The following is a 230686-nucleotide window of genomic DNA, read 5'->3' as shown; positions in this document are numbered from 1 at the left end:
AGTCAGCCCTTCCTCTTCACTTTCTTTATTCCAAATACCATCAATATAGCTTTCACGAAAAGGCACTGTGATTCGATAGCCGTTGTTTTCAACAAACTGGATAACTGCAGCATAGGCTTTCGGAAATTCTGCATAGGCTCCTCTATGGACCGTACAAACTGCTTCTGGTACTTCTTCTATCTGCCACTATCTTGTGATGTATAAGAAACAGCCCCCTCACTTTATCTCCACCAATCCTATTGGTCAAAAATAGTACGACCAGCGGTATTCCAATACCAAAAAGGTCAGTTGATCAATTGTTTTGCGTCCATTGATTTCTTTTGACAGCCCAGCAACCTCGATCATTTTCTACAGAAATCGCCCTATTCTACTAAAGCATACTGGCTCCTCTTGAGGGAGAGTCAATAGCAGATTCGCTTTTTTCATGACGAACAAACTCATGCTCATTGGTTAACCAAACGTGGCTTTTTCTTTTTTGTACCTATTCGCATCAATATTTAAATCACAATTAACTATTTTTAATTCCTGACCTTGTTTTTTTCTTCTATCTCCACTATATTTGTGGGTAACCCTATTTATTTCTATGTAGAGAGGATGTTCCCCTTGAATTATCCCTTATTAAATGAACAAATGCCTCAGACCATCATTCGTGTTTGGCGGTTGCGAAGGATTACGTCACTGATTATTTTCAGCCTGATTTTCGCTGCTTCTTTTTGGTTTCTAGCCACGCAAAACTGGCTGCATTTCTGGGTGATCACCCTTTGGTCAAGCTTATTGGCGCTGACTTTGATCAGCCATCTGCTTTCTTTTGTGCTAATGAACTACCGTTACAAATTCCATCGCTACGAGATTCAAGAAAATGATATCGCCATTCAACACGGCTATCTATTTCGCAGCACCACGTATATTCCGATCCGCCGAATTCAGCATATCGAAACAGACCAAGGGATCTTTTTGCGAAAATACTCCTTAGTCTCCTTACAGATTCATACGGCTGCCACCAACCACACCATTGAAGGCCTACCAGTGGCGCAAGCCGAACGCTTGCGAGAAACCATTATGACTTTAGTCGAGGTGGTCAAAGATGATCTATGAAAAACAACGACTGCCGTTGCTGTGCATTGGCCTTTACTGGTTCAAAAATTGCAAAAATTTTCTGGTACTAGCGTTTCTGCTTGTATTCAAATTATTCAACGACGTCCCTTCTTTGCCGATGATTCTGGGCGGCATTCTGCTATTTTTACTGGTGTGTCTGATTTTTGCGGTACTGTCTTACGCCCGCTTTACCTTTCAAATCGATCAAACGAGTGTACTAGTCAACAAAGGACTCTTTATCCAAAAACAAACGATTTTGCCATTTGAACGCATCCAAACCATTCAAGAGAATCATTACTTTTATTTACGTCCATTTAAATTAGCTGAAGTGAAATTGGAAAGCGCCGCAAGTTCGAGTGGCGAAGCCGAAATTCTTTTCCCAGCGTTGCCGCTGGCTCTCATTGCCTCCATCGAAGCGTCAAAAAAAGCAGCTGCAACACCACAAGAGCCGACTGCCCAAGCAACTAGTGGAGAAGAACCAACCAATAATTACGCTACTGTTTTTTCGGGTGAGGAAACAGCAAATCCGCCGTTAGAAACATTCACTTTGAAATTCAAGGAGATTTTCTTGTTTTCTCTCACTGATTTTTCTGTTTTCACCTTGGTTCTAGTCATCGGCTACAACGTGATCGACAACATTCCCAATCTCTTTACCTATGCATCGGATTTGCAGCAACTCGGCCTTTTATTTGGTGCTGCGCTTTTGCTGGGGCTGTTAATTTTGTTTTTCTTTCTTGCGATTGCTAGAAATATTTTCCGCTATTATGGCTTTACGGTGGAAACGAACCAACAACAGCTGCTGATCACGCAAGGCTTGTTTTCTAAACGACACCAAACGATTCCCCTCGCTAGGATCCAAGGGCTAAGTGTCGAACAAAATCTTTATCGCCGAATCTTTCATCTAAGCTCCGTCAAGTTACTGCTGGCTGCTGGCAGTTCTTCAGAAAGCGATGATACGGTCTATCTGTTCCCCATTTTGAAAGAGGCGCAGCTGACCGAAACATTGGCCCGCTTTTTACCTGAATGGTCGTTTCAACAAACTGCTCTAGTGAAAAATCCGCGACCCAACTTTTGGTACTTTTGCCATTGGCCACTGCTTATCGGGCTGCTTGTTGTAGGAATCTCCGCCTTCTTTTTCTGGTGGTTAGCGCTGATTTTCTTCGTGTTCTTTGGCTCCTTCGTGTTATCAAGCATCTGGCGGGGCAAAATACAAGGGTATCAATTTTTAGATAACCATGTATTGTTGTGTCAAACGATTCGCGGCTTAACAAAGGTGACCGCTTATCTGAAGAAAAATAAAATCCAAGATTTCACCGTCACCACGACGTATTGGCAGCACAAAAAAGGGCTGGGCAAGTCACAGTTGACCATCAAAACCGAAGATACCTTCACCGAAAGTAAGCTGTTCTACTTCCCATTAACCGAAGCAGAAAAGTTACGGCGCTGGTTTTTGTCTTAGTTCACACAAAAAAACGTCAAACAGCAAGACTTACGCGCTGTTTGACGTTTTTTCGCAAGACCTGAAAGGAATGAAAAGGAAGCATCAACCATTGATTCGTTGATGCTTCCTTTTTCTATTCCCTGACCTTCCCCTCAACTATTTGCTGCTTGATTGAAGCAGCATCTAAGCCATATTCTTTTTGCAGGAAATCGGGTGTGCCGACTTGGCCAAATCGTTCGTTGACACCAATACGTTTTAAGGGAACAGCACTGCCAGTTTCAGCAAGCACTTCGGCGACGGCACTCCCTAGTCCACCGGTGATAGAATGATTTTCGATGGTGATGACTTGCCGTTTTCCCTGAACTTCGCGGATGATCAATTCTTTATCGATCGGTTTGATGGTGAACATGTCGATCACTTCGCAGCTGATTCCTATTTCTGCTAATTCTTCTGCCACTTGCAGTGTTTCAGAAACCAGTTGGCCACTGGCAATCAACAACAGTTCATCGCCTGGTCTTAAAACATTGCCTTTCCCTAGTTCAAAGGTCGAGCCTTTTTCATAAATCGTTGGAACAGCTTTCCGATTGCCTCGTACGTAATGAACGCCGGATAATTGGCTAAAGGTTTTTATGATCCACGCCATTTGGACTTCATCCGCTGCATCGCAGACGATCGATTGGGGAATCATTCGCATCAAAGCCACATCTTCCCATGTCGTATGGGTGCCGCCGTTGTGTCCGACTGCAAACCCCGGATCAGAACCGTAAATATTGATCGTATTGCCGCCATAGCCGCCAGAAATAAACAGCTGATCGAATACCCGGCGCGTTGCAAATGGCCCAAAAGTGTGGATAAAAGGTGTATAGCCAGTTAAACTCAAGCCAGCAGCGACGCCAACCATATTGGCTTCCGCGATCCCCATGTTGATAAAGCGTTGGGGATGTTTGTTGGCAATCGCTGTCCAGCCGCTGGCAGAGCCAAGGTCGGCATCCAACGCAACTAGCTGGTTATTTTCATCCATGAGTTCCACCAATGTGTCAACGACACATGTTCGCAGCTCTTTACCAGTAGCAGTGGTTTTGCTTAATGTAAACATGCCTTAGCGTCCTCCTTCGATTTTTATCGTCAACTCTTTGATTGCCGCTTCTGCCGCTTGATTGATTTCATCCGTGGTAAACTTCACGGAGTGATTGGCATCTAATTCTTCAAAGAAAGGAACGCCTTGTCCTTTCACGCTGTCCAAGACAATGCAAACCGCTTGGTCTTCGATCGCTTTGCAGCGCTCGATTGCCTCATCAATGGCTTGCATGTCTGCTCCTGGAACTTTTTCTGTATAAAAGCCAAATGCAGTCATCTTCTGCTGGATGTCAAAGGGATCAAGAATGTCTTTGGTTGGCCCATCTAGCTGTTTTTTATTGTCATCAATAATGACGATACAGTGATTCAGTTTGAAGTGGGCAATGTATTGGAAGGCTTCCCAGCACTGTCCTTCATTTAGTTCGCCGTCCCCGACGATCAAATAAACAAAATTGTCCTTCCCTGCCAAGCGCAGACCCGTCGCGATCCCGGCAGCCATGGAAGTCCCCTGCCCCAGTGAACCTGTGGTGGCATCAACCCCCGGCGTTTTCCAGCGATCCGGATGGGAAGGCAGTCTCGTGCCGCCCTCATTGATCGTCCATAACCACGACCGATCAAAATAGCCCGTATTTGCTAATGCACTGTACAGTGCGGCGCCAGCATGTCCTTTTGATAAAACGAGTCGGTCACGATCCGCCCACTGTGGATCTTGTGGATTGACCCGCAGCTGTTTGCCGTACAAAACGGCCAATAATTCAACAATTGAAAAGGAACCGCCCAGATGGCCTTGCCCCATTTTCTTGATGCTGCAAAGGGTATCTAAACGAATCTTTGCCGCTAATCTTTCGAGTTCGTGGTATTCTTGTTCACTGATTGCCACTATTTATCCCTCCATCCTCTATTTATTCAGAAACAGATTTTGCCCGGCTGTTTTTCTTGAAAATCGTCAATCCGATCAAGACCGCGACTACCGCAATTATCCCTGAGAAGATGGCGATTTGACCTCCCATATTGGCTAAGTTTCCTAGGAAGATCCCTGCAACTCCATAGTCGGTATCAGAGAAAGTTGATCCTTGGAACCCAAGATCCCCCATGACTGGCATCAACAAGATCGGCATGAAGCTGATAATGATCCCATGAATAAAGGAACCAATCACGGCGCCTCGCACACCACCCGTTGCATTGCCGTAAACACCTGCCGTTGCGCCACAGAAGAAATGGGGCACGACACCTGGAATAATAACGGTTGTTCCTGTGAAGACCATGATGATCAAACTAACGATCCCACCGACAAAGCTGGTTAGAAAACCAATCAGAACAGCATTTGGCGCATAAGGAAAGACGATCGGGCAATCCAATGCAGGAATCGCATTAGGAACAAGCTTTTCGGAAATCCCTTTAAAGGCTGGTACGATTTCTGCCAAAATCAGACGGACACCAGCTAAAATCACAAAGACACCAGCGGCAAACGAACCAGCTTGCTGCAACGAATAAATGATCGAGTTCGTGCCATTGCTAAGATTTTCTGTAATAAATTCACTCCCAGCAAAAATTGCTACGATCACGTATACAATAGCCATCGTAATCGTGATACTAACAGTAGAGTCCCGCAAGAAAGACAGGCCTTTCGGAAAATTGATGTCTTCGGTAGATTTTTCCTTATTGCCGACGTATTTCCCAATCAACCCGCTCAATGCGTAGCCGAAGTTCCCCGTATGCCCCAATGCGACGGAATCATTTTTAGTAATTTCTCGAGTAAACGGTTGTGCGATCGCTGGGAAAATCGTGTTACAGATCCCTAACGCTAAGCCGCCAAATAAAACTAGATTAAAAGTATTCATTCCAGTAACGCTCAAAATCACCGCAATCATGCAAGCCATATACAACGTGGCATGCCCAGTCAAATAAATGTATTTAAAGCGAGTGATACGGGCAATCAAAATATTGAAGGCCATTCCGGCTAACATAATAAGTGCGGTATAGGTGCCGTATGTCGTCAACGCTAGCGCAACGATCGCTTCGTTATTAGGTACGACCCCTTGCATGTTAAAGGCTGCTTGGAACATCTCCCCAAATGGCGCCAGAGAGCTTTCGATCACCCCAGCCCCGGCAGTGACCACGAGAAACCCAACAAAGGTTTTGATGCCCCCTTTGACGATCGTGGCAATGTCTTTTTTCTGCAGCACATTCCCCAAAACGGCGATCAGCGCAACTAAGATCGCTGGGGTACTCGCGATATCTACAAGAATATCTAAAAATTCGTTCATGACTGTCTACTCCTTTTTATAGTAATCCTTTTTCCTGACAAACGGCTTGAACCTTTTGCTTCAATTCATCGAGATCGATAATACTGTCTAACACCACGATCTCACCTAGATGCTGCGCACTATCGGCTAAATCGCCACCAACGAAGAAAACATCCGCCATATCGGGTGCGGCACTTCCTAAATCATAATGGGACACTTCCACACCTGAGACACCCAATTCATTTAAAACAGAATTGATATTCATCTCCACCATAAAACTTGATCCTAATCCTGACCCACACACTGCTGCAAATTTCATTTTTCATCTTCTCCTTCTCTGATCACTTCAATTATTTGATCCGCATTGGTTGCGGAAAGTAACGCAGTTAGTTTTTCATTATTCGACAAAATTTTTGTTAAACTCGCTAACGCTTTTAGATGGAGCTCATTGTCAACCGCCGCCAAACATATAAACACTTGAATGGGGTGTTGCGGATCATCATTCAAAAGTACTGGCTCTTTGACTTTTAATAAAGACATCCCGATCGCATTGACCCCATCTTCTGGACGCGCATGGGGCAAAGCGATGCCTTTTCCAATATGGATAAAAGGACCGTGATCTACCACTTTATTGATCATGGCGGTTATATACTGTTCCTCAATTTTATTGGTCTTTTTTAATGGCGCAGCAGCTTCTCGAATGGCTTCTTGCCAAGTCAGCGGCACCTCAGTAAATTGGATGGTTTCTGCTGTTAATAAATCTGATAACATCGGACGTTGGTCTTCCCTTCTATTCAATTCTCGATTGATTTTTCTTTGCAAAATTTTTCTCAGCTTTTGCTTACTGATGCCTGCTTTTAAATCAACATAGGGCAAAATCACTTCTAACACATCGTCAATGGAATGCAAACCAGTTTTTGAAGGAAAGAATGCCGCTTGTACGTTTCTAAGCAGTTCATCCTTCTCAATGGGCGTCATAATCGGATTGATCACATAACATGGTCGTTTGGTTTTGATCGGGGCACTGGAAAAAATCAGATCAATCTCTTCATTGAAACGAACATTTTCATACTCTTCGATCGAACGAGCCGGCAAAAAATGGATCTGGGGAAACAGTTCCTTTAATTCTGATTCCAAAATCAAGGATGAACTGATGCCGCTTGGGCAGACAACTAATGCATTCAATTGGAAGTAATCACGTTTGGCCTTTTGTTTACTGATTTCTCCACCAAACAAAATCGTAAAATAACCGATTTCTTCATCAGGGATCGTACCGACTAGGTCTTCTAAAGAACCCAGTGCTCGTCTCGTCAGTTCAAACAACTCATTGTATTGCAGCTTGATTTCTTCAATCAGTACATTCTCCAGTGGAAAACCGTAGCGGATTCGAAAATACGCCGGGACAAGATGATAGAATGTGTTCATCAAAAGGGTGCGATAGTCCACAAACTCGATAGCTGCCAGCCGTTCCATTTCATGAATGATCTTACTGGCACATTCCAATAAAAACTCTAATGAAGTATCTTCGATATCTCCTTGCAGAATCGTTTTCAACAGGATCGTTACATAAAGTTCTTCTGTTTTCCGATCTTTGATGGCAGGAAATTCTGCTAAAAACTGCTGACTAACTTGATGGACATGCAGCGACTGTAGCAGCGATGTTTCTGTCTCCGCTAAAGAAACAGCCGTTTCTGCCATCCGAAAGGATAAATAATTAAGAAAATAAAGCATTTCTTCGAAGCGGCTCGGTACGATCACCAGATTGAAGGCAGTCAATGTTGCGGACAAACGATCTCTTATTTGAATATATATCGTTTTATTCTGCTCGTAGATTCCCTCAAATAAAAGCAAATTCCCATTTTTCGTATTGGATAACGCACTGACTTTTCGAAAAGCAAGAGCGCGAATCTGATATTCCTCTCCCTCTAGATAAAAGCCATATTTTCGAGAGTACAATAGTTGAATCTTGAAAGCTGCAAGTTCCTCTCTGATCCCCTTTAAATCCTTCAAAATCGTATTTTTACTGACATAGAACAGCTCTTGAAACCGGTAGACGGATAAGTCTTTCACTGCTGAAAAAGTCAGAAGATAAATCATGGACCGCCGCTCTTCTTCCGAAAAAAACAACGTGTTCTTCTGGACATCGAAAAGAATTTCCGGCCATTTTCGTTGAATCAGCGAAGGAATCAAAACTTCTCCCTCATGCATCGTGATTCGTTGATTCAACCGCTGTTCAGTGATTTGATTGATCTTGGCAATCTCCGCCAGAAATTCCTCATCCCTCCACTTCGTCAACTGAAGAAACGCCTCAATATTTGGTTCTGAAAACAGATACGTCAATTTGAAATGAATCATATTTGCTACCCCCACCTAAACTATAGCTTGCACAAAATGAAATCGCCATCATTTCTCGGCACAACTGAAGCTCCGTTTTTTTTAAACGATGGACCGAAGAGGAGATTTCAAGGATTACCATAACATCCAATAAAGTATTCGAGAAGGTTTTATTGATAGAAGCAAATGATAAAAAATACAACATTAAAAAAAGCGAATCATTTACTGATTCGCTTAGATAATGATGCTATTTGTTGTTTTATTATTGAAACTATCAGAATCATGAAGGACAATCGTCTTTTTTCCAATATACTTTTTTAAAGTTATTTTCTAATACCTAAAAATACTTATCTTAATGAATGATGGAAAATAGGCTTCTTCTATCTACTCACTTATACTCACAGGAATCGTTGTTCCCGTTTCTTGCGCCTCTGCGGTTTCATTTTTCACTTGCTGCTTTTCCAATATTTTGAAAAATGGCATATAAATAAAATATGAAATGAAAATCGATACAAAAGACCAAACGGCTGCTCCAATACTACCATTAGTAGCTAAATAAGGACCAATAATAGGAGGAATAGTCCATGGAACTTGAATAACAATCGGTCCTACTATACCAATATTCATTAAGATATACGTACCGATACATAGGACCATAGGCGTTGCTATAAACGGAATAAGCATTACAGGATTCATCACAATAGGCAAACCAAAAATAACCGGTTCATTGATACAAAAAATAGCTGACGGCAAAGATAATCGTCCAATCGACTTATACATCTTACTTCTGGAGTGGAGCATATTTAACACTAGACCGAGTGTTGCTCCAGTTCCGCCTAAACACATAAAGACAATCCAAAATCCATCGGCAAAAACATGAGGTACTTCTGCACCACTTTGAAAAGCTGCCGTATTATCAGCAAGATAACTTAGGAAAACAGGGGTCGCAATTCCAGACAAAACATTGTCTCCGTGGATTCCACATATCCATAGCAAACAAACGAGAAGTGTGTATAACAGCATGCCTGGGAGTGTTCCCATCCCTTGCATTAAAGGTTGGAAAACAATAGTAATGATTTCATTGATATCAACCCCTAATAAAGTTCTGACGATCCATATAACGGTCAGAATAAATGCCCCTGGGATTAACGTTGCAAAAGAAGTTGCTACAGTGGGCGGCACACCTTCTGGCATTTTTATTACAATATTATGAGTGACAAACCATTTAAAAGCATGAGTGACAAATACCCCAACAATGATCGCGGTAAACATACCACTAGCACCAAAATTAGCCAAATTTATCGTCCAGTCATCGTTTAATGTTGCTAGAAGAAAGCCGATAGTTGTGAGCATCGAATTAGAAATAGCATCAACACCAAACTCTTTTCCTAAATGATAGCCTATACCAATGGCAGATATCAGTCCAAGGATTCCGAACGTAACATTGACTGGTGCATTCAACTGCGGTCCCCAATTTGACACAAAATCCATCCATGACTGTATTGGAAAGTTACCAATGATTAGGAAGATACTTCCAACAATAGTAAAAGGAATCGTCATGGAAATCCCATTTCTTATAGCAACTAAGTGTTTACTATTGCCTATTTTCAGCAATATAGGCAATACCTTGTTCTCAATGACCTGCATCTTTTTTCCTCCTTTTAGTTCACGACTTCCTTATCAACCACCAATACAGGATCTTTGTGCAACCATAGAGAAGTAACTGGACACTCTTTTGTAATCGTACCGCATAGAAACTGTTGTATCGCAGATTTCTTTTTTGCTCCACTAGCTTGTACGATCATTGTTCCAGATTGTAATAATTGTCCTATCCCTAACGTAATTCCTTTCGTACGATCAACTTTCTCGTCTGAAAAATATTTTTTCCCAACACTTTGGGTTGATTCGTCTAAGTTCACTATATGAGCTTTATCTTCGAAGGACGAACCAGGCTCATTAAAACCTAAGTGACCATTTTCTCCAACCCCAAGCAAACTCAGTGTTAATCCTCCATTCTCCTCGATAAATTTATCAGCTTTTTTGCATTCCTCATTTAAATCATCGGCTAAAGGATCAAATGTGTGAAGTTGCTTTAGGTCAATAGGAACCCGATTGAATAAGTTTCTTTTTAAATAGGATAGACAACTGCCTTCATTTTTCGGATCGATTCCAACCCATTCATCTAGTTCAATAAACTTTGCCTGGGATAAATCTATTTCTTTGTTGATTGCTGCTTCTGCAATGATGTTAAGCGTTCCTACGGGTGTATCACCACCTGCAAAGCAATATAACCCATTTGGCTTTTCTTTTAAGACATCTAAAATGAGTTTTGCACAGATCTTACTGACTTCTTGGTAATTTGCCTCAACATAGTATTTTACTTTCATTGTCATTCTCCTTTAAAAAAATTCGGCAGATATTCTTTGTGTGCTAAAAGCATTTCATCAAGTAGTTGCTTTGCTGTCCTATCACTTGGAACTAAGGGATTGATCGTCATCGCTAATAAAGCAGTGTTATAGTCTCCCGTAACAGCTGCTTGGGCCGCTATACGTTCAAAAGACTTAATTTGTTGAACTAGTCCTTTGATAGGAATAGGTAATTCACCTGTAGTCAAAGGGATCGGTCCTTGTTTTGTAATCAAACAATTTACTTCAACCGCTGAATCACAATCGATATCACTGATGGCACCATTATTTCTTGTATTGACCGTTTGAATATCACGTTTGTCATTATAGATGGAATTAATTAAATTACATGCTGCTTCACTATAATAAGCGCCCCCACGTTCTGACAATTGAGGTGGTTTGATTGCTAGATGTTCATCTTTATAAAGTTCAAACAACTCATGCTCGATTTTCTGCACAACTTCTGCACGAGTTCCTTCTTTCTCTGCTGATCGTTTTTGCTCAGACAACATAGTAGCTGTTTGATAGTAATACCTTAAATAGCCGATGGGAATCATGCCAAGTGTTCGGAAAAAATTTGGTTCCCATTCTAAATCAGCAATGTTTTTCAGACCAACTGCATCGCCAGTATCTTGCGTCATCAATGTAAGTACTTTTTGGGTCACATCAATCCCTTTATGATAAATCTTTTTCGCAAAAACCATATGATTTAGCCCAGTAAATTCAACATATAATTCTTCTTTGGGTACTTTTAATGTTTCTGCAATGCCACGTTCTATTCCAATTGGTCCATTACACAAACCTACTACTCTACGCATATTGCTATGGCGTAAGACAGCTTCTGTCACCATGCCAGCTGGATTAGTGAAGTTGATCAGCCATGCTTCTGGGCAAAGGCGCTCCATATCTTTCACTATTTCTAAGATAACAGGAATCGTGCGTAATCCTTTAAAAAGCCCTCCTGGACCATTCGTTTCTTGTCCAATCGTGTCATATGTTAAAGGAATTCTCTCGTCTTTCGCTCGCGCTTCCAAAAGACCTACACGAAATTGCGTCGTAACGAAGTCCGCATCCTTTAATGCCACTTCACGATCAAGAGTCATATAAATTTTCATTGGAAGGTTCGCTTTTTTTACCATACGTTTAGCAAGTTCCCCAACTATTTCTAATTTCTCTCTTCCTTGTTCAATATCCACAAGCCATAATTCTGAAATCGGTAATTCAGCATATCGTTTAATAAATCCTTCTATCAATTCTGGTGTATAACTTGATCCACCGCCAATTGTTGCAATTTTTATTCCTTTATCCATCCAGAAACACTCCTTTAACTTAACTACATGGTCAGTATAGATTATTTTTATCCCCTTAAATACCGCTTTTAAGTAAACGGTTACAAAAACAGACGATTGACACCGGTTACAATCCTGTTACAATTTGTAACAGGAGGGGATTACTATGTTGTTTCTTGACTATCAACCAGACTTAAATGAAACGGATATTGAGGTATATAAAGCAATTATTTCAGAGGTAAATGCAGTTGCTTCCATGAGTATTCGAGAATTAGCTGAGAAAAGTCATACGAGTACTGCCAGCGTATTACGCTTTTGTAAAAAATTTCGCTGTACCGGTTTTTCTGAATTTAAAATTTACCTTAGTGCGTATCTCGAATCTCTTAAAGAAGAAAAAGAGGTAAAAACACTTGATTTTGAGAGTGAACTCTTGAATTTTTTAGCACGGACACAAGACAAATTCTTTGAAGATAAATTTGATGAGGCAGTTCACTTATTGATGGAAAAAGAGCTGATTATTTTTATTGGCGTAGGCTCCTCAAATGTTGTTGCTGAATATGGTTCTCTTTATTTCTCGTCACTATTTAACATGGCGATTCGCATTGAAGATCCTAGTAATTATCCTATTAATTACCTATCCACTGAGTTAGCAAAAAAAATGTGTATCGTCGCTTTATCCGTTTCCGGCGAGACCACAGAAATCATTCAATATTTAAATCATTTGAATCTATCAGAAAGCTCAGTAATAGGAATTACCAGCAGCTCTAATTCAACACTTTCTAAATTAGCTGATATTTCAATAACCTATAATATTTCGCTAGAAAAAATTAATGAAGCTGATATTACAACCCAGATACCGGCAATGTATATTATTGAAAAGTTAGCCAAAACCGTGAGAAATAGAATGGAAACTCAATAGATTTGTATAAAAAAATTCTTGCTAATAAATTCTTCAGGTAATTCTTTCCGTCTAAACACAAGTTCACCGACCGATATTTCCACAAAAAAAGAGACTCACATACATCTATGTGGTCTCTTTTTGTTATATAGATTTGTTCAGTTTATTTGTTTCACTTACCTTTGGTTTGAGACGACTTCAAAAAATCTTGTGAAGTTTCCTCTTCTCAATCATTTGACTCTTCATTTCCTATTGTTGAGGTAACTTTTTCATCGATACGTAAAAATGGTAAGTAGATAAAAACACTCACAGCAATGATCGCAATTTGTAAGACTGATGCTCGCCAATCGCCACCAGTTGCTAAAAATCCAGATATGACGGGAGGAGTGGTCCAAGGTATCTGCACGACTACATGATTGATCAAACCAACAGCTGTCGCAAAATATGCAACTGTTAGGGAAAAAATCGGCGCCAATACAAATGGAATAATCAAACTAATATTGAAAACAATTGGTAAACCAAAAATGATTGGTTCACTGATATTAAAAAGTGCTGGAGTTACGGATAATTTTGCAAAGTCTTTGTAATCTTTACGACGACTAAAGATAAAAATAGCAATTAGCAAAGCAATAGTATTTCCTGACCCTCCCATAACAGCAAACGTATCTTTAAATGCCATGTTTATGATATGTGGAATATCTTCCCTATTCGCATAAGCAGCCATATTCTCTTGCATATTTTGAATCAAGAACGGATCGAGAAGTGAACCTGATATCACTGCTTGATGAATTCCAAACCCAAAAAAGAGATTTGCAATTGAGGTAATTAAGAGGAACCCTGGTAAACCTGTCGTTACCCTACTTAAAGGCCCAGTGATTAGAGTAGTAATCAACGAATTAACATCCATATTGAATAATTGATTGACAGCAAATGAACCAATTGCGAAGGTAGTCACGGTAATCATGATTGGAATAAGGACGTTAAAAGACTTCAACACAGCTGGAGGGATATTTCCTGACAATTGAATTTGTAACTTTTTATTATTAGATAACTTAATAAAGAGTTCCGTAGCAGCTAAGCCCACAAAAATTCCAACGAACATTCCTGACGCACCAGTATGAGTGACAGGAATAACCCCACCTACTTCCAGCGCTTCTTGACTTCCTTCTGGTGTAAACATCGTCATCATAGGGGTGAGAACAATAAACGTTGAAATAGCGACTAGAACAGCAGCAATATGATTTGTATAATTTCTGCTAACACACATATGATAAGAAACTGCCGCAACAACTAATAGTGTCGTTATACTTAGCGTTCCATTACTGATGGAAGTCCCGATCTCTTGAATCGTCGTTAATGTTGCTGGATCAATAATATTTCCCATAAATCCTGTTGGCTCTAAAATAACATAGTTGATCAATGTAACAAATCCCGCCAACATCATAAAAGGCATAAAAGTGGCGAAAGCATCCCTTAGTGTTCGAAGATGAATCTGGTTACCTAACCTTGTGGCTATTATTCCGAACTTTTCAAAAATAGCATCTTTTTTACTCATAATTCCAATCAGTCTCCTTTTTTAGTTGTAAGCGATTGCTTATGGGATGATCATACACCAGCTCCCCTAAAAAGTAAATATCTTTATTTAAAATTATATATCTTTTTTGAAAGTCAAAAAAAAGACCAACAAAATTCGTTAGTCTTCACTTCTCAACAAAAACTGCTTCAAAAATAAAATCTTTGTATAAATGTCTCGAAAGAGAATATTCAAACGGTATACCAGAAGACAATGACACCACTTTGTCTACCTCTATCATAAACTCGCCTGGTTTTACAGAAAGAATTTCCGCATCGAAATCATTTGCCACATCCCCTTTGATCCAAATATGGGAAGATTTAATCTCTAGACCAAGCTCATTTGTAATGTAGCCATATACAGAACGTTTCAAATGCTTTGGTTCTAACCCCGGTATAACAGAAAGTGGCATAAACGTTTGCTCAATAGAATAAGGCTGTTCATCAATAAAACGACTTCTAATAATATTATAGACATACTCTTTTTGATTTATTTCTAAAATTTCTGCAACTTCATTCGATGGCAATTCAATTGAGAACGTATGGATTTCAGAAGTCACATGTTCTTCCCCTACTAAATCAAAAAGACCTTCATTTGGTCCAAACACTTTCGAATTATCAATTGGTCTGCGTAGAACTTCCGTTCCAAATCCACTACGTGTTCGTAAAACTCCCTCTGATACTAGCATATCAATACCTTTCTTCACAGTGAGCTTACTTGTTTGATACTCATGCGCAAGTTCATCGCCCGTAGGTAATTTTTCACCGATTTGATAGGTTCCATTGGCAATTTTTTTCTTTACCTCCGTATAAACCTCCATATATTTTGGCTGTTTCTTCATAACTTACTCCCTCATACTCATCTCTATTACTTATACTTTAACATAAAAATTGTCTTTTTACAGCTAAAACCATACCCACCATAAAAAGATATATATTTTTAATAAAAAGTATTTATTTATATCAAAAGCAATGTTACACTGTTAAAAACGAACAGGAGGAAACGATAATGTCAATACATACTCAGTTAACATTTCCAGATGACTTTTGGTGGGGATCCGCTTGGTCAGCAGAACAATCTGAAGGGCGTGGAGAAACAGGAAAAGCAGAGACCGTATGGGATCGGTGGTTTCACGAAGAACCTCATCGTTTTTATAAACGAATTGGACCTAGTATTACGACAGACCATATCCATCGTTACCACGAAGATATTCAATTGATGAAACAAACCGGGCACAATTCATTTCGGGTGTCTATCTCATGGGCACGAATGTTTCCAAATGATGGGGTTGGTAAAGCGAACGAGAAAGCGATAGCCTATTATCGAGATCTTTTTACCGAAATGAAAAATAATAATATCAAAGTTTTTGCGAATCTCTATCATTTTGACATGCCAGCAAAATTACAAGATAAAGGGGGATGGGAATCACGTGAAGTTGTTGAAGCTTATGTAAATTTTGCTGATACCTGTTTTCTAGCGTTTGGCGACTTAGTTTATCATTGGTTCACCTTTAACGAACCTTTGGGGCCAATCTTGGGCTCTTATTTAGAAGATTTTCACTATCCAAATCTCATTGATTTTAAACGTGGTGCTCAAGCAGCGTTCTTTACCATATTAGCCCATGCAAAAGCCATTCAAACTTTTAAAAAATACCAGCTATCTAGCAAAATCGGAGTAATTCTCAATTTGAGTCCGACTTTCCCAAGAAGCCAAAATTCAGCAGATAAAAAAGCAGCAGAAATTGCGGATCTTTTTTATACTCGTAGTTTCTTAGATCCCATGGTCAAAGGAGTATTTCCAGAAAAACTAGTCTCTTTGCTGGAAGAATATGACCAATTACCCGTTGATTTCAATGACACAGACCTAAAAATTATTGAAGAGAATACCGCGCAGATACTTGGTCTAAACTACTATGAACCACGCCGTGTCAAAGCAAGAACTTCTGCCGTTAATTTAGAAAGTCCATTCTTACCAGAATGGTTCTTTGAACCGCATATTATGCCTGGTCGTCGAATGAATGAATATCGTGGATGGGAAATCTATGAAAAAGGAATTTATGATTTATGTATGGACATCAAAAATAACTATGGAAATATTGAATCCTTTATCTCAGAAAACGGTATGGGTGTTGCTAATGAAGAACGGTTCATGGATGAAAATGGACAGGTGATTGATGACTATCGCATTGAATTTATCCGGGATCATCTCGCCTATTTATGGAAAGCAATTCAAGATGGCTGTAATATAAAAGGGTATCATCTATGGACATTCATTGATTGTTGGTCATGGATCAATGCATATAAAAACCGCTACGGCTTAGTTTCTTTAGATTTAGCCACACAGAAACGTACAATAAAGAAAAGTGGCTTGTTTTACAAGGAACTAAGTAAGCAAAACGGTTTTTCCTACGATCTCGAGCGATTGGTAGATTAGCATTCACGAATATGATCGATAGTGATCTGTATAGAAGAAATCTGTTGCCACAACTCCTCTCTAGCACCTTTTAAGAAGGCGACAGGGTTTTATTAGTAAAAAAATAACCGTTTCCTTGCTAAAGTCGACGGTTATTTTTTTGTCATTTTTCACTGTGGCTAGGATACGAAAGAGCAGCATGGCAATAAATGTACCAGAATTTATCTGGAACTTATTAGCCGCTAGTTTCGATAATAATGCTTCCCTTTTCTTTAAACATTGCATTCGTTTTTAGATGTTCGAACACTTTTCAAAAATGACTACATCGAACACCTTATTCCAATTGAGAATAAGGTTTTGCCTATGTCGCTTATCGATTTTGTTTGAAAATATCCTTGTTAAAGTTGAAAAATCACTCTCTTCTTGCTATACTAACTATGTAAAGAGGAGTCGTTGCCACAACCCCTCTGCAGCGCCATTTAAGACGGCGACAGGTTTTTTAACTTAAAAGATAACCGTTTCCCTGTTAAAGTCGACGGTTATTTTTTTTTGTCATTTTTCACTGCGGCTAGGATACCAAAGATCAGCATGGCGGTAAATGTACCAAAACTGATCATTAGCCCGATTGCTTCCGCTGTGGACAAAAAGGCTTCTCCTTTCTGAAGAGTTAGTACTTACATTCATAAGCACCACCACCTTTCAAAGATAGCCACCGTCACAAACTTTACTGCAGTCAAATGGTACCATACTTCCATCAATAAAACTTTCAAATGCCAAGGATTTATCGTTATTTTTTTCACGGTGCATGGTCCATTTGCTTTGATTCATTCCATAGAATCGTCAAAATAACCTGCTGTTCTTTCTTCAAGGCTGATCCGCTCTTTCCCGACATTCTCCAGTCCCTTTTCTCAGTCCCAATCAAGGGCCTTCCATCAAGAAAAATAGTCAAAAGTCAATATCATTCTATTCACCAAAAACCACTTTTGTTATAGTAACAAAAAGGAGAATGCAGATGAGAAATGAACGAAAAATCATTCAAGATAGCACCCTTGGTGTAGAGGCTTTATTATTTAACGGCATCCAGCAGGAGTTTCCTAACCATTGGCACGAATATTATGTGATTGGCTTGATGGAAGCTGGGACGCGTCAATTCACCTGTCAAAATACCTGCTATATCGTTGAAGCAGGCGACTTGATTTTGATTCCGCCAAAGGCCGCCCACCGCTGCCAGCAACTCACGGAGGAAAAGCTGGTTTACCGCAATATCCACTTAACCCCGGAGAACATGGCGGTACAAGTACAAAAAATTTTTAACACTCAATTGACGCCGCACTTTCCTGAACCGGTCATTCGCCAAGTGAAAGAAAAAGAGGAATTTCATGCAGTGCACCAGCTGTTGCTGTCGGATCGCGGCGATGAGTTTGAAAAGCAAGAACGCTTTACTTGTCTCCTTCACGACCTGCTTGTTCAGTATGCGGATTTCACCCACGAACAAACAGATCCGGTTTCAAATAAAGCCGCAGCGGCAAAAGCCTATATCGATCAACATTATCCTGAAAAATTGTCCTTGAGTGAATTAAGTGACGTTTTTGGAATGAATCAGTACGTCTTGATTCGGCAGTTTACCAAAGCGTATGGGCTGTCGCCGTTTCAATATTTAAGTACGGTGCGCATCAGTGCTGCCAAGAAAAGACTAGAAGCACAAGAAGCAATTGCAGAAGTCGCTTTTCTGACAGGTTTTAGTGACCAAAGTCATTTTACCCGTATCTTTAAAAGCTTGATTGGGGTTACCCCCAAAGCTTACCAAACAATTTACCAAGAAAATGGAGTGAGAACGTATGAATAACCAAGAAAAATGTGTCATGATTATCGATGAACAATTACCGATTGGCTTAGTTGCAAATACTGCTGCAATTTTAGGCGCAACCTTGGGCAAATTGTTTCCCGAAGGAATCGGAGAAGATATTTACGATTCGACAGGCAGAAAACACCTTGGCATTGTCAACTTTCCCATTCCTATCTTAAAAACGAACAAGGAGCAGTTGCAGACCATTCGTGAATCGATCAGTCAGCAAGCTGATCCAGAAGTAACCATCATTGATTTTTCCGACGTTGCTCAGATCACCAATTCTTACGAGCAATACCGTCAGACGCTTGAGACGATTCCCACAGAAACACTGGCTTATTTTGGTCTTTGTTTAAAAGGCAAGAAGAAGAGTATCAATAAAGTCGCTGGTAGTTTGCCGTTGTATCGGTAAAGCGCTAGTAAGAAAACGGTCGTTTAAAACAAATTTTCTTTTTGTCGGCCGAACAGTCTTCTTGCTATATACGTTATTTATAAACAGTCCTACAAAATAACAAACCCTTTTGAGGTGTTTGTTTTTTTGTAAGAGATTTTCTAGCATACATTTTCTTGCTCTTTGATTTTGCCAAGATCAATTGAAAAAATAAACTACTCTCCTTGATAAATATTCAACCCCACTTCAGTATCTTCTACACAACTTTTCGCTGGTGCTTTAACAATCAGAAAAAGAAAGTAAAAGTCTCCCACACAAGAAGAGGCATGTGCGGTAGCAATCAAGGTAAAAAGAGATGCCGTCAACCAGCCAAATAAATATAATAGAAAGAGGCCCACAGAAATGCCAAGGAATGGCGCCAATAAAATGATGGCAAATTTCCCTTTTGAATAAAAGGAATGGGGACTCGTGGCATATGCTACCCCATTTTTGAACCCAAACTTTACCTTCCCTTTAGGGTCAAAAAGCTTGAAGAAGGCACCATGGATCAATTCATGAACAATGATGAGAATAAAATACGCAACCATTAAGAGCAAAAGATCGAAAATAAACGAAGTTTCAGCATTTGACCCATGACCACCTAAGACGAAGAGTGTAAAGAACACATAGAAAAAAATAAAACTAGGGATCGCCGCGAGATTCAATCTCTTTATTGTTTTTTGATCATCCATTAAATTAATTTGTTTGAGTAATTTCATCGCTGTTCTCCTTTTCTTTTCGACATTCTTCTTAGTACTTAATTTCTATGAATTCCCTTTACCCAACCAACAAGAGCAGCAAACACAAAACCAGTGCCGTTAAAACGAAGAGGAAATTGATCGTTTCTGGCGCACCTTCGATCCTTCTCTTTAATGGCGGAGGACGAAAACTTGGATTCATGCTTTTCGTTTGGTAGTCCACGCTGCTTGATAAAAAGCTGTCGGAAGGGATCATAAACACCAAGAGAACGCCATAAATAATGGATGCAGGAATCAGGAGTGAGCATTTGGCTAAGTAGCCAATCAGTAGACTCACGATCAAAGGAATAGCTACGTATAAAGCACTTTGGTACAGTGATCGCCGAATTGGTTTCATAGGGAAGTCTCCTTAGTCAGTCTTCGTTACACACAGGAAAAAAATAATTTTATTTACTTATCAAATAAATATACCATTGCTTTCTAAGGGTGTAAACACGCAGAAAACCAATTCGATGCTGCCAAGTGCGGCTACCCAATGCTTGGTGCAAAAAAAGAAGTGGTTTCTTCCCACTTCTTAAAAAGCACTCTCCTTGCCTTTCTATCCTCGCTTAACCTCTCAAGATAATCGGAAACCGTTTAGTAAACCATTATACTTACCAGATTGCTTCCCCTCTTCCTTTTGAAAAAGCTATGACGCTGGACAAAGAAGCCTACGATCCTTGTCTCTCCTTTTGGCTTCCTACAACACCTATCCACTTGAGAAAAGACTGCTGAACCTTCTTTAGAAAAGAAAACGTCTCAAGAAAATATAATCGTGCGGTTTCTGCCCTTCCTTTTGGCTTCGTACAATGCTTGATCCGCTTGATAAAAAATTTCTGAAATGTCTAACGTAGGACCTGCTTCTGAAATCCCTGCTGAAAAGTAAAGGGTCAGTTGTGTTCCCTCTAGTTTCAACTGTTCATTGCTTAAGAACAAATGAAATTCTTCAATAATTTTTTTCACTGACACGGAAGTATTCTCTTTAAATAGGACTAAAAATTCTTCGCCACCATACCGATAGACTTCGACTAAATGGGAAGGACTTTTTTGATAGAGAAATGTCGTCAGTTTATCCGAAAAGAAGGTTAAGGCTTGATTGCCGATTTGATGTCCATGGTGATCATTGATCTGCTTAAAATGATCTAAATCCATCATCACCACGACCAGCTGATCCTTCTCGTTTATCACCAATTTTGAAATATCTTCGTTCAAACTACGGAAATTTTTTACCTTCGTCAACTCATCATAATTGCGCTCAATGATCTTCGTATTGATTTTTTCGAGAAAGTTTTTTTGATTCTGCAGATAATACTTCCATAAAGAAACGATTGCCACTGATCCAATCCCTAAAGTGACAGCATCCCAAAGACCAACTTCACGGCGATGAAAAAGCAATGCATTGACCATCGGCGAGACAACCGTAACCACAATCGAAAATAGATAAAAGACAGTATGATTTGTCTGTCCGTAAAATCTTTTCTTTAATAAGTAAGTAATGATTAAAATGATGTAATTTAATCCGATAATAAAGAGCATGGCTCCCCATTCGAATTTATTGATCAATGCAAAAAAAGTTAGCAAGATGACGGGGACCAGCCCAATCAGATATATTTTTTCTTTGAGGATACCAAAATAATAAATAAAGATTGGAATCGTATATTCATACGCAACATAACCGATACTGTTCAAAGAAAATGATATAATAAAGTAGACTTGCGAAATGAACAGAACGACACCGATAAGAATTTTAAATGACAAGCGTAAATTCAATTCTTTGAAGTTCTTGATAAACAGATCATACGAAATGAGCAAGCTTACAACTAAAACAGAATAGATCGCAGCATAAATCAGATGGACAAACACACTATTCCTTCTTTCTTTCATAGATTTTTCTTTAAAATCCTTCGCCCATGATTTTGAAAGGCTCGATTCTTTAACAATGCAGGTAAAGAACTCGATCTTCCTTTCCTGCACTTCATGAAACCAAAAATAAAACTACCCCAGAAAGGAGCAGAAACCAATGTCTGAGAAAATAGAACAAGAACTCTTATCGATATTTCCCCAATTATATTTTGATGCCCAGCCTATCTTTCAAATGAAAGCAGATAGTCAGAAAGTGATTGGCTACGAATTATTATTGAGAAGTACCGAAAGAAATAGGTTTCCCCTTTCCTTCTTCCAGCAAGTGATCAAATACAAAAAGCTACACACTCGCTTACTGCAATGGTACCGAAATGAAATTTTCAGCTTACTTCACCCGAATGAAGAAACAAAAATCAGTCTTAATATCCACCCGCAACAACTCAGCTACCCAGAAACCTTTCTGATGTTAGCTGACTTAGCACCCTACCATGATCGTATTTTGATTGAGATCACCGAAGACGATACGGAACCTTCTATCGCCTGTGATCCCAAGTCTTTTCTTATGAACAAAATCAACCAAATAAAAAAGATGAGCTTTTCTGTCGCATTGGATGATGTAGGGACAGGCATTCATTCACTGACAAATATTGCACCGATGCTGGATAAAATCGATGTGATCAAATTTTCGCCTATCTCGTTGCGAGTGCTGTCCCAAAAGGAGATTTTCTTTTTGATCGACTTCTGGCGAAATATCGCCAGCAATCGTAAAATCCAATTTATTGTCGAAGGGGTCGAAACCTCGGATATCCATGAGTACTTGCTTGAAGAAGAGATTTTTCTTCAACAAGGGTTTTATTTGGACAAACCTTCCCCAGCTAATCAATTAAAGCGAAAAAAATAGCCATCGCGTCGTTTATTTTTCTCACTATACGCGATTAAAAATAAACGAATATTAAAAAAATGAACAGATGCCCTTCAAATATAACACAAATAATTTTATTTGCAGAATTTTTGCTGATTCGGCATCGTTTTAACGGTGATTTTACATGAGAGGGAGTAGAAACCAAAGCAAAGACCTTTTTCAGATAAATGAATAGACAAAAAGCATTCAAGAAACCAATTCCTGAATGCTTTTTGTCTATTCACCCTTTTCTTCGATACAAACCTTCTATTTCAATCGCTCACCTTTACTAATTGCAGAAACATTAAAAATACTCATCACTTCTTACCAAATCGTTTTGCTAGAAGTGATTCCGACTATTCCCCTCCTTGATTTATCTCACGTTGAAAACCAGAGAATGCTTCGTTTCCATTCCTAGATTGTAACCGCACAATTCTTTCAGATAAAAGCGATAATCTTTTTCGACGATTCGGATGATCTCGTCATCGGAAAAATCGTCAAATCGCATCATTTCTGTGACTAAAACCAGTTTGGCATCGATTCCCAGAATATCTGGGGTGATCGCCCAAAATGTTTCTGGAGAAATCCCTGCTACCAATTGATCAAGTAACGTTAATTGCTTTTCTACATAAGAGGCTAAGGCACCATTTTCACGATTGGAATCCGTAAATTTCTTTTGAAATCCATCAAGATATTCTATCTTTGAAGTAAATACAGTCAAGCTTCTTTGCTCCTTTCTTTGAGGGGAACAAGCCCCCTTATTTTCTTCCTAAGTCTCAGCCTATTCTTTCTCGTTATCTATTCACTACTTTTTCTAGCTACTGAAAAAACACCAAGGTCCAGTAGTCAATGAAGAATATCCAGCAACCCTCTGACCAGCTGCTTGTAATGCTCTTTTTGATACTTCGCCTCATCTTCTGCCTTGATTGAAAGACTTTGCTCAATTGCTTCTTGAGGCATCAACAAATGGGTGTTCAAATTTGAGATGTACGAGACGCATTCTTCCAACAACTGATACTCTTTTTGTAGGACACTAGGTACTTTATACGTACGAAAAATGAACAAATAGCGAGCATTCGCTTTTATTTCTTCTATGTGATTATTTTCTAATAAGTAACGCATCTTATCTATTTGTTCCCCTTGGGGATAGGGGCTAGAATCTGCAGTCAGCAGATGATAGTAGTAGCCAATATATTCACTATTTATGATGGTTCTTTCAAACGCTTCTTTCTTGATCTTCATCTTCTGTATCCTTTCAAAACTATCACTGACCTCACTTATACAGCGTTTGTGGTATCACTAAGGACTGCTTACCTTTATGATTCATTTTTTATCCGCTCTACTCTTTCATTAAAAAAGAGAAACTGTAAGTTTTCCTCACAGTTTCTCCTTTACGCTTCTAGCGATGACGATAGTTAAGGAGCGACGCTTTCACCGTGCTTCTTTTTTCTTGTCGCTGCAATGACAAACAGTACTAAGAGTGCATACCCAAGGATGATCAAACGAGTGGTGTTTGAAGAACCTGTTTGCGGTAATTTCCCTTGTCCGATTTGAGAAGCATCTGCGACGATCGTTTTCTTATTGTCATCGTCTGCTTCTTCCTCTTCCTTCGCTGTTTCACCAATTCGACCAGTCACAGTGACCTGCCCTGTTGTCGCCTCTGCGACAACGGTTTCTGATAGATCCCAGACAGTCAGAGCCAGTAATGCAGCGATGAAAAAAATGATTCTTTTTCGTTTTTTCATACGATAGATCCCTTCTTTACTGGGATTTCAGTTTTTAGTCTTCCTCTACATCCGGCGCAAAACTCAAGACCAATTTGAAACTTGGGTTTGATTCTTCTGATGCATTGACAGGTGTTGCTTCACCAGTGAACGCAAACGTCCCTTCATTCGTTCCTTGGTTGCCTTCAAGGGTAAACAATTCTGTTTCTGTTACAGTTGGTGTGCCGTTTTCAAACAACTCAATCCCGTTTACGTTTAACAAGTCTACTTCAGACATATTCAATGGTGTATCAACACCTGCAACAGAAGCGATCACACCAACTGCTGAGTTATTTGTCACTGTGTACGTAGGCGAAACGATCTCTGTATGACTTGACGCTTCTGTCGTATAGAACAAAGCAGTCGTTGGAATCGTTACATTGATCCATTGGTTCAAATCATCGGGATTTGGTCCAGGTGTTGTATTATCGAATTCACCGATGATCCCGTTTACTTGGACATCTCCTGACGTATCGCCTTCACGTCCGTCAATAGTTTGTGTCGCAAAAGCGGTGGTGCCGCTTGCGATTACTCCTGCGATCGTTGCTGTACTTAGAATAGCTGCTACAAATTTTTTCATTTTTATTTCCTCACTTTTCCTTTTTTTAATTCTTAACGATAATCGTTAATTCAGCTTCAGTGACCCCTTGTTTTTCTTTGCTTTCAGGGTCGTAAATATTGATGGTGGCTTTGGCAGGATACTCGCCTTTTGCCAATGGTGTCGCCAAGGCGACATTTTCAACAAATTGATTTGGATAGATCGCACCGGAAGAATAGATGACTTCCCCGCTCGACAGTAAAGAGATATCCACGGCGATTGGGTACACATTGGTGCCTGGATTAACGATTTCGATGGATCCCGTGCTTTGACCATCTTCAAAAATGGCTTCTGGATTGATTTGCAGGGTGAAATAATTCGCATCTGCAATTTCCTGCGCCCGTTCAGATAATCGTTGATCGGTGGCATCGCCAGATTCAGGCAAAAGGTCTGCACTGATCAACGGAACTGCTTCTTTTGATTGATAGAAATAGTACCCGAGTCCACCGGCAAGTACGGCCAATAGCAACAACCACCAGAGCCATTTCCGTCGTTTTTTATTTTCGGTTTGATTCGTTTGCTCCAATGGATTCACCTCCTTCACGTTTGGTACGATCTTTTTTTTCTTAGTCTCGTGGAACAAAGCGTAAGACGATGCGATAATTCGGTACGAGCAAGTCTTCATAATATCCGCCTTGATCGGCTTCTGAATCAACGACCCATTGCGGGTAATCCCCATAGAAATCCCCTGTTAAGGAAATCGGCACGCGACTTCTTTCTTCTAAGCGAACCAAGTGTTGTTCTTCCATCGCTTCATAGAGTTGAATCTGGGTTTCTTCCGTTTTTAGGTTCAATCGCAACAGCGGGGTTGAGATATCGTCATAAGTAAGGGTTGGGTCTTCCTCTTCGCTTTCACTTTCAGCGTAATCGAGGGGGTCTTCTCCCTCTTCTAACAAGACGATTCCGGCATGATCATCGATCGCCAATTGATTGATATAGGTATCCACAGCAAGTGGCGATTGATTGCGGATCTCATACGCTTGGCTTTCAAAATTACGATTCGATTCCGCCGTATTGTACAAGGATTCAAAGACCATTTTGGTCGGGATCGTCACTCGCATATGCTCAAGTTTCGATGTCACATCGATACCGATGGTCATCTGGTAGGCTTTATTCCCCACCTCAAGAACAGCGAAGTAACTGCCGTCTTCGTCCACTTCTCGTGTAAGATCCGTTTCTACGATGCGAAAGTCATCCGTCATATCCGCTTCCGTCAACACATTTGCGGCTTGCGCGCGACTTTCTTGAAGGATCAAAGCATCTAATTCTTCTTGCGTGCTTAATTCATTAATTTTATAGCGATCTAAAGTGATATTGTATGCTTCAAAATTCACACCTTTAATCACGGTTTGACGAGCGGTCACATCGACATAGGTCTCAATCGAAGGTTTCGATAAGAAAATCGACACTTCTGTCTCTGTTTCCAATCGCTCATTTTCTCTTAAGGGAATGCGGAAATAGCGATACAGCTGATTTTCATCCCGATAGTCGCCCCATTCGATTCGTTCAGAGTTTTTGTCCAATTCGACGATTTCTCCATCGGTATTTGTATAGGAGATCAAGGTGACATCGGTATCCTCGTACATGGAACCAGTGATTTCAGTCGACTGATCACTCAATGCATCGATTCGGGCAATGAGGCCTTCTGGTTCTGAAAAACGAATCTTATTGAAGTTATTCTTAGCAATCACTTGGTAAATGTCCGTTTGTTTTTCCAGACTTTCCAAAGAACCCTCTAATTGCTCGCCACTCAGTAATCTGGAACGCGCTTCGCCATTTCCTGTGCCGCCATAAGGGAATGTATTCCCCCCATTTCGATTGATTCGCATCGTTCCGGAAATATTGATAAATTCTTCTGTTGGTTCATCTAAAGAAGCATTTTCCCAAACTGCTAATTTTTGACTCGCAACATTGATTCTCAAACCGTTCGCAACCGTATTTTGTGCAGATCGGATCAAACGCTGCAATTGCGCATTGGCTTGACCAGTTCTTGTCGTAGGATGACTAATTTCAAACAAATTCACATTGTTTATATTCAATCGTGCATTGGCAAGTCTGAAATAAAGAACTTCAGATTTATTTCTTATGGTTTCCAATACAACCGTAGAATCTTCTCCTGCCGAAAATGAATTCCGCACATTGACTAACGGGCGATTGATAAATTCCGCCGATGTTCCCATGCCTGTCCGATTATCGGTCATGGAAAAATTAGCTCTGGCCCCTACTGTGATATTCGCAAATGAATTCGAATGATTGCTTGAGGCATTGCCTCCCGCCTGAGTATTTAAACCTCTCGCAACACCTTTAAATGTTGCCTCATCATTGAGAATGAAATTAGAGGAAGTCGTTACTCTAAAGATTCCTCCAGATTGATCCACGTCGAGGGTAGCCCCTTTACCAATCCGAACAAATGAATTACTAGCAGTCAACCAAATAAATCGGGAATCTGAAGTCGTTCGATCTCTTCTTGACGTCATGGTAGCATTGTCTTGCAACTCCACTCTTTGTGATACTCGGATTCTGGAATAATTTTGACTTGTTGCTGAATTTTGAATCGCCGTCGTTGTTGGCTCTGTCAAATGCACTTCAGCATGTTGCGCAAGCGTAACTGAACGAACAGTGGTGTTTCCTGTCATTCCTCTAGCAGCGTTTATTCTCGTATAGGAATTTTCGCCGAATAACAGATCTGTTGTTCCGACTCCCTGTAGAAATCGTCCACCAGTATCAACTTCGACTTTACTTCCTTCTTCCATCGTAAATTTCGAATTCGCCAAGGTTAAACGAAAAACGGCTCGTGCAGCTTGTCGCGTTGTATGATTGACCGTTACTTCCGCTTCACGACCTAGTTTGATTTCTTCTCTAAACCGGAAAAAATCAACATTTGCATTGCTTCGTCCAGAAACGGTGATTTCGGAGTGATCGCCCACATGCAACCGGCGAATGGTTGAAGAAGCAGCAGATGAGGTACCACCGGTAAAGCCTTGTGCGGTTTGTAGGCTGATCGTATTTGCTTCACCAATATAGATATCTGTTGTGCTGCGACCAGTCACCAATGGTCCTACTTGATTGAGGGTGATGGTTGCATTTGCTTCTGACAAAAATTGTGAAGCCGTCGACGTTGAACCCAGTGCAATGAAAGGATTGGCTGCTGATGATGTGCGAGAATAATTGATCGCTGCTTTTTCTCCTAGGAAGAAACGTCGTTGCACGGAAAAAGAATTGGCTGCTGTGCTCGTTGAATGCTCAGCAACATTGATTTCAGCCCCTTCAAGCAGCTCAAATTGATCGACCATCGTTCCAGCGGTAAAACCATTCCCTAATACGCCCGTTAGTTTTGAGTATTTCCCTAAAGTGACATGGGACAAACTTGCGTTGACAAACGCCCCTCGCTGGTTCACGGCTATTTCAGAATAGTCACCAATGGTGATTTTCCCGTTGCTTGATGCTAAGCCGATGACGACATTCGATGTACTTGCTGAAGAGGTCGTTCGCGTTCTCGGCACGTCAATTGTTGTATGACTTCCGATTTGAACCGAAGACGTTGCGAAAAAGGTTCGATACGCTTGACCAACAGTGGCATTACTAGGTTCACTTATGGTTATATCCACCTGATCACCAATCGCAATACTGTTGACTGCTACGTTGCCATTAAACCCGTTGCTATGCTGATTGTTCATTTTCACGTGGTCTTGAATCACTATCGTGGTACTAGCCACACCCGTAAACATCGGTCCATGCTGCGATATTCGCGTTTGTGTATTCTCCCCAAAATCGATGGAGGAATTTGCACTTTGGAGCTGGATAAAAGCTCCGGTCGTTGTGCCCGTCCGCGTTCCTTCAATAATGGTAGGTTGGTCCGCGGTACTATTTTCAACGATGAAGCGGTGTCCGACATTGATGGCGGGCGTCCCGCTGACCGTCCCGTACTCAGATAGTTTTAACTGACTCCCTGCTTGTAACCTTACTTCGCCTAGCGTGCTGGTGGAATTACCAGAAAGCCCCTGTCCCGTGCCAACATCTAGTGTTGCCCCGGTTGCTAGCGTCAACCGACTATCTTGATTGGCATTTGGTAGGGAAACCATTGCGCCAGATTGGCGAATCGTGGTCATACTTCCTTGACCAAAATCAAGGCTTGCTGCGGTACCTGTCATGTGAAAGACAGTGCCAGTATTGCTGTTGGTACTTCGGGTGACAGAAATTTCAGCTTGGCTAGCGACTGCTACTTGATTCATTTCAAAGATTGGTGTGGCATTTGATGAGCGATGATTGATCGTCAATTGGCCTTCGACCAAGAGTCCTTCAGCCGTGAATAACGTTGGAATGGAAGACGTCGCTGTCGTCACCACATTGGTTCCTTTGAAATGAAGATGTGCTTGGTTGTTATTCACCACGCGTCCTGCGGTAGTGGTCAGCTCCAGTTGGGTATCTTCAAAGGTAATCGTTGAAGCCCCAGTTGTTTGAGCCAGCCCTTGCGCCGACTGAATGCCTTGTTGTTGCACCCCTTGCCAAGTCAGTTGAACAGGTGCCGCAAACTGCATCAGGTTCTCTGCCGCCGTCTGCGAAACGATCACAGGTGTATCTTGACTACGAAAAGTAACGTCTGCCCGTTGGATACCACTGATTGGCTCAGTTAATGCCAAGTTGTTGGCAAAAGTAAGCACCAAGGATTGATCATTGGCGATTTCTTCGTAATGATACTCCGTGCCATCTTCATCGGTGAAGGATTCCCCAAGTAAAATTGCCCGCAATTGCGCCTCACTTGCTACAGTCAATGCGACCGCTGAAGCTTCAGCATCAAACCTTTCGACTTGCTCATTCTCAGCTTCTGTTTCCGCTTCATCTTCTGAGCTATCTGGCGTTTCTGCTTCGGGCAGTGCTTCATTTTCCTCTGCTTCTTCTTGGCTAGCTGTCGTGGAATCATCCGTGGCTTCCGAAGAAGATTGTTCTTCACTGCTTTCTTCGGTTGTTTCTTGGTCTTCCGATAGATCAGCAGAATTAGTGGTTTCCTCAGTTGAGGAGTGTTGCGTCTCTTCAGAAAGTGACTCTGTTTCTGCATAAGCAACTTGCTGGAACGCCAGCGTCGTGTTGACCGCCGTGCTGCTTAGTAGGAATACTGCAGAAAACAATGTAAGTAGTTTCATCATATCCTCCTTTCTTCAAGTCTTTGGTGCGTCAAGAAGGTTGAAGCTAAGAAACAGCCTCCTCCTTTTCACACAAAGTTGTCTCAATATTCTTCGTTTTTGGGGGAACGACAAAAAAAGACATTTGGACGAATCAAATGTCTGAAGAAAGTTGTTAGATTGGGTTTTTGTAAAATAATATCTACATACGAGTTCCGTTTTCTTAAAAACGAAGGTTATTGAGACGAAAAAAACTGTAAGTGTATCACGCGTGGTCCTTACTAAACTAAGAATAGCGTGGTCCTTTAGCAAAATAAAATCATTATTTTCATAAACACCTGAAATAGATGAATAAATAACCTACCTCTTTCACTGTGTGAAAGGTACGGGAATGGGTTTAAAAAAGCGGTTTTTGATACGGGTTTATTTTCCGTTCAAGATGTTCCCAATCTCGATCATCTGGAAGAGATTTTAATAATAAATAATCTGTTTTGACTTTGTAATCGACGAGATAGCGATTGTAATTGGTCACGATCAAATCAATATGTGATCCATTTAGCGTCTTCTTTGTTAAATATTGCAGCTGCACAAAGGTCAACTCGTGCTTGCTGCCAAACCGCTGGATTGCTCGAGTTTGAATGTGCTGGCACACAAAATGATCTCCTTCTAGGAGAAAATAAATGGTTTTTGCTGGTGCGTAATAATCGAAAATCAACTCGCTATAAATTGTTAAACTGACACAGATGTCTTCTAAGTAAGCACTAGACAAAGAGAGTTTTTTGCTCTGCTCCTTAAGAAATTGTAAGTTCTTTTGATAATTCTCGCTGTTGGAACGCATGATCACTTCTTTGATATCATCCATTTCCTTGTTCAAAACCGGCGCAATCGCATGGTTTATTTTCCTCGATAAAAAGAAAGAACGTAAAAACGTCGCCACCGTAATGGCTTGCTCTTTGGGCACATCATGGTTCTGCAGAAACAATTCGGCCACGTTTGCAATCGCTGTACCTTGATGAAACTGACGGTAAAATTTTTGCTCTCGTTCTTCTTGATCCAAGGTTCGCTTACACAGGGTGACCAAGTAAATCCAAGCAAATTCTTCTTTGGGCAACTGGGTCTGATAGATTTCTTCAATGCCTTTTTTCAAGGAATAAAGTTTGGCGAAACTATTCCCTTTATACGCTTGCCTGACCAGTTCTTTGGGCACAGTGATATGATAGCCAAGGCTCGCGCGTTTGATGGCAATATAAAACGTATAGTAAAACGCTGCGGGGGTCGCCCCAGATCCGATTTCATAATAGCCGAACTTGTCATCCAATTGCCCTAAAATCAAGTCATGCAATGCTTGGTCTGGGACCAATGTATAGATCGTTTCGACCCCTTCATAGTAAAAATCTTTGAAAAACTTACGTAAGTTGGCTTCGCTTCCTTCAATCGTTAAAGGATTGGAGGTCCATTGTAAGCCATAGCTTTTCAAAATAGGGTTGCGCTGATTAAGTAAGCGCCGAAATGTACTCTCTGAAAAATGGTAATGATGTGCTAGCTCATCCACCTTAGCTAACTTGCCATGAAAGATATTCCCGATAATTTCAAATAAGCATTCATTTTTTAACAAACTTTGTTTTCTTTTTTGATATTCTGTAGGCTTTTTCTCTTCGAAAACAAACCCGCTATTGCCGGAAACAAGAACTATACTGTCCCCAAAATATTCTTTCATGTATTTGATATCATTGGCAATCGTCCGCTGAGTTACCTGATTGCGCTCAGCTAAGTCGCCAATCGTAAACACCCGATCTCGCTCAATCGTACTCAACAGCCGAAACAACCGCGCGGTTGTGCGGTTGCTGATGAAGGCCAATTGCAGCTCTCTCATCCACTCCACTCCTTTTTCAAGAGATTCTTTTCTATACTATTACATAAATAGACCACTATTTGGTAATTATATACTCAAATTTACAGTATTTTTATCAAAAAACCTACTAATAATGAAAAAAATAGCGTTCTGAATTTTATTTTCTAACTTGTAATCGCTTCTTCGATGGAATGAAAAAAGCCGCAAGCAACACTCGATGAAAAGAGCTGCTTACGGCTAGTCTTGGTTTTTTCGTTAAAATAAATACTGCGCAGTAATCGACGATTGACAATTAATCAGTTGGTCTGGGGTTCCTTCGTACAAGATTTCACCACCACGAATCCCACCATCAACACCGACATCGATCAGCCAATCCGCTGCTTTCATGACCTCAAGGTTGTGTTCGATCACGATCACCGTATTGCCTTTTTCTACTAATCGTTCGATGATCGCCAAGATGCTTTTGATGTCTGCCATGTGCAATCCGGTCGTTGGTTCATCCATAATGTAGATATTGCCTTTTTTGCTTAATTCTTTTGCTAACTTCAGTCGTTGGCATTCACCGCCAGACAAGGTATTTAATGGCTGTCCGAGGGTCATGTATCCTAGTCCTACAGCCAAAATCTGTTTTAGTTTTCTTTGAATCGCTTTTTCCTCAAAAAACTCCACCGCTTCCGTGATACTCATGGCAAGGACTTCATCGATCGACTTGCCTTTCAAGCGATACTGGTAGACTTCTTCTTTAAACCGTTTGCCGCCGCAGGCCTGACACAAAACCTCGACGGAATCCATAAAGGACAGCTCCATCTTGATGGTCCCGTGGCCCTTACATGTTTCACAAGCACCTTCGGAATTGTAGGAAAAAAGACCTGCTGAAACCTTGTTTTCTTGCGAAAACAACTTGCGAATGTCATTCATGATTCCTGAATAGGTTGCAGGATTAGAGCGAATATTCCCCGCCACCGCTGATTGATCGATCGTAATGGCTTCAGGGTATTCTTTGGCAAAAACACCATTTACCAAACTGCTCTTTCCAGAACCAGCGACACCGGTCACCACCGTAAATACCCCTAATGGCACCCGCAGTGCTGTGTTTTTCAAGTTATGCAGCGTCGATTTTTTCGTTTCGATAAACTGTTGGCTTCTGCGAGGGGTTTCTTTGAAATCCACCATCTGTCCAAAGGCTTTGCCAGTCAGTGTATCTGAGCGCAGCAAACCTTCAAAGGTTCCTTCGTAAGTAATATAGCCGCCATTTTTTCCAGCTTTAGGACCAACATCGATAATGTGATCGGCTGCTTTAATGACATCTGGGTCATGCTCCACTACGATGACGGTGTTCCCTTTGTCCCGTAGTTTGACTAACAATTCATTCAATCGATGGACATCCCTTGGATGCAGCCCAATACTCGGTTCATCAAAAATGTAGATCACATCGTTCAAGCTAGAAGACAAGTGTTTGACCATTTTTACCCGCTGACTTTCCCCACCAGAAAGCGTCGTTGTTTCACGGTCTAAGGAAACATAATCCAACCCGATATTGATCAGATCAGTGATTCTCGCTTGGATGTTTTGAAGCAGGGGTTGGACACTCTCCTCCGAGATTTCTTGAAGAACCGTCAATAGTTCATCCACTTGCATCGCCAAAACGTCCGCAATCGAATAGCCCGCGATTTTACACGCGAGTACTTGTGGATTGAATCGCTTTCCCTGACAGTCAGGACACTTCTGCTCATTCATGAAAGAAGCGATTTTCTTCTGCGTAGCAGCGGAGCTTTCATTGCCACCTTTGATATTGGAGCGATTAAAACGAGCGACTAAGCCTTCATAGGTGGAACTCATGCCTTCCATATACAAGGAATCGATTTTTTCTCCTTGGGCATACAAAAAGCGGTTCATTTCCTCTTCGCTATATTCTTTCAACGGCTTGTCATTGTCAAAAAAGCCCGTATTGGTGAAGGACTTCAGTAGCCAAGAGCCGACTTTGTAGCCAGGAAGCAGGATCGCCCCTTCGTTCAAGGACTTTTCAAGATCCAGTGCCTTTTCTAAATCTAACCCGACGATCCGCCCAATCCCTTCGCAAGTGGGACACATCCCATGAGGGTCATTGAAGGAAAAATTCCATGCAGGACCTAAATACGGTTGACCAAGACGAGAAAAAAGCAAGCGGATCAAGGGGTTGATATCCGTGATCGTCCCTAATGTAGAGCGGGAATTGCCGCCTAAACGGCTTTGATCAACTACTACCGCCATCGAAAGATTGTCGATGGCATCCGCATCGGGCTGGCTGTATTTTGGCAAAAAGTTGCGGACAAATTTCGAAAAGTTCTCATTCAGCTGTCGACCAGCTTCTTGTGCGATCGTGTCAAAGACGATCGATGACTTGCCAGAACCAGAGACACCCGTGAAAATCGTGATTTTTCTTTTGGGAATCTTCAAGTCAAAGCCCTTCAAATTGTTCTGCCTGGCGTTGTGGATCGTAATGTATTCCTGCATGCTATACCCTCCCAGATTCTATTGAATTTTTACAGTGAGCGACCATTATAGCACAAACATTCTCGCTGTTTCTCGGAATTTTGCAAAAAAACTATGTTTATTTTATGTTTTGTTCTCAATGTTGGAATAGCAAGGATAGAGGGCTTATGCAATTTTTCAATAACTGTTGCATAGGAAGGAATTTAGAGTGCGAACGAAGTTAGAAGATAGAGCGAAGAAGGAGTATTTTGAATGACCTTAAATTGCTAAAAGGTAAAAAACAGTCCATTTCCCCTTGCTTGCAAAGTGAAATGGACTGTTTTCATGAAATAACCTTTAATCGTTTGAAGCCGAATGTTAGAGATCGGCCAGATCAGCCAGATCAGCTCAATACAGTTGACGGAAACATTTTGATCAATGTCACCGTTTCTTCTGCCCCATAATCCCCTTCGGCATATAAAGTAAGATACTCTTCCAACAAATAGTCAGCAAGGTCTTGGGTAGATTGCGTAAAACCAGCCTTTTCGTAAGATCTGACTGCAGGGATATTTTTTCTCGACGGCCGCATCATCAATTTTTGAATGCCGAATGTTTCATGTAAATGATCACCGAGGGTGACGATCGCATCGGTACCAAATCCTTTGCCGCAATGAGCTTCTCGATTCAACCAGATATCCAATTCTGCTATGCCGTCTTTTAGATGAGACGAGGAGTAACTAATAAAGCCAATAGGTTCACCTGCATGTAGAATCAAAAAGCCTCTGCCATCTTGCGGTTGGGCACCAGTAAAGTAATACTCTTGATAGTCCTCAAAAAACTCTGCTTCAGTGGCGATCGGTGCATTAGGATAAGAAGGTGGTCCGGAATGATATTTTGTGGTTTCAGAATGAAAACACCATTGATAGACCGCTTCTTTATCTTTGATTTCCGCAGGGGTTAAAGTGACTTTGTTGCCTGTTAGCATGTGGTGTACTCCTTTCGCTCTTCCTAATGTTCCCCCCAATTATAGCGGAGGATGTCCCTTAAAAACAAACCGCGTTTTTTCTTTACTTGAATCGAACATCGACATTGCTTAAATTTTCATTGTTGCGCCAACAATCTTCCGATTGATTCCTCTATTTTTTCATCCTCTAAAAATTAAATTCATTTTCCCAATTAAAATCAGCAGATTCTTCTAAACTGTTCGGCCAATGATGGCACCAGGAAGGAACTCTGGGCACTTCTACTCGATCCAAACTTGGTGTGTACGGTTTGATATCTATTAGTGGCGTTTGGTCGTTTGCATCAATATAAGGAATAGAAAGAATTCCTTTCTCAACATCGACTGATAATACTTGAACAACACTTAATGCAATTGGATTTGGTCGGATGGGTGATCTCGTAGCAAAAATCCCCATTTTTTCAGGCGCATGTTTATAGGGTTGCTCAGCATCCAAAATCATTCGATACTTTGCATCCGCAAAATCACTGAACCACCATACTAATTGAAAGTGACTAAATCCTTCAATCCCTGCCAAAGCTGGAACATATTCTTTCTTTAGCTTGAGCAAGCATCCGTCCTCATTGTTTTGAATGATTCCGATCGGTTGTAGTTTATATTCTGTCATTTTCTTTCCTCCATTTCCTCTTTGTGCTCTTAGAATAGTGCCTGACACAATGTGAGAGTCAAGAGAAAATAGAAAAAATCTGCTACTCATCGTTTTATGAGTGGTATTTGTATTTCAGTCAAATAATTGCTTTCCTCCTGCTCATTCCAAGGACCGCGATGCACGATTTGCCTGTCTGGTCCGTCCATTTGGTAATAAGGATGTTCTTGTAGCCACTCAGCCAAGGTCAAATAGACGTTGGCTATGTTGGAGAATGCACCGTACACCATCGTGCACGCCATAATTGGCACTGCCTCCGTTTCGTAGATAGAAAATACTTTGGAATCTACTTGCAGGCCTGCTTTCACTTGCACACACAATTCAACATCGACATTTTTTTCTTTAAACTCTTGGTCGTGATAAATCGAAAATGATTGTCCGAAATTCTTTATTTTATGAAGCTCCATAAAAGTGGCTAGTTCTCTCCACAGTTCCTCTTCAGCAAAATAATTTGGTATGACTTTGCGAAGGGAGAGCACATGATAACTCGGGATTGCTTTCATTGTGACCTGATAATGGCGCTCTGTTCGTTCCTTCGTCAATTCTAATTTAGCTACTTCTAGTTTGATTAATTTTTGTTTTTCCGCCTCTATAGTTGTCTCAATTTCATCTTTTTTTCTTTCTAATTGTTCTGCAAGGAAGTCCTGCTCTTGGTTTTTCAGTAACACCGCAATTTCTGCTACACTAAAGCCGCTATCACGTAAATAGAGTATTTTATTGAGTTCAGGCAATTGAACAGCCGAATACAGTCGATAACCAGTAAACATATCAATCCTATCGGGCTTTAATAGACCCATCTCATCATAGTAACGCAACATTCTGATACTCACTTGAGAGAGCTTTGAAAATTCACCTATCTTAAACATACGCACCTCCGATAGATTTATTATAAAAACACTTTATCCACACTTCAATGCTACTCACTATAAAAAACCGAAACAAAGAGTTCACTCTCTGTTTCGGTCTTGCTTCATTATTCAACATTCAACGAAAAATTCTTCTAACAATTCTTGCCTTTCATAGGCATGTGCCGATTTGTTCCACCTATCGATTCACTGAGACGGCCATTCGGTGATAGGTATGGCGCTTACCTCTGATGGCGATGGATAGTTGCAAGATGTTCTCGGGATCAGCGGTCCCAGAAAAACCCGCATCTCCGATATGATGAAGGTCGCAACCGGCACGTTTGCTAGTCAATGCCAAGGCACGGATTGTGCCTATATCTGCACCTTCTTGTGTAGTACCGATGGTGCCCATGACCAACTTCCCTTTTTGGTGGATAAAGGCCACTAGATCACTCATGTGTTGTTCACTCAGCCCAGGAATCGTGCCCGCAATGGGTACAAGAATAACATCGGCTCCAGCTTGAATGAATGCAGACGCAATTTCTTCATCCAACACAGGTTCATTGACACCAGCTCCGTGCATTTTTCCAGCAATAATGATCCCAGAGAAAACAGCTCTTGCTTGTTTGATTGCCGCTGTGATTTCCTTATTTGAAACGCCAGTGGAAGGATTTCCTGTCAGACAGATAAAATCAAATCCAAGTGCTTCTGCACGAGCCATGTTTTTCTTTGTTGCCAAACGCCCAGTAGCGATAGTTGTCAACTGTTCCATCTGCTCCGCACAATCGTCGACAGGCTCAAGATTGACCCCAATAGGCCGCCCCGTTAAGCACTGCAAAAAGCGAATGGGGTCATCCGTTGTCGGTAAACCTTTGATAGCGCCGTTTTCGCAATCAAAAAGGTTCAGCAAAATCAAATCCGCCCCAAATGCAGCGACGAATTCAGCATTGGTGATTCCTCTAGACATCGGATCGATCTGGACGTCATTTTCTGCTACGATCGTCCGACCTGCACTTCCTCGAATACTTTCCAATAGTTGGTCTTTATCAAATGATTTAAAATCAGCTGCCGTGCAATTCAAAAATCGCTTTGTCTTCATTTTACGCCCCACTTTCTGAACCGAGTTCACTGGCTAATGTCCGATTATCCAGCATTTTGAAGAATGGATAATAGATGGCGATAGAAACCGTCAGATTCACCAGCTGTAAGATTGCCCCCGAAATATGTCCGCCTGTGGCTAGATAACCACCGATGATTGGCGGCATCGACCAGGGAACCAAAACGACGGCAGGTCGGACGATCCCCATGGCAACTGTCGTATAAGAGATAATATAGCAAACGACCGGTGTCAGAATATATGGGAACAAAATCAATGGATTCATGACAACGGGCAACCCAAACATGATGGGTTCATTGACATTAAAAACCGTTGATGGAAATCCGAGTTTCCCCAACTCTTTTAAATACTTACTTTTACTTCTGACTAAAAGCAAGATCGCCAAGCCCAAAATCACCCCACTACCGCCAATCCAGACAAAGGTATTCATAAAGGTATAATTGATGATATGCGGAATCGTTTCGCCGTTTTGAAAAGCGATCCGATTCTCATCGATCATTTGAATCCATGTCGGCTGCAGGACGCTCAGGACCAAGTCCCAACCGTGGATGCCCACTGACCAAAACAATGACGTAAACATAATGGCAAACAGACCGCCTATAAAGCCTCCGCCAATGATCGATAAAGGTTGTCCCACAAGGCTATACAGCAGATCATGAACATTCGTGTTGCCGAATGATTCCACTAATAAACGAATCACCCAGAAAAGCGAGAGGCAAAAGAATGAGGGGATCAATGCAATAAAGGAGCGACTGACCGCCGGGGGAACGTTTTCTGGCATGCGAATCACGATATTCTTTTGTACGAATAATCGGAAGATCTCCGCCGTGATCAGGCTGGTGATGATTGCTACGATCAGCCCGCGGCTACCAAGATAAGACATTTGAATGCCGCCATCTTCAATCGGAGTGACTAAAAGAAAAACCGACGCTGCCAATACACCGGCAGATAAACCGCTGACGCGGTAAGTGGTTGCTAAACTATACGCAATAGCAAAGGAATTGAACAGCGCCATCACACCAAAGGTCACTTGGACGACAAAGTCTAATTTGCTGCGCCATTCCCCGCCAAAAATACTCGTAACAAATAGGTTAAAGCCTTCCCATGGAACGTTAGATAAAATAACAAAAATGGAGCCGATAATAATCAAAGGCATCGTGGTGACAAGTCCATCACGGATGGCAACTAGATGCTTTTCACTGCCAATTTTCATTCCCCATGGCAGCATTTTTTCTTCCATAAATTTCTTTAACGAATCCTTCATAAGCTTCCTCCTTAACCTTAAAAGATCGCTGAAAGAGTGCGTTCAGGTATCTTTTCGAAGTGTGAATAGAAACCAAGGCTTGCCACCTTCAAGAACCTAGGATTGAAGTGCTGATCGCCAGAACGCTATTGCTATGAACACAGTAAGAACGCAAGGCATTGGATTTCTCAACTATGACTGCCTATTTTCCATGCAACTGTTCTCAACTGATCTTCATACCTTTTATTTGCCGCAAACGATCCTGCGCATGAACCGTTTCAAACGACAAAAAAGGCATTGGACAAGATTGTCCAATGCCTTTGGCATAGCAAAATAAGCGTCCAGCATCCCCCGGTTTTTGCCCAAAAACCTGCCTGAATCTACTAGAAATCGACAAGGAAATCGGGTACAATAAACACGTTGATGCCTTTGGCGATCAACTATGGCAACTTGATTGGTCATCTGTCTAAAGGTTGTGACTGATCAGGGCCTCGTAAATCTGTTGGCGCAGAGATACGAGGTGCCTATTTTTTTAGTTTCTATTCGCTTACATTTTATAGAATGTTTTTGGGAAAAGCAAGCGAACATCGTAACAAAATTGTAAATAATGGTCAAAAAAATAAAAAACTATTGTGATTTGTTCGATTAAAATAGAAAATAGTGATTGCTTTACGTATTTATAAAAAAAGGAGGACCGAATCATCCATGATTCAGCCCTCCTTTTCGCGCTAGACAAATACAAACAAAATTCCAGAACAGATTGTGCCTACCAATAGCCCACGAATACTGCCTTCCCCTTCATTGGGTAACTCAAATTTGATGATATTCACCAGCAAAGCCCCGGTGATCAAGGCTTCAATGATGACCACCAGATAGTAAGGCAATGAAACAAAGAGGGAGAACGCAGCTCCCGCGAAAATACTGAAGGAAAGCACAAAACGACCATATTTGTTGTAAAGGGCACCATGATGGTGATAGAGCAGCCAATCGTTCATGAGAAAGTGCAAACCAAAGGCAATAAAGTAGGTCAAAATGTAAAAACGCTCTGATAGCGTATTGGCAATCACGATATAGCCGATCATGATATTGTAGATCACATGAAAAGCGATATCCGACCAAAAAAAGGCGTTTTTGGCACTGGTGATGTCTTTCTTTTCTAACACCATAAACGTCCGCTCATCGATTTTGTAGATCACGTAACTGAAGACTAAGCCAAACAAAACGATGCCATAGACCCCATGACTATAAAAAATCCCCGAATCCCAGCCAAATTCATCGATCAACACCGTTTGAAAATACGCCAAATGGGGCAATAGATGAACGATCGCATAGGAGATCCCTACCCCAGCGGCAAAGGAGCTCATGTATTGCACGTTTAGTTTTCTGGATGAGATAACATTTGAAAATAGATGGATGAAGATAAACCCTAAAGTGATCATGCAATTCACAAAATTATTTGTTAAATACGTCATTGTTTTCCCCTTCTTATATTCCGTTTGCGGCAACGTTTAATCGCAATTTTCAATAACGAAGTCTTTTTAATTAGTTATTTTTGGTTATTTTCATGAAATATTCTTGTTTACTATACAGTAAGTGGGCTTGGGGGGCAATAGGTTTTTTAGGTTTTTGGGGAGAAATATTTTTGATAGAAAACGGCCTTCATTGTTGCCGATTTTTTACCGATGATCTTGTCTTCATTTTCGGATAGGATAATCTTGTTTTTGCTCTAGCAGAAACTAGGTCTAACTTCATTTTTTATCAAAAATTGCGCTTATTTGAGGTTAACTTCAAATTTCCGAAAAATTGTAACCAATTTGAAGTTATCTTCAACTTTCTCAATTATGTCAGATTTTTAACGTTCGTAACCAATCACTGATGAATTCAGAAAGCCGTTGTTGCTCCTATTCCATCAAAAAAAAGAAGCAAGAACTTGCAGCGTCCTTGGTTCTTTTTTTGTTACAATTCATTATACTTCTTTTTCGAATCTTTACTTTCTCTCACCGGATACTTCATGTTGTTTTTTTCCAGCTTTTCTTTGATGATCTCATCAATATCAAGCCCCAAATTGTCTGCCAGCATATAAGAATAAATCAGAACATCGGCAATTTCTTCTTTTAGATGTTCGAAATCTTGAGTGGCTTCTTCAGGTGTTTTCCATTGAAAAATCTCCAACAATTCGGCGGCTTCGATGGAGATAGAAATAGCTAGATCTTTTTCATTATGAAATTGTCGCCAATTGCGATCATCTCGGAATTTATTGATCCGTTCCATTGAAGAGGGTTGGTTTTGCATGGTAGGCCTGGCTCCTTTCGTTTTGTAGGGTTAAGAGTTTTTGGCGCAGATTGGGATTGATTGCATAGATGTAAAGCCCTTTGATTGCTCGTTTCATTAATACATTCAATGAATTAAGGATGATCGTTTCTTTGGCTTTCTTCGTCAATTCTTGGTTCATATCGTCACGTCCCGTAAACGCCCCTTTGTCCTCATATTTATCGATATCGATGACAAGCTGGTCGGTCTCTGGATCGTAATCAACGGAAGGGCCAATGACGACTCCTACATTGTTTAAATCAAACCCTTGGACGGTGTAGATTGAACCGACTTCACTGATTGTATCTGGTCGCTCCGCCCATGTTCGCTTCGTATCGGTCGTATTCCATGGCAGGTTGATCCCACCAGGATCTACAAGATATGAAGCTCCGTCTTTCTTATGAACATAATCGAATGTTGAGATGATCCGTGACAGACCTTCCTTTTTATCGAGAGAAAAGATTTTGTTCTTCAACGCATCATGGGTTTCCATAATCTGAAGCTCAAAAGATGCTGTCGATTCTGGAATCGGTGTTACACGTTTTTCTACGATATCATCGATCCATTGAATAATTTGTGGACTACTTTTCATTCTTAATTGATCTTTTAGCTGAAAGCGAGAAGCATTGTACCTTTTCTGAAACTGATCCAATTTGTCCTGATCCCAATAACTTTTGATTTTCAATACTTGCTTCGGATCAAAGATACAAATCGTGATTTTTGCTCGCTTGATAATCTCTTCTAGTTGGTTTTCATAGTGAAAACTGTTATAGCTGTCTTTCTTCGTTAAAAGCAAATGGGCCTCATCCACAATAACGATGTCTGGGTGCAACTTCTGATTATCTGTTTTATTAATAAAGGAAGTTGGCTTTAGCATATGATTCTTTTTTAAATTTGGCAAACTTTCTGCCATTGTATGATAGGTTTTTAACATTTCTGAATGGTTGACCAACAAATAGTTATCGGTGCCTTTTAATACAGGCTCTGACTTTGTATAGTCTTGAAGGGTGTTATAGAGAGATGCCAAAAGGACGCTCTTTCCCGTTCCAGCTTCTCCTTCGATCATCAAGACTTTTTGTGTCTCATCCTGCTGAATCGCTTGTTTACAGTACTCACTGATTTCAAGTTTTATATCTAACTGTTCTGGCGTCAGTTCTTTAAAAGGGGATAATTTATATACATCTTTGTTGCGAATCGTATCGATTGAGTGCTTCGCCAATTGACGCCTTTGCAATTCTTCCCATAACTCTTGGAAGACCACTTCATCATAATACTCTTTTTCATAATACTGATGCATCTGCACCTGTCTTGTTTGACTGACATTTTGTAACTGAAACTGCTCATCCCCAATGAAGTGATTGATCAAATTGGTTTCGATATTGTAGGTCGCTGATTGATTGAATTTTTCATGTCCAATCAGCAAGACTTCTTTAATTTCTCTGCGCTTAGAGTTATTCAAGTGCTGCTTCAATCGTTTGTTCACTTGAACCGTTTGACCAATGTACGCAACAGGCCTTTTCTTTTCATTTCGGTTGTAGAGTATGTAAACGACTGGGTACTGATCGATATAAGCCGTCGTTATGCTAGATAGCTCACCTTTCTTGAAATGATGATCTTCTATGATTAGTTGGTTGGTCATATTTTAGAGTCTCCGTTTAGTGTCTATTCCATTAAGTTTATTTATTTTAGTATATCATTGCATATTTTGCTCTTAAAGCATTAAAGACAAAATTGGTAATTTTTTGTTTTAGCAAAATAACCATTATCTAAAAAAATCGCTGTTGATTAATCTACTAATTTCGTCCAACGTGCATACTTTGCTAATGATTTAATAGACTAACTTATTATCCTGAAACTCTTTTCAAACGAATCCTCTCTAAGACGTTCTAAAATAAATAGCTGAAAATCCCATTTGACAATTCATTAAACATCCTCTGTTTAGGATATTTATAAATTGTTTAGTAAATTAAAAGAATTTATTTTTCAATATTAATATAAATAAATATTTTATAATTTTAATTTAACCAAATCATTCAATATGAGATAATCATTTACGAAAGGATGATTTGATGAACTATACAGTTACCAGCCTAAGACATCTGCGGATCGCTCAAATTTCTTTGTTAACATACTATATTTATTTAGCCTTCCATGACAATATTTTCAAAGCAATTCCATTACTGTTTATCAGTGGTATTTTAGATTCCGTATATCCGCCAGACTATGCAAACCAGTCATTTTGGTTTCCTTATAAAAACAAAACGATATTTTTAAAAAACAACAATTTATTTCTGGAAGGAGCATTAGAAATCTTAATCATAATTATTCTTGGTATTTTCCTATCTCTTGTTTTTTAAAGTAAAGGAACAACTTGTGATTGCTGGTTCCCTTCTACCCAACAACTGATTTATTTTTCTATTACTCACTACTTTTTTATCCATGTGTCTATTAAAATGGATTTACCAGATAAATAACGAATTCTTGACTGTTGAGATGACGCTAGTATCTAATCGAAAGGAAAGATGATTTTTTATGAAAAGAATTTGTTTTGTCTTAGTGTTGAGCAACGGATTATCTTACACACCATTAACTCCAGGTGTTCTTTATCAAAGAGACACAAGCCTCAAAGACTATTTTTCACCGTTTTACGATGTTTCAATCAATTATCTGAGAGATAAAGATACTGTTGATTACTTGGTACTTCCTGAGCCATTTGCTCCTTTTGATAATGAAAATAACCTCCCTATCATAAAAGTTCCTTCAAAATTTTTTCTGACTAAGGACTTTGAAAAAATTAAGGATTACATTGATGACTACTTTAAAGAAAACGATGCTAAGTAATACTAATCTTCGATCGTTTTAAGCTCTTACTGATTGATACCGTTACCAATCAGTTTTTTCGTCGGATTGTCAACTTATTTTGGGATGAGAAAACAGTCCGAATATTCTAAATTTATTCTTTTGCAATAAAATTATTCCAATATAAATAATAAGGTAATATTTATTTGGTGGCTCTCAATTATTCTTATACTTACTGAGGGCATCACTTGCTTGACCAAAAAATTCAATGATCGAATACGGGCTAACGGTTTTAATCTTACTTAAAGGGGTTTTAGTTTTGACAGACGAAAGATGGTTCCAAATAAGAAAAAGACGAAAAATAGAATTATATGTTTGTTTTTTAGTCGTTTTCCCAATGGTCTATGGGCTATGGTTCAACATAGTTTTTCTTGTACAATATACTGCACTACTTTTTTGTATCGCAGTTTTAACAGCAATTTATGAACTCGGAAAACTATTAATTGATAAAACTCTAAGAAAAAGGTAGTAATGTTCAATCTATATTTTGTAGGTTGGACATTACTACCTTTTTCTTGAAGGAATTTAATAACAATAAGCCTAAAGAAGATACAAAAAGGAGCACTCCTTAGAGTACTCCTTTTTTATTATTTAATGGAAAACAGTAAGATACTAGTCAAGTCAACAGAGCTCTGAAAGTAGTGGTATACACCTATTACCCCACAGACCCTTCCATCTCATAACTAATCAACCGGTTCAATTCGACTGCGTATTCCATCGGTAATTCTTTGGTGAATGGTTCGACGAATCCCATGACGATCATTTCGGTTGCTTCGCCTTCGGAGAGGCCGCGGCTCATTAGGTAGTACAGTTGTTCTTCTGAGATTTTGGAGACTTTGGCTTCGTGTTCTAGGGACACTTGGCTGTTGTGGATCTCATTGAATGGGATGGTATCGGATTTCGATAGGTCATCCATGATGATAGTGTCACACTCGATATGGGAGATAGAGCCTGCGCTCTTCTTGCCGAAGGTGACTTGTCCACGGTAGTTTACTGCACCGCCGTCTTTAGAAATTGATTTTGAGACGATGGAGCTGGAGGTGTTTGGTGCGTTATGGATCATTTTTGCACCGGTATCTTGGATTTGGTTGGCACCTGCAAAGGCAATGGAAAGCATCGTGCCTCGTGCGCCTTTGCCATCAAGATACACACTTGGGTATTTCATGGTTGTTTTGGCACCTAGGTTGCCATCGATCCATTCAACGGTAGCACCTTCTAAGGCTTTGGCCCGTTTGGTTACTAGGTTGTAGACGTTGTCTGACCAGTTTTGAATGGTGGTGTAGCGGCAGTAAGCGTCTTTTAGGGTAAAAATTTCAACGATGGCTGCGTGCAAACTATTGCTTGAATAGGTTGGGGCGGTACAGCCTTCAACGTAATGAACGCTGGCGCCTTCGTCAACGATGATCAATGTTCGTTCGAACTGACCGGTATTTTCGGCATTGATCCGGAAATAGGTTTGTAATGGCACATCGACACGAACGCCTTTTGGTACATAGATAAAGGTACCACCTGACCAAACGGCTGAGTTTAAAGCAGCAAGCTTGTTATCGGTTGGTGGGACTAATTTTGAAAAGTATTGTTTGAACAGCTCAGGGTATTCCTTCAAGGCTGAATCGGTATCGGTAAAGACGATGCCAAGTTTTTCAAACTCTTCTTTCATGTTGTGGTAAACGACTTCTGATTCGTATTGGGCAGAAGCGCCAGCAAGGTATGCCCGCTCGGCTTCTGGAATACCAATGCGCTCAAAGGTCTCTTTGATTTTTTCTGGTACGTCATCCCAATCACGGGCAGGACGATCACTTGGTTTTTGGTAATATTTGATGGCATCAAAATCGATGTCAGACAGGTCTGGGCCCCAGTTTTGCATGGGCATCTTGTTGAAGGCTTCAAGAGACTTCAAGCGGAACTCAAGCATCCATTCTGGCTCTTGCTTGACCCGTGAGATTTCACGGACGATGTCTTCGGTCAATCCTTCGCCGGTACTAAAAACAGGCTGCACGTCATCGTGGAAGCCAAATTTATATTCTTCTAATTCGGGTACACCCATGGTTCTCACTCCTTTTGTAGTGCGGTTGTCTATTCGCTGGTTTCTTCAGTGTCAGATTCATTGGCGTGGCTGTGACTGACAGATGCTTGTGTACTGTCGGCAGCAATGGCTTTTTCTAATGCTTTCCAAGCTAAGGTCGCACACTTGATGCGTGCAGGAAACTTCGCCACACCCCCAAGCATGGAAGCATCGCCTAAGCGATCGCTTTGGGGAATGTCGTTTCCTTGGACGAGCTCAGAAAACAAGCCTGATAGTTCACCAGCTTCTGCTAGTGTCTTACCGATAATCGCATCCCCCATCATGGATGCACTGGCGGTACTGATGGAACAGCCTTCGCCAGTAAACGCGATGTCTTTGATAGTGTCTCCTTCGACAGCGAGCTCCAAGTGGATCACGTCGCCGCAGGTAGGGTTATTCAATTCGACTTTGTACGTTGAATCATCCAAGGTGCCTCGATGATGTGGGTGGCTGGAATGATCCAGAATGACTTGTCGATACAAATTATCTAATTTCGTTAGTGCCATGTTGGAAAAACTCCTTCGTCAGCTTGATGGCGTCAACCAGTCGATCGGCGTCCTCTCTTGTATTATACAGGTAAAAGCTGGCCCGTGCAGTCGCTGGGACTTGCAAATAGCTCAAGAGAGGTTGGGCACAATGATGACCTGCCCGTACCGCGATGCCTTCCATGTCTAAAGCGGTGGCAACATCATGAGGATGGATGCCTGCTAGATTAAAGGCGATCACTCCCGTGCGTTTTGCTGCTTCTTGGGGGCCATAGATGGTCAAGCCTTCAATGGCTTGCAGTTTTGGCAAAACGTAGGCAGCTAAGTCTGCTTCATGGGCGTGGATGTTTTCTAAGCCGATTTCTGTTAAGTAATCCACCGCTGCACCTAAGCCGATCGCGCCGGCAATATTTGGTGTGCCCGCTTCAAATTTCCACGGCAGTTCTTTCCACGTGCTTTCTTGCAGATGGACAAAATCGATCATTTCACCGCCAAATTCGACGGGCTCCATTTGATCCAGCCATTGCCGTTTGCCGTATAAGACACCGATGCCAGTTGGTCCGCACATTTTATGGCCAGAAAAGGCATAGAAATCACAATCCAGTGCCTGGACATCAACTGCCATATGTGGAACAGCCTGAGCACCATCCACCACCATGACGGCTTGGTGCTGATGCGCCAATTTGGTTAGCTCTGCAATCGGATTGATCACGCCTAAAACATTGGAAACGTGCGCGATCGAAACGATGGCGGTTTTGTCTGTGATCTGTTTCTTGGCATCTTCCATGTCCAAGGTGCCTTCTGGTGTCAACTGGATATATTTCAAGGTAGCTTTTTTCCGAGCAGCTAATTGCTGCCAAGGGATGATATTGGAGTGATGTTCCATATAAGAAATCACGATTTCATCGCCTTCATTGACAAAACGGTCGCCGTAGCTGCGGGAGACCCAATTTAAACCAGTGGTCGTCCCTCGAGTAAACAGCACTTCCGCCGTTTCATTCGCATGGATAAAACGGCGAACTTTTTCTCGTGCGCCTTCATAGGAATGGGTCGCCCGTTCTGCGAGGGTATGGACCCCACGATGAACGTTGGCATTGTCTTGATGGTAATAATCGGTGATCGCCTGCAGCACCGCCTCTGGCTTTTGCGTAGTGGCGGCATTGTCGAGGTAGATCAATGGTTCGTCATTTACGAGCTGATCCAAGATGGGAAACGCTTGTTTCACTTTTTGGGCATCGATCATGCGAGCAACTTCCCTTCGATAACGGCAACCAATTCTTGTTGCACTTCTTTGACTGGGATCGCAGTCAAAACGGATCCTAAGAAACCACGAATCACCAAACGTTCCGCTTCTTCTTTGCGCAACCCACGACTCATCAAGTAGTACATTTCTTCTGGATCGACCCGTCCCACACTGGCTGCGTGTCCGGCTGTTACTTCGTGCTCATCGATCAAAAGGATTGGGTTAGCATCGCCACGAGCCTGGTCAGAAAGCATTAAGACTCGGCTTTCTTGTTGCGCGTCCGCCCCTTTGGCTCCTTTTAAAATGTGTCCGATACCGTTAAAGGTTAAGACGCCGCGTTCTCTGATAACGCCGTGTTGCAGGATATGACCAATGGAATGCGGTGCTTTGTTGGTTACGCGGGTATCGATCCCTTGTGTTTGGCGTCCAGCACTGATTGCGACCGCTTTGACTTCCGAATGCGCGCCTTCGCCTACAAGATCAGAATCAAAGTCTGCCACGACGTCGCCGTCATTCATGACTCCGATCGCCCAATCTACCATCGCATCTCGTAATACGTAGCCGCGACGATTCATGTACGTAGTAATGTTGACACCTAGCTGATCAATCGCAGAGAATTTGACCTTCGCGCCTGCTTTGGCAATTACTTCCACTACGATATTGCCTGACAGTTTTTTCGCTTGGTCGCCTTTGGTTTGGAAACGTTCCAAATAGCTGAACTCACTGTGCTCATCAGCAACGATCAAAATGTGTTTGAAGAAATGCGCTTGGCTATTGCCATTGTGGTAGAAAATCGCTTCAAGGGGTTCTTCGATCACCACGTTTTTTGGTACATACAAGAACATGCCGCTATTCATAAACGCCGCATGTGCTGCGGTCATTTTGTCTTCGTCCATTGGTACTGCTTTGGTCATATAGTATTGATTAACCAACTCTGGTACTTCTTTCATTGCTGTAAACAAGTCGGTAAAGATCACGCCTTTGTCGATCAACTCTTGCGGTAATTGCTCAAAGATCGTGGTGTCATCGAACTGAACGAGGGTCGGATGGTTATCCATCGCGTCAAAGGCAGGAACTGCGCCTGCCACTTCTTCTTCTGACAAAGCGTACTCACCAGCAAGTGCTTGTTCGTCGATATTGAACAATGGCCAACGCTCGTAACGCACGCGCTCGATTTTTGGAAATGCAAGTTCATCCACTTTCGCAAGGGCTGCTTGGCGTAATTCCAACATCCATTCAGGCTCTTCTTTTAACGCTGAAAAAACGTTGACTTGTTCAAGATAATCCTGTAATTTTGCCATTTACCTTGCCTCCTTACGCTTCTTCTTCTTTGTAGTCGATCCCTAACTCTTTACTGATCCCAGCATAGCCTTCTGCTTCTAGGCGTTTGGCTAAGTCTGCCGAACCGGTCATCACGACACGGCCTTCCATCATGATATGAACCACGTCTGGTGTGATGTAGTTTAACAGACGTTGGTAATGGGTGATGATCAAAGCGCCAAAGCCTTCGCCGCGCATTTCATTGACGCCTTTTGCTACGACTTTCAAGGCATCGATATCTAGACCAGAGTCGATCTCATCCAAAATCGCAAAGGTTGGATCTAGCATCAACAATTGTAAGATTTCATTTCGTTTCTTTTCTCCACCGGAGAAACCTTCATTCAAATAGCGTTCCGCCATTTCTTCGGGCATATTCAATAAATCCATTTTTTCATCTAATTTTTTCAAGAAATCCATGACAGAGATTTTGTCGTCTTCGTCACGTTTGGCATTGATCGCTGCCCGCATAAATTCCGCATTGGTAATGCCTGGAATTTCACTTGGGTATTGCATCGCCAAGAACAGACCTAAACGAGCTCGCTCATCCACTTCCATTTCCAAGACGTTTTCGCCGTCGAACAAAATTTCCCCTTCTGTCACTTCATAATTCGGGTTGCCCATGATGGCAGCGGACAAGGTTGATTTCCCTGTACCGTTTGGTCCCATGATGGCATGGATCTCTCCAGTTTTTAACACTAAGTCAACGCCTTTTAAGATCTTTTTATCTTCGATTTGGACGTGTAGATTTTTGATTTCTAAAACTGACATTTCTTTCCCTCCAGTATCTTTTCTTTCTCACTATTTTAGACTAATTGAGAATGAACTTCAAACGCTATTCCCGACTTTTTTAAAATATTTCTAATCTGTACATTGGAATTATTATAAAGTATTACATAGAGATAGTACATGGTTATTGTTCAGAAAGTCGACTATTTTTGAAATTTTACTTTTATCTTTCAACTATCTTCTTTTCTCTATTGTTGAAACCTTGTATTCTTAGGAAATCAAAGTGAAGGACCCTCACTCGTTTTTTGTGAGGGTCCTTCACTTTTTCCATCCTGCTGTTTTTTAACTATAATGGAAAATTAAAGTTCATCATAAAATGCTGTGCAACGTTAATCAGTTCTTTTTTTGATAGTTTCCCTAAAATTTCAATCTTTCTACCGTCACGCTCGGAATAATCTAGCGTATAAACTTGCTTTGTATTTACTTTACTCCCAGGTTTCAATTTATCGTGTTGAATATCGACAAAGTAAGGACGCTTCCTATCTGTACTCGTTATTGGACAAACAATGATCAAATTTGAAGTGTAACTGTACTCATCCCTGCTGATGACTAAAGCAGGCCTGCGCTTTTTGATTTCACTCCCTTTCGAGGGATCAAAATCAATAAATACAAGAGTCCCTTGTTCGAGCCTATTCATCAAGCTGCCTGCCTTCAACAATAAAATCAGCAGCTAGCATATCTTCTTCATCAACAAATTCTTTCTCTTTCGCAGCTAAAAAATAATCATCGATCTTAGGAATCAAGGAAATCGTACCATCGTTTTCTTTGCTGATAAAGTAGGTCTTACCAGCAGGAATCTCAAACTTACTTGCTAGCGTGACCATTACCGCATTTCCTTGCTTTCTTGTTTTCACTGTATCCAAAACAATCACCTTTCCTTCATAACATATATAGTCTATTTTACTACGTAATTACTGTAATTACAAAATACAGCTAGGAGATCAGCCCCTTTTTTACTAGGTACTTTACTATACGCAAAATGCATCTGATCAATCATCAACAACAAAAGAGGACACGAAAAAATCTCGCATCCCCTACCTTCACTTCTGCTGTGCCCATTCTTCTCGCAAGATGCCATACTTGATGGAATCATAATAGGTGCCTTCCCAGAAACGGACTTTGCGGATCTGGGCTTCTTTGGTCATCCCTAGCTTTTCTCCTAGTTTCATCATGCGGTGATTGCCCGACCACGTGGTATAACCAACACGCTGGATATGAGGCTGTGATTCAAACAACTCATTGATCCACTGGCGAATTACTTGGCTGCCAATCCCTTGATTCCAAAGGGAAGCATCATAGATGGCTATCCCGAATTCCAACCACTGCTGCAAGGTATTGTCTTCCCAATAAGCGGTCGCGATCCCTACGATTCTTCCTTGATAGCTGATCGCTTTACGTAACGGGTTGTCGATACAGCTAGCGCCAAACCCCGTTCGAAATTCTTCCCACGTCAACACGGGGTCTTGGAAATACGGTCCGTCCCATTTTTTCCATTCTAAATCTGCCTTAGGCCCATAGCTGATCGACCAAAGTTCAGCAATCATTTCTTCCGTAATCGGTTGAAGTGTGACTGTTTCTGCCATCTTCAAGCCCCCCTTTCTCCTAAAGAAAGTCGTCTCCTTAAACGGTTCTTCACACATTGTGAAGCGCCGTTTTTTTGGTACAAGTGATTCATGTTTTGATTGACGATCAGTGCTTATTTCCCGAAAAGCTTTTGGAGAAATCCTTTTTTCTCAGAGACTTCCTTTGTTTCAGTCACCTGAAGCGGTCCAGTTTCCTTCACGACTTGCTGAAAACCACGATTGTCTTGCAGCAACAGACCGTTTAGTTCCAGGATCCCAGACAGACTGCCAATCATCCGCCGCACTTCTCCCGCACTTTTGCCGAAAAAGCGCTGGTCATCGTTTTCTTCGGCTTCTTCCAAAATAACCAGCAGCTGTTGGATGCTTTGATTTTGTTCACCTAAGACGTACGACAACTGGTCAACTTCTACTGCGGTCGTTGCCGCTGACGGTACTAAATCTGTTACGAGCTTTAAGCTATCTAAATAATCCTTTAAGTCAAAAATGAACGTTTGTGCCGCTTCATTATTCATTAATTGGCTTTGACTCAATTTTCTTTGTAGCGCTTCCAATCCACTTGAACGTTTAGAAAGTTCGCTTACGATCATTTCTATATCCATATGCCACCTCCTAATGACATTGTCCCGTTTTCTCTTTCATCCGTCAAGAATTCGTCGGACTTTTTTCTGCGTTTTTACCAATCACCCCTGACTATTGCTCCTGTTGGTACTTTGTGGGTGCACAGCCATAGCGCTTCGCAAAGAGCCGATTAAAATGGTTGATGTTTTGGAACCCAGATTGAAACGCCGCCTCTCGAATCGTTAGTGTTTCGTTGCTGCGTAGATAAAAAAACTTTTGAAACCGAGCTTGCAATAAATCTTCTTTGGGCGTGGTATGAAAAAACTGTTGATAGAGCTTGTAGAATTGGCTTTTACCGATGGAAAGCTCTCGGCTAAACTGGTAAAAATCCCATTGCTGTTCGCAATTGACTAACATTTTCAACCGCATCGCTTGAAACAGTTGATAGTGTTCGTTTTGTGGTTGCGGAATGCTTTCTTCAAAATTGCGTTCAAGTAAGACCAATAGATTTGTCATATACGCCGCAATCAATTCTTGCGTGTGCCGTTGTGGCAACAAGGATTCATGATTGATCTTTTGGATCAATTTGTTGATTTGTTGAATGTTTTTCGGCTGGAACAGTTGGTTGCAAGGGATCGCATAGGTTTTTTCGATCACCTGATCCGTTTGAAACTCAACAAAGCTATTAAAAAAATCTTCTTTGCCACGATAATCTTGATAGACGGTTGGAGGAAAAAGAATGCAGCTACCTTTTTCACTAGTTTCTTGATGACCATCTTCAAAAGTGAAAACCATTGGAGACAACGTCAACACGAAAAGATAATGCTTTAAGCCAGAGGGTCGATAAATATGATCGGAAACAGCATTGTGCATTTGAAATCCTGAATAGGTTACGTTCAACTTCTCACTCCTTCCTACTTGCCTTTAGTATAAAGAAAACGGACAAAACGTCAATAGAATAAGACAGAATGTAGTGTTTATTTTCAAGGACTATCGCTACAATGAAAGAAAAGAAAGGGGTTGCAAAATTGAAGAAAACTACGATGTATTTAGACAAACACTTTATTTTGGCACCAGTCGACGAAAGGATCTATGGCTCTTTTGTGGAGCACTTAGGGCGCTGTGTGTACGAAGGGATCTATCAACCAGAAAGTCCTTTTGCCGATGAGCAAGGCTTTCGTCAAGATGTCGCTGCCTTGATCAAGCAGTTGAATGTGCCGATCGTCCGTTACCCAGGAGGCAATTTCGTCTCTGGGTATAAATGGGAAGATAGCGTCGGCCCTAAAGAGCAACGGCCAGCAAAAATCGATTTGGCCTGGCGGGTAATCGAAAGCAATCAGTTCGGCTTAAACGAATTTATGGGTTGGACCAAAGAAGTCAATACGGCACCGATGATGGCGATCAATCTTGGGACACGAGGAATCGAAGCAGCGAAAAACTTGATCGAATATACCAATTTAAAAGGCGGCAGCTATTATAGTGACCTCCGTCGTGCCCATGGGGTGGCCGATCCTCATGACATCAAACTTTGGTGTCTAGGCAATGAAATGGACGGCCCTTGGCAAGAAGGACATAAGACAGCCGATGAGTATGGCCGTCTCGCAGAAGAAGCTGGCAAAGCGATGCGTCTGGTGGACCCAACGATCGAAACCGTCGCTTGTGGTAGTTCTTCTCTCACGATGCCGACCTTTGGTATGTGGGAAGATACAGTATTAAGTCATTGTTACGATCAAGTCGACTACATTTCCATGCACCAATATTATGGCAACCGTAACGGCGATAGCCAAGATTATCTAGCAAGCAATGTCGCAATGGATCAGTTCATCAGTCAAGTCGCAGCGATCTGTGATGCGGTGAAAGCCAAACGCCGAAGCAAGAAGACGATCAATATTTCCTTCGACGAATGGAACGTCTGGTATCACTCAAATGAACAGGATCAAAAAATTGAACCTTGGAGTCAACACCCACCACAATTAGAAGACGTCTATCACTTTGAAGATGCGTTACTCGTCGCAAGCATGATGATCACGATGCTTCATCACGCAGATCGCGTTAAAATCGCCTGCATGGCACAGCTGGTCAACGTGATCGCACCGATCATGACTTCCGATACTGCCGCTTGGAAACAAACGATTTTTTATCCCTATGAAATGATCAGCAACTATGGTCGCGGTCACGTGTTGCACAGCATCCTTCGAGGGGCCGATTTCGATAGCAGCCACGGAAAAGCTTCTTATGTGGATGCCATTGCGATCGAAAACGAAGATGACTATTTGACCTTTTTCTTAGTAAATAAGGATTTGCAGGATGCCAATGAATTCACTTGCGACTTGCGTCAATATGATTCATTGCAAATCGCTACCCATCAAGTCTTGCACCACCCAGACTTGCATGCTGTCAATACCGAAGCAACCCCGAACAACGTTGTACCCGTCAATGGAAAAACAGCGGAATTGAATGACGGCATTTTGCGTGTCGTCTTGGAAAAACAAAGCTTCCAGATGCTACGCTTGAAGAAAAACGGCAGCAAGTAACGAGCCTATCTGTTTGAGCAAAAAAGCAGCAGCCTTGGTGACATCCTGAAAAAATGAGACTTTTACGGAGTGGAGACATCCACTCCTTTTTTACGATCCACCGCCCTGTTCAATTGCTATTTTTCGCATTCTTAACTGATCTGGGCAAGAAGGCGGCAACTGCCAGCTTACTTTCTCAAAAAAATGAGACGACAAAAGAACACCCTGCGGCAGCTAAGATACCGCAGGGTGTTCTTGATTCATTGTTTAGCCGTTATAGGCATCAACGATGATTTGTTTCAATTCAGAGATTAGTGGTTCTTTTGGATTTGCTGTTGTACATTGGTCTTCGTAAGCCAATTCAGCCATGCGATCAACTGTTGTATCTAGTGTTTGTTGAGTGACGCCTTGCGCTTTCAAGCTCATGTCGATACCCACAGATTGTCCTAATTCGTAAACAGCTGTTGCCAATGCTTCAACCAATTCAGCCGTTGTTTTGCCTTTAAGGCCTAAGAATTTCGCAATGTCTGCGTAATCTGTATCGGCACGGAAGAAGTCATATTTAGGGAACATTGCATGTTTTTGTGGGTCTTTGGCATTGTAACGGATAATGTGCGGTAAAAGAATCGCATTTGTACGTCCGTGAGGAATACCATATTCACCACCGATTTTGTGGGCTACTGAGTGACAAATACCTAGGAATGCATTGGCGAAGGCCATACCTGCCATTGTTGAGGCATTATGCATTTTTTCGCGAGATTCCATATCAGGTGTTTTCACTGATTTTTCTAAGTAGTCAAAGACTAACTTGATTGCTTGTAAGCTCAATCCACGAGTGTAATCAGATGCCATTACGGACACATAAGATTCGATCGCATGAGTCAAAACGTCCATTCCAGTGTCTGCTGTAACAGAAGCAGGTACTGACATTACGAATTGAGGGTCAACGATTGCAACATCTGGTGTCAATGCGTAATCAGCTAATGGGTACTTCACGTGTGTTTCACTGTCAGTGATAACCGCAAATGGTGTTACTTCAGAACCAGTACCAGACGTTGTTGGGATACACACGAATTGCGTTTTTTCTGGTTTGTCGATCTTGTATGTCCGTTTACGGATATCTAAGAATTTTTGTTTCGCGCCGAAGAATGAAGTATCTGGGTGCTCATAGAACATCCACATGCCTTTGGCAGCATCCATTGCTGATCCACCACCAAGGGCGATCACTGTATCTGGTTTGAAATCAACCATCATTTTTGTTCCAGCGTAAACGGTGTTTGTTGATGGGTTTGGTTCTACGTCAGAGAAGACTTCGATTTTCACGTCATTTTTACGACGAGCAAGTACTTCACGAACCGTATCGCAATAGCCGAATTGAACCATACCAGGGTCACAAACGATCATGACACGTTCAACGTTTTCCATTTTCTCCAAGTACATTAGAGAGTTCTTTTCAAAGAAGATTTTTGGTGGCAATTTAAACCATTGCATATTATTTCTCCGTTTCGCTACAGTTTTCACGTTGATCAAGTTCACAGCAGAAACATTTCGTGATACAGAGTTTTTCCCGTATGAACCACAACCAAGTGTCAATGATGGAATCATTTCGTTGTAGATATTTCCGATACCACCTTCTGCAGATGGTGTGTTAACTAAGATACGGCAAGCTTTCATGCGTAGGCCGAAGGCTAATTGCAAGTCTTCGTTTTCAGTGTGGATCACCGCTGTATGGCCTAATCCGCCTAAATCAAGCATTGCTTCACATTTTTCGAACGCGTCTTCTGTGTTGTTTGCTTTGATCATTGCTAAAACTGGAGAAAGTTTTTCTCTTGATAGTGGGTAATCAGCACCGACACCGTCAAGTTCAGCGATCAATAATTTTGTTCCTTCTGGTACGTTGATGCCTGCTAATTTCGCGATATCCATTGCTGAATGACCAACGATTGCTGGATTTACGGCATATTTCCCTTCATTCATCACGGCATCTTCAAGTTTTTGTAATTCTTTTGCTTTTACAACATATACTTGATGTGCTTCAAATTCTGCTTTCACAGAGGCATAGACTTCTTTATCAACGATCACTGCTTGTTCAGAGGCACAGATCATTCCGTTATCAAAAGTTTTTGATACGATCAAGTCATTGACTGCTCGTTTCACTTTCGCTGTTTTTTCGATATAGGCAGGTACGTTCCCTGGTCCAACACCTAATGCAGGTTTACCAGTTGAGTATGCTGCTTTGACCATGCCAGCCCCACCAGTTGCTAATACGATCGCAATTCCTGGGTGGTTCATCAATAAGCCAGTCGCTTCGATTGATGGATGTTCGATCCATTGCACACAGTTTTCAGGTGCCCCAGCAGCGATGGCTGCATCACGAACGATACGTGCAGCTTCTGCTGAACATTTTTGTGCAGATGGGTGGAAAGCAAAAACGATCGGGTTACGTGTTTTCAAAGCGATCATTGCTTTAAAGATCGTTGTAGATGTTGGGTTGGTTGTTGGTGTTACCCCACAAACGACACCAACTGGTTCAGCGATTTCGATCAAGCCTTTTTGTTTGTCTTCATTGATCACGCCGACTGTTTTGTCATGTTTGATACTGTTCCAAATATATTCTGAAGCGTACATGTTTTTGATCGCTTTATCTTCATAGATACCACGGCCAGTTTCTTCTACTGCCATTTTAGCTAAAGGCATGTGTTTGTCTAATGCTGCCATTGCCATTTCATGAACAATGTGGTCCACTTTTTCTTGATCAAAGCTTTCCATTTCTTTTAACGCCACATTTGCCTTCGTTGCTAAATCGTCGATCATTGCTTGTACGTCGATTGTCACTTCTTTTTCCAATGTCTTAGCCATTGTTTGTCCTCCTAGTTTTTAAACATGTTTTGTTTGTTAACTACTTCACATACAAATCATACAACATCTTTTTTTGTTTGTAAATAGTTTTTGTGATTTTTTTCACAGTTTTATTAAACTCCCTTTAAATTAAGCGTTTTCAAGAGCTTTTAAGGAAAAGAAGTGGACAAAAGTTTCGGTTTTTATTAAGAAAAATGTCATGTGCTAAGTTGAACAATGGAGGGATTTACGAAAACACCTTATCCCTACTAAATATGATCATCTGCTCTTTTCACTTTTTCTGTCAAACGTCATATGATCTGAAAGGATTATTCATAAGAAGGGTCCTCTAATACATCCCATTTCATTAGGCGTTGGCTTCTTGCCGTAAATGCCTTCTGTTTAAACACCTCACAAGCTTTTATTACAAGAGGTGATGCATTTTGTTCATTTAGCTGCTCGATGGGGAAAAAAACTGCTCCCAATGAATCTTGGCCTGTAAATTGAGGAACATTCTTCTCAAGACTTCCAACGGTTGTTTGAATCTCATAAAAGACACAGATGTGATTATTCATAGATGTTCCTTGATAGTGCCAGGGGTAAAGAAAATTAATTGCCCCTAATTGATGATAGCTAGTGACGGTCATGCCGGTTTCTTCTTTAAATTCTCGGCACAGCGTGTCTTCCAGCAATTCACCTGCCTCCATGCTGCCGCCTGGCAAATCATAGCGGTTTTGATAAGGTCCCGCCTTCTTTTTGATGACGGCCAAGCAGTTGCCTTGAAACAAAATTCCATATACTCCAAATGCGGTATGGTACAACCGAATCCCTCCTAACTTGTATCTATTCTACGTAAATCAAAACAAATCATCAACAGGCTTAGTCGATTTATGTCTTACATCGAACATGCTTGGCTTGATTCATAAAAAAACGACCAGCCAGCGCTGATCGTCTTTCTCTTTAAAACAAATCTTCTTGGTCTGCTTCTGTTAGAGGCTTCCCGTGGGCAAGCTGGGAAACAACATGCGCCATCTTTTTGTAGGAATCATTCAATCCGATTCCGCCTTTTTTCGGCATCTTCAAGATATAGATATCTTTGGCATAGATTGCCACTGCTGGGTTTTCCTCTGACATCGCTGCAGCCCCTGGAATTCCTTGTGCATTGAATACTTTCGTCAATCCTGCTGCCATTTCGCCAAAATTAGGATAATGCATCGCAGGTCCGCAAAGAACGGCATCGGCGTCAAATTTTTTAGCAAACCCCACAAATTTTTTATTCACTTCTTCTTGATGCTCGTGATAATATTGGTCACCACAATAAAGCGTTGCAACGATTTGTGCGTCTTGCTCTTGAAAAAGTGGATTCAAGGTTCGACCTGGACCAAGGGCAGCTTTTTTGCCGCTTGGCGGCAACTGAGCATTTTCATCACTTCCCATCCCTGCAGTGACATGATTGAGAATCAAAATTATTTTTTTCATGAGCGGTGCCTCTTTTCTTACAGATCATCAAAATCGAAATCATCAAAATTGATTTCCTCTTCTTCTTGTTCAACGGCATCCGCTTCTTCTTTTAGATATTGATTATCTAAGACTTTGATAAACGGGTAATAAATAGCCATTCCTAAGAGGATCAACAAGACTTGTAACACGGCCGCTTGCCAACCACTGACTAAGAAACCAGAAATAATCGGTGGCGTGGTCCATGGCAGCTGAATTCCATTGGTATAGTTGACTAACCCAAGATCCATACAGAAGTAAGAGATAATAATATTGATCGTTGGCACTAAAGCAAAAGGAATCAGCAGAACTGGATTCAAGACGATTGGTAACCCAAAGATGATTGGTTCATTGATCCCGAAAATACCTGGGATTAACGATAACTGTGATAGTTTTTTGACCCTTTGGCTTTTACAGACTAAGATCATGACTAAAATCAAAGATAATGTCGAACCGCCCCCGCCAAAGGTCGCGAACATGTCTTGAAATTGACCGGTGATGATGTTAGGAATTTCTGCGCCATTCTTGAAAGCATCTAAGTTTTCAATAGATAATGCCCGTAAGATAGGGTTGAAGACGGCACCGACCACACTGGAACCATTGATCCCAAAGAACCAGAAAAAATGCAAAAATAGGTAAGCTATGATCATGGCACCTAAAGTATTTCCTAAACTTAACAACGGTGTCTGTAAGAACTTAAAGAGGATCTCTTGGAGATTGCCATAAGACGTCAAGTTGGCTAACCAGTTGGCGATCATAAAAACCGTCACGATCACAAAACTAGGAATCAATGCCTCAAAGGATTTCACCACGGTTGGGGGAACACCGTCAGGCATTTTGATCGTCCACCCTTTGCGTAATAACGCAACGAACATTCTGGTGGAAATCAAGGCAACGACCATCCCTAAGAACAAACCGCTGGAACCCATCCACCGTAATGGCAGGCTGCCAACTTCATACACTTCCGTAGAGCCTTCTGGTGTGAAAACGGTCGTAAATGGTGTCACGATAAAAAAAGAAACGAGTGAAATAATGGCTGCTTGCATGGCATCAACTTTAAACTGTTTTGCCAAACTATACCCGATCCCACCAACGGCTAAAATCGTCATAATGTCAAAGCTGGCTGTTGCTGGCATATTCAACATCGTTGCCCAGTTGTCTCCCAGCAAACTGCTCATCATCTCGTTCCAATTTGGAATCGGAAAATTGGTCAAGACTAAAAAGAGTGAACCCACGATCAACAACGGTGTGGATAATAAGAAACCATCACGAATCGCAATCAAATATTTGTTTTCACCAATCGTCTTTGCCATCGGTGTTAACACTTTTTCTAACCAGTTTAAAAATTTCTGCATTTTTCTTCCTCCCATCTGCGTGCTATCTGGCAGATAACACGTAGTCCCCTGTTACTCCAACACTTTTATTACTTTGCTTTGGCTTTTTTGATCAAGCTTAAGGCATCTTTCAATGCTCGTTCGCCATCCATCATGCCGTATGCTTCTGTTGCGATCGTGCCGACTGGAATCCCCATTGGCTCGAAAGTTGCTTTCATTTTGCTATCTAAGTGTCGTACTTGTGGACCTAACAAAATAGCAACTGGTTTTTCTTGTTCGACTTTTTCTTCTGCATGGATTGCAGGGAATGCTTCGATCGTCAAAGGCATGTTGTGCTTTTTGACGACTTCCATCATTTTATTGACCATGATACTCGTTGACATTCCAGCTTCACAAAACAAATAGATTTTTTTCGTTGCCATATCCATTCCTCCAATGTTTGTTTTTCTCAATCGCGGTTGTTAGACCGGCGCTTTGATTCGTTCTTCATACGCTTCCAACCATTCTTTCGTAATAGGCTCGATCATGGTTGTCTGCTCAGGTCCTGGCGTTGCCATAAAAATAGCTGGCGCTTGATTGGTGGTTGCGACACTAAAGGTAAATTCTACATTGGTTGCCACGCCCCAGCGCCCCTGTTTATCTAAGGCGATCAGCGAGAAGGCGCCGGCTTTGCCATAGCGCTTCTTCAATCGCGCTTCAAAGTCGTAAACGGCTTGATCACATGCTTCTTGCGGTGCTAGCCCTTCTCCCATCAAACGGACGATTTCGTAGGAAAGGCAGCCTTTCATCAAGTCTTCCCCTAACCCTGTGGCAGCGGCACCGCCGATTTCACTATCCACATAAAAACCAGAACCAGATAAAGGTGAATCGCCGACACGACCGCTTTTTTTCATAAATAAACCAGAACTAGAGGTTCCTGCTGCCATACTTTGGTGTTCATCTAGCGCAACTACTCCCACTGTATCGTGGCCGTCATAGGGATCGAGGTTGTTGGCAGCGATCTCTGCTTTGCGCTTTTCCCAAATGGTTTTGGCTCGCGGTGTCAGCATCGCTTTGGGCTGGAATCCTTCGGCAAGCGCATAAGCGACCGCTCCTTGGCCGATCCGAAAACTATTGAATTTTTCCTCACTTAGGCGGCGTGCCACGGAAATAGGATTTTCCACATCGACGATCCCAGCGACGGCACCAATTTTGAAGGTATCACCATCCATGAAGGCAGCGTCCATTTCCAACACGCCTTCTTCGTTGGGCAGCCCGCCATACCCCACCGATTTATAAAATGGATAATCTTCCACTGCTTTAATGGCTGTTTCTACTGCATCTTGGCAGGAGCCTTGTTGTTCTAATAGTGATTTAGCAGCGAGCACGCCATCGTGTGCCATCCGCCATGTAGCAATCATTCCCCACATAAATATCCCTCCATTTTTCATAGCGCTTTCAAGTATATTCTATACGGTATATACTACTATGTCTATACTAAAAAAAGAGTTTCTCAAAAAAATTGGAAAAACTCTTCTTCGTTCGCGTCTTCGCTTATTTTGTCAGTGCTTGTAAGCTGCGCAGATAAATTTCAAGATTCATCCGTAGATCGGCAACCGCCATGTACTCATCTTGGTTATGAGCGATCCCTTTTTGCCCTGGAAAAGACGGACCGAAAGCAAGGATATTTGGCATCTTGCGGGCATAGGTTGCTCCTGTAGTGGTCACGGGGGTTGGATCATTGCCCGTTACTTGGTGATAGATCGTCGATAGCGTTTGGATTTCGGGGGCATCTTTTGATCGGCAGAACCCCGGAATGCTGCGAAGGATCGTAAGGCTTGCCCCTTCTGGCAATGCCTTTTGCACCCCAGCGAGTACTTGTTCCTCCGTTACCGATACAGGATAGCGAAAGGCCACTTCTAACGCTAGTCCACTGGCGGATTTTTGGAGAACCACAGGGGTCAAGATCAACTTTCCTGAATCAGCATCTTCTAGTACCAAATCAACGCCTTCGCCATAGTGCTGCTGGTGAAAACTTTGGGCGATCCACTGCAAAGCTGCTTGCAAGGACGGTGTCGCCGCTAGTTGCGGTGCTGCTTGCTGGGCAAGCTTTGTAATGGCATTGTCCCCTAGCTCAGGGGCATTGCTAGGGGAGCGTTTGCCTAGTGCTTCAAAGGACTGGCTGCCTATGGTTACCGATAGGTGGTCTGGCACATGATCGCGGAATTGATCGCCAGAAAACGCCGCTAACAGCTGCTGTTCTTGGGCGGGCAACGGAAAATCAAGTTGCACATTGACGACACCTCGTTCGCCGTAAACCACTGGGTACTTGCAGTCTGGCGTAAAACCAAAACGCGGTGGCTGCTCAGCCGCTAGATAATGCGGGATATCCGACATACCGCTTTCTTCATCTGTACCGAAAATGATCCGCAGCGGTAATTGCGGTTGATGACCAAGGTCTTTCAACAATTTCATGGCAAACAAACAGCTGATGATTGGGCCTTTGTTGTCTAAAATCCCTCGGCCATAAAAGTTGCCGTCCTTTTCAGTTAGTGCAAACGGTGGATAGCTCCAGCCAGAACCTGCCGGCACGACATCCAAGTGTCCTAACACACCGATATAGTCGGTATCCGTTGGTCCCCAATGGGCATAGCCGATTGCATCATCAATGACCGTTGTTTGAAACCCGTATGCTGCGCTTTTTTCCATGACGTATGCTAACACTTCTCGTGGTCCCTTGCCATAAGGCGCATGGGGCGCCGGCTCACCTTTGACGCTTGCAATCTGCATCACTTCGCTCAAAAGCGTGAGAAATTCTGACCAATTGGCTTCAATACTTGCTGTGAGTGGATCCACTGTCTTCACCTCTAAAGGATTGATTTTATTTTTGACGAACTAATGTATTTTTGAAGGTATATTTGTCTGCTCGGTAATAGGATGTATCGTATAAGATCGGTTTGGCTGATGCGGAATAGGTCATCGAATGGACCAAAAGCATCGGTTCCTCTTGAGGCACCTGTAAAAGTTTCGCAATATCGGCAGGACTTTTCACAGCTTCCACCTCTTGATGGGAATAACCAATCTCGATGTTGGCTTCAATGACTTGATATAAAGACGACTCTAATTGAGCTTTCGTGAGTTCTGCGGTGCCTTCTTGCAGATAGCGTTTCAGTACGTAAAGATTTTCCACCGTCATCGGCTCATCATCAAAGTAACGCAAGCGCACCAAATAAACGATCGGTTCCTTGGCGTAATCACCAAACAACTGACCAATCTCTATCGGGAGCTCTTTGACGGTTTCGATATGCAGAACTTCCGTACGGGTCTTTTTCCCTTGGACCTTTGCAGTTTCAGTAAAACTTTGAAGGCCGCCGGAGCCGCTTTGGATCTTGGGCTGTTTCATGACATAGGTTCCTTTGCCTTTTTCTTTCACCAACAAATTCTGGCCAATCAATAGATCGATGGCTTTGCGCACCGTTAAACGGCTGCACTGAAATTCCTCTGCTAAATCATAATCGGAAGGAAGTTTTTGGCTCGTCACGTACGTACCTTCATGAACCCGTTGCGCAATCTGCTGGGCAACTTCTTGAAATACTGCTTGTTTTTTCAACGTCTCTCCTACTTTCTTTCACTTTGCTACCATTCATAAAACGATCGATTGGCACTGACGCCAGAAGAAACACTGACAAACGCTTGTTCATCGATTCCTTGGATCATGCCTTCGACGGTCTTGAGTTCTCTATGGGAAATGACAAGTAATAATAGTTTTTTCTGTTGATGATCAAATCCACCTTCGACATCGTTGATGACCGTGATGCCTCGCTGCAAGGCACATTGCAGCGTCGTAATGACGGGTTCTGCTTTTTCTGTAACGACCAGCAGCTGCACACGCCGCTGCTTCAGGTTGACGTAGTCGACCATCCGCCCACTGATGAAGAAGGAAATGGCACTATAAAAAGCATAGGGCCAGCCAAAGATCAGCCCGGCTGCTAGCTGCAAACTGACATTGAAGCCGATAAAGAAACTGCCGATACTTCTACCAGTGGCTTTTTTCACTAAAATCCCTAAAATATCAAGCCCACCCGTTGAAAAATCGTCGTTCAATGTCAAGCCCACCGACACCCCGTGCAGCAATCCGCCGAACACGGCACAGATCACCGGATCGGTCGTTAAAGCAATGACCGGTACCACCTTCATCATAACAGAAGACAGGACGACGGTACAAACCGTCATGATGGTAAATTCTCGATCGATTTTGACCCAAGCAACCGCTAACAATGGCGCATTAAAAAAAAGCACCAAAAGCGGGATCGAAAGCTGCAGATTCAACTGCTCGTCTAAAAGCTGCGACAACAATTGCGACAAACCAGTGATCCCACTCGCATAAATATTTCCCGGCAGCCAAAAGAGATTTAAAGCAATCGACGACAACAATGCATAGATCAAAGCAACAAGCATTCGTTTTCTATAACGTGCCATGTTTTTCCTCCTCCACTTCGCTTTTAGTATATATCATTAAGTATATACTGTCACGCGAAAAAAGCAGGAGAAATGAAGGCAGAAATGGAAACAAAGCAATGTAAAAAAACGCCAAAATCAAGGAGTAAAACGTTGGTATAAAAGGTTTTTTAAGATTTTTTTAAAGCGAGTAAATCACTTGAAATTCGCTAAAAAATGAATAAAATAAAAAGTGTAAAAACAAAAGAATAAAGAAAGGATGATTCTTATGACACATGAGATTGTGCCACGCCGCTCAGATTCATACAGTATGACACCTTTTGATTTCTTTGAAGATTTTGGCCGCAGTTTTTTTGATGGGTTTCCATCGAACCTGATCAAAACCGATATTCACGAGAATGACAAGGAATTTCTCGTTGAAGCAGAACTGCCTGGCATCCCTAAGGAAAATATTCAAGTAACCTATGAGAATGGGGTTTTAACGATTACGGGACAACACCAGACGGATCATGCGACCGAAGATGAAAAAGGACGTCTGGTTCGCAGCGAGCGCAGCTTGACAAGCGTTCGGCGACAATACCTGTTAGAAAACGTCAAAGAGGATGAAATCAAAGCCTCTTACGCTGAAGGAATTTTGAAATTGACGTTGCCAAAAGATCAAGGCAAACAAGCGTCAAAGAAACTGATTCCGATCGAGTAGCGAAGGCAATCAAAACACTGCAGCAAAACGAGCGATCTCTGTTTTGCTGCGGTGCTTGTTTTATTTTAGAAACTGTCCGACTACTAAAAAAACGCACCATCGCTTCTGAGAAAGCGACGGTGCGTTTGTGCTTATTCTTTGGTTTCGTCTTGGATGCTCGTTGCGTCTTCGACATCAGCTGGTTCGATTTGTGTCTCAACGGATGCAACAGTTCCAGGTTTCACTGTGCGGATCGCTGAACGATCAAACTCTAAGAAAATTCCTTCACAGTCGATGATCACGGTGCTTTTTTCTGTGTTGACTTCAGAAAGAACGCCGTGGAGTCCGCCGATGGTTACGACTTCATCGCCAGCTTTCATATTTTCTAAAAGATTTTTACGCTCTTGCTGTTGTTTCTTTTGTGAACGACTCATAAAGAACCACATTGCCACTAAAGCAACCAGCATAAAGAGCATTGGTAAAGATTGTGCCATTTTTTTCACCTCGATTTATTTTCTTTCTATAAGATACTTTATCAGAATTCCTCTATTATTCCCACCATTTTAGTAGAGAATGTTAGAAATTCCTCGCATTTTCCTTGTTGAACCCATACTCTTCAATAAAATGCTCACGGAACTCCAACAAGTTGTCGTCCATGATGGCTTGACGGACATTTTTCATCAGATTCAATAAGAAGTAGACATTGTGGTAAGACGTCAAACGCATACCAAAGGTTTCATCACATTTGATCAAGTGGCGGATGTACGCACGAGAATAGTTTTTACATGTATAGCAATCACACTTCTCGTCAATTGGTCGAAAGTCACGGGCATATTGCGCATTTTTCACGACTAAACGACCTTTTGAAGTCATACAGGTACCGTTTCTTGCGATCCGTGTTGGTAAAACGCAGTCGAACATATCGACACCGCGAATCACGCCATCGATCAAGGAGTCGGCTGCCCCAACGCCCATTAGGTAACGTGGTTTATTTTCTGGAATCCAAGGGGTCGTAAATTCCAACACGCGATTCATTTCCGCTTTTGGTTCGCCAACTGACAGGCCACCGATAGAATACCCTGGGAAGTCCATACTAATCAAGTCTTGGGCACTTTGCTTGCGCAAGTCTTCAAAGCCTGCACCTTGAATGATCCCAAACAAGCCTTGACGATCTGGATTGGCATGAGCTTTCAAGCCACGTTCTGCCCAGCGAGACGTCCGTTCCACCGATTTTTTGACGTAGTCATAGCTTTCATCAAATGGCGGACACTCATCAAAACTCATCATGATATCTGATCCTAATTTGTTTTGGATATCAATCGCTTTTTCAGGAGATAAAAACATTTTCGACCCATTCAAATGGTTTTTGAAATGGACACCTTCTTCGACGATGTTGCGCATTTCGGCTAATGAAAAGACTTGGAAACCACCTGAATCTGTTAAGATCGGTTGATCCCAATTCATAAATTTATGTAAGCCGCCTGCTTCTGCAACAATGTCTTCTCCTGGACGCAACCACAAGTGATAGGTATTGCTTAAAATGACGCCTGCACCCATTTCTTTCAACTCTTCAGGGGCAAGGGTTTTAACCGTTGCTAATGTGCCGACTGGCATGAACATTGGCGTTGGAAAGGTTCCGTGAGGCGTGATCAGTTCGCCTAAACGGGCACCGGTATGCTTTTCTTTCTTTATCAGACGATAACGAATGGCTGGTTCCGTCATTCATTTCCCTACTTTCTCTCTAAACTCAATTAACTGTGCAACGCTATCTATGATAAGGGTTGCCCTTACATTTTGCAAGGAAGTTTAAAGAAACTAAGAGTATTTTCTCCTAGTTATGCGAAACATCTATTACTTTTTTTTGAAGATTTAGCGAAAGTTTGCTATCATGTTATTTATATTGAAGGGAGGTTTTTTGAAATGAAATCAAATAGAGAACTAAAAGCAGAAGCAAAAGCAATCCTGAGAGGCCGCTGGAAAGACAGTGTTTTGATGTGTATTGTACCGACTTTGATCTCGATCGCTATCGCACTCGTCATTATCGTTCTTGCTGTTATTCCATTGTATCAAAGCGGTATGTTTAATGATCTTGGTTCCACTGACGCAGTCAATTCCGCAGGAGGAAGTGGCAGCGGCAGTGGTGGCGGTTTGATCAGCGGTCTATTTTCTGCCTTATTCGGTGCTGGGATCTCTTGGACTTTCCTTGACATTTTACGCGGTAAGAAGCAATCGATCCAGCCTTTTTCTGATGTCTTTCGCGGCTTCAGTGGCGCTTTCGTGTTAGGGATCATCGTCATCTATATTCTGTCGACTATTTTCACGACGTTGTGGACGTTCCTGTTTATCATTCCTGGGATCATTAAAGCTTATTCTTATTCTCAAGCATATTTTGTCTTTTATGATACCTATGAAGAAACGGGCATGCGGCCAGATTTTCTCAGCTGCATCACAGGTAGCCGTCATTTAATGAAAGGCTACAAAGGTCAACTGTTCATCCTTGATCTGAGCTTCATCGGCTGGCACATTTTGGCCATCATGACAGCAGGAATTGGCTACTTATGGTTGACGCCATACATCAGTGCAACCAAAGCAGCATTCTATGACAATCTGCCTAAACGAGCACTTGCTTAAAAGATCGGTTCGCCGGTCTTTTTTTTTGAAGAAAAGAATCGTTTTCTTTTGCAAACGCTTCCGTTTCGTGTTATAGTATAAGTGTAAGGAAGGTAGCAACTCTGTTGGTGGTTTTCGTAAATATCGCAAACTCAATCTACTAAAAGTTGTTGAACGTACAAGTTTCACCTAGTACCAAACGTGTAAAGTAACAAGAAGAAAAACGTAACAAGGATCGAACATTTCCATATCGAAAAATGATACGTCTCATTTTGTATCGGAATACACGAAACATGTGTAAGTTTGTAAATGAAAACAAATTTTCGAGAAACATTGCTTTGCATGGACCACAAAAAGCGACCACCACTTATACCTTCCTCTAGTAGTAAGCTGGGCGACAAAAAAAGCAGTTCTAAAAGTTGAGAAATTGATTCAACTTAAAGAGCCGCTTACGTCGCTCAGTTTTTTTGTTTATTTTAAGAACATCGCATCGCCAAAGCTAAAGAAGCGATATCGCTCATCGATGGCATGCTGGTAGGCAGAAAGTGTTAGGTCGCGTCCTGCAAAGGCACTGACTAACATCACTAAGGTTGATTTTGGTAGGTGGAAGTTGGTAGAAAAAGCTTCCACGATTTTAAACTGATAGCCTGGCGTGATAAAAATACTCGTCCACCCACTATCGGCTTTGATTTGCCCATCAAACTTGGTCCCAATGGTTTCTAATGTACGGATCGAAGTCGTTCCGACTGCAACGATCTTGCCACCATTTGCCCGAACCTCGTTCAATTGTGCGGCAGCTTCTTCTGTCAAACGGTAAAATTCGCTGTGCATCTCATGATCAGCGATATTATCGACACTGACTGGACGAAACGTTCCTAAACCAACGTGCAAAGTCAGATAAACCAGCTTGACGCCTTTCGCTGCAATCTGCTCTAGCAATTCTGGGGTAAAATGCAAGCCGGCAGTTGGTGCGGCCGCTGAGCCGTTTTCTTTGGCATAAACCGTTTGATAGCGGTCTGGGTCTTCTAGCCGTTCTTTGATGTAAGGCGGTAACGGCATTTCGCCAAGCGATTCCAGAATCTCTAAAAAGATTCCTTTGTATTGAAAACGAATGATCCGGCCGCCGTGATCGAGCTCTTCTTCCACCACTGCCTCTAATCGTCCGTCGCCGAAGGTGATCTTCGTGCCGACTTTGGCTCTTTTGGCTGGCTTGATCAAGGTTTCCCACGTATCCCCTTCAATATTGTTCAGTAAAAGGATTTCCAGATGGGCACCTGTTTCTTGTTTTTCGCCATAGATACGAGCTGGTAATACCCGCGTATCATTCATCACCAAGGCATCCCCTGGTTCCAATTCATCAATGATGTTATAGAAGTGCTTGTCCTCAAATTTGCCAGTCTCGCGGTCAACCACTAATAAACGGGAACTTGAGCGATCACTTAATGGCGTTTGAGCGATCAGTTCTTCCGGTAAGTCAAAATCAAAATCTTCAGTTGTAAGCATGTTGTTCCTCTCTTTCCCTAAATTCTTCTCTATTCTAGCATGTTTTTATAAAAATTGAAAAAACAGCTTTTAATTCTGCCCTTTCTTAGAAAAAAATAAAGAGACTGCTGCTAAGGCCTTCAGCAAAAAAGCACCCCTTTTCCCAATGAAAAATAACGACATATTTTCGCTGCTTCTTTTCTCTATGCATCGCTCCTTAATTTGGACTTGCTTATGGCGCTATTTTCGTTTTTGTCTATACAATTATGAAAAAAATGGGCAGATTATTTGAATAACACGTGACTTTTCGGCATACTTAGTACAGATTATAAGCCATTATTCAGATTGCTTAAATAAAAATAGAGGTGACATCATGATTGAGTTTCAGCAGGTATCCAAAATTTACAAAGGTGGTAAAGTCGCTGTTGAAGATGTGAATCTTTCCTTTGAAAAAGGCGAATTCATTTGCTTCATCGGGACAAGTGGTAGCGGAAAGACGACTTGTATGCGGATGATCAACCGTATGACGGATCCTTCTAAAGGAAAAATCTTGATCAATGGAAAAAGCGTTACAGAGATCAACCCAGTGGAGTTACGCCGTCAAATCGGCTATGTGATCCAAAGCATCGGTTTGATGCCTCACATGACGATTCGGGAAAACATCACATTGGTTCAAAAATTGTTAAAAGTCAGCCAAGAAGAACGCAACAAAACTGCCGAGCGCATGATCGACTTAGTGGAATTGCCACGAGAAATGCTCGACCGTTACCCCAACGAATTGTCTGGAGGGCAACAGCAACGGATCGGTGTTGTCCGTGCCTTGGCAGCTGACCAAGATGTCATTTTAATGGATGAGCCTTTTGGCGCACTAGACCCAATCACTCGTGACTCCTTACAAGATTTGGTTAAAGACTTGCAAGAACGGCTTGGAAAAACCGTCGTCTTCGTTACCCATGATATGGACGAAGCATTGAAGCTTGCTAGCCGTATCGTGATCATGAGTGAAGGAAAAGTCATTCAATTTGATACACCAGAAAATATTCTGCAACACCCAGCAACACCGTTTGTGGAAGAATTGATCGGTGAAGACCGCTTGTTACAAGCAAAACCTGACACGACGCCAGTCAAAGACGTAATGTTAAATACCCCGATCGCTATCACACCAGAAAAATCCATACAAGAAGCGATTCACTTGATGCGGGAAAAACGGGTCGATACCTTGCTTGTTACCGACAATAGCAACGTGCTAAAAGGCTACATCGATGTCGAATCCATCGACCGCAACCGTGGCAAAGTTACTAGTGTCGGCGATATCTTGAACAAAGATGTCTTTTTCGTTCGCGAAACCGCCTTGTTGCGGGATACCTTGCAACGCATCTTAAAACGCGGCTTAAAATATGTCCCAGTAGTAGATGCCGACAAACATTTAGTTGGGATTTTGACCCGTGCTTCCTTAGTTGATATCGTTTATGACGTGATTTGGGGCGATGAGCCATCGATCATGGAAGCCATTGAGTCGGCGAAACCTGAAGAAACTGAGGAGGTCTAGCGCATGCAAAGCTTCTTTAATGAATATGGCGGCCAATTGGTCACCAAAAGTCTTGAACATTTGTATATTTCCTTTGCGGCTTTGCTCTTAGGGATTCTTGTTGCCGTACCGATCGGTGTGATCTTGACCCGTTTCCCCAAAGCAGCAACGATCGTGATCGGCATCACCAGTGCGTTGCAAACCGTGCCTTCTTTGGCACTATTGGCATTGATGATCCCGATTTTAGGTGTCGGAAAAGTCCCTGCTATCGTCGCTCTTTTCATTTATTCCTTGTTGCCGATTTTGCGAAATACCTACATTGGAATGAAAAAAGTCGATTGGAATTACCGCGATGTTGCCAAAGGGATGGGGATGACCAACTTGCAGTCGATCATCAGTGTGGAATTACCTCTAGCGATCCCAACGATCATGGCAGGGATCCGCTTATCGGCCGTGTATGTTTTAGCCTGGGCTACCTTGGCTTCTTACATCGGTGCCGGTGGACTTGGTGATTTGATCTTTAGCGGACTAAACAACTACCAACCGCCTTTGATTTTTGCTGGGACGATTCCAGTGACGATCTTTGCTTTATTAGCTGACTGGTTACTGGGTTTGTTAGAAAACAAACTGACACCAGCTGCCTTAAGGGGGGATGCGTAATGAAAAAAACTTCAAAATTAGCGCTGTTGTTTTCCTTAAGTGTCGCTTTACTGTCTGGCTGTTCCTTTCCCGGTTTAGCATCGACTTCTGATGAGAATACCGTGGCGATCACAGGCGGGATCACTTCCGAAGCCCAAATTCTTGGCGCGGTGGTTGCCGGTATGGTCGAACACTATACGGATAAAAACACAACCGTCATTAACAACTTAGCAACAACGACCATCAATCACCAAGCGATGATGAATGGCGATGCGTCGATCTCAGCTGCCCGCTACACAGGAACTGACTTGACCACTACGTTAGGGTTGGAACCAGAATCTGATCCGCAAGCCGCCTTTGACAAAGTCAAATCAGAATTTGAGAAACGATACCAACAGACTTGGTTCCCATCTTACGGCTTTGATAACACATATGTCTTTCTTGTCAGGAAAGACACTGCTGAAAAATACGGATTGGAAAAAGTCAGTGACTTGAAAGATGTCGCAGATCAATTGGTCGCAGGGGTCGATACCGCGTGGATCACACGGGTCGGCGATGGGTACGATGGCTTCCAGGAAGCCTATGGATTCTCTTTCCAAAATATCCTACCGATGCAGATCGGTCTCGTCTATGATGCTGTTGATAACGGAAAAATGGATATCGTTTTAGGGTACTCAACCGACGGCCGGATCGGCAGTTACGATCTCGTGATGCTAGAAGATGATCTAAACTTCTTCCCGCCTTATGATGCCGCACCGATCGTCGATGACAAATTATTGAAAGAAACACCTGAAATCGGCGATGCCCTGAACAAATTAGCAGGCAAAATTGATACCGAAAAAATGCAAGAATTGAATTACCAAGTGGATAATGACCTTCTAGAACCAACGGTAGTTGCCGAACGTTTCTTAGAAGAAAATAATTACTTCGAAGGAGAGTGACGAAATGGCAGACATGAATTTATTCCAACAATTTCTTTTCTATTTTCAAGAAAATGGCGGCTATGTTTTTGCCCAGTTCATTCGTCACTTCTTGATTTCAATCTACGGGGTACTTTTTGCCTCAATCGTCGGGATTCCAATCGGGATCTTGATTTCTAAAAAAATGCGTTTGGCAGATTGGGTGATTCGTTTCGCCAATATCATCCAGACGATTCCATCTTTAGCGATGATCTCGATTTTAATGATCGGCATGGGCTTAGGTGTGAATGTCGTGATTTTAACGATTTTCCTTTATTCTTTGTTACCGATCATCAAAAATACCTATACCGGCATGCGCCAAGTCGACCGCAATACGTTAGATGTCGGCAAAGGGATGGGGATGACTAGCTGGCAACGATTGTATATGATCGAATTGCCATTGTCTGTTTCGGTGATCATGGCAGGGATTCGAAACGCCTTAGTCGTGGCGATCGGTATCACCGCCATTGGCGCTTTCGTTGGTGCTGGTGGACTGGGGGACATCATCATCCGTGGAACCAATGCGACGGATGGTGCATCGATCATCTTAGCCGGTGCTTTACCAACTGCCTTGATGGCGATCATTACGGATCTTGGGCTAAGCTTTATTGAACGCCGCTTAGATCCAGCCAGCCGTACGTCACGCTAAACTTATTTGCAAAAAGCAAAAGCCGTTGTGACCATTTATTGGTCGCAACGGCTTTTTTGGTTCGGTCATTTTTCAGGAAAGTATCGCTTCAGTCGCTTCCCTTCTTAGGGTTAACGCCCTGCTCTTTTCGCTATTTATCCATTCCGTATACTTCGACTTCATAGATTCGGGCTGCTGAGTCTGCTCCTTGTGTTGGTTTATCGATACTGATTTTTACATATTGCACCTTCTTGACGGCAAACGTATTGGTGCTAGTGCCCGCTTCATTTTTCAACGTTCGTGAAACTGGCTCATAGTCTTTGCCATCTTCACTGACGAGCACCGTATACGCCCGCGTATTCATGTCTGGGCCTTCTCCACCAGCTTCCGCATGGGCGAGGCGTACTTCACTGACCGTTTGTGGCCGACCGAGATCGATCATCAACTCATGAGGCGCATTGCCTGTCGCACACCACTTCGTACTCAAATCACCATCGAGGGCAAAAGCTGGTGCTTCGGCATCATTGACAAACGATGAAGCAGTTGCTTCGGCATCTTTTGAAAGCAGCAGCAACTCTTTCGGCGCATCAGCAGAAATCGTGATCAATCCCGCCATTTCCAGAGGGGTCTCTCCTGCTTCGTTTTTGGCAACAAGCGTGACTTTGTAGGTACCTGGTTCCGAATAGGTCACTTGGGGATTTTCTTCTGTACTGCTCGTGATATCGCCGCCTTCAAACGTCCATTCGAATGCTTCAGCATTCGCAGATGAGGTATTCGTGAAGGTGATCGTTTCCCCCGGTGCTGCCAAGGTTCTAGAGGCTGTAAAGGCCGCTTTTGGCAGCTGATTGTTCGGCCAAGTGATCTCCACCGTATCTGATAGCTTGCCACGATTGCCATAGCGATCCACTGCCACCACCGCGAACTTGGTTTTCGTCCCTTTTGGACGTTCAACGGCATTCAAATAGTGGTTGGTTGCTGGCGTAGCTGCTAAGAAAGAGCGTGAGCCGTCATCGTTCAATTGGTAGATCTCATAAACCGCAGCTGTCTTGTCCTTGGCAGCTTCCCACGTTAAACGGACACCCGCATAGTTGCCCTCTTCCTCATCAAAGAGCACATCCTCAACCGTCAATGCTTCGGCAGCGAATTTCTCCGCTTTCTGATCTCCGATCGTTAATTGCCCTAAATTCAATTCATAGACATCACTGGTTTCTTTCGTGGTTATGTCATAACCGATCGCTGTCACTTCTCCTTTGATGTCTTTCAATGAGTAGGTGATCGTCGTCCAGTCTGTTGCGACCTCTTTGTCTCCTTTGATTGTTTGTGTCGAACCATCGGCTAAGGTCACGACCAAATCAAGAGTTGTCGGTACCGTTGCTTTGACAGTCGTTGTTAGCTTCGTCTTTTTCGTCACAGGAAATGCTGTCTGATACAATGCCATGTGACTGGTACTGCCTTTTGTCATCTGTCCACGTAGTTTCAGTGCATTTCCGCCATTATAGGCATCCGCATAATTGATTGATACAGCTAAATCATTGTCTTTTCCGTGGTCAAAGACCCAACGATAGGTCGGCAAAACAGCTTGCAAACTCCGGTTGTTCCAATTGCGGCTGGACACTTTTTCTCCGTCGATAAAATAGTTGTAGCCATTCCCCAGACTAAAATTCGTCACAAAAGGCAGCTCTGTGATAGCGGTCTGTTCCAGGGCATACGTGGAGATCCCAGGCCACTCTGTCGCTTCTGGCAGCTGGCTTTCCCGAGGATCGCCCGTGTTATTGACCCAAAAAGCATTCTCTTTGCTTTGGAAGTCATCCGGCGTACTAGCAGAAGAATAGGTCCAGCTAGGCACATACAGGCCCAATGAGGTATAAGGAACGCCTTTTTCATCCGTAAACAGATCCCAGCGCACAGGCGTTGAATAGCCATTTTCTTGCACATCGATCCCAGCAAAAAGATCGTAAGGATCGACGCCGATTTCACGGGCTTTTTCATTGGAGGCCTTCAGCAACTCTTTGTCCGCCAGTTTGTCAGTAGTCCACCAGAAATTCAAGAACATACTATCTGCCAATGGGTTCATCTCTGCATCCACCAAATAGGCTTTGTTCTTATCCGTCAACGCGTTTTGCCAATCCATTTTCCCATCACTCGTCATAGAATCATACCACATGATCTCTAAATGCTCGTCGGCTTGTTCTTTGAATTGGGCGATCAATTCTTGCATCGCTTTGGCGTGGCTTTCATTTAGTCCTTTACCATCAGTCCCCGATTGTTCGACACCTTCCGCTGCATCATCAAAACTAGTGACCGCCGTATCGGTTTCTTGATTGATGAACCAGCCATCAAAGCCATACGTGTTGGCAACTTCGATCATCTTTTCTACGATTGGAAAATTGCCATCCTCATCTTTAGCTAAAAACGTATCTAGCCAGTCCAGCTTCCCACCATGGGCAGTTTGCGGAAAGAAGATCGTTCCTAAAACAGGCACGCCATTCCTATGAGCAGCATCCGTTACATCAGGACTTGGTGGTACGATGATCCCTTCGCCAGAAGAGCCGCCCCAATAAACCAATTGATCGATGTATTGCCAATAAGAAAAGACATTGGCATCAAAGGTATTGATCCCTCGTGGTGCATTGCCGCTCGTACTGCTATTCATGATCGAAAGCGCCACGACTTTGGTTTCTGCCGTTTGCGTGTCATTCATCTTCGGCAACGTCTCTTTAGCTGCCCGCTGCGCTAATGGAACGACGCTGGTATTGTATTTCGCATCTGGATCTTTTTCAAAAGACCATGCCAACAAATCCTCTGGGAACCAATAAGACGACTCCGGTTGATTGTCCATCGCTTTTTCCAACGTACTTTTGGCTGTTTCTTGGTAAACGACTTTTCCAGTTGTCTTCGCCTCACTTTGGGTGCAGCCGCCGATTGCCGTTGCCGCTGCCAATACCAACAAAGATACGCCAACTTTACTGATTTTCCTTGTCACACTTCTTCCTCCTTGTTTTACATAAACCCGCCAACATTCCTACACTAAAACGATAACGCTTTCAAAGGTAGGAATATAGGAACAAATTAAAGAAATCATGCAACAAATCCAAGAAGGTTGAGTTTAGAAAAAAAAGAGCCTCCTTTTTGGGAAGCTCTTTGGCCCTGCTTACTTCTTACTCCTTTCCAACGAGCGGCAGCCAAATGCGCATTTCGCCTATGCCCCGATTGCCCCATAAATGGTATGGGATCAGTTGCCACGTACGAGGTATGACCGTTTCCGCTCGTTCTTCGTAAAGGGTTGTTCCCGACCATTCTTCGCTTTGGTAGCCTTTGATCGCCAAACGTAAAGTAGTTGGCAACAACGTATCCTCTTTCGAAAAGGTCGCCTCCAGCGCCTGTGGGTCGATGCGGCAACGCCAGAGTGCTTGACCATTGTCGGCTTCTTCTATGCAATACACGAATGGGCCACGTTGCAATGCGACTTGATTGATGTCTTGAATAACTTGAGGATTCGCACGCAAGATTTGCAATGGTTGTTCAAAACGGATATTGGCCGTCACGTTTTCGACTGCCTCAAAGATGATTGCCTCGTTCGTCTCCTGCCATTCGTGTTCACTATCGATTTGAAACTTACTTAGTCCGTTAGGTTTGTGGATGATGAGCGTCTTTGGAATGCCTTGATAGCGAATCGTGAGGTCCTCTGTAAAAGGAAACCCGCCCGTTTGTTCAAACGTAAATTGGTCAGGTTCTTCTAAACGGCTTGCTACAAATAAATTCACGTAAAGCTTCTCTTGATCGCAAGTGTAAACCAAGCGCTGCAGCGAAGCGACCATCCGTGCAAAATTGGGCGGACAACACGCACAACCGAGCCAATCGGGTCGTTGGGCTTTGACGTGACCTTTGCCAGGATTTTCTTGATCTCGTTGGGGATTGACCTCCAAAGGATTCACGTAGAAAAAGTGTTTGCCGTCAATTGCCGCACCAGAAAGGACGCTATTATACAACGCTCGTTCCATCGTCGCTAAATATTTTGGTTCATTAGTTAGTTTGAATAGCTCAAAAGAAAATTGGACCAATGCAATGGCTGCACAGGTTTCACAATACATCGTATCATTTGGCAAATCATAGGGACCGACAAAGGCTTCCCCGTGAACGGTTGAGCCGACGCCACCGGTCACATACATTTTCTTACAGGCGATGTCTTCCCAGATCGCTTCGCAAGCATCGATCAATTCTTGATCTTGGGTATGCTGGGCGACTTTTGCCATCCCGCTTGCCATATACAGCATTCGTACCGCATGACCTTTGGCTTCATGCTGCTTTTTAGGTTGATCGTAGGCTTGTAAATAGGTGAGGTCTACCCTTGGCGTTTCATCTGATAAGCCATCCGCTTGGTTTTTCAAAATTTCTTTTTCGTAAAAGGCAGGATCTTCCCCACGTACTTCAAGAAAAAAATCAGCGAATGTCAAATAGGTTTGTTTACCAGTGTATTCATACAAACGCACCAGCGCCAATTCGATCTCTTGATGGCCATCAGCACCTTGAATTTTTCCAGACTCCCGCCCAAAATACGTGCAAATATTGGCGATATTTTTCTCTGCCACGGTCAGTAATTTATCCTTGCCTGTTGCTTGATCATAAGCGATAGCCGCTTCGACTAGATGCCCGGCACAATAAAGTTCATGACTGAAATACAGCTGACGGTATTTTAACTTCGGTCGGGTCAATTGAAAGAAGGTATTTAAGTAGCCGTCCGCTTCTTGCGCAGCAGCAACTAAGTCAATCACTTCATCTACTGTCTTTTCCAATTGCGGATCGCTAGTATTCAACAAGCTATACCCAGCCGACTCGATCCATTTGTAGACATCACTATCTTGGAAAAACCAGCCAAAATGTTCCCCTTCCATTTGCCCTGCAGCGATGCGAAAATTCGCCAATGCATGGCTTTTCCCAGCTGGCAAATTGGGATCTTCCCGTTCTGCTTGAACATCTACATCGATTTCATCATTTAGGACTTGGTATTGGTAAGGAATCGTTTCTTTGCGAACAAGCTCTTGGTATCCTTGCCAAAACTCGTCCGTGAGCTGGATCTTGTTTAATGCGAATTCTTTCATTTCGTTCTCCTGTTCTTTTATTTTGAGATTTTATGGTAAATGTACGAGCTTAGACAGTCGTATGCTTTTTTTCAGGTAAAAAGACATACGCATCTTTTTGTTTAAACAAATTAAGTTGAAAATAAACCAGCGGTGTAACACCAAATACGAAGAATAAACCCGGTAGTAGGTAGTAGCAACAGCTGATCCCGACCATAAGGACGAAAATTTGACCGGTCAATCCAGGTTTGCCAAGCATTAGAATCAAACTTTTTTTAAGCATGGGTTTCCAAGCTCGTTCGTGTTGAAAAAACCAAAAGAGATTGGCTAAAAAAAGGAGACTAATCACTATCAGAAGTTGGATCAACAAATAAACGGTTGTATCGGCTTCGGTAAAGACATAGTGTCTCATTAGCATCAAGTCAATCGAAAAAAGGGCTGTTAAAGGAAGGATAAAGAGTCCTAATCGATTCATTCTCCAAAAGTTTTTTCGAAAGCTTTTTGCAAAGGACTGAAACAATTTTATCGCATTTGCTTCTTGATATTTTTCATCATTGCAAAGTTCGTAAACCGCATTGGTTGCTGGTAATAGTCCGAAAAGAACTAAGCCGAATAAGGTAAACAGCAGCCAATAGCAATGCAACAGAAATAACAATAAGCCTTTTTTCCCAATGCTCACATGTAAATCGACTAGCTTATTCATGTAATCACCCTTTCATTGCACCAATCATGACTCCTTTATCAAAGTATTTCTGTAGGAAAGGATAGATCACCAAAATCGGTAAGGTCGAAACAATGATGGCGCCATATTTGATCTGATCTGCATATTGTTGTCCGTAGCCATCACCCAAAGCGCCCGCACCACCTGCAGATGCTTGATTTGATAGTAAAATATCTCGCAGAACGATCTGTAAAGGTTGTTTTTCGTAGTCGCGAATAAATACGAGTCCTGTAAAGAAATCGTTCCAATGTTGGACCAAATAGTAAAGACCCACCACAGAAATGACTGCTTTGGATAGCGGTAGTGCTACAGTAACAAAAAATTTTGCATAGGAGCAACCATCTAGAGCGGCTGCTTCATAGAGACTATCCGGAATGCTTGTCTCAAAAAAGCTTCTTGCAATGATCAAATTATAGACATTGACTGCCGAGGGAATAATAAAGACCCACATACTATCGATCAACCCCACATCTCGATAAAGTAAATACGTAGGGATCAAGCCACCATTGAAAAACATCGTAAAGGTAAAGAGAAACATCAAAAGTTTTCGAGGTTTAAATTCCTTTCTTGATAAGGCAAAAGCTGCGGGTAAAGTAAAAATTAAATTGACCGCCGTTCCTCCTAACGTATAAATCAAGGTATTGCGATAGCCCGTCCAGATCCTAGCATCTTGTAAAATTTTTTCAAAACCAAAAAAGCTGATATTCCTAGGAAAGAGCGTGACTAATCCTTTAGAAACCATGTTGGAATCACTAATTGAAGCGATGACGACAAAAAAGAGCGGATAGACGACAATCAAAAAGATACTCAAGCAAAGTATGATGATCGCTAGGTTAAAAAGAAGATCTGATTTAGGTTTGTTTGTTAGTGATAGATTCATATAGCCACCCCTTTACCATAAACTACGGTTCGTGTATTTTTTCGAAAGACCATTTGCTAAAACTAAAAAGAGAAAATTAATGATGTTATTGAATAGCCCGATCGCTGTTGAATAACTAAATTGACTGTTTAAGATCCCAATTTTATACACATACGTAGAAATGACTTCTGAGACGCTCAAATTCAAACTATTTTGCATCAGGAAAATCTTCTCAAAGCCAGCATTTAAAACCCCACCCATATTCATAATCAACAAAATAACCATCGTTGGCACTAATGCTGGTATATCAACATGGAGGATTTTTTGAAAACGATTGGCGCCATCGATATCTGCTGATTCATAGAGTTGCGTATCGATACTCGAAAGTGCCGCTAAGTAAATAATGCTGTTCCAGCCACAGTGCTGCCAAACCTCAGAAATGACATAGACGGGCACGAACGTACTGTCGCTCCCCATTAAGTTGACAGAAGAATCCAAGTTCAAGAGGTTGACTAAAACACCTGTTTCTGGTGAAAGAAAGACTTGCAATATCCCTACCATCACGACCGTAGAAATGAAGTGAGGTAAATAAACCGCAGTTTGCATGACTTTTTTTCTTTTAGGGTTTCTGATTTGATTGATGATCAATGCCAATAAAATGGGAGCAATGAACCCAAAAATCAGCGTTGTCACACTGATCCGCAACGTATTGACTATCACGGTTTGGAACATCGGGCTTTCGAAAAATTGTTGGAAATACTTGAAACCGACAAATTCGCCACCAGTGAGTCCCTTCGTAAAATCGAATTCCCGAAATGCTAGTTGGATACCATACATTGGTATGTAATTAAAAACCAAAATGATCGCTAATGCCGGTAAAACCATCAACCATAGCTGCCATTGTCGACTGAAATGAGAAAGTAACCGATTATTTTTTTTCACGAGAACTGTGTCCATGATCTTCACTCCTTTGATAGATTTAGGTAAATGGCTGGTCTTTGTTATTCAAGCATGAACTTGCGATTGCTTTACTCAACTCTGACCAGCCTCACCACTCACTTAATTCCCGTAATATTGATCAAATCCTTTTTGAACGATCTCGATATTTTGATCTAAGCCGCTATTTTGCAAGGTTGTGACATATTGCTCCCACTCATCTTCAATGCCACCTTTTGTCACCCATTTAGCAAATTTTGTCATTGCTTCATTGAGGATCGTTGTATTGTTGTTTGCTAGTGTTGTGGCATCCTCATTACTAAATTTCAAGAGATTGAATGGTACTACTTGTTCTTCAGGAACGATTTTATCCACGTAAGGATGCAACACTTCATCTTGGACCTCATTCGCTTTCATATCTGCGCCAAGTTCGACATCAAGAGCGTCTGAAATATACATTGGACTATTGTCCGCCCAAGTTGTTGTCCACTTCCATGTCCCTGGATCGACATTTTCATCCGCAGGTGGCAAGACGCGGTAAGTGTCCCCCTCTTTTTCGATGTTAGTGCCCAATGACCCAAACAATGCTTGGATTCCGATTTCTGGATCGTATAGCGCATTGACGAATTTTAAGGCTCCGTCCATATTTTTGGTTTGAGAGGAAACAACGGCAAAGTTTACCCCATAATTAAGCGAGGTTTCATAGCTCCATGTCGGTTCCACTCCAGCTTTTTGAATCAATGGTGCCATTGATGTATATTGATCTGCTAACTGATTACCAAATCGGTCTGAAGCTTCCCAGCCCCAAGTAAAACCGACTTTTGCCGTCTCGCCTTCTCCTCTACCAGTGGACTGATAGGCACTATAATCTTGAGAAAAAGCCTTAGGATTAATCAAGCCAGCTTCCCAGCACTTGTTCAAAAATTCCACTGTTTCTTTGTAACGCTCATCAACAAAGAAGTTGCCTACCTGTCCATTTTCAGCAAAGTAGCCGGTATTTCCTCCTTCTGAAACAACGATACCCGTACTTGCTAAAAGCTGCATTGGTTGGAAATAGCCAAAACCGCCGGTTCCAACTGGACTCCAATCCATTGGAATTTCATCGCTGGCATCCCCATCTCCATTCGCATCGTTTTCTTTGAATGCGACCAACACTTCGAATAGTTCATCCCATGTTTCAGGTACGTCTAACCCAAGATTGTCCAGCCACGTTTGATTGATATATTGACGAGAAGCAGATTTAGGCCAAAAACGCTGGTATTTTGGTAAGCCATAGATCTCTCCATTCAGTTGAGTAGCAAGTGCTTTTGTTTCTGGTTTTTCTTCAAACATCTTTTGAACATTTGGCAGGGCATCTAAGTGATCAGATAAATCGGTGAACAAGCCAGGAAACTTCGCAAATTCCGCATCCGTCACAACATTTGGTCCCAGAATCAAATCGGGAATATCTCCAGAAGCCAACATTGGGGCTTTTTTCTGATCCCAATCAGCGGAAACTTCCTCCCACTTTATGGTCAGCTCAAGTTCTTCTTCTAGTTTGTTCAACCACTCAATATCTTTGTTCTTTTGCGTCAAGCCATGCTTTACCACTAACACATTTAACTGGTTGCTTGACGACTCTCCATCTCCCTCACTTGAAGATCCTCCCCCGCATCCAGAGAGCAATCCGATCAATGCTGCGGAACAAAACACCAAACCTAATTTTTTCATTTTCTCATCCCTTTCACTCTTGTTACACTAAGTATAACGTCGAAAATGAAAACGCTTTTATTAACAATTTTTACTTCTACTCTCTTTTTTTTACTCGCCAACCATTTTTACATGATTCGCTTCATTCATAGTCCATAATGTTGCGGTTAAACTGATATGGAGAGATTCCTACACGTTCTTTAAAAACACGGAAAAAATAATTATAGTTCGCAAATCCGCTTTGCCTTGCGACTTCATTGACACTACAAGACGAGATACTCAACAATAATTTTGCATAATCGATCCGCAACTCAGACAAGTATTTTGAAAAAGACTGTCCCCATTGCTGCTTAAACACCCTACTTAAATAGGAATAATTTAAATCAATCGCTTCGGCGCAGGTCTGCAAGCTGATCGGTTCTTTGAAGTGTTGATGAAGATAAAGAATACATTTTTTTACCGGCTCGTCAACAGGCTTAAAGACTTCTTTTTGGAAATTTTTTACACTTAATGAAATGGCTTCAAAAAAATCTGCTTCGATTCTTAGTAACGTATCGAACTGTTGATAATAATTGATTTGAATCATCGTTTCCATCGGCTGTCTAAAGCTATTACTCATCGCTAAACTGATTTGAAAATCAATTTGTGCAATTAGCTCTAAGGCCAGCGAACGTGCGACCCGTTTTTCTCTTATATACTCAAACAGTTTTTTACTATAATATTCGATGTTTTCTGGTTCGATGTATTTGGTATAAAAATAGATTTTTTTCAGATACAAAGCGATCTCATGCTGTTGAAAGACGTTTTTACTGCATTCTTGGCTTGAAAAATGCAGCAACTCATTCGGACGTGAAAAAAAGAGTAAATCTGAGATTCGTTCATCGCTCTTAAATAGTTCTAATACCTCCGACAGTTGATTGCTTACTGGGGATCGCAGGAGAAAAAGTTCAACATCTAGTAAGCGCTTAGCAGCATGGTAGCACTTGGTTTTGATCGTTTCCAAGTAATCATTGATCGCTTTATAGGATTTGATTTTTGCAAACGAGTAAAGCATAAAAAGCTTCCCATCATCAGTCACGAAAGAGAGCATTTCTATGGTTTCTTTCTTTGTGTCTAAAATCAATTGCTCTAAAACAGCGCTCACTTTTCGTTTATACTTTTCTTTGTCCCAAACATTTTTGCTGATAGAGATAGGTATCATAACAAGTCCTACCATTTTTTCAGTTACAAAATGCGGATACTGTTGCATCAAGAAGCTTGTATTTCCATGAAAAAAGTCTCGTAGAGAGGGTGTCTCGTAAGCAGGCGCAGCCATTGGCTCGTCTGTAAAAAAATTGATTTTTTTCAGCGCTTCCGAAATCACTTCCTCGCTCAATTCATGTTTCAAAAGATAGTCAACGACCCCATATTTCATGCTACCACTCGCATAATTAAAGTCGGCGTAGCCACTCATCACGATCACTTTAGTCGTGCGATCGATCAGTTCCAATTGTTCTAAAAAGGCTAAGCCATTCATAATTGGCATATTCATGTCTAAAAAAATGAGATCTACAGAATAAATCTCCAAATAATTTAACAACTCGTAAGGATTTGCCGTACTGAGTACAATTTCAAATTGAGGGAAATTTTGTAAAATAGTACTTATTTTGTTGCGTGAAATCAACTCATCATCTAAGAGGGCTATTTTCTTCATCGTCTTTTTCTCCAATCATAGGAAGCTCAATAATGACCCGGGTGTAAACCCCTAACTCTGTTTCATATGTGATCCCATAGTCTGGACCATAGTAGAGCTTGATTCGTTTATCGATATTATGGATACCAATTTTCGAATAGTGTTTTCCATTGCTTTTTTCTCGCTCGTTTATCTGTTTTATCGCTTCTTCTGTTAGTCCATTGCCATTATCTTCAACCATTAAACAAAGCTTATCTCCCTTTTTTTCTCCACTTATTTTTATTTGCCCTTTTTCGCTATTCGTTCCAACAAAATTGTGCAAAATGCTATTTTCAACAATGGGTTGCAAAATAAATCGAAGGATACGGCAAGATAAAATCGCTGGATCAAGCGCCCAATGAACATCAAAGCTATCAATATAGGCAACTTTTTGGATGGACACATAGCTTTTGACATGGGCTACTTCTTCAGACAAAGGAATCAAGTCTTGTCCCTTATACATCGTGGCATGCAACAATGATACAAGTGATTTCGAAAGATGGGCAATATTGTTAGCCTGTTGTAATTCAGCCATCCAGGTAATCGAGTTTAGCGTATTGGACAGAAAATGGGGGTTGATTTGAGCTTGTAGAAAGTCGATTTCAATTTCTTTTTTCTCTTTTTCTCTGGCTTTATTTTCTTCCATTAAAGTATTGATATTGGCAACCATCGAATTAAAGACTATACTCATTTGTTTTAATTCGTCATTTCCTTGAATCTCAACAGTGGTCGATAAGTCCTTATTCTTGACCCGCTCCATTGCTTGGTTTAATTGATCGATTCGTTTCGACAGTTTTAATATAATCAGCGTAGCCACAAAAATACTCATGCTGACGATCACGATACACAGGAAAATCATCAGTCGCAAATTCTGTGTCAACGGTCCCAAAAATGGTTTTTTGGGGAGATGGAGATGAAACCACGCTTCGACTTCTTCACTATAGAATGATTTCTCATACAAATTGGCTTGGTCTTCATCAATGGTGCCAACTTCAGCAAGCACCGTTTGCTTTTGATCTAACAAGGCGATCTGCGTCCCAGCTGGGAGGTTTTCTAATTGATCATTAAGAAACTCGCTTGTATGAAGAAATCCCACCAAGTGCCCTAGGACTACTTGCCCGACTTTGATTTCATTTTTGATATAAACAGTCGAATCATCAATTTCTCTTGCATAAGCGGCCTCATTGGTGTAACCAATCAACGTTTCTTCAACAACTGGATCAACTAACCCAAACGACATCAACCGATTTTCTTTGGAATAAATCGCCATTCCCAGCAAATAAGGTTGAAATTGATACAATGGTTCCACGATCTCCTTCAATTCCATGGTCAGTTTGATGCTCTCAAAGGTGTCTCTCGTAATCCGTGGTTGTTCACTGGCCTCTTTCAACGTGTCGTAGCCATCCATAATCAATTTATAATTGATATGATTAAGATCCGTACTGATCGTATGGATATTACGTAAAATAGAGACCTCGATCTCTTTCGCTTGGATCTCCATATTTTTATCAATGATCTTATTCGCGGTATTAGAAAAAAAGAGAATGATCAGTGACGAAGTAACGACATTCGCAATAATGATCGTTACCATAAGTTTCATTTTTATCTTCAATCGCTTCACACTTTCTAACTATCTGTCTTTACTTCATTCTTAAAAAAGCTGTATGTTCCCCTAATATATGTTGTCCTGCTTCTTCTTTGATTTGATGGGTGTAGATTTGACGATAAACTTTAGGACTCATGCCTTTTTTCTGTTTAAAGGTATTGGTAAAGTGCTGCCTACTGTTGAATCCTGCTTGAGCGGCAATTTCGACGATTGGCAGCTGACTATTGCTTAGTAAAAATGCTGCCTGCTTCAGACGCTCACTGGTGAGAAAATGGTTGACCGTCACTCCCAGTTGCTCATGAAAGAGTTTATGCAAGTAGGCTTTCGTAATCCCCACAGCCGCTGCGATTTGGGAGACTTGAATATCTTCATCAAAATGCTGTTGAATATAGTTGACCGCAGCGTTCACATAGCAATTGCCCCGTTTGGTTTCTTTCGTACGTAATGAAAAGGCTAATTCCATCAACATCCGCTTAAACAAGAGCTCGATCGTAAATTGCCGTTCAGCAGACGGTTGCTCTTGAGTATCATCGATCATTAGCAGCTGCAGCAATGACTTGATCGCTTGTCCAAATTGGCGGACATCGCGACTTTTCGCGTAAGGCTCATTCAATTGTACATTTCCTTTGATGTATGCAAAAACATCACGAACACAAAGGCCGGACGGTGTCTCACTCAGAAGAAATTCAATATTCAGTAAGGTGCAGGAATCTCCTTCAACGAGTAAGGCGTGTTCCACAAACGCGTTTATGAAAACGAAATCATTTCTTTCCAGAACAATTACTTGATCTTGCACCTTTATCTTACACTTCCCTTTGGTCACAAACATGATCTCACACGCTGGGTGTTGATGTGGATCCATGGAAAAACGCTCAAGGGCAACACTATAGTATGCTGTAATCTTCGCATAGTTTGTTTCTTGTGGAAACACCATTGATCAACTCCTTTTTCATTCGTTGACGATTTCTTTCTTTTTTATTGCTAGTAGACAAAACTTTCCCTCTCTTTTTTATTGCTTACTATACTATAAGAAAAACGTACTAGGAGGAAATCGATGTCTTTTTTACATTTTGCACAAACACCCCCAATGGGATGGAATTCTTGGGACTGCTATGGCGCTTCTGTGACCGAAGCAGAAGTGATCGCCCATGCCGATTTTATGGCAGAGCATTTGAAAGCTTATGGTTGGGAGTATGTCGTCGTGGATATTCAATGGAGCGAACCAGAAGCAAAGTCTACAAGGTACAATGATTTTTATCCGTTGTGTATGGACGACTATTCTCGCTTGATTCCTGCTGAGAACCGTTTCCCTTCAGCAAAAGATGGCGCTGGTTTCAAAAAACTTGGTGACTATCTGCATCAAAAAGGGCTGAAGTTTGGTATCCATATCATGCGCGGCATTCCACGACAAGCAGTTCATCAAAATACGCCGATCAAAGGAACGGATAAACGGGCACGGGACATTGCTATGAATTCAATCTGCCCTTGGAATTCCGATATGTATGGGGTCGATGTTTCATTGCCTGAAGGACAGCTTTATTATGATTCTTTGCTCGAATTATATGCTTCTTGGGGTGTTGACTTTATAAAGGTGGATGATATCGGCGATTCGAAAATTTACGGTGATGCCCATAAAGCAGAAATCAAAGCGATTCGCCGTGCAATCGATCGATCCGGTCGAGAGATCGTCCTTTCTTTGTCTCCCGGACCCGCTGCCCTCAAAAATGGTAGTTTCTTTCAAAATCATGCCAATATGTGGCGCTTGACGGATGACTTTTGGGATCATTGGGATGCCCTTTACGCCATGTTTGACCGAGCAGCAGAGTGGGCACCTTTCGTCCGTCCAGGTAACTGGCCTGACTGTGATATGTTGCCGTTGGGTCATATCGGCATTCGGGCAGTTGATGGTGGCGGTGGTGACAGCTGGACACGTTTTACGGAAGACGAGCAATACTTATTGATGAGTTTATGGACGATCTTCCAATCTCCATTGATGTTTGGTGGTACTTTACCAGACATCGATCTCTTTACCTTACGTTTATTGACGAATACTGAAGTCTTAGAAATGTATCGAAGAATTTATACGAAAAAAGAGTTCTATCGTGATCAAGAGTGGATCATTTGGGAGGCGTTGAGCGACACAGCAGTCTACTATGCCATTTTCAATGTTTCTGATCAAACGCAAACCATCCCAAAATCGATCACTGATTTATTACCAATTAAAAGCGGCACTGAGTTATGGCAACAAAAAGAACAGACAATTGCCGATGCTGAGGTTCCTACTCATGGTGTCTTGTTACTCAAAAGCCCATTACAATAGTCCTCTCAATGAAAGCAACACAATGTGCCGAACACATTGTGTTGCTTTTCTATTCATATAGTTCTTCCCCTTTCAACAAGGTACCTACCACTCTTACAAACAACTGACCGTAACCATTTCCTGCCTATACTTCATGAATCAAGTAACTCTGTTTTCCCTCTCGTAAAAAGATTGGTAAGGAAACAATTTGTGCCTGTGCGACAATCCATTGTCCACCTTCATAAATAGTTCCATCTCGAGCATCGGTCCATTTTGCTCCTGTTGGCAAATATACCTCACGCTCAGTAGCATGCGCTACAACGATGGGCGCCACTAGAATATCAGAACCATAGAGATACTGTGTTGTCAGTTCCCATACCTGGCGATCCTCTGGAAATTCATAAAAAGTTGGTCGAATGACTGGCGTTCCTTTTTCATGAGCTGCGCGCATCAATTCACGCGAGTAGTCCCGCATCAATTCACGAATTCCAATAAATTTTTTCATAATCTCATAGTTCTTTTCCCCAAACGCCCATATCTCGTTAGCTGCTCCGGTTTGCTCTGTTTCTTCACCATCTGCTTTGAAGATTTTTTTATGGGGAGTACGTGAACCGTGCAATCGCATGACTGGACAAAAAGTCCCGTATTGAAACCAGCGGATCAATAAATCTTGAAAATCTAGACTTGTCACAGAACCACCATGAAATCCGCCGATGTCACTTGTCCACCACGGGATGCCTGCTAACCCCATTTGCATGCCAGCAACGATTTGGTTGCGAAAGTCTTGGTAAGTCGAATGAATATCGCCGGACCAAACCAATGCCCCATATCGTTGGCTGCCCGCCCAAGCACAACGAACCAATTTGATTGAATGTTCTTTTTGTGAGGAAGCTTCTCCCTCATCAAAACCACGAACATACTCACGGGGATAAATATTGCCTTTTTGCAACACACTCCCTACATAATAACGATAGGAATCATAGTCATACGTACCAAATTCTGGTTCAGCCTCATCCAACCAAAACAAGCGAATGCCGTTATTGACATAATTTTTTGATACTTTCTCCCAGACATAGTTTCGAGCTTTAGGATTTGTTGGATCATAAAAGATGTTATTCCCATGAAACAACATCTGTACATCAATGCCGCGATCCGTTTTGACTAATAAGCCTTGTTCTTTCATCTCTTGAAAATTCTCACTACGCGTGTCGATTTGGGGCCAGATCGATACCATTAGCTCGATTCCATATTTATCTCGTACTTCTTCTGCCATCGCCTTGGGGTCTGGAAAGAAATTTTCATCAAAGCGAAAATCACCACAGCGCGGCCAATGATAATAATCGATCACTAGTACATCAACGGGAATGTTCCGCTCTTTGTGTTCCCTAGCGATCGCCACTACTTCCGCTTGTGTCGCATAGCGAAGTTTACATTGCCAAAATCCTAGACCATATTCGGGCATCATAGGTGCCCGTCCTGTCACTTGGCTAAATTGTTCTTCGATTTGAGCTGGTGTCTCTCCAGCAGTGATCCAGTAATCCAATTGCTTCGTACTTTCGGCACGCCATTCGGTCGTATTTTTACCAAAAGAGACCGAACCGATTGCTGGATTGTGCCAAAAAAAGCCGTATCCTTTGTTTGATAAATAAAAGGGGATCGAAGCTTGTGAATTTCGATGCGCTAATTCTAAATTACACCCTTTTAGATCAAAAATATCCTGTTGATATTGCCCCATACCATAGATTTTCTCCTCATGATTTGCTTCGAAAGTAGCTTTTAGTTGAAAATCTCCTCCAATAATCGACTTAAAAAACCGCGCCTTTTTCAAGAGCGCACCGCCAGATGCTACCTCTTTCAAAATCACTTCGCCTTTTTGATTGTAAAAAGTGATCTTGCCATAGTTGTTCCAGCCTGCGTCTTTGGTGACTACTGCGTGGATTTTTCCATTACCGATAGATCCTACATCCCCCTCAATCGCAACCTCGGCCTTAGAATCTTGTGTTAATAATGCACAACAGGATAAATCTAGTTCACCAGACGGTGCACTCACCACCCGCAAACTGTTCGTGCCCCAAGCAATAATGCGCACGACTTCATTTCCATTTTGAAATTCGAGGTAATTCTCACCTATTGAAAAAAACGACATTTTTGAACCCTCCTTTTTTTCAGTATAGCTGGATTACAGAGGGCTATCCTTCGATTTTATGGCGTGTTCTATCGTAATCATGTCATTTTTCCGATATTGTGTAGGGGTCTCACCAAACATCTTTTTGAAGCACACAGAAAAATGATTACTATTACAAAAACCGACAGCTTGAGCGATCGCCACCATGGTCAAATCAGTCTCTCGCAACAATTCTGCCGATCGGATCAAGCGATAATGATTTAGATAAGCCATTGGGGAAGTTCGAAATGATTGTTTAAAAAATCGTGTAAATTGCTCTTTACTTAAGGAAACAGAATCGGCTAAATCTTGCAATTGGATCATTTCATGATAATTAGTATGAATATAAGATAAAACCACTTTTTCCCGTTTTTCTTGGAGGCGCTCGCTTGATTTTTTTGCTGGCTGGTCGGTCCCAACTTCTAATAGATATGACAAGAGTTGGATAACGATCCCTTTCAGACGTAATTCACGATAGGACGATTTCCCCAGAAAGCATTGATCAAATAGTTGAAACAAGGTGAGACTTTGTTGACTTTTATCTGGAAAATCCACATAAGAAGTAACACATTCTTGTATCAAAAAAGGATCGATTTGTTGGCTTTGAATTCTATCTGATTGCCGACTCGTAATTAATTTTTCAGAAAAAACGATACATGAAAAACGGCAGCTTTGTTGTGCGATTCGATAGGCAGTGTGTAAAGTATTGGGAGGAATCAGTACGATCGTATTTGCCTTAATCTTGCGTGAGACTCCATTAACGACTAATTCTAGCTGTCCTTGATGGACACATAAAATTTCGATTTCTTTATGCCAATGTGGCACAAAAAAGAATTCTCGCCAAACACTCACTAAATTAGGATAATATGCTAATGGGAAATCTTCCGTGCCATGATTCGCAGCTTCATAATAAGTAAGCGCTGCGGGTTGATTTATTTTCATTGAATCACTCGCTCACTTTCCACTTTATTAACATTGTTTTTCGTTTAATCATAGCGTATCTACAACGATTATGTAAGCGTAATCAAAAAAATGTTTTATCTGTTGATCCTTCTGACCAATTGAAACAAACAGGACAGCTACTTGACGAGCTGTCCTGTTTGTTCCCACATTCCTGCAGGACAGTTTTTCTTAGCTAAGTTTGCGCGAAACCGATAAAAGCAGCCGCATTTTGTACAGGTATGATTCAATCGCAGTGGACAGGTCTCACAAACAGCGATTCTCCTACTGACGATCTCCGGCGAAGCCAAGTCGCTTTCTAAAGAAAGTTGTTCTGCAATCAAGGATTCAATGTCTTCCTGTGCTGCTGCCGCAGCATCTTTCACTTCGCATCCTTTACAAGTCATGGGATCAGACTGTCAATGAGATCGTTAGAACACTCATTGCTGGCACCCGCAAGCTGACTTTGTTCTCTTCAACATTGTAAGCGGTGAAGTCTTGGATCACCACATCTTCAGGATGATCAAAATCATTGTGTGCGTTCATTTTGTTTCCCACGATATAACGAGCTTCTTTCACTTCATTGATCGCTGTTTCAAGGGAGAAGGATAATTCTTCCGTGCCTTGGGTAGCAAAATTACAAACCGATAGATGGATCGTATCTTCTTTTCTCGAAATCGTATACGTAATGGTATCGCTGCTGGTTCCATGGCTATCAATGGTTTCAGCATCTTGATGGACTTTGTACAAATCAAAGACATGATAGCTTGGGGTTTTCACCATTTGTTCGCCATCTGTCAAAATCATCGCCTGCAGGACGTTGACGGTTTGTGCGATATTTGCCATATGCACTCGCTTGGCATGTTTATGGAAAATATTCAAGGTGATCGCTGCGACCATGGCATCACGGATCGTATTTTGTTGGTATAAGAAGCCTGGATTCGTACCAGGTTCTGCTGAGAACCAAGTGCCCCATTCATCAACAATGATTCCCACACGCTGTTCTGGGTCATACTGGTCCATAATCGCGCTGTGGCGGGTCAATAATTCATCCATGTAGGCTGCTTTTTCACAGGTCACTTGCCACTCTGCCTCATCAAATTCCAAGGCGCTACCTTTTTCTTCCCAGCCTTGCGGATGAACGTAGTAGTGCAAGCTTAGGCCGTCCATCAACCAATGGGCGTTTTTCATCAGCGTTTCTGTCCAATGATAGTCTGCGACATTCGCTCCGCCGGCGACTTTGTAGATTTTTTTGTCGCCGTATTGGCGGACATAGGTTTGATAACGGCGATACAGATCCGCATAATACTCTGGCCGCATATTGCCGCCGCAGCCCCAGTTTTCGTTTCCTACGCCAAAAAATTTCATTTCCCACGCTTCTTCATGGCCATTTTCTCTGCGAAGATCAGCCATCGGAGAAATGCCATCCATCGTGATGTATTCCACCCATTCCGACATTTCTTGTACCGTTCCGCTGCCGACATTGCCGTTGACATACGCATCACATTCCAGTTGCTTGATCAATTCAAAAAATTCATGGGTCCCGAAATGATTGTTTTCAGTCACGCCGCCCCAGTGGGTGTTGACCATCGTTTTGCGGTTTTCTTTAGGACCAATCCCGTCTTTCCAATGGTATTCATCGGCGAAGCAGCCGCCTGGCCAACGTAGCACAGGGATTTGAATGTTTTTCAGTGCTTCAACCACATCAATCCGCATCCCATTTTTATTTGGGATCGGCGAATCTTCTCCAACGTATAATCCTTCATAGATACAACGGCCTAGATGCTCTGCAAAATGACCGTAGATATATTTACTGATCGTTGTTCCTGATTTTGTGTTTTGAATGTTAATCGTCATTGTTATACTCCTATTCTTTGATTCCCCAAATGGATTCATTATTATCGCCAATCGTTGAAAACGTTAATTTTTGCTGCTCAAATTCTGTTATTTCCTGACTTAATAAGATACCTTTGAAGGTCGCTTCTTCAAAAGTCAATGCCAAGTATCCCGCATCGTACGTCCAAGTTCCGGTCAAGTCACCAGTAATGCTTCCATCTTTTTGAAGCTCGATTGTCTGCGTTTTTAGCATGGTCGTTCCATTATCGGTACCATGGTTAATGATTTCATAGCGTCCGATAATGTCATCTTCTGACAAAGCATCTGCTACTTGTTCATTGCCTCGATACTCGTAGGGTGCTGGAACTGGCCAGCCCTCCTCATTCATATACATTCTGTTGACCCGTACTTCATGGGCTTCGGTTCCATTGTTAAAGCGCGTATGGTACACCAAGGACCACTGACCATTCTCATCGATGATCGCCGAATTGTGTCCCGCTGCTCGATACCCCATTTGTTGAAACGAGAATTGGTAGTTGCCAATCAATTTGATGCCGTAGTTTGAATTTTGGTCCCCTTGTTCGAAGATTGGGCTATTTCCTTGGGCATCAAGGTAAGGTCCTTCTGGTTTTTCAGCGCGAAATAGTCGCATATTGTAACCACCTTTTGCTGCTAAACCACCATAAGTGACGAATAGGTAATAATAATCGGTTTCCTCATCATAAACAATATAGGGACCTTCTCCTGATTGATGATAGCCGCCAAAAAGCTTGATCCCGAAATAGCGATCAATGATACGCCCATCTTCCGTCGTGCTATCTTCCCCAGGATACATTGGTTTTCCAGTGGCTGGATCAACTTCTAATAAAAAGATACCGCCAGACCAAGAACCATAGGTCATCCATAGTTTCCCTTCTTCATCATAAAACAACGCTGGATCAATGGCGTTTGGCGCATAATCGGTGTTATACGTCAGACCATCTTCGATCGCCCAGTTTTCACTGAACCCACTGATTTTCCCCTCTTTGATCAATTTCGCCAAATGGGTATTTTGATAGTTAGTATTGCGTTCACTACCATCTGTCGAATCTTTTTCTGTAAAGCCAGAATAGATCACGGTATCCGCATAGCTATAGGGTCCTTCGATTGTTTTAGCTACGGCCAATCCAATCGCTGAACGCCGCCACGTAGAACTAGCTGAGTAGTAGAGCATATAGGCTCCTTTGTCTCCATTTGACCATTCATAATCAGCATTCCAAATGACATCTGGTGCCCAAAGGCTGTAACCACCTTTTGAATCGGCATCATCGTAGCCTGCCCATTCAAAAGTCTCAGCTAGATTTTCTTTTGTGTTACCATAGATCATATTGTCTTCCATTGATTCATATTCGTGAGTGAAAGGTACTTCCCAAGTTTGTAAATCTTCTGTTTTCGCTTGGGCGAGATGCGAACCAAATACGTAAAACAGCTCTTGGTCACCAACATGAATAGAAGTAATCGATGGGTCATGAATCGACACTCGATTTTTTGTCGTTGTTTCCCACTCCTTTTGTGAAAGTTGCTCAGCAGCATCTCCTGTTTGACAGCCAGCAAGAAATAAACTAGTAAAAAAAACGGACATGGTTAAACAGAGCATTTTTCTTTTTGTATTCATTTTTTCCCTCTCTTTTATCTATCCTTTGACTACACCGGGTTCGCCAAAATCAGGCAATCCATTTTTCTTCCAAGTAAACGGTTGGACGTACGCATGTCGATTGGGATTTTCTAAAGGATTACTGTAATCATTTTTTTCTGGTCTTGCATGATACACTAAGATATCTTGTTTCCCCTCCTCATCGACTGTAAAGGAGTTATGTCCTGGTCCGTATAGGGAATTTTGTTCAGAACTTGAAAAGACTGGTTCCTTCAACTTATGCCAAGAATACCCATTCAATAGATCACTATCCTCATCTGCCCACAACAGTCCCATCGCGTAGTTTTCATCCGTCGCACTGGCTGAATAAGTAATGATCACTTTTCCATTTCTAATCAAAGCAGCTGGAGCTTCGTTCACTTTGAAGCCGATTTTTTCCCATTCATAATAAGGAATGCTCAGCAGAATCTGCTTTCCTTTCAATGTCCAAGGATTTTCCATCTCTGATAAATAAAGATTGGAATTGCCTGGAATGTTTGGATCTGCTTGTGCCCAGACATAATACAATCGGTTCCTGTGTTCAAATACCGTAGCATCTAAACTGAAACTCTCAAATTGCGTCTCGATCTGTCCTTTTTCTACCCACTCGCCTGCAAAGGGATCTTCATTCGCATTTTCGATCGCAAACATCCGATGATGATGCTGATCATTTCTGACTTCTCCATGATCTGCAGCAGCAAAATAGATGTACCATTTTCCTTGAATAAAATGAATCTCTGGTGCCCAGATCAGCTCACTCATGGGGCCTTCGGCATGAGCCGTCCAGATGACTTTCACTTCACTGTCAGCCAGACCTTTCAAGGTTTTCGCACGCCTTAATTCGATTTCCTGATACCCTGGTTTTGATCCAGTGAAGTAATAATATCCATCGGTATGCTTGTATATCCATGGGTCTGCACGTTCTAATACAATCGGTTCCAAATAATTTTCTGCCATAAATTCTACACCTTCTTAAAAAATTCCATTTTCCGTTTTTAGTATTTTTATTGCTTTGTTTTTAGACATATACATCGTCGTAGCTAGTAAATAGAGGACGACACCGATCACATCATAGATGATCAAATGGATGATGACACAGGCGATCATCCAACGTATCGTTCCTTTGTTTATTTGTTTGTCTCGCATATTCTTCGCGTTGATCCAACTGATAACGCCCATCAAAATCGTCGCTAACGCAACGATCATAACTACCTTCGATATCATTCCTACCAGACTTGACTGCAAGTATTCATACTGATTTTGATTTTGAAATGCTGCGATCCCTTGTTCTTCAAACCAAGGATAATACCCAAACATCGTTACGAGACCAATACAGACATCCCAGACCGCACTGGCACGTAGTAAATTTCTTTCCAATTTTCGATTCATGATCTTCACTATCCTTTTATTCCTGCATTTAAGTTCATAGATTCAATGAAGTATTTTTGAGCAAATAGAAACAGCATGACGGTTGGAATGATCGCAATCAATGCCGAGCCCATCAATTGACCAATCATTCGGTAGTTGCCATAAATGTCTTGTAGTAATAGCAAACCTGCTGTAATCGGCATCTTACTAACATCCGTATACACGATCACTGGCCACAAGAAATCATTCCATGAGCCTGTGAAAGAAAAGAGGCCTGCAACGATCAACACAGGTTTGATCAAAGGAACGATGATCTCTGCAAAAATTGTAAATTCATCTGCACCATCCATTCGTGCTGACTCGTCAAATTCAAGCGGGATACCTTTCATAAACTGTCGCACAAGAAAGATATTTCCCATCCCTGCTAAGCCTGGAATAATCATAGCAAGAGAAGAGTTGACCCAGCCGAAGGTTTCAATGATTTTGTAAGACGGGATCAAATTCACTACACCGGGAAACATCGAGATCCCCATCAAAAGATAAAAGATACGATCACGGTATTTAAACCGCATTCTGCCATAGCCATAAGCGGTCACTGAAACAACGATCACAACTAAAACAGTGTGCGTGACTGCGATAAACATTGAATTCCATAACCACTGCATAATTGGTGCAGTAGACGTATTAGTCAAAATCGCTACATAGTTATCTAATATCCAGTTTACGGGTAATAAACGAAACCCAGTAGAGACGATTTCGGTTTGAGAACGAAAAGAAGTGGCAAAGCTAAAAATCAATGGAATAACCCAGATGATACATAAAACGATCAGAAACAAATATGCGATGACCATACTAGGTATATGTTTCTTTTGTGTATTCATTTTTTTGCCCCCTTAAGTATTGCTTCTATCTAAAAGAAAATATTGAAATACGGACACACACATAATGATCAATCCTAAGATGACTGCCATTGCCGAAGCCATTCCTGCAATTGATTCTCCTTGACTAAAAGCCAGTGAGCGGATATACATCATCAATACAGTCGTGCTTTGGTTTGGACCTCCACCTGTCATCATCAAAGGCTGTGCAAAGACATTAAATGCTCCAGCAGTTGTCATCACGATCGTATATAACAGTGGAAAGCGAATAGATGGCAAGGTCACATTCAAGAATTTTTGGAATGCTCCAGCTCCGTCGATCTCTGCCGCTTCATAAAGGTCTTCATTGACACCCGCTAAAGCTGAGCGATAAATGATCATGTTACCACCGATCGCTCCCCAAATGCTGACAACAAAAATCAAGATCCATGCATAGGGTTGTCGCGAAGCCCAAGAGAAATCGAACCCAAAAATATTATTGATGGCACCTAATCGAGAGTGGAAAATCAATGACCAGATCAAAGAACCTGCTGAAACAGAGATAAGACCTGGAATATATAGAATTGCTTGAAAAAGTCCTTTCAGCTTCACTTTTTTATGTTGCAATGCAGCTGCAATCATCAGTGGAATGATGATTTGTAACGGCACCATGATCAAAACGAAAATAAAGGTATTTTTCAAACCATTCCAAAATTGGGTATAGAATGTCGAGGAACTATCAAACAATAATGTTTTATAGTTGTTAAAACCGACCCAGACTGGATCAGAGATCAAATTCCATTGCGTAAATGAAGCATAAATACCATAGATCGTTGGAATACATACAAAAATAATAAAGAGTACCATGTGTGGTCCAATGAATGCGATTGATGCCCAGTTAATGCTCTTTTTTTTCATTCCTTTCATTCCCTTCTAAAAATTGGAAAAGGGGATAGAATTATCCCCCCTTCACTTATCTAGCTACTTCTGCAATCTTATCTTCGACATATTGTTGCATCGTTGCTAATCCTTCATCCATATCTAATTCACCGTAAGCGATATCTGTACTATAAACATCTAATGCTTCTAAGACATAAGAGAAATAAACGTAGTCAAAGATGTAAAGAGTTTCTTCTTCCTCTGGTGTAGAAGTAAAGAATGATTGTGGGTATTGTTGGTAATCATCACTTTCTAAAATATCTTTACTTGCAACGATTTGACCGGCTTTTGCCCATTCGATCGAGTTTGTACGAACGAATTCTAAAAATTGTGCGATTACTTCTTCTTTTTCTTCTGTTCTGCTTTCACTCTTCAACATGCCAAACATATGAGAAGCTGCTCGGTTAGTTGCGATGTCATCTGAAGTCGAATAAATATTTGTTACGCCCCAATTCAAGCCCTCAACCGCATCATGAGCGGTGGAAGTCCAAGTACCATCTGTTGATAAGAGTACGTTTCCGCCTTGGAACATCAAATACCCATCTTCTCCATAAGGTGTCATCAAACCTGCATCTGTTAACGCTTTAATTTTTTCTAACGCTTCTTTCATTTCTGGCGTATTCACCGTCGGGTTCCCAGCATCGTCAGAAATTGCGCCACCTAAGTTACGGATTTGCGCTAAGATAACCCAAGAAAGTAACGCATTATTTACGACATAATCGCCTTCTTCCATCTGCCCTGCTAATGACATCATTTCATCAAACGTCACGATGTTATCGTCTAGCCAAGAAGTGACATTGTATTTTTCTAAAAGATCTTGATTGTAATACATGGCACTGGCATGGATATCTAATGGGATCGTATATTGAGTATCGCCGATTTTTCCTGCATTCCACGCTGTATCTAAATAATTGCTTTCTTCTAACTCAGGTTGATAAGAAACCAGACGATCAACCGGATCAATAATATCGGAATTGACAAATTCCTCTACTTTATAAGAATGCATCAAAGTCAAATCTGGAATCCCACTTTTAGAACTAACAACCGTACTTAATTTAGTATACATATCAGACGTGATCACATGATTGATTGTATAATCGGAACCTGATTGTTCATTGAATTCATTTACGATCTGATCCATATAAGCGCCATCATCACCAGTAAGGGGTGACCAAAAATTAATCGTGTATTTTTCTTTTTCCGCTGCCTGATAACGATTAAAACCAATAAGGGCAACTGCAACGACTGCAACTAAAGCACCAATAATAATAAGTTTCTTCTTCATGTTTTTCCCTCTTTCATAGAAATTGAATTTTGGTCTTTGAAGCCGAACACACGCCTATCCTCCTTCTCTTATTTGCTATCCCAGCATTTATAATTGCATTATTCATTTCTAGCGTTTGCAAACACTTTCAATTTACAAATAAATCATAACTTGATTTGTAATCGCTGTCAACAATATTTTGATTAATTTATCAAGGATAATATCTATGTTAATTAATAAATATATTAATAACTAGCGAAATAAACAACGCTATTTACACAAATTAGCAAATATGTTAACATTCAAGTAAATCAAACAGTTTAAGCGGAGGTGACACGATGCAATTAGAAATCAATCAAGAAGCATTGCCTGTCTATGAGGCACTTGCCAGTAACGTGCGAATCAAAATCATTCAATTGCTGGCTAAAAACAAGATGAATGTCAAAGAGTTGGCACAAGAGTTAGGCTTAAGCAGCGCTATCATTACGATGCATATCAAAAAATTAGAAGAAGCCAAAATCATCAAAACAGAGCGTGTAGGGCAAAAAAAGATTTCCAGTTTGAGAGTGGATCATATCGATATCAACTTTCCTGAGAAAATCTTTAATGCCTTTGATACGAAAGAAACGGCGATACCGATCGGTCATTATACAAATTATTCGGTAGAACCAACGTGCGGGCTTGCTACTTCAGCTGATTTTGTGGGAATGGTAGATGAACCGAAGTTTTTCATGGATCCCCGACGAATGGATGCCCGCATCTTGTGGTTTACGAAAGGATTTGTCGAATACCAATCGCCAAACTTCTTAGCAAAAGAAGAAAAACTCGAAATGATGGAGATTTCAATGGAGGTTTCGTCTGAATTTCCTTTTTCCAATAACAACTGGCCTTCAGACATCACCTTCAGCTTAAATGGTGTGGAGCTTGGTACATGGACTAGCCCAGGGGATTTTGCAGACATTCGTGGAAAGTATACACCGGATTGGTATCCAGACAATCTTAATCAGTACGGGTTATTGAAGACGATCCGCATCATGGATCATGGAACCTACATGGAAGGTGTTCCTCTTTCCGACATTACGATCAAGGATATACCTGCCTACGAAGATACGTGGCATTTAAAAGTGGAAGTCAAAGAAGATGCCGAGCATGTCGGCGGTTGTACCCTCTTTGGCAAGGGGTTTGGGAATTACGATCAAGATATCAAACTAAAAATGTTTTATAGCTAAAAAAAACGCTAGTCTTAGCGGCTGACCTAAACATTTCTTTTGGGAATCAGGTCGCTAAACTAGCGTTTTTGTTATTTTTTCAAATGGTAACTGTACGTACTTACAATGATGTTTTCACGCCAAGAGAGTCTGAAACGCAAGCGCAGGCTTGTTTGGTTGTGCAAAATATTTTGCCAGCGACGTCTTGGGACAAACTGTGGAATGATGACGGTCGTTGTGTAATTGTGTTTGGCTGCATTGCGGCTGACTAGATCCACATAACGTAAGATGGGATTTTCAATCGAACGATAAGAAGAATGAACGACGGAGAAACGCACGTCTGGGAATTTTTGCTTAAATTCTTGTTCGATTTCTTTTTCTTTCTTCACATCTTCATCCAACGATACGTGCATCGCTACGACATAATCACCAATCGATTGGGCATAGTTCAATGCGCCGATATTTACTCGGGTAACATTTCCGACTAAAACGATCACAGTATTTCCTTCATAAACATGTAGTGCTTCTTGTTTTTCCAACCGCAGCTGTTCTGCGACTTTCTTATAATGATCATGGATCTTGTAAAAGATATACAAGAGGATCGGCATGATAATAAAGAATGGCCAAATATCGCCTAAGCGATACACGAACAAGATGGCAATGATCGCAAAGGAAATCAAAGCCCCAACGATGTTGGCGATCGATTTAAAGAACCAGCCTTTGCCTTCTTTTCTCCATTTGATCACCATTCCGCTTTGGGACAAGGCAAAAGGAATAAATACCCCAATGGAATACAAAGGAATCAAACGCTCGGTCGATCCTTGGAAGATAAACAATAATACGATGGAACCAGCAGCCAAGGTGATGATTCCGTTCGAATAGCCAAGACGGTCCCCACGGTCTTGATACATATGAGGCATATATTTGTCTTTCGCTAGGTTATACGCCAACACGGGGAAAGCTGAAAATCCGGTATTTGCGGCAACTGCTAAAATCAGTGCCGTAGCAAATTGCAAAACGTAGTACATAAACCCATGACCAAAAACGGCAGAACCGATTTGAGATAGGACGGTCACTTCTGTTTCTGGTACGATACCATACCAATAGTTGATAAAAGTGATGCCGACAAAGAAGAATCCTAAAATCGACGCCATGATTGTCAAGGTCGCAGCTGCATTTTTCGCCCGTGGTTTTTTGAAAAACGGCACAGCGTTACTGATCGCTTCGACCCCTGTCAAAGAAGAGGAACCCGATGAGAAAGCCCGTAAAATCAAGGCCACGGATACCCCAGGTACGACCGCTCCCGGTAGTGCGGTTGCATTTAACGGTTGCGCACCCGTTACGATATTGTACAAACCGACCACGATCAAGACTGTGATCACTGCGATAAAGGTGTAGACAGGAATCATCAAGAAGCTAGCTGATTCTCGCAACCCTCGCAGATTCATCATCATGATCAAGATTACGATCACGACAGAAATGGCCACTTGATGACCGAACAACGCCGGCACAGCTGAAGTGATGGCTTCTGCCCCTGCTGAGACGGATACTGCCACTGTCAGCATATAATCGATCAATAGAGAGCCGCCGGCAATCAGGCCCGCATTTTTCCCTAAATTTTCACTACTTACTACATATGCCCCACCGCCGTGAGGGTAAGCATGAATGATCTGGCGGTAAGACAAGGTCAATGAAATCAAAAGAATAATAACAAAAGCAGCGATCGGCAATGAATACCAGATAGCAGCAGCGGAAAGTGCCACTAATACGACAACGATCTGCTCTGTCCCATAAGCAATCGAAGACAAAGCATCAGAAGATAGCAACGCAAGGGCCGCCGTCCGGCTCAGTTTTTGTTCATCATTCTCTGCGGATTTCAATGGACGTCCGACCAACAAACGTTTCAAATACTCCACTTTTTCTACACTCCTTTTCATGAAAAAATCCTTCGTTAAACTTGTAACGATATCCTCACAAATATTGAATTATCAAGACTGTATGCTACTCTTGTAACCGCGAAAAGTCAATGAAAATCAGATGAAAAAACAACCCTTTTTCCCTCTTTTGATTATTAGAAATTTCACGTGATGGCACAAAAGCAGAAAGAACAAATGCTCTTTCTGCTTTAAGATTTTAGTGGAAGAAATGACTCTCTTTGGAAATGTCACTTAGTTTTTTCGTAGAGTTGACTAGATAAGGATACGCGTACGTACCGACGATCCCAAAGACTAGGAACAAAATCGTTAAAATGATCAACTGCGGGATAGCATTTGGCCAATAGATACCACCGGCTGATTCTCTTAACAGATTGACCGCATGAGTAAACGGCAGTAGCGGATTAATGAATTGGAAGAACTTCCCAGAGACTTGGATTGGGTAGTTTCCTCCCCCACCTGAAATGGAGAGAACCAAAATAATGATGGCGATCCCTTTCCCGAGGTTGCCGAACAGTCCCGCCAGTACGTAGACGATCATCATAAAGGCGAGTCCGACGAGTAATGCGAAGAAGACACTGTACACAGGGTTGTGGACATCGACGCCTAATAAAAACATATTTCCTAGGGTCACGATCAAACTTTGGGCGACTGCCATCGTCAAGAACGTCAGCATCCGTGCCACAAAGGTTTCACGTTGTGTAAAGCGTTTTTTGTCTTTCTTCTCTAAATGATACTCCGTTGTAGCGACACTTGACAACAATAATGCCCCTACCCACAAACACAATGCGGTATAAAATGGTGTGCTCGCTGAACCATTGTTGGCGATTGGGTAGATTTCATTGCTTTTTAATTCCACTGGTTGTTTGAAGAAGTCGGCTTCATCCGTGGCATCAAGTTTCAATAATTTGATGACTTCCCCGAGATCGACTTCATTTTCTCCTGCTCGGATCGCATCAGCGGCTTTGTGGATGCCTGCTTTGATACTTGGCCAATCGTTATTGATTAAATCGACAGCCGCATCCAAGGCTTTTTCAACTTCTGGCAGTTTTTCATCCACCATCGCCATCGTAGAACTGATTTCTGATTTGATGGTTGGCCAATCGTTTTGCAAGAAGTCTACGGCCAGCCCTAATTTTTCTTCGACAACTGGCAATTCGTTGTTGTACAGGTCGGCTCCTTTGTTGATGGCATTGACGATTTCATCCATATGACCATTCAGCATCGTATTGGCATCGTGCAATTCTTGCTTGATGGCAGGCAATTCTTTTTGGTATTTTTCCAAAATCGTCACGGCATTGCTGACCACTGATTTGGTGGAAGACAGCAACGAGTCAAAATCGATTTCTTGGGCTTTTTTCAAGACATCTTCGGCAGTGGTGATGGTTTCGATTAGTTTGGTTAGGATGTCGTTGATGGTTTTAGTTATAGATGGTACATTTATTTGTCCCAACAAGCTTTCTATTTCTTCAGCTGCGGTAGTTATATCACTAAGATATCTCTTCACTTCACTGACGTTGCCCTTTTGAACAGCTTCTTTAGCGCCTGCTAATTGCTGGGATACATTTGTCAAATGCCCTTTTACATCGTTTAACTGCCCAATCACACCTTGAATTTGGGCATTTTCAGCTGAGCCTTCAATATTTCCTAAAAATGCAATTAAGGCATCTAGCATACTTTGTTGTTGCTGAATACTTTGCTGCAACCCATCAATCGTTTGTAAAATTGATTCTCGATCTTGGTCCAACTGATCCTGATCGATTGAATCATTCAGAGCCTTCGACCATTTAGCAGTTGTCGAAGCAACTTGTTTAACTGAATCAATCGTCACTTGCGCACTGCTAGAGATACTTGGCAAGGCATCTTTGAACTGTTGCGCCCCATCTTTGGTCGCGGTGGCGAAGCTGGCGGCTTGGTCGCCTAGTTGTTCGATCTGTGGTAACGCTGCTTGAACTTGTTCGATGACTTGCAGTCCTTGTTTGGCGGTATCGATGCCGTCCGTCATGGTGCTGGCAATGTCATCAAAATCATCATCGATCATCTTCAATTGTTTGCCGGCATTTTGGATCTCTGGAATCTTCTCTTGCAAGGTCAAAATGATGCTGGCTTCTTTCTTCAATGTCGGCAGCTTATCGTTTAGGCCAATCAGTTTTTCCCCCATAGCATCCACTTGCGGGATATAATCGGTAAATTCTTCGGCTTTTGCGATCTTTTCCTTGATTTCTGGAAACTTATCGTGCAAGGTGACGATCTCTTTCGTATAACCGTCGATCGTAGCCAAATTGTCATCGGTATCTAAGATCATGGATTTGACTTTGTTGATGCTGACTAAGTTGGAATCAATGTCATAGCCGATTTCATTGAAGACTTTTATTAACGTAGAGCTGGCGGTTTCAATAAAGTTCTGTGAGATCTCTTCTTGAAGACTACTGGCTCCTTTCTCGGTGATTTTTGGTGCGATGGCGTTGATTTTTTGGTTGCTGTAATACTCAATGGTCGGTTTTTCAATTGTCCCGCTGGTAAAGCTGATCAGATCATCTGAAAAATCAGCTGGCAGATAAATACCGGCGTAATACTTTCCTGATTTGACTCCTTCTACCAAGTCCTCTTTTGAATCCACGAAACGCCAGCCTAACTGTTTGTTGTCATGGAGGGTGTCGATGACTTCATCACCGATATCGATATGCTTGCCTTGAAATTCTGCCCCTTTATCCGCACTATACACGGCGATTGGCAATTCACTGGTGTTGCCATATGGATCCCAAAGTGCTTTGATATTGAACCACGCATAAAGCGAGGGTAAGATCATTAAGGCAATGATCAAAAATGCAGAGATTGGATTGCTGAAAATTCGTTTCCAGTCCAGTTTATATAAATAGAAAACATTCTTTAGTTTATTCATTTTTTTCTTCCCCCACTAGTTCTTCGTCGAAGGATAATTTACCATGTTTTTCCCCCGCCGCCAACGGCTACGATCGACCAAGAAAAGTCCTTTTGACAAATGGACGTTTTTGTCAAAATGAAACCCCTTTACTTTTTGTTTTTTTTCGCTTATTGTTAAACTTTCTTTAACTTTACCATGATGGCGAAAAACAAACCACTCATATCCTTTGAACTGTTTTTTTACCGGTCTTTTCTTCACAAAAAAAGCTTCCTTTTTCTGCAACGAAAAGGAAGCTTTTTTAGGTGTTATTTCAGTTGATCCTTTGCCAATAAATCATACACATATTTCAGTGAGGTGGCTTCGCCATATAACTGAAGTCCGGCCTTCTCTTCTGGGGAGTAGACTTGATCAAAACTTTGATCGGGAATCAACACGACATCGATCTCCGCACGTGTCGCAGCTGTTGCTCCCACAAGAGAATCTTCCATGACTAATGCTTTTTCTGCTGCGACTTGCGCTTTTTCTAAAGTCAGCAAGTAAGGTGCGGGATCAGGTTTATGGGCGGAGACATCATCGCCAAAGGTCTGATAGTCAAAGGCCTGCAACAAATCGAAATGCGCCAACAATTCAGAGGCTCTTTTTTTCATCGTCGAGGTGGCTAGTGCCGTTTGGAAGCCTTTCTCCCTAGCCAATGCGATGGTTTCTTTCGCATAGGGTTTAGTTTTGAAGGTGCCATCAGTTATTTGCTGGGCAATATAGACTTCCCGTTCTGCTCGTAATTCCTGCACCCGCTGCTGACCGCCTACGAGGTCGGCTAATTTACTAGCCGTCTGTTGCCAACTTTGACCACGCCAACCAAAAATATCAGCGGCTGTAATCGGAAGCTGATACTTTTTAAATAGAGCCAACCACCCATCAAAATAGACTTTTTCAGTATCGACTAACAATCCATCAAAATCAAAAATCAAAAGTTCTTTCATAAACGCTCCTTCGTTTTGCTAAGATTTTCCCCTCACTCACTGGGTATCAAGACATTTCCCGACTTTTGTCAGCAGCTGCTTGCACTGCTTTGATGACAGCCGCACGAAAGCCATTTTCCTCTAAGGTTTTGACTGCTTGGATCGTTGTGCCCCCAGGCGAGCTGACACGATCCTTTAAGACACCTGGGTGTTCCTTCGTCTCTAGTACCATCTTCGCTGCGCCTAATACCGCTTGAGCAGCAAATTCATACGCCATCGGCCGCGGCATACCTTCTGCCACTGCTCCATCTGCCAAAGCTTCAATGAATAAATACGTGTAGGCTGGCGAAGAACCACTGACACCAATGACTGCATCGATCATGCTTTCTGGTACTTGCTCGGCTTTCCCAAGGCTTTCAAAAAGTTGTTTGACTTCGTTGGCTTCGGCTTCCGTTACTTGACCGTTGGGGCTGATAGAAGACATCCCTTCGCCGACAAGTGCGGGGGTATTTGGCATGACCCGCACGATTTTGTGCGCACCGATGATTTCTTCCATTTGCGCGATCGTCACACCCGCGGCAATGGATACTAGCAAATGTTCCTCAGTCAATCCTGCTTTTAAATCAGCAAGCAAGCGGGGAAAGACAAAAGGTTTGACTGCTAAGACGAAGATCTCTGCTTTTTCTGTGACATCCGCCAGCTTAGTTGTCCCAGTGATCCCGGTTTCTTTTTCTAATTGTGCCAAAGTCGGCTCGTAGCGATGGTTATAAACCAAGATCTCTGCTGGTTCATACAGCTTTGCTGCAATCAAGCCATTAATGATAGCTTTTGCCATGTTACCGGCTCCTAAAAAGGCGATTTTTCTCATGTATTTCACGCTCCACTTCTGATTTTGATACCACTTTTTGCTAAAAAAGCCTAATCAATGACTAGGCTTCAAATTCGATCATATACGGATGCAAGGCAGTGTTATAGATCCCTTCTGTATATTCTACCACTTCTCCTTGTAGATCATACGAATAACGGGTTCGTTTCAAGGCAGCGACCTCCGGCGTGATCATAAACTTCTGTTGCTCTTCAGTCAACGTCGTTGCCACAAACGCATCTTGAAAGCGATCGATGATCATTCGATGTTCATCCAATAGGCGATACAATGATTTCTCTTCAAAGACCTCGATGGAGGTTCCCTTTAGTTGCTTTGGCAAATGGTACTCATAGTAAATAAAAGGTTGGTGGTCAAAATAGTACATGCGACGTAAACGCATGACTTCTTTGCCCATCAAAGAATACGCAGGGTGTTCAGGCGCAAGTTCGACTAATTCATAGCTGAGGTTTTTCTTTGTGTATTCCTTGCCGGTCTTTTCAAGCAATTGGCTAAACGTCGTGCCTTTTGACAGCTTGTTGTAGGGGCGATTGCTTAAAACCGTCGTCCCACGTCCGCTGCGTTTTTCCACATACTCATCTGCCGCTAACAATTCGATGGCTTTGCGGACAGTGATCTTGCTGACATTGAAGGTAGCTTCCAATTCTGTTTCCGTCGGTAAAAATGAACCAATCGGGTAGCGACCCGACATGATGTCTTCTTTGAGCTTATCGGCAACATCACGGTAAAGAATGTGTTTGCGTTTCATTGCTATCTCGCCTTTCTCTCATTGGATTGGTCTGGTGTTCTCCTTATTCATCAAAGGTAGGAATGTCTTCTGGTTGCGGCTCGATCAAGACTTTCCGTGGCTTGCTGCCTTCAGAAGGTCCAACGACGCCTTGATCTTCTAATTCATCCACTAACCGAGCCGCTCGGTTATAGCCGATGCGAAAACGTCGCTGCAAGAGAGAAACGCTGGCGGTCTGCATTTCCACCACAAGGGCTTTGGCGTCTTCGAACAGCTCATCTTGCGGTTGTCCGCTGCTGCCGGCACTCGTTTCTTCCTCAGTGACCATCATTTTTTCTTCATAATTGGCTTCTTGCTGATCTGTCACGAATTCAACCACTCGTTCGACTTCTTGGTCGGAAATAAATGCCCCTTGGACCCGAATCGGTTTGTTCTCACCCATCGGCAGATAAAGCATGTCGCCGCGGCCCAGCAGTTTTTCGGCCCCGTTCCCATCAATGATGGTCCGAGAATCGACACCGCTGGAAACAGCAAACGCCATCCGTGATGGAACATTGGCTTTGATGATCCCTGTAATGACATCCACACTTGGTCGTTGCGTTGCTAAGATCATATGGATACCAGCTGCCCGCGCCATTTGTGCCAAACGAATGATGGCATCTTCGACTTCGTTGCTAGCAACCATCATCAAGTCAGCTAACTCATCAACGATCACCACAATGAATGGCAAGATCGGACGATTTTCGCCATCTTCTAAATTCTTATTGATTACTAAATCGTTGTAGCCAGTAATATTTCGGACCCCAGTTGCCGCAAATTTTTCGTAGCGTTCTTCCATTTCCTTGACCACTTTTTGCAACGCTTGCGCCGCTTTGCGAGGATTGGTCACAACGGGTGTCAAGAGATGGGGAATCCCATTGTAAACATTTAATTCAACCATTTTCGGGTCGATCATCATCAGTTTGACTTCATGGGGTTTTGCCCGCATCAAAATACTGGTGATGATGCCGTTGATGGCTACGGACTTCCCACTCCCGGTCGATCCGGCAATCAAGAGATGGGGCATTTTCGTTAAGTCTGCCGTTTGGACACGGCCAGAAATATCGCGTCCTAAAGGTACTTCTAATAGTTTATCTGGATGATCTGGTTGGGCTTCGATCACTTCTCGGAATGAAACCATGCTGACTGCGCTGTTTGGAACTTCGATCCCAATCAATGATTTCCCTGGGATCGGCGCTTCCATCCGGACGTCTTTGGCGGCCAAGGCTAAGGCGATATCATCGGTCAACCCGACGATTTTGCTGACTTTGACCCCTACTGCTGGTTGAACTTCGAATTTGGTTACTGCTGGTCCTAAGCTAGCTTTGACGACTTTTGCGTCAACACCGAAGCTTTGGAAGGTGGTTTCTAACACACCAATATTTTGTTCGATCTTTTTGTACTCGCTGCTTTGATCCGTTGAAGGGATCGAATCGAGTAATTGCGCTGAAGGCAATTCATAATCACGATTTTCAGCTTCTTCCGAAATCTCAAATTCCAATACTTCACCATCGTCATCGAGGATCTCCCCGTCTTCGTTGACCTTTTTGCTTGGTCCCGGTTTGTTTCCTGCTGGATGCGGTGCTTGAGCGGCCTCTGGTGCCGCCGTTTGCGGCAATTCTTGGAAGTGGTCGATGGGTACAAAGCTCAGCTGCTCTGGTTCAAAATCAGCTGGCGCTTGCATCTGCTGTTCTTTTGCTGATTTTTCGTCTTCTGTCATTGGTCGGACTTGATTCTTTTCTTTGATCTCCGCCATGACTGCTGCTCGCTCGGCTTCTTTTTTGGCTTCTTTCGCCGCTTGTTTCTCTGCTGCTCGTTCCGCTTTGCGGGCTTCTCGTTCGGCTTGCTTTTCTGGAGAGCCTTCTAACAACCGCTGCAGCTTGTCACCAGCTGCTTGCAGGTGCTCCACTAACTCGTGGCTGCTCATTTGGCTGAACAAGAACGCCCCGATCAGCATGAGTAAAACAGCGATGATGTAGCTGCCGATCTGGGAAACAAGAAAATAGGCCGCCCCATAAAGCATGGCGCCAATCATTCCGCCCCCGACATTTTGGGTCACTTGGCTGCGCCGGATATCGCCTAACAGCGTCATCCACGTCGTTTGGAAGATATTGGCTTGTTCTCCCACCACATTACTAAAGATTTGCGCATGGAGGATGATCAGTAAACCAAAATACACCAATATACAGCCGATCACTCGCCGAATGCTCTTAAACCGAGCATCGGTCGTTTTGATCGCTAACCAGACACCATAAGCAGCTAGGGCAACACTCAAAAATTGGTACGTGTTTCCGCCAACGATCCGAAACCCGTTGGCAATCAAGGTTCCTAAAAAACCTAAATGGAAAAAGCCAAATATCGAAAACAAGACAAAGAGCAGGCCGACGCCGACCAGCATTAATTTCTCTTGCTGTTTTTGTTGTTTTTTTGTTTTGCGTTTCTTTGCGCGTTTTTTTTGCGCCATTTCTATCCCTCTTTTCATCTTTCCCTATTATAACGAAAAAAGAAGGCGAACAAAAGTTTTCCTGTGAGAAATTTTGGTTAGCTGTTGGAATTTAAGCGAAAATTTCTTAAATGATGAAAAAAACACCAGCTGCTAAGCAGCCAGTGCCTCTTGTTGACTTGTTTTTTAGTTTGGTGTGACGTCTTCGCCAAACCACTTTTCAGAGATTTCAGCAAAGGTACCATTGTCTTGCAATTCTTTCAAACCATCATTGATTTTATCTGCCATGGCTTGATCGTCTTTACGCACACCTACAGCAAAATCTTCTGCTTCAAAAGGGCTTTCGATTTCGTTGAAGTCATCGGTTTTGCCTGTTTGAGTCAAATAATATTCTGCGTAGACGCGGTCGATCAAAAGACCGTCGATCCGACCGTTTTCTAGATCGATAAAGGCTTCATTAAAACTGGCATACAAGGTTGCGTCATTACCGTCTACAAGATCCTTCAAAACTTCCGGTTGGTTATTGAAGGTCTCATAACCAGAAGAACCTTCTTGGGCACCTAAGACTTTGCCCTCCATATCATCGAAGCTAGTAATGCCGCTTGATTTCGCTGTGACCAAGACTTGTTTATTTTCCATATAAGTATCTGTAAACAATACTTTTTCTTCACGAGCTGCGGTTTTGGTATACCCGTTCCAGATCATATCGATGGTGCCATTGCTTAGTTCGGTTTCTTTCATGGACCAGTCGATTGGTTGAAATTTGACTTTGGTTCCTGTTAGATCCAAAATCGCTGTGGCTAAATCCACATCAAACCCAACGATGTTGCCTTGGTCGTCTTTAAAGCCCATCGGTACGAAGGTATCGTCTAAGCCGACGATCACTTCTTCTTTGTCAGCGGCACTGGTTGTGGTGTCATTGCTGCTGCCGCACGCCCCTAATAAAAATACACTTGCTGCTGCGATTCCCGTTAATAGTAATTTTTTCATTTTGTTCTCCCCCTTATTCTCCTGCTACTTTTAATAATTGATCGCCGATATTTTCGGCAAAAACCAAATCATGGGTCACCACGATCTGGGTCACTCCTTCTTTTTTCAGATCCAAGATCAGCTGTTCGACTTGCTGTCTCAAGCCTGGATCTAAGGCGCTGGTAGGCTCGTCATAGGCCAACACTTTGGGATTCATCGCCATCGCTCGTGCGATAGCCACCCGTTGCCGCTGCCCCCCGGACAACTGGAAGGGGTATTGGGCTAATAGGTCACTTAACCCTAGTTTTTCTGCCAACTGTTCGGCTTTTGCTGTATACGCGGCTTTGTCTTGTTTTAGCACCATTTTTGGTGCCAAAGTGATGTTTTCAAAAACCGACAAGTGGGGAAACAATTGGAAGTCTTGGAAGACGACACCGACGACTTGTTCTTGTTCTTTTGTGTCGGTGGGATCAAAGGCTTTGCCATCCAGTAAAAAGCTTCCAGAATCGATCGTTTCTAACCCAGCCAGTGTCCGAAGCAAGGTGGTTTTCCCGCCACCGGAAGGACCGACCACCGCTAAGATACTGCCGTCTTCGATCGTCAGGTCTAGCTGATCGATGACTTTTTTGGCGCCAAATGATTTTGATACTTGTTTTAGTTCTAACATATGTGGTTCCTCCTAACGGTAATAGTCCAGTTTGGTCTCGATTTGTTTTAACAATAACGTGAAGACGCCCGTCATCACCAAGTAGATCAAGCCGACCCCAACTAACGGAAGCAAGGTACTGTCTCGCTCCATGGCGATTTTTCCGATTCGCATCACGTCTGACAAGCCCAAGATGTAGACGAGGGATGTGTCTTTGACAAGATTGATGACTTCATTGCCGACAGATGGCAGGGTGATCTTGACGACTTGTGGGATGATGATTTTTTGGATCGTTTGGATTGGGGACAAACGCAAGACTTTCGCAGCTTCGTATTGTCCGGCTGGAATCGATTGGATCCCCCCACGGAAAATCTCAGCAAAATACGCAGCGTAATTGATGATAAAGGCGATCAAGGCTGCTTCAAAGCGATCAAAGACGATCCCTAAAATCGGCAGACCGTAGAAAACAAAGATCAACTGCAGCAATAAAGGCGTTCCTCGCATCAACCAAACGTAGACTTGCACGATCAATTTCAAAATACGCAGGCGACTGGCTAAAACAAAGGCCAACAAGATGCCTAAGGGAATGGACCCGATTAAGGTCAGTGCGAACAATTTAACGGTGATTCCGGTTCCTGAAATTAGTTGGGGCATAACATTGACTAAATACTCAAACATGGTGACTTCCTCCTTGATAGGTTTCAATTTCGCTTGGCAGAAAAACAGCTTAGCGACGGCTTACTCCGACGCTTATGTGGCGCTGTGCGTTGGCTGGTGAGGGCAACTGGCAAGTTTCATTTTTCTAAAAAAGAAAAACAAAAAAAGCGCACACTGGCATTTGCCAGAGGACGCTAGATACGTGGTTCCACCTCAATTTGCCTTTCCTTCACAGGAAAAGGCCTCGTGCAGTTCTTGTGATCCTTCCACTTTCGATTTTCGGTGAGCCGCAAAAAAAGAGAAAAAAAAACGTCCCCTAGCCATTACAGCTAAAGGACGTTATCAACGCGGTTCCACCTTTGTTTATCAGTGCTTCACAGCAACTGAACTCAGAAAGTCATCAATCAATGACTGCTGCTGTAACGGGCAAACCCGGTCTCTCCTACTTTTCTTTCGGAAAAACGACTCCAAGATGTGTTTCACAACCATGCGTTATCTCTTTGCACCAACCAGAGACTCTCTTCAAACAGCAAGCCTTGCTACTCTTCTTTTCGATGTCTGTTTCATTAAGTTGTGTCTTACTTTACTCGCTCTTAAAGAAAATGTCAAACATTTTTTCTGAAATTTTCGAAACTTTGTGGAATGCACCGATTTCGAGGGGAAGATTCAGGGTAAAGAACACGCAACTGCTTAACCGAAGTATGCTTCAGCTAAGGCTTGCCCTTGCTTGATTTTTGCCCATTGCTGCTCAGTCGAAAGCTCATTGCCGCAGTCACAAGAGGCAAAGCCGCATTGATGAGAAAGATAAAGCCGATCCTTAGGAATGATTTGACTAGCTTTGTCTAATAAGGCGATCACTCGCTCTTCATCGTCTAATGTGGCGGTTTTGCTGGATAATAAGCCTAAGACAACTTCCACTTCTGGGCGATCTTTCAGCGCTTCTAAAGCCGAGATATCACCGGCACGGTCATCATCCCACTCTAGGAAAAAGCGGTCATAATGCTGATCACGTAAGAATTTTTCGGCGATCGCTTTGTAGGTACCACTGGCTGCCGCGCGGCTTTGGTAATTGCCGCGACAATTGTGGGTCCAGACTTTTAATCCTAATTCGTGGGCGTAATCAGCGACTTCGTTGTTGATCGCCACGAATTCATCGGCTAACGCTTCTAAGCCGTCATTGCCTTGGGTGAAGAAGCTCTTGTCATTGTCTTCAGCAAATAGTTCCCATAAACAATCATCGAACTGAACGATCTCACCACCGGCTTCTCGGTATTCCTGCAAGAATTCCTTGTAGGCGTTAAGCAGCCCTTCCCGCAAGGCTTCTTTCGTTGGATATACCTGACCTTCACCAACGAGGTCGTTAAAGACAGTCAGCTCGGTAAACGCATGGGCAGCCCCCCAGACGGTGATTTTGACTGGCAGGTCGCCAGCTTGGCGTTTGGTTTCTTTAAACAATGTCAAATAATGATGGTTTTTGCCAGATAATGGTTCTGTGATCCGGATGCCGATGTCTTTACGCGTTTCAAAATGTCCACCGTCCAAATCTTCAAAGGCATACCCATGATCGGAGATATAGCGCTCAACGCCTTTTAATCCCCAGAGAAAATCCAGGTGCCACATCGAGCGGCCATGTTCGCCATCTGTGATGACTGTAATGCCGTGTTCTTTTTGCGCTGCAATGATGTCAGCGATCGCTTTTGCTTCCGTTTCTTGGTAGCCAGGAAACGCATCATAAAACGGGTAGCGGATGTCCTCCCGATGCTCGATTTGATTTTTGTAGTCCAATAAATCTTGTGGTCGTAACAATGACCCCACAAGCTGAAATTTGTCTGTTGCCATATCCATTCCTCCTATACAAAGTTTTCAAAATTGTTAGATTTATTCTAGCAAACATCTTATACTATAGATAATACTTATAAACTTATATATTCCATAGGCAATACCTATAACACAAAAAGGAGGTTGCTTCCCATGCGTATCCAGCAGCTTGAATATTTGGAAAAAATCGTAGAGACCGGCTCTTTCAATGAAGCCGCCAAACAGCTTTTCATCAGTCAGCCCTCCCTCTCTCAAGCCATGAAAGAGTTGGAAAAAGAATATGATCTGCAGCTGTTTTACCGCAGTAAATTAGGGGTGACCTTGACCGATGATGGCCGTTCCTTTCTCAATTATGCTCGAAATGTTTTAGACCAAGTCAATCTCTTGGACGAACGCTTTCGCAAAGACAGCCATCGCAAGCATGTTTTCAGTGTTTCCGCACAACACTATGCCTTCGTCGTCCACGCCTTCGTGGAACTGGTCAAACAGTTAGGGGAAGATGAATTTCAATTCACCTTGCGGGAGACCCAGACACAAAATGTATTGGATGATATCCAGACGTTTAAGAGCGAATTGGGGGTCATTTATCTGAATGATTTCAACACGACGGTCCTCACCCGTTTGATCCACGAAAAAGACCTGCAATTCATTCCTTTATTTGAAGCCAAACCCCACGTCTTCATCGGCCGAGAAAATCCACTGACTCAGAAAAAAAGCATCACATTAGCTGATTTGGAACCTTATACCTATTTGTCGTACGAACAAGGGGAAACCAATTCCTTCTACTTTTCTGAAGAGATCTTAAGCACTTTACAACGCAAAAAACACATTCGCATCAGCGATCGTGCCACGATTTTCAATTTGATGGTGGGTCTCAACGGCTATACCATCAGCTCTGGGATCATCAGCAGTGAGCTGAATGATGAAAAAATCGTTGCGATTCCTTTGGAAGTCGATGATGCGATGACACTAGGTTACCTCAAACACAAGAAAATGGAACTGAGTGAGATGGCTTTGGACTATCTCGCCTTGTTGAAACAGCATATCAAAAATTACGGTTTCGACGTCTTTTAAAAAAACGATCCGCAGACAGTCGGTCGGGCTTCCTTGGTAAGGCGTCCCGACCCTGTTGCGGATCGTTTTGTACTTATTTTGTTCTTAAATTGTCTTACGTTGGTGTTATGGAGAAAAAATCAACGCAATGGTTTCCATTCCCACTCTTCGACTTCGGCGATATCATAGCCGTTTTCTCGAATAAAGTCATGGTGATACGCAACGGTGTCTGCCATTTTTTTGGCAAAGTCCGTTGCTTTTTCTCCATAGACCCATTCGGCGGCGTCTTTGGCTAAGTGGAAGCGATCCAATTCAGAAAGGATCCGCATATCAAACGGTGTCGTGATGTCGCCATTTTCTCGGTACCCATGAATATGAAGCTGTTGGTTGCGACGGCCAAAGAAGATGTCGCGAATCAGTCCTTCATACCCGTGGAAAGCAAACACGATCGGTTTGTCTTTCGTAAAGTAGGCTTCGAATGCTTCATCGCTCAACCCCCGAGGATCGACTTCTGGACGACGCAATTTCAATAGATCGACCACATTGATGAAGCGGACTTTCAACTCTGGGAAGGCTTCAATCAGCAAGGAAACAGCAGCTAATGCTTCCAAATTCGGTTCCGTCCCGGCAGCTGCGATCACGATGTCCGGTTCTTGTCCTTCATCTGTCGATGCCCAGTCGATGACTTTCAAGCCATCTTTGACAAGCACTTTCGCTTCATCCGCCGAATAAAACTGCGGACGTGGGTGTTTCGAAGAGACCACTAGATTGATCTTTTCTTCAGAAGCGAGCGTTTCTGCCATGACAGCCATCAAGCTATTGGCATCGGCTGGCAAGTAGACCCGCACAAAGTCGGCTTTTTTCTCTGCAATATGGGTCATGATCCCTGGATCTTGGTGGGTGTACCCATTATGGTCTTGTTGGAAGACCGTTGATGAAGCGATCAAATTCAATGAGGGGTACGGGTTGCGCCAGTCAAGATCATGGGCTTTTCGTAACCATTTGAAGTGCTGCGTGATCATAGAATCAACGACTCTTAGGAATGACTCGTAGCTGGCAAAGAAGCCATGACGCCCCGTCAGCACATAGCCTTCCAAGAAGCCTTCTGCTTGATGTTCTGATAATTGTGAATCAATCACACGGCCCACTGAAGACAGCCATTCATCATAATCAGGATGTTTTGGCTCCAACCATTGGCGGTCCGTGACTTCGAACACATGGTTCAACCGATTGGATTTGGCTTCATCTGGGCCAAAAATGCGGAAGTTGTCAGGATTTTCTTTGATGATGTCACGGGCAAATTTCCCAAAGACCATCATATCTTGGGCCGTCGTTTCCCCTGGTGTCTCAATCGCAATGGCATGTGCTTGCCAATCTGGCAAGCGTAGCGGTTGCGGATCGATCCCCCCGTTGGTGATTGGGTTGACAGCCATCCGTTGCTCCCCTTTTGGCGCCAATTCTTGAATCTCAGCGTTGATGCGGCCGTTTTCGTCAAAAAGCTCTTCTGGACGATAAGACTGCAGCCAATCCGTCAAAGCATCCACGTGTTCCATATGTTTCGCATTGACAGGGATCGGCACTTGGTGGGCACGGAAGCCCCCTTCAATCGGCTCGCCATCCCAGACTTTCGGTCCAGTCCACCCTTTTGGTGTGCGAACGATTAAAACAGGCCAATGAGGCATAGCGGCTTCTTCCGCAGAACCTTTGCGGGCTTCTGCTTGGATCGCGTGGATCTGTTCGATGGCTTGATCCATCTTCTGAGCCAATTGCGGATGAACGGCTTCTGGATCGTCCCCTTCTACGAAATAAGGGGTCCAACCCATGCCTTCAAAATATTTCGTGAGATCTTGGTCACTTTTACGAGCCAAAATCGTTGGATTGGCAATCTTGGCGCCATTCAAATGCAAGATAGGCAAAATTGCGCCATCATTGACTGGGTTGATAAAGGTATTTGAAAACCAGCTGCCCGCTAATGGTCCGGTTTCGGCTTCACCATCACCGACCACTACTGCTGCAATGACATCGGGATTGTCTAAAATAGCTCCGGTAGCGTGGGCGATGGAATAGCCTAGCTCGCCGCCTTCATGGATCGAACCTGGCGTTTCAGGTGCCGCATGAGAAGCGATCCCACCTGGGAAAGAGAAGGTTTTGAATAGATGTTTCATCCCTACTTCGTCTTGGGTGGCTTTTGGATAGATCTCGCTGTAGCTGCCGTCTAAATAAGCATTCGCAACCATGACTTGTCCGCCATGGCCTGGTCCTTCGATATAAAACATGTTTAAGTCGTACTTATTGATGACGCGATTGAGATGGGTGTAAATAAAATTTTGTCCTGCGATCGTTCCCCAGTGACCAATTGGATTCACTTTTAAATCTTTTTCTTCGATGGGGCGGCGCAATAAGGGATTGTCTTTCAAATAGATCTGACCAACGGAAAGGTAGTTGGCTGCTCGCCACCAAGCGTTCATTTTCTGATAATACTCTGGTGTATCGTAGGTTGTCTTCATTGTGCTCCTCCTTTTAGTCCATTGTTCCACTCTTACATAAAAGTCTATGCCCCCTATATTTAAAAGTCAATTTTGCTGATTGCTGGTGCTTTCAAGGGTTTGCTTGCCCGCACTTTACAGCCAGAAGGCAAGAAAGCTTAATAAAAACGCAAAGAAACCGCCGGCATCGCCAACGGTTCCTTTTGTGATTGGGTACTTATTTGATCGTTACGTATTCCAATCCTACAAGTTTCGCCCATGTTTCGATCTGATCAGAATTTAGGACAAGTGAGACAACGGTGTGATGGCCACCGCCTGTTTCGATCCACTGTTTGACGCCATCGTGGAAGTTTGGTTTTGGCGTCCACATTACTCGTGCAACCGGTAGTTTTGGTGCTTCTTCAGTTGGCTCAAAGGCATCGACTTCATTGATCAATAATTTGTAGTGAGTGCCAAAGTCGGCCATCGAAACCACGACACCTTCGCCGCCTTGGCCGTCAAACACGAGCCGGGCTGGGTCTTCACGATCCCCCATCGACAATGGCGAAACCACAATTTTTGGTTTGCTGGCTGCTAATACCGGATCGACTTCCATCATGTGGGATTGCAAGATGGCTTCTTTTCCTGGTGTCAGCTCATAGGTGTAGTCTTCCATAAAGCCAGTCGCTTTATTGTGAGCCATGATTTTCATCAAACGGTCAATAGCGGCTGTTTTCCAGTCCCCTTCACCGGCAAACCCATAGCCTTCTGCCATCAAGCGTTGTACAGCTAAACCAGGCAACTGCTGCATACCATACAAGTCTTCAAAGTTCGTGGTGAATGCCGTATAGCCGCCTGCTTCAAGGAAGCGGCGCAGACCGATTTCTTGTTTGGCTTGTGCTTTGACATGACGTGCCCACTCTTCTTTGTCGTAATCGCCATAATCGAAATCATACAGCTGGCTGTATCCTTCAAAGAGTGCATCGATTTCTTCGTCAGTCACCGCATCGACAACTTGTACCAAATCGCCGATCCCAAAATAATCAACGGTCCAACCAAATTGGATCTGTGCTTCGACTTTGTCGCCTTCCGTCACCCCAACGTTACGCATGTTGTCGCCAAAACGAGCGACTTTAATTTGGAAGCTTTCATTGTAGCCGACTGCCACGTCCATCCAAGCAGCAATTTCTTTTTGGATGGCTTCATTTTTCCAATAACCGACAACGATTTTGTTTTGCTTTTTCAAACGGGCATTGATAAATCCGTATTCTCGGTCACCATGAGCCGCTTGGTTCAAGTTCATAAAGTCCATATCGATGGTTTCCCATGGAATTTGTTCATTATATTGAGTGGCAAGGTGCAGCAATGGTTTTTGTAATAATTTCGTGCCGCGAATCCACATTTTTGCAGGTGAGAAGGTGTGCATCCAGGTGATCACCCCAGCGACTTCATCCCGATAGTTGACTTCTTTCATGATTTTCGTAATCGTATCGGCAGTAACAGCGAGTTCTTGTAAAACAACTGGATAAGGCAGCTTTGAGCTGTCATTTAAGCTTTTGACCATTTCTTCTGCATGATCCCGTACTTCTTGTAATGCTTCTTCTCCATATAAGTGCTGTGATCCTACGACGAACCAAAATTCTTTTTTCCCGATTTCTAACATTCTACTTGCTCCTTTTTCGTTATTTTTGCCCGTAATAGGCATTTTCTCCATGTTTGCGTAAATAATGTTTGTCTAAGACCCGCTGCGGCAATTCGGGTGCGTAACTGTTGAGCTGGTGCGTGATAAAATTCATCTTAGCGACTTCTTCTAAGACAACTGCGTTCATCACCGCCGCATCCGCCGTTTTGCCCCAGGTAAACGGTCCATGACCGTGAAGCAAGACACCAGGAATTTCTTCTGGCGTGATGCCGCGTTCCTTAAAGGTTTCGACGATCACCTGTCCTGTTTGTGCTTCATAGCCTTCATCGATTTCGGCTTGCGTCAAAAAGCGGGCACAGGGGACTGCTCCATAAAACGTATCGGCATGGGTCGTGCCCATCGCTGGCAGATCGAGTCCTGCCTGAGCCCAGCTCGTCGCCCAAGTAGAATGGGTATGGACGATCCCACCAATTTCTGGAAATGCTTTGTATAAAACGGCATGCGTTGGCGTATCGGAGGAAGGATTTTTCGCTCCTTCCACTACGTTGCCCTCAAAATCACAAACCACCATATCACTGGCTTGCATGGTTTCATAGTCAACACCGCTAGGTTTGATGACAAACAACTGCTGTTGGCGATCCACTGCTGACACATTGCCCCAGGTGTATTTGATCAATCCTTGCTTCGGCAATGCCAAATTGGCCTGAAAGACTTCTTCTTTTAATCCTTCTAACACAAAATTCCCTTCTTTCTTTTTAAATCAACGCATCGATTGCCGCTTGCTCGATCGGCAACCCTGCTTGGTAACGTTGAGTAAAGACGGTGAACCCCTGAATGTCGGCTTCTGTCGGGGCTAACGTCACGCCGTGGTCATTTTTAAATACTTGATCTGCTAAAAATGCGGCCAAGGATTGTTCTGGCGTGTGACGGCGAAGGTATGCTGCTAAAAGGGCGATCCCCCAGGCGCCGCCTTCACCAGCCGTTTCCATGACCGTGACTGGGGCTTCCATGACAGCTGCCAAGACACGTTGGGCAACTTCTGGCGTCTTGAAGATCCCCCCGTGACCAACGATTCGATCAATGGCGACGTCTTCGGCTTCCAGAATCTTCATCCCGATCTTCATCGCACCAAAGGCACTAAACAGATGTAAGCGCATGAAATTTGCTAAAGTAAAAGAACTCTCTGGCGATCGGACGAAAAGCGGCCGTCCTTCAGGGATCTTAGTGATATTTTCACCAGAATAATAGCCATAAGAAAGCATCCCGCCACATTCTGAATCCCCTTTCAATGCTTCGTTGAACAAGGTCGCAAACAATTCTTCCGTGGAAAGTTTCATTCCAGCTGCGTCGGCAAATTCGCGGAAAAGTTTGACCCAGGCATTGATCTCCGAGGTACAGTTATTCGTATGGACCATCCCCACCAAATCACCAGAAGGCGTCGTGACCAAATCGATCTCTGGATACACTTGCGTTAAGGGTTCTTCTAAGACGATCATGGCAAAAGCCGACGTCCCGGCTGAAACATTCCCGCTTCGCTGTGCCACACTATTCGTGGCAACCATGCCAGTGCCCGCATCGCCTTCTGGCGGACATAACGGGATGCCGGCTTGCAAGGTACCGGTTGGGTCGAGTTTTTTTGCGCCTTCTGCCGTCAATGTGCCGGCTGGTTCGCCTGCTGTCAACACTTGTGGCAAAAGGTCTTTGATCTGCCAAGGATACCCCTGACTGCTGATTTGCGCATCAAATTGCTGCAGCATATTCGCGTCATAGTTTTTTGTCGTACTATCGATTGGGAACATCCCAGATGCATCACCGATTCCGATAACTTTTTCCCCTGTCAGCTGCCAATGGACATAGCCGGCTAAGGTAGTGAAAAAAGCGACCTCTGGTACGTGAGCTTCTTGATTCAAAATCGCTTGATACAAGTGCGCGATACTCCAACGCTGCGGGATGTTGTATTGGAACAATGCTGTCAAAGCTTTTTCTGCTTCTTCCGTGATTGCATTGCGCCATGTCCGAAAAGGGACCAACAGCGTGCCTTGCTGATCAAAGGCCATATAGCCGTGCATCATTGCAGAAAAACCGATACTGCCGATCGTCGTCAAAGGTACCTCGAATTGCTGCTGGATATTGTGCGCCAACTCTTGGTAGCTGGCTTGCAGTCCTTGCCAAATCGCTTCTAGCGAGTAGGTCCAAATCCCTTGCTCCAATTGATTTTCCCATTCAAAGCTGCCAGAAGCGATCGTCTGAAACCGCTCATCGATCAAGACAGCTTTGATCCGTGTCGAGCCTAGCTCGATCCCAAGAGACGTGCGCCCGTCAATAATTGCTTGCCTTACTTGTTGCGTCATCTTCTTACTCTCCTTTTTGGTTATTGACTGAACCGCGAACGATCAGCTCTGGTTCAAAATAAAAGTGTTGTGCTTCTGTTGCCTTACCTGTAGTGATCCATTGTGCTGCCAATTCCCCCATCGCTTCTTTCGGGTGAGTCAGTGTGGTGATCGTCGGTGTGGACAAGGTGCTAAGGGGCGAGTCATCGTTTCCTACGATCGAAAAATCAGTAGGAACGTTCTTCCCAGCAGCCGTCAATGCTTGAATCAAACGATGCGCGATCTCATCGTTGTAACAAACGATGCCTGTGACTTGATTATCGGCAGCCGTCAAGCGCTGGATCGCTTGTTCAATAACGGCTTCTTTCGTCTCCGTCGTATACGTCAAGACGTCTTCTGCTGCAAACGTCCGCTTGGCTTGGGTCAACGCTTTGACAAACCCTTTCATCCGATATTTCCCTTGTAAGTCATCGATTTTCGTGATCATCATCAACTGCTGATGCTGTTGTTCTAATAGATAATTGGTTGCTAAAAAACCAGAACGTGTATCGTTGACACAAATATGCGGCAAGTCTAGTTCTTCGTAATAGGCATTGATCATGACGAGAGGAATCCCAGCTTCTTGGAGGGCGACATAATAGGCAAGATTCGGGTTGTACTGGCTGCTCTTCGTTGGTTCAACGATCAACCCGTCTACCCCTTGATCCATCATTTGCTGCAAGCACGCTCTTTCTTGCTCATGGTCATTGTTGGTTGAGCCTAAAAGCAGTGAGTAGCCTTGCTCCCGCAATGTCTGCTCCACGCCACGCATGATCGATGGGAAAATATAATCAGACAAATAGGTCATGATGATCCCAATCGTTTTGCGGTTTTTATGATTGACAGTCTCAGGTTTTGAAACGTAGGTACCTGAGCCCCGTTCTTTTCTTAAATAACCTTCATTGACCAAAACAGCGATCGCTTGGCGCACCGTGTGGCGGCTATAATGAAATTCTTCCTGTAAGGTTGCTTCTGAAGGGATCGCATCGCCTTCTTGATAGGTGCCTAAGCGGATCTTTTCTCTTAAGATATCCGCTAGTTGTTCGTACTTATTCGCCATTTTCATCCCAGCTTTCAAAAGTTGTCCGTACATCTAAAATACCAAGAAACCGCTTCCTTGTCAATTGCTGCTATACTAATTTTTCTGAAAAAGTAATAGAGAAAAAATTCCAAACGATCATTCACCTAGATTTTACTCATAATAAAAATAAATAAGATTAGATTTGTTGTATAATTGAATAAATAGTTAGTTATTTCTATGAAGGAGGCAAACACTTTGACGAGAAATATGAATGAAAATCGTGAGGCGCCAATCATTCTTTATTCAAAAAAATATCGAGAGAATCGCAAACACGAGGCTAGTTGTCGCTGGTTTATTACCAGTAAAGGTGTTTTGATAAACCATACCCATCCAAAAATCCCAGATGAAAAGATTCCCATGGCAAAAATTGCCGATGTGGAATTACATATAGGCAAAGGTCTCTTAGTGGACTACCTCCGACTGCAGGTACCAGGTAATTCTCATCTGCTTTATTTCACCAATCGAATCGATGCCCAAAAAGCCTATGAATTTTTAACGGATCATTTGGCAGCACTTGGCGGACAATCAGCCAAAAGTTACGTGGATGAAGAGGCTGGTAAAATCAAATTACTGTCTTATCATTATCGTGATGCTTGGATCATCGCAGAAGATACCCTCACGATCATCGACTACAAAAAGAAAGAAAAGCAGGTTTTGCAGATTCCCCAGATCACCAGTGTCAGTCTGAAAGAAGTTGCCGAATCTGGTCTTTGGAAAGGCAATGGCTTCTTGGAACTGTATATTGGCGGCGGGGCAATCAGAGAAACCCATTCTCGCAGAAGGACGGAACCAAACCACTCCCTTTGCTTTGCCGAAAAAGACCTGCTGATTGCTCGGATCATACAGCGCTATCTCACTAACTTCCCCCGTAAGCATGCGATACTGCCCCCGCGACCAACTGTAACCCCGACGGAACAGGTCATTGCTGATCTTCGCGAACTGAAAATGTTGGTCGATGAAGGAATTTTGACTGAAGAAGAATTTGCCTTAAAGAAAAAACAACTGTTAGGATTATAGAAGCCATCGCTTCGGGAAAAAAGCAGTCCTCCTGCCATGCAAAGGCAGAGATTTCGGTGAAGGGCTGTGCTTTTTTCTGGGAAAATTTTGAACGGTTTTTTTAGAACATGCTATACTAAATGAAGAATACGTAGAGTATCTCAAAGGAGGTCTTTCTCATTTTTTCTTTTAATGACATCAAAGCGCGTTTCCCCCAGGCAACGCTGCATGACAAAGTATCCACAACGAAGGACATCGAATCCATCGCTTTCGGCAAAAAATATATTTGGCTGCCAACTGACCAATTAAGTGACAGTGAAAAACTGCTGATCCAACTGGGAAACGGCTCTTTGCAACCAGAAATCGATAACCGAAACCATCCATGGTATCCGATTTTATTTGAACATCAGCCCGTTCAAGACCAAACGTGGGTCCGAATGCTGCAAGTTCATTTCACCCGAACCATTGACTCCTTGCAATCCGAATGGCTCGCAGAGATCCAGCAAATGCTCCCTAGCGTGGTGGATCTTTTTTTCCTCACCGAACACCATGCGGTGATCGTAGAAAAACAAGACGACACTAATTTACCCATCGAAGATCTCGACGGCTTATTCGTGGCTTTGGATATGGATTTCGACTGCTATTCCCAGCTGTTCGTTGGCCCCTTCCATCACCCACGCCACGACTTCACTACCTTATGGACGAGTGAATCTACCCTGTTTAAAAATGAGTTAAAAACGAAAACTACCAGTAAAAGTATGGATCTGCCCAAAGTGGTCTTCGCTCTTTTTCGCAATGGCTTTTCCGAGTATATTTCCTTGTTTCGTACCTTGTATCTAGATTGGTTTGAAGAAGAGACCGAAACGATCATTCAATCACTGTGGCGCAATCAAGGCAATGCGAGCTCCACTGCCAAAGAACTGTTTATGCATCGGAATTCTCTCCTATATAAGATCGATAAGTTTCAAACACTGACACGTTTAAATTTAAAAAATATGGATGATCTGCTGCTTTGCTATTTACTGATCGACCAATTCACCCATCAGAGCAATTAAACAACCTGCACAAGAAAACGTTTTTTTCTTGTGCAGGTTTCCGTTGCGCATTCGAAGCGTTTTCATTTATGCTATTCATGTAAACTAAATGGAAAGAGGTAATCCCAATGGTAGAAATGGCCTTAAAAAATATCCACAAAAAATATGACAATAATGATGCGTATTCGGTAACTGATTTTAATTTAGATATCGCGGATCGCGAATTTATCGTTTTCGTTGGACCTTCTGGTTGCGGAAAATCAACAACCCTTCGAATGATCGCTGGTTTAGAAGATATTTCTGAAGGCGAATTGAGCATCGGTGGAAAAGTAATGAACGATGTAGCACCAAAAGACCGCGACATCGCGATGGTTTTCCAGAACTACGCATTGTATCCCCATATGACTGTTTTCAACAACATGGCATTTGGTTTGAAATTGCGTAAATACGACAAAGAAGAAATCAAAAAACGCGTAGAAAATGCCGCTGAGATCTTAGGTTTGACAGAATACTTAGATCGTAAACCTGCTGCCCTTTCAGGTGGTCAGCGTCAACGGGTTGCCTTAGGCCGTGCCATCGTTCGTGATGCCAAAGTCTTCTTGATGGATGAGCCGTTGTCAAACTTAGATGCGAAATTGCGGGTTGCCATGCGTGCGGAAATCGCAAAATTACACCAACGTTTAGAAACAACGACGATCTATGTAACCCATGACCAAACAGAAGCGATGACCATGGCTGACCGGATCGTTATCATGAAAGATGGTTTCATTCAACAAATCGGTTCACCAAAAGAAGTCTACAACACGCCGAAAAATATTTTCGTTGCCGGCTTTATCGGTTCACCAGCAATGAACTTCTTCAATGTTACGTTGAATAACGGTATGATCTCTGATGGTCAAAGCTTGAATTTACGTATTCCTGAAGGCAAGAATAAGATTCTTGTGGAAAAAGGCTACGAAGGCAAACAATTAGTCTTTGGTATTCGTCCAGAAGATATCCACAGTGAACAAATCGCATTGGAAGCTTCTCCTGAAGCAACTGTACGTGCTGAAGTGGTCGTATCTGAACTATTAGGTGCAGAAACAATGCTTTATACACGTGTAGGTGCGACTGAATTTATCTCGAAAGTTGATGCCCGCGACTTCCACCGTCCAGGTGAAACAGTTGATTTAGCTTTCAACATCAACAAAGCGCATTTCTTCGACAAAGATTCAGAAAATGTCATCACACTTCCTTAATTTGTAGTTACCATGCACTGTTCTCGGATTTGCCCCCTAGGCAGTCGCATTTAACTAATATCCACTTTTATTCCTTATTTGTATCCCTCAAAAACAGACAGTCAGCCGACTGTCTGTTTTTGGGTTATTTTATTCTTCCTGAGGCACATAGCGCGCGGCCATGGTTTGAATGATCGGTGTTTGCCGAACTTGAGTAAAAACGATTTTGACAGCAGACACGCCGACCGCTTCAAAGCTGATGATTTTTTGATAGCCGATCGTCACTATTTCGGTCAGTAACTGTGGTCCTGCTACAGTTTGCAGAAAAATTTTTGCTTTTTCTACCCGTTGCCCATATTGAATCGCTTCCTTCAATACAAGTGAATTGATGACGACCGGTTCTGCAAAATGTAGGGTCAGCCATGGCCGTTTGTCTTCCAAGTCCGGTTTCCAATACTGGCCAAACGCTTGAGATAGTTGGAGCTTATCCATTCTGCTGGACACACTGGTTGAAGAGCTCGCAAACGTGCCGTTCCTTTCAGTCGTCACCTCTTTCAATTGTTTAATCGAGTGACCTAATTGCTGCAATGCCTTTTGATCCGTTGGATGGATCATACCATCCGGCATCGGCGGCACATTAAATAGAAAAGAACTATTGCCCCCAACGATCTGCTTGTAAAAAGACCAGAGCTCAGCGCCGCTTTTTACTTGTTGGTCTTCTGATGGATGATAAAACCAGCCGGGGCGAATCGATAAGTTGACCTCAGCAGGGTACCAAGCCAATTCGGCAGCTTCTTTAATGCCATACTTTTTCAGCGCTTGTCGGCTTCCTAAATCCATTTCCATACTGGAAATCGATTGCCGAAACGCTGTGCTATCGGCTTTTTGCGAATGACTCGCTGTTTTTTCAGCATCCTTTAATGCTGCTGGCACCACACTCCATTCTTGAAGTCTGGTTTGCCCCGCTTCGTTTCCTACCCAACGGACATCCGGTCCGCAAACCGCAATCACTGCATTGGGTTGCAGCTCACGAATCACTTGATAATACCGTTCCCAATCATAGTTTTGGCGTTTTCCATTGGGTCCTTCACCATTGGCCCCATCTAACCATATTTCGAATATATCACCATAATTGGTTAAAAGTTCTGTCAACTGCGCCGTATAAAAATCATCATAGGCTTGCCCCATTCCATAACAAGCTTCATGCTGATCCCAAGGCGATAAATAAATGCCGAATTTCAGGTCTGCTTGACGGCAAGCATCAGAAAGTTCTTTCACTAAATCACCTTGACCATTGCGCCAGGGCGTTGAAGCGACTGTGTAAGCAGTGTGCTGGCTTGGCCATAAGCAAAAGCCGTCATGGTGTTTACAGGTCAAAATGATTCCCTGCATACCGCTTTGCTTCATTGTGGAAACCCATTGATGACAGTCTAGCTTTTGCGGGTCAAATACCGTTGGCGACTCATTGCCGAGCCCCCATTCACGATTGGTCATCGTATTGAGACCAAAGTGGATAAAGCCATAAAATTCCAACTGCTGCCACTGTAGTTGTCGTTTACTGGGGCGAATCTGAGTAAGTTCTGCTGGTTCGATAATCTGTTCCTCCATTCTATGAGTTGTTTGCTGCTTTAAGGAAACAGATACAAGATCGATTCTTGACTGTTTCCTCATTGGAAAAGATCCAACGCCTTTACTGTACTTCCGTCATCTGTACGCTCACTGGCAAACGAAGTACAGGAACTGACTGAAGCACCATTCAATCGACGGGTCTTCCCTATCAGGTGATCAAACTACTTTACGATAAAAAGAGTAGTGCTTGCTTGGGGGATTCGCAAGGCACTACTCTAAACAACATATTCAAACGCTGAAACACATAGCTCTTTTTTGAGCCTAGCGATCGTTTTGTAAGAGGGTGAGGCTGTCTGCAAGGACAGCTTCGCCATCTAACAGCTCGTAATCTGTTTCTTTGATTAATTTATATGGCACCGCTTTGACCATGAGAAAGTCTTTTAATCGATTGACTTCGTACTTCGACTGCGGACCGATCAGCAAGGCATCGACTGTTTGTTGCTGCAGGATCTGTTCAGCAATGATGGCTGGTGCCGAATAGATATGCACAGCTAGCCCTTTTTCATCTGCGGCCCGCTGCATATTTTTTACTAAGAGTCCCGTAGTGATGCCGGCGGTACAAATCAATAAAATCGTCTTTTGTGCTTGGTCCTCCATAAACAGGCCCTCCTACGAAATTTTCTTTTTCTTATTGTAGATATCCAACACGACAGCCAGCAGCAAAATCAACCCTTTGATGGCTTGCTGCCAATCGACACCGACTCCTAAGATCGACATCCCATTGTTTAAGACACCCATCACGAGACCACCAACGATCGCCCCCATCACGGTACCAATACCGCCTGAGGTGGAAGCACCGCCGAAATAAACTGCGGCCATTGCATCTAATTCCATTGACGTTCCCGCTTGCGGTGTGGCTGCATTCAACCGAGCGGCTAAAACCAAGCCCGCCAAAGCTGCCATCATCCCCATGTTCACGAAGACCCAGAAGGTGATTTTCTTCGTCTTGATCCCAGAAAGTTCGGCTGCTTTTTTGTTGCCGCCGGTTGCATAGATTTGACGACCAGCGACGGTTTTGTTAGTCAAAAAGCCATAGGCAGCCACGATCACCCCTAAGACGATCAAAATGATCGGATACCCTTGATAAGAGGCAAAGATGTAGGTAGCACCGAGAAAAACAACCGCAGTAAAGACGGCTTTAAAGGCAAAGGCTGCCATTGATTCCACTTCAAAAAGATTTTTTTTGCGGCGCTCACGGGTCCGCCATTGGCCTAAAATCAGGATGCCCGTGATCACTACACCTAAAATCATGGAAAGTAAATGGATCTGACCGCCTGCAATATCTGGCAAATAGCCGGTGGAAATTTGTTGGAATGCCTTGGGAAACGGTGCCAATGATTGACCGCCTAAGACGACTTGGGTCAATCCTCGAAACATTAGTAAACCAGACAAGGTCACGATAAATGCTGGGATACCGACATACGCGACCCAGAAGCCTTGCCAGGCACCGATCACTGCGCCCATCAGTAAGCAAAGAGGCACTGCCAGCCAAGGACTGATGCCGTTATTGACCATCAAGACGCCTGCAATCGCACCGACAAACGCCATCACGGAGCCTACGGATAGATCGACATGTCCTAACAAGACGACCAAAAGCATACCGGCTGCTAAAACGAGAATATGACTGTTTTGCAACACGAGGTTGGTGATATTCAGCGGCCGCCAGAAAATTCCGTCGGTCATGAGCTGAAAGGCCACCAATAATACTGCTAAGATAATGATCATACTGTATTTGCTAAAGATTTCCAGTGCCTTTTCTTTCAGCGAATGGCTGCGTTCTTTTTTTAATTTATTGGTTGTTTCCATCTCAAACCCCACTCTCTTCTAGTGTCATTAGATTCATCAATCGTTCTTGGTCTGCCTCTTCCCGTAACACTTCGCCCGTGAAGCGGCCTTCGTTCATCGTGTAGATCCGGTCGCACATGCCTAATAGTTCTGGTAACTCCGAGGAGATGATACAGATGGCTTTGCCAGCTGCTGCCATCTCTTCGATGATCGTATAGATTTCGTACTTCGCCCCGACATCGATCCCGCGGGTCGGTTCATCTAAAAATAAGATATCTGGTGTGGTCATCAGCCACTTTGCCAAAACGACTTTTTGCTGATTCCCACCACTCAAACTGCCAACGTTTTGATAGATTGAATTGGTTTTCGTCCGCATTTTTTTGCGAAATTCTTCTGCCATCGTGACTTCTTTTTCTTTATCGATGACCCCTTGGCGGCTGATTTTGGCAAGACTAGCGATGGTGGTGTTCTCGCGAATATCCATCAGCAGATTCAAGCCCAGCGCTTTTCTGTCTTCCGACACATAGGCTAACCCATTTTTGATGGCGGTTGGCACGTCTTTGACAGAAATCGGTTGGCCGTCTTTATAGACTTCCCCCGAAATCGAACTGCCGTAGGAATGACCGAAGACACTCATGGCAAACTCAGTCCGGCCAGCACCCATCAAACCGGCGATGCCGATGATCTCTCCTTTGCGGATCATCAAGTTCAAATTTTCATTCACCACACGGGTATGGTCGATTGGATGATGGACCGTCCAATTTTTGACTTCAAAAAACGGTTCACCAATAGTGGGTTTCCGCTCTGGGTAGCGATTGGTCAAATCTCGCCCAACCATGCCCCGAATGATACGCTCTTCAGAGATTTCGGCCCCGCTCAGCGTCTCGATCGTTTGCCCGTCTCGTAAAATCGTGATGCGATCCGCCACATTGACGATTTCATTCAGCTTGTGGGAGATGATGATCGAAGTGATCCCTTGGTTGCGAAACTCTTTGATCAGCTCTAACAGATTGGCACTTTCTTCTTCATTCAACGCTGCGGTTGGTTCATCTAAAATCAACAATCGGACGGATTTTGAAAATGCTTTGGCAATTTCCACCAGCTGTTGATGCCCGACACCGATTTGTGAAACCAGCGTATTCGGGTCTAATTTTAAGCCAACGATCTTTAAGAGATTGTCCGTTTTCTTTTCGGTCAGATCCCAATCAATAATGCCGTGCTTGGCTTGTTCATTTCCTAAAAAAATATTTTCTTTGATCGACAGGTAAGGACTTAAGGCTAACTCTTGATGAATAATAACGATTCCTTTGTCCTCGCTGTCCCGCAAATCTTTGAACTTGCATAACTCCCCTTCATAATAGATCTCTCCATCATAACTGCCGTAAGGATAGAGTCCGCTTAAGACATTCATCAGCGTGGACTTGCCAGCGCCATTTTCTCCACACAGTGCGTGGATCTCTCCTCGCTCGATCGAGAGGTTGACGTTATCAAGGGCGCGAACCCCTGAAAACTCTTTGACGATGCCTTTCATCATCAAAATATTATCTGCCATGTTCTTTCACCCTTTTCCTTTTTATGTAAAAGTGATGCGCTCCCTTTGTAAGAAAAGCGGAAAGAACGAATACTGGGGATGATTCGTTCTTCCCTGCTGCTTGAGGGGAAACTAGCATCTTTTCTCGCTGGATCTGCACTCCTTGCTTAAATGCCCAGCTCTTCTTCTGTATAGTAATCGGTATCGATCAATTCTTCTTTGTAGTTGTCGCTATCCACAGAAACAGGATTTGACAAGTAGGTTGGTACGACTTTGACGCCATTGTCATAGGTTTCAGTATCGTTGACCGGTACTTCCTCGCCATTGGTGATGGCTTCGATCATTTCGATCGTGTTTTTCGCTAACACCCGTGTATCTTTAAAAATCGTTTGGGTTTGTTCGCCCGCGATGATTGATTTCACTCCTGCCACCGTCGCATCTTGACCGGTGATCACAGGCAGTGGTTTATCAGAGGAACCATAGCCCACACCTTTAAGCGATGAGATGATTCCTAGGCTGATTGGATCATAAGGTGAAAGAACAGCATCCAATGTTTGATCCGTATAGTTGGCACTCAACAAATTGTCCATCCGAGCTTGCGCGGTTGAACCATCCCAACGCAAGGTAGCGATTTGGTTGAAGTTGGTTTGACCGGAAGGAACGACTAGCTGTCCGCTGTCAAAGTACTGTTGGAAAACCGAAAGGACCCCATTATAATTGATCAGTGCATTGTTATCATCTGGAGAACCGCCGAATAATTCAATGTTAAATGGTCCTTCACCATCTTTGAGGCCTAATTTGTCTTCAATATAAGACGCTTGCAGCACGCCGACCCCAAAATTATCAAAGGTGGCATAATAATCGACGTATTCCGAGTTCATCAGTAAACGGTCATAGGCGATGACTGTGATGTCTTCGTTATGGGCTTTTTCCAACACGTCCGTCAGTGCCGAACCATCGATCGAGGCGATCACTAAGGTATCAACGCCTTTGGTGATCATATTCTCAATTTGTGCCACTTGGTTTTCTACTTTGTCTTCTCCATATTGCAGGTCAGTTTTATAGCCGAGCTTCTCTAATTCTTCTACCATGTTGTCGCCATCTGCGATCCACCGTTCTGCCGATTTGGTCGGCATCGCGATCCCAACAAATCCTTTGTCTCCGTCACCGTTTGCCCAGCTGTCTGATCCATTCCCACAAGCTGCTAACAATCCGCCAACCAATAAGGTGGATGCTAGGACGACCAATTTACCAAAAGTACCTTTCATTGTGATCCCTCCATGTCTTTTTCTTACATTCTCAGTATAGCCAGTTAAGGAATCGCTTACATTTAGATTTTTTCGAGGTTTCTTGGATTTCTTGAGAAAAAACGACTCAGTTGCCCCCTTTTCTTTTCGTAATCTTGGATTTTTTAAGATTCCCTTGGTTTTTATTTGATTTGATATTTTGTGTAAAGCGCTTCCGTATTTTTTAGTAGAATAGACCATAGAGGTGAAAAAAATGAGGAATATAAAAATTGGGTTACTCCTTTGGTTGTGTTTGTCTTTCTTGGCTGGTTGCCAAGCAGTCAAAGAAACGACCGCTGAAACATCGGAAGAAAGTATCGTGATCGGTTTTTCTCAATCGGGAACAGAAAGCAGCTGGCGCAAGCGCCACACCGAATCGATTCGCACTGAATTAGAGAAGGAAGGCTATGAAGTGCTCTATCGTAACGGCTATATGAATCAAGAACGTCAGATTCAAGATATCCGCAGTTTTATCGTGTATCAAGTCGATGCCATCGTCTTTACCCCGATTCAGGAAAACAATTGGGAACCGATTTTGGAAGAAGCTGCGCAAGCGGGGATTCCCGTTTTCGTGGTGGACCGTCATGTCAACGTCAGCGATCCCTCCTTGTTTCTGACTCATATCGGGCCAAGCTTCAAAGCCGAGGGCAATCGTGCAGGTCTCTACGTCAGCAATTATTATAAAGAACATCAAAATGAAACGATCAATGTTTTAGAATTGACGGGACTGGATGCTACTTCTCCGACGTATTTGCGCTCAGAAGGGTTCCGAGAAACCATCAAGCGTGATTATGCCCACAACAATGTAACGATCCAAGTCAAAGATGAGCTAAATGGTGACTTCATTCGCCGCAAAGGCAAAGAAGTCATTGAACAATACATCGCAGAAGGCAAAATGGAGCAGATCGATGTCTTGTTCAGTCACAATGACGAGATGACTCTTGGCGCTCTTGAAGCCCTCGAAAAAACCGATATTGAGCCAGGGAAGGATTTGGTGATCGTATCGATCGATGCCCAAAAAGAAATGATCGACAAATTGAAGCAAGGGATCGTCAATTGTGTCGTTGAATGCAACCCAGATGCTGGTGTGTTCGTCAAAAATGCCATCTCGCGCTACTTGGCTCGCGGCGCCGATGCCATTCCTCGTGAAATCTATGTCCATGAAACAGTTTTTTCCAGTGATATGGACTTTGATCAGATTCCACCAAGAAATTATTGAGGAGATGAAGATGAAAACAAAAAGTATCAAGGGCATCTTCCAGCAGACCAACAAACTGATGATCCTCGTCGCCTTTATCCCCCTCGTAGTAAGCAGTGTCTTTTACTCGCGGCAGATTTTTATTTACCAAAACACCATCAACAATATTGAAGAAGCCAATCAATTATCGGAAAAAGTCGATGCCATTGTCTTGGAAGAAATGTGGGATTTAGTCTTTGGTCAAAAAACCGTCGCACAAGTCCAAGAAACCAATGTGATCGATGAACTAAGGAGCGATCTGCAGCACATTCAAGAAAATACCAGCACTGCCAAAGAGCTCAATATTTTAGCAGTCGCCTTTCGAACGCTCGATTCTTTAGAAACCTATCAGCAACAGTTGATCGATAATATTCTCAACGATGAACCGGTGGAACAAAACCAATACGTCATGATCCAAGTGGATTCGGTGATCGATTTGCTATCCGATATTTTGCAGCAGTTTGTCGGGGTAGAGATCAGCTTAGCCAGCCAAACCAATCACGAACTGGTCCAATCCGTGTTGCTGCTAATCCTTTTTCAGGTCGTGTTGCTTTTGATCATCTTTGCGATCATCAATAAAAACCGCCGCTTTGTTCGTGACAATCTGCAATACCCGCTGGATCGGTTGTTAGACCTTTCCAATGAACTATCCCAAGGACATTTGAGCTACCGAGCAGAACTGCCCGAAACCCCAGAGCTGCGGACTCTGACGAGTAGCTTGAATCGGATGGCAGATGACTTGACTCGGCTCTTGGAAGAAAATGCCTTGAAGCAGTATCACTTAGCCCAAAGTGAGGTGCGGGTCTTACAAGCCCAGATCACTCCACATTTCATCTATAATAGTTTAGATGCGATCGTTTCTTTGATTGAAGCTGCCCGTTACGAGCAAGCAACCGAAATGACTTATGCGCTGTCAGATTTTTTCCGCATCTCCTTAAGCAAAGGGCAAGACTGGATTCCGCTGGAAAAAGAATTGCGGCATGTGGACGATTACTTGAAGATTTTGCAGATCCGCTATGGCAGGATGCTGTCTTACACCATTGAAGATCAAACTGTCAGTCCAGAACTACAGGTTTTGAAAATGGTCCTGCAGCCCCTTGTTGAAAACGCCGTTTATCATGGCACCAAGTTTGTCCGTCGCGTCGGCATGATTCGAATCACAGTGTCAGAATTGCCTCACCAGATTCAAATGACCATCAGTGACAACGGTGTTGGGATCGACCCTGAGCGTCTGGAGGAGATTCGTCGTAACCTTAAAGAAACCACTGATCCCGCCTCTGAGAGCGGCTATGGCCTATATAACGTCTATCGCCGTCTCCAGCTGAACTACGGCAGCGAAGCGCAACTGACGATCCACAGTCAATACCAAGAAGGCACCACGATTAACGTCACAGTACCAAAAAGGGAGGAATCCAACCATGTACAAAGTGTTCATAGTTGAAGATGAACATCTGATTCGCGATAGTTTGCGCCACCAAATCATGACTCTCGCCAAACAATACCCGATCGTTTATAGCGATGAAGCCGCAGATGGCGAGTTGGCGCTGGCTTCGATCCTTGATCTGCGTCCTGATATTATTATCAGTGATATCAAAATGCCGTTTATGGACGGCTTGGTCTTTGCGAAAGAAGCCAAGAAATTATTGCCGCAAGTTCGCATTATTTTCGTTAGCGGCTTTGATGATTTTGACTATGCAAAAACGGCACTGCAGCTGCAAGCAGATGATTACTTGCTCAAGCCCATCAAAAACGAAGAATTAGAACAAGCCATCAAAACCGTCGTTCAACACTTAGATGAACAACAAGCCACTCATCAGCAATTATCCAAAGAAGACGATTTATTCGAAATGGAAATCAAAAAGAATCACTTTCTGAATCACCTCTTTAAACAAAAGATCACAATCTCAGAAGCCTTTTTGCAAGCAGAAGAACTGGGCCGACGCTTTTCAGGCAAACAGTTTTGTGTGCTGTTAGCAAAAACCCCCTTCAGTCAAAGCTTTTCTGACTACACTCGCTTTAGCCAGCAGCTGACCAAAGCCTATGAACAGGATGATGCCGTCTTGTTCTCCAGTGTGTCCAGCCGCTTCATCAAGTTTTTGCTTTTTGACCATGACCGAGAACAAGTTTTAGAAAAAGCCTATCAGATCGCTCAAAGCCTCGTTCATGGTTCTGGGGAAGAAGTAGCAGTGGCGATCGGACCGGTAGCAGATCGCTTCTCGGGTATCTCTCTTTCTTATCAGAAAGCTCGTGACATGCTAAAAACCTATGGCAGCATCCGCAAGGAAAAAATCATCAGCTATGAAGACGACATTCGCGAAGGGGAACTATCCCCCACCAATCCTTTCAAAACCGACCTTGCTTCAAGACTGGCAAATGCTGGGAAACAGACGATCCCTGAGCTGATCGCTGAATTGATGGCGCCTCAAGGAACCGTTGAGCGAACGCAAATGTACCGTTTGTTCGTCTTAGTCGAACTGCTGGCATTGTTGAAGAAAAAAGACAGTCATTCGCTGCCCCAGATCGTTCAGCACGCCCATGACTTAGACTATCTAGCGGCATTGACCCATGAGCCAGAGAACTATCAAACGACTCTGGCAGAACTGTTGCCATTATTAACCAAACAACCCATCAATCCTGCAATGGCGAAATATCAAAGCGTCATCAATCAAGCCAAAACCTTTATCAGTGAGCACTTTTCTGATCCCAATATTTCCTTAAATGTAGTTGCTGAAAAAGTTCATTTGAGTCCAGCACATTTCAGCACCATCTTCTCGCAAGCCACTGATTCTACGTTTATCGAATACTTGACCGAGCAACGGTTGACCTTAGCTAAGGAACTGCTGTTAACGACCAATCTACGACTATCTGAGATCGCCTTTGATGTTGGCTACAATGACCCAAATTATTTTTCCTTTTTGTTCAAGAAGAAAGAAAAAATCTCACCGAAAGAATACCGTCAAAAAAATGCCTAAATGAGTGAAGGGATGCAAAAAAAGAGTGAGGGACAGCAAAATCGTCCTCACTCTTTTTCATTTTCTACCTCATGCAGTTATTTCTTCTCCATCGCAGCTTTTAAAGCAGCTGCTAATGGGCTTTCTTGCGGTTCTTCTTGATTGATTTTGTTCATCAAGCGGCGTTCTTCGTGTTTCGACAGCTTTTTGCTGCGTTCCTTTTTATCCGCCATTTTTTCGGTGGTCCCATCGAATTTACAGCGGAAATAGGCGCCGTTTTTGCCTTCAATGATCTCCATCTTTCGGTGGCATTGCGGGCAGCGTCGGTTTGAAACTTTCGGGTCTTTCCGACGACGGTACTTGCAGGTCCCACTGGAGCAAACATAGATCTTGCCATCACGGGTATTTTTCTCCCGCAAGGGTTCGCCGCATTCGGGACACCGTTTTTGGGTCAATGAGAAATCTTGGTACTTGCTTTCGCTTTGCTTGATTTCTTTGACCAGTTGTTTTGTGTCTGCTTCGATTTGTGCGAGGAAGGTTTGGGCAGAATAGGTGCCTTTCGCAATGGCTTCCAGTTCCTTCTCCCATTTTTCCGTCAATTCTGGTGTCACCAAGGATGGATTGACTAAGACTAACAGCTGCTTGCCTTTTGGCGATACTTGCAAGCCGCTTGGGGTCCGCTCCATCAGCTCAGATTTGATCAGCTTTTCAATGATCTCCGCACGGGTTGCCGGCGTACCAAGACTGTGTTTTTCCATTTTGCCTAAAAGAGTTCCTTCATTCAACGGTTTTGGTGGTGTAGTCAACTCTTTTTGGATGGTGAACTCAGGCTTGACGGTACTGCCTTTTTGCCAAGCCACATCACTGGTTTCTTCTTCAGAAGTCGTTTTCCACCCCGCTTCTAACACGGTATTGCGGTTGAATACAAAGGTTTCTGAACCAAAGGTCACGGTCACTTTCTGCTGCTGCTTTTTATGGGGTTTCGCAAAGAGCATTAAGAAACGACTAACGATCATTTGATAGATCCGTTGTTCATCGGTAGTTAATTTTTCATAACGTGCCCGCTGTTCCGTTGGCAATAAGGCATGGTGATCGGTAACTTTTTTATCATTGAAGACAGCTTGCTGCACTACTTGTCCGCCATTTTTCAAGTATCCTTTGACTTCTGGGGCAAAATCCGCAACTGCCTGCAGGCGTTCCTTCATGGTTGCCTTCATATCATTAGTCAAATACTTGGAATCCGTCCTTGGGTAAGTGACGATTTTATGGGTTTCATACAAGCTTTGAACAAGCGACAAGGTCTTCTTGGCTGAAAATCCATAACGCTGATTGGCTTCTCGTTGGATCTCGGTCAAATCATAAGGCAATGGCGCACTTTCTGTTTTGACCTTTTCTTCGATCGCTGTCACGCGACCATTTTGTTGACTCATTTGCTTGACCAATGCTTCGGCGTCGCTGCGTTCTTTTAGTTGATAGGGATTTTTTTGCTGCAGGCGGGCCTTGGCATCGCCTACGTTTAGGGTAATCACATGATAGGTTTGCGGACGGAAACTCTCGATCTGCATTTCCTGACTGCGCACCAAAGCTAAGGTAGGGGTTTGGACCCGACCCGCACTAAGATTGTCTTGATATTTGACCGTCAATGCCCGGGTGACATTCAACCCTACCAGCCAGTCGGCTTTTGCCCGCGCAAGGGCGGAGTAGTAAAGATTGTCGTAGTGCTTGGCTGACTGCAATTTTGCAAAGCCTTCTTTGATGGCTTTAGGGGTTTGCGAAGAAATCCACAAACGTTTGACTGGTTTGTCAAAACGAACCCACTCCAAAATCCAGCGAGCGACTAGCTCCCCTTCTCTTCCCGCATCGGTAGCGATCACGACTTCCCCGACATCTTTTCTTTGAGCCAGTTGTTTGATGGCTTTTAGTTGATGACCGGTTTTTGGTAACGGCTTGATCCCGATGGACTTAGGGATCATCGGTAACGTTTCCATCTGCCATGATGCCCACTCTTTGATTAAATCTTCAGGCATTTTCAAGCCCAATAAATGACCAAGGGCCCAAGTAACAATCGCCTTGGGTCCTTCGTAATAATTTTTATGTTTTTGCTCACAGCCCAAAACTTTGCTGAGGTCTTTGGCAACGCTTGGCTTTTCCGCTAGAATTAGTTGTTTCATAAAAATCTTTCCTGCTTTCATCGACGACTTGCTGATATTCTTTAAGCAATGCCAGTCCAATATATTGTTGGAGGTAATCGTCGCATTCTTCGCACCAGCGTTCGTCTTCTTCATTCCAAAAAGCCGTCATAAAGTTTGATTTTGCATTTATGTACGAATACTCTTCTCTGATTTCTTGCCATTTTTGTTCATAAAATGACTGCGCCTCGCTGAAAGTTGCAAATGTGAACGCCTCTTGAATATCTGACTGCCATCCCTCAAAAAACCACCACGGTTCATTGTCCCCATACATGACTACTACTTGATACATTCCATTGCTCCTTTCACGATTCCTTCCCCATATTAGTCACTTTTACTTAAACTTGCAAGGAATAAGTTTCAGCATTTAAACATTGCTTTAAAAATTCATTAAACCCTCGTTTTTTTTGTACGATTTATCGGTTGTTTAAGATTACATCATTTCTATGCCCCTATAGTCTAGCACAGATGTTTCCTGTTGTGAATATAACATCAAAAGATTAAAAAAATATCAAACAAGATTTATTTTAACCTCGTAAAAAAAATTTGTCTGCGATGGATATGCTACAATAATGACAACCATGAAATTGCCAGGAGGTGCCCTATGTATCTCGAACAAATCACTTTTCCCGATCAAGAGACCGAGTTTGATTTTTTCCTTTCCATCAAACGAACCGTTTATGATTCTTACTACCCTTTTCAGATTCTCAGTGCCCGCCTTTTTCAGCAGATCGATTTTGAACCGGTCACGATCTTATATGGCGGCAATGGTTCTGGCAAAACCACCGCATTGAACGTGATTGCCGAAAAGATCCACGCGCAGCGCTTTGCTGCGTATAATCGCTCGAATTTTTTCGAGGACTACTTAGCCTACTGTACTACTGGCAGCATCGACGAACCGCAAGAAAAAGTACTTTTGACCAGCGATGATGTCTTTGATTACATGCTGGCTATTCGAAACTTGAATCAAGGGATCGATCATCGCCGAGAAGAAGTATTCCAAGAATACTACCAAGCAAAGTATGCAGACTTTCGTTTCACGGGTTTTGACGATTACCATGAATTGAAGAAAATCAATCTTGCACGATCCAACACACAGTCCAAATTCACCCGCAAGCACTTGATCGACAATGTCCGAGAATATTCCAATGGTGAAAGTGCCTTTCGCTTCTTTCAAGAAAAGATTCGTCCCAACAGCCTTTACTTATTAGATGAACCAGAAAATTCTCTTTCTGCTGAGCGTCAGCTGGAACTGGTGCAGTTACTGGAAGATTTTGTCCGCTATGAACAGTGTCAATTCATTATTGCTACCCATAGTCCTTTCGTTTTATCTTTAAAGGAAGCCAAAATCTATGATTTGGATCAAACACCTGTCGATGTTCGGAAGTGGACGCAGTTAGCTAATGTCCAGCAGTATTACCGCTTTTTTCAAGCACATCAAGCCGAATTTGATGATCGATCATGACCAAAGCAAACCATTTTCCGTCAAAGATTTCTTTTGGCATTTTTTTCCGCTACACTCACACAAAGACCAAAATCAAACTGATCAGAGCAATATAGAAGGCGACCACTCCCGCAATTTTGTCCCACTTGACTTCTGCTTGGTTATACTGATCGGAATGCTCCGCAATCTGAGCGGACAAAAAGTAGAACTTTTTAAAAACAAGCAAATACCCTGCTAAACCAAATAGTACGGCTAAGGCAAGTTGGTTGATTTGGCTTGAAATGACCTGATTCTGATGAAGCATTACCAACCCTACGGCACTAACCTCCCCTCATTTCATGAGGTTGGCTCTTGTACGATTCATGCACCTCCCCCTTTCTTTCAAAAATGCCAATACATCAAAAACATTCATTTTCTGACTAAATTATAGCATATTTTGAATAAAAAAATAAAATCCAAGAACTCGTAAACGAATGTTCTTGGATTTTTATCAATCGAAAAAGATGATTACTTGCTGGCTAATCACCACCAGCAAAAATTTCTTCTTTATTATAAATCGGTGTATGTTTTTTCAAGTCTTCAAGTGTTCCTACTTGTCTCCCTTTGGAGTAAAAACCATCTAACAAGCCTAAAGATTGAAAAATCGTTTGCTTATAGGCAATTTCCGCATTCCATTCCGTGGTATCTAGTATTTGCAAAGCTTTATGGATTGCTTCGATGCCAGATGCTCCTGGCGCACTGATCAGTACCCCATGACTGTTGAGGAGCAACATATTCGGTAAGGCGAGTTGTTCTTTTTTCATGTAATCAGAAACTAATTCTGCTAATTCTGGTGAGCAATTAGGTTCAAAGTCTAGTACAGGAATATAGCCAATTTTTTGGGTCGCTTCTGTTAAGTTAGGCATATCCAATCCAGCGGTTGCCCAAAACATCGAGTGAGGAGAATGGGCATGTAAGACTGCTTTTATCGCTGGATTCGTATCATAAACCGCTTCGTGTAAGTTGATTTCTCGTGTCAGCTGACCAACCCCATCAATCACTGTTCTCGTATGAGGCTCAACGACTAAAATCTGGGCTGGTGAGACCTCTCCTAAATAGGCTTCTGACATCATAGTTGGTGTCATAATAATGTATTCTTTTCCAGTTTCATCGGTTGTTTTAAAAGAAAAATTACCGCCTGCAACATTTGTATTCTTCCGGGTAAAAATCAATTTTACGATTCGTGCTAAATCTTCCCGTTCTCTTTCAAAAATCATCCGTCCATCTGACATATTCAAGACCACCTTTTTTATTTTTCAAACGTTTTGTTGCGTAAGATTGTTTGTACAGCTCCCCTTACTTTAGCTGCTTCTTCCTCTTTTTTCTTTTTCCGTTCATCGTATTCTTTAAAAAGTACTGGACTGCCATATTTGTATACACAGACTGCTAGACCAATCGCTACGACATTAAATAGGTACTGTTGTGTCACCAAAGCTAAGAGATAGCAGCCAATTGCTAGAAAAAGAAGCAATTGCCATTTTATTTTTTCGCTCTTTCCCATTCCTGTCGTCCTTTCCTTTTTGAAAATATTAGCCATTCGTCGCACGTACTTGCGTCGATGGGGTCCCTTGTTCTTCATATCTTTGACTTGGTACCTTTACCTTATTCATATATTTATACAACCAGACAAACATTGCGATAAACACAACGGAACCGACGATACCCAAGATATTTCCTTTAAACGCTTCTGCAAATAAAATTCGAAATTCCGGTCCTTCGATCGAAGACCAAGTGATTTGCTGCCCTTTTTGTATTCCTTCTACTGCGCCGGTTCGATCTGCTAAGCCCGTTAGGATCGGCGTCAAATACGTAGCTGCATATAGATAGATTGGCATCGAAATAACCCCCATGATCAGCATACGAACCAAGTTTCCGCCGGTGAGCAATAATCCACCTACTGCGATCGAATAGTTAATGATTCCTGCTAAAGGCAACACAGCATTTCCCGGCAAGATGATAGCATAGCCAATAAAGACAGGTACCAACAAGATAGCAGCGACCCAAATCTCAGAGCGACCAGCTAATACGGGCCAATCTAACCCAATGTAAACTTCCCGATCTTTAAAGCGTTTTTTCATCATTTCCGACATTGCATCAGCCAGTGGTGAAAGAGACTGCATAAACATTTTTGAGATCATTGGGAACAAAGCCATTGCAGTCGCGATTTGAATAGCTAAGTTCAATGAGCCTGACACGCCATAAGCTGCAGCTAATCCCAAGCCCAAACCAATGAGAAAGCCCATCACGGAATTTTCAGAGAAGATACCGATTTTCTTTTTTAAGGCTTTGGTATCGGCCCGTCGATTAAAGAAAGGAATTTTATCCATAATCACATTGATCGGTAATAAAAGCACTGCTGAAATATTCATCAAGTGGGTCACTGTTACTAAAGGAATACCAGTCAAATCCTCAATGTGGCGTTGGAACATATCCCCCATTTTAAGTTCCAAGATAACCTGTACGATGGCGGTGATAAACCCAGCAAGTAAACTTCCACTGATAAAGTAGACCAGATAGGCAGTCAGCGCTTTGCCCCATACATTCCACATATCGACATTCAACGTCTTGGTCCAGTTCAAAATCAACATGACAAAATTCACGCCAAGAACGACGGCAAAGAAAACAAATGCATAGGACCATGACCAGGTGATACTTGCCGCTCCTGTCCACCCTAAATCTAGCGCAGGCAAGTTCAAGCCAGTGTTTTTTGCCAATGCTTCGGAAGCTGGACTAACTGCATTTGACATAAAGCCAATGACCATAGACATCCCAGTAAAAGCAATACCTAACGTGATTGCAGACATAAAGGCTTTTTTGAATTTCATCCCTGCAACCAAGCCTAGGATTAAAATGATTAGCGGCACAAAAATAGCGGAACCTAAACCTAAGATATAATTGATAATGTCTTGAAATACTTGCATTTTTTTCACTTCTTTCTTTTGATAGGATGTTTTGTACTAGCCAATCAATTCTTTGATTTCTTCATAAATCGTATCCATACCCATACCGGTAAGAAACGGAATCCCAGCAAAAACGTGTACACCTAGCTCAGCGGCTTTTTCCAATACTTCATCATCTGGCTGAGCAACATACACATAAATTCCTGTCGACGGCAATTCATTTTGGATCGACTTGTAATCAACTGCTTCAACGGGGAAATCGATTCCGTCATCTTCAAGCATTCCAGCAATTTTACTTGCGATCGTTTGACTTGTTGCAACCCCACTTCCACATGCTACGATCAATCTTCTTTTCATCTTAAATTCCTCCAAAAATTTTATTTTGTATACTGTGTAACTAGCTGATAAATTGCCTGCACTTCTTGTGTTTCAATGAATGCCTTTACAAATCCTTCATCCATAAATAATGCCATTAACGATTGCAGTAAGCCGACTTGCTCTTTTGGTTCTTTGATTCCTAGAAAAAAGAGATCCTTGACCTGCATTTCTTGACTGTCGCCCATTTGCTTCATCTTCACCTCGTTTTTCAGACGCACGATCGCAATAAAAGGCTTTTCGACATACGCTGGTTCTGAATGAGGCAAGCCAATATTCAAATACTGTGTAATCAGTCCAGTTGGAAAAGCTTGTTCTCTTGCTAGTAATCCTTCTACATACTGTTCATTCACAAAACCTTGTTGCTGTAATCGTTTTGCTATTTCTTCAAATAGTTCTTTCAACTCCTCTCCTTCCACATCGAGAAAAATTAGCCTTTCATCAAACATGCTCGTATAGCCCACCTATTCTTCCTCCTTGTTCAACTCAAATGATAAATATTGTTAAAGTTTGTTACAATATGTTTTACAATGTAAATATACAATAGTTAATTTTTCTTATCAACGCTTTCTTTTGGTATTTTTTTCAAACTGATTCCTTTCACCAATACACGAAACTATCAAACTTTAACAAAGATGAACATTTTCCCTTGCTTTTTCCAAAAGTAAATGCTATTAATTAATGTATAAAGAACATCGATAAAAAAGAAACTTAAAAAAATCGTTAATCAACCAGAGGTGAAACTATGTTAAAGAAAGAACGGCAAGAAAAAATTCTAGCGCTAGTGAATCAGCACGATTACTTATCCATTGCAGAAATAGCCAAAACATTAGACGTTTCCGATATGACCATTCGTAGAGATATTACAGAGTTAGCGAATCAATCTTTATTGGTAAAAATCTATGGTGGCGCCCAAAAACTCGAAAAAATCGAACACGAGCTTTCTACTCAAGAAAAAATCGATACGAACGTTGCCGAAAAGAAATTCATCGGAAAAGTAATGAACAGTATCATATCAGACAACGATACTATCTATATCGGTGCGGGAACTACGATGCTCCACGCTTTACCTGAACTAAAAAAAGCAAACTTATTCGTGATCACAAATAGTTTACTTGCTTTTAATTATTTGATTTACAACACAGACTATCGTGTCTTATTGACCGGTGGAGAATTTTCCCGCACGACGGAAGAATTTTATGGGGAAACAGCAGAGAAGAGTTTTGAAAATTTAAATATCGATATCGCTTTTGCTGCTACAAATGGGATCTTTGAAAATAATATCACCACTGCAAATCTTGTTGAAGGTTCGATTCAACGAGTCGCATTCAAACATTCCCGCAAAAAATGCATCGTTGCAGATAGTTCCAAGTTTAATCGCTCTGACGTTTATACCTTCTACTCGCTTTCAGATATCGACTATTTGATCACTGATGATAAACTTTCTGAGACTACTTTTGACTATTATCGTTCCTTTACAGAGATCCTCAAGGAGGAACAAAAATGATTTTAACCATCACAATGAACCCTTCCATGGACTACAACTATCTTGTTCCTTCGCTAAAATTGGATCAAGTAAATCGGGTAGATAACCCACATACATCAATTGGAGGAAAAGGCATCAATGCTGGCAGAGTCATCGCACAATCTGGGGAAGCCGTTTTATTGACAGGTATTTTAGGTGGACCTGTAGGCAAAACGATCCTTGATTCTTTACTAGCTGAAGAACGTTATGTATTGGATTTCCTCACCATCGACGGCAATTCTCGCAATGCGATCACGATCATGCATGACGGTAACACTCATACTGAGCTAGTAGAAAAAGGACTTTATCTGTCGGAGGAAAACGAACAACTTTTTTACCAACACCTTGCAGCAATAATTAAACAACACCCCATCACGGTCGTCTGTATTTCTGGATCAGTAAATTCTGATAATGGACACTTTCACGATCAGTTGCTTCAATTCATCCGTCAATCATTAGGTGAACAAGTCCCGATCCTCATGGATATAGCTGGGGAACAACTAAAAAATTGTTTGACTCAAACGAATGCTCGTCCGAATTTTATTAAACCAAATCAACAGGAATTAGAAGAACTAATGGGTCAAAAATTGCATTCATCGCAAGACATTTTCTCTGTCTTAGAGAGCACTCTTTTCGAAGGGATCGACACCGTCATGGTTTCTCAAGGCGGCGATGGGGCAATCGTTAAACACCAGTCGACTTTTTTTAAGATCGAGATCCCTAAAATCGCCATCGTTAATACGACTGGCTGTGGCGATTCAACCGTTGGTGGTATGGCTGTTGCAATGAATAAACAGTATCCAATGGAACAAGCATTGACCTATTCTATGGCTTGTGGCATGTCTAATGCGCTTTCGAAAACAAACGGTACGATCGATCCTGCACAAGTCGCTGCATTTAGCGAAAAGATCCACCTTTTCAAGATCAAAGAATAAACGGCTACCTATTTTTTTGGTTCTCTTGATTACGCAAAACATTCGTTGGTACAAAGAAAAAAAGCCCTAGCTAAGTGCAACTGATTGGTTCAGTGTTCTTAGCTAGGGCTGATTTTGTTAGTGGTTAAACATATTGTAATTCTTTGGCTTCTTTGTAGGCTGCATCGATCAAACCGCCGCCCAAGCATTCCATCCCGTCATAAAAAACGACTGCTTGTCCAGGAGTGATGGCGCGTACTGGTTCGTCAAAAATCACTTCTGCCCGATCTCCATCTAATAGACGCACCGTTACTGGTACATCTTGTTGACGGTAGCGGAATTTTGCTGTGCATGAAAATTCCGTTCCGCGGTCTTGTTCTGTAGTAAAGTGGATTTGGCTTGCTTCCAAGCGATCTGCATACAATGCGGGGTGATGGAATCCTTGCCCCACATACAAAGTGTTGGTTGCTAAGTCTTTTCCTACGACAAACCATGGTTCTTGAGTGGCACCGCCGCCGCCAATGCCTAAGCCTTGACGTTGTCCGATGGTGTAGTACATCAAGCCATCGTGTTGTCCTTTGACTTCGCCATCTAATGTAACCATATTGCCTTTTTTCGCTGGCAAGTAATTACTCAAAAATTGTTTGAAATTCTTTTCTCCGATAAAGCAGACACCCGTGGAATCTTTTTTCTTGGCTGTTGCTAGACCTGCCCGTTCAGCGATCGCTCGTACTTCTGATTTTTCCATGCCGCCTAGTGGGAACATGGTTTTGCTCAATTGTTCTTGTGACAATTGGCTTAAGAAATACGTTTGATCTTTGTTGTTATCCACGCCTCGCAACATATGAGTTACGCCGTTTTCATCAACGGTCACTTGCGCATAATGGCCGGTTGCTACATAGTCGGCACCAAGATCCATCGCATAATCCAAAAAGGCTTTGAACTTGATTTCCTTGTTACACATGACATCTGGATTAGGTGTCCGTCCGGCACGGTATTCTGCAAGGAAATATTCAAATACACGGTCCCAATATTCTTTTTCGAAATTCACTGAATAATAAGGAATCCCGATTTGCGCAGCCACTTTGGCTACGTCTTTGTAGTCTTCTGTTGCGGTACAAACACCGTTTTCATCGGTATCATCCCAATTTTTCATAAAGATCCCGACAACATCATACCCTTGTTCTTTCAGCAAAAGTGCTGTTACTGACGAGTCTACCCCGCCACTCATTCCAACCACCACCCGGGTGTTTTCGTTAGACATGATTGTTTCACCATCATTTCAATTATAGATTCTGAAATCATCTACGATTTGAAGGTCGCAACTTTTCAGTAATTTGCATTATACAACAAAACACAAAAAACTTCACTGTTTGCTGTCTTTTCTTAAAAATTCCTTTTTTAGAAAAGACATCTGGAGAGAAGTAACTGTTCGTTATTCCACCTACTCAGCCAAATAGAGGAAGCGCTGCTTTTGTGTCTGTCATCGACAGCTGTCCAAACAGTAACAACTTACTTTTCAAATGGTGGTTGTCATAAAATCGTATGAAATTCTTCAGGAAATGCAGAAATGCTCTTATTAGAAAAAGACTATACTTCTCTTAGATACTACTTTACGAGGAGGGGCATTTCATGCGATCGCACACAAGGATATCGAAAACGAGGAGAAACGATGGGAAGAAAGAAAAGAGCCTTGCACTGCTGCTTTTTCTCATCGGTGGTGTTTTTGTCATTCATTACGTGATTGATCAGGTCAGGGATGCTGCGTTTGATCAGACAGCGCTTGTCTCAAAACAGTTCACTCGCCAAGCCAATCAAGCGATTCAACAAGCGATGGCAGACACGCAGCAACTGCCGTTGATTGTACAAACCGATCAACGCTGGGGCAATAACACGTATGGATATGGAGAAGAGCAAAACACCTTTGCGGCAAACGGGTGCGCTATTGCTTCTTTAGCCATGATCGATGCTTTTTGGACGGATCTTCCGCCGAATCCTGACAAACTATTGGAGTGGGCTGGCGATCAATTTTATCTTCCCAAACAAGGAACAAGTTGGCAAATCTTTCCTCAGTTTGCCGAAGCTTTTGGTTACCAATTTGCCGATTTAGGGGATTCATTTGAGGCTACCTATGAGAAAATGACACAAGGCATCCCCGTTGTGGTCTCGGTTCAAGCAGGAACCTTTACGACATCCGGACATATCATGGTATTGGCTTTGAACAAAGAAGGAACGATTCAAGTATTCGATCCTAATGATTCCCCCGAAAAAGCCCATTATGAGAAAAGCTATCCTAACGATGTCTTTCAAGCAGAAGGAATCCATTATTGGAGCTTTTGGCTTTGATGTTCTGATCGGCTGAAGCTGCAAAAATACACCTTTTGTGGGACAAAAAAAGACTAGCCGCAGCTAGTCTTTTGCTTATCTTGCTATTATTGAACGCGTGGTTCGTTGTTTTCTTGAATACGCGTCGTTGTCCGGTTGAAGGCACCTTTGGCTTTACGTGTTTGTTTTGACGCAAAGTCGCCAGTTGTTTCTGCCGCACTGCTTACTTTGTCTTGAACTGTTTCAGAGTCTTTTTCGAATTGTTCACGTGTTTTGACATCTGCTACATTCACGTTTACTTCGATGACTTCTAAATTCGTCATTTTGTTGACTTGTGTTGAAACAACCTCTTTGATTTGGTCGTAGATCGTGGTCATGTCGCTGCCATATTCTGCAACGATATCAAGATCGACTGCCACTTGTTTTTTCCCAACTTCAACGTTGATCCCTGAAGTCACATCATCGGTGTTGACTAATTTACCTGCAATATTTGAGAAGAAACCGCCATCGACTGTTAAGAGTCCGTCTACAGATTCTAATGCAATGCCTACGATTTTTTGAATCACTTTATCTTCGTAAGTTAATTCTCCTTTAACACCTGTTGTTGGTTTTGTTTGGTTTTCCATCGTACATTCCTCCTACTATAATCTTGATATAAATTAAACTAATAATGTTACCAAAGTTAACGGCGCGGTCTTTGAAATTGTTCAAAGAATCCGACTTCTTTGAGATAAAATCCCAGATACGTACCTAGTGCCGTAAATAGCACCAGCAGTATGGTTTTCAAAAAGCCGATCGTTAGAAACAGGATCGCTAGGATCAAACCGAAACCTGCAAAGATAAGCGGGATCTTATAGTGGTAGAACCATTCACTCATACCTGTTCCTCCTAAACTACACGCGGTTGGTCATGGGCTGCTGGCGTTTCTTGCGTATCTTTTAAAACAACTTCCGTTTGGATATTGCTTTCGATACCGAAAAGCTGCTGCAGACTGCTGCTGATCTCACCAACCAAAGCTTCTTGTTTTTGCGGGATGGCTGCTGTTTGTTTCATTTCTCCATCGATTTTTACCGCTACTTTATTCTTGACGATTTTGATTCTTACCGATGGCTGATGGATGAAATCTGCTTGTTTCACCCGCTCGAGCACAAAATGCTCTAACGCCTTCTTCTGAATCACTAAATCGCCTGTCTTATGGGGAATGATCAAGCGGTCTGAGCGTTTTGGATAAAACAAAACGACAAAGAGTGCGATCACTGTAAAAATAGCAAAGCCAACAGATAACCAAAAGAGCAGCATACTCATGGAAGATCCGACCCAAGGATATTCATCCAAAGGAATCAAGTAAACAGGCAATGAAGCCGCTTGCTGATTGGCGATGATCCCAAAATAAAAGACAAGTAAGAGTAAAAGTAATCCGATGATAAAAATCACTTTAGAAATCTTACGCATTGGCAACCTCCTTTACTGCTTTCTACTTAAAGCATACACATTTCTTAAATATCCATCAAATAATAACTCTTGGAATCGATTATTTTTTACATATAAAGTTTATTTTTATCAAAAAAATTTCCTTAATCAAAGCTTGCTGTCAAAGTCATCACAAAAAAAGCAAGCCGTCCGACGTTGTCTTGACGCTTGCTTTTCTTGTTATCTGTTAACGAGCTAGCTTGGCAAGTTCTTGTTGTTTTGCATGATACAGCACCGCCAGTTCATTTTCGGAAACTGGTCGACCGAAGGGACGCGGCTGCGGCAGAAACGCCAATTCCGGCGCATCGACTCCTACGTTGAGATTCTCAGCGATTGGCACACTGTGATGATGGATATGCCCATGCAGATTGCGGCTGTTTTTGGTGATCCCCAGCAGCATAGGATAATGGGTCAGTATAAATTGCTGATGAGCAAACTTCAGCAAGACACCGACATCTTCAAACGCATACTTTTGGGCTCTCAAACAACCAGGATCATGCTTGCGCAAGTACGCAAAGAAAGCCCGGGTATCATGATTGCCTTTGATAAAAACGATTTTGCCCTGCAGCTGTGCTAACAGCGCCGCAATTTCTGGAAAACCTGCTTCATAAGCAGGGTGCATCGCGACATCCCCTAAATGATAAACGACATCTTTATCCGCAACGACCTCATTCCAGCTGGCGATCATCGTTTCATGCATTTGCGTCACTGTCTCAAAGGGGCGTGGGGCAAAGTCATTGTCCCCGAGCAAGGCTGCATGAAAATAATGGGTATCAGACGTAAAAAATTTCATAGTCGCTCCTTACTTTACTGCTTTTTTCTGTGATTAGGGTCTTCAAATCATCGCTAGCGGCTGCTTTTTCGTTGGCTCCGGAAAGCGTGCATCGATTGTCGCCAATTCGCTTTTGGAAAAAACGATTTTGGCAGCTTCAATGTTCTGCAGCATATGCAGCGAGTCACTGGTTTGGGGGATCGCTAAGACGTGCGGTTGTCGGAGGGTCCATGCCAAAAGCAGCTGAAAAATCGTGCAGCCTTTGGCTTCTGCCAGCTCTTTCACCACTTCATCATTTTTGAAGTGGTGCCCTAGCCGATCGCCTTGAGCAATGGGTGAGTAGGCAATCACCGGAATCTCAGCCTCTGCCTGCCAAGGCAAAAGATCGTATTCGATCCCCCGGGCACCTAAATTATAGAGTACTTGGTTGGCGGCACATTGATCGCCGTTTTCTAACCGCAACAGCTCCTCCATATCTGCCACGTCAAAATTAGAGACGCCCCATGCACGAATCTTTCCAGAGGCTTTGGCAGCTTCTAGTGCGTCAACTGTTTCTGCTAACGGCACATCTCCTCGCCAGTGGAGCAGATACAGATCAAGATAGTCGGTGCCTAAACGCGCTAAGCTACGGTCTAAAGCTTTCGGCAATTCATCTGCGGAGGCATTCCAGGGATAAACTTTTGAAATCAAATAAAGATCCCCTCGTGTAAAGGGCTGGATCGCCTTGCCAACTAGCGTTTCTGCGTTTCCCTCGCCGTACATTTCTGCGGTATCGATGACAGCCGCTCCGGCTTTGATGCCCGCTTGCAGCGCATCGATCTCGGCTTTTTCCTTAGCTGGGTCATCCCCCATATGCCAAGTCCCCATTCCAACGGCTAACACGGATTGCTTGTTTAAGGTTCGTTTCATCTGGATTCCTTCTTTCTCGTCTCAACGTATCCACTTTCTGAGAACGGCTTAGGTTTGTTTACTTTAGTATAAAAAGAAACCGGCAAAGATACAAAAGAAGTGTATCAATCCCTTGCCTGCTTGGCGGAGTGACACACTTCTTGCCCTTTGAACGGTATAGCTGCTTTTGACAAAAGCTTACGCTTTGACAAACAACCCGCGGCTGATAAAACCATCCATTAAAAAGTAAAATTTTTCTTGCAGCATTTTGTGCTGTTCATCTTTGAAAATATTGACTGCTTTTAATCCATTGGCTGTCGTGATCGACATCTTGAAGGTTTGCAGATCTTTTGCAACAGTGATTTTTAATTTAAATCCTTCTTTGCTTTGGGGTGTTGCTTCAAGGCCACGAATCAATTGGAAGTTGCCGCCGTTCGTTTCTGTAAAGCCATTGTCCCGCAACGTATATTTTTTTGCTTCAGGAGCAATGCGGTATTGGGTTGCTGCGCCTAAAACGGTTGCTGTTGTTTCAAATGCCATGTTCTTCACCTCTTTAACATCATTTCTTTCATTATAAATAGTTTTCAGCGAGATTGCTAGCTGTTCTCCTACTTTTTCGTTGCTAAGACAGTTTCTGCTAATAGCTGAGCAAATGCTTCGATTTCCGCCAATGTGTTGCCATAGCCAAAGCTGACTCTGACCGATTCCCGGATAGCTGGATGCTCTTTGCCTACCATCGCTTCTAGCACATGGGAGGGTTCAACATTGCCCGCCGTACAAGCGCTGCCTGTCGAGATGGCGGCTCCTTTTAAGTCCAATTTCATCAGTAACAAGTCACTGCTGACCCCTGGGAAACGCAGATTCAAAATATGGGGCAATTTGTGTGCTGGATCACCATTCAACTGAACATCAACGCCTTGTGCTGCTAAGGTCTCCATCAGCACATCGGCAAACGTTTGATATTGTTCTGCCGCTGCTTGCTGCGCTTCGGGGGTATGCAAAGAAGCTGCTTTGGCCATTCCCATGATGGCTGCTAAGTTTTCCGTCCCTGCTCGCCGTTTTTCTTCTTGTTCGCCACCATGGAGTAGCGCAGGTAGCGACAAGCCATCTCGTTTATACAAAAAGCCGATCCCTTTTGGTCCGTTGATTTTGTGAGCGGAAATGCTTAAGAGATCAATACTGTTTTCATTGATTTCAAGCGGGATTTTGCCATAAGCTTGCACGGCATCGGTATGAAAAACGGCGGGATGCTCCCGTAAAAGGGCGCCAATTTCTGTAATCGGCAACAAATTGCCCGTTTCATTGTTTGCCGTCATTATGGATACTAAAATCGTATCGGGACGTAAGGCAGCCTCAACTTCACTGACGGCCAATTGCCCCTTTTTATCTACGGGCAAATAGGTCACCTCAAAGCCTAAGCCTTCTAAATAGCGCATACTCTCAATGACCGCCGGATGTTCGATCTGGGTCGTAATGATATGTTTGCCTTGTGCTTGTTTGCTAAGGGCTGTACCGATGATCGCTGTATTATCGCTTTCGGTACCTCCACTGTTAAAAATGATCTCATGTTCCTTGACCCCTAGCTGCTGAGCGATCGCTTGACGAGCCAATTCTAATTGGGTGTGGGCGTCTCGACCATAATGATGAATGCTTGATGGATTGCCAAAAAATGTCTGCATCGTTTCACTCATCACTTTGATCACTTCTGGGTGCAGCGGTGTCGTTGCTGCATGATCTAAGTAAACCATTCTTTTCACCTATCCTTCATTACTGCCATTATAACAAATCTTCCTCAGACGTCTATCGTGAGTGTCCATACGAAAAAACCTGTCAGTCAAAAGCGGAAAAATCGCCAATGATGACAGGCAGCTGAACGCGTTCAGCCTTACGAAAAATCAGGAACGTGTGCTGTTTTGCTTGTGCGAATCACGTCACTTACTGATCGTTTTATTTTTTTCCAGGTTCAGAGGCAATGACAGTCAATTCACCAACCAATTCCCATTTCTTGATCGGGTTTGGCAAAATGCAGCTCGTGCCCATTTTTAGTTCATAGGAATGACCGTCGATCATCAACTGCCCATACCCATCGATCACAGTCATCAAGGTATAATCGGCATTTTGTGCCAAAGATAATTTTCCACGTACTTCCCACTCATACACATTGAAAAATGGCGTTTCAAGATAGGTAACGACTGCTGATTGTCCTTGTTTGACTTCACGGATCGATAATTCTGGCGTCCGTGCAGGAATCGTCGTCACATCGATCGATTGTTGGATATGCAGCTCCCGAGTTTGTCCTTGATCATCGGTACGATCATAGTCGTACACCCGATAAGTCGTATCCGAGCTTTGTTGGGTTTCTAAGATCATGATCCCTTTCCCAATGGCGTGGATCGTTCCACTTGGCACATAGAAGAAATCCCCTTTTTTCACAGGGACTTTTGTTAACAAATCATCCCAACGACCCGCTTCGATCATTTCCGCAAGTTCTTCTTTGGTTTGTGCGTGGTGGCCATAAATGATTTCCGCACCTGGTTCGGCATCAATAATGTACCAGCATTCCGTTTTCCCTAATTCCCCTTCATGGGCTAGCCCATACGTGTCATCAGGATGGACCTGAACGGATAGATCATCTTCCGCGTCTAGAATTTTAATTAATAATGGAAAGACTGGTTCGTCTGAATGTCCAAACAGTTCTTGATGGTCTTGCCAAAGATCCGCCAATGTTTTGCCTTTAAAAGGACCATTTTCAATGACGCTCACCCCATGAGGATGCGCACTGATCGCCCAATCTTCACCGATTTTGTCACTCGGTAAATCAAAACCAAAAACAGAATGCAGGCGACTGCCGCCCCAAATTTTTTCTTGAAAAACAGGTTTCATAAACAATGGTTCCATAATTGTTCCCCTCTCTAGTTGTTCGTGCATATTATAGCATGAATCCGCTTATTCGGCAGATTCTTTTAAGTAACATTGCAGGATTTCGTCACGATGACCCAAGTAGCTTTCTCGATGATCCACTGGATGGACCCGATTCGATAAGAAAATAAACGCTTTTTTGTTAGGAATATCTACTGCGAGAAACGTGCCTGTATAGCCTGTATGAAATAATTGGTACGGCGCACCCAATAAGTCCCAGCCATAGGTGCGGGGCTTTGTGCTTTCAGGCGTCTGCCTCTGAGCCAGCGCCTGCATCACTTTTTCTGAGAAAAACGGCGCACCTTGCTGCTGACCATTTGCCAGTAACAGTTGAACGAACAGCGTCAAATCATCCACGGTAGAAAACAACCCGGCGTTGCCGGCATGGTTTCCCAGCACTCGTGCTTTTGGGTCATGGGTGATTCCTCTAAGGATACTGCCGTCTGGCTGCTGCTGGGTAGGCACGATCAATGGCAGCTGTGAAGGAGGAAAAGGCGGAAAGCCGCTGTTCTTCATGCCCAAAGGCGTCAAGACTTCTTCTTGAAAAATCTCGGTCACTGGTTTTTGATACAGCTCCTCCAATAAAAAGCCCAGCAAAATCGTCCCAGTATCCGTATAGCTGACCGTTTGACCGATCGTATCACTGCTTTCAAGCTGCAAATACGCCTTGCGCAAGGCAGCAGCATCCAACTGGTCTCGATGGGGAATCCACGTGTTGATGGCTGCCGTATGCGTCAGCAAGTGCTTGATCGTTACCCGATCGTCTTTAAACGCTGGCAACCAACGAGTAAGCGGTGCCTCCATCTCGATTTTCCCTTGATCCCACAATTTTAACAGGACGGTGGTTGTACAAATGACTTTCGTCAATGAGGCTAAATCAAACAAATGATCTTTCGTCATGGGTTCGGTTTTCGGAAGAAGCGCTGCCTGTCCGAATACCTGGGTCTCTTGGGTTTCACCAGCGATAAAACGCAGCACCGCTCCTGGGAAAACGGTCGGCATTTTTTCTTGAATGAGCTGTACTGTTTTTGGGTACATTGTCATCGTTCCATACTCGCTCCTTTCAGGCTTGTCTTGCTTCTAACTTTAGCACTTTTTGCCAATGAAAAAAACTACCCATTAAGGATAGTTTTCAGATTTTTTTCTAATCAGTGTTACATAGATTACTCATCGGCTGGTGCAGCTTTTGCTTGCGCCTTTTGGATGATTCTCAAATAACTGTAACACGCACATTGGCTACCTAGTCCCCCTACGATCAATCCCGCGAGTAAGGGATTGATCAAGACGAGCAGTAAAGCGAGGCCACTCAACAGCCCTAGCAACATCAGTGTCTGCAACGGTGCCCAAAAGATGATGAAAAAGCTTTTGATCAAGGCGAGCCGCATGGGTGCCGCCAAATGCACACTGTCGCAGATAAAATACAGCAACCACACGAGTAAAATGATACTTAAAAACAAATAGCCGACAGCCAATAAGGGCAACTGAAAGGAATCGATTTGGCGATAAGAGCCTAACAGCAGCAAAGCGAGACTACCGAAAAAGAGGCCTGCGGCAAAACTGCGCCGATAATTTTCCCGATAGAGCCGCCAAAAGGTCCCTCCGATGGCCTGTCGTGGTTCTTGATAGTACAACCAGCGCCGCATGACCCCAAATAAAGCAAAGGTCGCTGGCAAAAGAATGCTAGGAAAACTAATGATCAAACCAACCAAAGAGAAAAGAAACTGACGAGGAGAGCTGGGGAAAATCAGCCCCAAAGCTAGCAATAGAACAGGCAGATTGAACAGTAACCAGTAGCCATTCAAAAGCAACATACTAGCTATCGCTTGACTGGCACCATACCAACGATACCATCGTTCATTTCCCATCAGTCCGCCTCCTTTCTCTAATCAGCTGATTTACCCTCTAGCGGGCTAAGTTTTGTAGATTTTGCTGCCATTTCTCTGTTTGATAATCCAGCAACTCTTGATAGCCCGCTGCTTGTGCTTGGGCTTCCGCCTCAGCAAAGATGGCACGCACTTCTTCATCGCTGTCAGCAAAGATCGCTGAAGCATTGGCTTCTTCAAAAATATCGTTGATCCGTTGCTGAATGATTCCTTCTGGTGAGTCTGGCATCGGGTTGATCGCCGCAAATTCCGTGTCGTCTTTTTGCGTGTCCCAAGTAATAGCATGCTGCCATTTCGTTGCCCAGTTCATTTGATCTTCTGGAAGATTCAGTTCAAATTTTGTTTTGGTATTGTCTAAAAAGGCGGAGTTGCCGTTCCATTGGAAACTTGAAGTTGCTTGCTCAATCTCCGAAACGCCTGCACTGTCTTCTGCATAGGCATCCGTAAATTGCGTATAGCCTTCTTCGTCAAAGCCATCCCAATACTGGCCTTCTGGACCAAACATCAAGATCGATTGGCCCAACGGTCCTGTCAACCAATCTAAGAAGGCAAAGACTTTTTCTGGGTCTTCTGCATTTCTAGTAATGACACTGACATTCCACCCTAGCATTTCATAGGAACCTGGGAAAATATTGTCAGGATCTAGTCCTGGTTTAGCAATTGGTTCGATATAGAAATACCCCGCATCTGGGTTTTGCTCTTGCAAGATGTAATGGGCATCGCGAGCATGGTTGGACGGGCTGGCAGCCGCATAGACAGCTACACGACCACTGGTTACTTTTTCTGCCACCATATCTGCATCTTGGGTCAAGGTATCTTGGGTCATCAAGCGCTCACGGTACAGTCTTGACGCATATTCAATCGATTCTACGTAGTTTTCATTGGCAAAGATCGAGGTCAATACGTCGCCTTCAGGAACAGCGCGAATGCGGATATCTGCTGGTGAACGCCCTTCTGCAAATGCTGAGTACAAGACATTGATCCCTTGTCCGCTGACATCTGTTTCAAATGGAATGACATCAGGAAACTCTGTTTGAACTTCTTTCAAATACTCATAAAGATCCTCTGTTGTTTTCAATTCTGGCGCACCTAAAGCATCATGGATCTCTTTATTGACGACATAACCGGCATTCCCGAAAGGCTCCGAGCTATACCAGTTGGGAAACTGATAAAGTTTGCCGTCTTCTGAACGAATCATGTTCAGGATGTCTTCTCCCGCCCATTCTTTCAAGTTTGGATACTTATCCAAGTAATCATCAAATGGCACTAAGGCACCCGCTTCTCGCAGCCGTTCCACATCCGACCCTCGATCAAGCCAAATAAAATCAGGTAGATCATCGCCAGCGATCATTGTGCTTAGCCGCTGTGCTGCATTCCCGCCACCATCGATTGCGCGAATATCTACCTTGGTCAGTTCTTTGATAGCAGCAGTTGCTGGATCATCTCCCCAACGATCCATCGTGTACCAATCATAATTACCAAACATCGTGATCTCCAACGGTTCACTACCTAATTCAAAGACCTCCGAACTGTCACGGTCATTCGCTGCCGCCCCATCACTTTCTTTTGTCCCTGACTCACTGCCGCAAGCAGCCAGTAAGAGACTCATCGCAGTCACTGACAGCACGCCTTTTAATACCTTTGCTTTCATTCTTTTATCCCCTTTCAACGTTTCGTTCCTTCTCTCCTCTAATCAAGAGAGTTCCTCCTGCTCTGCTAATCTTTCAACGAACCAATCAATACACCTTTTACAAAATACTTTTGGACAAACGGATAAACCATTACGATCGGCAAAGTCGCCACCATCATGATCGCCATCGACAAGGATTTTCCTGTGACACCAGTCATTTCCGCCAAACGTGCTGCTGAGCCAGAATCAATTTGACTCATTTGCGAACTCACCGTGTTCGAATTCAAGACTCGTTGCAAAAAGGTCTGCAAGGGAATCAGATGATCTGAAGTAATGTAGATGCTTGGCATAAACCAATCATTCCAATGCCCAACGGCGGTAAATAGCGACAAAGTGGCAATGACTGGACCTGATAACGGCAAAATGATTCGGAAAAACGTGCCCCAATAACCACAACCATCAATTTTCGCTGAATCTTCCAATCCTTTCGGCAGTTGCTGAAAGAACGTACGGAAGATGATCATATTCCAAACACTGATCAGACCAGGAATGATCATTACCCAAAAAGAATCCATCAGTCCAAGTGAACGTACCACTAAAAAAGTTGGAATCAAGCCGCCGCTGAAGAACATCGTGAGGATGAAAAAAATCGTAATAAATTTTCGCCCTATCAGTTCTCTTTTTGACATTCCATATGCTGCCATCGCTGTCAGCATGATCGATGAAAACGTCCCGATCACTGTCCGTAAGACACTGATGAAAAAGGCATTCATCAAGCGCTGATCTTGAAAGACGATCTGATAGTTTTCCAACGTAAATTCTCTTGGCCAAAACGTGATCCCACCGGTCACCGTGTCACGTCCAGAATTAAAGGAAATCACCAGTGAATTCCAGAAGGGATAAAATGTCAAGAATGCAAGCGTTATCAAGAAAAGGTAGATAAAAATCATCATCGCTTGGTCGCCCCAATTTTTCTTCATTGTTCATTTCCTCCTCTGCTGATCACCATAAGCTGTGACCCACTTTGCGTGCGAAAAAGTTTGCTCCGCTCAAAAGAGTGACACTAATGACTGCTTTGAACAAACCAACAGCTGTTGCGTATGAATATTGAGAGTTGCTGATCCCTACCCGATACACATAGGTATCAATGACATCCGCCACATTTCTAAGAGCTGGATTGCTCCCAAGTAAAAGCAAATCTTCAAAGCCCGCATTCAATAAGTTGCCGATCTCCAAAATGAGAAAAATCGTAATGATTGGAACGATCGAAGGCAGAGTGATCAAAAAGACTTGCTGAAATTTCGTTGCGCCATCTAGTGATGCTGCTTCGTACAGTTGCGGATCGATCCCAGCAATGGCTGCCATATAGACGATCGAGCCAAAGCCAATCGATTTCCAAAGATTTGTCGTAACGATGATCGTCCAGAAATAGCGAGGGATCGATAAAAAGTTGATTGGTTCATCGATCAGGTTTAAACTCTCCAAAGCAATATTTAAGCTACCGTTATCCATCGATAAAATCGACATCGTAAACCCCGCCACGATCACCCATGATAAAAAGTGTGGGAGATAAGTAATCGTCTGCACCACACGTTTGAATGCAACGTTCTTGACCTCGTTAAGCATCAACGCCAGCAAAATCGGTGCTGGAAAACAAATAGCAATCTTTAGCACACTGATCATAATGGTATTCCGTAAAATTTCCCAAAAACGTGGTTCACTAAAAAAGCGCCGAAAATTATCAAAGCCGATCCATGGACTGCCTGTCATACCTTCAAAAATATTGTACTGTTGAAATGCCATCAAAATCCCGTACATTGGGATATAGCTAAAAATGCCTACCAGTAAGATCGCCGGCAGTACCATCATCTGCAGATCCCACTGAGCAAAATATCGGTGTATCCACTTTTTTTCCATCACATCTACTCCTTGTCTTCCCGTTACTGCTCAACACCATAAGAAACCGCATACATTAATAACAACAAATAACCTCTGCGTCCAGAGCCATCGAATCTCGATTCTTTTTTATTATAAATTAAGAATAACCACAATTCAATATAATGTTTGCGATTTTTGAATCATAATGGCTATTATATTAAGTTTTAAGACAAGCGTTTCAAATATTAAATAACTAAATAAGAAATTCAAAATAGATTGGACCTGTTCTACTAATGCAGATAAACTACCGTTTTTTCAATGATTGGTCTTCGAATCGATGTAACAGGTTTTTGCACTCTTTCGTGCGAAATAAAAACAAAAGTTTCTTTTTTTGACAAAAAAAAGAAAAAGCAGAGAATAGTCCTCGCTGCTTTTTCTTTCAAAACACTTTATTTTTTAACGATAAACCACCATTCGATACCGATCGCATCGTAGGTCGTCAACAATTGCCGTTTTTTGTCGATGAAAAACTCTTGGTTCTTCTCAGACAAGTGTTTTTCCAATGTATCGATATCTTCTTGACTGATGGAGATTTTCAAGAAGTCTAAGCCAAGCACCTCGTGGCTCGGTAAGTCGATCGTACCACCTTGTGCTTCAGTCAAGCCAACTTGGAAGTCACCATCATTGAGGATAAATTCCTTTGTTTCGGCTTCTTTTGTTTTCAATCCTAAGCTTTCTTCTAAGAAAAGCTGCTCTTTGGCTAAATCACTGACGTTTAAATACAGCTTGCCAAAATGAGCCTCTTTTGATAAGCCAGCCGCTTTTGCAGGTGCCGCTTTGATCAATTCTGCTTCGTCTTTTGGTACCGCAGTTCCTGCGGGTGCTGTAAATAAGACTTCGATTTTGTTTCCTTCTGGATCCGCTATAATAAAGCCTAATTGATTCGCTTCATAACGAGCTTCTTCGAAAGCAATCGCTTTTTGTTGGGCATTGCTCGCGATAGTTGCCGCTTCTTCTAGCGAGGATATGGCTAAAACGATGCGCTGCATCTTTTTGATCTCACCGAAATGGTCGTTGGCACGCGGGCTTTCTTCCAACCATAAAACTTCTCTATCTAATCCTTTTAGACCAAAGATGGCCAACTCATTTTCTTCTCTTTTCAGCTCAAAGCCAAGTACATCGCGATAAAAGGCAATCGCTTGATCGCGGTCTTTTACCCGAATTGCAACAGTCAGCAACTTCGTACTGCTCCCCAATAAGAAATCTGTCATTGTTTCTCCCCCTACTTACATATGTACTCATTGTACTGATAAAACGAAATTCTAGCAAATGAAATCCCTACCTATTTTATTCTTTTTTTAGAGAAAATAAGAAGAAAAGCACAGAAAAGTCAGAATTTTGCATTTTTATAAGTAGAGAGGTGGCGTTTAGGTGTCGCTAATGGCTTCAACTACAGCCAGCTGCTGCTGGACTTGCCGCGAGGATCTGGGTTCCTAAACGATCGATCCGATCGGTGATACAAACGGCAGCTACCCCTGATTTTAAGGCTTTCTGAGCACTTTTTAGTTTTGGCAGCATGCCGCCCGTGACTACTTCTTCGGCGATCAGTTGGGGGATCTCCTCAAAAGAAACAGCCGACAACCACTTGCTTTCTTGTTTGATGCCAGGAACATCCGTCAACAAATACAGTTTTTCGGCTTGTAAGCTGGCTGCGACCTGACAAGCCACTTCATCCGCGTTGATGTTCAACCATTGCCCATCTGGCGTAATTCCTAGTGGGGCCAAAATCGGAACATGTTTTTTCTCTGTCAAGAGCTGCAGGAAAGCAGCGTTGATTTGTTGAACCTTCCCTACTTGACCTAATTTCTCCTCATCGATAAATTCTCCTTGGATCAGCTGATCACAGCCAGCATTCAGTCCCACGGCATGGAAGCCAGCTTGCTGGAAAGCGGTCGTGATCAGCGGTTGAACTTGTCCCAAAAGGACCATTCTAGTTACTTCAAGCGTCTGGGGATCGGTCACCCGCAGGCCGTCTTTGATCGTGACTGTCAACGCCATTTTCTCCATCATTTCTGAGATGTAGTGACCACCGCCATGGACGATGACCACTTTTTTGCCCGCAGCTTGCCAATCTGCTATCGTCTCAAAGAATGACGGGGTTAAATTTTCTGAGGCGACACCGCCGATTTTTACTACGATCGTTTCCATCTACTCGCTCCTTTTTGTCTAGTACCTGATTTGTTTCAGGTATGATATAGTGCGTTGATTTTCACATAGTCATACGTCAGATCACAGCCCCAAGCGGTGCCAACACCTGCTCCTTCTTTCAGCTCAACAGCGACTTTGACTTCACTTTCCGCCAACTGTTCTTGCATGATGGTTTCGTCAAAAGCTACCGGTATCCCTTGGACAAAGACGGGAATGTCGGCTAGTGCGATCGATACCGTTGCTGGATCGATGGGTTGCCCACTATAACCCACTGCACATAAGATACGCCCCCAGTTTGGGTCTTTGCCAAAGAGGGCTGTTTTGACCAGCGGCGAACCAACGATGGTTTTGCTGATCATTCGGGCTGCTTCATCGGTCACAGCTCCACTCGTGTGAGCTTCGATCAATTTGCTGGCGCCTTCTCCGTCCTTCGCAATTGCTTTGGCTAGCGCGGTCAGAACTGCTTTAAGCATCCCTTTAAACTCCTGATAAGCTGGCGTGTCAGCTTCAATCGTTGGATTTTTGGCTAACCCGTTGGCTAAAACTAACACCATATCATTGGTAGATGTATCACCATCGACCGTGATTTGATTAAAGGTGACATCGGTCAACTCTTTCAGCAGTGTTTGCAAGAGTGCTGACGAGATCGCTGCATCCGTCGTAACAAATGCCAGCATCGTGGCCATATTAGGATGGATCATACCAGACCCTTTGGCACAGCCCGCAACAGTCACCGTTTTGTCAGCGATCGTTGATTGGATGACACTGCTTTTTTCAGTCAGATCCGTCGTCAAAATTGCTCTTTGAAATCGGTGGGCATCCCCTTGCCTGTTTAGTTGCTGAATCCCTGCCGTGATTTTTTCCATCGGTAAGCTCTTACCAATGATCCCGGTGGAGGCTACCGCAAAGGCTTCGGGACTCGTATGCAGCTGGGCTGCTGCCAATTCTGCCATCTCTTGTGCATCTTTTAAACCTTGCTCCCCGGTACAAGCATTGGCATTGCCCGCATTGACGATCACGCCTTGCAAGGTGCCTGCTTGCATTTTTTCCTTTGTAACGAGAATGGGTGCCGCTTGTACTTGATTGGTGGTAAAGACTGCCGCAGCACTGGCTGGCACTTCAGAGACGATCCAACCAAGATCGACTTTCTCTTTCTTCAGACCGCAATGCAGACCGTCGGCAAAAAAACCTTTTGGGGTTGCGATCGTTCCTTCGATTTCTTTCATTTTCTTTCCTCCTACTGCCACCTTTTTGCGGATTGTCCACTGGCTGACACGAGTATTCTCACGTGTCTGTTGGCTATTTTATGGGTATAACGGAGCTTGCATAAGACCGGTCGTTTCTGGTATCCCTGCCCATCGATTGAAGTTTTGGATCGCTTGGCCAGCAGCCCCTTTGCCTAAATTATCGATCACTGCGACAACGGTCAACACTTGGGTCAGCGGATTGAAACATAGGCCAATATCACAAAAATTCGTTCCCGTCACTTGCCGCAGCTCGGGCAGCTTTCCTAACGGTTGCACTCGGACAAACGGATGGTCTTGATATGTTTTTACGTACTGCTCATAGATGTCCTCTTGCGAAATCGCGTCTTTGAGAGGCGCATAAAGCGTCATAAAGATCCCTCTTTTGACAGGCAGTAAGCTGGTAGAAAATTGGATCGGCGGCATTGCCTGATCCCATTGTTGAAACTGTTGCATGATCTCAGGAATATGCTGATGCTGATTTGGCTTATACATCGTCATGTTATCCGCAGCGGTTGCAAAGTGACTGCTGTCAGTCAATTTCTTTCCAGCACCCGATAAGCCCGACTTGCCATCAAAAATCAACGTGCCGCTGAATAGTTTTTGCTGAACCAACGGCGCAGCAGCTAAAATGGCAGCAGTCGCATAACAGCCTGGATTGGCGATCAAATTGCCAGAAGTCGTTGCAAACTCAGGCAGCGAATAGGTCGCTTGTGCCAACAACTCGGCAGGTGCAGCTTCTTGGTGATACCATTTTTGATAGCTATCCCGATCCTTCAATCGCAGATCACCAGAAAGGTCAATCACTGGAAAGTCATTTGCGACAAAAGTCGCTGCGAGTTCTTTGCTGATTCCAGCAGGAGTCGCAAAAAACACGAGTTGATTTTCCTTTTGGATTTTTTCTGCATCAAAAGGTTCGATCAACCGCTCTGTCAGTCCAATTAAATGAGGATACAAAACTGATGAATTTTCATGCATAGAATGACTATGCAAGGTGCCCACCTCCAATTGGGGATGCTGCTGGATCAAACGAATCAATTCAATTCCGGTATACCCTGTTACACCAACGATTGCTGCCTTCAAACACGTCACTCCTCAAAAGAATTTACTTAAGATTATAAGAAACTCCCATCGCTCTGTCAATGATTATTTATAAAACTATTCAAAATAAACTCGCTGTTATTCGGTTTTTATAAGAAAAAATGCCCAAAAAATCTATTTTTATACAATTATGCTAAGATCGCTTGTAAAATCGCCAAGGCTGCTTGCGTTTCCTCTTGCGAGATCGTTAAGGGTGGCAGCAAGCGCAAAACCTTGGTACCCGCCTTTAATGCGAGGAGGCCTTGGTTCCGCAGTTGAGTCAACACGGATTGCAAGCTTTCCGAATCTGCTAATTCGATACCAATCATCAATCCTTTCCCACGAATCGCCTGCACCTTAGATAGTCCTTGCAATCCGTCGAAAAACTGCTGCTGACGCAATTGAACATTGACTTGAATGTCCTCTTCTTGCAACACACTGCAGACGGCACTAGCAGCGGCCATCGCTAATTTATTGCCACCAAAGGTCGAACCGTGACTACCGGGTCCAAAAGCCGTTTGCAAATGACTTTTGCCTAGCATTGCTCCGACAGGGATCCCGTTACCAAGCCCTTTTGCTACGGTAAAAAGATCAGGTTCAATGCCATATCCTTCAAAAGCAAACAGTGTTCCTGTCCGTCCCATCCCGGTTTGGATCTCATCCACCACCAGCAGTGCTCCCTGCTCCTGACAAAGGGCTGCCACCCCTTGGACCCACGCCACCTCGGCAGGGATCACGCCGCCTTCGCCTTGGATCAATTCTAAAAACACGGCTGCCGTCTGCTCATCTAAAACGGCTTGCAATGCCTCAAGGTCATTAAACGGTACATAAACCATCTCTGGTACCAGCGGACCAAACCCATCGTGAATACTGCTTTGCCCAGTCAAAGACATCGCGCCAAAGGTCCGACCGTGGAAAGATTGTTCAAAACTGATGACTTTGCTACGGCCAGTCGCTTTGCGAGCCAGCTTTAAAGCTGCTTCGTTCGCCTCAGCGCCGCTATTACAAAAATAGGCCAGATACGGCTCGTCTGATACGTTCTTTTGGTTTTGGGTCAGCTTTTGGGCAACTTCTTCTTGTAGTTGGCTGTCATATAAATTCGGCACATGCCAAATCTGCTCTGCTTGGGTCATCAAAGCAGCTTGCACTTTGGGATGTCCATAACCGAGATTGACAACCCCGATACCGCTCGTTAAATCTAAATATTGGTTCCCTTGCGAATCTACGACATAGCTCCCGCTGCCTTGCTGGATATCGATGGGCAAACGGCTGTAATTAGGAAAAAGATGACTCATTGGTTTCACTCCTTGTCTTGGATCATTCGAAATTATGTATTAATATACATTTTTATCTAGATAATTGCAATAAATATTTAAATTAAAGCGATAAAAATTCATAAAAAAAGAAAGCAGTGACAATCACTGCTTTCTTTCAGTCAACCTTTGGCGGTCTGTTTATCATCATTTGGGGAAGAATTTCTTTCATTACAAACAGTGGATCACGCCACTTCTTCTGAAAATTGACTGTTATAAAGGTCTGCATAGAAACCGTTTTGCGCCATCAATTCCTCATGGTTTCCAGTTTCAACAATAGATCCGTGATTCATCACGATGATATTGTCAGCATCACGAATCGTAGAGAGACGGTGAGCAACCACAAAGCTGGTCCGATTTTCTAACAAACGTCCCATTGCTTTCTGGATCAAGATCTCAGTCCGCGTATCGACACTAGAAGTTGCTTCATCCAAAATCAAGACGTCTGGATCCGCTAAGAAGGCGCGGGCGATCGTGATCAGCTGACGTTGACCTTGGGAGATGTTGCTGGCTTCTTCATTCAAGACCGTATCATAGCCTTCTGGCAATTTGCGAACAAAATCATCCACATGGGCAGCCTTCGCCGCAGCAATCACTTGTTCTTTGGTCGCTTTTTCATTTCCATAATGAATGTTGTCATAGATGGAGCCGGTAAACAACCACGTATCTTGCAGCACCATCGAGATATTACTACGCAATTCATCACGAGTCAAGTCTCGGGTATCTCTGCCATCATAACGAATGCTACCGCCAGAAACATCATAAAAACGTTCCAAGAGATTGATCAGCGTGGTTTTCCCAGCGCCGGTTGGTCCTACGATAGCCACCATCTCACCAGCTTTGACATCCAGATTAAAATCGGTCATCAATAATTTGTCTGGGGCATAACCAAATTGAACATGATCGAAACGAACTTTGTATTCACTGTCTTCCACTGGTAAACCAGAAGGCTCATCATTCATTTCTTCTTCATCCAAGACTTCAAAGACCCGTTCGGCAGATGCAACGGTTGATTGGATGGTGTTTAGTAAGCTAGCGATTTGAGTGATTGGTTGAGAGAATTGATTGGTGTATTGCAAGAATGCTTGCACATCCCCTAACGTCATGTTCCCATTCGCCACTTTGATCCCACCAAGGACAGCCACGAAGACATAGCCTAAGTTTTTAATGAAGTTCATCAAGGGCATAATGATCGCTGAAATAAATTGGGCTTTCCAACCAGCGGAATACAGACGGTCATTTTCTTCTTCAAAAACGACTTGATCGGCAGCTTCATGGTTGAAGGTTTTGACTACTGTATGACCGCCGTAAGTTTCTTCGACTTGGTCATTGAGCAATCCTAAACTTTTTTGTTGGGCCGCAAAGAATTTTTGCGATTTTGGTGCGACGATCATCACGACGATCAAGCTTAAAGGAACCGTTGCTAAAGCAATCAAAGTCAGTTGCCAACTGATCGTCAGCATCATCCACAAAACCCCGATAAAGGTCACGACACTCGTAATAAATTGGGTCAAGTTTTGTTGCAGGGTACTTGCGATATTATCCATATCATTGATTGCCCGTGACATGATATCCCCATTTGAGTGAGTATCATAGTAAGAGATCGGCAAGCGGTTCATTTTTTCATCTAAGTCTCGACGCAGCTCATAAACCGTTCGTTGAGAGACACGGGTCATAATAAACTGTTGTAGAAAGTTGAAGACGGCTGAAATCACATACATGCCGATCGCGATCAAAATGATTTGACCAACTTTCTCAAAATCGATAGGAAATTCTGTCACCTGTTGGCCGGCTTGCATCTGCTGTGTACCGATCATGACCCCTTTAAAAATTTCAGTGGTCGCTTCCCCTAAAATTTTCGGTGTTTGGATTTGGAAGATCACGGCTGCGATCGCTAAAACGAAGACGGCAATGATAGCGAGGGAGCGTTTCGACATGTACCCGAAAAGCCGTTTGACCGTCCCCCAAAAGTTTTTTGGTTTTGGTCCTTTGGCACCGATGTTACGGCCCGGGCCGCCACCCATTGGTCCGCCACGGTGTTGTGTTGTTGTTTTCTTTTCACTCATGCAAGATCCTCCTCTCTCAATTGTGAAGAAACGATTTCTTGATAGGTTTCATTGTCTGCCATTAATGATTCATGGGTCCCTTTCCCTACGAGTTGTCCTTCATCTAATACTAAGATCGTATCGGCATCCATGACGGTGCTGACCCGTTGGGCAACCACGACCATGATGCTGTCTTGCATGTCGCGTTTCAGCGCTGCTCGTAAGTTTGCATCGGTTTTGAAGTCCAATGCGGAGAAGGAATCATCAAAGACATAGACATCTGCTTGTTTCACTAACGCACGAGCAATCGCTAAACGTTGACGTTGTCCACCAGAGAAGTTGCCGCCGCCTTGTTCTACACGGCTATCTAAGCCATCTGCCAGTTCGGAGACAAAATCTTTGGCTTGGGCGATCTCTAATGCTTGCCAGATTTCTTCGTCTGTCGCATCAGGTTTTCCATATTTCATATTTTCACGAATGGTACCGGAAAACAGTACCGCTTTTTGCGGAACAAAGCCCACGACTTCTCGTAGATTATGCTGGGTGATTTCTGCAATATTGACCCCATTGATTTTGATTGCACCAGACTCCACATCGTACAAACGAGGCAAGAGATTGACTAGTGTCGTTTTCCCTGAGCCCGTCCCACCGATGATGGCAACAAAATCACCAGATTTTGCTTGGAAGTCGATATCTTCCAACGCCAATTTCTCAGCGCCTTGGTAGCGATACGCCACATGGTCAAAAGTCAAGGTTGCTTGATCCCCTTGTAAGCTCAATGTCGCTGGTGTTTTTGGATCGAGAATTTCATCTTCTTCATTTAAGACTTCGTTGATCCGGTCAGCTGATGCTTGGGCTCTTGGCACCATCACGAAGATCATGGACAGCATCATAAAGCTGATCAAAATTTGCATCGCATAAGTCATAAACGCAATCAGGTTCCCGACTTCTAAGGTCATTTCGGCAATATAATGACCACCAAACCATGTGATGGCAATGTTCGTTCCACTCATGATCAACGTCATCAAAGGCATCATCAAGGCCACGATGGTATTTACTTTGATCGCGGTGTGGGTGTAATCTTTGTTGGCTTGATCAAAGCGATTCGCTTCATAATCCGTCTTGTCAAATGCCCGAATAACGCGGACCCCCGTCAAGCCTTCACGAAAGACTAAGTTCAAACGGTCAGTTTTCTTTTGCATACTTTTGAATAACGGAACGGCAAAATACATAATACCGCCAACTAATACTAGCATGATAGGAATAACGACTAAAAAGATTCGTGTTAATTGGGCATCTTTTTGATAGGCCAAGAAGCTCGCCCCAATCAGTGTGATCGGTGCATTGATCATCATACGTAAAAACATTTGCGTCACCATTTGAATTTGGTTGACGTCGTTAGTGGTTCGTGTGATCAATGATGCGGTCCCAAATTTATCGAAAGAACGAGAAGAAAAATTCTCAACTTTTTGGTAAATGTCCGAACGTAGTTTTTGTCCTAATTTTTGTGATTCTCTTGTTGCAAAATACGTATTTCCTAAAGCGGCGATGATACTGATCAATGAAAAGCCGATCATGTAAAAGCCGGTTTTCCAAATGTAATCAATGTCCCCTGTCGCCACCCCATTGTTGATAATATTGGAAGTCAATGTCGGTAGATACAAATCAGAAACGACTTGGATCACCATAAACACCACTGCCATGATTATGGAAATGACGGATACGCGTTTTATCAGCTTAATCATAGGTTTCCCCTCTTTCTTTTTTTGCGCCCTCTCTTAACCAGCGGACTTTACTGTTGAAATCAGCGATCGCTTCGGCAGGATCATAGTCTGGATCAAATGCTGATTGGCGATAGGCTTCGGCAATCGTCGAAAAGACGGTATGCATCAGCAGCTGGATCAGCATTTTCAACTCATGGTCGTCTTTGACTTTCAATAAATCTTTGTCGACCTCTGACAAAAAGATGGCTTGTTGCTTCTGCCGATCGGCTTTGTGTTCTTGATGCATCTTGTGCTGCATCTCTGGAACGACTTTATGGAAGGAACGATAATCCATACTCATAAATAAATTGCGGTAAAAGTTTGCGTTTTTGCCTTTGAAAACCTCGGCGATCATCCGTGAAAAGTACCATTCGAACCCCGCAAACAGATCCCCGTTTTCATGTTGGATCGATTTCAGCAGATCTCGCTGACTATTTTTTTTCAACGTATGGAAATAATAGTAATAAAGATCTTCTTTGTTTTCGAAGTATTGATAAAAACTCCCACGAGGAATCTCGGCATCTTTGATGATATTGGCGATCGAGGCGTCTTTCAACGGCAGCCTTGAGAATTCTTTTTTCGCCGCATTTAAGATGCGCTTTTGTTTTTCCGGCGGCAAGTGAAAAAATGTATCGGTCGGCATCACAAGCAACTCCTTTCTAATTTAAAATAAATCACAGCTCTCGATATGACACGATGTCATATGACACTGTGTCATTATACACCCCTCACCAGAGAATGCAAGAATTTAAATTTGACTTTTTTATGAAGGAATCAATTCTGGTCTTTTTATAAAAGGCGTTATTTGAAAAGAAATCACGAGTGAAATTTCTGAAAACAAAAAACCTTCGTTTCCCTGATGGAAAACGAAGGTTGCTATTTTTTCATTCCGCCGATTATAAATAACGGTCATTTTTTCTTTCGGCGCCATAAAATCAAGAAAACGATCAGCAGCAGGATAACACCTGCGATCAATAAGGTATAACTTGGCGCTTCATTGGTTTTAGGTAATGTTTTTTCGCCATCGGCAGTTGCGTCTGCCTCTTTCGAAGAAGTCGTTGTCGCTGTTTCTTGGGCTGTCGTCGAAGTTGCCGTCGCTTCTTCAGTCGTACTCGTTTGCGTGCCTGTAGGCAGATACATGGAATCATTTGCCGCTTGAATGATATAAGAGATCCGTCCGGGGACAAAGGCACCTGGATCAACTTGCATCTCTTGTTCCATCTGATTCAAATTGGTCAAAATTGAGATCATCCATTCGTTGGAAACGGCTTGATTCAAATGTAAAAAGACTCCGTCTGCTGGATAGACGACCTGTAAATATTCCTGCAACTGATCCACGACAGGAATCAAGTCAGCAAAACTGGCGTAGCTATTCGCATCAAAAGCCAGTTGCGGCTCAATGGCTTCCCAGGATAACGTCTGATCGACAAACAAGGCACCGATGATTTTTGCCAAGTAAGCAATATCAAAGCCCATCGCATCACTAGAATAACGTAGCGCTAGGCGATTGCCATTGGTCAATTCTTCATCTGTCAACTGGTCCAACTGTTCTTGGGTAAATGCGGTCACACTGCCTTCAGTAATCCCTTGGGTTAACGCACTACGCAACGAACTAGGTTCATCGGCTAATGTATTGATTTCATTGACGTTTTGCGTTCCTGTCTCTGCTTGGATCGAGGCAATAACGGCTTCGGAATCGACCGGCTCTTGATTCTCGTCAGCTGTAGTTTCTGAAGTAGCGGATTGATCCGTTTCTTGGTTTTCATCTGTACTTTCTTGGGCAGAATTTTGGATCTGCTCACTGTCTGTTTGCCCTTCTGATGAAAGTGTCTCGCTAACGGCAGCCGGATTGTCACTTCCACTCGTAGCCGTTTCATCTGCATGAACCATCAATGGTGAAAATGCCAACGTCATTAGTCCGAGCCAAATTATTTTTTTCATCGTCATTGCCTCCTCGTATGGGATTTCTCCCTTTGTAACGAAACTGTAACATAAAGGCCTCGTTTCCGCAATCAATTTAGTAACTTCTTAAAAAAAACCTCCATCTTTATCAGATAGAGGTTTTATCATTATTTTATCGTTGCCACGTGCATCACTGCTTGACCTGCGTTTGTTTCCGCGATCGGTAACAGTTCAACGTTGGCTGCTTGGTCCATATTGGTGATAATGACAAGCATCTCAGAAGCTTTGCCTTTAGCCGTCAACTGCGCCAAATCGACTTGGGCAACTTGGGTGGCTGGTGTCACGGCTTGGCCTTCCTCCACCAGGATTTCAAAAGGTGCTCCTTGCAATTCCACGGTGTCGACACCCATGTGTAACAGAATCTCTAGTCCGCTGGCAGTCTTGATCCCCAATGCATGTTTCGTTGGGAAAATCGTCGTGATCGTTCCTGCTGCTGGTGCAAAGATCGCTCCATTGTCTGGCAAGACAAAATACCCATCGCCCATCATTTTTTGCGAAAATACCGGATCACTTGATGCACTGATTGATTTTGTCGTGCCTGTTGCTACTGCGTATAAGGGTGTATCGATCGTTGTTGCTGATGAATTTGCTGCCGTTTCCTTTGCCGCCGTTTCACTCGTTTCTTTTGGTTGCGGTTGCACAGAAGTGACGGTTGCAGCTGGTTTTGCCTCCTCTGCCTCGCTTTCTTTGACTGCTTCTAAGCGATCTTTAGGAATCCCAAAGAAGTAGGTGGCAACGAAGCCGCCAGTATAGCCTGCTAACAAGCCGAAAATATAACCCATCCAACGGCCGTTGGCAATCAATGGAATCAAAGCTAGCCCTGATGGTCCAATCGCCGTTGCGCCGATATTTGTCAAAGCGCCAATGACCGCACCACCGATCCCACCACCAATACAAGCAGTGATAAATGGTCGACCTAATGGCAATGTCACTCCGTAGATCAATGGTTCGCCGATACCTAAGATCCCAACTGGCAATGCACCTTTGATCATTTCAGAAAGCTCTTTGTCTTTACGTAGTCGTACCCATAAGGCGAAAGCTGCTCCGACTTGACCGGCACCAGCCATGGCTAAAATCGGTAATAATTGCGTGCTGCCTGTTGCTTCGATCATTTGGATGTGGATCGGGGTCAAAATTTGATGCAAACCAAACATGACCATTGGTAGGAAGGCCGCCCCTAAGACAAACCCAGAAAACGCACCGCCCACATTCAAGACCCAAGTGATTGAACCGACTAAGCTGTCAGAGATCAGACCTGCCAATGGCATGATCAAGAAAATCTCCGTCAAACCGATGATCAACAAACACAACGTCGGAGTCACGATAATATCGATCGCTTCAGGAATCACTCGATGCAGCACTGCCTCTAATTTCGCCAAAAGCCATACAGCGAAGATCACACCGATGATCCCTCCTTGGTTGGCAGCTAAAGCTTCGCCGGTGAACAAGTTTTGGATCGGGGCTTCTGGGTTCATACCGGTCAGCAAGATGATCGAGCCGATCACTCCACCAAGGGTTGGATTGGCTTTAAAGACCTGCGCAGCATTGACCCCAGTAAAGATTGCTAAATAGGTGAACATCCCATTTCTTAGGACGTTTAAAATCATGACATAATAATTCCAAGTGTCTCCATCTAAATTTCCAGCAGTGATCATGTTGGTCAGAACGGAGGCGATCCCTGCAACGAGTCCTGCACCAACGAAGGCTGGAATCATTGGAACAAAGATATTTGAAATGTCTTTCAGCAGCGACTTCAATGGTGATGATTTTTGTTTGGCTTTTTGGGCTGCTTTCATCTCTGCCGTTTTTTCTGATAACGCCTCTTTGCCTGATTTTTGCTGCGGGATCTCTTGCCCTAAATCAACACCGGCTTTTGCCACCATTGCGTTGGCTACTTTGTTGACTTTCCCTGGTCCGATAATGACTTGCAGCTGCTCGTCATTGACGACACCCATCACGCCGGGAATCTCTTTTAACCCTTGTTGATCGACCTTGTCGTGGTCGCGGACGGTCATTCGTACGCGAGTCATACAGTGATTGACTGTTTCTACGTTGTCCATTCCGCCGGCTTCTTGAAAAATCTTCTCCGCTAACTCTTCTACCGTCAGTGTTTCTTTTGCCATTACTTTTCTCCTCCTAACGCCGTTTTGACAAACCCTTGTGCCGTGGCAAGTTTTGCTTGTGCTTCGTCTTTCGTGCTATCCGTCAACAGCATCACGATCGCCAATTTGACATTCTGATCTGCTTCTTCAAATGCTGCAGCGGCTGTTTCATAATCAGCTTCAGTTGCCTGCATGATGATCCGTTTTGAGCGTTCCACCAATTTTTCGTTGGTCGCTTTCACGTCGACCATCAAATTATTGTAGACTTTACCGATCCCTACCATCGATAACGTCGAGATCATATTCAAAATCAATTTTTGGGCAGTTCCTGATTTCAAACGAGTCGAACCCGTCAGAAACTCTGGGCCACAATCGACTTCAATTGGAAAGCTGGCATGTTGAGAGATCTCCGCATCTTTGTTACAAGCGATCGTAGCCGTTGTGGCACCAAGCTCATTGGCGTAATCAAGAGCCCCAATCACGTAAGGCGTTCTACCACTGGCAGCGATCCCGATCACCATGTCATTTGGGTTCAACTTCAGATCGACAAGGTCTTGTTTCCCTAGCGTTAAGGAGTCTTCTGCTCCTTCGACAGCGACCGTCATCGCTTCTTCACCACCGGCGATCAGACCAACCACCATCTCTGGTGATACCCCAAAGGTTGGGACACATTCGGCCGCATCCAAGACGCCTAATCGACCACTTGTCCCAGCGCCAAGATAAATCAAGCGTCCGCCTTTTTTAAAAGCAGCGATAGTTTGTTCAATCACTTTTTCAATACTAGGAATTTCTTTTTCCACTGCATAGGCAACTTTTTGATCTTCTTGGTTCATTTTTTGGCACGCTTCTAAAATCGTCATTTCATCTAAATTGCTCGTTTCGCTATTGCGTCGTTCAGTCGTTAATTTGTCTAAATTGATTTTATTCATTGGAATCATCTCTTTCTAATTTAAATCGCATCCCTGCTTTGATTTGTTGGATCAACGGCAGATCGGCTGGTATCACCTGAGCGGCGAGGTTGACTTTTGGGTCTGCTGGCAAAGGACGTTTGCACACTTGAATCTCTCCCATATAGCGCAAATACTCTTGGTTATCGATCGTCACAGCACCCATTGTCCGCTCTTGACTAAGTTCAGGTTTGACTTCTGGAATGGCATTGAAACGGGCATCAGCACTGCGCAAGACATCCCGAGCTTCATCGTAACGATTCTGGTGATCCCCTAGTACGTGTTCAAAGTAAGTAGAACCAAGATCTTTGACCCGCAAAACGATCCGCGCTTCTTGCAGATACGTCGCAAACTGCTGCGCACTTTTTGCAGAAACCATCCCATCACCAATGTAAACAGCATCAACTGAACCGGTAGCCAACAAGTCGATCGCTGCGGCAAACGGCGACCAGTTGCGGTGTCTTTCCAGTGTGGGTAATCCTTGAAATAACGGTCCGCGTTTCTTGGCATCTCCTGGAACAAAGGCTTGGACAAAAAAGCCTTGTGCTTTCAACCAGCGGTTCTTCTCCTGAAACCAGTCAGCATCCAGTCCCGTTTCTGGTCGAGGGTAATAATTGTGCCAAGCTTCCAATCGAGTAAAATCGGCTCCATACGCCTGCAGCTCTCGAATGTCTTTTTCCGTTAATGTACTGGCATTCAAACTAATGGTCATTTCTTTTGAAAAAGCAGCGATTTGTTGATTGTCGATGGCATAGTCCATTCGTAAACCAGTGACACCGATTCCCCTTAGTTCCGCCAGATTGTCGATGGAAAAGCCCGCTTCTGCTAAGGCGTTTCCAGAAATATCTACCATTAAAGACAGCTGATGGTCTTGTGCGAAACCTCCCAAGTCCGTCAGACGCTGCCGATAGGTACTGCGATCGTCTTCTGGTATGTGCATGGAGGTGAAAATCCCTTTAAAGCCTGATGCCATCGCAGTCATCTGCTCAAGTTCTGCTGCCGTCAAGTCTTCGTTCATAAATACAGAAAAGCCGAACATCTCTTTGCCTCCTTGGTGAGTCACTTTCGTGATACCGTTTTCTATAAAAGCATTATAACTGATTCTCTTCCTGTTCGCAACTATATTTCATAATTAAATCATCAATATAGAAATATCGTTTCATTTAATAAGAAAGCTTTACCGTTTAAACTTTCTTATGCCCTTCTTTCTGCACTTGTGGTACACTTTATTAGGAACGAAACTTGCTTTCGTCATTTTTACATAGTAGGAGGAATCACATCATCAATGATTACAATGGATGATATTATTCGCGAAGGCAATCCAACCTTGCGTGAAGTAGCAAAAGAAGTACCTTTTCCTTTGAGCGAAGAAGATATCGCACTAGGAAAAGAAATGATGACCTTTTTAGAAAACAGCCAAGACCCAGTCAAGGCAGAAGAACTCGAATTAAGAGGTGGTGTTGGTCTAGCAGCTCCTCAATTAGATATTTCAAAACGAATCACAGCGGTCCTCGTCCCTAGCAGCGACCCAGAAAAAGCAGAACCTGATTTTAAAGATGTTCTTTACAATCCTAAAATTCTAAGTCATTCCGTGCAAGAAGCTTGTTTGGGTGAAGGCGAGGGCTGCCTGTCCGTGGACCGTGAAGTCCCTGGCTACGTGGTACGCCATGCCCGGATCACGATCAGCTATTACGACATCAACGGCAAAAAGAAAAAAGTTCGTTTAAAGAACTATCCTGCGATCGTCGTTCAGCATGAGATCGATCATTTGAACGGGGTCATGTTCTACGATCATATCAATCAACAAAATCCTTTTTCATTGAAAGAAGGCATTTTAGTCATCGACTAACTAAAAAGTCTCTACCGACATTTTGCGGCAGAGACTTTTTTTTCTTCTATATTATTGAGTATCCTCTGGATATCTTCCTTCAAGGTTTTGGCGTTAATTGCCTTTTGCTAGGCTTTCTTGATGATCGGCTTTGATTTTTTCTAATAACGCCGGTTGTTCAAAAAGATCTAACGCGGTCAGCGCTAAAAGTTCAGCCGCGATAGCGATCGACTGCAAGCCTTTTTCACTCTTGGCAGCGGCTTTGAATTCTTCCGAATGACCCGCAATGTAGTCATCTGAAATCGAAACGGTGGGTTGGATCGTCGGGATCACTTGACTGACATTGCCGACATCAGAAGAACCAAGACTTGTTTTGGCTTCCGTATCGATCTCATCGGCAGGTACGCCCGCTTCTTGGGCATGGGCAAAGAAGATCTCGTCAAAACTTGGTGTCACGATCACATCGTCGACGGAGTTTTGGAACAAGCCGAATTCATAGGTCGCTCCCGTGGCTAAAGCGGCTCCTTTGACGATGTTTTCGACTTTCTCGTAGACATCGTTCAAGGTCGCACGATTGGCTGCTCGTAAATAAAAACGACCGGCTGCATATTCTGGCACGACATTGGCTGCCACGCCACCATCGGTGATCACACCATGAATATTGACGTCTTTTGGTAAGTGCAGACGCAATCCATTGATCCCGTTAAAGACTTGCAGCAATGCTTCTAACGCGTTGATGCCTTTTTCTGGTGCAGCTGCCGCATGGGAAGCTCGACCATAGAACTTGATATCCACTGGATCATTGGCTAATGACGCTGTCGTTTTGCCATAGCGATGGGCTGGATGGACACAAAGAGCGGCATCGACATCATTGAAGAACCCTTCACGGACAAAACTGCCTTTAGCGGAACCATTTTCCCCACCTTCTTCTCCTGGCGTCCCATAGACTCGAATCTCCCCGCCTAGCTCATCGATGAAAGGTTGCAGGGCACTGGCTGCTAAGACGGAATAAGTCCCGAAGAGATTGTGCCCACAAGCATGACCGATCCCTGGTAACGCATCGTACTCAGCTAAAAAGGCAATCGTCGGGCCCGGTTTTCCACTGACATAGCGGGCATCAAAGCCGGTGCGATGTCCTGCGACATCCTTTTTAACAGCAAAGCCTTCTTTTTCTAATTGGGCGATCAGGGCATCGGCTGAGTAAAACTCATAGTTGCTGACTTCTGGGTGATTATGGATATCTAATGCCAAGGCTTGATAAGCGGCTAAACGCTCTTGGATAAATGGTTTAATCGTTGCTTTTGTAATAGTTGCTGTTGTCATAATCAAATCTCTCCTTTTTCTTACATGGTTTTTTTCAGTGTTTTTATCAAATTACATAGCACTTATTTTGCTCCAAAGGTTTCCCAAGCAGGAACACTTGATCCTTTTGACGTTTCCTCGATGACTTTTTTCGTATCCTCTGTTTGGTAAGCAGCAACCACTTTTTGGTAAACTTCATTGTCTTCATCTTCTTTACGGGCGGCAATGATGTTGACGTAAGGACGGGCCGTTTCATCAACAGGCTCTAAAAAGATTGCATCTTCGGTAGGCACAAATCCTGCATCTACCGCCATGCCGCTATTGATAACAGAAACATCGACATCGGAAAGTGCCCGGGCTGTTTGCGCTGCATCAAGTTCCGAAATTTCTAAATTCAAACGGTTTTCAGTAATATCCGCGACCGTTGGTGTTTGTCCGGCTGCTTCATCCACTTTGATCAATCCAGCTGATTGTAACAAGAGCAATGCCCGACCACCATTGGTCACATCATTCGGGATCGCAACTTTAGCTCCTTCAGCCAAGTCGTTGACATCCGTCACTTTGTCGGAATAAATGCCTAATGGCGCGTTGACTGTATTGCCGATCGATACGAGATCGGTACCAAATTCTTTATTATAATTGTCCAAGAAAAATTGGTGTTGGAATGAATTGAGGTCAATGGAACCATCAGCTAATGCTGCGTTGGGTTGATTGTAATCAGAGAATTGGACATATTCTAAATTGATGCCTTCATCTTTTAAACGATCTTTGACATCATCCCAGACATCGGTGTCCGCGCCAATCACTCCTAATTTCACAGTGACTTCTTCTTGATCAGTGGCTGCGGCACTGCCATTGTTTCCGCATCCGGTAATAAATAATAATGCTGCCCCTAAGACGATTGATTGTACGATTTTTTTCATTTTTTCTTCCTCCATAGACTTGCTTGTTTTTTTATTTGTACGTAAGTGGTGGTCAGTGTGATACTCGTTTAATGAGTAGGTTGCTGACAAATTGACTGATAAAAACGAATACTAAGATGATCAAGGTCGCCATGATCGTGACATCGGTCTGGAATCGGTTGTACCCGCGGGTGATGGCTAAGTTACCTAAACCGCCAGCGCCAACTGCTCCTGCCATGGCGGTCAATCCGATCACATTGATCACGGTCAATGCAGAGACCCGAATGATTCCCGCCACGCCTTCTGGCAAATAGACCCGAAAAATGATGCCGAAAGGACTGGTGCCCATCGCTTCGGCTGCTTCCACGACACCGGGGTCAACTTCTAGCAAGGCAATCTCGATCTGCCGAGCAAAGAAAGGAATGATCCCAGCAATCAGAGGAACCAATGCTGCTGTTTCGCCGATCGTCGTTCCCACAAGAAATCGGGTAAAGGTTCCTAGTAACGTCAATAAGATAATGAAAGGGATCGAGCGGACCACATTGATGACTTTATCGAGAAATTCAAAGAGCGGTCGATTTTCTAAAATCCCGTTCGGTCGCGTCACTACTAGGACGATCCCTAACAAGATACCTAAGATGCCCGCAATCAAAGAGGTCCAAAAAACCATATATAAGGTTTGGATCGTTGCTGCGACAAATTCATCTTGGATCGCAACAACATTGGGAAAATATCTTTCTAATAAGGCAGCCATCTAAAATCCTCCTTTAATCACATTGTTTAATGGTTCTGCATGATTTTCTTTTAAAATATTGGTGTACACTCCTTGAGACTTCAAATATTCTAAGGCATGTTTGCGCTGTTGGTACTCTCCGGATAAGCTAACGACCAAGCTGCCGATCGGCACTTCTTGCAAGATCTCCACGTTACCGTAAAGAATATTGGTGGTCACTTTGTAGCGACTGTACAATTGGGCGATCAGTGGTTCATTGGTTTGATCCCCCACGTAGGACAGCTCCACCAGCCATTCATTCGGTGCCAAGGAAGAAAACTTCGAACTGCCGAGGATCGTTTCTAAGGCTTGGTCGATGTGCGTCGCCGTTCGGATGAAATCTTTGGTCAATGGTTTTTCTGGTTGGCTAAAAATCTGAACGCTCGAACCTTGCTCAATAACTTCACCGTCTTCCATCACTGCCACTTTGTTGCAGATTTCTTTGACAACTTGCATTTCATGGGTAATGATCACGATGGTCAAACCGAGAGTCCGATTTAATTTTTTCAACAAAGCCAATATCTGTAAGGTCGTTTTCGGATCAAGGGCGCTAGTTGCCTCATCGCACAGCAAGATCTCTGGATCATTTGCCAAAGCTCTGGCAATGGCGACCCGCTGCTTTTGCCCTCCAGATAGTTGGCTAGGAAACGCTTGGGCTTTTTCTTCCAATCCAACAAGCGCCAGCAGCTCGGTTACTTTTTGATGACGTTCCTGTTTGGACCGTCCCCCATATTTCAAGGAAAAATCCACGTTATCAAAAACATTGCGGCTGTCCATCAAGTTGAAGTGCTGAAAGATCATTCCGATCGTTTTCCGTTTTTCTCGCAGGTCTTTCGCAGAAAGTGTGGTCAGCTCCGTGCCGTTGACGACGACGCTGCCGCTGCTTGGGCGCTGCAATAAGTTGATCACACGGACGAGTGTACTTTTCCCGGCGCCTGAGTAACCCACGATGCCGTACACGTCCCCTTTGTCGATCTCGATCGATACGTTTTTGACCGCTTGGATCGCGGGTTTCTTTGATTGATTGAATGTTACTGATATATCTTTTAATGAAATCATCGTCTTCCCCCTAGTTCTTGTCTTTTTCAATAAAAAAAAGGCATCCTCAAACAAGTCACCTGTGACTTGTTTGAGGACGCATTTTTGCGTGTTACCACCTCAGTTTAAGCTGTACTCGCATACAGCTCCTTTTCGAGTACGATCATACTCTAGCCAGATAACGGTCGCTACCGTCGTCGCCTTGCAAACTACTGCTCGGAACGAATCACTCCTTGGCCATTTTCTAAAAGTCGTTTGATGCTTCTTTTCAGCTACCGAAGCTCTCTGTTGAAAAAACGTGCTTTTGTACTTACCAATTCTTCGTGTGTGGTGCTATTTGATTTTTGTGTATAAAAAAAGTCCTTTTACCAGCGTTTGCTAGTAAAAGGACGAATACTCGTGTTACCACCTTTTGTTTAGAAGGTTTCCCTTCCCTCAACCCAACGTCTAGCCGTGCTAGAGATTGGTGCACTTTGTAACGGTAGTGCGCATCCGTGATTGCCTACTTATCGACAATCAATCCTCCAAGGCCATTTTTCATCGCTTCTGACTTGACTCTTTCCACCAACCAGAGTCTCTCTTTAAAGTATCCGCGGTTACTTTCCTTCTCAACAGATTCATTATTCTTGTTGAGTTGTACTTTACTGGAAAATGAACGTCTTGTCAACAAAAAATCACAATTTTTTCATCTAAGTGTTCCCCAAGACTGCCGATAGCGTCCTTGCCAGAATGGTTTACGCCTCAATTTTGATAGAGCATGCCTTTTTCTGCTAACTGTTGTTTGGCTTTTTCCAGAGCCGCAGGATCGGTGTAACGCAACGTATGCAAGTGTACCCCATTGGTTAAATCTGAGAGCAAGCGGGCTTCTGCATGTTTGGTTTTGTTGATGAAATCAGTCACGTCTTGGTCTGTTTGAATCTGCAAATTGCCAGTGATCTCTCCATAGATTTCATGTTCAACGATGACATCGACCACTTCCACGCCACAAGCGACAAAAATCCGCAATTCTTCTTCGGTTTGTTCAGGCCGATGCTGCACCGCTAGCTTGCTGACATGCCCCGCCTCATTCAACAGTGCTTGCAGTCGATAGCCGCGAGCAGTGGCCGCGATCGCTTCACCGGCTGCTCGCAGCAAGGCAATGTCCCCAACGATGATTTGGCGACTGACTCCTAGTGATTCTGCCAGTTTGCTGGCACTGATCGCTTTGTCCGCTTGCTTCAATGCCGCTAAAATCGTTTCTCGACGTGTTGCTCCATCCATACTCATTCCTCCAATTGATTCTCTTGATAGGTTTTTGAGTGTTTCATAATTGATTGAAACATGGCTAAAATCGTTTCCTCATAGGCTTGATTTGAAATCGCCTGCCGAATATTTTCCAGCACTTTCTCTTCACGATTTTCATCTAAAACCGGCAACTGACTACTTTTCTTCAATTGCACGATTTCATTAACTGTACTCATGCGTTTTTCTAAAAGATGCGTGAGCTGCCAATCAATGTCATCGATTGCCGCTCGCTGAACAGCCAAAGGATCTTGCTGGTTGTTTTCTTCTTCCAAGTCGATCGTCTTGATGACCCGTGCCGGATTTCCCGCCAGCACAACATTGTCTGGGAATGATTTTGTGACCACACTGCCAGCCCCCACCACGACATTGTTACCTAAGCGCACCCCCGGCAAAATCGTGGCCGCGCCACCGATCCACGCGTTATCGCCAATCACGATCGGTGCCCCTAATTCTAAGCCGCTATTTCGTTTGACCGGATGCAATGGATGAGTCGCCGTAAACAACCGAACATTGGGTGCCAGCATACAGTTGTCACCAAAGGTAATTGGACAAACATCTAATAGCACACAGTCGTAGTTAGCATAGAAGTTTTTGCCGACAGAAATATTGTAGCCATAATCAAAGCGGACATTCGGTTCGATATAGATTCGACCAGTCACAGAGCCGAAAGTTTCTTTTAGTAACTGCTCTTTGATTTTTGTATCAGTTTCTTGGTTGATCAGGTTCATTTGTTCACGGGCATATTTCCGGTCTGCCACCAATTCTGGATCTGGGGAAAAGTACAATTCGCCAGCAATCATTTTCTCTTTTTCGGTACGTTGTGTCATATCATAAACTCCTTCATTCAATTTTCTGGAAAAACGTTTCGGCTGCTGCGGTCAACATGCCATATTCATTCGGGATCGCCAATGGTTCCTTATTGATGACCAACACCTGCTGGCTGTAATCGACTAGCCCTGCAAAAGGATAGACTTGCAGCGAAGTCCCCACGACCACCGTCAGGTCGGCTTGAGCAACGGCTTGAATGGCTCCCTCAATGGTTTCATCCGTAAATCCTTCCCCATAAAGCACGATCGCCGGCCGAATCTGACCGTCACATCCTGCATGGTGCCAATCCTGCAAATACGCTTGCCAAGGTACCGGATTACCGCATTTTCGGCAATAACAGTTGTACAAGGAGCCGTGAAAATCGATTCTTTGGTGACTCCCCGCTTTTTCATGCAGTCCATCGATGTTTTGTGAAACGACCCAAACTGTTTTTTTCGTTTGCAGCGCAGCCATTTTTTGATGAATGATGTTCGGCTGGGCCTGAGGATGGTAGAGGTGCTTGACGAACTGATAAAATGTTTCCGGTTCGTTTTCTAAACAGTCATGGCTTAACAAATACTCTGGCTGGGCCAGTCCTTGATAGACCCCTTTTAAGGAACGGTAATCAGGAATGCCCGATGGGGTTGAAACACCGGCACCCGTCAAAAAGGTCACGGATGATGCGGCGGTGACCGTTGCGATTGCTTGCTCAATAGATACCTTCATCGTTCTAACTTCCTTTATGGCTTTTCTCTTATTCTAACCGAAAAAGAACCGTTTTTGCGAAAAATCAGCCATTTTCTTTTTTAAAAGCAACTAATGCTTTTTCTTGCGGAATTGCTTATAATAAATGCAATAAATACAAGAAGAATGGGAAAACCAAATGAAAATTTTGATTATCGAAGACAACAATGAGATCAGCGAAATGTTGGCTACTATTTTAGCAGCTGACTATACCGTCCAGCAAGCCTATTCAGGCACGGAAGGTCTGCTGCTTTTTCAGCAAGATGCTTTCGACTTGATTTTGCTAGATCGAATGCTCCCCGGTAAAGATGGGACACAAGTCTTGCAAGAGATTCGCCAAACCTCCACGGTCCCCGTCATTATCTTGACTGCCTTAGATGAACCAGCCGATGTTTCCACCCTTTTGCTGGCGGGGGCCAATGATTACTTGACCAAACCCTTCAATGTCGAAGAATTAAAGGCACGTATCATTGTTCAATTGCGAACAAATAAACAACCCCCTCCAGTTGCCAGCAGCCACTCGTATAAAAACATTCAACTGTTGCCTGACTCGTTTCAGCTGCAACGAGGAGAGGCAACGGTTCAGTTAAAGAAAAAGGAGTTTGAGATTTTTTCCCTGCTCTTAGCGAACCCCAAAAAAGTTTATACCAAAGAAATGCTCTATGAAGCTGTTTGGCAAGAACCTTACTACGGTGAAGAAAACACGATCAATGTCCATATCAGCCATTTACGCAGCAAAATCAAAACACTCGATCCAGATGAAGCGTATATCGATACTGTCTGGGGCATCGGCGTCAAGCTAGCTTAAAAAGGAGGAACCTCATGCATATACTTCAGTTTTTCGCCGCTCTGATCGTTGTGTTATTGTTTGGCTATTGGTTTTTCTTACTATATGATCTAAAAAAGTACCACCAGCAATTAACAAGAATCAGCGAAATCGAAACAAATCAAGAGATCCATTTACAGACCCGCGTCCCCGCTTTAAAAGCGATCGCCTTGTTAAACAATCAGATACTTAGAAAAAATAAGCAGCAACACTATCAAATGCTGCAAGAAAACCAGCAGTTGGAACAAGCCATTCAAAATATCTCTCACGACTTACGCACACCTTTGACGGTCGCCAGCGGCTACACACAACTGCTGCAAGCCGATGCGACCCTCACCCCGCAACAACTACAGCTGCTGGATAAAGTCAGCAGCAACCTAGAAAAAGTCGAAAATCATCTGGAACAGTTGTTGACCTATCAGCGTCTCAAAGACAATCAGCTCGCTTTGACTTTGGAAGAATTCAATCTTTCTCGTTTATTGGAAGAAGAACTGCTCCAGCTTTATCCTTCTTTTGAGGAAAACCATTTATCACTGACGGTTGCGATCCAACCCAACATCATGATCATTTCAGATAAAAAAAGCTGGCAACGAATTTTCCAAAATGTCCTTGGTAACCTGCTGGAACATGGCAGTGAAACGGGGACGATCCGCTTGAATCAGCAAGGAGATCGTATCGTTTTCCAACAAGAAAATCAGCTGAGGACACCGATCCAGCACCCAGAAAAATTGACTCACCGCTTTTATACGGAAGACCTTTCACGGCATAAACAGCAAGCCGGACTTGGTCTGTATATCATCGCGGCATTGACTAATACATTAGACGGCAAGATCCAATTGGATACAACCGAAGAGACGTTTCGTTTGACCCTTTTTTGGCAGCAGTCCGTTGAACCCCACTAACTCATGGCTATACACAAAAAACACCCAATCGCTCGACCTTCACTAGTCGATACGGTTGGGCGTTTTTCTGCTCTTACAATTCTTGTCTCTTAAACACCAGATGCGCAGCCAAGAGGCAAAGCAATAAACTGATCAGGCTCCCAAGAAAAATGGGTTGGACTGTTTCCCATGTTTGGAAAGTAGTCATGGTCACCATCTCTAACCCGCCTTGAAAGTCCAAGTATTCTAAAAACTTCCAGTTGGGTAAAGAGATTCGGGCAATCGCAAAGGCCATCGGAATAAAAATCGTCGCCAACACGCTGACCGCTGTATTTTTGGTCAAATACAAAACTAGCACTGCAAAAGAGGAAGTCGCTAATAAAATCAGTACAAAACTAACGAAATAATACAACAAGTTTTCTATCTGTGAAAGGTCATTATAACCAATCCCCCCAATAACCGTTCCCGCTACAAAGCTCACCAAACAAATCGCGACGATCTGTAAGACCAGCACCAATGTATAAACCAAGAATTTCCCAAAAAGATAAGCGGGTTTGGAGACACCAACGGTAATGATATTCTTCATGGTCCCTTTCGTGTACTCACTGCCTAAGACCTGCATCACCAATGGCAAGGAGTAATACAGCAACATGGAAGACAGACTGGTCTGGATCGCCAGAAAGCCAGTCATTTCCGTAAGGCTGCCTGCTGTTTGCGTACTATCCCCAAGAGTGACCCCTACACTACCATTGGAAACAACGGATAAAATCACCAACAATAAAATAATTCCTTCTGTGATCCAAAAACTTTTACTTCTTGATAAACGATACAAATCGGCTCGAATAAAATTCAACATCTTAATTTCCCCCTTCACTTGTTACTAACTCTTTGAAATACGACTCTAGATTTTCCCCTTCAAAAGAAATCCGGTCGATAGCGATCCCTTCATAAACCAGCTGACGGACCAGGTCACGAATCAACACATTCTCTTGATAAATATGAATTTTGTGGTCACTGACGACTTTATATTCGGAAATCAGCTGACTCTCTAGCAAGCGGCTAGCTGTGGCTACATCATCCACTTCTAATTGAATAAACCGTTTCGCCATCAGATCGAATTCGTGTTTGGTCATCTCTTTGATCAGACGCCCCTCACTAATGACCCCAAAACGTGTAGCGACTAAGTACAACTCTTCTAAAATATGACTGGAAATCAAAATCGTCATGCCGCGTTCTTGATTCAATCGTAAAAGCAGCTCCCGAAACTCAACGATCGCTACAGGATCCAGGCCATTGATCGGCTCATCTAGTATTAGAAAATCCGGTTGGTTCAATAAAGCGATGGCTAAGCCTAGCTTTTGTTTCATACCCAAAGAAAAATCACGGTATTTCTTGTGGCCAACATTGGTCAATCCGACAAACGCCAATGCTTTACTGACCGCCTCAGGTTCCACCACCCCGCTGATTTTGCAATAATAGTTCAAATTTTGCTCTGCGGTCAATTGGTCGTAAGCAACTGGGGTCTCAATCACATTACCGACCCGTTTCAGCATCTGAGTGTACACTTTGCCGCCTTCAACATCAAACAACTGCAGACTGCCACTAGTTGGTTGGATCAACTGAACGATCGCTTTTAATAGGGTCGTCTTCCCAGCGCCATTTCTCCCCACCAATCCATAAATATCTCCCTTAGCGATCGTTAGATCGACATCATGTAGCGCCTGCTGTTTGCCGTAACGTTTGTTTAATCCTTTGATTTTAAGAACATTTTCCATTTTTACTTCCTCCTTGCTTGCTTCTGTGCTCATTCTAGCAAGCAGATCTAAATCAGCTATTAACTAATTATTAATTGATTCTTAACTCGTAGTTTTCTCCAAAAAACAGTTTATTTCTATTATACACAGCTGAAAATGAACCGATCTAGAAAAACCGTCCCTTTTCAGCAAACCAACCAATAGCAGATGATCTTTTCATTACTGCTTTTGCTCTTTGTTTTTTGCCTCACAAAGAAAGAGATTCCTTCATGACAAGGAACAAAAAACGTGGTAAACTAGTCACGAATCAAAGTGAGGTGAAATACATTGGTAGCAGCTATTATTTATTGGGCAATGATCATTATCAGTTTCGGTTGGTTGGCAGTCAGCTTATATTTCTCTATCTTCTATTTAGCACGTAAAGAAAATGGCAATTTATGGGCATTCGGCTTTTTAAATGTCATCACAGCAATCATTCAAGCCATCGTCCTTGTGGTTTACCGTACCTTCGGACAAGATTGGGGCGTTACACAATACTCAAGCCTCATCTATCTAGCACTTGGCTTATTGCTTGCTTTGACAGTCATCCAAGCTGTTTTAGGCCGTGAACCAAAAGCGAAAGTCGCTTAAGGGTTCCAATAGACACTCGTAAAAACGATCCGCTTTCTCTTTGATAAAAATAGGGAAATGGTCGTTTTTTTGTTAAAAAGAATTGACATTTGGGTGCTTTTCTTCTAAACTCTGAGAAGAATCAAATTAAATACGAGTACCCTTTAACATTTAGGTAGAGGTCGCGAGGTTCATTAATCCTGCTGAGTGAAGCAACACGTTTACAGCAGAGCTAGGGAACATCGCCGAAACAAGGTCGGTTTTGCTTGCATCGATTTTGTTGGGCCGCAAATGAACAATTTGCGGACTGTCTTAGCTTGTCTAAGTTGCGCTATGTTTTGTGAAAGGTTTGTCGACGATGACCTGTCAACAGCCGTTTTCCAATCATGGAGTACGGCTGTTTTTTTGCTTTTTCATCCTTACCTGCTTGTCCAACTCGTGAAAGGAAAGAGAAAAAATGAAAAAAAGTAATTGGATCTGGGCGGTCTTCGCCCTCTGTCTAACCCTCATTCAGCTGCCCCTAACCGTGCAAGCGGATGACCAAACGCCTGCGGAACAATTCCGTGTCGGTATGGAGGCAGGCTATGCCCCATTTAACTGGACGCAAACGACGGACGCCAATGGTGCCGTGCCGATTTCTGGGGAAGAAGGCTCGGCGTTTGCCGGCGGTTACGATGTCCAGATCGCCAAACGAATCGCTGAAGGCTTAGGCAAAGAATTAGTGATCGTCAAAACTCAATGGGACGGTTTGCCGCCAGCTTTGCAAGCGGGGACTATCGATGCCGTGATCGCTGGTATGTCACCAACGGCCGAACGTCGCGAGCAAATTGATTTTACCGATCCTTACTATGAATCAGATTTGGTGGTAGTGGTTCGTAAAGATGGCGAGTTCGCCGATGCCAAAAGCCTCGCTGATCTTTCGGGGGCAAAAATCACTGCCCAGCTGAATACTTTCCATTATACCGTCATAGATCAAATCCCTGAGGTCCAAAAAGAACAAGCCATGCGGGACTTCTCCTCCATGCGCGTTGCTTTAGCTTCGGGCATCATTGACGGCTACGTCAGCGAACGTCCAGAAGGCGTCACTGCCGTCGGTGCAAATCCTGATTTGAAGATGGTCGAGTTCGATGAAGGCGCCGGTTTTGAAACCAATCCAGAAGACGTCCAAGTAGCAGTCGGGATGCGCAAAGGCGATCCCGATGTTGAAAAAGTCAATGAGATCCTTGCAGGAATTTCTGAAGAAGAACGGGTTTCCCTGATGGATCAAGCAGTTTTAGATCAGCCTGCAGATGCCAGCGGAGAAACGGCAGATCAAGGTCTGATCGCTGATTTTAAAAAAATCATTGATGATTACGGCATGCTCTTTTTACGAGGCGCTGGCTTGACCTTATTCATCGCGATCCTTTCAACGATCATCGGATTGATTATCGGTCTTTTAGTCGGTATCTTCCGGACATTGCCGCTTTCAGAAAATCCAGTAGGACGTTTCTTCCAACGCATAGTCAACGGCCTGCTGACTATTTATATCGAAGTTTTCCGCGGCACCCCAATGATGGTTCAAGCAATGGTTATTTTCTACGGAACTGCTCTAGCCTTTGGTGTCTCCATGAATCGCACGCTGGCAGCCGTGCTGATCGTTTCTATCAATACGGGTGCCTACATGTCTGAAATCGTTCGTGGGGGGATTTTTGCTGTAGATGACGGCCAATTTGAAGCAGCTCAAGCCATCGGAATGACCCATTGGCAAACCATGATCAAGGTCGTGTTGCCGCAAGTGATGCGCAATATTTTACCAGCTACCGGGAATGAGATCATTATCAATATCAAAGATACTGCCGTCTTAAGTGTCATCAGTGTTGCAGACCTCTTCTTCCAAGGTACATCAGCCGCTGGAACGAACTTCCAATACTTCCAAACATTTGCGATCATCGGTGTGATCTACTTAGTCTTGACCATCAGTGCCACCCAGATCTTGCGCTTTGTTGAACGCAAAATGGATGGTCCCAGTGCGTATGTCAAATTAGAAGACATCAACCCGAACGAATAAGGAGGAAGAACATGTCAGCAATCATTGAAATTGACCATTTAAAAAAGAGTTTTGGCGACAACGAAGTCTTAAAAGACATCAGTTTGTCTGTTAATAAAGGAGAAGTTGTCACGATCATCGGTTCTTCTGGTTCAGGAAAATCTACACTTCTTCGCTGCATCAACTTATTAGAAAAACCAACCAGTGGGCAAATCATCTACTTAGGTGAAAATGTGCTGGAAAAAGGCTATGACTTGCCGAAATACCGTACGCATCTAGGAATGGTTTTCCAATCCTTTAACCTATTCAACAATATGAATGTATTAGAAAACTGCGTGACGGGCCAAGTCACTGTTTTGAATCGTGATCGCAAAGAAGCAGAAGCGACTGCCAAAGAAAATCTGGAGCAAGTCGGTATGGCTCAATATGCCAATGCCAAGCCTTCCCAGCTTTCAGGTGGACAAAAACAACGAGTAGCCATTGCCCGTGCCTTATCGATGAATCCGGATGTCATGTTGTTTGATGAGCCGACTTCTGCGCTAGATCCAGAAATGGTCGGTGAAGTGTTGAAGACCATGAATACGTTAGCTCATACTGGCTTGACAATGGTGATCGTTACCCACGAAATGGGCTTTGCCAAAGAAGTGTCTGATCGGGTCATCTTTATGGATCAAGGTGTCATTGCCGAACAAGGGACGCCTGAAGATATCTTTATTCATCCAAAAGAGCAACGCACCAAAGAATTCCTTTCCCGTGTGTTGAATTAATTTTCTGTCTTGAAACACTTAGCGGTCTTCTTCCGAGCTTTTTCGTCCTTTTTCAGTAAGCTTGGAAGAATTCAATGCTAAGTGTTTTTTTATTGCAGGAGGAGTAATTGTCAGAATTTATCAAAAAATCACAAAAAACCATTGCTATTTGTTAGAAACTTTGTTATTTTTTTTAAAACTAAGGAATTATAGGAGCTTTCATTTATGGAAAAAAAGTTACAGTTTAAGGATTACATGTATGTTGGATCAATGCTTTTCGGTCTTTTCTTTGGTGCCGGAAATCTGATTTTCCCCGTTCACATGGGACAAGAAGCTGGCGCGAATGTCGGCTTAGCCAACCTTGGCTTTTTAGTTACAGGGATCGGCTTGCCATTTTTAGGGGTCATTGCTATTGGCGTTTCCCAAAGCAGCGGTGTTTTTGAATTAGCTTCTCGGATCAATCGCCGCTATGCAATGATATTTACGATTTTGCTTTATTTAGTGATTGGGCCATTCTTTGCTCTGCCTCGTTTGGCTACTACTTCTTATGAGATCGGGATCGCTCCCCATGTTTCATCAGACATGCAAACTTGGTTATTGGCGTTGTTCTCTGCCCTATTTTTTGGAGCTGCTTGGTGGTTTTCACGCAAACCTAGCAAAATCTTAGATTATGTAGGGAAGTTTCTAAATCCCTTGTTTCTGGTCTTACTAGGAGTTTTGCTCTTTTTTGCCTTTTGGCAACCACTAGGAACCATCAGCGATGCGCCGATCTATCCTAGCTATCAAAGCGATGCTTTCTTTACTGGTTTCACAAACGGCTACAATACTCTCGATGCGCTGGCATCTTTAGCCTTCGGGATCATCATCGTCTCAACGATTCGCAATATGGGGGTTGAGAAACCTGCGACGGTCGCAAAAGACACGATCCTTTCCGGCTCTGTCAGCATCGTGTTGATGGGGATCATCTATACCTTACTTTCTTATATGGGAACCAAAAGTTTAGGCCAGTTTCCCATCAGCGAAAACGGTGGGATCGCTTTGGCACAAATCGCCAACCATTACCTTGGCACTGTCGGCAGTCTGCTATTGGCATTGATCGTCATCTCTGCCTGTTTAAAAACCGCCATTGGTTTGATCACGGCCTTTTCCGAAACCTTTGCTGGATTGTTTCCAAAGCAAAGCTACGGATTCTTTATCGCTTTGACAAGTATCTTACCAGCGATCTTCGCTAATGTCGGCTTGACCAATATCATCGAGTTTTCTATTCCAGTCTTGATGTTTATCTATCCACTGGCGATCACTTTGATTTTGTTGGCGATCATCAGTCCATTATTTAACCATCGTGCCAGTGTCTATCGAATGACGACATACTTCACGTTGATCGCTGCAATCATCGACGGCTTAAATGCGAGTCCTGCAGTGATTACCAACAACGCTTTCGTGCAAGGAATCTTGTCTTTTGCGTCAGATTATCTGCCCTTTTTCCAAATCGGGATGGGGTGGGTCGTACCAGCTGCGATCGGATTTTTGATCGGTTTGCTATGGTCGTGGTTCAAAAAAGACCCTGTTTCAGCCTAAATTAGTTAAAAAGATGAAAATAACCTACCTTTTTTTAAAGGGTAGGCTATTTTTTTGATTAAAAAGACTGACAGTTTCGTAAAAAAAAGATACAATAGAGCCACAAAGGAGGATACCTATGTTTTATGAAGAACTTATGATGGACCCGCAAACATTAATTAAATTTAAAATATTCCGGCGTATGCTGACTCTGCAAAACCCTAGCCACCCAATCGCACAATTGGCAAAGGAAATGGAGTTAAGCTACCAACAAGCTTTTATAGAGTTGACTGAGATCGACCAAGATCTAACTGAGTTAACTCCGGATCATATGTCGATACTCGGTCGTGGCGGTAAATTACAGCCTCAGAATATCGCGGTAACGATCGATGAATACCGCTTCTATTTATTGAATAAAAGCGTTCCGTTCTTATATGTTCTTTACATGCTGAATGAAGACAATCCTACGATCACGGATTTTTGTGCAAAATACGATGTCAGTCGTTCAACGGTGTCTCGCAAATTTGAACATCTAAAAAAACATTTGAAGCAATTTCAGCTTCGCTTTACGTACACTGAATCAAACTTAGTGGGCGATGAGCGTCTTGTGCGGCTCTCCCTATTCAATATCATTTGGTTAGGTACTCGTGGAATAGAATGGCCATTTGCGATCGCTGAGAGTGAGACAGAAAAAATGGTGGATCGATTCACGGAGTATTTCCCAATGACTCATTCTTATCTTGGCCGATTAGAGTTGAAGTATTTCGCCGCCTTGATTCTTTTACGAATCAAAAAAGGGAATTTTGCCAAATACGACAAGCGGTACAATTTCCTGATGAAAAATAATCCATATTTCGATTTTGAGCGTTTGACACAAGTCGTTGATCCTGAAGTTTCAATGACAGACAAACAATTAAAAGGCGAATCAGGGTTTATTTATTTGATGGCGCAAATCTTCCCATTCTACTTGAGTCCTGAAGAAGAAGCTTTGCAACAAACCTTGCAATTCTTTTCAAGCAAACAAAACCCAGTTTATCCGTTAGTCGCAGACTTGTTAGCAGAGATGAAAGCAACCTTCTTTGCTTCACAACCTGGCCTGTTAGACGAGCCATTGGTCGTGGGTAATTTAATCAATGTGACTTTCGGCAACTACGTTTTCCGTCAGCCGTTTCCAAATATCTATCGCTTGCTGACACCCTCGATCAATCGCGGGTCTGCTGAAGAGCAGCTGCAGCAAAAAATCGATGAATTCTTAACGAACTATCGCGAAGAATCAGCGGTGGACTATATCAATGATGAAAACCAAGAGCAGATGGCAACGATGTATACCCACGCCCTGCTGCCGTTTTATGATCAAATCCGTTATTCGAATCGTTTACGGGTAGGGGTTGCGTTAGAAGATAATTTCTTAGTCGTTCAAGGATTGAATCAATTCCTACATGACTTGACCTTCGTAGCAGCAGAACCTTATGATCTAAACCAGCAAGAAAATTATGATGTCATCGTTAGTTCCAATCAGTTGATGAAAAAACTCAAACCAGAAAAAATGAGTTATATTTGGGATTATGCGGCAGACGATCGGCAATACATTGATTTGTATCGTACGTTGAAAAACCGTTTTGATGAAAAGAACCTTTCTCTGTAACCAAACCGTTACGGTTTCTTAAGAACTTCCGAAAAGATTTGTCACAGAATATTCATATTTATCTCGTATACTCTATGTATACCAACAAACAACCCTAACTAACACTTTTTCATTTTTAACTCCTTCCCGTCGGCCACCCACCGACGGGTCTTTTTTTACTTATTTTCGCAGCCAGCAAACTTAAACACTTTCCAATCTTTTCTCCACAAAAAATTCATATTTGGACAGTATAGTATACATAACCCAACAAACAACCCTAACTAACACTTTTCATTTTTACTCCTTGCCTGTCAGCTACCCACTGACAGGCTCCTTTTTTTCTTACGGGGTTTGCCGTATACTAAAGGCAGGAGGTGGCCTATGACAACAGCCATTACGACAGTTGACCAATACATTGCAGCAGCTCCAGCAGAACGACAAGCGATTTTAAGAAAGGTCCGTCAAACCATCAAAGCCGTTTTACCTGAAGCGGTTGAAAAGATCAGTTATCAAATGCCTACTTATCATCAGGGAGAAAATATCGTACATTTTGCCTGCGCCAAACAGCATCTAGGCTTTTATCCCACGCCTTCTGCGATCACGGCCTTCCAAGAGGACTTACAACCATACAAGACCAGTAAAGGGGCGGTCCAGTTTTCTTTTGCACAGCCGATCCCTTACGAACTGATCGCTGTGATGACCGCTTGGCGACTCGCAGAAGTCAAAAACAAGCACGCGTAACTAGCAATTAAAAAACCGCTATGTCTAATGACGCAGCGGTTTTTTTGCTATGCACAGGCTTGTTTACAAGCCGGGTTTTGTATTCAAGGTGCTAACTTTCAGCACATGATGCAGGGGAATAATCCGCAGCTGCTGACGGTCGCTTTGTAATTTCAAGACAACTTGTTCTTTTGCTACCGTTTTGCCGACGATCCAGCCGGTAACGGTTTCAAAACCACCCAATTTCTCTGTTTTTACTTGCAGCACGACCAGATGCTTGGCAGCGGCTGCCTCTTGCAGCGTTCGCCGGATTTCTTTGACTTTCTCAGACTGATTCTTCTTGTCAGCATCATCACTGAAAAAGGTATCCAGCAACGTTGTGGATGTCATCACAATGAGTTTGCCCAATTGTTTGATGGGCGATGGTTTCTTTTCCATTGGACATTCCTTTCTGCGCGTTGCAGCAGTTTCTAAAACCACACATACGTTCGCATTTCCATGGTTCTATTTTAGCAAATTTTTGATAAAATACAAGCGAACACGCCTTATTTTTCAGAAGAAATAACCTCTAGCCAATAAGGAATCCCCTCTTGCAGCAGTTGATAGGTCTCTTCGAAATCTCCTGTATAATAAGGATCTGGTACTTCCTCAGCCTCTTTGCCAGGAACAACACTCAAATACGAACGGATCTTTGCGGTCGTATCGGCAGGTGCTAGCGCTTGAAGTGTTTCAACATTGTTCGCATCCATGCCGATGATCCAATCAAATGTGGCAAAATCCGCTTCAGTGATCTGCCGTGAAATAAGACCGTCACTAGAGATCCCTGCTTGACGCAGTCTTTTTTTGGTTCCGGGATGAGCAGAATGTCCGACTTCCCATGAGCTGGTCGCTGCCGAATCGATCTGCCAATCCAACTTGTGTTTTGCTATTTCTGCTTTATAAATAGCTTCTGCCATGGGGGAACGGCAAATATTACCTAAACAAACAAATAAAACTTTCGTCATCGCTTACTGCTCCTCTTTTTCATAGATTTGGTGGCCAAAAAATTCCACATCCTTCGCCAAACGAAACAATTGCGTCGCAATCTCTAATGGGGTCTCTGGAAAGTCGTTGTGAATCCAATTTTCCAAAATGCCTCCGCAGCCGTAGGAAAAGAATCGGCTATAAAATAGAATGTCTTGTTTCGTCAATTGCTGCTCTTGATCGACCTCCAAGAACAAGCGCTGAAAAAGCGGTTCTGTGATCTGTAAAAAACCGTTCATTAAGATCTCGCGGTCATAAGCCAGTGATTTGCGGTAAAAGGCCGGCGCTTGTTTCATTGCTTTCAGCATGCGCAAGGCGGCTTCTTCCCAGTTATCAAGGGAGACATCTTCTGTCGTCAAAAAAATCAGGGCATCTTGCCGATAGATCCATTGGATCAAAGCTTTTTTATCAGGAAAATGGTAGTAAAACGTCTGCCGATTGACTTGCGCCTTTTCGGCGATCTCCTGTACGCTGATTTTATTCACTTCTTTGGTCTCACAAAGGGTGATCAATGTCTGGCCAATCACAGCCTTCGTTTGTTTCCCATCCATCATAGGGCACCTCTTTTTCTTCTCTTTCTATCATACCAAATTTTCTAGCAAAAAAAAATCCTATCAAATGGTCCTTTTTCACAGACCTTATCCGAACACTTCGTCAGGGCAATAGATCCCTGTGTGCTTTTTGCATATGGCTGATTTCTGCAAAAAACGCCTGCCTTCATTTGAGGCAGACGCTGCTTTTGATAGTTAAACGGCAAGATGCTCACTGTGCCATTTTGGTTTGAAATTGTTCTCTGCGAATCACGCTGATTTTTTCAGTAAAATTGGCCCAATCGATGGGTCTAGGTGGTGCGAGCCATAAAATATGGTCGATCCCCAACGCACCATAAAATGGCAGGTTTGAAAGAATCAGGTGCGTATGATCATCTGGGTAACTCTGGAATTGTACATTCAAATCGAGAATTTTTTCAATATTCTTTTTGATCATCTGGTTGTAGGAATCACCAAATGAAAAATCAACACAGACATATAAAGGAACCAAAATCTCTTTTAATGGAATCGTAGAAACTAATAAAATAAGGTATCTAAAAAACAAAAACTCTTTATTGTTCCATAAGATCGGTCGATTACGACTTTCTTCCAGATAGTTGCGGCAAAAGGCAGCATATTCAGGATACGTCTCAAGAAAATACGTGACATCCATGTATTGGTACTCATAGCGAGAACTAAAAGAAAACGACAGGAGCTGGTAATGAATCGTAGTCGTTTCGGCATGAAGCAGTGCCAACGTGTCCGTGGCTAGCGAAAACTGCTGTTGGACCGCCTGAATAAACTGCTCGTTTAATTGTTGGATATAGGTTTGTTCTTGGTCGATGTAGCTATTATTGTCGATCAGCCAACCCTCAACGATCAAAAAGCGCAAAATATCTCGTGCTTCACGTTCTAGGACTTCTTGATTGTTGATCGTCAAGATCTCCTGCAACCAACGCTTCAAATCTTCAATGATCACTAAATGTTTTGGCAAGACTAAATCGTTTTCCACACTGTTTTGTATGAAATGTCCTTTAGACATCCGCGCCAAAACAATACCTAGATAATGTTTCTTGCGAATCCGCATGCGGGCAGACTGTTCTGGATTCAGCCAAGTACTTTCATTGAATCGATCAAAGGTTTTTTCTTTGTCCAAGATACATTTTGGGAAAGGGGAATGGTTCAAATAATATTCCTTCATAAAAAAGAGAAAAATAAACTCCCGAATCTCACTTTCTTCACCCACCAGCTGAAACTCTTTCGTCACTTCAATGTCGTATTCTTTCAAGATCAGTTTAAACTGTTTAAATTCTTTATAGACGGGATTATGACTTAGATAGTGATTGGTAGCAAATTCGTATAAAGAAGACAATTGCTCAAAAAAGCATTCTTTCAACATAGAAAATTTTAACGCTTGATCTAGATAATAGGTCAGTAGTGTGTCTGAAGTTGCCAGCCCGGAGGCATTCAGTTTAATGACCGTCCCATCGGTCACGATCTCAAATTCCTCATTCAATCCTAGTTCATAAAAATCAAGATTCAATTCTTGAACGGTCTTATTGATCAGAAATTCCGACATGGTCAATTGGTCCATCAATGTTTCCTTCGTTTCAGAAAGAGCGACTGCGTTTTCCAAATATTGCAGCATCATCAATTTTCGTTTGTCCGCCTTATTCAAAAATGTCACAAACATGCGTTTTCAAGCCTCCGTTATTTTTTTGGCCATAAAGAACGTTTCCTGAAAATAGATAGCATAAGCTGGCAAGATACGAAGGTTTGTCATCCCCGTCACCATCCGTATTATTTCCCGGCAGTGCTAAATCGACAGCCAAACGATCCGACGCAAAAACATCTTCTAACATGACTCGTTGTGCTAAGTGCTTCTGTTTTTCCAAAAAACTGCTCTCTGGAAATGCGGATTGTTCCTGTTCTTTTTTCGGAACAGGTTCCGGTTCAGGAGCCGGCGATTCTTTGGATTCTTCCTTTTCTGCAGGCGGTTCATCTGCTTTTTCCGTACTTCCTTCTGGCGGATCCGTTGGGACGATTTCTTCTGAGGGGTCTAGCGGATTATAGATAGTCGCAAAAACAACTTGTTCTGTGACAAGATCGATCATTCCAATAATCATGCAGGCACCAATGACAAAACCAAATCTGCGTTTCATTTCTTCACCCTCCTTATCAACAGAGCTTCTTTTTGATGCTCTTTCTACGGCGCTGAACGTTTCAACAGTTTGTGAACGCCAAGCAGACATCCACTAATTATAAATAAAATAACAAATAAAAGAAACCAATTTTTTTCAGATTGTTGTTTCCATAACATTTCTTGTTTTTGAGCCAACACTCTTGCGCCTTGTGACGTACTGCCCATGGTCGCTGTGTTTTGCGACTGCCCGGCAGTTGCTTGCTCAACAGGAATCGCTGTCAGCACGTAGCGTTCTTCTGTTCGAGTAGGTGTGGGACAAGTAATCAATGTCAACTTTGGTGTCTGGTCATCTGTTAGAACCGACAAGTCGGATTCATCTACGACTTTTTTATCGATAATAATATACTGCTGGCGTTCCTCGAGGTAGGTTACGGACACTTCCATCCCCACCTGTGCTTCTAGCAATTGACCAAATAACAAACTTTGTCTACCGAGATGATGCCCTAAAACGACAAAATTGTTATTTTTTAACAAACGTTCCGGAAACATCACGACACCGCCTTTCAGCAGCTGCTGATTGGTTATCCCCACCAATAGCGGCTGCTGGAACTCGATCGCTTCAATTGCAACAAAGCCGTACCCGGTGATCGTTGCCGACTGCGGAGCCAATACATCCCCTAGAGCCGGCATTTGAATCGTTTCTTCTTCTGGAATCGTTGTCGGCAGCTGGGTCGCTATCGTCAATTCGCTTGTGCGTAATTGCCAACTGACGATGCTTTCTTTTAAAAAAGGAAGTGCCAACAAGAGGATACCTGCGATGATCAAGCCATCGATCAAGTATTTCTCAAGGTGCTCACGCTTCATCCGTTTCATTTTTTTTCTTTCGTCGGTACCATAAAAGCAGCAGTAAGGCGAGCAGCAGCAAGAGACCGCCGATCAAGAAGTAAAGCCACGTGTAATCTGTTTCGATCGTCACATCTTTCTTATTAAGATCACGAGCAACATCGCCAGTCACTGTGAATTCTTTTTCGAAGCTCCATTTATAGAGATAGCTTTCTTCCTCGCCTTCTTCATTCTCCACTTTGTATTGTCCTTCATCGCTTTTCCCACCATAGGCCACGGAAGTCAACACATAGGTCCCTGCTTCTAAACGTTGTCCTTCCAAGGAAATTGGGTACGAGAAGTTTGAATTAGGTGCCATTTGCATTCGTGAGGTATCTGAAGCATACAAGACGTCACTATCGCCTTTCTTCTTCACTTCATTGATCAACCGTAAGGAATTTAAGTAAGCTGATTCAGGATTTTGCAACGTAACATTGATGGTATTGCGAGCGTTGACTTGTCCCGGTCCAACATCCAGCAGTTTTAGATCCGGCGTGACTTCTGTTGTATTTTGACGGAGTAAAATCGCAACGACATAGGCATACTCATTCTTGATGGCTAACCCTTGGTCTTCTTCACTGTCAGCAGTATCGGTTTCCGCTGTCGTTTCTTTCAAGGTCAAACCACCGGCAATAACCCCTTCAAACGATTCTGAGGGCATACTGATCTTTAAGGGTAAGGTGATTTGGGATTGTTTCGGGATCGTGATCTCTTCCTCCACTTCAATCAAATCAGCCATATCATAAGGCAAGGTTTCGTCCGCTTCGATGTCGTTTTCGCCATATTCCACGACCCCGTTTAGATTCGTAGTAGCAGAAGCGATCACTGGCGCGATGACGACCTCTTGATCGGTGTCATTGCGCAATTGGACTTCTACAGTTTGAACCGCTCCTGGCTCCATTTTCAAGTCAAAATAAGTCTTTTCTTTATCGATTTGATTCTCTGGAATAACTGGATTGACGGCAAAGTTAAATTCAGAAGCGGTTCCTATGGTTGGTACAAAAAAGAAAATACTTGCGAATAGGAGCGCCAAAAGCTGTTTGATTTTTTTCATGATGGATGTCCCTTCTTTCTATGTATTCTCCTTGAACCCTTTCGAGGTTCAAGGAGAAAGCTGGTACTTATGGGTTGGTTGGTGTGTCTGTTAGTAACCAAGTAAATGTGGTGTTGTATTGGCTGGCATATTTCGTCGTTGAGCCTGGAACTTCCAACTCAATGCTATCCATGGCTGCAGCTAAACTATCGCCCCAGCTCATTAAATAGGTCCCTGCCCCTTCGCCATCTTGGGCACTCATCACTAAGGATTGGGCACCATTTGGATTCAATGTGATCGTTGCGCTCACATTTGATGGTTTTGGTGACAATGAAGGAGTTACCACAGTTCCCTTCGTCAAACGAATTTGCGCAGCAGTCAATTCTTGATCTTCCGCTGTTTTGAACTGACCATTTTGGCGAACATTCAATGTCCAACCGCTCTCTGTTCCCCGATTGTCTGTCACTTGGACAAAATTCGGTCCTTCTTGATTATCACCAACTGAATCCACATATTTTTGAGTTTCCGCATGGTAGATCTCTGTTTTTGAGGTGATTTTTTGTGTGCCAAAGTAAAGGCTTGAAGCAAAATCAATCGATAGCGGTCCGTTCGTTCCCGGATTTGGTCCATCTGGGTCCGTTGGATCCACTGGTTTGATCGGATTTTCTGGATCTGGATCCGTTGGGCTGATTGGATTAGTTGGATCCGTATTTGGTTCAAAGGTGATTTGTCCATTTGAGTTGTATTCTGCACTGTCCGCTGCTTGTGCCAGCACTGGTGCTGCTAGGCTTAAGCCTAATACTGAGAGAAATGCTAGTGTTTTTTTCATGTCTATACTCCTTATCCTTCCGTTCCTGGTGTATCTGATAATACCCAAGTCAATGTAGTCGTGTAGCTAACGGCATCTTTTGGGGTGCTGCCTGGTACAGAAAGTGCGACTGCTTTGGTAATATCGGCTTGTACTTCTTGATCATCTTTGTCTATTTCAGTGATCGACTCAACGCTTCCCCAAGCATTGACCCATGTCCCAGCACCTGTTTGATTTGCTGCGGTCATCACCACTGATTCAGCACCGGCTGCATCCAACGTGATCGTTGCTTCTGCCACTGGAGCAGTGACGCCAATCGCATTTGATTTAACGGCAGGGCTTGTTAGGGTGATGACAGAACCAGTCAATTCTTGATTCAACGTCGATTCATTTTTAAATTGTCCATTTTGCTTCACAGACAACCGCCAACCGGCATTACTACCGCGATTATCAGTTACTTGGACATAATTGGCAGTTTTTAATGTAGAAGCTGTGCCATCGTCATTCAAGTACCCTTGTGCTCGTGCATAATAAACTTCGTTTTTATTGGAGATTTTATTGACACCAAAATCTAAGCTAGAGGCATAATCGATCGATAACGGGCCATTTGTTCCAGGATTTGGTCCATCGGGATCGGTTGGATCAACAGGATTGACCGGGTTTTCTGGATCTGGGTTTTCTGGATTGACTGGGTTCGTCGGATCGGTATTTGGAATAAAATCAACCGCCCCATTTGAGGTGTAAGAAGCCGCTTCGGCTGCTGAAACCTCGGTTGCTGCACTCGCTGCTGCCAATACGGCAAGACTTAAAAAGACCCATGCTGTTTTTTTCATTTCTATTTGACACTCCTTTATCTTTTTTACTGAAAATCAGTGATTTTAATTGCTTTCAGGGACATTCTTTAAATTCCAAGTCAATGTCGTCCGATACTCTTTGGCTAATTTTACGGAACTGCCTGGTACGTTTAATTTTACTGCCGTTGACCCTTCCGTTGCATCGTTCCCAAACTTGTAAATCCAAGTTCCCATTCCTTTTCCGACAGGTGCATTGACCAAGGTGATTTCACTATCGGGTACAAAGGTATGACTTGCAGTAACTGTTGGTGCATACTGCATATCGGTGACTGAAGTTGCTGCACCTGAGGCGATCGATAATGAAGCGCCGACTAGCTCTTCGTCATCAGCCGTTTTGAATTGTCCGTTTTGCACAACACTCAATGACCAACCTTCTTGCGTTCCTCGTTTATCTGTTACTTGCACATAGTTTGGTCCAGCAGCGCCAGCTGTGAACTCTTGCAGCTGTGCGTAATAATCTTTTGTTTCAGAAGTAATCAGTTGGTTGCCAAATTGAAAACTTGAAGCAAAATCAATCGATAATGGTCCAGCTGTTCCAGGATTTGGTCCATCTGGATCGGTTGGATCGACGGGATCCACTGGTTTTTCTGGATCGGTCGGATCAACTGGATTGGTTGGATTCGGGTCCGCTTCAAAAGTGATTGCTCCATTTGAAGTGTATTCAGCGGCATTAACGGTTGTTGGTAACAGAGCAGTGCTCATCAATAGAATGCCTGCCGTCAAGAAAAGTTTTTTCATTTTTTGTTCTCCTTTTGATTAAAATGATTCCTGCTGCCAACAAAACGACAAGACCACTGCTTTGATAGCTATTGAAGTGATCTGATCCTGTTGCCGGCAGAATATTGTTGCCTTTTTGATTAACTTGTTTATTCCCTGGCTGTTCTTTTACGGGCTCTTCTGGCTCCTCAACTGGTTCTTCATAGACGCCGAAAAAGGAAGTAATGCCATTGCTGTCATAAGCACCTGCTTCGGCTGCTGAAACGAGCTGAGGAAATATTAATAGACAGCCAGCAATAATACCGATCATGATTTTTTTCATTTGTTTTCCTGCCTTTATGGGTTGCCAGGTGCCGAAACCAGCTGCCAGCTCAAGGTTCCTTGATAGTCCCCAACTTTTTGCTGTTCGACTGGAACGGTAAGCTTGATTCCTTCATTCTGACTTTCGCCCCAGTGCTGATTCACGACGTATGTGCCATTTTCTGTCAATTCCGTTTCCTCGATGATCATTTCCCCACTGGTTATCATCTGTTCTTGACCGTTTGTCACAAAGCGGAAGACATCGGTTAATTGATCTGTCCCATCCGTTAATGGCTGTTGCTCTTTGACCGTCAAGCGCCATGGACTCCGTTCGGACCCTCTCGTATCTTTCACCGCTAGCTCACCTGTGATCGTTGGCCAATAATCTTGTGTTTCTGTGGCAACTTTCTGCTGCCCAAAATCAAAGTCTGTTGGCACACTGCTTAAAATAAGCTCGCCGGCAACTGCGACATTGACGACTTTTTCTGCCCGTTGACTGCCTGCTTCATAATGGTAAGCCGTTGATACATTTTTCAACAGCTCATCTTCCGTTGCTTGCTGGATCGCGGCAAAAGCTTGCGGATCGACAGTCGGTGGTATATTTGCCCGATTATCTGCAAAAATCGTGGTTGCTTGGGTATAGTCTGCCAAAGCGGCTTCATCTGTCAGCGCCGTTGCTTCTGGTAAGGTCAAACGGACATCTTTTGCATAGACGGCAAATTGCCGATCAGCAGAAATGACACTTTCATTTTTGACCACCACCAGATTCACGGTAGTTTCTTCCTGATTCTGATCGTTTTCCCCTACTGAAAAAGTGATCGCTTGTTTGCGGTAGACCGCTGTTTCTAACGGTTCTTGAATCGCAGCTAAGACCTCATCTGTCAGCGTATCCTTAAAGAAAGGACGCCCGCTGGCTTCGAGATAAGTCACGGCTTGTTCTTTGGTCAGCGATTGTGCCTCTTGCTCTGTAAGGATCACATTGCGGGCTTGGACTTCAGCCTTATTTGAGTAGCGGACACTAATATCGTAACTATACTCCCCATCAGGACTCGTCCAGTCAACTGGCTCTGAATCTGGTTGTTCCGTCAACTGCTGATCCGTGCTATCCAGCTTGCTGGATTTGATTTGCCCCGCATAGACCCATGAACCGGACGTTTGGGTTTCTGGTGTAAACGTCAATGTTGGCAATTCCGTTACCGTGTAGGGAATCAATAAACGCCCTTTTTGCACCTGTGTCCCCGCCTGCTCAGTTCCCCATGCTTGCAAGGTCAGCGGCGTATTGTTCTCTTTGACTGCCGTTACATTGTGACTAATGGCGCCAATCCCGTTAGCGACTCCCGGTGTTTCGACTTCGTAGTTAATGATCGAACCTGGTATCGCAATACCGTACCCGTTGGCTGCATTGGTCACATCGTTGTCCCCGATGAAGGTTTTCCCAGTCGCTTTTTCGATCCCGCTGAAGTTGATTGGCGTGATCGCTGCAGCATTAGCAGCAGTTGGATTTATAGTCAGTACTTGATAGGCACTAACCGCTCCAAACCACGTCCCTTGACTGTTGACTCGAGAACCTGCATCATTGGTCGTCGTTTTCAGCCACGTTAAATGATCTTTGTCCGTATCTGGTGTTGCGAAATCTGAAAGATTGATTCGCCCCGTTCCCGGCGGTGACTCAATCGTCCCTTTGTCTTCCACCGTTAACTTCGCGCCTGAAATCAAATTCGTTGCAGAAGAAATACCGATACCGGCATCCTTGGAAAGATGGATGTCACCGAACTGATGATAGGTCGTTGCGTGATTGACAGCAGTGGCTGAACGGCCATTTTTGATGTCTCCCCCATTGGCCATTAGCTTGATGCCGTTTGTCACATTCAATTCGGTAAAGTTGACGATTCCCAGACCCGTCACAGCGATTGGATCAGTTTGATAAGAAGCTGTCCCATCGACATTTTCACCAAAGCTCATCTTCACTTGATTGCTGCTGTTGGCTACGATCGTGTTCGTAAAGTTGTCTGACGCATTTCCGCCTGAAATCCCATTGATACTTTTGGCTCCTTGAACCCGCATTTCGACATCTCTTAAAATTCGATTTGAAGAAATGTTTGAATAATTTGTTGTATACAAGTTACCGATGCTTGATCCTTCTGCTTGTATATTAATATTGATTTTACCGCTTCTTGTGTTGGCGGCCGTTGAACCACCATCGCCATAGATCGTTGCCCCGTTCAATGCATCTGATCCCGGTTTTGTATAAATGTTCAATGTAATCGTATTGGAGCTGTCAGTCCCAACGATGTTGGTACTGTTATACGGATTTCCACCTGAGATATTCGTTCCTGAAGGAAGCTTAAATTCCCCTTCATAATCCCTTAGATCGATTGTTAATTGTGCATCCCCTAGCAGCGAACCTGCATTCGTGATTCCCCCAGAAAAAGCACTTGGACCTGTCCGAGGTGTTCCAGAAAAATCTCCGCCGTAAATTCGATTATCAGAATTTCCATTGATCGTGTGTCCAGAAAAATACCCATACGAGGCCCCCATTGAGGCATTGATGATACCATCATGAACAGTCACTGAAACGTCCCCAGTAATTTTGGCATCCCCCCAACCGCCGCCACTGAGAAACCAGTCGACTTGACCGTAATTTACTTCAGCATGTGAATTACCAAATACACGTTTACCGGTATATCCTGCACCTTCCAACGTATCCACGATCCCGCCATTCAAGATGTTTGCCGTGTTTCCCTCGATGATTCCTGAAAAACCACCACCATAGGTCCAACGAGCGACTACATTGTTTAAGACTGTTTTTGTATCCCCATAAATATAAAGGTTGGTTGCTTGCACACCATTGGTACCGCCTCCGCCTACGATATCAAACGTTCCGACACCATTTGCTCGTGAATTCAAGCTATTTGAATAGGCAATACCATCTTTATAAGATCGTCCCCCATAACTATAAACGAATCCAGGTCCGCCGACCGTGCGAGAATCATTTAATACGCCGACTTCGACAGTTGTGCTGCCGTCAATAAAGCCACCATACCCAGCTGCCCGCGTATACGATAAGTTGTCTCCTCCATAGCTGACACAGCCTTCTAGGATTTTCGTCGTAATATCACCGTATACTTTAAAGCGAGCAGTGGTTTCAGCGTAAGCCCGGCGATCAGTTGGTGTCATCGCGTCATACACACTATCAGATCCAGTTTGCAGACTGGTAACACTTACGTCCATTCCTGCTCCGCCATCGACACGATTGAACGACCCTTGATTGTAGTCACCTGCTTTAATCGTATTTTCAATACTCCCAGTAATCGTTCCATTGGTTCGATTGGCACCAATAAAATAGGCTGCTCCTGTAGAATAGGCGCTAGTGTCTACTTGGTTCGTAATCGCTGTTTGCTCTCGTGTCTGTCCAATATTTCCTTCTCTGGAACCACCATAATAATTCAATCCTGTACCGGTCCAACCACCCACTCCCGTGAGAGTATTGTGGACTTTTCCACCAATGTTCCCGTATTGAACACCGCCATAATAGGTTCCTAAACGGAAATTGGTGTTCGTTGTTTGAAAGACTGTTGCGACATTACCGGTAACATTGGCTGTATTTGAAGTAGTGGTTCCGACACCGCCCCCATAATAATTGGTCAGTGTGCCATTTAGTCGATTGATCGTGACACTGGTATTCCCATCAATCGTACCGATATTGGCACCTCCTGCAATCGTACTGATGCCGCCCACCGTATTATTTACGACAACCGCTGTATTCCCAGTCAATGTACCACCGCTTTGATTCCCACCATAGATGTTCCAAGTTCCAGAGCCTGTCGCATTTACAGTGATCGTCGGATTTCCAGTAAGGTCGCCATTGTTGCTTCCTCCATAAATAGAAAGGCCATTGCCGGTGGAACCACCGTTCAAGGAAAGACTATGTCCATTCATGTACATTCTCGTCCCCGTATAGTTGAGGTTTCGAATCACTACATCAGAACCAAAGTAGATGTCCGTGCCAAAAGGAACGGTTCGACTACCCGAAGTCAACGTTGTTGCATCTGTGATGGGATCATCACTATGCCCTGTGATGATCAAGCGACTGATTTTTCCTTGTAGTGCATAAAAAGTCATGTTTGTATTATCGACTGTGTCTGGAATCGTCTTTGAAGTCAGATTTGATGGCAAAGTCGCTAAAGCTGAGCCAGAGCCGACATACAAAGCAAATTCTTGGCCATTGCCGTTTTGATACATATCGAACAACGCTTGACGAATCCCTTCAGCACTATTGGTGTATTCTGCATATGCTGAATCATCTCCAGCAGGGCTTGGTACAGCGATCACTTTCGTTTTATCGGCTTCTGCAATGATCTCTTTGATCGATTGTTCTGCCAACGAGATGTCCGCCGCTCTTGCCTTAACAGTCGGTTTAAAAACAGCGGTCAAGGTTTGATTCTCCGTGAGAATCAATTCGGTCAGCGCTTGGCTTGTATAGACCGTACCGTCTAACGACCAACCTTCAAAAGCAGTATCATCTTCAAAAACTGGTAAATCACTTTCTTTTAGTGCTTCCCCTTTGTTTTTGCTGAACTGGATGCGAGTTTTTCCGGTAGCAAATACATGCTCAGTATCTGTTAGAAAGGTCACCTGGACTTCTTCTACAGCTTCGGATGACTCTTCTGTCTCAGAAGAAGATGTCTCAGTGGTTGCTGCAGTCGAATCTGCCGAAGCAGCTTCGCTAGATTCTTTTATTTCCGTTTGATTGGTTTCTTCCTGATTGTCGGTTGATGAAGCGACCGGCTCAGCAGAAGAAATCATTTGTTCTTCACTTGTTTTTGTAACACTTTCGGCTTGTGCCACTACCATTGCATATGAAAAACACGGACCTGATGTTAGTAGAAAAACAAGTAAAGTTGTTAAAAACCGTTTCACTTTATCCCTCCTATCTTAAAAAAATAAACGTATCGCGCAGTGCACGCCCTGTGTTACAACTCTTAGTTTAGCGAGTTGACGAAAGAGAATTATAATTCTTTTTTTCTTCCATTCAAAATTATGATTATAATTGTTTTTTCATAATTCCAATTTTTGTAACTTCCACATCTTACAGCTATTAACTACTCATCAATTAAAAAAAGCTCAAATTATCAAGATGAATCATCGACTCTTTTCAAAAAAATGCTTTTCTCTTTCATAAATCATACAAAAAACGAGGGATAAATCAACACTATAAATTAAATTAAGATGAGAAAAATAAATAAAATGTTAGAATATTTGACAAAATTCAGCGGCACAAAACTCTTTTCTAACGACCTAAAATAATAAGTTAAAAGAACGCTTCCTATCTTCTGACTGTAGATAATAATAATGTTATAATCAAAAATGAATAAAAAACGTTATTTAAAAATTCCATTGCATATAAAATAACAAAATAAAAAATATTATTTTTTTTATAAATCACTGATTTCGATAAAATAAGTAAAGTTATTTTTGAAATAACGCAAAAAAGAGACTGTGACAAAAGCCCATAAAAGAAAGCCGCAAGAAAGGCTCTATAATTTATGGGACTGATGAGTCAAAATTGATTCTTCAGCCTCATTTTCATTTTCGGTATTAAAAAACATATCGTTCTCTAATATGATTAAATCACGACAAAATAAACAAACTAAGAGGACGATAAGTGGTATGAATGATTCTATCAAATATGAATACAAAACAAGGAAAGTAATATTCAAAAAAATCTGAGCTAGAATGAGTTTCATCCTGCTCAGATTTATCTTTTTGCATATTAGCCTCTATTGAAAATAGCTATTATTCTCCAATGACTTGTGCGTATACATCGTTGCATGATGTTGCCTCTCCATTAGCAAATGATACTGAATAGATGATGCCTCGGCTTCATTTGTTGCAGTAAAGTTTGTTGCTCTTATTGTAATTCCATCAATTTCCTTTTCCATAATCTAATCTGGTGGAATTGACGTATAATTCGCAATAAATGAATCAATTTTTTCACTTAGATCTGATACTTTTGGAGAATCAATTGATGATGTCGTTTCTGATGAATGAGTTTCATTAAGCAAAGAACTGCAAGAAGTTTCTGTTTCACTTGCTATTAGACTTTATGAGGTTGACTCTTCGGTTTTGTTATACGAATCTTCAAAGGATGTTTTATGTAGTTTTACATTATTCAAAAAACCATCTATAGCTACAAAGTACTCAATTGATTCTTCATCATCATTCAGGAAAAATGTCATATTGTTTTTATACTTAAATTTTATTAATTCGGGAAAAATATTTTTTAGCTCATCATCAGACACTTCAATATAAAATCCATTTCCAGACTTTTTCACTGTGTAAGGAAAACCAGGTGAATTATAATCATCATTTCCATAATCGATTATTTTTTTCTTTATCTATTCTAAAAGAAAACTCTCCTTCCCCTCGTTAGCAACACCATACCAATCACCATAGAAGTCTTTAGCTGGATCTACAGATAGAAAATAGCCCCCTACAAATCCAATTATAACCAACAAGATAAACCCTAATATTTTTATACTTTTTTCATAAATCCCCTATTATGTTCCTTTTTTAATAATACAGTATAACGAATATTATGCATTGAAAATCAAGTTTGTGCCGCAAAGAACGAAGATTTACTTGCATATTATCGTATTCAACTTTGTTCAATTTTACATCCTTTCCTACGTATTACAAAATTGTTAGGATATAAATATAACTTAAAATGTTTTTTATATATTGTAGTATGGTATATTAAATTTTTTAGTAAAATAATAATTAAAAAGGAGATTAAAACAATGAAGAAGTTTTTAATTAGTGTAGTGTTTGGTATATCAGTTTTAAGTTTTGGTCAAATAAATGGTTATGCAGATGAGAATGGTTTTGAGATAGATGAAACTAATCAATCATTAATTAATGAGGCAATATCCAATGAAGAGTCCAATAGAGATTATATTGATGGTGTAATTAGAATGTTTGAAGATTCTGATAGTGCTGAAGAGTTCAACGCATCTTTAAATGAGAGTTTAACAGTTTTAAATTCCTATGATGCCGAACAAGATGCATTGTTGGAAGAGTATAAAGCGGACGTTGCCGAATCAGTTGATCCTTTTTATGTTGAACCAAAGTCTAAGATAGGTGCTAGATCATCGGTAACTCCTGCAAATCCAGTTTATGCGGCTGCAATTGCTGCATACAATAAAGGTATATCAATGGTTAAGAAAAAAGGTCACAATCAGACTGCTGCTTATATGAAGCACGCCATTATTTCTGCTGAGAATTACTATTGGAATCCAACATGGAAACCTTCGACATATGTTAATAAAAACGATAGCTGGGCAAAGACTGTAGACGGCGAGGAGTTAATGACCGCTTATTATTCTAGACTTAAAAAAGAAGCATTTTCTACAGGTAAAAAATCTGGTTCTTTCTCAGGAAGTTATACATTTCTAAGCGGCCAACTTCACACAGCATTACGTGGAGTTAGTTACACAGTAACTTATAAGAAACAAGCCAATGGAAATTATTGGACTCAAGTAAAGGTTACGGATATATTTGATTTCAAATGGGAGCTAAATGGTTATGATGGCAACTTCGAGGTGGGATTTGGAAACAATTATTGTTATGCAATGCAAAGAGCAGGCTTTATCATTCCTTATAAAATCGAAGTGATCCACGAAGTTTCTAGATAGTATAAAAAGAGATGAGCTCTACGCTTATCTCTTTTTGTTTAAGATATATATAATGGATTTTACTAGTGCACCCAAGAAAAGTATCAGGGCTAATACCTTAAAAACTACACCAAGTTCCCAGTTGATTGATCCTTCTCTTAAAAGCTCCTGTTTTTGGGATTTGCTTAGTCCTTCAACGCTTACAGGAATCCAATTTACACTTAAATAGACACCTATAAGTAGCGAAATCATTGAATATATATATAGGATTCTTATTTTTAAACCTTTTAAAAAGTTAATCATCTTAGCACTCCTTTACAAACTATTATATCAGAAAGCTAGCTTTAAATAATTATCGCTAATATAATTTAATAATTTGTGAGTACTTTTTATAAGAGGTTACTTTTGTCCGACCACTTGGTTATGTTACTATTTTAATATTCCTAATTTTATCATAGCCAACCTTATTACCACCAACATATATTTCTAGTTCATCATGCCCCTTAAATATGGCCAACTATATCAGGAAAGTAATTCTCATCTCGATCATGCGCTTCAATTTAGATAGCTACTGATTTGTTCTTGAGTGTTGCCTGATTTAAAGTTTCGGCGATCTCATTAACATCCATCTGGAACTTTTGAATTGGTTTACTTCTTTCAATAGTTCTTTCTCCATCAATTGCTTTGGTATGTTCTGTAAGATAAAATCCTCCCCATTTCACCATTCCTTTTTCAACTCATTTTCCTTTAATGGATCAATTAAATAAATGATCCACCATCCACAAAAGTGGTATAAATATGCTCGTCCGCCACTGGTTCCCCTTGGATCGATTGTACGATTTTCTCAGCTGCCACCATGCCCCATCGATGTTTCGAATAGGAGATCGTCGCTAAGCGCGGCTGCACAAAAGCGCCTAATTCCGTGTTATCAAACCCGATGATGCGGATCTCTTTTCCGATGCGATAGTCGGTCTCGCGGACATATTTGTAGACCCCGATCGCCATTTCATCATTGAAGGCAAAGATATCAATGGGAAACTGGGGATCATTTGCTAAGAGCTGTTTTGCCGCTCGATAACCAGAAGGTTCCGTGAAGTCACCAGGAATGACTTCATAAGGAATACCAAAGCGCGTCAATTCTTTCGTACTAGCGTCTAGCCGCTCCCGACTGTCGTAACCTTTTTCTGGCCCTGCTAAGAGAAACACTTTTTGGCTTTGTCCAGCGATCAAGCGATCGATCGCCAGCGCCGCCCCTCCTTTGTTGTCTAACAAGACTTGATGGATGTTTTCATGAGACAAGACACGGTCTAACACGACGATTTGATGCCCTCGTTGGGCGTATTGCTCGATTTCCTTTGCTGGAAACGTCCAATCCAAAATGATGGCACCGTCCACCATCCGCTCAGGAATAAACAAGTGTGACTTCTTGCCGCTGCAGACGATCATTTCATAGCCGAAAAGTTCCAGCCCTTTCTTGATGCCATCTAGCAATTCCCCATAAAAACTTCCGGCATAATCGGCGAGATAAACGCCAATGATGTTGGTTTGTCTGCGTTTCAGTGTGCGAGCAGCCATGTTCGGAACATAGTTCAATTCGTTTGCGATCGCTTGAATCCGCGCACGGGTTTCCTCGGTCACTTTTGGACTGCCATTCAATGCATACGAAACGGTGGATATGGAGACACCCGCTTTTTGGGCAATATCTTTGATTCCTACCATGGCTTCTCCTTTCTTAACGATAGATATCGATCGTATTGGTTTGGTTTTCGTTTAATTGGGCGCAAAGCGCTGCTTTCTTCAGGACAAACGCACCTTGACGGTAGCGATTTTCCGCAAACTCAGTGGATATTTCTTCCCCGTTGATCAATACTTTCGGCGTACTTGCCGAATGATAGACGATTTCGACCGGCCGATCAAAGAGTCGATACGTCAGTGTCAATCCTGCTAATTCCGCTGGCAAGACGGGATCAAGTTCAACGTGATCAACAAAGGTCCGAATGCCTAACACATTGCTGATCAACTGATTCATATAGATCCCCGGTCCACTAGAATAGATGCGCCAGCCGCCTTTGACGCCGACTGTTGCCTCCTTAAGTTTACCAAAATTTTCTTGGGCTTCAACCCTTGTTTTGAAATCGCCATCAGAACTACTGAAATACGCATTTGCTTGACGGATTTCCGCATTTTCGACCCGTTGAGCGATTTGGATCGGATTAATGACCCCAAGTGCTTGCCAAGTCTCTTCTTCTCGACCTAATTTCGCCATGGCCTCTGTAAAGCGGATGTGGGCGTGAACGTACTGCAAACCGATTTCTCGTCCAAAATTGGCTGCTTGTTCTGCCCGCTTGAAGTTGGTGCTGACACCCCCCTCATAAGTCGCTGGACGATTCATCAAGCGCACCCCATCTGGAAATTGCAAATGCTCCTTGATGATCGCCACATGATGCTCGGCTTGTTCGGGAGATAACAGCTCACCGATCATGCTTTGCTGCATCGGCAGCAAGCGGTATTGGATACCGGTTTTCTTGTCAGTCGGATGGACCATCAGTTCCACGTGCTCGCTATCTTCCATATAGACAAATCCTGGCAAAGTCCCATCAGCTAACATGTATTTTTCAAAGTCACGTTTGATTCCCGCAGACAGTTCCGTTAAATGTTTGGCATACTCTGGGTCAACTGACTGCAACTGGCTGGCTAATTTTTTCAATACTTCATAGGTCAAGGCAACGGTCCAACTGCTGGCCATTTGTTTCTTCAACTTGCTGTTATTCGGCTGCAAGGTGTCATCCCAATCGCCATCACCATAACAAGACAGGTACGTTCCTTCCAAGAAGTTCGCTTCGATATACGCCACTTCTTTTTTCAAATGATCAAACAAAGAAGCTTTGGTCTTGGTTTTCAAGAAGGTTGCGCGATCCGTATAAGGCAGTTCTTTTTCCAAAATCGCAAAATCTTTGGTTTTTTCGAGATAGTCACTAACGACTTTCATTGGCCAGACGATCACATCTCCGTGGCTCTCATCGGCTTTTTGTTTCTCATAGCGATCAAACATAAACCATTGTGGCCAGTTGCCGTCATCTGCAAATTGATTTTCAAACAAATGCTCGATGATGGACGCCACCATCTCAGGACGATTAAGTGCTAAGAAATACTCAGTCGGTCCTTGGGAAACGTCTCGAGTCCCCCAAGCAGCACCACCGTACTGTTCAAGACCATGAGGAGACAAGTAATGAACAAGCATATTGTGGGTGTACCAACGTGCCAAGTGATTGAAGGATGCGACATCCGCCTGCGAATGTTTCAATTCAAACTGATTCAACAAATCATCGACAAAGGCCGTATAGGCAGTGTCTTCTTGCTGGCGATCTAACGTTTCGGAAACAAAGGGTTCACCAGTCAGTGTGCCTTGGATCACGAAGGAAACCGTCGCCTGTTCTGCAAAGGTCAATACGGTCGTGCTATCGTCGGCTGCCACATTGAAAATCGTTTCATCGGTCAGTTCAAAAGGTTGTGCTACATGGAGATAATACGTCAATTCTGGATAAGTTTCCGCAATCGGTGAATCCGCTGATCCTTTGATGGTGAGCAATTGCTGGTCTTGCGTAATGGTAACAGTCGGTACCGCTTCATCGATCCCCATCACAAATTGATTAGTGATGGCCCAGGTGTAAGCACGACCTTGTTCACTAGTGATGGTGGTTGCAATCGTGCGTCCATTTGCTTTCGTAAAGGTCGTTACTTGAATGACATCATCCGCTGTTTTGTAGTACCACGTCGCCGAATTCAAGCCCATTTCAAAGGCAGATGGCATCGTTAAAATCCGCCATTGATCGCCGTCTTTCAGATAGATCCGCTGACCGGAACGTTTGAAAAGATTCAATGAGTTGCGGCTATTACTCAACAATTTGTTCATGTTCGTATTGCCTAATACGATTTGGGAGTTAAACATCCCCGTCATGTAAACAGTCGTGCTCAAAATGGGTTGATCGACGATCAACTCTTGTCCGCTCATCAAAATATGCCCATGGGAGCGTTCCATCTGCCCTTCCTTTTCTTTCAACACGACATGGTGATAATCAGGGGTAAAAAAGGAATAAAGCTGTTGGTCAACGATTTCCACTGCTTCTTGCTGAGGGAACCGCACGTTGATTTCTTCTGTGGAAAATGTCAGCCCTGTGAGCGGTCGACCGAAGTTTTTTCGAGCCTGCGCCGTTGCCTGCAACGAGTCGAAGGACAAGGCTTGATACGTTTCTTTCAACGTTTCAAGTGCAAACTGCGGTTCATTGACTGCCGTCACTTGATTGGCTTTGACCGCTGCGTAAAAAACGATTTCCGTAGGTGTCTCACTTATTGTCAACCATTGCGTTTGCAGTGCCGTATAGGCAAATTCGTATTGATACACTTCATTGGCTAATGTCTCTTGGCTGAGTGCAGTTGGTTGATTCGTTTCTTTGTAGCTGCGACCGAAAAATTGATAGCCATCCGTCGAGAAGCCTTTTAAGGCTTGGAAGCTGCCCTGTTCCACCAATGGAAATTGACCATTTTGTGGTTGATTTTGGCGAGAAGATAGCACGATTTGATCCTTATCATGGCTAACATGATGGTCGATATATTGCGAAACGTAGGCTTCATTGGATTGAACAGCACCTTTGGCTGCGTTACCAAGATCTTGTCCGTAAACCAATTCCGCTTCCCCAGAACCACTCAATTGAACTCGCCAGAACCAGCAATCTTGTGCCAATTGGAAATCTACTTGGTAACTGATAGACTGGTACGTTCCAGTCCAAGTCAGCTGTTTGTCTGAGTAAGCAAAGGCACTGTTAGCATTTGAACCGATCAAGGGAATAAAGGACAACTCCCCCGCCTCACGCAGACGTAGATAGATTTGATTCAAACTGCCATCTAGCGCATTTCCGTTCAACTGATTGATCATCACACCGTGACTTTGGATCTCATATAAATCACCGTTTGGTAAAAATGTCACGGTCGTATTTGCGTTATTCATCACTATTTTTTTCGTCATAGAAACCTTCCTATCTTACCTAACTAATTGCAGGGTTGTTTGTTGGGTGTCTCGGCTGTTCCCACCAATCATGATGTGGAATTTCCCTGGATCACTGCTTGCTTGTTGGTTGCTGTGGACATAGCGCAGCAGTTCTTCCGTGATCTCAAATTGAACGGTTGCTGATTCGCCAGCCTCTAGCCAAATTTTCTTAAAGCCTTTCAGTTCTTTCACTGGGCGAACCACTTCACCGACTAAATCGCGAATGTAGCATTGGACCGTTTCCCAGACCGCTGCTGTTCCTTGGTTCGTAACCGTGATGGATGCCGTGACTGTTTGATCTTTGGTCATGGTCGGTTGATCCAACGTCACCGCAGAATACGCAACTGGGCTATAGCTCAAGCCGAAGCCAAATGGATATTTGGCATAATTGGAGACATCCAAATATTTTGAGACATATTTTTCATCCGGTGCACTTTCATAAGGACGACCGGTATTGTCAACGTTGTAATACACAGGAACTTGTCCAACGGTTTCTGGGAATGACATACTCAAGCGGCCGCTTGGATTGTATTCTCCCCACAGGATCTGAGCAAGTGCGTTTCCGCCTTCGGTTCCAGGGAACCAAGCCTCAACGATCGCTTTGGCTGCATCAACCCCTTGCAAATCAAGAGGACGACCGTTATAAAGGGTTACGATCAATTGCTCGTTGTATTCTTTCAAGGTTTCAACCAAGGACAATTGGGCTTGCGGCAAGCGAATGTCGCTGCGGCTGGCAGCTTCGCCGCTCATCCATTCCTGCTCTCCTAGTGCTAGGACCACTTTATCGGCTGCCTTCACTAATTCGATCGCTTCTTGGATCGCCGCTTCAGACGGTGCAAAATAATCAAAGGGCTCTTGACCAATCAACAGATCCGCACCCAAGGCTTGAGCACCCGCCACTAAGGTCACTACTTCTTCTTGTTTCCCTTGCCAAGACCAAGCCCCTAATAGATCACGGGAGTGAGCACCTGGACCCACGATCGCCACTTTTTCGGTTTTCTGCAACGGCAAGACACCTTCATTTTTCAACAATACCATTGATTTCTTTGCGATATCGCTGGCGATTTCTCGGTGTTCTTGAGACAAAACAGTGGCTGCTTCAGCGGCTTCATCAGCGCCGCGGTATGGATTTTCAAATAGCCCTAGTTCATTTTTCAAGGTCAAGATTCTTAGCACCGCTTCATCGACTAAGGCTTCCTCAACGGTGCCTTCTGCGATCAACTCTTTCAAGTTATCAGTGTAGCAAGTCGTCATCATCTCGATATCGACCCCAGCTTTGATGGCTAATTCAGCGGCGTGTTTTTCATCTTCCGCTGCGCCATGGGCGATCACTTCTTTGATTGCTGCCCAGTCAGAGATCACAACGCCTTCAAACCCGAATTCTTCTCGCAAAACATCGCGGAAAAGCCAGCGATTGGCTGTTGCTGGAATACCGTCCACCGTATTGAAGGAGGTCATCACCAGTTTGGCACCGGCATCAAGGGCCGCTTTATAGCCCGGTAAATAACTTTCTCGCAGTTGGCGTTCTGACATATTGACCGTGTTGTAATCGCGACCGCCGATAGCCGCACCGTAAGCCGCAAAATGTTTGACACACGCAGCCACGCGGTTGAAATCTGTTCGCAGATCATCCCCTTGATAGCCTTTGACAAAGGCTTCAGCGAAGCGACTGTTCAAGTAAGGATCTTCCCCCGTCGATTCCATGACACGGCCCCAACGTGGGTCTCTTACTAAGTCCACCATCGGTGAAAAGGTCACATGCAAGCCAGAAACAGCTGCTTCTTTGGCAGATACTTCCGCCATCTTCTCCGCTGCTGCCAAATCCCATGAACTACCTAATCCTAATGGAATCGGAAAAATCGTCCGAAAGCCGTGAATGATGTCCGCCATCAATATCGTTGGGATATTCAAGCGGTTATTTTCGATATACTCTTTTTGGACGCGGATCGCTTCTTTTGCACCAGAAACACCTAGCGTTGTTCCCGCATTGTTGATGTTCTCTTGTGTCAGTCCTAAGTCGCCCATTGGGCCGGTTTTCTCTTCTGCTTTATCTGAATAAAAAGCCGCTGCCAGTTGCAGCAACTGATCGATTTTTTCATCTAAGGTCATTTCTGAAAGTAGTTCGGTTAATTTCTGCTGTTCCATTTTTATTCATCCTTTGCTTTCTTCAAATTGGACTTCTGCTTCTAAAGGAAAATGATCGGAGGGAAAACGACGATCACAAGAATCCGTTAGACAGGCGGTTTTGACCACCGTGAAGCCTTTCGTATAGATATAATCAATTTCTTCTAGTTCTTGCCATGGTAACGTATAAATAAAATTTTGATAGGAGCCTTTTGGCCCGTGATGGGGCTTCTGTCCATGTTCTTTGGCATTTTGAAAATGTTGCTCTAAGTACCGATGCACCCGCTCGGTTGGCTCCGCATTCAAGTCGCCCATCAGCAATACAGGATAGCGTTCGATTTGATCTGCCAGCTGCTCAAAGATCACTTTCATCCCTTCAAAACGAGCCATTTCTGAAATATTATCTAAATGGGTCGTGATGACAAGAAACGGCGGATTCTTTTTTTCCTGTAAGACTGCCCAAACACATAAGCGTGAATACGCAGCTTCTGGATGAATACTTGGTTCAGTCGGTGTCAATGACAACCAAAACGAACCTGAAGCTAATAACTCGAAAGCCTCTTTTTGATAATACAGTCCAATGCCTTCGCCTAAGCCATCACCATCTCGTTCAGCAGTGACGGAAGCATACTGCGCTAACTTTGCTAAATCTGCAAATTGGCTGGGACGAGCTTCTTGGATCGCCAGAACATCCCAGTCGTAGTAATCGATCAAGGAGCAAACCGCCTCCGATCGATAGTGCCATTGCCATTCTTGGTCATAGTCGGTATCGACTCGTAGATTGTAGGTTGCTACTTTCATCTTCATTCATTTCCTTTGAGTAATTTTTTGATTTGCTGCATTTCACGACGGATTTGTTTCGCTTCGCCGCCGCCATGCCCTTTATTTAAGTAAATACGCAATTCTTTCGGTCCAGGAATCTTTTTATAGGAAACGAAGAAATCTTCCATGGGACAGATTGGATCAGCACTGCCGACCGATGTATAAACAGGACCAGTTATCTGATGAGCAAAATACTTCAAATCAAAATAACTCATGACTTGATAGATCGTTTCCCGCATTTCTGGAAATTGTTCGATATACTCTTGAATCACATGGTAACTTCCTGTTTTTTGTTCGATCCGATGGACAAGATTGGAGTGGCTTGGCACATCGGCAAACGTCGCAAAAATTGGGACGTTCGTTAATGCGTTGACCAATAAGGCGATGCCGCCGCCTTGTGAGCCGCCTCTTAAAATAATGCGCTGCGGATCGATTTCCGGTATCTGTTGAAGGACTTCTAGTGTGCGCAAACTATCTGCGACCAATCGCTTCATATAAAAATCTTCTTTTTTCAAGATGCCGCGTCCAAAAGGTGCTTCATGCTGCGTGGTTTCATAAGGAACCTGATCTTGCGTGCGTCCCCCTTGTCCACGATTGTCGATGACAAGACAGCCGCAGCCGATCAGTAACCAATGAGCGAATTGGAAGGGTTCTTGCACATGATTCATATAGCCTAAAAAATCAATCACGATTGGACAATCTGCCGCTTGTTCTGGCAGCAGCAGATGCCCATAGATCGTTTCATTACCAAGACTTTGAAAAGAAATCGTAAAACAATCGATCCCTTTCAGCAAAGGCGCTTGTTTGGTTCTTTCAAAGGCTAGCGGAAGGGCGTCAAGTTCTTGTTGGACCGAAGCCCAAAAACAGGATCGATCAGTTGCGGTCGATTCAGTCATTTGTCTCTTCTCCCTTCGCTAATACTTTATTGAAAAACAACACTTGTACAAAGGCTGATCCTGAAATGCCTAAACAAACAAATAAGAATAGGTTTACTTTGCTGCACAATACAAAAACAATGATTGGGATCACCAGTAAAATGATCGCATTCGCCGTACTGCTAAGAACCGCATATGCTGTTTCTTTCGCTGTTTCTTGCAATGATTGCGCAAACAAACTGTACAAGAGAACGAACACGACGAGATACAGCGCAGCCAAGCTGACGAGGATCACGGCTAAAACGCCAAAGTAAGGTGTAAGCATCATCAAGGAATAGATCAAACCGGCAAAGACTGCGACATACGCCATAACAAGACCTTCTAAGAAGAGACCACGTTTGAGGTTGCTTAAGAATGCTTGCTTGTATCGTTGCCAAATCGGGACATCTCGTTCCTTGTACAATTGATCGATCGTCCGATACAGCGCGATCAATGCTGGCCCTGCGAGAATCAGCGTCATTGCTGGAATCATAAAGAGAAAACTAACAATGATCATATCTGCTAGAAAAGCAAAGACCCGATAGTACCATCCTTCATAAAAAAATAGTCGATTCATTATGATCCTCCAATCAAAACTTGCTGATTTGTGCTGCGGGTGCTGCGTAAACCTGTTTCTTGCCTTCTTGTGATTTTGGGTCGTTTCTCAACGTACGGTTTTCTGGGTTGCAGGTCTCACTGCGTGAGCCAGTCGCAGTGATTCTTTGTACGGACACTACGCTCCTTACAGTCGCCTAGTACTTTTCATCATCTGCTCGTCTCCGCTTTCGCTTCGCCTACAGTTGCACTAAGTAAAACACACTAAGTGCAGCTTGCATGTCTCACTACGTGAGCCAATCGCAGTGATTCTTTGTGCGGTCACTACGCTCCTTACAGTCGCCTAGTACTTTTCATCATCTGCTCGTCTCCGCTTTCGCTTCGCCTACAGTTGCACTAAGTAAAACACACTAAGTGCAGCTTGCATGTCTCACTACGCGAGCCAATCGCAGTGATTCTTTGTATGGTCACTACGCTCCCTGCGGTCGCCTAGTACTTTGAAACATCAGATTTTGCGCAAAGTGCGCGCAAAACCTGTGTTTCAAAGCAAAGGAGAGGAAAGGTCTTTTTTTTGGCTTCCTTTCCTCTCCTATGGGGGTTATTTTAGTCGTTCGCGGTTTTCGGCCATTTTTTCAGTTTTAATGTCTTTGATTGCATCCCAGTTGTTTGAATCTAAGAAGCCTTCAAAGTCGGTTAGTGTGCTGTCAAATGTTCCTTCATCTTTTGAACGAATCAATGAGATGATCGTACTGTTGATTTTGGTTTTGATTGCTGTGTTTGAACGTGCTTCAGCAGTTCCGGCATCTGGATCCGTATTTTCGATCACAAAGTGTGGATACAATTTGCCTTCGCCCCATTCTTGCATTTGGGTCAACGCATTTTCGGTTTTGACTTTCAGTGCATTGACACGGTCGTTGTTAAAGTAGTTGAAACGGCTGATACCATATTTTTTGTTGTAGCCTTCGTTGTCGGTTTGTTCCATTTCTTTGATTTCTGGCAAGTAATCGATTTTGCCTTCATCGTTGTATTCATACGTCACGCCTTCAACACCGAATTTTGTCAAAATTTGTCCTGGTTCATCGATCAAGTACGTGAAGAGTTGGGTTACTTTTGCTGGATCCGCCGCATCTTTTGTGATGTAGTTGATCAACCAGCCAGAGATTCCTGTTTGGTTCAAGGTTGCTTCACGACCAGAAGTGCTGGCAGGTCCGTCGATTGCGATGTACCGCGTGTCAGAGTTTTTCATGAATTCAGTGAAGTTCCCACCTTGTCCGCTCGTTCCTGCGACTAAGATCGTTGCATAGTCCCCTTGTTTTACTTTTTCATCATAGGTTGGACCGTCATCGGTAAAGCTGTCATCACTGATGTTGCCGTCACGATACACTTGATTAAAGGTTTTCAACCATGAGATATATTCTTCATCTAAGTTACGATCGTAGAAAGCACCATCTTCATCTTCTAACGGAACACCTAAGAAGTCTTGCAATTTATCTAAGAATGGTCCTGCTGTTTCGCCGATCGTTGTGAAGCCCATTGGTGTCAAATCAGGGAATTTCTCGCTGATTTCTTTCATGACTTTCACATAGTTTTCTGGAGTCGAAACATCTGGTTTGCCCAATGCTTCATAGACATCTTCACGGATCACAAAGTTATCGTTGACGGGAATATTGCCGCTTTCGTAGTCCGCTGCTGTGTTGGAATAGTTTGGATAGCCATAAGTTTTGCCATCATCTAAAGCAAACCATTTGAAGGTATCTTCGGTCACGACATTCATCAAATACGGATCGTATTGTTCCGCTAAATCGTTTAATGAGTATGCCCAGCTATCAGCTTTTGTGGCTGCTTGACTGGTTTTATCCATCAACGTCACGATATCAGGCATATCACCACTTGAAATCAAAGCATTTAATTTCGAATCATCACCTGAAATAAATTCAATATCAATGTTCAAATCTTTTTTGATTTGGGCTGTCGTCACATCTTCACCAAATGGCAAAGCTGTCCAGTCTGAATTGATGTACCATGTGATCTTGGTTGGTTCTTCTTTGGTATCGAGTTTCCATGCTGGTGTCTTTTCATCTAACTCATACCGATCTTTGATAGAAAAATCCGAACTGCTGGCATTGTCTGAGCTGCCGCCACATGCTGCTAAGCTAAGTAATGCTGATGCTGCCAATAAACCGCCTACTACTTTTTTCATGTCTATCCCTCTTTCTATTCTTTTACTGCACCGGCCATCATACCGCCGATAAAGTGTTTTTGAAGCAATGGATATATAATTAAAATTGGCACTGTCGTGATGACGATCGTAGCCAACTGAACCCCACGGGTCGTTGCTTGGACGATAAAGTCGGTACTACCGCTTTCAGTCATCGTACTCAAGTTGGATTGGACGATGATTTCATAAATCTTCATTTGCAGCGGATAAAGATACTCTTTTGTGATATACAGTTTTGTTGTCATAAAATCGTTCCATTGGCCAACCCCGTTGAACAAGATGATGGTTGCCAATGCCGGTTTCGTTAATGGTAAGAAGATTTTATAAAAGATTTGGAATTCACTTGCACCGTCGATCTTCGCCGATTCTTCGAGTGAAGGCGGAATCTCACGGAAAAAGTTCATTAAAATCACGACATCATAATAGCTGAACAAAGCTGGAATAATGTAGACCCAGAAAGAATCCAGTAATCCTAGCGAGCGAATCAGCAAGTACGTTGGAATCATCCCACCACTGAAGTACATGGTGATGACCCCCATCGTTGTATAAATGTTGCGGCCAACCAAGCGTGATTTACTCAATCCGTAAGCCACGATCGCACAAAACAAGGTATGGGTTGCAGCCCCAAGAACCGTTTTTAACACTGAGATCAAGAAGGCACGGGGGATACTTGCGTCGGAAAAAACTTTCCGATAGTTTTCCCAGGTAAAGCCTTTGGGCCATAACACGAGGCCGTTGCCCGCTAATCCAGAACTAGAAGACACGGAGGAAACCAAGATATTCCAAATCGGTACAATGATCATTAACGAGAATAAAATCAAGATCACGGTATTGAAGAAGTAAAACCACGTGTTTTCTTTTGCTTTTCTTTTGATCATGTTTTTTCCTCCTATAAGATAACTGAATTGCCGTTGTTCAACTTGCGGGTCACTCGATCCGTGATCACCAATAAGATGACGGAAATGACCGCGATCCCCAAGCCGACAGCAGTTGCATAAGAGAAATCACCTTGCGTCAACCCCATTTTATAAACAAAGGAGTTGATAACTTCTGAACGGTTTTGGTTCTGTGAATTCATCAAAACTAATGTTTGATCTAGGTTTGACCCTAAGATACCGCTCACATTCAGAATCAAGTTTAAGGAGATGATCGGTGTCAGTAATGGCAATGTGATCGAACGAATCTGTCTTAGCTTGCTGGCACCATCGATTCGTGCGGCTTCATAAAACGTTGGATCGATCCGCGACATACCTGCCAAGTAAAGAATCGTTCCCCAGCCGACTTCTTTCCATAGATCAGAAAGGACCGCGATCCACCAATATTTGCTTGGATCCAATAGATGATTGACCCCTTTGTCCATCAATCCTACGGACATCAACACTTGGTTGATAAAGCCGTTCGTTGACAGCCAAGAGATCATCATCCCACCTAGCACGATCCATGAGAAAAAATGGGGAATGTATGAAACCGTTTGAATAAATTTCTTCAAGCGGCCATCTTGCATTTCAAAAATCATAATGGCTAACACAATCGGGATCGCAAAACCTAATCCTAATTTCAATAAGCTGATGGCTAACGTATTTCTAACTGCTTCCCAGAAAAAACTGTCATTCATAATGATACGGAAATTCTCTAACCCAACCCATGGTGCTGATGAAATCGTGTCAATCACCGTATAGTTTTTGAAAGCGATTATAATTCCGTAGATCGGAATATAATTAAATACGATCATAAATGCCACGCCGGGAAAAACCATCCAGTGAAGCTGCCGTTGACTATAAAACTTTTGCAGTTTACTCATACACAAAATCTCCTTCTTTCTATCCTCACAACACTACGTATATCTCCACATTTTGGTGAAACGTTTCTACAAAAAGATTATATCCGCTGCCATTCGAAAATGCAAGCCTTTCCAATTATTTTTTTCAGGTTTTCTTTTTTCACAAATTTCGTTGAGTTCCTCACAAACACAAAAGCTATTATATCAACATTTTCATAAGAAATCATTTTTCCAAACACTTCCGTTTAATCAAATTTCACAAATAATGTATTTTTTCAACATCGATTGATTCTCAGAAATTATTAAAAAATAAAAAGAAACGTTTCACCAAAAGCACAAAAAAGCAGCAATCATCGTTGATTGCTGCTTCGTTCTATTCACTTCTTTGGGGATAGCCAAAATGGTCATAGGCTAACGGTGTTGCGATCCGCCCACGCGAGGTGCGTTTCAAAAATCCTTTTTGGATCAAAAACGGTTCGTACATATCTTCCACTGTTTCGGTTTCTTCCCCGATATTGACAGCGATCGTACTTAATCCCACCGGGCCGCCTTGATACAATTCGATCATCGTGCGGATCAATTTCTGATCGATATAATCCAAGCCAGCATGATCGACTGCCAAAAGCGCCAATGCCTGGTCAGCAACGGTGCGATCGATCAATCCATCTGCTTGCACTTGCGCATAATCGCGAACTCGTTTAAGCAAACGGTTAGCGATCCGTGGAGTGCCTCGAGATCGGCGGGCGATTTCGATCGCCCCTTCTTCCACGATATCCGTTTCAAAGATCGACGCAGTCCGCTGCACGATCTCTTTTAAATCATGGTCTTCATAATATTGCATATGAGAAATGATTCCGAAGCGATCCCGTAGTGGCGCCGAGAGCATCCCCGCCCGTGTCGTTGCGCCGACTAAGGTAAATGGCGGGAGCGGAAAATGAACCGGATGAGCCGTTGTTCCTTGCCCCACCATGATATCCACATAAAAATCTTCCATTGCCGAATAAAGCATTTCTTCGGCGACACGAGGCAAGCGATGGATCTCATCGATAAACAGAACATCCCCCGGCTGCAGCTCATTCAAGATTGCAATCAAGTCCCCCGGTTTTTCGACCGCAGGACCGCTGGTCGTCTTGATTTGCACCTGCATCTCGTTGGCGATCACCATTGCCATCGTCGTTTTCCCTAAGCCTGGCGGACCATATAAGAGGACATGATCCAACGCTTCTTCTCGATTTTTCGCCGCTTGGATATAAATCGAAAGCTCCTGCTTGACTTTGTCTTGTCCGATATATTGGGCAAGGGTTTGCGGACGCAAGGATTTTTCGATGATCTCTTCTTGTTCAGTACTTTCTGGCGAAACAATTCGTTCATCCATCGTCTACTTGCTCCTTACTTTTTCATCATCAATCGGAGAGCTTCCCGCAAGTACTCATCCGTCGATTTTGTCGTATTCGCCGCTAATTGTTTTTCGGCTTTCTTGACTTCTTTTTCGCTATAACCCAATGCTTTCAAGGCTTCCATCGCTTCATCTAAAGCAGTCGTTGCCACGCTTAGAGGAACGATCGCTTCTTCTCCAACCAGTTCAGCCACTTTGCCTTTCAAGTCTAGGATCATTTGCTGCGCCGTCTTTTTACCGACACCTGGGAACTTAGTCAAATAGTTGACGTCCCCATTTTCGACTGCCGTGATCAACCCTGTATGGTCTTCATTGGCCATGATTGCTAACGCACTCTTTGGTCCAATACCTGAGACACTGATCAATTTTAAAAACAACTGCTTGCCTTCGATCGTGGCAAAGCCGTAGAGACTATGAGCATCTTCACGAATCACTTGGTGCAGATAGATTTTTACTTCTTGGTTTAACTTGCCGCTAAATGAATACGGATTGCCAAAAGCGATCTGATAGCCGATGCCATGGGTCTCAACGACGATATACGCCGGAAAGATATCCGTTACTTTCCCTATGATATATTCGTACATGTGCTTTCCTTTCTGTACATATGTTCCCTTTATTGTAGCACAGACGAGAAGGCAAAAAAAGGACTGTGAACGAAGGAAAAGGCTTAGCAGGAAACAAACGGAGGAAAAACCGTTGTTCCAGTCGCATTTTTTCAAACGAGACATGCTGCTGCGTCTTTTTTTCGCACACAGTTCCTAATACTTACTCAACGAGTGATTTGAATTCGCCATAGCCTTTTTCATCCATTTCTGCTAAAGGGATGAACTTCAATGCTGCCGAGTTGATACAATAGCGCAAACCGCCTTTGTCCTGAGGACCGTCTGAAAAAACATGTCCTAAATGAGAGTCAGCTTCTTTGCTGCGGACTTCTACCCGATGCATGCCGTGAGAAAAATCAGCTTTTTCTTGAATATCTTGGCTACTGATCGGTTTCGAAAAGGACGGCCAGCCACAACCTGCGTCATATTTATCAGTAGAAGCAAACAATGGTTCGCCGTTGACGATATCAACATAGATCCCTTTTTCATAAAAATCATCATACTCGCCAGTAAAGGGGCGTTCGGTTGCATTTTCTTGGGTCACCGCATATTCGATTGGCGACAATTTTTCTTTTAATTCTTTTTTATCTGTCATTTTTTCACCTGCTTTTCCTCTAGACTCATCCTGTATGCTCTATCATGCCTTTTTTCTTAGCGAATGTAAAATGACTTGCTCAAATTGTTTAAGGGTTTTGCAGCTTTTGCCAACGAGTCGTTGGTTCCGCAAAATGGTAAAAATGCGGTTGGTCTTTTGTATAGATTTCTTCGGTTAAGACAGCTTCTGGCATGTTGCCAAACAACCCAGCCGCAAAAAAATAGGTGTGTGCTTCTTTGAGGTAAAAGAACAGGCTCGAGCCGCATTGACTGCAAAATCCTCGCTGTGCCCACTCAGAAGAATCGTAACGTCGCAGCCACTTCGCTCCTTGAAGAGCTATCTGGTCCTCAGCGCATGGCGCAAGAGCAAACATCGGTCCGCCGTGAAATTTCTGGCAGAGACTACAATGACAAACCGTAATTTCTTTCGCAACTCCCGTCAAGTTGATCGTGACTTTGCCGCAAAGACAACTACCAGAAACATCCATCCTTATTCCTCCTCCATAAACTCTTGCAACAACTGATAGACCGTAGTGACAGGAAACCCTACGATCGTATAAAAATCGCCGTTTATCGATGAGACAAATACTTTGGCCGCCCCTTGGATCCCATAGGCGCCCGCTTTGTCTTGGTACTCATCTAAGGCAAGATATTGGTCGATCTCTTGATCGGTCAAGGAACGAAACACAACTTCCGCCGAAACCACTGCTTGGCGCTGTTGTTTGCCTTTTTGTAAAACGACGGCGGTATGCACCCAATGGGTCCGTCCGTTCATTTTTCGTAACATCGACCGAGCATCTTTACGGTCGACTGGCTTTCCTAAGATTTCTTCATCCACCACGACCGTCGTATCGCTCGCGATCACCAGATCTTCAGGATATGTTTGCGCAATAGCCGCCGCTTTTTCTACTGCCATTCGCTGGACATAAGGGATCGCCGCTTCGTTTGGTCGGACCGACTCGTCGATATCCGCTGGTATGACCGCAAATTCCGGGACTAATTCTGCTAATAATTCTTTGCGCCGCGGCGACTGTGAAGCCAAAATAATCATTCCATGCCACTCCTTGCTCGATGAGGATCTTGAATCCGTTTGAACATCCGCTCCATGTCGCTGTTGGTGAAATGGATCAGCACCGGGCGACCATGGGGACAGTTGAAGGGATTCTCGCATTTCGCTAAATCTTGCAACAAGATCCGGGCTTGCGCTTCATTCAAATAGTGATTGGCTTTGATGGATCGTTTGCAGCTCATCATGATCGCGGTTGCTTCACGAAACTTTTTGACACTGACACTTCCTGTGGTCAGTAACATGTCGATCATTTCGCGGATGATGGCTTCTTCTTCACCGCTAGGGTACCACGTCGGGTGCGCCCGGACGATGAAACTATTGTTTCCAAAAGATTCCAGATGGATCCCGACTTCTGCCAGCTTGTCACTTTGTTCCTGCAATTGCAGCGCATCGCTGTTGGGATAATCCAAAACGATCGGCACTAACAATTCTTGCAGGTCATTGGTCACTTCGCCGATTTTTTCGCGGTAATACTCATATTTGATTCGTTCCTGTGCCGCATGCTGGTCGACGATATATAGCCCCGCCTCACTTTGGGCAAACAAATAGGTCCCATGCATCTGCCCAAAATAATCCAATTGGGGAAAACGCTCCTTCGCTGGTTCTTCTTCCAGTAACCGTTCGACCGTTTTCAGGTAGTTGCGGTCATCCCCATGCATTTCAGGGTGCAGAGTCGCTTGATTTTGCAGATCTTGCGCCGTAAGCTCTGGCGTCTCTTCCGAGAGAAAGGCTGGCGCTTCTGGCAGCGGCGCTTTTGTTTCCGTCTGGTCTTCCACAAATGGTTTTCGGACAGGCTTATTTGGCAGCGTCTCTTCCAAACTGCGAAAGGTTTCCTCGGTTTCTTCCAACAGGTTTTCGCTAGATTCCTGTGGCATTTCTGGAAGTTTTCCACCTTCCTCCACAGGTTTTTCCACAGAGTTATCCACAGCCTGTTGATAAGTACTGCCCTGAACCTCAAATTTCCCGGTTTCGCGATTATAAGACAACTCAGAAGTCGAATTTCCTGCTGACTCCAGTTCCAAGCCAAGCTGCTGGGCTTTTGGCTGATCGGCAACTTTTTTCTTAAACCGCAGATTATCAGCGGCGTTAGGAATCAAATTGATTTCCCGCAGCGCCTCATTGATGGCTTTACTGATTAGCTTGGTCAGTTCTTCTTCTTTTGACAAGCGAACTTCTTGCTTAGTCGGATGAACGTTGACATCGACTAATAAGGGGTCCATTTTGATTTCAAGGACAGCTAATGGAAAACGACCGACCATCAATTTTGATCCGTAACCAGCAACGATCGCTTTATTCAAAGCGAAGTTGCGAATATAACGACCATTGATGATCGTGGATAAATAGTTGCGGCTGGCTCGGGTGACTTCTGGCAGTGACACAAAGCCAGTGACTTTAAAGTCGAGGTCCTCAGTATCGATCGCGATCATTTTTTTGGCCGTTTCCACCCCGTAGATCCCGGCGATGGTTTGTTTTAACTGTCCACTTCCAGTGGTGCTCAACATCTTATTGCCTTCATGAACGAGACGAAAAGCCACTTCTGGATGGCTCAGGGCGATCCGATTGACGATATCGCCGATGTTCGCTAGTTCCGTTTGCAGCGTCTTGACATATTTCAAGCGTGCCGGTGTATTGTAAAAGAGGTTTTCGACAGTGATCTTGGTTCCTTGTCGCAAGTTGGCAGGCAGATGCTCTTCAACAGCGCCGCCTTTTAAGCGCACAAAGGAGCCTTGTTGGGCGCCTTTGACTGCCGTTTCAATCGAGAGGATCGAAACCGAAGCGATACTAGGCAAAGCTTCCCCGCGAAACCCAAGGGTACGTATTCGAAACAAGTCATCTCGATTGTGGATTTTACTGGTGGCGTGGCGTTTAAAGGCAGTCAAGACATCCTCTTCTGCAATTCCTTCGCCATTATCGATGACTTGGATTTTACGCAAGCCTGCTTCTTCAATAAAAATATCGATTTGGGTACTGCCGGCATCCACGGCATTTTCAACTAATTCTTTGACGACAGAAGCCGGTCGCTCAACAACTTCTCCTGCCGCGATTTGGTTCGCCAGACGTTCGGATAGCTCTTGGATCTTTCCCATCTGCTGACCTTCTTTCTAAATTCGTTTTTGCAGCTCGTACAATGTATTCAGAGCATCCATCGGGGTCATTTCCAACAGATTCAATTTCTTCAATTGATCGATGACGCCGATTTCTTCCGTAGATACTTCACTAAACAACGACAACTGCTGACTTTCTTCGACGACGGGTTTTGGTTGTACCGTCGGTTCATGTTCTTCCAGCGCTTTTAAGATCGTGGCTGCGCGCTGTAAGAGTGCACTTGGCAGTCCAGCGATTTTGGCTACATGGATCCCATAGCTTTTATCTGCGGGCCCTTCCATCATCTTATGCAAGAAGACGACTTCGCCTTCTTTTTCAACGGCACCAACATGGACATTGCGCAAGTGCGCCAATTCCTCATCTAAAACCGTCAGCTCATGATAATGGGTGGAGAAAAGTGTTTTGGCATGAACTTCTTTGTGGATATATTCAATGATGGCTTGTGCCAATGCCATCCCATCATAGGTCGCAGTCCCACGCCCTAACTCATCAAACAAAATCAAGCTGTTAGGCGTTGCATGACGCAGCGCTTGGTTGGCTTCCATCATCTCCACCATAAACGTGCTTTGACCGGCTATCAGGTCATCGCTGGCACCGATGCGAGTAAAGATCCGATCAAAAATCGGCATCTCTGCAGATTGTGCGGGTACGAAACAGCCGATCTGCGCCATAATGACTAGCAAGGCAAACTGCCGCATGTACGTACTTTTCCCAGACATATTTGGGCCTGTGATCAACAAGATCTCTGTTTCTTCATCCATCACGATACTATTCGGAATGTACTCTTGATGACCAAGAACTTTTTCCACTACAGGATGACGGCCGTCGATGATCGATACCGCTCGTTTTTTCGCTACTGTCGGCCGCACGTATTGGTAGCGTTCCGAAACTGTGGCGAAACTTTGTAAGACATCGACCGCACTGACGGCTTTGGCTAACTTTTGCAGACGGGTGATACTCTTTTTCACTTCTTCACGGACGTCAAGAAACAGGCGGTATTCCAAATCCACCGATTTCTCTTCGGCTTCTAAAATCAAAGTCTCCAGTTTTTTCAACTCGGGGGAAATAAACCGTTCCGCATTGGCTAACGTTTGCTTGCGCTCGTAGCGAGAGGTATCTAAATTCACTAGATTGGCTTTCGTGATCTCAATGTAATAGCCAAAGACGCGGTTGAACCCAACTTTCAGGTTTTTGACCCCCGTCGCTTGACGTTCGTTGGCTTCTAATTCCGCCAACCATTGCTTGCCATTACGCATCGCCGTACGGTATTCATCTAATTGTTGATGGAACCCGTCTTTGATGATGTTGCCTTCTGTGATCTGCAACG

The 230686-nt window shown here is 43.2% G+C and carries 206 protein-coding genes, 1 riboswitch and 2 other annotated features (2 of these 209 running past the window's edge); of the genes, 39 read left to right on the top strand and 167 right to left on the bottom strand.

The window, feature by feature from the left end; all coding sequences use genetic code 11:
- Window positions 1–102 carry the 5' portion of a hypothetical protein gene (locus IGJ12_RS02700; protein ID WP_430619581.1) on the bottom strand. 42 nt of this gene lie to the left of the window's left edge, so only the first 102 of its 144 coding nucleotides appear in the window; the start codon lies at window positions 100–102; its stop codon lies beyond the left edge, outside the window.
- A 501-nt stretch (window positions 103–603) separates the two neighbouring features.
- On the opposite strand from IGJ12_RS02700, the gene IGJ12_RS02695 reads away from it, so the two are divergent.
- Both IGJ12_RS02695 and IGJ12_RS02690 read left to right on the top strand, forming a co-directional pair.
- On the top strand, window positions 604–1095 hold the full coding sequence (locus tag IGJ12_RS02695) for a PH domain-containing protein (protein ID WP_008377928.1): 492 nt from the start codon (window positions 604–606) through the stop codon (window positions 1093–1095).
- The gene (locus tag IGJ12_RS02690; RefSeq protein ID WP_430619314.1) at window positions 1085–2554 is read left to right on the top strand and encodes a PH domain-containing protein; all 1470 of its coding nucleotides are present in this window, start codon (window positions 1085–1087) and stop codon (window positions 2552–2554) included. The genes IGJ12_RS02695 and IGJ12_RS02690 overlap by 11 nt, the downstream gene beginning before the upstream one ends.
- A 115-nt stretch (window positions 2555–2669) precedes the next feature.
- Here the strand turns inward: IGJ12_RS02690 and IGJ12_RS02685 are convergent, their stop codons facing one another.
- The 8 genes from IGJ12_RS02685 to IGJ12_RS02650 form a co-directional block, all read right to left on the bottom strand.
- The gene (locus IGJ12_RS02685; protein WP_430619313.1) at window positions 2670–3632 is read right to left on the bottom strand and encodes a transketolase family protein; all 963 of its coding nucleotides are present in this window, start codon (window positions 3630–3632) and stop codon (window positions 2670–2672) included.
- A 3-nt stretch (window positions 3633–3635) separates the two neighbouring features.
- A complete protein-coding gene (locus IGJ12_RS02680; protein WP_008377922.1) occupies window positions 3636–4493 on the bottom strand; it encodes a transketolase in 858 nt (285 codons plus the stop codon).
- A gap of 22 nt (window positions 4494–4515) precedes the next feature.
- Window positions 4516–5880 carry a PTS ascorbate transporter subunit IIC gene (locus IGJ12_RS02675; RefSeq protein WP_086299099.1) on the bottom strand — a complete coding sequence of 455 codons (1365 nt, stop codon included), beginning with the start codon at window positions 5878–5880 and terminating at the stop codon, window positions 4516–4518.
- A 16-nt stretch (window positions 5881–5896) separates the two neighbouring features.
- On the bottom strand, window positions 5897–6178 hold the full coding sequence (locus tag IGJ12_RS02670; protein WP_005227537.1) for a PTS sugar transporter subunit IIB: 282 nt from the start codon (window positions 6176–6178) through the stop codon (window positions 5897–5899).
- Complete coding sequence (locus IGJ12_RS02665) at window positions 6175–8214, bottom strand: BglG family transcription antiterminator (RefSeq protein WP_430619312.1); 2040 nt, start codon at window positions 8212–8214, stop codon at window positions 6175–6177. Before IGJ12_RS02665 ends, IGJ12_RS02670 begins: the two co-directional genes overlap by 4 nt.
- Window positions 8215–8577: 363 nt before the next feature.
- A complete protein-coding gene (locus IGJ12_RS02660; protein WP_005232072.1) occupies window positions 8578–9840 on the bottom strand; it encodes a PTS sugar transporter subunit IIC in 1263 nt (420 codons plus the stop codon).
- Between the two features lie 14 nt (window positions 9841–9854).
- The gene (locus tag IGJ12_RS02655) at window positions 9855–10580 is read right to left on the bottom strand and encodes a glucosamine-6-phosphate deaminase (protein WP_034878070.1); all 726 of its coding nucleotides are present in this window, start codon (window positions 10578–10580) and stop codon (window positions 9855–9857) included.
- A gap of 2 nt (window positions 10581–10582) precedes the next feature.
- Window positions 10583–11908: a 6-phospho-beta-glucosidase gene (locus tag IGJ12_RS02650; protein WP_430619311.1), complete on the bottom strand. Its 1326-nt coding sequence runs from the start codon at window positions 11906–11908 to the stop codon at window positions 10583–10585.
- Window positions 11909–12053: 145 nt separating this feature from the next.
- Here IGJ12_RS02650 and IGJ12_RS02645 point away from each other — a divergent pair, with 145 nt between their 5' ends.
- Window positions 12054–12806, top strand: a complete 753-nt coding sequence (locus IGJ12_RS02645; RefSeq protein WP_005232077.1) for a MurR/RpiR family transcriptional regulator — start codon at window positions 12054–12056, stop codon at window positions 12804–12806.
- A 205-nt stretch (window positions 12807–13011) separates the two neighbouring features.
- Here IGJ12_RS02645 and IGJ12_RS02640 read toward each other — a convergent pair whose 3' ends face one another.
- Both IGJ12_RS02640 and IGJ12_RS02635 read right to left on the bottom strand, forming a co-directional pair.
- Entirely contained in the window at window positions 13012–14340 is a 1329-nt protein-coding gene (locus IGJ12_RS02640) for a PTS sugar transporter subunit IIC (RefSeq protein WP_016611335.1), read from the bottom strand.
- 145 nt (window positions 14341–14485) lie between these two features.
- Window positions 14486–15199, bottom strand: a complete 714-nt coding sequence (locus tag IGJ12_RS02635) for a GntR family transcriptional regulator (RefSeq protein WP_016611336.1) — start codon at window positions 15197–15199, stop codon at window positions 14486–14488.
- A gap of 167 nt (window positions 15200–15366) precedes the next feature.
- Here IGJ12_RS02635 and IGJ12_RS02630 point away from each other — a divergent pair, with 167 nt between their 5' ends.
- The gene (locus IGJ12_RS02630) at window positions 15367–16791 is read left to right on the top strand and encodes a glycoside hydrolase family 1 protein (RefSeq protein WP_142437795.1); all 1425 of its coding nucleotides are present in this window, start codon (window positions 15367–15369) and stop codon (window positions 16789–16791) included.
- Window positions 16792–17309: 518 nt separating this feature from the next.
- On the opposite strand, the gene IGJ12_RS02625 is transcribed toward IGJ12_RS02630, so the two are convergent.
- Window positions 17310–17414: a putative holin-like toxin gene (locus IGJ12_RS02625; RefSeq protein WP_017144486.1), complete on the bottom strand. Its 105-nt coding sequence runs from the start codon at window positions 17412–17414 to the stop codon at window positions 17310–17312.
- 368 nt (window positions 17415–17782) lie between these two features.
- Between IGJ12_RS02625 and IGJ12_RS02620 the strand changes: the two genes are divergently transcribed.
- Window positions 17783–18616, top strand: coding sequence for a helix-turn-helix domain-containing protein (locus tag IGJ12_RS02620; protein ID WP_430619310.1), 834 nt, complete (start codon window positions 17783–17785; stop codon window positions 18614–18616).
- The gene (locus tag IGJ12_RS02615; RefSeq protein WP_086372605.1) at window positions 18609–19028 is read left to right on the top strand and encodes a DUF2000 domain-containing protein; all 420 of its coding nucleotides are present in this window, start codon (window positions 18609–18611) and stop codon (window positions 19026–19028) included. The genes IGJ12_RS02620 and IGJ12_RS02615 overlap by 8 nt, the downstream gene beginning before the upstream one ends.
- 194 nt (window positions 19029–19222) lie before the next feature.
- On the opposite strand, the gene IGJ12_RS02610 is transcribed toward IGJ12_RS02615, so the two are convergent.
- From IGJ12_RS02610 to IGJ12_RS02600, 3 genes are all read right to left on the bottom strand, one after another.
- Window positions 19223–19765: a DUF3267 domain-containing protein gene (locus tag IGJ12_RS02610; protein WP_430619309.1), complete on the bottom strand. Its 543-nt coding sequence runs from the start codon at window positions 19763–19765 to the stop codon at window positions 19223–19225.
- A gap of 58 nt (window positions 19766–19823) precedes the next feature.
- A complete protein-coding gene (locus IGJ12_RS02605) occupies window positions 19824–20141 on the bottom strand; it encodes a hypothetical protein (RefSeq protein WP_005232089.1) in 318 nt (105 codons plus the stop codon).
- A 401-nt stretch (window positions 20142–20542) separates the two neighbouring features.
- Window positions 20543–21667, bottom strand: a complete 1125-nt coding sequence (locus IGJ12_RS02600) for a GGDEF domain-containing protein (RefSeq protein ID WP_430619308.1) — start codon at window positions 21665–21667, stop codon at window positions 20543–20545.
- A gap of 136 nt (window positions 21668–21803) precedes the next feature.
- Here IGJ12_RS02600 and IGJ12_RS02595 point away from each other — a divergent pair, with 136 nt between their 5' ends.
- The gene (locus tag IGJ12_RS02595; protein WP_429967629.1) at window positions 21804–22547 is read left to right on the top strand and encodes an EAL domain-containing protein; all 744 of its coding nucleotides are present in this window, start codon (window positions 21804–21806) and stop codon (window positions 22545–22547) included.
- Window positions 22548–22920: 373 nt separating this feature from the next.
- Here IGJ12_RS02595 and IGJ12_RS02590 read toward each other — a convergent pair whose 3' ends face one another.
- From IGJ12_RS02590 to IGJ12_RS02515, 16 genes are all read right to left on the bottom strand, one after another.
- A complete protein-coding gene (locus IGJ12_RS02590) occupies window positions 22921–23268 on the bottom strand; it encodes a DUF7006 family protein (protein ID WP_016611346.1) in 348 nt (115 codons plus the stop codon).
- 125 nt (window positions 23269–23393) lie between these two features.
- Entirely contained in the window at window positions 23394–23789 is a 396-nt protein-coding gene (locus IGJ12_RS02585; RefSeq protein ID WP_429967628.1) for a hypothetical protein, read from the bottom strand.
- Window positions 23790–23962: 173 nt separating this feature from the next.
- Window positions 23963–24292: an LPXTG cell wall anchor domain-containing protein gene (locus tag IGJ12_RS02580; RefSeq protein WP_008377889.1), complete on the bottom strand. Its 330-nt coding sequence runs from the start codon at window positions 24290–24292 to the stop codon at window positions 23963–23965.
- A 34-nt stretch (window positions 24293–24326) separates the two neighbouring features.
- A complete protein-coding gene (locus tag IGJ12_RS02575; protein ID WP_008377887.1) occupies window positions 24327–24890 on the bottom strand; it encodes a hypothetical protein in 564 nt (187 codons plus the stop codon).
- Window positions 24891–24915: 25 nt separating this feature from the next.
- Window positions 24916–25434, bottom strand: coding sequence for a hypothetical protein (locus tag IGJ12_RS02570; protein ID WP_034871937.1), 519 nt, complete (start codon window positions 25432–25434; stop codon window positions 24916–24918).
- 40 nt (window positions 25435–25474) lie between these two features.
- Window positions 25475–30052, bottom strand: a complete 4578-nt coding sequence (locus IGJ12_RS02565; RefSeq protein WP_429967627.1) for a hypothetical protein — start codon at window positions 30050–30052, stop codon at window positions 25475–25477.
- A 373-nt stretch (window positions 30053–30425) separates the two neighbouring features.
- The gene (locus IGJ12_RS02560) at window positions 30426–31901 is read right to left on the bottom strand and encodes a helix-turn-helix domain-containing protein (protein WP_016620737.1); all 1476 of its coding nucleotides are present in this window, start codon (window positions 31899–31901) and stop codon (window positions 30426–30428) included.
- Between the two features lie 234 nt (window positions 31902–32135).
- Complete coding sequence (locus IGJ12_RS02555; protein WP_430619307.1) at window positions 32136–34373, bottom strand: ATP-binding cassette domain-containing protein; 2238 nt, start codon at window positions 34371–34373, stop codon at window positions 32136–32138.
- Window positions 34374–34734: 361 nt separating this feature from the next.
- Window positions 34735–35316, bottom strand: a complete 582-nt coding sequence (locus IGJ12_RS02550; protein WP_429967626.1) for a GNAT family N-acetyltransferase — start codon at window positions 35314–35316, stop codon at window positions 34735–34737.
- 166 nt (window positions 35317–35482) lie between these two features.
- Window positions 35483–35959 carry an SAM-dependent methyltransferase gene (locus IGJ12_RS02545; protein WP_144331025.1) on the bottom strand — a complete coding sequence of 159 codons (477 nt, stop codon included), beginning with the start codon at window positions 35957–35959 and terminating at the stop codon, window positions 35483–35485.
- Window positions 35960–36045: 86 nt separating this feature from the next.
- The gene (locus IGJ12_RS02540) at window positions 36046–36864 is read right to left on the bottom strand and encodes a MerR family transcriptional regulator (protein WP_429967625.1); all 819 of its coding nucleotides are present in this window, start codon (window positions 36862–36864) and stop codon (window positions 36046–36048) included.
- A gap of 178 nt (window positions 36865–37042) precedes the next feature.
- Window positions 37043–37942, bottom strand: coding sequence for a haloacid dehalogenase-like hydrolase (locus IGJ12_RS02535; RefSeq protein WP_430619306.1), 900 nt, complete (start codon window positions 37940–37942; stop codon window positions 37043–37045).
- Between the two features lies 1 nt (window position 37943).
- On the bottom strand, window positions 37944–39224 hold the full coding sequence (gene celB, locus IGJ12_RS02530) for a PTS cellobiose transporter subunit IIC (protein WP_194199283.1): 1281 nt from the start codon (window positions 39222–39224) through the stop codon (window positions 37944–37946).
- Window positions 39225–39931: 707 nt separating this feature from the next.
- On the bottom strand, window positions 39932–40675 hold the full coding sequence (locus IGJ12_RS02525) for a hypothetical protein (protein WP_008377866.1): 744 nt from the start codon (window positions 40673–40675) through the stop codon (window positions 39932–39934).
- Window positions 40676–41159: 484 nt separating this feature from the next.
- Window positions 41160–41495 carry a nucleotide pyrophosphohydrolase gene (locus IGJ12_RS02520; protein WP_086299081.1) on the bottom strand — a complete coding sequence of 112 codons (336 nt, stop codon included), beginning with the start codon at window positions 41493–41495 and terminating at the stop codon, window positions 41160–41162.
- Window positions 41458–43152, bottom strand: a complete 1695-nt coding sequence (locus tag IGJ12_RS02515; protein ID WP_430619305.1) for a DUF2075 domain-containing protein — start codon at window positions 43150–43152, stop codon at window positions 41458–41460. The genes IGJ12_RS02520 and IGJ12_RS02515 overlap by 38 nt, the downstream gene beginning before the upstream one ends.
- Window positions 43153–43582: 430 nt before the next feature.
- On the opposite strand from IGJ12_RS02515, the gene IGJ12_RS02510 reads away from it, so the two are divergent.
- Both IGJ12_RS02510 and IGJ12_RS02505 read left to right on the top strand, forming a co-directional pair.
- Window positions 43583–43870 carry a hypothetical protein gene (locus tag IGJ12_RS02510; RefSeq protein ID WP_244732977.1) on the top strand — a complete coding sequence of 96 codons (288 nt, stop codon included), beginning with the start codon at window positions 43583–43585 and terminating at the stop codon, window positions 43868–43870.
- Between the two features lie 175 nt (window positions 43871–44045).
- A complete protein-coding gene (locus IGJ12_RS02505; RefSeq protein ID WP_008377858.1) occupies window positions 44046–44354 on the top strand; it encodes a hypothetical protein in 309 nt (102 codons plus the stop codon).
- Window positions 44355–45027: 673 nt separating this feature from the next.
- Here the strand turns inward: IGJ12_RS02505 and sufB are convergent.
- The 10 genes from sufB to IGJ12_RS02455 form a co-directional block, all read right to left on the bottom strand.
- Window positions 45028–46419, bottom strand: coding sequence for a Fe-S cluster assembly protein SufB (sufB, locus tag IGJ12_RS02500; protein WP_016619705.1), 1392 nt, complete (start codon window positions 46417–46419; stop codon window positions 45028–45030).
- Window positions 46420–46448: 29 nt separating this feature from the next.
- Window positions 46449–46943: a Fe-S cluster assembly sulfur transfer protein SufU gene (sufU, locus tag IGJ12_RS02495; RefSeq protein ID WP_005232105.1), complete on the bottom strand. Its 495-nt coding sequence runs from the start codon at window positions 46941–46943 to the stop codon at window positions 46449–46451.
- A complete protein-coding gene (locus tag IGJ12_RS02490; protein WP_010748770.1) occupies window positions 46921–48165 on the bottom strand; it encodes a cysteine desulfurase in 1245 nt (414 codons plus the stop codon). The genes sufU and IGJ12_RS02490 overlap by 23 nt, the downstream gene beginning before the upstream one ends.
- Window positions 48162–49466 (bottom strand): Fe-S cluster assembly protein SufD, encoded by a 1305-nt coding sequence (gene sufD / locus IGJ12_RS02485; protein WP_016619703.1) that lies wholly within the window; start codon window positions 49464–49466, stop codon window positions 48162–48164. Before sufD ends, IGJ12_RS02490 begins: the two co-directional genes overlap by 4 nt.
- A gap of 13 nt (window positions 49467–49479) precedes the next feature.
- On the bottom strand, window positions 49480–50253 hold the full coding sequence (sufC, locus tag IGJ12_RS02480) for a Fe-S cluster assembly ATPase SufC (protein WP_005232112.1): 774 nt from the start codon (window positions 50251–50253) through the stop codon (window positions 49480–49482).
- Between the two features lie 304 nt (window positions 50254–50557).
- The gene (locus tag IGJ12_RS02475) at window positions 50558–50908 is read right to left on the bottom strand and encodes a type II toxin-antitoxin system PemK/MazF family toxin (RefSeq protein WP_016611353.1); all 351 of its coding nucleotides are present in this window, start codon (window positions 50906–50908) and stop codon (window positions 50558–50560) included.
- Complete coding sequence (gene mazE, locus IGJ12_RS02470) at window positions 50901–51125, bottom strand: type II toxin-antitoxin system PemI/MazE family antitoxin (protein WP_371860490.1); 225 nt, start codon at window positions 51123–51125, stop codon at window positions 50901–50903. Before mazE ends, IGJ12_RS02475 begins: the two co-directional genes overlap by 8 nt.
- Before the next feature lie 186 nt (window positions 51126–51311).
- A complete protein-coding gene (locus IGJ12_RS02465) occupies window positions 51312–51854 on the bottom strand; it encodes a GNAT family N-acetyltransferase (RefSeq protein WP_016611355.1) in 543 nt (180 codons plus the stop codon).
- Between the two features lie 113 nt (window positions 51855–51967).
- On the bottom strand, window positions 51968–52453 hold the full coding sequence (locus IGJ12_RS02460; RefSeq protein WP_430619304.1) for a hypothetical protein: 486 nt from the start codon (window positions 52451–52453) through the stop codon (window positions 51968–51970).
- Window positions 52454–52544: 91 nt separating this feature from the next.
- A complete protein-coding gene (locus tag IGJ12_RS02455; protein WP_430619303.1) occupies window positions 52545–53312 on the bottom strand; it encodes a helix-turn-helix domain-containing protein in 768 nt (255 codons plus the stop codon).
- A gap of 101 nt (window positions 53313–53413) precedes the next feature.
- Here IGJ12_RS02455 and IGJ12_RS02450 point away from each other — a divergent pair, with 101 nt between their 5' ends.
- On the top strand, window positions 53414–54946 hold the full coding sequence (locus tag IGJ12_RS02450) for an alpha-N-arabinofuranosidase (protein WP_430619302.1): 1533 nt from the start codon (window positions 53414–53416) through the stop codon (window positions 54944–54946).
- Between the two features lie 246 nt (window positions 54947–55192).
- Here the strand turns inward: IGJ12_RS02450 and adhE are convergent, their stop codons facing one another.
- From adhE to IGJ12_RS02405, 9 genes are all read right to left on the bottom strand, one after another.
- Window positions 55193–57784 (bottom strand): bifunctional acetaldehyde-CoA/alcohol dehydrogenase, encoded by a 2592-nt coding sequence (gene adhE / locus IGJ12_RS02445; protein ID WP_008376050.1) that lies wholly within the window; start codon window positions 57782–57784, stop codon window positions 55193–55195.
- Window positions 57785–58092: 308 nt separating this feature from the next.
- On the bottom strand, window positions 58093–58584 hold the full coding sequence (locus IGJ12_RS02440) for an NUDIX hydrolase (RefSeq protein WP_005232154.1): 492 nt from the start codon (window positions 58582–58584) through the stop codon (window positions 58093–58095).
- Between the two features lie 139 nt (window positions 58585–58723).
- Window positions 58724–59242, bottom strand: coding sequence for a GrdB-related putative oxidoreductase (locus IGJ12_RS02435; RefSeq protein WP_005232156.1), 519 nt, complete (start codon window positions 59240–59242; stop codon window positions 58724–58726).
- Between the two features lie 17 nt (window positions 59243–59259).
- Window positions 59260–60615: a PTS cellobiose transporter subunit IIC gene (celB, locus tag IGJ12_RS02430; protein ID WP_034872054.1), complete on the bottom strand. Its 1356-nt coding sequence runs from the start codon at window positions 60613–60615 to the stop codon at window positions 59260–59262.
- Window positions 60616–60683: 68 nt separating this feature from the next.
- Window positions 60684–61016: a PTS sugar transporter subunit IIB gene (locus tag IGJ12_RS02425; RefSeq protein ID WP_005227348.1), complete on the bottom strand. Its 333-nt coding sequence runs from the start codon at window positions 61014–61016 to the stop codon at window positions 60684–60686.
- Window positions 61017–61055: 39 nt separating this feature from the next.
- Window positions 61056–62003, bottom strand: a complete 948-nt coding sequence (locus IGJ12_RS02420; RefSeq protein WP_086299062.1) for a N(4)-(beta-N-acetylglucosaminyl)-L-asparaginase — start codon at window positions 62001–62003, stop codon at window positions 61056–61058.
- Window positions 62004–62127: 124 nt separating this feature from the next.
- Window positions 62128–63429, bottom strand: coding sequence for a Sapep family Mn(2+)-dependent dipeptidase (locus IGJ12_RS02415; protein WP_016619682.1), 1302 nt, complete (start codon window positions 63427–63429; stop codon window positions 62128–62130).
- A gap of 25 nt (window positions 63430–63454) precedes the next feature.
- On the bottom strand, window positions 63455–64183 hold the full coding sequence (locus tag IGJ12_RS02410; RefSeq protein WP_016611378.1) for a GntR family transcriptional regulator, LSA1692 subfamily: 729 nt from the start codon (window positions 64181–64183) through the stop codon (window positions 63455–63457).
- 26 nt (window positions 64184–64209) lie between these two features.
- Window positions 64210–65052 (bottom strand): YitT family protein, encoded by an 843-nt coding sequence (locus IGJ12_RS02405; protein WP_005227341.1) that lies wholly within the window; start codon window positions 65050–65052, stop codon window positions 64210–64212.
- A gap of 247 nt (window positions 65053–65299) precedes the next feature.
- Here IGJ12_RS02405 and IGJ12_RS02400 point away from each other — a divergent pair, with 247 nt between their 5' ends.
- Window positions 65300–65731, top strand: a complete 432-nt coding sequence (locus tag IGJ12_RS02400) for an Hsp20/alpha crystallin family protein (RefSeq protein ID WP_005227339.1) — start codon at window positions 65300–65302, stop codon at window positions 65729–65731.
- Window positions 65732–65862: 131 nt separating this feature from the next.
- Here IGJ12_RS02400 and yajC read toward each other — a convergent pair whose 3' ends face one another.
- Together yajC and tgt are read right to left on the bottom strand one after the other, a co-directional pair.
- Window positions 65863–66204 carry a preprotein translocase subunit YajC gene (yajC, locus tag IGJ12_RS02395; RefSeq protein WP_005232170.1) on the bottom strand — a complete coding sequence of 114 codons (342 nt, stop codon included), beginning with the start codon at window positions 66202–66204 and terminating at the stop codon, window positions 65863–65865.
- An 82-nt stretch (window positions 66205–66286) separates the two neighbouring features.
- The gene (gene tgt, locus IGJ12_RS02390; RefSeq protein WP_005227333.1) at window positions 66287–67432 is read right to left on the bottom strand and encodes a tRNA guanosine(34) transglycosylase Tgt; all 1146 of its coding nucleotides are present in this window, start codon (window positions 67430–67432) and stop codon (window positions 66287–66289) included.
- 198 nt (window positions 67433–67630) lie between these two features.
- On the opposite strand from tgt, the gene IGJ12_RS02385 reads away from it, so the two are divergent.
- Window positions 67631–68341, top strand: a complete 711-nt coding sequence (locus tag IGJ12_RS02385; protein WP_005227331.1) for a DUF975 family protein — start codon at window positions 67631–67633, stop codon at window positions 68339–68341.
- A gap of 450 nt (window positions 68342–68791) precedes the next feature.
- Here the strand turns inward: IGJ12_RS02385 and queA are convergent, their stop codons facing one another.
- Window positions 68792–69823, bottom strand: a complete 1032-nt coding sequence (gene queA, locus IGJ12_RS02380) for a tRNA preQ1(34) S-adenosylmethionine ribosyltransferase-isomerase QueA (RefSeq protein WP_008376077.1) — start codon at window positions 69821–69823, stop codon at window positions 68792–68794.
- A gap of 352 nt (window positions 69824–70175) precedes the next feature.
- Here queA and IGJ12_RS02375 point away from each other — a divergent pair, with 352 nt between their 5' ends.
- The 4 genes from IGJ12_RS02375 to IGJ12_RS02360 are packed head-to-tail and all read left to right on the top strand — an operon-like array spanning window position 70176 to window position 73577.
- Window positions 70176–71351, top strand: a complete 1176-nt coding sequence (locus IGJ12_RS02375; protein ID WP_008376079.1) for a betaine/proline/choline family ABC transporter ATP-binding protein — start codon at window positions 70176–70178, stop codon at window positions 71349–71351.
- A 3-nt stretch (window positions 71352–71354) separates the two neighbouring features.
- The gene (locus IGJ12_RS02370) at window positions 71355–71990 is read left to right on the top strand and encodes an ABC transporter permease (RefSeq protein WP_005227319.1); all 636 of its coding nucleotides are present in this window, start codon (window positions 71355–71357) and stop codon (window positions 71988–71990) included.
- On the top strand, window positions 71990–72910 hold the full coding sequence (locus IGJ12_RS02365) for an osmoprotectant ABC transporter substrate-binding protein (RefSeq protein WP_008376082.1): 921 nt from the start codon (window positions 71990–71992) through the stop codon (window positions 72908–72910). The genes IGJ12_RS02370 and IGJ12_RS02365 overlap by 1 nt, the downstream gene beginning before the upstream one ends.
- A 4-nt stretch (window positions 72911–72914) precedes the next feature.
- Window positions 72915–73577: an ABC transporter permease gene (locus tag IGJ12_RS02360; protein ID WP_005227316.1), complete on the top strand. Its 663-nt coding sequence runs from the start codon at window positions 72915–72917 to the stop codon at window positions 73575–73577.
- Between the two features lie 130 nt (window positions 73578–73707).
- Here IGJ12_RS02360 and IGJ12_RS02355 read toward each other — a convergent pair whose 3' ends face one another.
- From IGJ12_RS02355 to IGJ12_RS02315, 9 genes are all read right to left on the bottom strand, one after another.
- Window positions 73708–76539, bottom strand: a complete 2832-nt coding sequence (locus tag IGJ12_RS02355; RefSeq protein ID WP_430619301.1) for an endo-beta-N-acetylglucosaminidase — start codon at window positions 76537–76539, stop codon at window positions 73708–73710.
- 175 nt (window positions 76540–76714) lie between these two features.
- The gene (locus IGJ12_RS02350) at window positions 76715–78655 is read right to left on the bottom strand and encodes a glycoside hydrolase family 127 protein (RefSeq protein WP_430619300.1); all 1941 of its coding nucleotides are present in this window, start codon (window positions 78653–78655) and stop codon (window positions 76715–76717) included.
- 49 nt (window positions 78656–78704) lie between these two features.
- Window positions 78705–79337: a DUF624 domain-containing protein gene (locus IGJ12_RS02345; RefSeq protein WP_086299056.1), complete on the bottom strand. Its 633-nt coding sequence runs from the start codon at window positions 79335–79337 to the stop codon at window positions 78705–78707.
- A gap of 4 nt (window positions 79338–79341) precedes the next feature.
- The gene (locus IGJ12_RS02340) at window positions 79342–80235 is read right to left on the bottom strand and encodes a carbohydrate ABC transporter permease (protein ID WP_016609627.1); all 894 of its coding nucleotides are present in this window, start codon (window positions 80233–80235) and stop codon (window positions 79342–79344) included.
- Window positions 80236–80247: 12 nt separating this feature from the next.
- Window positions 80248–81171 carry an ABC transporter permease gene (locus tag IGJ12_RS02335; RefSeq protein ID WP_016609626.1) on the bottom strand — a complete coding sequence of 308 codons (924 nt, stop codon included), beginning with the start codon at window positions 81169–81171 and terminating at the stop codon, window positions 80248–80250.
- A gap of 102 nt (window positions 81172–81273) precedes the next feature.
- On the bottom strand, window positions 81274–82860 hold the full coding sequence (locus IGJ12_RS02330; RefSeq protein ID WP_086299055.1) for an extracellular solute-binding protein: 1587 nt from the start codon (window positions 82858–82860) through the stop codon (window positions 81274–81276).
- Window positions 82861–82981: 121 nt separating this feature from the next.
- Entirely contained in the window at window positions 82982–84532 is a 1551-nt protein-coding gene (locus tag IGJ12_RS02325) for a response regulator transcription factor (RefSeq protein ID WP_086299054.1), read from the bottom strand.
- Entirely contained in the window at window positions 84507–86150 is a 1644-nt protein-coding gene (locus IGJ12_RS02320; RefSeq protein ID WP_086294500.1) for a sensor histidine kinase, read from the bottom strand. Before IGJ12_RS02320 ends, IGJ12_RS02325 begins: the two co-directional genes overlap by 26 nt.
- Window positions 86151–86190: 40 nt before the next feature.
- Entirely contained in the window at window positions 86191–87090 is a 900-nt protein-coding gene (locus IGJ12_RS02315; protein ID WP_060792630.1) for a helix-turn-helix domain-containing protein, read from the bottom strand.
- A 120-nt stretch (window positions 87091–87210) separates the two neighbouring features.
- Between IGJ12_RS02315 and IGJ12_RS02310 the strand changes: the two genes are divergently transcribed.
- Window positions 87211–88476 (top strand): alpha-galactosidase, encoded by a 1266-nt coding sequence (locus tag IGJ12_RS02310; protein ID WP_430619299.1) that lies wholly within the window; start codon window positions 87211–87213, stop codon window positions 88474–88476.
- Between the two features lie 124 nt (window positions 88477–88600).
- Here the strand turns inward: IGJ12_RS02310 and IGJ12_RS02305 are convergent, their stop codons facing one another.
- The 10 genes from IGJ12_RS02305 to IGJ12_RS02260 form a co-directional block, all read right to left on the bottom strand.
- Window positions 88601–90601 carry a glycoside hydrolase family 31 protein gene (locus IGJ12_RS02305; protein WP_430619298.1) on the bottom strand — a complete coding sequence of 667 codons (2001 nt, stop codon included), beginning with the start codon at window positions 90599–90601 and terminating at the stop codon, window positions 88601–88603.
- Window positions 90602–90634: 33 nt separating this feature from the next.
- On the bottom strand, window positions 90635–91561 hold the full coding sequence (locus tag IGJ12_RS02300; RefSeq protein ID WP_430619297.1) for a helix-turn-helix domain-containing protein: 927 nt from the start codon (window positions 91559–91561) through the stop codon (window positions 90635–90637).
- A gap of 137 nt (window positions 91562–91698) precedes the next feature.
- On the bottom strand, window positions 91699–91965 hold the full coding sequence (locus IGJ12_RS02295) for a DUF6171 family protein (RefSeq protein ID WP_005227303.1): 267 nt from the start codon (window positions 91963–91965) through the stop codon (window positions 91699–91701).
- Window positions 91966–91969: 4 nt separating this feature from the next.
- The gene (locus tag IGJ12_RS02290; RefSeq protein WP_430619296.1) at window positions 91970–93415 is read right to left on the bottom strand and encodes an alpha-N-arabinofuranosidase; all 1446 of its coding nucleotides are present in this window, start codon (window positions 93413–93415) and stop codon (window positions 91970–91972) included.
- A gap of 10 nt (window positions 93416–93425) precedes the next feature.
- Entirely contained in the window at window positions 93426–95048 is a 1623-nt protein-coding gene (locus IGJ12_RS02285; RefSeq protein ID WP_430619295.1) for a glycoside hydrolase family 43 protein, read from the bottom strand.
- 18 nt (window positions 95049–95066) lie between these two features.
- Window positions 95067–96023, bottom strand: coding sequence for a glycoside hydrolase family 43 protein (locus IGJ12_RS02280; RefSeq protein ID WP_086299048.1), 957 nt, complete (start codon window positions 96021–96023; stop codon window positions 95067–95069).
- Between the two features lie 15 nt (window positions 96024–96038).
- Entirely contained in the window at window positions 96039–96455 is a 417-nt protein-coding gene (locus tag IGJ12_RS02275) for a hypothetical protein (protein ID WP_008376104.1), read from the bottom strand.
- An 8-nt stretch (window positions 96456–96463) separates the two neighbouring features.
- Entirely contained in the window at window positions 96464–97315 is an 852-nt protein-coding gene (locus IGJ12_RS02270) for a carbohydrate ABC transporter permease (protein ID WP_005227285.1), read from the bottom strand.
- Window positions 97316–97327: 12 nt separating this feature from the next.
- A complete protein-coding gene (locus IGJ12_RS02265) occupies window positions 97328–98218 on the bottom strand; it encodes a carbohydrate ABC transporter permease (RefSeq protein WP_176257025.1) in 891 nt (296 codons plus the stop codon).
- 46 nt (window positions 98219–98264) lie between these two features.
- On the bottom strand, window positions 98265–99515 hold the full coding sequence (locus IGJ12_RS02260; RefSeq protein ID WP_008376109.1) for an extracellular solute-binding protein: 1251 nt from the start codon (window positions 99513–99515) through the stop codon (window positions 98265–98267).
- 317 nt (window positions 99516–99832) lie between these two features.
- On the opposite strand from IGJ12_RS02260, the gene IGJ12_RS02255 reads away from it, so the two are divergent.
- On the top strand, window positions 99833–100723 hold the full coding sequence (locus IGJ12_RS02255) for an ArsR/SmtB family transcription factor (RefSeq protein ID WP_008376111.1): 891 nt from the start codon (window positions 99833–99835) through the stop codon (window positions 100721–100723).
- 71 nt (window positions 100724–100794) lie between these two features.
- On the opposite strand, the gene IGJ12_RS02250 is transcribed toward IGJ12_RS02255, so the two are convergent.
- The 11 genes from IGJ12_RS02250 to IGJ12_RS02200 form a co-directional block, all read right to left on the bottom strand.
- Window positions 100795–102618: an APC family permease gene (locus IGJ12_RS02250; protein ID WP_034872061.1), complete on the bottom strand. Its 1824-nt coding sequence runs from the start codon at window positions 102616–102618 to the stop codon at window positions 100795–100797.
- 217 nt (window positions 102619–102835) lie between these two features.
- On the bottom strand, window positions 102836–105538 hold the full coding sequence (locus IGJ12_RS02245; protein ID WP_005232214.1) for a YhgE/Pip domain-containing protein: 2703 nt from the start codon (window positions 105536–105538) through the stop codon (window positions 102836–102838).
- A 15-nt stretch (window positions 105539–105553) separates the two neighbouring features.
- Window positions 105554–105778, bottom strand: coding sequence for a hypothetical protein (locus IGJ12_RS02240; RefSeq protein WP_223347157.1), 225 nt, complete (start codon window positions 105776–105778; stop codon window positions 105554–105556).
- Between the two features lie 47 nt (window positions 105779–105825).
- Window positions 105826–106500 (bottom strand): HAD family hydrolase, encoded by a 675-nt coding sequence (locus IGJ12_RS02235; protein ID WP_005232216.1) that lies wholly within the window; start codon window positions 106498–106500, stop codon window positions 105826–105828.
- A gap of 46 nt (window positions 106501–106546) precedes the next feature.
- Window positions 106547–107347 (bottom strand): pyrroline-5-carboxylate reductase, encoded by an 801-nt coding sequence (proC, locus tag IGJ12_RS02230; protein ID WP_008376116.1) that lies wholly within the window; start codon window positions 107345–107347, stop codon window positions 106547–106549.
- A gap of 61 nt (window positions 107348–107408) precedes the next feature.
- On the bottom strand, window positions 107409–108110 hold the full coding sequence (locus IGJ12_RS02225; RefSeq protein ID WP_005232219.1) for a GntR family transcriptional regulator: 702 nt from the start codon (window positions 108108–108110) through the stop codon (window positions 107409–107411).
- 43 nt (window positions 108111–108153) lie between these two features.
- Complete coding sequence (locus IGJ12_RS02220) at window positions 108154–110592, bottom strand: DNA translocase FtsK (protein WP_430619294.1); 2439 nt, start codon at window positions 110590–110592, stop codon at window positions 108154–108156.
- A 165-nt stretch (window positions 110593–110757) separates the two neighbouring features.
- Window positions 110758–111561, bottom strand: a complete 804-nt coding sequence (locus tag IGJ12_RS02215; protein ID WP_005232224.1) for an amino acid ABC transporter substrate-binding protein — start codon at window positions 111559–111561, stop codon at window positions 110758–110760.
- 13 nt (window positions 111562–111574) lie between these two features.
- Window positions 111575–112207 carry an amino acid ABC transporter ATP-binding protein gene (locus IGJ12_RS02210; protein ID WP_005227272.1) on the bottom strand — a complete coding sequence of 211 codons (633 nt, stop codon included), beginning with the start codon at window positions 112205–112207 and terminating at the stop codon, window positions 111575–111577.
- Between the two features lie 12 nt (window positions 112208–112219).
- Entirely contained in the window at window positions 112220–112864 is a 645-nt protein-coding gene (locus IGJ12_RS02205; RefSeq protein WP_010748717.1) for an amino acid ABC transporter permease, read from the bottom strand.
- A 308-nt stretch (window positions 112865–113172) separates the two neighbouring features.
- Window positions 113173–113407 (bottom strand) — a binding site (T-box leader).
- Window positions 113408–113533: 126 nt separating this feature from the next.
- Entirely contained in the window at window positions 113534–114688 is a 1155-nt protein-coding gene (locus IGJ12_RS02200) for a cobalamin-independent methionine synthase II family protein (protein WP_176273453.1), read from the bottom strand.
- A 126-nt stretch (window positions 114689–114814) separates the two neighbouring features.
- On the opposite strand from IGJ12_RS02200, the gene IGJ12_RS02195 reads away from it, so the two are divergent.
- Window positions 114815–115735 (top strand): LysR family transcriptional regulator, encoded by a 921-nt coding sequence (locus IGJ12_RS02195; RefSeq protein ID WP_005227268.1) that lies wholly within the window; start codon window positions 114815–114817, stop codon window positions 115733–115735.
- A gap of 119 nt (window positions 115736–115854) precedes the next feature.
- Here the strand turns inward: IGJ12_RS02195 and IGJ12_RS02190 are convergent, their stop codons facing one another.
- The 5 genes from IGJ12_RS02190 to IGJ12_RS02170 form a co-directional block, all read right to left on the bottom strand.
- Window positions 115855–118221, bottom strand: coding sequence for a phosphoketolase family protein (locus IGJ12_RS02190; protein ID WP_008376128.1), 2367 nt, complete (start codon window positions 118219–118221; stop codon window positions 115855–115857).
- Between the two features lie 196 nt (window positions 118222–118417).
- Window positions 118418–119842, bottom strand: coding sequence for an L-arabinose isomerase (araA, locus tag IGJ12_RS02185; protein ID WP_008376130.1), 1425 nt, complete (start codon window positions 119840–119842; stop codon window positions 118418–118420).
- Window positions 119843–119861: 19 nt separating this feature from the next.
- Window positions 119862–120557: an L-ribulose-5-phosphate 4-epimerase gene (locus IGJ12_RS02180; protein WP_315041038.1), complete on the bottom strand. Its 696-nt coding sequence runs from the start codon at window positions 120555–120557 to the stop codon at window positions 119862–119864.
- Between the two features lie 19 nt (window positions 120558–120576).
- Entirely contained in the window at window positions 120577–122172 is a 1596-nt protein-coding gene (locus IGJ12_RS02175) for a xylulokinase (protein WP_016619664.1), read from the bottom strand.
- A gap of 4 nt (window positions 122173–122176) precedes the next feature.
- A complete protein-coding gene (locus IGJ12_RS02170) occupies window positions 122177–123283 on the bottom strand; it encodes a GntR family transcriptional regulator (protein ID WP_400451260.1) in 1107 nt (368 codons plus the stop codon).
- Window positions 123284–123448: 165 nt separating this feature from the next.
- Here IGJ12_RS02170 and IGJ12_RS02165 point away from each other — a divergent pair, with 165 nt between their 5' ends.
- The 3 genes from IGJ12_RS02165 (at window position 123449) to IGJ12_RS02155 (ending at window position 126539) form a co-directional block, all read left to right on the top strand.
- Window positions 123449–124288, top strand: coding sequence for an SHOCT domain-containing protein (locus IGJ12_RS02165; RefSeq protein ID WP_061053689.1), 840 nt, complete (start codon window positions 123449–123451; stop codon window positions 124286–124288).
- Between the two features lie 329 nt (window positions 124289–124617).
- The gene (locus IGJ12_RS02160) at window positions 124618–125322 is read left to right on the top strand and encodes a helix-turn-helix domain-containing protein (protein WP_400451259.1); all 705 of its coding nucleotides are present in this window, start codon (window positions 124618–124620) and stop codon (window positions 125320–125322) included.
- Window positions 125323–125429: 107 nt separating this feature from the next.
- Window positions 125430–126539 (top strand): ABC transporter ATP-binding protein, encoded by a 1110-nt coding sequence (locus tag IGJ12_RS02155; protein WP_008376142.1) that lies wholly within the window; start codon window positions 125430–125432, stop codon window positions 126537–126539.
- A 129-nt stretch (window positions 126540–126668) separates the two neighbouring features.
- Here IGJ12_RS02155 and IGJ12_RS02150 read toward each other — a convergent pair whose 3' ends face one another.
- The 5 genes from IGJ12_RS02150 to chvE all read right to left on the bottom strand — a co-directional run bounded on the left by IGJ12_RS02150 (window position 126669) and on the right by chvE (window position 132731).
- Complete coding sequence (locus IGJ12_RS02150; RefSeq protein WP_430619293.1) at window positions 126669–128189, bottom strand: alpha-L-fucosidase; 1521 nt, start codon at window positions 128187–128189, stop codon at window positions 126669–126671.
- Between the two features lie 219 nt (window positions 128190–128408).
- Entirely contained in the window at window positions 128409–128744 is a 336-nt protein-coding gene (locus IGJ12_RS02145) for a PTS sugar transporter subunit IIB (RefSeq protein ID WP_086299035.1), read from the bottom strand.
- Window positions 128745–128756: 12 nt separating this feature from the next.
- The gene (gene mmsB / locus IGJ12_RS02140) at window positions 128757–129953 is read right to left on the bottom strand and encodes a multiple monosaccharide ABC transporter permease (RefSeq protein WP_005227258.1); all 1197 of its coding nucleotides are present in this window, start codon (window positions 129951–129953) and stop codon (window positions 128757–128759) included.
- Between the two features lies 1 nt (window position 129954).
- On the bottom strand, window positions 129955–131484 hold the full coding sequence (gene mmsA, locus IGJ12_RS02135; RefSeq protein ID WP_061053686.1) for a multiple monosaccharide ABC transporter ATP-binding protein: 1530 nt from the start codon (window positions 131482–131484) through the stop codon (window positions 129955–129957).
- Between the two features lie 146 nt (window positions 131485–131630).
- On the bottom strand, window positions 131631–132731 hold the full coding sequence (gene chvE, locus IGJ12_RS02130) for a multiple monosaccharide ABC transporter substrate-binding protein (RefSeq protein ID WP_430619292.1): 1101 nt from the start codon (window positions 132729–132731) through the stop codon (window positions 131631–131633).
- A 232-nt stretch (window positions 132732–132963) separates the two neighbouring features.
- Here chvE and IGJ12_RS02125 point away from each other — a divergent pair, with 232 nt between their 5' ends.
- The 3 genes from IGJ12_RS02125 to IGJ12_RS02115 are packed head-to-tail and all read left to right on the top strand — an operon-like array spanning window position 132964 to window position 136958.
- A complete protein-coding gene (locus IGJ12_RS02125) occupies window positions 132964–133968 on the top strand; it encodes an ABC transporter substrate-binding protein (protein WP_008376147.1) in 1005 nt (334 codons plus the stop codon).
- Between the two features lie 10 nt (window positions 133969–133978).
- Complete coding sequence (locus tag IGJ12_RS02120) at window positions 133979–135427, top strand: sensor histidine kinase (protein ID WP_008376148.1); 1449 nt, start codon at window positions 133979–133981, stop codon at window positions 135425–135427.
- Window positions 135405–136958 carry a response regulator gene (locus tag IGJ12_RS02115; RefSeq protein ID WP_430619291.1) on the top strand — a complete coding sequence of 518 codons (1554 nt, stop codon included), beginning with the start codon at window positions 135405–135407 and terminating at the stop codon, window positions 136956–136958. Before IGJ12_RS02120 ends, IGJ12_RS02115 begins: the two co-directional genes overlap by 23 nt.
- Window positions 136959–137035: 77 nt before the next feature.
- Here IGJ12_RS02115 and IGJ12_RS02110 read toward each other — a convergent pair whose 3' ends face one another.
- Entirely contained in the window at window positions 137036–139108 is a 2073-nt protein-coding gene (locus IGJ12_RS02110) for a DNA topoisomerase III (RefSeq protein ID WP_430619290.1), read from the bottom strand.
- On the bottom strand, window positions 139041–139418 hold the full coding sequence (locus IGJ12_RS02105) for a DUF1033 family protein (protein WP_005227251.1): 378 nt from the start codon (window positions 139416–139418) through the stop codon (window positions 139041–139043). The genes IGJ12_RS02110 and IGJ12_RS02105 overlap by 68 nt, the downstream gene beginning before the upstream one ends.
- Window positions 139419–139730: 312 nt before the next feature.
- On the opposite strand from IGJ12_RS02105, the gene IGJ12_RS02100 reads away from it, so the two are divergent.
- Complete coding sequence (locus IGJ12_RS02100; RefSeq protein ID WP_016611423.1) at window positions 139731–140591, top strand: AAA family ATPase; 861 nt, start codon at window positions 139731–139733, stop codon at window positions 140589–140591.
- Between the two features lie 55 nt (window positions 140592–140646).
- Here IGJ12_RS02100 and IGJ12_RS02095 read toward each other — a convergent pair whose 3' ends face one another.
- The 6 genes from IGJ12_RS02095 to IGJ12_RS02070 all read right to left on the bottom strand — a co-directional run bounded on the left by IGJ12_RS02095 (window position 140647) and on the right by IGJ12_RS02070 (window position 144348).
- Window positions 140647–140874: a hypothetical protein gene (locus tag IGJ12_RS02095; protein WP_254907472.1), complete on the bottom strand. Its 228-nt coding sequence runs from the start codon at window positions 140872–140874 to the stop codon at window positions 140647–140649.
- A 214-nt stretch (window positions 140875–141088) separates the two neighbouring features.
- Window positions 141089–141841 carry a class II aldolase/adducin family protein gene (locus IGJ12_RS02090; protein ID WP_061053679.1) on the bottom strand — a complete coding sequence of 251 codons (753 nt, stop codon included), beginning with the start codon at window positions 141839–141841 and terminating at the stop codon, window positions 141089–141091.
- A gap of 17 nt (window positions 141842–141858) precedes the next feature.
- Entirely contained in the window at window positions 141859–142110 is a 252-nt protein-coding gene (locus IGJ12_RS02085) for a hypothetical protein (RefSeq protein ID WP_061053678.1), read from the bottom strand.
- Window positions 142111–142138: 28 nt separating this feature from the next.
- Window positions 142139–143530, bottom strand: coding sequence for a PTS galactitol transporter subunit IIC (locus tag IGJ12_RS02080; protein ID WP_430619289.1), 1392 nt, complete (start codon window positions 143528–143530; stop codon window positions 142139–142141).
- A gap of 36 nt (window positions 143531–143566) precedes the next feature.
- Window positions 143567–143866, bottom strand: coding sequence for a PTS sugar transporter subunit IIB (locus IGJ12_RS02075; RefSeq protein ID WP_005227245.1), 300 nt, complete (start codon window positions 143864–143866; stop codon window positions 143567–143569).
- A 20-nt stretch (window positions 143867–143886) separates the two neighbouring features.
- Window positions 143887–144348, bottom strand: a complete 462-nt coding sequence (locus tag IGJ12_RS02070) for a PTS sugar transporter subunit IIA (protein WP_008376156.1) — start codon at window positions 144346–144348, stop codon at window positions 143887–143889.
- Between the two features lie 281 nt (window positions 144349–144629).
- Between IGJ12_RS02070 and IGJ12_RS02065 the strand changes: the two genes are divergently transcribed.
- On the top strand, window positions 144630–145391 hold the full coding sequence (locus IGJ12_RS02065; protein WP_008376158.1) for a DeoR/GlpR family DNA-binding transcription regulator: 762 nt from the start codon (window positions 144630–144632) through the stop codon (window positions 145389–145391).
- Window positions 145388–146344 (top strand): 1-phosphofructokinase family hexose kinase, encoded by a 957-nt coding sequence (locus tag IGJ12_RS02060; protein ID WP_008376159.1) that lies wholly within the window; start codon window positions 145388–145390, stop codon window positions 146342–146344. Before IGJ12_RS02065 ends, IGJ12_RS02060 begins: the two co-directional genes overlap by 4 nt.
- A 124-nt stretch (window positions 146345–146468) precedes the next feature.
- On the opposite strand, the gene mnmA is transcribed toward IGJ12_RS02060, so the two are convergent.
- Window positions 146469–147587 carry a tRNA 2-thiouridine(34) synthase MnmA gene (gene mnmA, locus IGJ12_RS02055; RefSeq protein WP_026008140.1) on the bottom strand — a complete coding sequence of 373 codons (1119 nt, stop codon included), beginning with the start codon at window positions 147585–147587 and terminating at the stop codon, window positions 146469–146471.
- Window positions 147588–147955: 368 nt separating this feature from the next.
- Between mnmA and IGJ12_RS02050 the strand changes: the two genes are divergently transcribed.
- On the top strand, window positions 147956–148669 hold the full coding sequence (locus tag IGJ12_RS02050; protein WP_430619288.1) for a C39 family peptidase: 714 nt from the start codon (window positions 147956–147958) through the stop codon (window positions 148667–148669).
- 86 nt (window positions 148670–148755) lie between these two features.
- On the opposite strand, the gene IGJ12_RS02045 is transcribed toward IGJ12_RS02050, so the two are convergent.
- From IGJ12_RS02045 to IGJ12_RS01925, 25 genes are all read right to left on the bottom strand, one after another.
- Entirely contained in the window at window positions 148756–149274 is a 519-nt protein-coding gene (locus tag IGJ12_RS02045) for an Asp23/Gls24 family envelope stress response protein (protein WP_005232258.1), read from the bottom strand.
- A 56-nt stretch (window positions 149275–149330) separates the two neighbouring features.
- The gene (locus IGJ12_RS02040) at window positions 149331–149525 is read right to left on the bottom strand and encodes a DUF2273 domain-containing protein (protein ID WP_005232259.1); all 195 of its coding nucleotides are present in this window, start codon (window positions 149523–149525) and stop codon (window positions 149331–149333) included.
- An 11-nt stretch (window positions 149526–149536) separates the two neighbouring features.
- Window positions 149537–150100: an alkaline shock response membrane anchor protein AmaP gene (gene amaP / locus IGJ12_RS02035; RefSeq protein WP_430619287.1), complete on the bottom strand. Its 564-nt coding sequence runs from the start codon at window positions 150098–150100 to the stop codon at window positions 149537–149539.
- Between the two features lie 205 nt (window positions 150101–150305).
- Window positions 150306–150911, bottom strand: coding sequence for a metallophosphoesterase (locus tag IGJ12_RS02030; RefSeq protein ID WP_430619286.1), 606 nt, complete (start codon window positions 150909–150911; stop codon window positions 150306–150308).
- Between the two features lie 42 nt (window positions 150912–150953).
- Window positions 150954–151799 carry an aldo/keto reductase gene (locus IGJ12_RS02025; protein WP_430619285.1) on the bottom strand — a complete coding sequence of 282 codons (846 nt, stop codon included), beginning with the start codon at window positions 151797–151799 and terminating at the stop codon, window positions 150954–150956.
- Between the two features lie 177 nt (window positions 151800–151976).
- Window positions 151977–152318 carry a DUF1831 domain-containing protein gene (locus IGJ12_RS02020; RefSeq protein WP_005232263.1) on the bottom strand — a complete coding sequence of 114 codons (342 nt, stop codon included), beginning with the start codon at window positions 152316–152318 and terminating at the stop codon, window positions 151977–151979.
- A gap of 68 nt (window positions 152319–152386) precedes the next feature.
- Window positions 152387–153526 (bottom strand): cysteine desulfurase family protein, encoded by a 1140-nt coding sequence (locus tag IGJ12_RS02015; RefSeq protein ID WP_430619284.1) that lies wholly within the window; start codon window positions 153524–153526, stop codon window positions 152387–152389.
- A 199-nt stretch (window positions 153527–153725) separates the two neighbouring features.
- Window positions 153726–154679, bottom strand: coding sequence for a mannose-6-phosphate isomerase, class I (manA, locus tag IGJ12_RS02010; protein WP_181154883.1), 954 nt, complete (start codon window positions 154677–154679; stop codon window positions 153726–153728).
- Window positions 154680–154724: 45 nt separating this feature from the next.
- Window positions 154725–155741: a serine hydrolase domain-containing protein gene (locus tag IGJ12_RS02005; RefSeq protein WP_086316824.1), complete on the bottom strand. Its 1017-nt coding sequence runs from the start codon at window positions 155739–155741 to the stop codon at window positions 154725–154727.
- Between the two features lie 119 nt (window positions 155742–155860).
- Window positions 155861–156562, bottom strand: a complete 702-nt coding sequence (locus IGJ12_RS02000) for a DUF624 domain-containing protein (RefSeq protein ID WP_005227228.1) — start codon at window positions 156560–156562, stop codon at window positions 155861–155863.
- A gap of 37 nt (window positions 156563–156599) precedes the next feature.
- Window positions 156600–158231, bottom strand: a complete 1632-nt coding sequence (locus tag IGJ12_RS01995) for an extracellular solute-binding protein (protein ID WP_430619283.1) — start codon at window positions 158229–158231, stop codon at window positions 156600–156602.
- 65 nt (window positions 158232–158296) lie between these two features.
- Window positions 158297–159190 (bottom strand): carbohydrate ABC transporter permease, encoded by an 894-nt coding sequence (locus IGJ12_RS01990; RefSeq protein ID WP_005232275.1) that lies wholly within the window; start codon window positions 159188–159190, stop codon window positions 158297–158299.
- Window positions 159191–159212: 22 nt separating this feature from the next.
- Window positions 159213–160127, bottom strand: a complete 915-nt coding sequence (locus IGJ12_RS01985; protein ID WP_005232278.1) for an ABC transporter permease — start codon at window positions 160125–160127, stop codon at window positions 159213–159215.
- Between the two features lie 410 nt (window positions 160128–160537).
- Entirely contained in the window at window positions 160538–161359 is an 822-nt protein-coding gene (locus IGJ12_RS01980; protein ID WP_016609582.1) for a VOC family protein, read from the bottom strand.
- Between the two features lie 175 nt (window positions 161360–161534).
- The gene (gene argB / locus IGJ12_RS01975) at window positions 161535–162296 is read right to left on the bottom strand and encodes an acetylglutamate kinase (RefSeq protein ID WP_086332937.1); all 762 of its coding nucleotides are present in this window, start codon (window positions 162294–162296) and stop codon (window positions 161535–161537) included.
- A gap of 35 nt (window positions 162297–162331) precedes the next feature.
- On the bottom strand, window positions 162332–163522 hold the full coding sequence (gene argJ, locus IGJ12_RS01970) for a bifunctional glutamate N-acetyltransferase/amino-acid acetyltransferase ArgJ (RefSeq protein ID WP_086332936.1): 1191 nt from the start codon (window positions 163520–163522) through the stop codon (window positions 162332–162334).
- 78 nt (window positions 163523–163600) lie between these two features.
- Window positions 163601–164623: an N-acetyl-gamma-glutamyl-phosphate reductase gene (argC, locus tag IGJ12_RS01965; RefSeq protein WP_144331005.1), complete on the bottom strand. Its 1023-nt coding sequence runs from the start codon at window positions 164621–164623 to the stop codon at window positions 163601–163603.
- A gap of 146 nt (window positions 164624–164769) precedes the next feature.
- Window positions 164770–165915, bottom strand: a complete 1146-nt coding sequence (locus IGJ12_RS01960) for an acetylornithine transaminase (protein ID WP_144331004.1) — start codon at window positions 165913–165915, stop codon at window positions 164770–164772.
- 203 nt (window positions 165916–166118) lie between these two features.
- Window positions 166119–167999: an ABC transporter ATP-binding protein gene (locus IGJ12_RS01955; RefSeq protein ID WP_005232291.1), complete on the bottom strand. Its 1881-nt coding sequence runs from the start codon at window positions 167997–167999 to the stop codon at window positions 166119–166121.
- Complete coding sequence (locus IGJ12_RS01950; RefSeq protein ID WP_008376197.1) at window positions 167996–169723, bottom strand: ABC transporter ATP-binding protein; 1728 nt, start codon at window positions 169721–169723, stop codon at window positions 167996–167998. The genes IGJ12_RS01955 and IGJ12_RS01950 overlap by 4 nt, the downstream gene beginning before the upstream one ends.
- Window positions 169716–170384 (bottom strand): TetR/AcrR family transcriptional regulator, encoded by a 669-nt coding sequence (locus IGJ12_RS01945; RefSeq protein ID WP_005232294.1) that lies wholly within the window; start codon window positions 170382–170384, stop codon window positions 169716–169718. Before IGJ12_RS01945 ends, IGJ12_RS01950 begins: the two co-directional genes overlap by 8 nt.
- A 266-nt stretch (window positions 170385–170650) precedes the next feature.
- Window positions 170651–171682, bottom strand: a complete 1032-nt coding sequence (locus IGJ12_RS01940; protein WP_086372557.1) for an LPXTG cell wall anchor domain-containing protein — start codon at window positions 171680–171682, stop codon at window positions 170651–170653.
- A gap of 128 nt (window positions 171683–171810) precedes the next feature.
- Window positions 171811–173826, bottom strand: coding sequence for a glucose PTS transporter subunit IIA (locus tag IGJ12_RS01935; protein ID WP_430619282.1), 2016 nt, complete (start codon window positions 173824–173826; stop codon window positions 171811–171813).
- Complete coding sequence (murQ, locus tag IGJ12_RS01930) at window positions 173826–174734, bottom strand: N-acetylmuramic acid 6-phosphate etherase (protein ID WP_008376205.1); 909 nt, start codon at window positions 174732–174734, stop codon at window positions 173826–173828. The genes IGJ12_RS01935 and murQ overlap by 1 nt, the downstream gene beginning before the upstream one ends.
- On the bottom strand, window positions 174727–175791 hold the full coding sequence (locus tag IGJ12_RS01925; protein ID WP_430619281.1) for a DUF871 domain-containing protein: 1065 nt from the start codon (window positions 175789–175791) through the stop codon (window positions 174727–174729). The genes murQ and IGJ12_RS01925 overlap by 8 nt, the downstream gene beginning before the upstream one ends.
- A gap of 246 nt (window positions 175792–176037) precedes the next feature.
- Between IGJ12_RS01925 and def the strand changes: the two genes are divergently transcribed.
- The gene (def, locus tag IGJ12_RS01920) at window positions 176038–176601 is read left to right on the top strand and encodes a peptide deformylase (protein ID WP_008376209.1); all 564 of its coding nucleotides are present in this window, start codon (window positions 176038–176040) and stop codon (window positions 176599–176601) included.
- Between the two features lie 93 nt (window positions 176602–176694).
- On the opposite strand, the gene IGJ12_RS01915 is transcribed toward def, so the two are convergent.
- From IGJ12_RS01915 to IGJ12_RS01885, 7 genes are all read right to left on the bottom strand, one after another.
- Window positions 176695–177903 (bottom strand): M20 family metallopeptidase, encoded by a 1209-nt coding sequence (locus IGJ12_RS01915; RefSeq protein WP_005232314.1) that lies wholly within the window; start codon window positions 177901–177903, stop codon window positions 176695–176697.
- Window positions 177904–177965: 62 nt separating this feature from the next.
- A complete protein-coding gene (locus IGJ12_RS01910) occupies window positions 177966–178805 on the bottom strand; it encodes a MetQ/NlpA family ABC transporter substrate-binding protein (protein WP_008376213.1) in 840 nt (279 codons plus the stop codon).
- 52 nt (window positions 178806–178857) lie between these two features.
- On the bottom strand, window positions 178858–179538 hold the full coding sequence (locus IGJ12_RS01905) for a methionine ABC transporter permease (protein WP_008376215.1): 681 nt from the start codon (window positions 179536–179538) through the stop codon (window positions 178858–178860).
- Window positions 179539–180615 carry a methionine ABC transporter ATP-binding protein gene (locus IGJ12_RS01900; protein ID WP_008376218.1) on the bottom strand — a complete coding sequence of 359 codons (1077 nt, stop codon included), beginning with the start codon at window positions 180613–180615 and terminating at the stop codon, window positions 179539–179541.
- 361 nt (window positions 180616–180976) lie between these two features.
- Window positions 180977–181215: a binding site (T-box leader), on the bottom strand.
- Window positions 181216–181335: 120 nt separating this feature from the next.
- A complete protein-coding gene (locus tag IGJ12_RS01895; RefSeq protein ID WP_016611442.1) occupies window positions 181336–181860 on the bottom strand; it encodes a transcription repressor NadR in 525 nt (174 codons plus the stop codon).
- A complete protein-coding gene (locus IGJ12_RS01890; protein WP_008376222.1) occupies window positions 181857–182705 on the bottom strand; it encodes a chorismate mutase in 849 nt (282 codons plus the stop codon). Before IGJ12_RS01890 ends, IGJ12_RS01895 begins: the two co-directional genes overlap by 4 nt.
- 13 nt (window positions 182706–182718) lie before the next feature.
- The gene (locus IGJ12_RS01885; RefSeq protein WP_005232325.1) at window positions 182719–183411 is read right to left on the bottom strand and encodes an NAD-dependent protein deacylase; all 693 of its coding nucleotides are present in this window, start codon (window positions 183409–183411) and stop codon (window positions 182719–182721) included.
- 157 nt (window positions 183412–183568) lie between these two features.
- On the opposite strand from IGJ12_RS01885, the gene IGJ12_RS01880 reads away from it, so the two are divergent.
- Entirely contained in the window at window positions 183569–184237 is a 669-nt protein-coding gene (locus IGJ12_RS01880; protein WP_005232327.1) for a response regulator transcription factor, read from the top strand.
- Window positions 184238–184251: 14 nt separating this feature from the next.
- A complete protein-coding gene (locus IGJ12_RS01875) occupies window positions 184252–185157 on the top strand; it encodes a sensor histidine kinase (protein WP_087664808.1) in 906 nt (301 codons plus the stop codon).
- A 73-nt stretch (window positions 185158–185230) separates the two neighbouring features.
- Here IGJ12_RS01875 and IGJ12_RS01870 read toward each other — a convergent pair whose 3' ends face one another.
- Together IGJ12_RS01870 and IGJ12_RS01865 are read right to left on the bottom strand one after the other, a co-directional pair.
- Window positions 185231–185992 (bottom strand): ABC transporter permease, encoded by a 762-nt coding sequence (locus IGJ12_RS01870; protein WP_080555166.1) that lies wholly within the window; start codon window positions 185990–185992, stop codon window positions 185231–185233.
- A 1-nt stretch (window position 185993) separates the two neighbouring features.
- Window positions 185994–186911: an ABC transporter ATP-binding protein gene (locus IGJ12_RS01865; protein WP_008376231.1), complete on the bottom strand. Its 918-nt coding sequence runs from the start codon at window positions 186909–186911 to the stop codon at window positions 185994–185996.
- Between the two features lie 306 nt (window positions 186912–187217).
- On the opposite strand from IGJ12_RS01865, the gene IGJ12_RS01860 reads away from it, so the two are divergent.
- The 6 genes from IGJ12_RS01860 (at window position 187218) to IGJ12_RS01835 (ending at window position 194193) form a co-directional block, all read left to right on the top strand.
- Window positions 187218–187520: a hypothetical protein gene (locus IGJ12_RS01860; protein ID WP_005232333.1), complete on the top strand. Its 303-nt coding sequence runs from the start codon at window positions 187218–187220 to the stop codon at window positions 187518–187520.
- Window positions 187521–187667: 147 nt separating this feature from the next.
- A riboswitch (Lysine riboswitch) is annotated at window positions 187668–187841 on the top strand.
- A 115-nt stretch (window positions 187842–187956) separates the two neighbouring features.
- Window positions 187957–189546, top strand: a complete 1590-nt coding sequence (locus tag IGJ12_RS01855) for an ABC transporter permease subunit (protein WP_016619640.1) — start codon at window positions 187957–187959, stop codon at window positions 189544–189546.
- An 11-nt stretch (window positions 189547–189557) separates the two neighbouring features.
- Window positions 189558–190292, top strand: a complete 735-nt coding sequence (locus tag IGJ12_RS01850) for an amino acid ABC transporter ATP-binding protein (RefSeq protein WP_005232339.1) — start codon at window positions 189558–189560, stop codon at window positions 190290–190292.
- Between the two features lie 204 nt (window positions 190293–190496).
- Window positions 190497–191849, top strand: a complete 1353-nt coding sequence (gene brnQ, locus IGJ12_RS01845; protein WP_008376239.1) for a branched-chain amino acid transport system II carrier protein — start codon at window positions 190497–190499, stop codon at window positions 191847–191849.
- 118 nt (window positions 191850–191967) lie between these two features.
- Window positions 191968–193473, top strand: coding sequence for a helix-turn-helix domain-containing protein (locus tag IGJ12_RS01840; RefSeq protein WP_005232342.1), 1506 nt, complete (start codon window positions 191968–191970; stop codon window positions 193471–193473).
- A 360-nt stretch (window positions 193474–193833) separates the two neighbouring features.
- A complete protein-coding gene (locus tag IGJ12_RS01835) occupies window positions 193834–194193 on the top strand; it encodes an iron chaperone (RefSeq protein ID WP_005232344.1) in 360 nt (119 codons plus the stop codon).
- A gap of 63 nt (window positions 194194–194256) precedes the next feature.
- Here the strand turns inward: IGJ12_RS01835 and IGJ12_RS01830 are convergent, their stop codons facing one another.
- The 12 genes from IGJ12_RS01830 to IGJ12_RS01775 all read right to left on the bottom strand — a co-directional run bounded on the left by IGJ12_RS01830 (window position 194257) and on the right by IGJ12_RS01775 (window position 207382).
- Entirely contained in the window at window positions 194257–194610 is a 354-nt protein-coding gene (locus IGJ12_RS01830; protein WP_005232346.1) for a hypothetical protein, read from the bottom strand.
- A gap of 107 nt (window positions 194611–194717) precedes the next feature.
- On the bottom strand, window positions 194718–195176 hold the full coding sequence (locus tag IGJ12_RS01825; protein ID WP_005232347.1) for a low molecular weight protein-tyrosine-phosphatase: 459 nt from the start codon (window positions 195174–195176) through the stop codon (window positions 194718–194720).
- Window positions 195177–195179: 3 nt separating this feature from the next.
- Window positions 195180–195749: a TetR/AcrR family transcriptional regulator gene (locus IGJ12_RS01820; protein WP_005227190.1), complete on the bottom strand. Its 570-nt coding sequence runs from the start codon at window positions 195747–195749 to the stop codon at window positions 195180–195182.
- 208 nt (window positions 195750–195957) lie between these two features.
- Complete coding sequence (locus IGJ12_RS01815) at window positions 195958–197418, bottom strand: helix-turn-helix domain-containing protein (protein ID WP_244732918.1); 1461 nt, start codon at window positions 197416–197418, stop codon at window positions 195958–195960.
- Window positions 197396–197887 carry a hypothetical protein gene (locus tag IGJ12_RS01810; RefSeq protein WP_016611451.1) on the bottom strand — a complete coding sequence of 164 codons (492 nt, stop codon included), beginning with the start codon at window positions 197885–197887 and terminating at the stop codon, window positions 197396–197398. Before IGJ12_RS01810 ends, IGJ12_RS01815 begins: the two co-directional genes overlap by 23 nt.
- 44 nt (window positions 197888–197931) lie before the next feature.
- Window positions 197932–198732, bottom strand: a complete 801-nt coding sequence (locus tag IGJ12_RS01805) for a class A sortase (RefSeq protein WP_016611452.1) — start codon at window positions 198730–198732, stop codon at window positions 197932–197934.
- The gene (locus IGJ12_RS01800; protein ID WP_016611453.1) at window positions 198722–199804 is read right to left on the bottom strand and encodes a DUF916 and DUF3324 domain-containing protein; all 1083 of its coding nucleotides are present in this window, start codon (window positions 199802–199804) and stop codon (window positions 198722–198724) included. Before IGJ12_RS01800 ends, IGJ12_RS01805 begins: the two co-directional genes overlap by 11 nt.
- A gap of 67 nt (window positions 199805–199871) precedes the next feature.
- The gene (locus IGJ12_RS01795; protein WP_005232357.1) at window positions 199872–200612 is read right to left on the bottom strand and encodes a WxL domain-containing protein; all 741 of its coding nucleotides are present in this window, start codon (window positions 200610–200612) and stop codon (window positions 199872–199874) included.
- Window positions 200613–200623: 11 nt separating this feature from the next.
- Entirely contained in the window at window positions 200624–201424 is an 801-nt protein-coding gene (locus IGJ12_RS01790) for a WxL domain-containing protein (RefSeq protein WP_008376256.1), read from the bottom strand.
- Between the two features lie 45 nt (window positions 201425–201469).
- A complete protein-coding gene (locus IGJ12_RS01785; protein WP_016609549.1) occupies window positions 201470–202183 on the bottom strand; it encodes a WxL domain-containing protein in 714 nt (237 codons plus the stop codon).
- On the bottom strand, window positions 202116–202484 hold the full coding sequence (locus tag IGJ12_RS01780; protein ID WP_008376260.1) for an LPXTG cell wall anchor domain-containing protein: 369 nt from the start codon (window positions 202482–202484) through the stop codon (window positions 202116–202118). The genes IGJ12_RS01785 and IGJ12_RS01780 overlap by 68 nt, the downstream gene beginning before the upstream one ends.
- A gap of 14 nt (window positions 202485–202498) precedes the next feature.
- Window positions 202499–207382 (bottom strand): hypothetical protein, encoded by a 4884-nt coding sequence (locus tag IGJ12_RS01775; protein ID WP_430619280.1) that lies wholly within the window; start codon window positions 207380–207382, stop codon window positions 202499–202501.
- 1880 nt (window positions 207383–209262) lie between these two features.
- Between IGJ12_RS01775 and IGJ12_RS01770 the strand changes: the two genes are divergently transcribed.
- Window positions 209263–210156, top strand: a complete 894-nt coding sequence (locus IGJ12_RS01770; protein WP_086372553.1) for a hypothetical protein — start codon at window positions 209263–209265, stop codon at window positions 210154–210156.
- A gap of 24 nt (window positions 210157–210180) precedes the next feature.
- Here IGJ12_RS01770 and IGJ12_RS01765 read toward each other — a convergent pair whose 3' ends face one another.
- From IGJ12_RS01765 to mutS, 19 genes are all read right to left on the bottom strand, one after another.
- Window positions 210181–210438, bottom strand: a complete 258-nt coding sequence (locus IGJ12_RS01765) for a hypothetical protein (RefSeq protein ID WP_008376271.1) — start codon at window positions 210436–210438, stop codon at window positions 210181–210183.
- 257 nt (window positions 210439–210695) lie between these two features.
- Complete coding sequence (locus IGJ12_RS01760; protein ID WP_016609543.1) at window positions 210696–210860, bottom strand: hypothetical protein; 165 nt, start codon at window positions 210858–210860, stop codon at window positions 210696–210698.
- A gap of 34 nt (window positions 210861–210894) precedes the next feature.
- Window positions 210895–211854: a LacI family DNA-binding transcriptional regulator gene (locus IGJ12_RS01755; RefSeq protein ID WP_081118872.1), complete on the bottom strand. Its 960-nt coding sequence runs from the start codon at window positions 211852–211854 to the stop codon at window positions 210895–210897.
- A gap of 13 nt (window positions 211855–211867) precedes the next feature.
- Window positions 211868–215158 (bottom strand): GH36-type glycosyl hydrolase domain-containing protein, encoded by a 3291-nt coding sequence (locus IGJ12_RS01750; protein ID WP_430619279.1) that lies wholly within the window; start codon window positions 215156–215158, stop codon window positions 211868–211870.
- A gap of 15 nt (window positions 215159–215173) precedes the next feature.
- On the bottom strand, window positions 215174–217324 hold the full coding sequence (locus IGJ12_RS01745; RefSeq protein ID WP_275852958.1) for a glycoside hydrolase family 3 N-terminal domain-containing protein: 2151 nt from the start codon (window positions 217322–217324) through the stop codon (window positions 215174–215176).
- Window positions 217325–217330: 6 nt separating this feature from the next.
- Window positions 217331–218110, bottom strand: coding sequence for an endonuclease/exonuclease/phosphatase family protein (locus IGJ12_RS01740; RefSeq protein ID WP_005232373.1), 780 nt, complete (start codon window positions 218108–218110; stop codon window positions 217331–217333).
- Window positions 218107–219021: an acetylxylan esterase gene (locus IGJ12_RS01735; RefSeq protein WP_430601328.1), complete on the bottom strand. Its 915-nt coding sequence runs from the start codon at window positions 219019–219021 to the stop codon at window positions 218107–218109. The genes IGJ12_RS01740 and IGJ12_RS01735 overlap by 4 nt, the downstream gene beginning before the upstream one ends.
- Window positions 219014–219616, bottom strand: coding sequence for a DUF624 domain-containing protein (locus IGJ12_RS01730; RefSeq protein ID WP_430619278.1), 603 nt, complete (start codon window positions 219614–219616; stop codon window positions 219014–219016). The genes IGJ12_RS01735 and IGJ12_RS01730 overlap by 8 nt, the downstream gene beginning before the upstream one ends.
- Before the next feature lie 13 nt (window positions 219617–219629).
- Complete coding sequence (locus IGJ12_RS01725) at window positions 219630–219773, bottom strand: hypothetical protein (RefSeq protein WP_194199319.1); 144 nt, start codon at window positions 219771–219773, stop codon at window positions 219630–219632.
- 419 nt (window positions 219774–220192) lie between these two features.
- A complete protein-coding gene (locus tag IGJ12_RS01720; protein WP_061053659.1) occupies window positions 220193–221794 on the bottom strand; it encodes a hypothetical protein in 1602 nt (533 codons plus the stop codon).
- Window positions 221795–221808: 14 nt separating this feature from the next.
- Window positions 221809–222690 (bottom strand): carbohydrate ABC transporter permease, encoded by an 882-nt coding sequence (locus IGJ12_RS01715; RefSeq protein WP_005227173.1) that lies wholly within the window; start codon window positions 222688–222690, stop codon window positions 221809–221811.
- An 11-nt stretch (window positions 222691–222701) separates the two neighbouring features.
- Window positions 222702–223613, bottom strand: coding sequence for an ABC transporter permease (locus tag IGJ12_RS01710; RefSeq protein WP_005232388.1), 912 nt, complete (start codon window positions 223611–223613; stop codon window positions 222702–222704).
- 352 nt (window positions 223614–223965) lie between these two features.
- Window positions 223966–224967, bottom strand: coding sequence for a Holliday junction branch migration DNA helicase RuvB (gene ruvB / locus IGJ12_RS01705; RefSeq protein WP_005232402.1), 1002 nt, complete (start codon window positions 224965–224967; stop codon window positions 223966–223968).
- 14 nt (window positions 224968–224981) lie between these two features.
- Window positions 224982–225572, bottom strand: coding sequence for a Holliday junction branch migration protein RuvA (ruvA, locus tag IGJ12_RS01700; protein ID WP_005232405.1), 591 nt, complete (start codon window positions 225570–225572; stop codon window positions 224982–224984).
- A 181-nt stretch (window positions 225573–225753) separates the two neighbouring features.
- The gene (msrB, locus tag IGJ12_RS01695) at window positions 225754–226185 is read right to left on the bottom strand and encodes a peptide-methionine (R)-S-oxide reductase MsrB (RefSeq protein ID WP_430619277.1); all 432 of its coding nucleotides are present in this window, start codon (window positions 226183–226185) and stop codon (window positions 225754–225756) included.
- Between the two features lie 88 nt (window positions 226186–226273).
- Window positions 226274–226672: a GFA family protein gene (locus IGJ12_RS01690; protein WP_086332922.1), complete on the bottom strand. Its 399-nt coding sequence runs from the start codon at window positions 226670–226672 to the stop codon at window positions 226274–226276.
- A 2-nt stretch (window positions 226673–226674) separates the two neighbouring features.
- Complete coding sequence (locus tag IGJ12_RS01685; RefSeq protein WP_086332921.1) at window positions 226675–227235, bottom strand: Maf family protein; 561 nt, start codon at window positions 227233–227235, stop codon at window positions 226675–226677.
- Window positions 227232–229340 (bottom strand): DNA mismatch repair endonuclease MutL, encoded by a 2109-nt coding sequence (mutL, locus tag IGJ12_RS01680; protein ID WP_430619276.1) that lies wholly within the window; start codon window positions 229338–229340, stop codon window positions 227232–227234. Before mutL ends, IGJ12_RS01685 begins: the two co-directional genes overlap by 4 nt.
- 15 nt (window positions 229341–229355) lie before the next feature.
- Window positions 229356–230686: the 3' portion of a DNA mismatch repair protein MutS gene (mutS, locus tag IGJ12_RS01675; protein WP_010748644.1), read on the bottom strand. It continues 1222 nt past the right edge of the window; only the last 1331 of its 2553 coding nucleotides appear in the window; the start codon falls outside the window, past its right edge; the stop codon is at window positions 229356–229358.

Source organism: Enterococcus sp. DIV0802b (genome assembly GCF_050543535.1).
In the GTDB taxonomy this organism is placed as follows: Bacteria; Bacillota; Bacilli; order Lactobacillales; family Enterococcaceae; genus Enterococcus_D; species Enterococcus_D entomosocium.
The sequence above is the reverse complement of the archived record's forward strand: the minus strand, read 5'-3'. Positions and strand labels throughout refer to the sequence as shown.

What these genes read in the sequence shown, in the direction of transcription:
- IGJ12_RS02635 (WP_016611336.1), bottom strand. Translation starts at nt 15,199, where the DNA reads ATGAAGAAACAGCCAAAATATATGGAGGTTTATACGGAGGTAAAGAAA.
- IGJ12_RS02175 (WP_016619664.1), bottom strand. Translation starts at nt 122,172, where the DNA reads ATGACGCAACAAGTAAGGCAAGCAATTATTGACGGGCGCACGTCTCTT.
- IGJ12_RS01915 (WP_005232314.1), bottom strand. Translation starts at nt 177,903, where the DNA reads ATGACAACAGCAACTATTACAAAAGCAACGATTAAACCATTTATCCAA.
- IGJ12_RS02560 (WP_016620737.1), bottom strand. Translation starts at nt 31,901, where the DNA reads ATGAGAGAGCTGCAATTGGCCTTCATCAGCAACCGCACAACCGCGCGG.
- IGJ12_RS01790 (WP_008376256.1), bottom strand. Translation starts at nt 201,424, where the DNA reads ATGAAAAAAACAGCATGGGTCTTTTTAAGTCTTGCCGTATTGGCAGCA.
- IGJ12_RS02225 (WP_005232219.1), bottom strand. Translation starts at nt 108,110, where the DNA reads ATGAAACGCAAACACATTCTTTACCGTGATGTTGCCGATAAGCTCAAA.
- IGJ12_RS02015 (WP_430619284.1), bottom strand. Translation starts at nt 153,526, where the DNA reads ATGGTTTACTTAGATCATGCAGCAACGACACCGCTGCACCCAGAAGTG.
- IGJ12_RS02270 (WP_005227285.1), bottom strand. Translation starts at nt 97,315, where the DNA reads ATGAATACACAAAAGAAACATATACCTAGTATGGTCATCGCATATTTG.
- IGJ12_RS01760 (WP_016609543.1), bottom strand. Translation starts at nt 210,860, where the DNA reads ATGGTGAAATGGGGAGGATTTTATCTTACAGAACATACCAAAGCAATT.
- IGJ12_RS02400 (WP_005227339.1), top strand. Translation starts at nt 65,300, where the DNA reads ATGACACATGAGATTGTGCCACGCCGCTCAGATTCATACAGTATGACA.
- IGJ12_RS02080 (WP_430619289.1), bottom strand. Translation starts at nt 143,530, where the DNA reads ATGCAAGTATTTCAAGACATTATCAATTATATCTTAGGTTTAGGTTCC.
- def (WP_008376209.1), top strand. Translation starts at nt 176,038, where the DNA reads ATGATTACAATGGATGATATTATTCGCGAAGGCAATCCAACCTTGCGT.
- IGJ12_RS02640 (WP_016611335.1), bottom strand. Translation starts at nt 14,340, where the DNA reads ATGAGTAAAAAAGATGCTATTTTTGAAAAGTTCGGAATAATAGCCACA.
- IGJ12_RS01990 (WP_005232275.1), bottom strand. Translation starts at nt 159,190, where the DNA reads ATGAAGAAAAATTGGGGCGACCAAGCGATGATGATTTTTATCTACCTT.
- IGJ12_RS01950 (WP_008376197.1), bottom strand. Translation starts at nt 169,723, where the DNA reads ATGATTAAGCTGATAAAACGCGTATCCGTCATTTCCATAATCATGGCA.
- IGJ12_RS02435 (WP_005232156.1), bottom strand. Translation starts at nt 59,242, where the DNA reads ATGAAAAAAATAATTTTGATTCTCAATCATGTCACTGCAGGGATGGGA.
- IGJ12_RS02420 (WP_086299062.1), bottom strand. Translation starts at nt 62,003, where the DNA reads ATGTGGGGAATGATTGCTACATGGCGGATGGCACACGATGGCGTGCTC.
- IGJ12_RS02555 (WP_430619307.1), bottom strand. Translation starts at nt 34,373, where the DNA reads ATGCAGGAATACATTACGATCCACAACGCCAGGCAGAACAATTTGAAG.
- IGJ12_RS01910 (WP_008376213.1), bottom strand. Translation starts at nt 178,805, where the DNA reads ATGAAAAAAATCGTACAATCAATCGTCTTAGGGGCAGCATTATTATTT.
- IGJ12_RS01800 (WP_016611453.1), bottom strand. Translation starts at nt 199,804, where the DNA reads ATGAAAAAAATCAAACAGCTTTTGGCGCTCCTATTCGCAAGTATTTTC.
- IGJ12_RS02275 (WP_008376104.1), bottom strand. Translation starts at nt 96,455, where the DNA reads ATGAATCGAAAATTGGAAAGAAATTTACTACGTGCCAGTGCGGTCTGG.
- IGJ12_RS01960 (WP_144331004.1), bottom strand. Translation starts at nt 165,915, where the DNA reads ATGAGTCATCTTTTTCCTAATTACAGCCGTTTGCCCATCGATATCCAG.
- IGJ12_RS01810 (WP_016611451.1), bottom strand. Translation starts at nt 197,887, where the DNA reads ATGAAACGCAGATTTGGTTTTGTCATTGGTGCCTGCATGATTATTGGA.
- IGJ12_RS02005 (WP_086316824.1), bottom strand. Translation starts at nt 155,741, where the DNA reads ATGACAATGTACCCAAAAACAGTACAGCTCATTCAAGAAAAAATGCCG.
- mnmA (WP_026008140.1), bottom strand. Translation starts at nt 147,587, where the DNA reads ATGTCTAACGAAAACACCCGGGTGGTGGTTGGAATGAGTGGCGGGGTA.
- IGJ12_RS02030 (WP_430619286.1), bottom strand. Translation starts at nt 150,911, where the DNA reads ATGAAATTTTTTACGTCTGATACCCATTATTTTCATGCAGCCTTGCTC.
- IGJ12_RS02220 (WP_430619294.1), bottom strand. Translation starts at nt 110,592, where the DNA reads ATGGCGCAAAAAAAACGCGCAAAGAAACGCAAAACAAAAAAACAACAA.
- IGJ12_RS01805 (WP_016611452.1), bottom strand. Translation starts at nt 198,732, where the DNA reads ATGAAGCGTGAGCACCTTGAGAAATACTTGATCGATGGCTTGATCATC.
- IGJ12_RS02690 (WP_430619314.1), top strand. Translation starts at nt 1,085, where the DNA reads ATGATCTATGAAAAACAACGACTGCCGTTGCTGTGCATTGGCCTTTAC.
- IGJ12_RS02510 (WP_244732977.1), top strand. Translation starts at nt 43,583, where the DNA reads ATGAACTATACAGTTACCAGCCTAAGACATCTGCGGATCGCTCAAATT.
- IGJ12_RS02490 (WP_010748770.1), bottom strand. Translation starts at nt 48,165, where the DNA reads ATGATCGATGCCCAAAAAGTGAAACAAGCGTTTCCCATCTTGGATCAG.
- proC (WP_008376116.1), bottom strand. Translation starts at nt 107,347, where the DNA reads ATGAGAAAAATCGCCTTTTTAGGAGCCGGTAACATGGCAAAAGCTATC.
- IGJ12_RS01925 (WP_430619281.1), bottom strand. Translation starts at nt 175,791, where the DNA reads ATGTTCGGCTTTTCTGTATTTATGAACGAAGACTTGACGGCAGCAGAA.
- IGJ12_RS02665 (WP_430619312.1), bottom strand. Translation starts at nt 8,214, where the DNA reads ATGATTCATTTCAAATTGACGTATCTGTTTTCAGAACCAAATATTGAG.
- IGJ12_RS02505 (WP_008377858.1), top strand. Translation starts at nt 44,046, where the DNA reads ATGAAAAGAATTTGTTTTGTCTTAGTGTTGAGCAACGGATTATCTTAC.
- IGJ12_RS01765 (WP_008376271.1), bottom strand. Translation starts at nt 210,438, where the DNA reads ATGATTAACTTTTTAAAAGGTTTAAAAATAAGAATCCTATATATATAT.
- sufU (WP_005232105.1), bottom strand. Translation starts at nt 46,943, where the DNA reads ATGGCACTAACGAAATTAGATAATTTGTATCGACAAGTCATTCTGGAT.
- IGJ12_RS01900 (WP_008376218.1), bottom strand. Translation starts at nt 180,615, where the DNA reads ATGATTTCATTAAAAGATATATCAGTAACATTCAATCAATCAAAGAAA.
- IGJ12_RS01755 (WP_081118872.1), bottom strand. Translation starts at nt 211,854, where the DNA reads ATGGTAGGAATCAAAGATATTGCCCAAAAAGCGGGTGTCTCCATATCC.
- IGJ12_RS01795 (WP_005232357.1), bottom strand. Translation starts at nt 200,612, where the DNA reads ATGAAAAAAACACTAGCATTTCTCTCAGTATTAGGCTTAAGCCTAGCA.
- IGJ12_RS01865 (WP_008376231.1), bottom strand. Translation starts at nt 186,911, where the DNA reads ATGGAAAATGTTCTTAAAATCAAAGGATTAAACAAACGTTACGGCAAA.
- IGJ12_RS02245 (WP_005232214.1), bottom strand. Translation starts at nt 105,538, where the DNA reads ATGAATAAACTAAAGAATGTTTTCTATTTATATAAACTGGACTGGAAA.
- IGJ12_RS02215 (WP_005232224.1), bottom strand. Translation starts at nt 111,561, where the DNA reads ATGAAAAAATTACTATTAACGGGAATCGCAGCAGCAAGTGTATTTTTA.
- IGJ12_RS02210 (WP_005227272.1), bottom strand. Translation starts at nt 112,207, where the DNA reads ATGTTAGAACTAAAACAAGTATCAAAATCATTTGGCGCCAAAAAAGTC.
- IGJ12_RS01890 (WP_008376222.1), bottom strand. Translation starts at nt 182,705, where the DNA reads ATGACACAACGTACCGAAAAAGAGAAAATGATTGCTGGCGAATTGTAC.
- IGJ12_RS02655 (WP_034878070.1), bottom strand. Translation starts at nt 10,580, where the DNA reads ATGAAAGTAAAATACTATGTTGAGGCAAATTACCAAGAAGTCAGTAAG.
- IGJ12_RS01855 (WP_016619640.1), top strand. Translation starts at nt 187,957, where the DNA reads ATGAAAAAAAGTAATTGGATCTGGGCGGTCTTCGCCCTCTGTCTAACC.
- IGJ12_RS02170 (WP_400451260.1), bottom strand. Translation starts at nt 123,283, where the DNA reads ATGTACGGACAACTTTTGAAAGCTGGGATGAAAATGGCGAATAAGTAC.
- IGJ12_RS02565 (WP_429967627.1), bottom strand. Translation starts at nt 30,052, where the DNA reads ATGATGAAACTACTTACATTGTTTTCTGCAGTATTCCTACTAAGCAGC.
- IGJ12_RS02280 (WP_086299048.1), bottom strand. Translation starts at nt 96,023, where the DNA reads ATGGCAGAAAATTATTTGGAACCGATTGTATTAGAACGTGCAGACCCA.
- IGJ12_RS02260 (WP_008376109.1), bottom strand. Translation starts at nt 99,515, where the DNA reads ATGAAGAAGAAACTTATTATTATTGGTGCTTTAGTTGCAGTCGTTGCA.
- murQ (WP_008376205.1), bottom strand. Translation starts at nt 174,734, where the DNA reads ATGAATAAAATCAATTTAGACAAATTAACGACTGAACGACGCAATAGC.
- IGJ12_RS02315 (WP_060792630.1), bottom strand. Translation starts at nt 87,090, where the DNA reads ATGGTGTTTCCACAAGAAACAAACTATGCGAAGATTACAGCATACTAT.
- IGJ12_RS02320 (WP_086294500.1), bottom strand. Translation starts at nt 86,150, where the DNA reads ATGAAACTTATGGTAACGATCATTATTGCGAATGTCGTTACTTCGTCA.
- IGJ12_RS02100 (WP_016611423.1), top strand. Translation starts at nt 139,731, where the DNA reads ATGTATCTCGAACAAATCACTTTTCCCGATCAAGAGACCGAGTTTGAT.
- IGJ12_RS01715 (WP_005227173.1), bottom strand. Translation starts at nt 222,690, where the DNA reads ATGATCAAAAGAAAAGCAAAAGAAAACACGTGGTTTTACTTCTTCAAT.
- IGJ12_RS02340 (WP_016609627.1), bottom strand. Translation starts at nt 80,235, where the DNA reads ATGAATCTATCACTAACAAACAAACCTAAATCAGATCTTCTTTTTAAC.
- IGJ12_RS02450 (WP_430619302.1), top strand. Translation starts at nt 53,414, where the DNA reads ATGAAAGAAAAGAAAGGGGTTGCAAAATTGAAGAAAACTACGATGTAT.
- IGJ12_RS02040 (WP_005232259.1), bottom strand. Translation starts at nt 149,525, where the DNA reads ATGAGTGAATGGTTCTACCACTATAAGATCCCGCTTATCTTTGCAGGT.
- IGJ12_RS02375 (WP_008376079.1), top strand. Translation starts at nt 70,176, where the DNA reads ATGATTGAGTTTCAGCAGGTATCCAAAATTTACAAAGGTGGTAAAGTC.
- IGJ12_RS02670 (WP_005227537.1), bottom strand. Translation starts at nt 6,178, where the DNA reads ATGAAATTTGCAGCAGTGTGTGGGTCAGGATTAGGATCAAGTTTTATG.
- IGJ12_RS02350 (WP_430619300.1), bottom strand. Translation starts at nt 78,655, where the DNA reads ATGAAAGAATTCGCATTAAACAAGATCCAGCTCACGGACGAGTTTTGG.
- IGJ12_RS01955 (WP_005232291.1), bottom strand. Translation starts at nt 167,999, where the DNA reads ATGAGTGAAAAGAAAACAACAACACAACACCGTGGCGGACCAATGGGT.
- IGJ12_RS01945 (WP_005232294.1), bottom strand. Translation starts at nt 170,384, where the DNA reads ATGCCGACCGATACATTTTTTCACTTGCCGCCGGAAAAACAAAAGCGC.
- IGJ12_RS01780 (WP_008376260.1), bottom strand. Translation starts at nt 202,484, where the DNA reads ATGAAAAAAATCATGATCGGTATTATTGCTGGCTGTCTATTAATATTT.
- IGJ12_RS02525 (WP_008377866.1), bottom strand. Translation starts at nt 40,675, where the DNA reads ATGACGTATTTAACAAATAATTTTGTGAATTGCATGATCACTTTAGGG.
- IGJ12_RS02085 (WP_061053678.1), bottom strand. Translation starts at nt 142,110, where the DNA reads ATGGGAAAGAGCGAAAAAATAAAATGGCAATTGCTTCTTTTTCTAGCA.
- IGJ12_RS02370 (WP_005227319.1), top strand. Translation starts at nt 71,355, where the DNA reads ATGCAAAGCTTCTTTAATGAATATGGCGGCCAATTGGTCACCAAAAGT.
- IGJ12_RS02675 (WP_086299099.1), bottom strand. Translation starts at nt 5,880, where the DNA reads ATGAACGAATTTTTAGATATTCTTGTAGATATCGCGAGTACCCCAGCG.
- brnQ (WP_008376239.1), top strand. Translation starts at nt 190,497, where the DNA reads ATGGAAAAAAAGTTACAGTTTAAGGATTACATGTATGTTGGATCAATG.
- IGJ12_RS02330 (WP_086299055.1), bottom strand. Translation starts at nt 82,860, where the DNA reads ATGAAAAAATTAGGTTTGGTGTTTTGTTCCGCAGCATTGATCGGATTG.
- IGJ12_RS02265 (WP_176257025.1), bottom strand. Translation starts at nt 98,218, where the DNA reads ATGAAAGGAATGAAAAAAAAGAGCATTAACTGGGCATCAATCGCATTC.
- IGJ12_RS02575 (WP_008377887.1), bottom strand. Translation starts at nt 24,890, where the DNA reads ATGAAAAAATTTGTAGCAGCTATTCTAAGTACAGCAACGATCGCAGGA.
- IGJ12_RS02550 (WP_429967626.1), bottom strand. Translation starts at nt 35,316, where the DNA reads ATGCTAACAGGCAACAAAGTCACTTTAACCCCTGCGGAAATCAAAGAT.
- IGJ12_RS02310 (WP_430619299.1), top strand. Translation starts at nt 87,211, where the DNA reads ATGTCTTTTTTACATTTTGCACAAACACCCCCAATGGGATGGAATTCT.
- IGJ12_RS02025 (WP_430619285.1), bottom strand. Translation starts at nt 151,799, where the DNA reads ATGAAACGAACCTTAAACAAGCAATCCGTGTTAGCCGTTGGAATGGGG.
- IGJ12_RS02110 (WP_430619290.1), bottom strand. Translation starts at nt 139,108, where the DNA reads ATGAAACAACTAATTCTAGCGGAAAAGCCAAGCGTTGCCAAAGACCTC.
- IGJ12_RS02545 (WP_144331025.1), bottom strand. Translation starts at nt 35,959, where the DNA reads ATGACAGAATATAAACTACAACCGATCGGAATCATTCAAAACAATGAG.
- IGJ12_RS02520 (WP_086299081.1), bottom strand. Translation starts at nt 41,495, where the DNA reads ATGCAAAACCAACCCTCTTCAATGGAACGGATCAATAAATTCCGAGAT.
- IGJ12_RS02515 (WP_430619305.1), bottom strand. Translation starts at nt 43,152, where the DNA reads ATGACCAACCAACTAATCATAGAAGATCATCATTTCAAGAAAGGTGAG.
- chvE (WP_430619292.1), bottom strand. Translation starts at nt 132,731, where the DNA reads ATGAAAGGTACTTTTGGTAAATTGGTCGTCCTAGCATCCACCTTATTG.
- IGJ12_RS01785 (WP_016609549.1), bottom strand. Translation starts at nt 202,183, where the DNA reads ATGAAAAAACTTTTCTTGACGGCAGGCATTCTATTGATGAGCACTGCT.
- IGJ12_RS02345 (WP_086299056.1), bottom strand. Translation starts at nt 79,337, where the DNA reads ATGAATAAGCTAGTCGATTTACATGTGAGCATTGGGAAAAAAGGCTTA.
- IGJ12_RS01940 (WP_086372557.1), bottom strand. Translation starts at nt 171,682, where the DNA reads ATGAAAAAAATAATTTGGCTCGGACTAATGACGTTGGCATTTTCACCA.
- IGJ12_RS02205 (WP_010748717.1), bottom strand. Translation starts at nt 112,864, where the DNA reads ATGTTTGAGTATTTAGTCAATGTTATGCCCCAACTAATTTCAGGAACC.
- IGJ12_RS01905 (WP_008376215.1), bottom strand. Translation starts at nt 179,538, where the DNA reads ATGGCTGCCTTATTAGAAAGATATTTTCCCAATGTTGTTGCGATCCAA.
- IGJ12_RS01935 (WP_430619282.1), bottom strand. Translation starts at nt 173,826, where the DNA reads ATGGCAAAAGAAACACTGACGGTAGAAGAGTTAGCGGAGAAGATTTTT.
- IGJ12_RS02235 (WP_005232216.1), bottom strand. Translation starts at nt 106,500, where the DNA reads ATGAAAGAACTTTTGATTTTTGATTTTGATGGATTGTTAGTCGATACT.
- IGJ12_RS01685 (WP_086332921.1), bottom strand. Translation starts at nt 227,235, where the DNA reads ATGATTATTTTGGCTTCACAGTCGCCGCGGCGCAAAGAATTATTAGCA.
- IGJ12_RS02020 (WP_005232263.1), bottom strand. Translation starts at nt 152,318, where the DNA reads ATGGCATTTGAAACAACAGCAACCGTTTTAGGCGCAGCAACCCAATAC.
- IGJ12_RS02335 (WP_016609626.1), bottom strand. Translation starts at nt 81,171, where the DNA reads ATGGACACAGTTCTCGTGAAAAAAAATAATCGGTTACTTTCTCATTTC.
- IGJ12_RS02325 (WP_086299054.1), bottom strand. Translation starts at nt 84,532, where the DNA reads ATGAAGAAAATAGCCCTCTTAGATGATGAGTTGATTTCACGCAACAAA.
- IGJ12_RS02195 (WP_005227268.1), top strand. Translation starts at nt 114,815, where the DNA reads ATGCGTATCCAGCAGCTTGAATATTTGGAAAAAATCGTAGAGACCGGC.
- IGJ12_RS01980 (WP_016609582.1), bottom strand. Translation starts at nt 161,359, where the DNA reads ATGACAGATTTCTTATTGGGGAGCAGTACGAAGTTGCTGACTGTTGCA.
- IGJ12_RS02065 (WP_008376158.1), top strand. Translation starts at nt 144,630, where the DNA reads ATGTTAAAGAAAGAACGGCAAGAAAAAATTCTAGCGCTAGTGAATCAG.
- IGJ12_RS01825 (WP_005232347.1), bottom strand. Translation starts at nt 195,176, where the DNA reads ATGACGAAAGTTTTATTTGTTTGTTTAGGTAATATTTGCCGTTCCCCC.
- IGJ12_RS02150 (WP_430619293.1), bottom strand. Translation starts at nt 128,189, where the DNA reads ATGAGGAAACAGTCAAGAATCGATCTTGTATCTGTTTCCTTAAAGCAG.
- IGJ12_RS02200 (WP_176273453.1), bottom strand. Translation starts at nt 114,688, where the DNA reads ATGGATATGGCAACAGACAAATTTCAGCTTGTGGGGTCATTGTTACGA.
- IGJ12_RS02255 (WP_008376111.1), top strand. Translation starts at nt 99,833, where the DNA reads ATGCAATTAGAAATCAATCAAGAAGCATTGCCTGTCTATGAGGCACTT.
- IGJ12_RS01690 (WP_086332922.1), bottom strand. Translation starts at nt 226,672, where the DNA reads ATGGATGTTTCTGGTAGTTGTCTTTGCGGCAAAGTCACGATCAACTTG.
- IGJ12_RS02125 (WP_008376147.1), top strand. Translation starts at nt 132,964, where the DNA reads ATGAGGAATATAAAAATTGGGTTACTCCTTTGGTTGTGTTTGTCTTTC.
- IGJ12_RS01815 (WP_244732918.1), bottom strand. Translation starts at nt 197,418, where the DNA reads ATGTTTGTGACATTTTTGAATAAGGCGGACAAACGAAAATTGATGATG.
- IGJ12_RS02090 (WP_061053679.1), bottom strand. Translation starts at nt 141,841, where the DNA reads ATGTCAGATGGACGGATGATTTTTGAAAGAGAACGGGAAGATTTAGCA.
- IGJ12_RS02305 (WP_430619298.1), bottom strand. Translation starts at nt 90,601, where the DNA reads ATGTCGTTTTTTTCAATAGGTGAGAATTACCTCGAATTTCAAAATGGA.
- IGJ12_RS02060 (WP_008376159.1), top strand. Translation starts at nt 145,388, where the DNA reads ATGATTTTAACCATCACAATGAACCCTTCCATGGACTACAACTATCTT.
- IGJ12_RS02535 (WP_430619306.1), bottom strand. Translation starts at nt 37,942, where the DNA reads ATGAAGACAAAGCGATTTTTGAATTGCACGGCAGCTGATTTTAAATCA.
- IGJ12_RS02645 (WP_005232077.1), top strand. Translation starts at nt 12,054, where the DNA reads ATGTTGTTTCTTGACTATCAACCAGACTTAAATGAAACGGATATTGAG.
- IGJ12_RS02605 (WP_005232089.1), bottom strand. Translation starts at nt 20,141, where the DNA reads ATGAAACCAATTCGGCGATCACTGTACCAAAGTGCTTTATACGTAGCT.
- sufC (WP_005232112.1), bottom strand. Translation starts at nt 50,253, where the DNA reads ATGTCAGTTTTAGAAATCAAAAATCTACACGTCCAAATCGAAGATAAA.
- adhE (WP_008376050.1), bottom strand. Translation starts at nt 57,784, where the DNA reads ATGGCTAAGACATTGGAAAAAGAAGTGACAATCGACGTACAAGCAATG.
- IGJ12_RS01745 (WP_275852958.1), bottom strand. Translation starts at nt 217,324, where the DNA reads ATGGAACAGCAGAAATTAACCGAACTACTTTCAGAAATGACCTTAGAT.
- mutL (WP_430619276.1), bottom strand. Translation starts at nt 229,340, where the DNA reads ATGGGAAAGATCCAAGAGCTATCCGAACGTCTGGCGAACCAAATCGCG.
- IGJ12_RS01770 (WP_086372553.1), top strand. Translation starts at nt 209,263, where the DNA reads ATGAAGAAGTTTTTAATTAGTGTAGTGTTTGGTATATCAGTTTTAAGT.
- IGJ12_RS01740 (WP_005232373.1), bottom strand. Translation starts at nt 218,110, where the DNA reads ATGAAGATGAAAGTAGCAACCTACAATCTACGAGTCGATACCGACTAT.
- IGJ12_RS02660 (WP_005232072.1), bottom strand. Translation starts at nt 9,840, where the DNA reads ATGCAGGTCATTGAGAACAAGGTATTGCCTATATTGCTGAAAATAGGC.
- ruvB (WP_005232402.1), bottom strand. Translation starts at nt 224,967, where the DNA reads ATGGATGAACGAATTGTTTCGCCAGAAAGTACTGAACAAGAAGAGATC.
- msrB (WP_430619277.1), bottom strand. Translation starts at nt 226,185, where the DNA reads ATGACAGATAAAAAAGAATTAAAAGAAAAATTGTCGCCAATCGAATAT.
- IGJ12_RS02685 (WP_430619313.1), bottom strand. Translation starts at nt 3,632, where the DNA reads ATGTTTACATTAAGCAAAACCACTGCTACTGGTAAAGAGCTGCGAACA.
- queA (WP_008376077.1), bottom strand. Translation starts at nt 69,823, where the DNA reads ATGCTTACAACTGAAGATTTTGATTTTGACTTACCGGAAGAACTGATC.
- IGJ12_RS02615 (WP_086372605.1), top strand. Translation starts at nt 18,609, where the DNA reads ATGAATAACCAAGAAAAATGTGTCATGATTATCGATGAACAATTACCG.
- IGJ12_RS01875 (WP_087664808.1), top strand. Translation starts at nt 184,252, where the DNA reads ATGCATATACTTCAGTTTTTCGCCGCTCTGATCGTTGTGTTATTGTTT.
- IGJ12_RS02385 (WP_005227331.1), top strand. Translation starts at nt 67,631, where the DNA reads ATGAAATCAAATAGAGAACTAAAAGCAGAAGCAAAAGCAATCCTGAGA.
- IGJ12_RS02540 (WP_429967625.1), bottom strand. Translation starts at nt 36,864, where the DNA reads ATGTTTAAGATAGGTGAATTTTCAAAGCTCTCTCAAGTGAGTATCAGA.
- IGJ12_RS02630 (WP_142437795.1), top strand. Translation starts at nt 15,367, where the DNA reads ATGTCAATACATACTCAGTTAACATTTCCAGATGACTTTTGGTGGGGA.
- mmsA (WP_061053686.1), bottom strand. Translation starts at nt 131,484, where the DNA reads ATGGCAGATAATATTTTGATGATGAAAGGCATCGTCAAAGAGTTTTCA.
- IGJ12_RS02000 (WP_005227228.1), bottom strand. Translation starts at nt 156,562, where the DNA reads ATGGGAAATGAACGATGGTATCGTTGGTATGGTGCCAGTCAAGCGATA.
- IGJ12_RS02075 (WP_005227245.1), bottom strand. Translation starts at nt 143,866, where the DNA reads ATGAAAAGAAGATTGATCGTAGCATGTGGAAGTGGGGTTGCAACAAGT.
- IGJ12_RS01850 (WP_005232339.1), top strand. Translation starts at nt 189,558, where the DNA reads ATGTCAGCAATCATTGAAATTGACCATTTAAAAAAGAGTTTTGGCGAC.
- IGJ12_RS02105 (WP_005227251.1), bottom strand. Translation starts at nt 139,418, where the DNA reads ATGTATCAAGTAGTAGTCATGTATGGGGACAATGAACCGTGGTGGTTT.
- IGJ12_RS01735 (WP_430601328.1), bottom strand. Translation starts at nt 219,021, where the DNA reads ATGACTGAATCGACCGCAACTGATCGATCCTGTTTTTGGGCTTCGGTC.
- IGJ12_RS01995 (WP_430619283.1), bottom strand. Translation starts at nt 158,231, where the DNA reads ATGAAAGCAAAGGTATTAAAAGGCGTGCTGTCAGTGACTGCGATGAGT.
- IGJ12_RS02600 (WP_430619308.1), bottom strand. Translation starts at nt 21,667, where the DNA reads ATGAAAGAAAGAAGGAATAGTGTGTTTGTCCATCTGATTTATGCTGCG.
- IGJ12_RS02360 (WP_005227316.1), top strand. Translation starts at nt 72,915, where the DNA reads ATGGCAGACATGAATTTATTCCAACAATTTCTTTTCTATTTTCAAGAA.
- IGJ12_RS02595 (WP_429967629.1), top strand. Translation starts at nt 21,804, where the DNA reads ATGTCTGAGAAAATAGAACAAGAACTCTTATCGATATTTCCCCAATTA.
- IGJ12_RS01830 (WP_005232346.1), bottom strand. Translation starts at nt 194,610, where the DNA reads ATGGAAAAGAAACCATCGCCCATCAAACAATTGGGCAAACTCATTGTG.
- IGJ12_RS02190 (WP_008376128.1), bottom strand. Translation starts at nt 118,221, where the DNA reads ATGAAGACAACCTACGATACACCAGAGTATTATCAGAAAATGAACGCT.
- IGJ12_RS02465 (WP_016611355.1), bottom strand. Translation starts at nt 51,854, where the DNA reads ATGGCAGAAACAGTCACACTTCAACCGATTACGGAAGAAATGATTGCT.
- IGJ12_RS02290 (WP_430619296.1), bottom strand. Translation starts at nt 93,415, where the DNA reads ATGACGATTAACATTCAAAACACAAAATCAGGAACAACGATCAGTAAA.
- IGJ12_RS02115 (WP_430619291.1), top strand. Translation starts at nt 135,405, where the DNA reads ATGTACAAAGTGTTCATAGTTGAAGATGAACATCTGATTCGCGATAGT.
- yajC (WP_005232170.1), bottom strand. Translation starts at nt 66,204, where the DNA reads ATGGCACAATCTTTACCAATGCTCTTTATGCTGGTTGCTTTAGTGGCA.
- sufB (WP_016619705.1), bottom strand. Translation starts at nt 46,419, where the DNA reads ATGGGTGTACCCGAATTAGAAGAATATAAATTTGGCTTCCACGATGAC.
- IGJ12_RS01895 (WP_016611442.1), bottom strand. Translation starts at nt 181,860, where the DNA reads ATGAGTATGGATGGAGCAACACGTCGAGAAACGATTTTAGCGGCATTG.
- ruvA (WP_005232405.1), bottom strand. Translation starts at nt 225,572, where the DNA reads ATGTACGAATATATCATAGGGAAAGTAACGGATATCTTTCCGGCGTAT.
- IGJ12_RS01720 (WP_061053659.1), bottom strand. Translation starts at nt 221,794, where the DNA reads ATGAAAAAAGTAGTAGGCGGTTTATTGGCAGCATCAGCATTACTTAGC.
- IGJ12_RS02300 (WP_430619297.1), bottom strand. Translation starts at nt 91,561, where the DNA reads ATGAAAATAAATCAACCCGCAGCGCTTACTTATTATGAAGCTGCGAAT.
- IGJ12_RS01880 (WP_005232327.1), top strand. Translation starts at nt 183,569, where the DNA reads ATGAAAATTTTGATTATCGAAGACAACAATGAGATCAGCGAAATGTTG.
- tgt (WP_005227333.1), bottom strand. Translation starts at nt 67,432, where the DNA reads ATGACGGAACCAGCCATTCGTTATCGTCTGATAAAGAAAGAAAAGCAT.
- sufD (WP_016619703.1), bottom strand. Translation starts at nt 49,466, where the DNA reads ATGGCAAAATTACAGGATTATCTTGAACAAGTCAACGTTTTTTCAGCG.
- amaP (WP_430619287.1), bottom strand. Translation starts at nt 150,100, where the DNA reads ATGCGTAAGATTTCTAAAGTGATTTTTATCATCGGATTACTTTTACTC.
- IGJ12_RS02475 (WP_016611353.1), bottom strand. Translation starts at nt 50,908, where the DNA reads ATGAATAGGCTCGAACAAGGGACTCTTGTATTTATTGATTTTGATCCC.
- IGJ12_RS01985 (WP_005232278.1), bottom strand. Translation starts at nt 160,127, where the DNA reads ATGGAAAAAAAGTGGATACACCGATATTTTGCTCAGTGGGATCTGCAG.
- mmsB (WP_005227258.1), bottom strand. Translation starts at nt 129,953, where the DNA reads ATGGAAACAACCAATAAATTAAAAAAAGAACGCAGCCATTCGCTGAAA.
- IGJ12_RS01730 (WP_430619278.1), bottom strand. Translation starts at nt 219,616, where the DNA reads ATGAATCGACTATTTTTTTATGAAGGATGGTACTATCGGGTCTTTGCT.
- IGJ12_RS02045 (WP_005232258.1), bottom strand. Translation starts at nt 149,274, where the DNA reads ATGGAAAACCAAACAAAACCAACAACAGGTGTTAAAGGAGAATTAACT.
- celB (WP_034872054.1), bottom strand. Translation starts at nt 60,615, where the DNA reads ATGCAGAAATTTTTAAACTGGTTAGAAAAAGTGTTAACACCGATGGCA.
- argJ (WP_086332936.1), bottom strand. Translation starts at nt 163,522, where the DNA reads ATGAAAGAAATCGAAGGAACGATCGCAACCCCAAAAGGTTTTTTTGCC.
- IGJ12_RS02460 (WP_430619304.1), bottom strand. Translation starts at nt 52,453, where the DNA reads ATGGATATAGAAATGATCGTAAGCGAACTTTCTAAACGTTCAAGTGGA.
- IGJ12_RS02050 (WP_430619288.1), top strand. Translation starts at nt 147,956, where the DNA reads ATGCGATCGCACACAAGGATATCGAAAACGAGGAGAAACGATGGGAAG.
- IGJ12_RS02610 (WP_430619309.1), bottom strand. Translation starts at nt 19,765, where the DNA reads ATGAAATTACTCAAACAAATTAATTTAATGGATGATCAAAAAACAATA.
- IGJ12_RS02365 (WP_008376082.1), top strand. Translation starts at nt 71,990, where the DNA reads ATGAAAAAAACTTCAAAATTAGCGCTGTTGTTTTCCTTAAGTGTCGCT.
- IGJ12_RS02165 (WP_061053689.1), top strand. Translation starts at nt 123,449, where the DNA reads ATGAAGGAGGCAAACACTTTGACGAGAAATATGAATGAAAATCGTGAG.
- IGJ12_RS01750 (WP_430619279.1), bottom strand. Translation starts at nt 215,158, where the DNA reads ATGACGAAAAAAATAGTGATGAATAACGCAAATACGACCGTGACATTT.
- IGJ12_RS01835 (WP_005232344.1), top strand. Translation starts at nt 193,834, where the DNA reads ATGACAACAGCCATTACGACAGTTGACCAATACATTGCAGCAGCTCCA.
- IGJ12_RS02405 (WP_005227341.1), bottom strand. Translation starts at nt 65,052, where the DNA reads ATGGCACGTTATAGAAAACGAATGCTTGTTGCTTTGATCTATGCATTG.
- IGJ12_RS01870 (WP_080555166.1), bottom strand. Translation starts at nt 185,992, where the DNA reads ATGTTGAATTTTATTCGAGCCGATTTGTATCGTTTATCAAGAAGTAAA.
- IGJ12_RS02650 (WP_430619311.1), bottom strand. Translation starts at nt 11,908, where the DNA reads ATGGATAAAGGAATAAAAATTGCAACAATTGGCGGTGGATCAAGTTAT.
- IGJ12_RS01885 (WP_005232325.1), bottom strand. Translation starts at nt 183,411, where the DNA reads ATGAAGGTATCTATTGAGCAAGCAATCGCAACGGTCACCGCCGCATCA.
- IGJ12_RS02155 (WP_008376142.1), top strand. Translation starts at nt 125,430, where the DNA reads ATGGTAGAAATGGCCTTAAAAAATATCCACAAAAAATATGACAATAAT.
- IGJ12_RS02145 (WP_086299035.1), bottom strand. Translation starts at nt 128,744, where the DNA reads ATGGAGGACCAAGCACAAAAGACGATTTTATTGATTTGTACCGCCGGC.
- celB (WP_194199283.1), bottom strand. Translation starts at nt 39,224, where the DNA reads ATGAAGGATTCGTTAAAGAAATTTATGGAAGAAAAAATGCTGCCATGG.
- IGJ12_RS02620 (WP_430619310.1), top strand. Translation starts at nt 17,783, where the DNA reads ATGAGAAATGAACGAAAAATCATTCAAGATAGCACCCTTGGTGTAGAG.
- IGJ12_RS02425 (WP_005227348.1), bottom strand. Translation starts at nt 61,016, where the DNA reads ATGGCAACGAAAAAAATCTATTTGTTTTGTGAAGCTGGAATGTCAACG.
- araA (WP_008376130.1), bottom strand. Translation starts at nt 119,842, where the DNA reads ATGTTAGAAATCGGGAAAAAAGAATTTTGGTTCGTCGTAGGATCACAG.
- IGJ12_RS02580 (WP_008377889.1), bottom strand. Translation starts at nt 24,292, where the DNA reads ATGAAAAAACGAAAAAGAATCATTTTTTTCATCGCTGCATTACTGGCT.
- IGJ12_RS02585 (WP_429967628.1), bottom strand. Translation starts at nt 23,789, where the DNA reads ATGAAGATCAAGAAAGAAGCGTTTGAAAGAACCATCATAAATAGTGAA.
- IGJ12_RS02095 (WP_254907472.1), bottom strand. Translation starts at nt 140,874, where the DNA reads ATGCTTCATCAGAATCAGGTCATTTCAAGCCAAATCAACCAACTTGCC.
- argB (WP_086332937.1), bottom strand. Translation starts at nt 162,296, where the DNA reads ATGGAAACGATCGTAGTAAAAATCGGCGGTGTCGCCTCAGAAAATTTA.
- IGJ12_RS01710 (WP_005232388.1), bottom strand. Translation starts at nt 223,613, where the DNA reads ATGAGTAAACTGCAAAAGTTTTATAGTCAACGGCAGCTTCACTGGATG.
- IGJ12_RS02295 (WP_005227303.1), bottom strand. Translation starts at nt 91,965, where the DNA reads ATGACTTGTAAAGGATGCGAAGTGAAAGATGCTGCGGCAGCAGCACAG.
- IGJ12_RS01820 (WP_005227190.1), bottom strand. Translation starts at nt 195,749, where the DNA reads ATGATGGATGGGAAACAAACGAAGGCTGTGATTGGCCAGACATTGATC.
- IGJ12_RS01840 (WP_005232342.1), top strand. Translation starts at nt 191,968, where the DNA reads ATGTTTTATGAAGAACTTATGATGGACCCGCAAACATTAATTAAATTT.
- IGJ12_RS02120 (WP_008376148.1), top strand. Translation starts at nt 133,979, where the DNA reads ATGAAAACAAAAAGTATCAAGGGCATCTTCCAGCAGACCAACAAACTG.
- IGJ12_RS02285 (WP_430619295.1), bottom strand. Translation starts at nt 95,048, where the DNA reads ATGAATACAAAAAGAAAAATGCTCTGTTTAACCATGTCCGTTTTTTTT.